Annotated in this window: 214 protein-coding genes, 1 tRNA gene, 2 pseudogenes and 1 riboswitch (1 of these 218 cut by a window edge); of the genes and pseudogenes, 144 read left to right on the forward strand and 73 right to left on the reverse strand. The window is 64.5% G+C overall.

Annotated features, from left to right (window positions below; translation table 11 throughout):
* Window positions 1–118: 118 nt before the first annotated feature.
* Window positions 119–517, reverse strand: coding sequence for an IS630 transposase-related protein (locus tag BMY12_RS02630; protein WP_301331419.1), 399 nt, complete (start codon window positions 515–517; stop codon window positions 119–121).
* A gap of 61 nt (window positions 518–578) precedes the next feature.
* Window positions 579–725 carry a hypothetical protein gene (locus BMY12_RS20200; RefSeq protein WP_177188810.1) on the reverse strand — a complete coding sequence of 49 codons (147 nt, stop codon included), beginning with the start codon at window positions 723–725 and terminating at the stop codon, window positions 579–581.
* A gap of 67 nt (window positions 726–792) precedes the next feature.
* On the opposite strand from BMY12_RS20200, the gene BMY12_RS02635 reads away from it, so the two are divergent.
* Window positions 793–869 (forward strand) — tRNA-Arg (locus BMY12_RS02635).
* Window positions 870–989: 120 nt separating this feature from the next.
* On the opposite strand, the gene BMY12_RS02640 is transcribed toward BMY12_RS02635, so the two are convergent.
* Window positions 990–1,823, reverse strand: a complete 834-nt coding sequence (locus BMY12_RS02640) for an SDR family NAD(P)-dependent oxidoreductase (protein ID WP_093281691.1) — start codon at window positions 1,821–1,823, stop codon at window positions 990–992.
* 86 nt (window positions 1,824–1,909) lie between these two features.
* On the opposite strand from BMY12_RS02640, the gene BMY12_RS02645 reads away from it, so the two are divergent.
* On the forward strand, window positions 1,910–3,358 hold the full coding sequence (locus tag BMY12_RS02645; RefSeq protein ID WP_218140049.1) for an aldehyde dehydrogenase: 1,449 nt from the start codon (window positions 1,910–1,912) through the stop codon (window positions 3,356–3,358).
* Between the two features lie 59 nt (window positions 3,359–3,417).
* On the opposite strand, the gene BMY12_RS02650 is transcribed toward BMY12_RS02645, so the two are convergent.
* A complete protein-coding gene (locus BMY12_RS02650; protein ID WP_093281694.1) occupies window positions 3,418–5,361 on the reverse strand; it encodes an AMP-binding protein in 1,944 nt (647 codons plus the stop codon).
* A gap of 270 nt (window positions 5,362–5,631) precedes the next feature.
* On the opposite strand from BMY12_RS02650, the gene BMY12_RS02655 reads away from it, so the two are divergent.
* The 9 genes from BMY12_RS02655 to BMY12_RS02695 all read left to right on the forward strand — a co-directional run bounded on the left by BMY12_RS02655 (window position 5,632) and on the right by BMY12_RS02695 (window position 18,195).
* Window positions 5,632–8,181: a TonB-dependent receptor gene (locus tag BMY12_RS02655; protein ID WP_093281696.1), complete on the forward strand. Its 2,550-nt coding sequence runs from the start codon at window positions 5,632–5,634 to the stop codon at window positions 8,179–8,181.
* 56 nt (window positions 8,182–8,237) lie between these two features.
* Complete coding sequence (locus tag BMY12_RS02660; RefSeq protein WP_177188811.1) at window positions 8,238–9,875, forward strand: OmpA family protein; 1,638 nt, start codon at window positions 8,238–8,240, stop codon at window positions 9,873–9,875.
* A 200-nt stretch (window positions 9,876–10,075) separates the two neighbouring features.
* Entirely contained in the window at window positions 10,076–10,663 is a 588-nt protein-coding gene (locus tag BMY12_RS02665; protein ID WP_093281702.1) for a TetR/AcrR family transcriptional regulator, read from the forward strand.
* A gap of 94 nt (window positions 10,664–10,757) precedes the next feature.
* Window positions 10,758–11,882: an efflux RND transporter periplasmic adaptor subunit gene (locus BMY12_RS02670; protein ID WP_093282421.1), complete on the forward strand. Its 1,125-nt coding sequence runs from the start codon at window positions 10,758–10,760 to the stop codon at window positions 11,880–11,882.
* The gene (locus BMY12_RS02675) at window positions 11,879–14,968 is read left to right on the forward strand and encodes an efflux RND transporter permease subunit (RefSeq protein ID WP_093281704.1); all 3,090 of its coding nucleotides are present in this window, start codon (window positions 11,879–11,881) and stop codon (window positions 14,966–14,968) included. Before BMY12_RS02670 ends, BMY12_RS02675 begins: the two co-directional genes overlap by 4 nt.
* 52 nt (window positions 14,969–15,020) lie before the next feature.
* Window positions 15,021–15,827: an oxidoreductase gene (locus BMY12_RS02680; RefSeq protein ID WP_093281711.1), complete on the forward strand. Its 807-nt coding sequence runs from the start codon at window positions 15,021–15,023 to the stop codon at window positions 15,825–15,827.
* Window positions 15,828–15,934: 107 nt separating this feature from the next.
* Window positions 15,935–16,330, forward strand: a complete 396-nt coding sequence (locus tag BMY12_RS19885; RefSeq protein WP_143068815.1) for a hypothetical protein — start codon at window positions 15,935–15,937, stop codon at window positions 16,328–16,330.
* A gap of 99 nt (window positions 16,331–16,429) precedes the next feature.
* The gene (locus tag BMY12_RS02690; protein ID WP_143068816.1) at window positions 16,430–16,609 is read left to right on the forward strand and encodes a hypothetical protein; all 180 of its coding nucleotides are present in this window, start codon (window positions 16,430–16,432) and stop codon (window positions 16,607–16,609) included.
* Window positions 16,610–16,722: 113 nt separating this feature from the next.
* The gene (locus tag BMY12_RS02695; RefSeq protein WP_218140051.1) at window positions 16,723–18,195 is read left to right on the forward strand and encodes an efflux transporter outer membrane subunit; all 1,473 of its coding nucleotides are present in this window, start codon (window positions 16,723–16,725) and stop codon (window positions 18,193–18,195) included.
* On the opposite strand, the gene BMY12_RS02700 is transcribed toward BMY12_RS02695, so the two are convergent.
* The 4 genes from BMY12_RS02700 to BMY12_RS02715 all read right to left on the reverse strand — a co-directional run bounded on the left by BMY12_RS02700 (window position 18,196) and on the right by BMY12_RS02715 (window position 21,806).
* Window positions 18,196–18,984, reverse strand: coding sequence for a hypothetical protein (locus tag BMY12_RS02700; protein ID WP_143068817.1), 789 nt, complete (start codon window positions 18,982–18,984; stop codon window positions 18,196–18,198).
* A gap of 1 nt (window position 18,985) precedes the next feature.
* A complete protein-coding gene (locus BMY12_RS02705; RefSeq protein ID WP_218140052.1) occupies window positions 18,986–19,435 on the reverse strand; it encodes an ester cyclase in 450 nt (149 codons plus the stop codon).
* Window positions 19,436–19,582: 147 nt separating this feature from the next.
* Complete coding sequence (locus BMY12_RS02710; RefSeq protein WP_093281727.1) at window positions 19,583–20,452, reverse strand: helix-turn-helix transcriptional regulator; 870 nt, start codon at window positions 20,450–20,452, stop codon at window positions 19,583–19,585.
* Between the two features lie 178 nt (window positions 20,453–20,630).
* Window positions 20,631–21,806 (reverse strand): alkane 1-monooxygenase, encoded by a 1,176-nt coding sequence (locus BMY12_RS02715; protein ID WP_218140053.1) that lies wholly within the window; start codon window positions 21,804–21,806, stop codon window positions 20,631–20,633.
* Window positions 21,807–21,975: 169 nt separating this feature from the next.
* Here BMY12_RS02715 and BMY12_RS02720 point away from each other — a divergent pair, with 169 nt between their 5' ends.
* Window positions 21,976–23,085 (forward strand): NAD(P)-dependent alcohol dehydrogenase, encoded by a 1,110-nt coding sequence (locus tag BMY12_RS02720; RefSeq protein ID WP_093281732.1) that lies wholly within the window; start codon window positions 21,976–21,978, stop codon window positions 23,083–23,085.
* A gap of 96 nt (window positions 23,086–23,181) precedes the next feature.
* On the opposite strand, the gene BMY12_RS02725 is transcribed toward BMY12_RS02720, so the two are convergent.
* From BMY12_RS02725 to BMY12_RS02735, 3 genes are read right to left on the reverse strand one after another with little or no spacing between them, the layout of a single operon-like run.
* On the reverse strand, window positions 23,182–24,105 hold the full coding sequence (locus tag BMY12_RS02725) for an acyl-CoA dehydratase activase (protein ID WP_093281735.1): 924 nt from the start codon (window positions 24,103–24,105) through the stop codon (window positions 23,182–23,184).
* Between the two features lie 21 nt (window positions 24,106–24,126).
* Window positions 24,127–25,473 carry a 2-hydroxyacyl-CoA dehydratase subunit D gene (locus BMY12_RS02730; protein WP_093281737.1) on the reverse strand — a complete coding sequence of 449 codons (1,347 nt, stop codon included), beginning with the start codon at window positions 25,471–25,473 and terminating at the stop codon, window positions 24,127–24,129.
* Entirely contained in the window at window positions 25,470–26,645 is a 1,176-nt protein-coding gene (locus BMY12_RS02735) for a 2-hydroxyacyl-CoA dehydratase subunit D (RefSeq protein WP_093281740.1), read from the reverse strand. The genes BMY12_RS02730 and BMY12_RS02735 overlap by 4 nt, the downstream gene beginning before the upstream one ends.
* A 137-nt stretch (window positions 26,646–26,782) precedes the next feature.
* Between BMY12_RS02735 and BMY12_RS02740 the strand changes: the two genes are divergently transcribed.
* The 6 genes from BMY12_RS02740 (at window position 26,783) to BMY12_RS02765 (ending at window position 31,876) form a co-directional block, all read left to right on the forward strand.
* Entirely contained in the window at window positions 26,783–27,526 is a 744-nt protein-coding gene (locus tag BMY12_RS02740; protein WP_093281742.1) for a TetR/AcrR family transcriptional regulator, read from the forward strand.
* Between the two features lie 429 nt (window positions 27,527–27,955).
* Window positions 27,956–28,552 (forward strand): energy transducer TonB, encoded by a 597-nt coding sequence (locus tag BMY12_RS02745; RefSeq protein ID WP_093282423.1) that lies wholly within the window; start codon window positions 27,956–27,958, stop codon window positions 28,550–28,552.
* 52 nt (window positions 28,553–28,604) lie between these two features.
* Entirely contained in the window at window positions 28,605–29,456 is an 852-nt protein-coding gene (locus tag BMY12_RS02750) for a MotA/TolQ/ExbB proton channel family protein (RefSeq protein WP_093281745.1), read from the forward strand.
* Between the two features lie 198 nt (window positions 29,457–29,654).
* Window positions 29,655–30,077, forward strand: a complete 423-nt coding sequence (locus BMY12_RS02755) for an ExbD/TolR family protein (protein ID WP_093281748.1) — start codon at window positions 29,655–29,657, stop codon at window positions 30,075–30,077.
* 141 nt (window positions 30,078–30,218) lie between these two features.
* Window positions 30,219–30,650, forward strand: a complete 432-nt coding sequence (locus tag BMY12_RS02760; RefSeq protein ID WP_093281750.1) for an ExbD/TolR family protein — start codon at window positions 30,219–30,221, stop codon at window positions 30,648–30,650.
* 8 nt (window positions 30,651–30,658) lie between these two features.
* Window positions 30,659–31,876, forward strand: coding sequence for a tetratricopeptide repeat protein (locus BMY12_RS02765; protein WP_245732329.1), 1,218 nt, complete (start codon window positions 30,659–30,661; stop codon window positions 31,874–31,876).
* Between the two features lie 75 nt (window positions 31,877–31,951).
* On the opposite strand, the gene BMY12_RS02770 is transcribed toward BMY12_RS02765, so the two are convergent.
* From BMY12_RS02770 to BMY12_RS02790, 5 genes are read right to left on the reverse strand one after another with little or no spacing between them, the layout of a single operon-like run.
* On the reverse strand, window positions 31,952–33,193 hold the full coding sequence (locus tag BMY12_RS02770) for an acetyl-CoA hydrolase/transferase family protein (RefSeq protein WP_093281754.1): 1,242 nt from the start codon (window positions 33,191–33,193) through the stop codon (window positions 31,952–31,954).
* Between the two features lie 8 nt (window positions 33,194–33,201).
* Complete coding sequence (locus tag BMY12_RS02775; protein WP_093281756.1) at window positions 33,202–33,618, reverse strand: MaoC/PaaZ C-terminal domain-containing protein; 417 nt, start codon at window positions 33,616–33,618, stop codon at window positions 33,202–33,204.
* Window position 33,619: 1 nt separating this feature from the next.
* On the reverse strand, window positions 33,620–34,039 hold the full coding sequence (locus BMY12_RS02780; RefSeq protein WP_093281759.1) for an FAS1-like dehydratase domain-containing protein: 420 nt from the start codon (window positions 34,037–34,039) through the stop codon (window positions 33,620–33,622).
* The gene (locus BMY12_RS02785; RefSeq protein ID WP_218140054.1) at window positions 34,039–35,403 is read right to left on the reverse strand and encodes an enoyl-CoA hydratase-related protein; all 1,365 of its coding nucleotides are present in this window, start codon (window positions 35,401–35,403) and stop codon (window positions 34,039–34,041) included. The genes BMY12_RS02780 and BMY12_RS02785 overlap by 1 nt, the downstream gene beginning before the upstream one ends.
* Window positions 35,366–36,157: an enoyl-CoA hydratase-related protein gene (locus BMY12_RS02790; RefSeq protein ID WP_093281764.1), complete on the reverse strand. Its 792-nt coding sequence runs from the start codon at window positions 36,155–36,157 to the stop codon at window positions 35,366–35,368. Before BMY12_RS02790 ends, BMY12_RS02785 begins: the two co-directional genes overlap by 38 nt.
* Before the next feature lie 203 nt (window positions 36,158–36,360).
* Between BMY12_RS02790 and BMY12_RS02795 the strand changes: the two genes are divergently transcribed.
* The 5 genes from BMY12_RS02795 to BMY12_RS02815 are packed head-to-tail and all read left to right on the forward strand — an operon-like array spanning window position 36,361 to window position 40,307.
* Window positions 36,361–37,275 carry an SDR family NAD(P)-dependent oxidoreductase gene (locus BMY12_RS02795; RefSeq protein ID WP_093281767.1) on the forward strand — a complete coding sequence of 305 codons (915 nt, stop codon included), beginning with the start codon at window positions 36,361–36,363 and terminating at the stop codon, window positions 37,273–37,275.
* Complete coding sequence (locus tag BMY12_RS02800; protein WP_093281769.1) at window positions 37,275–38,009, forward strand: CoA transferase subunit A; 735 nt, start codon at window positions 37,275–37,277, stop codon at window positions 38,007–38,009. Before BMY12_RS02795 ends, BMY12_RS02800 begins: the two co-directional genes overlap by 1 nt.
* Window positions 38,009–38,662, forward strand: a complete 654-nt coding sequence (locus tag BMY12_RS02805; protein WP_093281772.1) for a 3-oxoacid CoA-transferase subunit B — start codon at window positions 38,009–38,011, stop codon at window positions 38,660–38,662. Before BMY12_RS02800 ends, BMY12_RS02805 begins: the two co-directional genes overlap by 1 nt.
* 7 nt (window positions 38,663–38,669) lie before the next feature.
* Window positions 38,670–39,836: an acyl-CoA dehydrogenase family protein gene (locus tag BMY12_RS02810; RefSeq protein ID WP_093281775.1), complete on the forward strand. Its 1,167-nt coding sequence runs from the start codon at window positions 38,670–38,672 to the stop codon at window positions 39,834–39,836.
* A gap of 12 nt (window positions 39,837–39,848) precedes the next feature.
* Entirely contained in the window at window positions 39,849–40,307 is a 459-nt protein-coding gene (locus BMY12_RS02815; protein ID WP_093281777.1) for a MaoC family dehydratase, read from the forward strand.
* Window positions 40,308–40,332: 25 nt separating this feature from the next.
* Here BMY12_RS02815 and BMY12_RS02820 read toward each other — a convergent pair whose 3' ends face one another.
* Entirely contained in the window at window positions 40,333–43,020 is a 2,688-nt protein-coding gene (locus tag BMY12_RS02820; RefSeq protein ID WP_093281780.1) for a winged helix-turn-helix domain-containing protein, read from the reverse strand.
* Between the two features lie 160 nt (window positions 43,021–43,180).
* Here BMY12_RS02820 and BMY12_RS02825 point away from each other — a divergent pair, with 160 nt between their 5' ends.
* Window positions 43,181–44,299 carry an alkane 1-monooxygenase gene (locus BMY12_RS02825; protein WP_093282429.1) on the forward strand — a complete coding sequence of 373 codons (1,119 nt, stop codon included), beginning with the start codon at window positions 43,181–43,183 and terminating at the stop codon, window positions 44,297–44,299.
* 50 nt (window positions 44,300–44,349) lie between these two features.
* Here BMY12_RS02825 and BMY12_RS02830 read toward each other — a convergent pair whose 3' ends face one another.
* Together BMY12_RS02830 and BMY12_RS02835 are read right to left on the reverse strand one after the other, a co-directional pair.
* Complete coding sequence (locus BMY12_RS02830) at window positions 44,350–45,357, reverse strand: NADP-dependent oxidoreductase (RefSeq protein ID WP_218140055.1); 1,008 nt, start codon at window positions 45,355–45,357, stop codon at window positions 44,350–44,352.
* Window positions 45,354–46,196 (reverse strand): HpcH/HpaI aldolase/citrate lyase family protein, encoded by an 843-nt coding sequence (locus tag BMY12_RS02835; RefSeq protein WP_218140056.1) that lies wholly within the window; start codon window positions 46,194–46,196, stop codon window positions 45,354–45,356. Before BMY12_RS02835 ends, BMY12_RS02830 begins: the two co-directional genes overlap by 4 nt.
* 74 nt (window positions 46,197–46,270) lie before the next feature.
* On the opposite strand from BMY12_RS02835, the gene BMY12_RS02840 reads away from it, so the two are divergent.
* Both BMY12_RS02840 and BMY12_RS02845 read left to right on the forward strand, forming a co-directional pair.
* Window positions 46,271–47,776 (forward strand): zinc ribbon domain-containing protein, encoded by a 1,506-nt coding sequence (locus tag BMY12_RS02840; RefSeq protein WP_218140057.1) that lies wholly within the window; start codon window positions 46,271–46,273, stop codon window positions 47,774–47,776.
* Between the two features lie 9 nt (window positions 47,777–47,785).
* Window positions 47,786–48,991 carry an acetyl-CoA acetyltransferase gene (locus tag BMY12_RS02845; protein WP_093281788.1) on the forward strand — a complete coding sequence of 402 codons (1,206 nt, stop codon included), beginning with the start codon at window positions 47,786–47,788 and terminating at the stop codon, window positions 48,989–48,991.
* A gap of 106 nt (window positions 48,992–49,097) precedes the next feature.
* Here BMY12_RS02845 and BMY12_RS02850 read toward each other — a convergent pair whose 3' ends face one another.
* Both BMY12_RS02850 and BMY12_RS02855 read right to left on the reverse strand, forming a co-directional pair.
* Window positions 49,098–49,865 carry an SDR family NAD(P)-dependent oxidoreductase gene (locus BMY12_RS02850; protein ID WP_093281790.1) on the reverse strand — a complete coding sequence of 256 codons (768 nt, stop codon included), beginning with the start codon at window positions 49,863–49,865 and terminating at the stop codon, window positions 49,098–49,100.
* A gap of 65 nt (window positions 49,866–49,930) precedes the next feature.
* On the reverse strand, window positions 49,931–50,884 hold the full coding sequence (locus BMY12_RS02855) for a DUF7064 domain-containing protein (RefSeq protein ID WP_093281793.1): 954 nt from the start codon (window positions 50,882–50,884) through the stop codon (window positions 49,931–49,933).
* Between the two features lie 92 nt (window positions 50,885–50,976).
* On the opposite strand from BMY12_RS02855, the gene BMY12_RS02860 reads away from it, so the two are divergent.
* The 5 genes from BMY12_RS02860 (at window position 50,977) to BMY12_RS02880 (ending at window position 55,097) form a co-directional block, all read left to right on the forward strand.
* Window positions 50,977–51,870, forward strand: coding sequence for an SDR family oxidoreductase (locus tag BMY12_RS02860; protein ID WP_093281796.1), 894 nt, complete (start codon window positions 50,977–50,979; stop codon window positions 51,868–51,870).
* Window positions 51,871–51,935: 65 nt separating this feature from the next.
* Complete coding sequence (locus BMY12_RS02865; protein WP_093281798.1) at window positions 51,936–53,381, forward strand: aldehyde dehydrogenase; 1,446 nt, start codon at window positions 51,936–51,938, stop codon at window positions 53,379–53,381.
* Window positions 53,382–53,452: 71 nt separating this feature from the next.
* Complete coding sequence (locus BMY12_RS02870) at window positions 53,453–54,226, forward strand: hypothetical protein (RefSeq protein WP_093281800.1); 774 nt, start codon at window positions 53,453–53,455, stop codon at window positions 54,224–54,226.
* Window positions 54,227–54,243: 17 nt separating this feature from the next.
* Window positions 54,244–54,831 carry a cytochrome c oxidase subunit 3 gene (locus BMY12_RS02875; protein ID WP_281242396.1) on the forward strand — a complete coding sequence of 196 codons (588 nt, stop codon included), beginning with the start codon at window positions 54,244–54,246 and terminating at the stop codon, window positions 54,829–54,831.
* Window positions 54,828–55,097, forward strand: coding sequence for a cytochrome C oxidase subunit IV family protein (locus tag BMY12_RS02880; RefSeq protein WP_093281804.1), 270 nt, complete (start codon window positions 54,828–54,830; stop codon window positions 55,095–55,097). The genes BMY12_RS02875 and BMY12_RS02880 overlap by 4 nt, the downstream gene beginning before the upstream one ends.
* A 28-nt stretch (window positions 55,098–55,125) precedes the next feature.
* Here the strand turns inward: BMY12_RS02880 and BMY12_RS02885 are convergent, their stop codons facing one another.
* A complete protein-coding gene (locus BMY12_RS02885; protein WP_366516777.1) occupies window positions 55,126–56,010 on the reverse strand; it encodes a formylglycine-generating enzyme family protein in 885 nt (294 codons plus the stop codon).
* A complete protein-coding gene (locus BMY12_RS02890; RefSeq protein WP_093281809.1) occupies window positions 56,007–56,897 on the reverse strand; it encodes an SDR family oxidoreductase in 891 nt (296 codons plus the stop codon). The genes BMY12_RS02885 and BMY12_RS02890 overlap by 4 nt, the downstream gene beginning before the upstream one ends.
* A 256-nt stretch (window positions 56,898–57,153) precedes the next feature.
* Here BMY12_RS02890 and BMY12_RS02895 point away from each other — a divergent pair, with 256 nt between their 5' ends.
* From BMY12_RS02895 to BMY12_RS02920, 6 genes are all read left to right on the forward strand, one after another.
* Entirely contained in the window at window positions 57,154–58,299 is a 1,146-nt protein-coding gene (locus BMY12_RS02895; RefSeq protein WP_093281812.1) for an acyl-CoA dehydrogenase family protein, read from the forward strand.
* A gap of 112 nt (window positions 58,300–58,411) precedes the next feature.
* The gene (locus BMY12_RS02900; RefSeq protein ID WP_093281815.1) at window positions 58,412–59,641 is read left to right on the forward strand and encodes an acyl-CoA dehydrogenase family protein; all 1,230 of its coding nucleotides are present in this window, start codon (window positions 58,412–58,414) and stop codon (window positions 59,639–59,641) included.
* Window positions 59,642–59,733: 92 nt separating this feature from the next.
* Window positions 59,734–60,852 (forward strand): alkane 1-monooxygenase, encoded by a 1,119-nt coding sequence (locus tag BMY12_RS02905; protein ID WP_093281818.1) that lies wholly within the window; start codon window positions 59,734–59,736, stop codon window positions 60,850–60,852.
* Between the two features lie 36 nt (window positions 60,853–60,888).
* Window positions 60,889–61,677, forward strand: coding sequence for an enoyl-CoA hydratase/isomerase family protein (locus BMY12_RS02910; protein ID WP_093281820.1), 789 nt, complete (start codon window positions 60,889–60,891; stop codon window positions 61,675–61,677).
* A gap of 26 nt (window positions 61,678–61,703) precedes the next feature.
* The gene (locus BMY12_RS02915; RefSeq protein WP_093281822.1) at window positions 61,704–63,287 is read left to right on the forward strand and encodes a long-chain-fatty-acid--CoA ligase; all 1,584 of its coding nucleotides are present in this window, start codon (window positions 61,704–61,706) and stop codon (window positions 63,285–63,287) included.
* Window positions 63,288–63,334: 47 nt separating this feature from the next.
* Window positions 63,335–63,727, forward strand: a complete 393-nt coding sequence (locus tag BMY12_RS02920; protein WP_177188814.1) for a PaaI family thioesterase — start codon at window positions 63,335–63,337, stop codon at window positions 63,725–63,727.
* On the opposite strand, the gene BMY12_RS02925 is transcribed toward BMY12_RS02920, so the two are convergent.
* Together BMY12_RS02925 and BMY12_RS02930 are read right to left on the reverse strand one after the other, a co-directional pair.
* Window positions 63,721–64,761: a hypothetical protein gene (locus BMY12_RS02925; RefSeq protein ID WP_093281828.1), complete on the reverse strand. Its 1,041-nt coding sequence runs from the start codon at window positions 64,759–64,761 to the stop codon at window positions 63,721–63,723. The genes BMY12_RS02920 and BMY12_RS02925 overlap by 7 nt on opposite strands.
* 31 nt (window positions 64,762–64,792) lie before the next feature.
* Window positions 64,793–65,863 carry a 2Fe-2S iron-sulfur cluster-binding protein gene (locus BMY12_RS02930; protein WP_093281832.1) on the reverse strand — a complete coding sequence of 357 codons (1,071 nt, stop codon included), beginning with the start codon at window positions 65,861–65,863 and terminating at the stop codon, window positions 64,793–64,795.
* A 166-nt stretch (window positions 65,864–66,029) separates the two neighbouring features.
* Between BMY12_RS02930 and BMY12_RS02935 the strand changes: the two genes are divergently transcribed.
* The 4 genes from BMY12_RS02935 to BMY12_RS02950 are packed head-to-tail and all read left to right on the forward strand — an operon-like array spanning window position 66,030 to window position 69,375.
* Window positions 66,030–67,058: an MDR family NADP-dependent oxidoreductase gene (locus tag BMY12_RS02935; RefSeq protein ID WP_093281835.1), complete on the forward strand. Its 1,029-nt coding sequence runs from the start codon at window positions 66,030–66,032 to the stop codon at window positions 67,056–67,058.
* Window positions 67,059–67,088: 30 nt separating this feature from the next.
* Window positions 67,089–68,210 (forward strand): NAD(P)-dependent alcohol dehydrogenase, encoded by a 1,122-nt coding sequence (locus BMY12_RS02940; RefSeq protein WP_093281838.1) that lies wholly within the window; start codon window positions 67,089–67,091, stop codon window positions 68,208–68,210.
* A gap of 14 nt (window positions 68,211–68,224) precedes the next feature.
* The gene (locus BMY12_RS02945; RefSeq protein WP_093281841.1) at window positions 68,225–68,578 is read left to right on the forward strand and encodes a DUF2834 domain-containing protein; all 354 of its coding nucleotides are present in this window, start codon (window positions 68,225–68,227) and stop codon (window positions 68,576–68,578) included.
* Window positions 68,579–68,613: 35 nt separating this feature from the next.
* Window positions 68,614–69,375 (forward strand): hypothetical protein, encoded by a 762-nt coding sequence (locus BMY12_RS02950; RefSeq protein WP_218140058.1) that lies wholly within the window; start codon window positions 68,614–68,616, stop codon window positions 69,373–69,375.
* Here the strand turns inward: BMY12_RS02950 and BMY12_RS02955 are convergent.
* On the reverse strand, window positions 69,318–70,019 hold the full coding sequence (locus tag BMY12_RS02955) for a class II aldolase/adducin family protein (protein ID WP_218140059.1): 702 nt from the start codon (window positions 70,017–70,019) through the stop codon (window positions 69,318–69,320). The two genes, BMY12_RS02950 and BMY12_RS02955, sit on opposite strands and share 58 nt — an antisense overlap.
* A gap of 102 nt (window positions 70,020–70,121) precedes the next feature.
* On the opposite strand from BMY12_RS02955, the gene BMY12_RS02960 reads away from it, so the two are divergent.
* From BMY12_RS02960 to BMY12_RS03015, 12 genes are read left to right on the forward strand one after another with little or no spacing between them, the layout of a single operon-like run.
* Complete coding sequence (locus tag BMY12_RS02960; RefSeq protein WP_093281846.1) at window positions 70,122–71,045, forward strand: acetaldehyde dehydrogenase (acetylating); 924 nt, start codon at window positions 70,122–70,124, stop codon at window positions 71,043–71,045.
* A complete protein-coding gene (dmpG, locus tag BMY12_RS02965) occupies window positions 71,045–72,073 on the forward strand; it encodes a 4-hydroxy-2-oxovalerate aldolase (RefSeq protein WP_093282434.1) in 1,029 nt (342 codons plus the stop codon). The genes BMY12_RS02960 and dmpG (BMY12_RS02965) overlap by 1 nt, the downstream gene beginning before the upstream one ends.
* On the forward strand, window positions 72,070–73,785 hold the full coding sequence (locus BMY12_RS02970) for an AMP-binding protein (protein WP_093281849.1): 1,716 nt from the start codon (window positions 72,070–72,072) through the stop codon (window positions 73,783–73,785). Before dmpG (BMY12_RS02965) ends, BMY12_RS02970 begins: the two co-directional genes overlap by 4 nt.
* Window positions 73,785–74,003, forward strand: coding sequence for a primosomal protein N' (locus BMY12_RS02975; RefSeq protein WP_093281852.1), 219 nt, complete (start codon window positions 73,785–73,787; stop codon window positions 74,001–74,003). The genes BMY12_RS02970 and BMY12_RS02975 overlap by 1 nt, the downstream gene beginning before the upstream one ends.
* A gap of 26 nt (window positions 74,004–74,029) precedes the next feature.
* Window positions 74,030–75,304 (forward strand): aromatic ring-hydroxylating oxygenase subunit alpha, encoded by a 1,275-nt coding sequence (locus BMY12_RS02980; RefSeq protein WP_093281854.1) that lies wholly within the window; start codon window positions 74,030–74,032, stop codon window positions 75,302–75,304.
* Window positions 75,301–75,798 (forward strand): aromatic-ring-hydroxylating dioxygenase subunit beta, encoded by a 498-nt coding sequence (locus BMY12_RS02985; RefSeq protein ID WP_093281857.1) that lies wholly within the window; start codon window positions 75,301–75,303, stop codon window positions 75,796–75,798. The genes BMY12_RS02980 and BMY12_RS02985 overlap by 4 nt, the downstream gene beginning before the upstream one ends.
* 10 nt (window positions 75,799–75,808) lie before the next feature.
* Window positions 75,809–76,723, forward strand: coding sequence for a VOC family protein (locus tag BMY12_RS02990; protein ID WP_093281860.1), 915 nt, complete (start codon window positions 75,809–75,811; stop codon window positions 76,721–76,723).
* On the forward strand, window positions 76,720–77,472 hold the full coding sequence (locus tag BMY12_RS02995) for an SDR family NAD(P)-dependent oxidoreductase (protein ID WP_093281863.1): 753 nt from the start codon (window positions 76,720–76,722) through the stop codon (window positions 77,470–77,472). The genes BMY12_RS02990 and BMY12_RS02995 overlap by 4 nt, the downstream gene beginning before the upstream one ends.
* A gap of 17 nt (window positions 77,473–77,489) precedes the next feature.
* Window positions 77,490–77,810 (forward strand): Rieske (2Fe-2S) protein, encoded by a 321-nt coding sequence (locus BMY12_RS03000; protein ID WP_093281866.1) that lies wholly within the window; start codon window positions 77,490–77,492, stop codon window positions 77,808–77,810.
* The gene (locus BMY12_RS03005) at window positions 77,797–78,480 is read left to right on the forward strand and encodes a TetR/AcrR family transcriptional regulator (protein WP_093281869.1); all 684 of its coding nucleotides are present in this window, start codon (window positions 77,797–77,799) and stop codon (window positions 78,478–78,480) included. Before BMY12_RS03000 ends, BMY12_RS03005 begins: the two co-directional genes overlap by 14 nt.
* A complete protein-coding gene (locus tag BMY12_RS03010) occupies window positions 78,429–79,337 on the forward strand; it encodes an alpha/beta fold hydrolase (protein ID WP_218140060.1) in 909 nt (302 codons plus the stop codon). The genes BMY12_RS03005 and BMY12_RS03010 overlap by 52 nt, the downstream gene beginning before the upstream one ends.
* The gene (locus BMY12_RS03015; protein ID WP_093281876.1) at window positions 79,334–80,116 is read left to right on the forward strand and encodes a 2-keto-4-pentenoate hydratase; all 783 of its coding nucleotides are present in this window, start codon (window positions 79,334–79,336) and stop codon (window positions 80,114–80,116) included. The genes BMY12_RS03010 and BMY12_RS03015 overlap by 4 nt, the downstream gene beginning before the upstream one ends.
* A 7-nt stretch (window positions 80,117–80,123) precedes the next feature.
* Here BMY12_RS03015 and BMY12_RS03020 read toward each other — a convergent pair whose 3' ends face one another.
* The gene (locus tag BMY12_RS03020; RefSeq protein ID WP_218140061.1) at window positions 80,124–80,891 is read right to left on the reverse strand and encodes a MarR family winged helix-turn-helix transcriptional regulator; all 768 of its coding nucleotides are present in this window, start codon (window positions 80,889–80,891) and stop codon (window positions 80,124–80,126) included.
* On the opposite strand from BMY12_RS03020, the gene BMY12_RS03025 reads away from it, so the two are divergent.
* The 7 genes from BMY12_RS03025 (at window position 80,890) to BMY12_RS03055 (ending at window position 91,631) form a co-directional block, all read left to right on the forward strand.
* Window positions 80,890–82,092, forward strand: coding sequence for a phosphotransferase family protein (locus tag BMY12_RS03025; RefSeq protein ID WP_093281881.1), 1,203 nt, complete (start codon window positions 80,890–80,892; stop codon window positions 82,090–82,092). The two genes, BMY12_RS03020 and BMY12_RS03025, sit on opposite strands and share 2 nt — an antisense overlap.
* A gap of 34 nt (window positions 82,093–82,126) precedes the next feature.
* Complete coding sequence (locus BMY12_RS03030) at window positions 82,127–82,639, forward strand: hypothetical protein (RefSeq protein WP_143068818.1); 513 nt, start codon at window positions 82,127–82,129, stop codon at window positions 82,637–82,639.
* Between the two features lie 402 nt (window positions 82,640–83,041).
* A complete protein-coding gene (locus BMY12_RS03035; protein ID WP_093281886.1) occupies window positions 83,042–84,439 on the forward strand; it encodes a DUF1329 domain-containing protein in 1,398 nt (465 codons plus the stop codon).
* Window positions 84,440–84,509: 70 nt separating this feature from the next.
* Window positions 84,510–85,496 (forward strand): WD40/YVTN/BNR-like repeat-containing protein, encoded by a 987-nt coding sequence (locus BMY12_RS03040; RefSeq protein WP_218140062.1) that lies wholly within the window; start codon window positions 84,510–84,512, stop codon window positions 85,494–85,496.
* A gap of 63 nt (window positions 85,497–85,559) precedes the next feature.
* Entirely contained in the window at window positions 85,560–87,659 is a 2,100-nt protein-coding gene (locus BMY12_RS03045) for a DUF1302 family protein (protein WP_143068819.1), read from the forward strand.
* A 103-nt stretch (window positions 87,660–87,762) separates the two neighbouring features.
* Window positions 87,763–89,139: a DUF1329 domain-containing protein gene (locus BMY12_RS03050; protein ID WP_245732331.1), complete on the forward strand. Its 1,377-nt coding sequence runs from the start codon at window positions 87,763–87,765 to the stop codon at window positions 89,137–89,139.
* Window positions 89,140–89,165: 26 nt separating this feature from the next.
* Window positions 89,166–91,631 carry an efflux RND transporter permease subunit gene (locus BMY12_RS03055; RefSeq protein WP_093281896.1) on the forward strand — a complete coding sequence of 822 codons (2,466 nt, stop codon included), beginning with the start codon at window positions 89,166–89,168 and terminating at the stop codon, window positions 91,629–91,631.
* 151 nt (window positions 91,632–91,782) lie between these two features.
* Here the strand turns inward: BMY12_RS03055 and BMY12_RS03060 are convergent, their stop codons facing one another.
* The 4 genes and pseudogenes from BMY12_RS03060 to BMY12_RS03075 form a co-directional block, all read right to left on the reverse strand.
* Entirely contained in the window at window positions 91,783–92,112 is a 330-nt protein-coding gene (locus BMY12_RS03060) for a MalT transcriptional regulator family protein (RefSeq protein WP_093281899.1), read from the reverse strand.
* Window positions 92,113–92,725: 613 nt separating this feature from the next.
* Window positions 92,726–94,099 (reverse strand): annotated as a pseudogene (locus BMY12_RS03065) (type I restriction enzyme subunit R domain-containing protein); the annotation flags it as partial.
* A 26-nt stretch (window positions 94,100–94,125) separates the two neighbouring features.
* Window positions 94,126–94,227 (reverse strand): annotated as a pseudogene (locus BMY12_RS03070) (integrase core domain-containing protein); the annotation flags it as partial.
* Window positions 94,228–94,251: 24 nt separating this feature from the next.
* Window positions 94,252–95,487 carry an esterase/lipase family protein gene (locus tag BMY12_RS03075; protein ID WP_093281902.1) on the reverse strand — a complete coding sequence of 412 codons (1,236 nt, stop codon included), beginning with the start codon at window positions 95,485–95,487 and terminating at the stop codon, window positions 94,252–94,254.
* Window positions 95,488–96,407: 920 nt separating this feature from the next.
* Here BMY12_RS03075 and BMY12_RS03080 point away from each other — a divergent pair.
* Window positions 96,408–97,793, forward strand: coding sequence for a DUF1329 domain-containing protein (locus tag BMY12_RS03080; RefSeq protein ID WP_093281903.1), 1,386 nt, complete (start codon window positions 96,408–96,410; stop codon window positions 97,791–97,793).
* 70 nt (window positions 97,794–97,863) lie between these two features.
* Here the strand turns inward: BMY12_RS03080 and BMY12_RS03085 are convergent, their stop codons facing one another.
* The 3 genes from BMY12_RS03085 to BMY12_RS03095 are packed head-to-tail and all read right to left on the reverse strand — an operon-like array spanning window position 97,864 to window position 99,571.
* Window positions 97,864–98,793 (reverse strand): catechol 2,3-dioxygenase, encoded by a 930-nt coding sequence (locus BMY12_RS03085; RefSeq protein ID WP_093281906.1) that lies wholly within the window; start codon window positions 98,791–98,793, stop codon window positions 97,864–97,866.
* Between the two features lie 18 nt (window positions 98,794–98,811).
* Entirely contained in the window at window positions 98,812–99,198 is a 387-nt protein-coding gene (locus BMY12_RS03090; RefSeq protein ID WP_093281908.1) for a 2Fe-2S iron-sulfur cluster-binding protein, read from the reverse strand.
* Window positions 99,199–99,211: 13 nt separating this feature from the next.
* A complete protein-coding gene (locus BMY12_RS03095; RefSeq protein ID WP_093281911.1) occupies window positions 99,212–99,571 on the reverse strand; it encodes a phenol hydroxylase subunit P4 in 360 nt (119 codons plus the stop codon).
* A 608-nt stretch (window positions 99,572–100,179) separates the two neighbouring features.
* Between BMY12_RS03095 and BMY12_RS03100 the strand changes: the two genes are divergently transcribed.
* The 8 genes from BMY12_RS03100 to BMY12_RS03135 all read left to right on the forward strand — a co-directional run bounded on the left by BMY12_RS03100 (window position 100,180) and on the right by BMY12_RS03135 (window position 106,672).
* Entirely contained in the window at window positions 100,180–100,446 is a 267-nt protein-coding gene (locus tag BMY12_RS03100) for a phenol hydroxylase subunit (RefSeq protein WP_093281914.1), read from the forward strand.
* Between the two features lie 41 nt (window positions 100,447–100,487).
* Entirely contained in the window at window positions 100,488–101,480 is a 993-nt protein-coding gene (locus BMY12_RS03105) for an aromatic/alkene monooxygenase hydroxylase subunit beta (RefSeq protein WP_093281916.1), read from the forward strand.
* Window positions 101,481–101,491: 11 nt separating this feature from the next.
* A complete protein-coding gene (locus BMY12_RS03110) occupies window positions 101,492–101,761 on the forward strand; it encodes an MmoB/DmpM family protein (protein WP_093281919.1) in 270 nt (89 codons plus the stop codon).
* 12 nt (window positions 101,762–101,773) lie between these two features.
* The gene (locus BMY12_RS03115; protein ID WP_093281922.1) at window positions 101,774–103,324 is read left to right on the forward strand and encodes an aromatic/alkene/methane monooxygenase hydroxylase/oxygenase subunit alpha; all 1,551 of its coding nucleotides are present in this window, start codon (window positions 101,774–101,776) and stop codon (window positions 103,322–103,324) included.
* A 70-nt stretch (window positions 103,325–103,394) separates the two neighbouring features.
* Complete coding sequence (locus BMY12_RS03120; RefSeq protein WP_093281924.1) at window positions 103,395–104,897, forward strand: aromatic/alkene/methane monooxygenase hydroxylase/oxygenase subunit alpha; 1,503 nt, start codon at window positions 103,395–103,397, stop codon at window positions 104,895–104,897.
* 92 nt (window positions 104,898–104,989) lie between these two features.
* Window positions 104,990–105,256, forward strand: a complete 267-nt coding sequence (locus BMY12_RS03125; protein WP_093281927.1) for a toluene-4-monooxygenase system B family protein — start codon at window positions 104,990–104,992, stop codon at window positions 105,254–105,256.
* A gap of 78 nt (window positions 105,257–105,334) precedes the next feature.
* Window positions 105,335–105,643, forward strand: a complete 309-nt coding sequence (locus tag BMY12_RS03130) for an MmoB/DmpM family protein (RefSeq protein WP_093281929.1) — start codon at window positions 105,335–105,337, stop codon at window positions 105,641–105,643.
* 36 nt (window positions 105,644–105,679) lie between these two features.
* Window positions 105,680–106,672 (forward strand): aromatic/alkene monooxygenase hydroxylase subunit beta, encoded by a 993-nt coding sequence (locus BMY12_RS03135; RefSeq protein ID WP_093281932.1) that lies wholly within the window; start codon window positions 105,680–105,682, stop codon window positions 106,670–106,672.
* Window positions 106,673–106,736: 64 nt separating this feature from the next.
* Here the strand turns inward: BMY12_RS03135 and BMY12_RS03140 are convergent, their stop codons facing one another.
* The gene (locus BMY12_RS03140) at window positions 106,737–108,533 is read right to left on the reverse strand and encodes a sigma-54-dependent Fis family transcriptional regulator (RefSeq protein WP_093281934.1); all 1,797 of its coding nucleotides are present in this window, start codon (window positions 108,531–108,533) and stop codon (window positions 106,737–106,739) included.
* 263 nt (window positions 108,534–108,796) lie between these two features.
* Between BMY12_RS03140 and BMY12_RS03145 the strand changes: the two genes are divergently transcribed.
* The 32 genes from BMY12_RS03145 to BMY12_RS03300 all read left to right on the forward strand — a co-directional run bounded on the left by BMY12_RS03145 (window position 108,797) and on the right by BMY12_RS03300 (window position 142,496).
* Entirely contained in the window at window positions 108,797–110,557 is a 1,761-nt protein-coding gene (locus BMY12_RS03145) for a sigma-54-dependent Fis family transcriptional regulator (protein WP_093281936.1), read from the forward strand.
* Window positions 110,558–111,043: 486 nt separating this feature from the next.
* Complete coding sequence (locus tag BMY12_RS03150) at window positions 111,044–112,039, forward strand: aromatic/alkene monooxygenase hydroxylase subunit beta (protein WP_093281939.1); 996 nt, start codon at window positions 111,044–111,046, stop codon at window positions 112,037–112,039.
* A 9-nt stretch (window positions 112,040–112,048) separates the two neighbouring features.
* Window positions 112,049–112,318: an MmoB/DmpM family protein gene (locus BMY12_RS03155; RefSeq protein WP_093281942.1), complete on the forward strand. Its 270-nt coding sequence runs from the start codon at window positions 112,049–112,051 to the stop codon at window positions 112,316–112,318.
* A gap of 22 nt (window positions 112,319–112,340) precedes the next feature.
* The gene (locus BMY12_RS03160) at window positions 112,341–113,885 is read left to right on the forward strand and encodes an aromatic/alkene/methane monooxygenase hydroxylase/oxygenase subunit alpha (RefSeq protein ID WP_093281944.1); all 1,545 of its coding nucleotides are present in this window, start codon (window positions 112,341–112,343) and stop codon (window positions 113,883–113,885) included.
* A gap of 48 nt (window positions 113,886–113,933) precedes the next feature.
* Window positions 113,934–114,293: a phenol hydroxylase subunit P4 gene (locus BMY12_RS03165; protein ID WP_093281946.1), complete on the forward strand. Its 360-nt coding sequence runs from the start codon at window positions 113,934–113,936 to the stop codon at window positions 114,291–114,293.
* A 54-nt stretch (window positions 114,294–114,347) separates the two neighbouring features.
* A complete protein-coding gene (locus BMY12_RS03170) occupies window positions 114,348–115,400 on the forward strand; it encodes an NADH:ubiquinone reductase (Na(+)-transporting) subunit F (protein ID WP_093281949.1) in 1,053 nt (350 codons plus the stop codon).
* Window positions 115,397–115,744 (forward strand): 2Fe-2S iron-sulfur cluster-binding protein, encoded by a 348-nt coding sequence (locus tag BMY12_RS03175; RefSeq protein ID WP_093281951.1) that lies wholly within the window; start codon window positions 115,397–115,399, stop codon window positions 115,742–115,744. Before BMY12_RS03170 ends, BMY12_RS03175 begins: the two co-directional genes overlap by 4 nt.
* A gap of 46 nt (window positions 115,745–115,790) precedes the next feature.
* On the forward strand, window positions 115,791–116,735 hold the full coding sequence (locus BMY12_RS03180) for a catechol 2,3-dioxygenase (RefSeq protein WP_093281954.1): 945 nt from the start codon (window positions 115,791–115,793) through the stop codon (window positions 116,733–116,735).
* A gap of 31 nt (window positions 116,736–116,766) precedes the next feature.
* The gene (locus tag BMY12_RS03185) at window positions 116,767–117,201 is read left to right on the forward strand and encodes a GlcG/HbpS family heme-binding protein (RefSeq protein ID WP_093281956.1); all 435 of its coding nucleotides are present in this window, start codon (window positions 116,767–116,769) and stop codon (window positions 117,199–117,201) included.
* Window positions 117,202–117,237: 36 nt separating this feature from the next.
* Window positions 117,238–118,692: a 2-hydroxymuconic semialdehyde dehydrogenase gene (locus tag BMY12_RS03190; protein ID WP_093281959.1), complete on the forward strand. Its 1,455-nt coding sequence runs from the start codon at window positions 117,238–117,240 to the stop codon at window positions 118,690–118,692.
* An 8-nt stretch (window positions 118,693–118,700) separates the two neighbouring features.
* Window positions 118,701–119,483 (forward strand): 2-oxopent-4-enoate hydratase, encoded by a 783-nt coding sequence (dmpE, locus tag BMY12_RS03195; RefSeq protein WP_093282439.1) that lies wholly within the window; start codon window positions 118,701–118,703, stop codon window positions 119,481–119,483.
* A gap of 36 nt (window positions 119,484–119,519) precedes the next feature.
* Window positions 119,520–120,443: an acetaldehyde dehydrogenase (acetylating) gene (locus BMY12_RS03200; protein WP_093281961.1), complete on the forward strand. Its 924-nt coding sequence runs from the start codon at window positions 119,520–119,522 to the stop codon at window positions 120,441–120,443.
* 16 nt (window positions 120,444–120,459) lie between these two features.
* Window positions 120,460–121,503, forward strand: coding sequence for a 4-hydroxy-2-oxovalerate aldolase (gene dmpG / locus BMY12_RS03205; protein WP_093281964.1), 1,044 nt, complete (start codon window positions 120,460–120,462; stop codon window positions 121,501–121,503).
* A gap of 10 nt (window positions 121,504–121,513) precedes the next feature.
* Window positions 121,514–122,302, forward strand: a complete 789-nt coding sequence (gene dmpH, locus BMY12_RS03210; RefSeq protein WP_093281967.1) for a 2-oxo-3-hexenedioate decarboxylase — start codon at window positions 121,514–121,516, stop codon at window positions 122,300–122,302.
* Between the two features lie 19 nt (window positions 122,303–122,321).
* Window positions 122,322–122,513, forward strand: coding sequence for a 2-hydroxymuconate tautomerase (thmT, locus tag BMY12_RS03215; RefSeq protein ID WP_093281969.1), 192 nt, complete (start codon window positions 122,322–122,324; stop codon window positions 122,511–122,513).
* A 59-nt stretch (window positions 122,514–122,572) separates the two neighbouring features.
* Window positions 122,573–124,072 carry an aromatic/alkene/methane monooxygenase hydroxylase/oxygenase subunit alpha gene (locus BMY12_RS03220; protein WP_093281972.1) on the forward strand — a complete coding sequence of 500 codons (1,500 nt, stop codon included), beginning with the start codon at window positions 122,573–122,575 and terminating at the stop codon, window positions 124,070–124,072.
* A gap of 85 nt (window positions 124,073–124,157) precedes the next feature.
* A complete protein-coding gene (locus BMY12_RS03225; protein ID WP_093281975.1) occupies window positions 124,158–124,418 on the forward strand; it encodes a toluene-4-monooxygenase system B family protein in 261 nt (86 codons plus the stop codon).
* Window positions 124,419–124,443: 25 nt separating this feature from the next.
* On the forward strand, window positions 124,444–124,779 hold the full coding sequence (locus tag BMY12_RS03230) for a monooxygenase system ferredoxin subunit (RefSeq protein ID WP_093281977.1): 336 nt from the start codon (window positions 124,444–124,446) through the stop codon (window positions 124,777–124,779).
* 71 nt (window positions 124,780–124,850) lie between these two features.
* Window positions 124,851–125,159, forward strand: coding sequence for an MmoB/DmpM family protein (locus BMY12_RS03235; RefSeq protein WP_093281979.1), 309 nt, complete (start codon window positions 124,851–124,853; stop codon window positions 125,157–125,159).
* Window positions 125,160–125,187: 28 nt separating this feature from the next.
* Entirely contained in the window at window positions 125,188–126,177 is a 990-nt protein-coding gene (locus BMY12_RS03240; RefSeq protein ID WP_093281982.1) for an aromatic/alkene monooxygenase hydroxylase subunit beta, read from the forward strand.
* A 93-nt stretch (window positions 126,178–126,270) separates the two neighbouring features.
* A complete protein-coding gene (locus BMY12_RS03245) occupies window positions 126,271–127,293 on the forward strand; it encodes a 2Fe-2S iron-sulfur cluster-binding protein (RefSeq protein ID WP_093281984.1) in 1,023 nt (340 codons plus the stop codon).
* Window positions 127,294–127,326: 33 nt separating this feature from the next.
* Entirely contained in the window at window positions 127,327–127,932 is a 606-nt protein-coding gene (gene gstA, locus BMY12_RS03250; RefSeq protein ID WP_093281987.1) for a glutathione transferase GstA, read from the forward strand.
* 56 nt (window positions 127,933–127,988) lie between these two features.
* A complete protein-coding gene (locus tag BMY12_RS03255; RefSeq protein ID WP_093281989.1) occupies window positions 127,989–129,050 on the forward strand; it encodes an alcohol dehydrogenase in 1,062 nt (353 codons plus the stop codon).
* Window positions 129,051–129,070: 20 nt separating this feature from the next.
* The gene (locus tag BMY12_RS03260; RefSeq protein ID WP_093281992.1) at window positions 129,071–129,946 is read left to right on the forward strand and encodes an alpha/beta fold hydrolase; all 876 of its coding nucleotides are present in this window, start codon (window positions 129,071–129,073) and stop codon (window positions 129,944–129,946) included.
* A gap of 66 nt (window positions 129,947–130,012) precedes the next feature.
* On the forward strand, window positions 130,013–131,800 hold the full coding sequence (locus tag BMY12_RS03265) for a sigma-54-dependent Fis family transcriptional regulator (protein ID WP_218140065.1): 1,788 nt from the start codon (window positions 130,013–130,015) through the stop codon (window positions 131,798–131,800).
* A 346-nt stretch (window positions 131,801–132,146) separates the two neighbouring features.
* Complete coding sequence (locus BMY12_RS03270) at window positions 132,147–132,377, forward strand: phenol hydroxylase subunit (RefSeq protein ID WP_218140066.1); 231 nt, start codon at window positions 132,147–132,149, stop codon at window positions 132,375–132,377.
* Window positions 132,378–132,686: 309 nt separating this feature from the next.
* Entirely contained in the window at window positions 132,687–135,170 is a 2,484-nt protein-coding gene (locus BMY12_RS03275) for an efflux RND transporter permease subunit (RefSeq protein WP_093281994.1), read from the forward strand.
* Between the two features lie 89 nt (window positions 135,171–135,259).
* Window positions 135,260–136,657, forward strand: coding sequence for a DUF1329 domain-containing protein (locus BMY12_RS03280; RefSeq protein WP_093281997.1), 1,398 nt, complete (start codon window positions 135,260–135,262; stop codon window positions 136,655–136,657).
* A gap of 86 nt (window positions 136,658–136,743) precedes the next feature.
* Window positions 136,744–137,778: a WD40/YVTN/BNR-like repeat-containing protein gene (locus BMY12_RS03285; protein WP_093281999.1), complete on the forward strand. Its 1,035-nt coding sequence runs from the start codon at window positions 136,744–136,746 to the stop codon at window positions 137,776–137,778.
* Window positions 137,779–137,831: 53 nt separating this feature from the next.
* Window positions 137,832–139,988 carry a DUF1302 family protein gene (locus BMY12_RS03290; protein WP_245732337.1) on the forward strand — a complete coding sequence of 719 codons (2,157 nt, stop codon included), beginning with the start codon at window positions 137,832–137,834 and terminating at the stop codon, window positions 139,986–139,988.
* A gap of 257 nt (window positions 139,989–140,245) precedes the next feature.
* Entirely contained in the window at window positions 140,246–141,433 is a 1,188-nt protein-coding gene (locus BMY12_RS03295) for a hypothetical protein (protein ID WP_143068820.1), read from the forward strand.
* A 94-nt stretch (window positions 141,434–141,527) separates the two neighbouring features.
* Complete coding sequence (locus tag BMY12_RS03300) at window positions 141,528–142,496, forward strand: DUF547 domain-containing protein (protein WP_093282007.1); 969 nt, start codon at window positions 141,528–141,530, stop codon at window positions 142,494–142,496.
* A 30-nt stretch (window positions 142,497–142,526) separates the two neighbouring features.
* Here BMY12_RS03300 and BMY12_RS03305 read toward each other — a convergent pair whose 3' ends face one another.
* The 5 genes from BMY12_RS03305 to BMY12_RS03325 form a co-directional block, all read right to left on the reverse strand.
* On the reverse strand, window positions 142,527–144,314 hold the full coding sequence (locus BMY12_RS03305; RefSeq protein WP_093282010.1) for a sigma-54-dependent Fis family transcriptional regulator: 1,788 nt from the start codon (window positions 144,312–144,314) through the stop codon (window positions 142,527–142,529).
* Between the two features lie 456 nt (window positions 144,315–144,770).
* Entirely contained in the window at window positions 144,771–145,217 is a 447-nt protein-coding gene (locus tag BMY12_RS03310; RefSeq protein ID WP_093282012.1) for a helix-turn-helix transcriptional regulator, read from the reverse strand.
* 402 nt (window positions 145,218–145,619) lie between these two features.
* Window positions 145,620–147,134, reverse strand: coding sequence for a class I adenylate-forming enzyme family protein (locus BMY12_RS03315; protein ID WP_218140067.1), 1,515 nt, complete (start codon window positions 147,132–147,134; stop codon window positions 145,620–145,622).
* Window positions 147,135–147,212: 78 nt separating this feature from the next.
* The gene (locus BMY12_RS03320) at window positions 147,213–148,769 is read right to left on the reverse strand and encodes an acyl-CoA synthetase (RefSeq protein WP_093282015.1); all 1,557 of its coding nucleotides are present in this window, start codon (window positions 148,767–148,769) and stop codon (window positions 147,213–147,215) included.
* An 81-nt stretch (window positions 148,770–148,850) separates the two neighbouring features.
* Window positions 148,851–150,332 carry an aldehyde dehydrogenase family protein gene (locus BMY12_RS03325; RefSeq protein WP_093282017.1) on the reverse strand — a complete coding sequence of 494 codons (1,482 nt, stop codon included), beginning with the start codon at window positions 150,330–150,332 and terminating at the stop codon, window positions 148,851–148,853.
* A 191-nt stretch (window positions 150,333–150,523) separates the two neighbouring features.
* Between BMY12_RS03325 and BMY12_RS03330 the strand changes: the two genes are divergently transcribed.
* Both BMY12_RS03330 and BMY12_RS03335 read left to right on the forward strand, forming a co-directional pair.
* Entirely contained in the window at window positions 150,524–151,435 is a 912-nt protein-coding gene (locus tag BMY12_RS03330; RefSeq protein ID WP_143068821.1) for a hypothetical protein, read from the forward strand.
* A gap of 79 nt (window positions 151,436–151,514) precedes the next feature.
* The gene (locus BMY12_RS03335; protein WP_218140068.1) at window positions 151,515–152,738 is read left to right on the forward strand and encodes an acyl-CoA dehydrogenase family protein; all 1,224 of its coding nucleotides are present in this window, start codon (window positions 151,515–151,517) and stop codon (window positions 152,736–152,738) included.
* A 103-nt stretch (window positions 152,739–152,841) separates the two neighbouring features.
* Here the strand turns inward: BMY12_RS03335 and gpmA are convergent, their stop codons facing one another.
* Genes gpmA through BMY12_RS03350 form a run of 3 tightly spaced genes read right to left on the reverse strand, consistent with a single transcriptional unit; the run spans window position 152,842 to window position 155,210 of the window.
* The gene (gene gpmA / locus BMY12_RS03340) at window positions 152,842–153,591 is read right to left on the reverse strand and encodes a 2,3-diphosphoglycerate-dependent phosphoglycerate mutase (RefSeq protein ID WP_093282024.1); all 750 of its coding nucleotides are present in this window, start codon (window positions 153,589–153,591) and stop codon (window positions 152,842–152,844) included.
* 57 nt (window positions 153,592–153,648) lie between these two features.
* Window positions 153,649–154,185, reverse strand: coding sequence for a gamma carbonic anhydrase family protein (locus BMY12_RS03345; protein ID WP_093282026.1), 537 nt, complete (start codon window positions 154,183–154,185; stop codon window positions 153,649–153,651).
* Window positions 154,182–155,210: an alpha/beta hydrolase gene (locus tag BMY12_RS03350; protein ID WP_093282450.1), complete on the reverse strand. Its 1,029-nt coding sequence runs from the start codon at window positions 155,208–155,210 to the stop codon at window positions 154,182–154,184. The genes BMY12_RS03345 and BMY12_RS03350 overlap by 4 nt, the downstream gene beginning before the upstream one ends.
* Before the next feature lie 250 nt (window positions 155,211–155,460).
* On the opposite strand from BMY12_RS03350, the gene BMY12_RS03355 reads away from it, so the two are divergent.
* From BMY12_RS03355 to xth, 6 genes are all read left to right on the forward strand, one after another.
* Window positions 155,461–157,524, forward strand: a complete 2,064-nt coding sequence (locus BMY12_RS03355; RefSeq protein WP_093282030.1) for a M3 family metallopeptidase — start codon at window positions 155,461–155,463, stop codon at window positions 157,522–157,524.
* 81 nt (window positions 157,525–157,605) lie between these two features.
* Complete coding sequence (locus BMY12_RS03360) at window positions 157,606–158,217, forward strand: TetR/AcrR family transcriptional regulator (protein WP_177188816.1); 612 nt, start codon at window positions 157,606–157,608, stop codon at window positions 158,215–158,217.
* 65 nt (window positions 158,218–158,282) lie between these two features.
* Complete coding sequence (locus BMY12_RS03365) at window positions 158,283–159,197, forward strand: SDR family NAD(P)-dependent oxidoreductase (RefSeq protein WP_093282035.1); 915 nt, start codon at window positions 158,283–158,285, stop codon at window positions 159,195–159,197.
* A gap of 63 nt (window positions 159,198–159,260) precedes the next feature.
* Window positions 159,261–161,795 carry a TonB-dependent receptor gene (locus BMY12_RS03370; RefSeq protein WP_093282038.1) on the forward strand — a complete coding sequence of 845 codons (2,535 nt, stop codon included), beginning with the start codon at window positions 159,261–159,263 and terminating at the stop codon, window positions 161,793–161,795.
* Between the two features lie 14 nt (window positions 161,796–161,809).
* Window positions 161,810–162,259, forward strand: a complete 450-nt coding sequence (locus tag BMY12_RS03375; RefSeq protein WP_143068822.1) for a DUF2147 domain-containing protein — start codon at window positions 161,810–161,812, stop codon at window positions 162,257–162,259.
* A gap of 84 nt (window positions 162,260–162,343) precedes the next feature.
* Window positions 162,344–163,114: an exodeoxyribonuclease III gene (gene xth / locus BMY12_RS03380; protein ID WP_093282043.1), complete on the forward strand. Its 771-nt coding sequence runs from the start codon at window positions 162,344–162,346 to the stop codon at window positions 163,112–163,114.
* A gap of 167 nt (window positions 163,115–163,281) precedes the next feature.
* Here the strand turns inward: xth and BMY12_RS03385 are convergent, their stop codons facing one another.
* From BMY12_RS03385 to BMY12_RS03400, 4 genes are all read right to left on the reverse strand, one after another.
* On the reverse strand, window positions 163,282–164,826 hold the full coding sequence (locus BMY12_RS03385; protein ID WP_093282046.1) for an alpha/beta hydrolase domain-containing protein: 1,545 nt from the start codon (window positions 164,824–164,826) through the stop codon (window positions 163,282–163,284).
* A 174-nt stretch (window positions 164,827–165,000) separates the two neighbouring features.
* Entirely contained in the window at window positions 165,001–167,109 is a 2,109-nt protein-coding gene (locus BMY12_RS03390) for a TonB-dependent receptor (RefSeq protein WP_093282049.1), read from the reverse strand.
* Between the two features lie 83 nt (window positions 167,110–167,192).
* Window positions 167,193–167,477, reverse strand: a complete 285-nt coding sequence (locus BMY12_RS03395) for a hypothetical protein (protein WP_143068823.1) — start codon at window positions 167,475–167,477, stop codon at window positions 167,193–167,195.
* Window positions 167,478–167,717: 240 nt separating this feature from the next.
* The gene (locus tag BMY12_RS03400) at window positions 167,718–168,194 is read right to left on the reverse strand and encodes a hypothetical protein (RefSeq protein ID WP_093282054.1); all 477 of its coding nucleotides are present in this window, start codon (window positions 168,192–168,194) and stop codon (window positions 167,718–167,720) included.
* An 87-nt stretch (window positions 168,195–168,281) separates the two neighbouring features.
* On the opposite strand from BMY12_RS03400, the gene BMY12_RS03405 reads away from it, so the two are divergent.
* Complete coding sequence (locus tag BMY12_RS03405; RefSeq protein ID WP_143068824.1) at window positions 168,282–169,577, forward strand: MgtC/SapB family protein; 1,296 nt, start codon at window positions 168,282–168,284, stop codon at window positions 169,575–169,577.
* A 159-nt stretch (window positions 169,578–169,736) separates the two neighbouring features.
* Here the strand turns inward: BMY12_RS03405 and ppk2 are convergent, their stop codons facing one another.
* Both ppk2 and BMY12_RS03415 read right to left on the reverse strand, forming a co-directional pair.
* Window positions 169,737–170,516: a polyphosphate kinase 2 gene (gene ppk2 / locus BMY12_RS03410; RefSeq protein ID WP_093282059.1), complete on the reverse strand. Its 780-nt coding sequence runs from the start codon at window positions 170,514–170,516 to the stop codon at window positions 169,737–169,739.
* A 66-nt stretch (window positions 170,517–170,582) separates the two neighbouring features.
* Window positions 170,583–171,170, reverse strand: coding sequence for a TetR/AcrR family transcriptional regulator (locus BMY12_RS03415; protein ID WP_177188817.1), 588 nt, complete (start codon window positions 171,168–171,170; stop codon window positions 170,583–170,585).
* A gap of 70 nt (window positions 171,171–171,240) precedes the next feature.
* On the opposite strand from BMY12_RS03415, the gene BMY12_RS03420 reads away from it, so the two are divergent.
* On the forward strand, window positions 171,241–172,125 hold the full coding sequence (locus tag BMY12_RS03420; RefSeq protein ID WP_177188818.1) for an alpha/beta fold hydrolase: 885 nt from the start codon (window positions 171,241–171,243) through the stop codon (window positions 172,123–172,125).
* On the opposite strand, the gene BMY12_RS03425 is transcribed toward BMY12_RS03420, so the two are convergent.
* The 3 genes from BMY12_RS03425 to BMY12_RS03435 are packed head-to-tail and all read right to left on the reverse strand — an operon-like array spanning window position 172,077 to window position 173,858.
* The gene (locus BMY12_RS03425) at window positions 172,077–173,174 is read right to left on the reverse strand and encodes an alkene reductase (protein WP_093282063.1); all 1,098 of its coding nucleotides are present in this window, start codon (window positions 173,172–173,174) and stop codon (window positions 172,077–172,079) included. The two genes, BMY12_RS03420 and BMY12_RS03425, sit on opposite strands and share 49 nt — an antisense overlap.
* Before the next feature lie 20 nt (window positions 173,175–173,194).
* The gene (trxA, locus tag BMY12_RS03430; protein WP_093282065.1) at window positions 173,195–173,539 is read right to left on the reverse strand and encodes a thioredoxin; all 345 of its coding nucleotides are present in this window, start codon (window positions 173,537–173,539) and stop codon (window positions 173,195–173,197) included.
* 28 nt (window positions 173,540–173,567) lie between these two features.
* Complete coding sequence (locus tag BMY12_RS03435; RefSeq protein ID WP_093282068.1) at window positions 173,568–173,858, reverse strand: SDR family NAD(P)-dependent oxidoreductase; 291 nt, start codon at window positions 173,856–173,858, stop codon at window positions 173,568–173,570.
* Between the two features lie 133 nt (window positions 173,859–173,991).
* Here BMY12_RS03435 and BMY12_RS03440 point away from each other — a divergent pair, with 133 nt between their 5' ends.
* The 9 genes from BMY12_RS03440 (at window position 173,992) to BMY12_RS03475 (ending at window position 180,201) form a co-directional block, all read left to right on the forward strand.
* Window positions 173,992–174,609 carry a TetR/AcrR family transcriptional regulator gene (locus BMY12_RS03440; protein WP_093282072.1) on the forward strand — a complete coding sequence of 206 codons (618 nt, stop codon included), beginning with the start codon at window positions 173,992–173,994 and terminating at the stop codon, window positions 174,607–174,609.
* Between the two features lie 12 nt (window positions 174,610–174,621).
* Window positions 174,622–176,094 (forward strand): M20/M25/M40 family metallo-hydrolase, encoded by a 1,473-nt coding sequence (locus BMY12_RS03445; RefSeq protein ID WP_093282074.1) that lies wholly within the window; start codon window positions 174,622–174,624, stop codon window positions 176,092–176,094.
* 65 nt (window positions 176,095–176,159) lie between these two features.
* Window positions 176,160–176,546: a hypothetical protein gene (locus BMY12_RS03450; protein ID WP_093282077.1), complete on the forward strand. Its 387-nt coding sequence runs from the start codon at window positions 176,160–176,162 to the stop codon at window positions 176,544–176,546.
* Window positions 176,547–176,642: 96 nt separating this feature from the next.
* Window positions 176,643–177,125, forward strand: a complete 483-nt coding sequence (locus tag BMY12_RS03455) for a copper chaperone PCu(A)C (RefSeq protein ID WP_093282079.1) — start codon at window positions 176,643–176,645, stop codon at window positions 177,123–177,125.
* A 10-nt stretch (window positions 177,126–177,135) separates the two neighbouring features.
* The gene (locus BMY12_RS20205; protein ID WP_177188819.1) at window positions 177,136–177,294 is read left to right on the forward strand and encodes a hypothetical protein; all 159 of its coding nucleotides are present in this window, start codon (window positions 177,136–177,138) and stop codon (window positions 177,292–177,294) included.
* Window positions 177,291–177,455, forward strand: a complete 165-nt coding sequence (locus BMY12_RS20210; protein ID WP_177188820.1) for a hypothetical protein — start codon at window positions 177,291–177,293, stop codon at window positions 177,453–177,455. Before BMY12_RS20205 ends, BMY12_RS20210 begins: the two co-directional genes overlap by 4 nt.
* A 53-nt stretch (window positions 177,456–177,508) precedes the next feature.
* A complete protein-coding gene (gene chrA / locus BMY12_RS03465) occupies window positions 177,509–178,858 on the forward strand; it encodes a chromate efflux transporter (protein ID WP_093282085.1) in 1,350 nt (449 codons plus the stop codon).
* Between the two features lie 226 nt (window positions 178,859–179,084).
* A complete protein-coding gene (locus BMY12_RS20875) occupies window positions 179,085–179,285 on the forward strand; it encodes a hypothetical protein (protein WP_436278854.1) in 201 nt (66 codons plus the stop codon).
* A gap of 13 nt (window positions 179,286–179,298) precedes the next feature.
* Window positions 179,299–180,201, forward strand: a complete 903-nt coding sequence (locus BMY12_RS03475; RefSeq protein ID WP_093282087.1) for an ROK family protein — start codon at window positions 179,299–179,301, stop codon at window positions 180,199–180,201.
* Between the two features lie 7 nt (window positions 180,202–180,208).
* Here BMY12_RS03475 and BMY12_RS03480 read toward each other — a convergent pair whose 3' ends face one another.
* Window positions 180,209–180,568: a DUF4870 family protein gene (locus tag BMY12_RS03480; RefSeq protein ID WP_093282090.1), complete on the reverse strand. Its 360-nt coding sequence runs from the start codon at window positions 180,566–180,568 to the stop codon at window positions 180,209–180,211.
* A 113-nt stretch (window positions 180,569–180,681) separates the two neighbouring features.
* Complete coding sequence (gene ppa / locus BMY12_RS03485) at window positions 180,682–181,212, reverse strand: inorganic diphosphatase (RefSeq protein WP_093282092.1); 531 nt, start codon at window positions 181,210–181,212, stop codon at window positions 180,682–180,684.
* A 250-nt stretch (window positions 181,213–181,462) separates the two neighbouring features.
* Between ppa and BMY12_RS03490 the strand changes: the two genes are divergently transcribed.
* On the forward strand, window positions 181,463–182,026 hold the full coding sequence (locus BMY12_RS03490) for an adenylate kinase (RefSeq protein WP_093282095.1): 564 nt from the start codon (window positions 181,463–181,465) through the stop codon (window positions 182,024–182,026).
* Between the two features lie 111 nt (window positions 182,027–182,137).
* Here BMY12_RS03490 and rnd read toward each other — a convergent pair whose 3' ends face one another.
* Complete coding sequence (gene rnd / locus BMY12_RS03495) at window positions 182,138–183,223, reverse strand: ribonuclease D (protein ID WP_093282098.1); 1,086 nt, start codon at window positions 183,221–183,223, stop codon at window positions 182,138–182,140.
* Window positions 183,224–183,288: 65 nt separating this feature from the next.
* Between rnd and BMY12_RS03500 the strand changes: the two genes are divergently transcribed.
* The 6 genes from BMY12_RS03500 (at window position 183,289) to ubiA (ending at window position 191,826) form a co-directional block, all read left to right on the forward strand.
* On the forward strand, window positions 183,289–183,873 hold the full coding sequence (locus BMY12_RS03500; protein ID WP_093282100.1) for a hypothetical protein: 585 nt from the start codon (window positions 183,289–183,291) through the stop codon (window positions 183,871–183,873).
* A 6-nt stretch (window positions 183,874–183,879) separates the two neighbouring features.
* The gene (gene mpl, locus BMY12_RS03505) at window positions 183,880–185,220 is read left to right on the forward strand and encodes a UDP-N-acetylmuramate:L-alanyl-gamma-D-glutamyl-meso-diaminopimelate ligase (protein ID WP_093282103.1); all 1,341 of its coding nucleotides are present in this window, start codon (window positions 183,880–183,882) and stop codon (window positions 185,218–185,220) included.
* 151 nt (window positions 185,221–185,371) lie between these two features.
* A complete protein-coding gene (locus BMY12_RS03510) occupies window positions 185,372–187,537 on the forward strand; it encodes a RelA/SpoT family protein (protein WP_093282106.1) in 2,166 nt (721 codons plus the stop codon).
* Window positions 187,538–188,366: 829 nt separating this feature from the next.
* Window positions 188,367–188,750: a Rid family detoxifying hydrolase gene (locus BMY12_RS03515; protein ID WP_093282108.1), complete on the forward strand. Its 384-nt coding sequence runs from the start codon at window positions 188,367–188,369 to the stop codon at window positions 188,748–188,750.
* Between the two features lie 13 nt (window positions 188,751–188,763).
* Window positions 188,764–190,857, forward strand: coding sequence for an ATP-dependent DNA helicase RecG (gene recG, locus BMY12_RS03520; RefSeq protein WP_218140070.1), 2,094 nt, complete (start codon window positions 188,764–188,766; stop codon window positions 190,855–190,857).
* Window positions 190,858–190,956: 99 nt separating this feature from the next.
* On the forward strand, window positions 190,957–191,826 hold the full coding sequence (gene ubiA, locus BMY12_RS03525; protein WP_093282111.1) for a 4-hydroxybenzoate octaprenyltransferase: 870 nt from the start codon (window positions 190,957–190,959) through the stop codon (window positions 191,824–191,826).
* Between the two features lie 92 nt (window positions 191,827–191,918).
* Here the strand turns inward: ubiA and BMY12_RS03530 are convergent, their stop codons facing one another.
* A complete protein-coding gene (locus BMY12_RS03530) occupies window positions 191,919–192,608 on the reverse strand; it encodes a ComF family protein (RefSeq protein ID WP_093282114.1) in 690 nt (229 codons plus the stop codon).
* A gap of 156 nt (window positions 192,609–192,764) precedes the next feature.
* Here BMY12_RS03530 and bioB point away from each other — a divergent pair, with 156 nt between their 5' ends.
* The 9 genes from bioB (at window position 192,765) to BMY12_RS03575 (ending at window position 201,676) form a co-directional block, all read left to right on the forward strand.
* Window positions 192,765–193,841 (forward strand): biotin synthase BioB, encoded by a 1,077-nt coding sequence (bioB, locus tag BMY12_RS03535; RefSeq protein ID WP_093282116.1) that lies wholly within the window; start codon window positions 192,765–192,767, stop codon window positions 193,839–193,841.
* Between the two features lie 11 nt (window positions 193,842–193,852).
* Window positions 193,853–195,049: an 8-amino-7-oxononanoate synthase gene (bioF, locus tag BMY12_RS03540; protein WP_245732339.1), complete on the forward strand. Its 1,197-nt coding sequence runs from the start codon at window positions 193,853–193,855 to the stop codon at window positions 195,047–195,049.
* Between the two features lie 4 nt (window positions 195,050–195,053).
* Window positions 195,054–195,830: a malonyl-ACP O-methyltransferase BioC gene (bioC, locus tag BMY12_RS03545; protein WP_093282119.1), complete on the forward strand. Its 777-nt coding sequence runs from the start codon at window positions 195,054–195,056 to the stop codon at window positions 195,828–195,830.
* Between the two features lie 5 nt (window positions 195,831–195,835).
* Entirely contained in the window at window positions 195,836–196,507 is a 672-nt protein-coding gene (gene bioD, locus BMY12_RS03550; protein ID WP_093282121.1) for a dethiobiotin synthase, read from the forward strand.
* 54 nt (window positions 196,508–196,561) lie between these two features.
* Entirely contained in the window at window positions 196,562–197,125 is a 564-nt protein-coding gene (locus BMY12_RS03555) for a DUF2244 domain-containing protein (protein ID WP_093282124.1), read from the forward strand.
* Between the two features lie 33 nt (window positions 197,126–197,158).
* On the forward strand, window positions 197,159–198,409 hold the full coding sequence (gene coxB, locus BMY12_RS03560; RefSeq protein WP_093282127.1) for a cytochrome c oxidase subunit II: 1,251 nt from the start codon (window positions 197,159–197,161) through the stop codon (window positions 198,407–198,409).
* A 33-nt stretch (window positions 198,410–198,442) separates the two neighbouring features.
* On the forward strand, window positions 198,443–200,083 hold the full coding sequence (ctaD, locus tag BMY12_RS03565) for a cytochrome c oxidase subunit I (protein WP_093282130.1): 1,641 nt from the start codon (window positions 198,443–198,445) through the stop codon (window positions 200,081–200,083).
* A 163-nt stretch (window positions 200,084–200,246) separates the two neighbouring features.
* A complete protein-coding gene (locus BMY12_RS03570) occupies window positions 200,247–200,783 on the forward strand; it encodes a cytochrome c oxidase assembly protein (protein WP_093282132.1) in 537 nt (178 codons plus the stop codon).
* A gap of 14 nt (window positions 200,784–200,797) precedes the next feature.
* Complete coding sequence (locus tag BMY12_RS03575; RefSeq protein WP_093282135.1) at window positions 200,798–201,676, forward strand: cytochrome c oxidase subunit 3; 879 nt, start codon at window positions 200,798–200,800, stop codon at window positions 201,674–201,676.
* Window positions 201,677–201,788: 112 nt separating this feature from the next.
* On the opposite strand, the gene BMY12_RS03580 is transcribed toward BMY12_RS03575, so the two are convergent.
* Window positions 201,789–201,998, reverse strand: coding sequence for a twin transmembrane helix small protein (locus BMY12_RS03580; RefSeq protein ID WP_093282138.1), 210 nt, complete (start codon window positions 201,996–201,998; stop codon window positions 201,789–201,791).
* 72 nt (window positions 201,999–202,070) lie between these two features.
* Here BMY12_RS03580 and BMY12_RS03585 point away from each other — a divergent pair, with 72 nt between their 5' ends.
* From BMY12_RS03585 to cyoE, 4 genes are all read left to right on the forward strand, one after another.
* Window positions 202,071–202,793, forward strand: a complete 723-nt coding sequence (locus tag BMY12_RS03585; protein ID WP_093282141.1) for an SURF1 family protein — start codon at window positions 202,071–202,073, stop codon at window positions 202,791–202,793.
* 4 nt (window positions 202,794–202,797) lie between these two features.
* Window positions 202,798–203,403: an SCO family protein gene (locus tag BMY12_RS03590; RefSeq protein WP_093282143.1), complete on the forward strand. Its 606-nt coding sequence runs from the start codon at window positions 202,798–202,800 to the stop codon at window positions 203,401–203,403.
* 82 nt (window positions 203,404–203,485) lie between these two features.
* Complete coding sequence (locus BMY12_RS03595) at window positions 203,486–204,490, forward strand: COX15/CtaA family protein (RefSeq protein WP_093282146.1); 1,005 nt, start codon at window positions 203,486–203,488, stop codon at window positions 204,488–204,490.
* Window positions 204,490–205,398: a heme o synthase gene (gene cyoE, locus BMY12_RS03600; RefSeq protein ID WP_093282149.1), complete on the forward strand. Its 909-nt coding sequence runs from the start codon at window positions 204,490–204,492 to the stop codon at window positions 205,396–205,398. The genes BMY12_RS03595 and cyoE overlap by 1 nt, the downstream gene beginning before the upstream one ends.
* Before the next feature lie 6 nt (window positions 205,399–205,404).
* Here cyoE and BMY12_RS03605 read toward each other — a convergent pair whose 3' ends face one another.
* The 11 genes from BMY12_RS03605 to thiD all read right to left on the reverse strand — a co-directional run bounded on the left by BMY12_RS03605 (window position 205,405) and on the right by thiD (window position 217,040).
* Window positions 205,405–206,505: a response regulator gene (locus tag BMY12_RS03605; RefSeq protein WP_093282152.1), complete on the reverse strand. Its 1,101-nt coding sequence runs from the start codon at window positions 206,503–206,505 to the stop codon at window positions 205,405–205,407.
* Window positions 206,489–207,580 carry an HDOD domain-containing protein gene (locus tag BMY12_RS03610; RefSeq protein WP_093282155.1) on the reverse strand — a complete coding sequence of 364 codons (1,092 nt, stop codon included), beginning with the start codon at window positions 207,578–207,580 and terminating at the stop codon, window positions 206,489–206,491. The genes BMY12_RS03605 and BMY12_RS03610 overlap by 17 nt, the downstream gene beginning before the upstream one ends.
* On the reverse strand, window positions 207,577–208,521 hold the full coding sequence (locus BMY12_RS03615; RefSeq protein WP_093282158.1) for a sensor histidine kinase: 945 nt from the start codon (window positions 208,519–208,521) through the stop codon (window positions 207,577–207,579). Before BMY12_RS03615 ends, BMY12_RS03610 begins: the two co-directional genes overlap by 4 nt.
* Before the next feature lie 153 nt (window positions 208,522–208,674).
* Window positions 208,675–209,553 carry an RNA polymerase sigma factor RpoH gene (gene rpoH / locus BMY12_RS03620; RefSeq protein ID WP_093282160.1) on the reverse strand — a complete coding sequence of 293 codons (879 nt, stop codon included), beginning with the start codon at window positions 209,551–209,553 and terminating at the stop codon, window positions 208,675–208,677.
* 112 nt (window positions 209,554–209,665) lie between these two features.
* Window positions 209,666–210,616 (reverse strand): permease-like cell division protein FtsX, encoded by a 951-nt coding sequence (gene ftsX, locus BMY12_RS03625; protein ID WP_093282163.1) that lies wholly within the window; start codon window positions 210,614–210,616, stop codon window positions 209,666–209,668.
* A complete protein-coding gene (locus BMY12_RS03630; RefSeq protein WP_093282165.1) occupies window positions 210,603–211,325 on the reverse strand; it encodes a cell division ATP-binding protein FtsE in 723 nt (240 codons plus the stop codon). Before BMY12_RS03630 ends, ftsX begins: the two co-directional genes overlap by 14 nt.
* Complete coding sequence (gene ftsY / locus BMY12_RS03635) at window positions 211,322–212,245, reverse strand: signal recognition particle-docking protein FtsY (protein WP_093282168.1); 924 nt, start codon at window positions 212,243–212,245, stop codon at window positions 211,322–211,324. The genes BMY12_RS03630 and ftsY overlap by 4 nt, the downstream gene beginning before the upstream one ends.
* Window positions 212,246–212,257: 12 nt before the next feature.
* A complete protein-coding gene (locus BMY12_RS03640) occupies window positions 212,258–214,258 on the reverse strand; it encodes a VTT domain-containing protein (RefSeq protein ID WP_093282170.1) in 2,001 nt (666 codons plus the stop codon).
* A gap of 12 nt (window positions 214,259–214,270) precedes the next feature.
* Window positions 214,271–215,551, reverse strand: a complete 1,281-nt coding sequence (hemL, locus tag BMY12_RS03645) for a glutamate-1-semialdehyde 2,1-aminomutase (protein WP_093282173.1) — start codon at window positions 215,549–215,551, stop codon at window positions 214,271–214,273.
* 56 nt (window positions 215,552–215,607) lie between these two features.
* The gene (gene thiE / locus BMY12_RS03650; RefSeq protein ID WP_093282175.1) at window positions 215,608–216,255 is read right to left on the reverse strand and encodes a thiamine phosphate synthase; all 648 of its coding nucleotides are present in this window, start codon (window positions 216,253–216,255) and stop codon (window positions 215,608–215,610) included.
* Window positions 216,252–217,040, reverse strand: a complete 789-nt coding sequence (gene thiD, locus BMY12_RS03655) for a bifunctional hydroxymethylpyrimidine kinase/phosphomethylpyrimidine kinase (RefSeq protein ID WP_093282178.1) — start codon at window positions 217,038–217,040, stop codon at window positions 216,252–216,254. Before thiD ends, thiE begins: the two co-directional genes overlap by 4 nt.
* A 322-nt stretch (window positions 217,041–217,362) precedes the next feature.
* Between thiD and BMY12_RS03660 the strand changes: the two genes are divergently transcribed.
* Window positions 217,363–218,349: a hypothetical protein gene (locus tag BMY12_RS03660; protein WP_093282180.1), complete on the forward strand. Its 987-nt coding sequence runs from the start codon at window positions 217,363–217,365 to the stop codon at window positions 218,347–218,349.
* Here the strand turns inward: BMY12_RS03660 and mtgA are convergent.
* The 5 genes from mtgA to ahcY are packed head-to-tail and all read right to left on the reverse strand — an operon-like array spanning window position 218,286 to window position 222,340.
* The gene (gene mtgA / locus BMY12_RS03665; protein WP_093282183.1) at window positions 218,286–219,095 is read right to left on the reverse strand and encodes a monofunctional biosynthetic peptidoglycan transglycosylase; all 810 of its coding nucleotides are present in this window, start codon (window positions 219,093–219,095) and stop codon (window positions 218,286–218,288) included. The genes BMY12_RS03660 and mtgA overlap by 64 nt on opposite strands.
* Window positions 219,096–219,114: 19 nt before the next feature.
* On the reverse strand, window positions 219,115–219,741 hold the full coding sequence (locus tag BMY12_RS03670) for a trimeric intracellular cation channel family protein (RefSeq protein WP_093282186.1): 627 nt from the start codon (window positions 219,739–219,741) through the stop codon (window positions 219,115–219,117).
* Window positions 219,742–219,791: 50 nt separating this feature from the next.
* The gene (gene metF, locus BMY12_RS03675) at window positions 219,792–220,676 is read right to left on the reverse strand and encodes a methylenetetrahydrofolate reductase [NAD(P)H] (protein WP_093282189.1); all 885 of its coding nucleotides are present in this window, start codon (window positions 220,674–220,676) and stop codon (window positions 219,792–219,794) included.
* The gene (locus BMY12_RS03680; RefSeq protein ID WP_093282192.1) at window positions 220,673–220,885 is read right to left on the reverse strand and encodes a four helix bundle protein; all 213 of its coding nucleotides are present in this window, start codon (window positions 220,883–220,885) and stop codon (window positions 220,673–220,675) included. The genes metF and BMY12_RS03680 overlap by 4 nt, the downstream gene beginning before the upstream one ends.
* A 15-nt stretch (window positions 220,886–220,900) precedes the next feature.
* Window positions 220,901–222,340, reverse strand: coding sequence for an adenosylhomocysteinase (gene ahcY / locus BMY12_RS03685; RefSeq protein WP_093282194.1), 1,440 nt, complete (start codon window positions 222,338–222,340; stop codon window positions 220,901–220,903).
* Window positions 222,341–222,369: 29 nt separating this feature from the next.
* A riboswitch (S-adenosyl-L-homocysteine riboswitch) is annotated at window positions 222,370–222,447 on the reverse strand.
* A 157-nt stretch (window positions 222,448–222,604) separates the two neighbouring features.
* Here ahcY and BMY12_RS03690 point away from each other — a divergent pair.
* The 3 genes in view from BMY12_RS03690 to ppc are tightly spaced (at most 45 nt apart) and all read left to right on the forward strand, a layout consistent with a single transcriptional unit that may run on beyond the window.
* A complete protein-coding gene (locus BMY12_RS03690; protein ID WP_093282197.1) occupies window positions 222,605–222,844 on the forward strand; it encodes an HP1242/YdcH family protein in 240 nt (79 codons plus the stop codon).
* An 18-nt stretch (window positions 222,845–222,862) separates the two neighbouring features.
* Entirely contained in the window at window positions 222,863–223,786 is a 924-nt protein-coding gene (locus BMY12_RS03695; protein WP_093282199.1) for a prenyltransferase, read from the forward strand.
* A 45-nt stretch (window positions 223,787–223,831) separates the two neighbouring features.
* On the forward strand, window positions 223,832–225,082 hold the 5' end (the start) of the coding sequence (ppc, locus tag BMY12_RS03700; protein WP_093282202.1) for a phosphoenolpyruvate carboxylase. 1,470 nt of this gene lie beyond the right edge of the window; the window shows 1,251 of its 2,721 coding nt (coding positions 1–1,251); the start codon lies at window positions 223,832–223,834; the stop codon falls past the right edge of the window.

Below are 225,082 nucleotides of genomic sequence, written 5' to 3' on the forward strand. Positions count from 1 at the left end.
GACGCAGCGCTGCCCTCTGGGGGCGCGACCGTAGCGTCGCGCCATATTCGTGCTCGCCCAAGTCTCATCAAGGAAAACCAGCTTTTCTGGATCCAGCGAAGTTTGCTGGGCCTGCCAATCACGTCGTGCCTTCTGCACGTCGGCGCGCTCTTGCTCGCTGGCGTGCAGGGTTTTTTTTAAGACTCAGCCCCCACTTGTTCAACTGGTGCCACAGCGCCGGAATCTTGATCTCGACCCCCTCTTTCGCCAAGCGTTCGCACAGCTCGGCCAGCGTCAGGTCCGGCTCCAGCTTGAGCCAGCCACGCAGTGTCGGCTCCATGTCCGCAACCCGGGATCGCCGATAACCGCCGATCTGAAGGCTGCCGCGCTCGCCGGTTGCTTTGAATCGATCAGCTACCTGGTACACCCAAACCCGGCTGACTTCAAAGCGCCGGGCAATCTCCGTCGGGCTCTCGCCGCGCTCCACCGCCCGCAACACCCGATCACGCAAATCCTGCGAATAGGCTTGCATATAGATGCCTCCTTTTTCGGAGAAGCATCCATGTTAAGCCAACGTATATGATTAAATCAAAAATGCTCTAGTCTTCGCTCGAAGGCGGCCTGGCCCGCTGCGCGCGCCGCTGCGCCTTGTGCGGCTTGCCGTGCGCACCGCCCTTGCCCAGCAGCGCGGTCCGCAGCACCGCCTTGCGTGCCGCACTGGGGCCAGCGGGAGGTTTTTTCTTCATGCCGGCATTTTTGCGCGCCCGGCCTGTCGGCGCCAGCGGCGAGACGCTACACTAGCGCCCCACATATGCGTCCGTAGCTCAGCTGGATAGAGTACCGGCTTCCGAAGCCGAGGGTCGGGGGTTCGAATCCCTCCGGGCGCACCAAAAATTAAGTCCCCGCAGCGGAGTCGCCATGGGTTTCCCCCGTGTTCGATTCCGTTTGCGCTGGGAGTGTTCCAGTAGTGAGTGCTGGCGTGAAGCTTGGATGTGGCTACCGAGCGATGCTCAGCCAGCTGAAATACCACTGTTCACACTGATGACCTGACCCGTCAGTTTTGCGGCGGCGGGGCTGGCAAGAAAGACCATCAGCTGTGCAAGGTCATCTGGCAGGCAGACACCAAGACTGGCCATACTGCGCACCTGCTCAAACAACTTTGCGCTGAAGCCACTCTCTTGAACATGAGCAGCCGTCAGCGTGCCCTCAATCAGCGAGGGGGTCAGCGCATTGACGCGTACTCCATAGCGCTTGGCCTCCATGGCCAGCGTGCGCGAGAACACACAGATCGCTGCCATTGCCGCGCCAAGCACTGTTTCTCCCGGTGTGGGTACTTTGGCTGCGTCCGAGGCGACATTGAGAATGACGCCCCCACGCCGCGCCTGCATCAATGGCAACACAAGGCGGCTCATTTGCATGACTGGAAGTGCTACGGAGAGCAAGGTGGGTGCAATGCTTTCTGGAGCAATACGCAGTAAAGGCTCAGGCCGGTAGCGGGCATTATCCGCTGTACAGTTGATCAGGATGTCAACGGCGCCCATGAGCCTGGCGGCCTCTGCTACCGCATGTTGTGCCTGGACGAGATCATTGGCATCGCAGGCGATGAAATGCACCGCTAGCCCGGGAACGCAGGTCAGCAAATCCTCACGTGCTTGTTTGCCGCGTTCGATATTGCGTCCAATCAAGGACAGGCGCGGCACGCCCGCCAGTGCTAGTTGCCGTGCCGTCGCAAGCCCCACGCCCGAAGTGCCGCCGACCACCATGGCGCTGCTGCTATGGAACTGAGGAACCAAAATCGCTTGGCCTTCAGGCTTGGAAGCTACGTCACTGGAATGTGCGCTCATAAAAGTAGTGTACCATACTAAAAAAAGTCTCCGCCTGATTGTCGATCATGGCGTCGGAGTTTCAACACTTCCAGAGGAGTCCAATCATGCAGTCATCAATCCCGGTTCATCATGAGAAGTTCTATATCGATGGCACATGGCAAAAGCCTGCGACGACGTTACGCATCGAAGTCATTGGTGCTAATAATGGTGAGTTGATCGGCAGTGTGCCCGAAGGCGGGCAAGCCGATATCGATGCGGCGGTGACGGCGGCGCGTCGGGCTGTCGAAGGTGGTTGGAGTGAAAGCAGCCCGGCAGAGCGAGCGGCCGTACTCAATCGCTTTGCTGATGCCATCGAAAAGCGCGGTGACCGGCTCAGCCGGGCGGTGAGCATGCAAAACGGCATGCCGCTGAGTCTGGCTGAACAGCTTGAAGTGGGCTATGTGGTGGGTTTGCTGCGCTATTACGCCGCGCTTGCCCAGGGCCTGCAGACGGAGGAACGCCGCCATTCGCCTTTGGGTTTCGACACGCTGGTGCGGCGTAAGCCTGTCGGAGTTGTCGGTGCCATCGTGCCTTGGAACTACCCGGTGGTGCTGTCGATCATGAAGATCGCGCCGGCGCTGGCCACGGGATGCAGCATCGTGCTCAAGCCTTCGCCGGGTACGGTGCTTGACTGCTACATCCTGGCCGAGGCTGCCGAAGAGGCGGGAGTGCCCGCCGGTGTTCTCAACTGGGTTCCAGGTGGACGAGATCTGGGTGCTTATCTGGTCGCTCATCCGGGCATCGACAAGGTTGCATTCACCGGCTCCACCGCCGCAGGCCGCAAAATCGCGGAAGTCTGCGGTCGTCTGCTGCGCCCCGTGAGTCTGGAGCTCGGTGGCAAGTCTGCAGGGATCATTCTGGATGACGCCAAACTGGATCAGGTGCTCCCGGGGCTGCACTTTGCCGCGTTCGGCAACAATGGCCAGACCTGCGCGCTTTCTTCTCGCATCCTGGTGCCCGCCACCCGCTATGACGAAATCGTTGAAGCACTGGCGGAGTTGGCTAAGTCGCTTAAGGTAGGGGATTCCTTGGACAGGACTACCGAAATCGGGCCTCTGGCCTCGGCGGAGCATCGCGAGCGCGTCGAAAGCTACATCGCCAGAGGCAAGAGTGAGGGGCGTCTGGTTGCGGGCGGGGGGCGGCCCAGGCACCTGGCGCGTGGCTGGTTTGTAGAGCCGACTGTCTTTGCGGATGTCGCTAACAGTGCCACCATTGCGCAGGAGGAAATATTCGGGCCGGTGCTCACGGTCATTAAGTACCGTGACGAGGACGAGGCCGTGAAGATCGCAAACGATTCCGACTATGGCTTGGGCGGCACAGTCTGGTCTGCCGACAGTCAGCGGGCGCAGACAGTGGCTCGTCGCGTGCAGACCGGGACCATTGGCGTCAATGGCTATGTGCTAGATATGGCCTCGCCGTTCGGCGGGATCAAGGCCAGTGGTTTGGGGCGTGAACTGGGTCCCGAGTCGCTGGCGGCCTATCAGCAGCTGCAGTCCGTTTACCTGACCGGATGATGATCACGGCCGACTGAGCCGGAGGCGGCAGGCGCTGTCTGGCCTGCCGCCCATCTTTTTTAGGCCGGCTCGAATTCAAAGCGTGTCAGGAATTCAAAGCTGCGAAACGCCTCGCTCAGGCGCGCCTGAAGCTGCGCCTGTTCCTGCCGCTTCGCTACGACGCGGATCACCACTGTTGGACGCTTGCCGCTTTCATCGACCTGGACCGAAACGCCGTCACCGGCGATCTGACGCGCCAGATGTGCGGCGACACCGCGCATGGCGTCCACGCGTAGCGCAGGCTTGTTGATCTTGCCGACGGCAGTCATCGGCATACTGTCGAGAATATGGATTTCAGCCGGAACTGCCGCGCGTTCGGCCACCTTCTCGCGACAAAGCTGCACGAGATCGCCGGCGTCGGCCCTGGCGCCGGGCTTGAGCTGTACATAGGCGATGGGCATCTCGCCCTTGGTGGCATCCGGTTTGCCGATGGCGGCTGCCAGTTGCACGGCCGGATGTGAAACCAATACCTCCTCCACCATGCGAGGGTCGATGTTGTGACCACCGCGAATGATCACATCCTTGGCGCGGCCGTAAAGCCAGATGTGCCCGCTTTCATCCACCATGCCCAGGTCGCCGGTATTGGCCCAACGCTGGCCATCGGGCATGCCCTGTACAAAAAAGTCCTGGTCGAGACTGGCATCGACATAGCCGGCTGTCACGCCGGGGCCGGCAATGACCAGGACGCCGCGTTCGCCCGGCGCACATTCACGCAAGAAGCGGTTTTGGGCATCGACCTCGATCGCCTTCACCGCATGCCAGGGCAGGCGGCGCCCGACCGAGCCGGCCAAGGGTTCGAGACCGTCGTCGGGATGCCCCGAGACGGCGCCATGAATCTCTGACATGCCCCAGATCTCCCGCAGCCAGATGCCGTATCGGGCATGAAAGCCACGTAGCAGTTCCACCGGGACCGTGCTGCCGCCGGAATTGAAGCTGCGGATGCAATGTCCCTGCCCCGCAATCTCCGGCGGCAGCGACAAAAGCGCTGCGGCGGTTGCGGGCGTCGCAATTAACGAACTCATTCGGTAATGGCGGGCGATATCCCAGAAGTTCTTCACCACGCTCTGACTGCGGAAGCCATCCGTGGTCAGCGTGAGCAGGGTTTGTCCGTAAAGCATGGCGCGCAATGACAGAATCACGCCGCCGCCGACGTGGAAGTTCGGCATGGCGTGACCGACCACGCCTTCTGGCTCCGAGCCAGCAAGGGCGCCCATGATCCAGGCCGCCAGAAGCTGGCCGCGATGGCTCATGCGCACCAGCTTCGGCGCTGCCGTGGTGCCGCCGGTGGGGAGATACACGGCATCGGCGTGAGGGTCGTCCGCAGGTTCGAATTCCAGGGTGGCGGCTTCGCGATCCATGGCGAGATTGAAGTCGTCCGCCGGGTCGTCCGCATCGACAATCAGAATGCGCCTGAGTGTCGGGACCTGCCGCCATATATCGTCCAGGCGTTCCCACGCGCCGGAGCCATTTCGCTGGGTGGTCGTGACCAGCACAGTGGCTCGCGCCGCGTTCATGATCGAGGCAATGTGTCTGGTTTCCAGATAGGGATTGATCGGATTGGCAATGCCAGCGCTCGCGCCTGCCCAGGCGGCGATCAGAGCCTCCGGCAGCATGGGCAGCAAAATCGAGACGCTGCTACGTTCCCTGCCGGCAATGCGCCGGAAGAGATTGGCGCCGCGTTGAATCCGCGTGAGCAGATCTGTGTAGCTCAGAATACGGGGAGCGACGTCCAGATCGGCCGAGCACAGATGCACGATGGCACTCTTGTCAGGATGCCTTGCTGCCGAGGCGCGCAGGCATGCCAGGATGGTAGGTCCGGGCAGTACCGCGTCCGGAGCCTCTTTCTCGACGGCGCGGATGTCCTCAATATTCCTCAAGACGCATCGGGCCAGCTTGTCGGGGCCGGGCGCCTGTCCGGGCAGCCAGGGTGAAGAACGTGCGGTAGATGGGATGTTGTCGGGCATGAGATGAACGATCAGAAAAGCGCCTCACCAGACGCTACGGCACGCAGCCCGCTTAGTATTCAAAGCTGTGCAGCCGGCGGCGACGGTCAATATTGAGAGCAGATACTGACTCGCCGGCATCGAGTCGATCTATCGAAATCCTTCTCTATTGCAGCCTGCAGGTACGTTTTTGACACCGGACAGGAGACTAATCCGAAAGATTCCGGGTGCTGCTAGCACATACCTTAAGGCTAGCAAGAACCAATTATTGGGCATCCTCGGAGGGGGCTGATGAGCAATTTGATGCGCTTGAAGACAGTGGCGTGGCTGGCGGCTGTGGAGTTGGCGTTGGGGCAGCCCGCGTTTGCGCAGGACGCGGCCGGCGCAACGGAGTCCCCCACAGGCGTCGAGTTGGCGCCTGAGGCGGGTACCGGAGCGGCGGCGCCGCAGGAGGTCCAGGAATTCGGCGCGTCTGCCCAGGCGCCTGCCGCGCAGGAGAACGCGACCCAGGAGCGGATTCAGGACAACAGCCTCAAGAGTCGCCTTCTGGAGGAGGTCGTCGTGACCGCGCAGCGTCGGGAGCAGAATCTCCAAGAGGTGCCGTCCAGCGTCCAGGCGTTCAGTGCCGCTCAGCTGGATGCCAAAGGTGTCAGCGACATCAAGGACATGCAGCTGGTAACGCCGGGTCTGACTTTTGACTCGATGGCCAGCTACTCCATCATCTTCATCCGTGGCGTTGGTGGTGATGCCTTCCAAGCGGGCATCGACTCCAGCGTCGCAACGTACATGGACGGCCTGTATCTGCCCTTCACCTTTTCCTCCGCCCAGGCGCTGGGTGACGTCAAGCAGGTGGAGGTCCTCAAGGGGCCGCAGGGCACCCTTTATGGACGTAACGCCATCGCGGGCGCCATCAAGGTGGAACTCAAGGAGCCTTGCAAGGACCACTACTGCGGTGATGTTCTTCAGCAAGTCGGTAACTACAAGGATTCCAAAACCAAGATCGGCTTTTCAGGGCCGGTGCCGTATACCGATGACACCCTGAGCTTCGGTGCTTCGGCCCTGTATGAGATTCACCAGGCGCACGATATCTATTATCAGGATCCGAATAATCAGGGCTACTACCGTCCTTATCGTAATCGCAGCTGGCGTAGCGTGCTGCGCTGGGAGCCCAACAGTGACTTCAACATACAGGCTGCTTACTACGATCTTCAGCAGCAGGATGCCGATTCGGTCGTTACCGTTCTGTTGAAGACCGCGCCGCTGTTCAATGGGCTGCTCACGCCGATCGACAAGCCTCATACCAGCGGCAATCAGAGTAATGTCGGCGTCAGTGCCTCGACGCGCATAACCACCGCCACTGCCAATGCGCACTGGTTCGACAGCTTTGACATCCGCGCCGTGTACGGACATATCAAGGCCGAAAGCACCATCCTGTTCGACTACGACTCGGCTCTCGAGCCCGTGCTGGACATCAGCGCCATCCCCAACACTGCGCGGTCCGATATCGCGGAGATGACCTTCTCGTCGAAGCCGACCGGCACCCCGTCCTGGCTGGAGTGGATCAGCGGCGTCTACTACGAGAACACGCTGAAGACCGGACGCTATCCGATCAAGGTGAATCCGCTGGATATCGCGCTGGGTGTGCCGCTGTCCGCCACTGGCATTCCGACCTGCCAGTTGTTTACGGCTATTGGCCTGGACTGCACGGCGAACTCGCTCAGCAACCAGAACCCGTACATTGAAGTGCCGCTCACCAGCGGCATCACCACTGACGCAATCTCGGCTTACGCCCAGTTCACCTTCCACCCCACAGACCGCACCTCGGTGGTGCTGGGCGGGCGTGCCTCCAAAGAGGAACGCAAGCTGATCTACTCGACGATTGATGCGCGACTCATCGTGCCCGCGCAGCCGATTATCGGCGGTGTTCTGCAGAATCTGGGTCTTGGCGATCTGCTCACGCCGATCCCGATTCTGGGTACGGGTCTGGTCAGCAACACCTTCACGCCGGTCAGCTTCAATCCCCAGGACCATACCTGGAACAGCTTCACGCCGAATATGGGGTTGAACTTCCAATATAGCGATGACCTGCTCCTCTACTATCGTTACGCCGAGGCGTTCAAGAGTGGCAACTACAATGGTCTGAACATCACCAATCCGCCGACCCGCATCGAGCCGGAACTGGCCAAAAGCAATGAAGTGGGGGTGAAGTCGGAATGGTTTTCGGACCGCTCCCTGAAACTCAATCTCGCGCTGTTCTCCACGGTGGTCTATAACGCGCAGGTACAGACGCTGTCCCTGCTCAGCGGCGGCGTGACGAGTCTGCAGAACGCCGCAAACTACACCGTCAAGGGAGCAGAGGTCGAAGCCAGCTGGTTTGCCACCGATGCATTGGTTTTCAATCTGAGTGCCGATTATCTGAAAGGCACATACGGAAATTTCATCGGTCGCGGTTTCCGTCCTGATACCGGACTGGACGATGCGCAGATCAATTTCACCGGCAACGAAACCGTAAGAACGCCGCATTGGACGGCGACGCTTGCCGGCAACTACACCTTCGCTCTGCCCTGGGATCTGGAAGGTGAGATCGGAGCCGACATTTACTACAACAGCGGCTTTTTCTATGACCCACTCAACACCCTGACGCAGCCTGCCTACAAGATCATCGGTGCCCGTTTCGGCGTTTTCGATCCGAGCAGCAATATCCGCCTAACGCTGTACGGAAAAAATCTGACTGACGACGTCTTTTTCGCCCAGAAGTACCGGCAGGACTTTGGCGACACCGGCATCTACGGTGCAGCCCGCACTTTTGGCGGCGTGCTCACATGGTCCTTCGGGGCCTGAGTGGCTCTACCCGGACCATCTTTTGTAGAGCGAGAACATCAATGAGGAAAAAGAGAATGAAAATGGCAATGGGCTCGCGGTCCCGTCTGGCCGCACTCGCCGCTGCAGCGGCGGGTTTTGCCGGCACTGCATTCGCGCAGGAAGCGGGCGCACCAGTCATCTCCGAGGCGTCACCGGTGGAGACGGCTGCGCCCGCCGACGCCGCCCCCGCGCCGACAGCAACGGTCCCGGTATCTGCGGAGGCCGTGACGGCGCCGGAGCGGCGGCGCAACCTTGGGCCGTATGTGGGAGGCGGGCTTGGTTACAACCGCGTCTCTGATCAGACGTTCGAATTCAGGGGTGAGCGCACTGCGGTCACGCAGCCTGCGGTTCCGATCGAGCTTCCGTTCATCGCGAATTCCGGAATTGCCGCCAAGGATTCATACCAGGGAGGTCTGTTTTACGAGGGCATGGTTGGCTACAAGTTCGACAACGGCTTCAGGACCGAATTTGAGCTGGCGCTGCGCAAGAACAAAGTCGATCAGATCAGCTACCCGGATTCGGGCGCCGGTCCTGAAACCGGTCCGGATGGGGTGAAGATGACCACCACCACGGGCCTGTTCAATCTCTGGTACGACCTCTTCAACAAGTCGCGCCTCCATCCTTATCTGGGTGGCGGTGTGGGCTTTGCCCGCTTTCTTCTGAACAAGCAGCCGACCAATCAGCTCACCCATGGTCCTTACGAGGTCAATCTGCCGACCGGTCCTCTGGTCTGTCTGACACAGGAGTGCGCCGGCCCACGCAAAGCTGATGACGCCAATTACGCCTACCAGCTGGGTGCCGGGCTGCGCTGGGATGTGACGGACTCGCTGACGGCGGGACTCGACTACCGCTACCTCAAAACCGGAAAGGCGAAGTTCTACAGCTTCAGGGAGCAGCCTGAAACGCATCTGGATGCGAGCTACAAGGCGCAGTCCCTGATGCTCTCGCTGAGTTACTTCTTCCTGAAGCCGCCGGCACCGCCACCGCCGCCGCCAGCCGCTCCTGTTGCGGTGGTGGCGCCGCCGCCACCGCCGCCGCCTGCCTGTTCCGACGAAAAGGACAACGATGGCGATGGTCAGGTCGATTATCCAGCCGACAAGGGTTGCACCTCCGCGCAGGACAATGACGAGACCGATCCCTGCCTGCCATCGATGGCTGGACAGAAGATCTCGCTGGCGGGGTGCGGCGCGGGTGACGTCATCGTGTTGCGTGGCGTCAACTTTGAATTCGACAAGGATCGTTTGGCGCTCAACGCCAAGACCATCCTGGACGGCGTTGCCGACGAACTCAAAGCGCATCCGGATATCACGGTCGAAGTGGATGGACATACCGACGCCAAGGGTTCGGACGCATACAACGAGGATCTCTCGCAGCGGCGGGCCGAGGCGGTGGTGCGCTACTTGACGCAGGCGGGAGTCGACGCTTCACGCATGAGTGCAAAGGGCTTTGGTGAAAGTCATCCAATCGCTGACAACGACACGGATGAGGGCCGGGAGCAGAATCGACGTGTGGAGCTGAAGATCATGAGCGGCGGCAGCTCGGCAGGCACCAGCGAGGAAGGGGGCGCCGCGGCTGTTGCGCCGGCGGCTGATGCGGCGAGCTCGCTGCCCGCCACCGAGGGGTTGCCGGCGAGCGACGCGGCAGAGGTGACTGAATTCAAGCCGGCGCAATAGCGCCAATACCGCCGGCATCTTCTTCGCGGGGGCTGCCGGCGGTTGTTCCTAAGGAAAAGCTGGAAGCGGTAAGGACCACTGCTTGCTGCTTCTGGCTGGATCTTCCATGGCGAGACGGCCGTAAACCATCTGACTCAGCAGTGGTCACTCAAAAAATATGACAATTGACATAGTTCTCGCGTCCGCGTATCTTGCCTGCCATGAGCAAAACCACCCTGAGCAAAAGTGACCGGACGCGGCAGCGCATTCTCGATGCCGCTGCAGCCGCGTTTCGGGAGCACGGCGTGGATCAGGTCGGCGTTCGGGACATCATGAAACTCGCCGGCCTGACCCGGGGCGGGTTTTATTTCCATTTTGATGACAAGGACGCTTTGCTGGCCGAGGCCACCCGCGAGGCGGCACGCAGCAACGCGGCTTCGCACGCCAGTTGGGCCGAAAAGGCGCCCAAAGGGAAAAGGCTTCAAACCTTCATTGAGCAGTATCTCAGCGAAGAGCACCGTGACAATCCGCAGCGTGGCTGTTTCCTTGCAGCTTTTGGCGGTGAAATAGGCCGGTCCAGCGCGCCCCAGCGCAAGGCTTTCACGGAGGCAGTCGGCATGGTCGTTGATGGGATCGCGGCGCTTCTGCCGGGAACCAGCCACGCCAAGCGCAAGACGCAGGCGGAGTTGCTGATTTCTTCGATGGCAGGGGTGGTGTCCGCGTCCAGAGCCATCTCCGACCGGGCCCAGAGTGCCGCCTTGCTGGCGGCCGCCAGAAAGTTCTATTCCGAAACCTTCAAGGAGGCGTGAGCGCGGGCTCCGTCTCGGATCGTGTCCGTGTCGCAAATATTATGACACTTGTCTTATTTATTGGGGTGGTCCCGTGAATCTTCTCGGCGCATGGTTGCTGGCGGCTCGTGACAAGTTATTGGCGCTGTCCTTCGCAATTCCCTTTGTCTGTGCCGCATGCACGAGTGCTGAATCCGCAGATCCGCGTACTGCGGCTCCGGTGGTGCGGGTTGCGGTGGTGGAGCGGTCCGCGTCCGGAATGCGATCTTTCACGGGAACGGTTGTGGCCCGCGTACAGAGTGACCTCGGGTTCCGCGTCGCCGGCAAGGTGCAGGCCAGACTGGTCGAGATCGGACAGGATGTCAGACGGGGCGAGCCGCTGATGCGGATCGATCCCGTTGATCTGAAGCTGGCGGTGCTTGCGCAGCAAGAGCTGGCTGCTGCGGCGCATGCGCGTGCACAACAGGCGGCGAAGGACGAGGCACGGCTGCGTGATTTGCTCGGCACGGGTGCGGTTTCGATGTCGGCCTACGATCAGGCCAAGGCGGCGGCAGATGCGGCACAGGCGCAAGTCATCGCCGCCGAGGCGCAGGCTGATGCTGCGCGCAACGCCAGCGCGTACACCGAGCTTCTGGCCGATGACGATGGCGTGGTGGTGGAGACGCTGGCAGAGCCGGGGCAGGTGGTTAGCGCCGGACAAGTGGTCGTGCGCCTGGCACATGCCGGACCTCGCGAAGCCGAGGTGCATCTGCCCGAGACGCTGCGACCCAAGCTGGGATCTGCGGGGCAGGCGGTCTTGTACGGCGATGGCGGGCCTGGTGTCGCGACCAGACTGCGGCAACTGTCGGCCGCCGCCGATCCCGTCACGCGAACCTTCGAGGCTCGCTACGTCCTGGAGGGCGCGCAGGCCGCGGCGCCGCTGGGTGCGACCGTCACAGTGCAAATCAGCGGTAGCCGTCCAAGCAGCGGGGAAATGTTTCAAGTTCCGATCAGTGCGCTGTTCGACGCCGGTGGCGGCCCCGGGCTCTGGCTCGTTACCGGCGATCCGGCGCAGGTGTCATGGAAAGCGGTGGTGGTGGAAGGGCTCGATGGTCAAAGCGCGCGCATATCAGGCGAGCTCCAGCCCGGAAATCGTGTCGTAGCGCTGGGTGCGCATCTGCTGCGCGAGGGTGACCGCGTCCGCCCTGCGGGACCGGCGCTGCCGGCCTCGGCTGCCCGCGCCACGGACGGCCGGTCATGAGTGAAGGGCCACTCAACTTGTCGGCGCTCGCCGTGCGCGAGCGAGCGATCACGGTCTTCCTGATTGTGCTGATTTCCGTGGCCGGAATTGTCGCCTTCTTTCGCCTTGGGCGGGCGGAGGATCCGGCATTCACGATCAAGGTGATGACCATCATCACCGCATGGCCGGGTGCGACGCCGCAGGAGATGCAGGATCAAGTGGCCGAAAAGCTCGAAAAGCGCCTGCAGGAACTGCGTTGGTACGACCGCTCCGAAACTTACACGAGGCCGGGGCTTGCCTTTACGACACTGACACTGCTGGACAGCACGCCGCCGTCGGAGGTGGAGGGCCAGTTCTACCAGGCACGGAAAAAACTCAGTGACGAGGCGGTCAATCTGCCGGCGGGTGTGATCGGCCCACTGGTCAACGACGAATACGCGGACGTGACTTTCGCGCTCTACGCGCTCAAGGCCAGGGGCGAGCCGCAGAACTTGCTGGTTCGGGATGCCGAAAAGCTGCGTCAACGCCTGCTGCAGGTCCCCGGCGTCAAGAAGGTCTCCATCATCGGCGAACGCCCCGAGCGCATTTACGTGAACTTCTCGCACGAGCGGCTGGCGACGCTCGGCATCAGTCCGCAGGTGATTTTTTCGGCACTCAACAGCCAGAACGCCTTGACACCCGCGGGTTCCGTGGACACGCAAGGGCCGCAGGTTTCGGTTCGCCTCGATGGCGCATTCGATGATTTGCAGAAAATCCGCGATACGCCAGTCGTGGCCCGGGGCCGTGCCCTGACGCTTGCAGACATCGCCACGGTGGAGCGAGGCGAGGAGGACCCGGCGACGTTTCTGATCCGCAACGGTGGAGATCCGGCGCTGTTGCTGGGGGTAGTGATGCGCGATGGATGGAACGGCCTGGATCTTGGCAAGGCCCTAGATGGTGAACTCGCGGCGATCAATGCCGGCATGCCGCTGGGTGTGTCACTCACGAAGGTCACTGATCAGGCGGTCAATATCAATTCGTCGGTCGACGAATTCATGGTGAAGTTCTTCGCCGCGCTGCTGGTAGTGATGCTGGTGAGCTTCCTGAGCATGGGCTGGCGCGCCGGGCTCGTGGTTGCCGCCGCGGTGCCGCTGACACTGGCGGCTGTATTGGTAGTGATGTTGGCGACAGGCAAGAACTTTGATCGCATCACACTGGGCTCGCTGATTCTGGCGCTCGGGCTGTTGGTCGATGACGCCATCATCGCCATCGAAATGATGGTGGTGAAAATCGAAGAAGGCTTGAGCCGCTCGGCGGCCGCGGCTTATGCCTGGAGCAGCACGGCGGCCCCCATGCTTTCGGGCACGCTGGTGACTGCCGTGGGTTTCATGCCGAATGGCTTCGCGCGATCCACCGCCGGTGAATACACCAGCAATATGTTCTGGATCGTCGGCACGGCGCTGATCGCTTCCTGGGTGGTTGCTGTGGTCTTCACTCCGTATCTCGGTGTGAGACTGCTGCCGGATATCAAGAAGATCGAAGGCGGGCACGGCGCAATCTACGATACGCCGCGCTACAGGCGTCTGCGCCGGCTGCTGACCTGGGTGATTTCGCGGAAGGCGATGGTGGCGGCTTCCGTCGTCGGGCTCTTCCTCCTGGCCATCGCTGGCATGAGCGTGGTGAAGAAGCAATTCTTTCCGACCTCAGACAGGCCAGAGGTTCTGATCGAGGTGCAGATGCCGTACGGCACCTCGATCGGCAAGACCAGTGAGGCTGCCGCCAAGGTCGAAGCCTGGCTCAGCAGGCAGCCTGAAGCCCGAATGGTCACCGCCTATATTGGTCAGGGCGTGCCGCGGTTCTATCTGTCGATGGGGCAGGAACTTCCCGACCCCTCGTTCGCAAAGATCGTGGCGCGGGCGGGAAGCGAGAGTGAGCGTGAGGTGCTAAAGCAGAGGCTGCGCAAGGCCATCGCCGACGGGCTGGCGCCGGAGGCGCGCTTGCGTGTCACGCAAATCGTCTTCGGTCCGTACTCGCCATACCCGGTTGCCTACCGAGTCAGCGGTCCGGACCCGGAGAAGCTACGCGGGATCGCGTCGCAGGTTGAAAAGATAATGACGGCCAGCCCCCTGATGCGCACGGTCAACACCGATTGGGGCGTACGCGTACCGACGCTGCACTACACCCTGCAACAAGACAGGCTGCAGGCAATGGGGCTGAGTTCGAGCGCCGTTTCCCAGCAGCTCCAGTTCCTGCTCAGCGGCGTACCGGTGGCGGCGGTGCGTGAGGATATCCGCACCGTGCAGGTCATCGCCCGCTCTTTGGGCGATGCCCGTCTCGATCCCGCCCGTATCGCCGACTTCACGCTCATCGGCGCTGGCGGGCAGCGTATTCCCATGGACCAGGTCGGCAAAGTGGAGATACGCATGGAGGAGCCGATCATTCGCCGTCGCGACCGCGTGCCGACCATCACCGTTCGCGGCGACATTGCCGAAGACTTGCAGCCCCCGGACGTCTCCTCCGTCATCACCCGCCAGCTGCAAACGCTGATGGGTACGCTGCCAGAGGGATACCGAATCGTGGAAGGCGGTGCCATTGAAGAATCGGCGAAGGCATCCGAGGCGATGCTGCCGCTGTTCCCGATCATGCTGGCAATCACCTTGCTGGTCATCGTCGTCCAGGTCCGTTCGCTTTCTGCAATGGTGATGGTCTTCCTGACGGCGCCGCTGGGGCTGATCGGGGTGGTCCCGACGCTGCTGCTGTTTCAGCAGCCTTTCGGCATCAACGCGCTGGTCGGATTGATCGCCTTGTCGGGAATACTGATGCGCAACACCTTGATCCTGATTGGCCAGATTCGACAGAACGAACAAGCTGGCCTGGCGCCGTTTGATGCCGTGGTCGAGGCCACCGTGCAACGCGCCCGTCCGGTATTTCTGACTGCGATGGCAGCGATTCTGGCGTTCATTCCCCTGACACATTCCGTGTTCTGGGGAACGCTTGCCTACACCCTGATCGGCGGAACCTTTGCGGGAACGATTCTGACGCTGGTGTTTCTGCCGGCGCTGTATTCCATCTGGTTCAGGATCGGCTCCGGCAGGGACGCTCCGGTCCGGTTTTCGCCAATCCACTGAGACAAGGCTGCTGCGCGGAGATGCGCTGCATCTGTAACGCAACGGAGTTGATATGAGCGATTCAAAAGTTGTCATCGTCACCGGGGTGTCATCCGGCATCGGCCGCGAGGCTGCGCAATCATTCGCCGCGCGAGGCTGCCGTGTCTTTGGCACGGTTCGCAGCATCGCGCGGACCTCAGCCCTGCCCGGCGTGGAACTGATCGAGATGGATGTTCGCGACGAGGCTTCAGTACGGGACGGCATCCAGTCGGTCATTGCCCGCAGTGGCCGCATTGATGTCCTGGTCAACAATGCCGGAACGAGTCTGCTCGGTGCCGTGGAGGAAACCGCCACGGCTGAAGCGGCGGCGCTGCTGGACACCAATGTGCTCGGCATCCTGCGCCTGATAAGGGCCGTGCTTCCACAGATGCGGCGGCAGAAGCATGGGCGGATCGTCAATGTCAGTTCAGTGCTCGGCTTTTTGCCGTCTCCGTACATGGGGCTTTATGCAGCCTCTAAGCACGCTGTGGAAGGCTTGTCCGAGTCGCTGGATCACGAGGTGCGCCAGTTCGGCGTTCGGGTCAGCTTGGTGGAGCCGGCCTACACGCGAACCCGGCTGGAAGCCAATTCGCCGCGGGTGAGCGCAATGATCGATGCCTATGACCACGAGCGCGAGATTGCGTCGCGCGCCATTGCTTGCAGTGTCAACGGCGCGCCCGCGCCGGATGGCGTGGCAAGAACGATCGTGACTGCGGCATTGGGCAAATGGCAGATGCGCCACACCCCGCCAGGACAGGCCTCTGTGCTGAGCAAGCTGCGCCGCTTCATGCCTGCCGGGCCCGTGGATTCGAGCCTGAGAAAGACGTTTGGACTCGCTTGAACATATCACCGACGCGACGCGAAACCCTGAGCGCCCTGCGCCCGCCTGCGGCGGATTGTGCAGCTGACCGGCGGCCATCCAGGTCTATCGCAAAACTGGAGCAACACATGCATCACAGCAGAAGCATCGTAAAGAGCAGAGCCTGGCCCGCCGCGGACACGGACCTGTGCGTGGCAAGACGGCGAGGGCGCGGGATCGCGGCCGCCATTCTGATTGCCGCGAATCTCGCTGCGATGGGCTCGGCCCTTGCGGCATCCGACTCGGCGTCCGGCATTTTTGTTGAGAAGGTGATGATGGGTTCCCCGCCCGCCCGCGCCGTGACGCTGGCGCCCACTGCTGCGGGCAGAAGCGGGAATGCCGCCGAGCAGTTTGTGGAAACGGTGATGAAGGGACATATCGAAACGACCCGTTCACCGAGCCATGGCGATGCGTCTGCAGATGAAGAGCAGCCGCGCGGAGGTCCTGACTTTCGCTTTCTTCGCGGTCCGGGCTCCGGCGCCTGAGGCGCATGGACATGACACGCTCATCATCAGGGAAGAGGCCTGCGTGCGGTGTCGCGCTGCGTGGGCTGTTTACGCCTCTACATTCACAAGGTGATCACGATGCTTGATAAACAGATGCCAGCGCAGGAAAAGCCGATGAGTGTCTGGCAGCGGCTCGCTTGTGCCTTCGAGTCATTCGGCGAGTCTTTCGAGGAGCGCCTGGAGCGGCGCCTACAGCGCCTGGAGGAGCAGGTTTCACGCCTGAGCGAGGCGCAAGTCAGAAAGGACGGACAAGCATGACGCTCGATCCATGCGGATCGGCGGCGAAATCGAGCCGCGCTCGTGCAATGCCATTGCCCGGCGGTGGCGTCGGTTTTCCCTCGGACGCGGGGAACAGGGCGCGACATTCGGGCATGGCCATCATCCTGGCTACGGGCATGCTGGGCGGCTGCGTCGTGGGACCCGACTACCAGCGTCCGGAGACGGTGGCACCGGAGCATTTCCGGCTGCAGGCGGCGGTGGAGCAGCGGCAAGCTGCCAGCCATGCGGATCTCGGGCAATGGTGGGACGGCTTCGGAGATCTGCTGTTGTCCCGTTTCGTGGGCTTGGCGCAGCAACAGAACCTGGAACTCGCGCAGGCTTCTGCGCGCGTCGAGCAGGCGCGCGCGATGCTGAGTATGACCACGGTCGAACTGTTGCCGTCCGCAGGCGCTTCCGCGCAGGCGGCCAAAGCCTATCAATCCGTGGAAACCCCCTTGGGGCGGGTGCTGAACTCGACACCGGGCTTTGATCGCCACGGCAGCGCCTATGAAGTGGAGATCGGCGCCAGCTGGGAGCTGGACATCTTCGGCGGACTGCGTCGGCGACGGGAAGCAGCTGCCGCCGGTTACGGAGCGTCGGAGGCTGGCGCTGCCGCAACGAGGCTGCTGGTGATGGCGCAGACCGCAGACACTTATATCACCATCCGAGGGCTGCAAGCGCGCCTGAAGATCGCCCGAAGCCAGGTGGAGATCCAGCAAGATCTGCTCTCGAGCGTCAGGCTTCTGCGCGACCATGAATTGAGCGCCGACCGCGAGGTATGGCAAGCCGAGGCGACGCTGGCCCAGGCCCGGGCCTCGATTCCGGCGCTCGAGAGTGCCTTGGCGGTGTCAGGTAATGCGCTGGATGTGCTGCTGGGAATGCCGCCGGGAACGTACGAAGCTGCGCTGGTGGAACCGGCAGAGATTCCTGTGGCGCCAAGGATCGCGGACATCGGCTCACCGGCCGATGTGCTGCGCCGCAGGCCGGACCTGGCTGCGGCGGAGCGCCAGCTCGCTGCGTCGAACGCGCAGATCGGCGCCGCAGTCGCCGAGTATTTTCCGAAGTTTTCCTTGAATGCCATGATCGGCAGCGCCGCAACCTCCGAGAGTGCGCTGCTCAGCGCCGGTTCCAGTCAGGGACTGGGCATGCTGGGCTTTCGCTGGCGCCTGTTCGATTTCGGCCGGATCAACGCGCAGATCGCGGCGGCCAAAGGACGGAATGCCGAAATGCTGGCGGCCTATCGCCTGGCGGTGCTGCGAGCGACGGAGGATGTGGAAAACGCATTTTCGACGCTGCTCGGTCGGGAGCAGCAGCTGGCTGAGTTCAATCGCATGGTCCTGGCCCTGGATCGCGAACGCGGCGCGTCTGCCACCGCATACGAGAAAGGACAGGTCAGCAGGATCGAGTTGTTACATGCGCAGGACAGACTCCTGCGCGCCTCCGATGCGCGAGCCCAGACGCAAGCGGCGGCGGCGCTCGCCGCGATCACGACATTCAAGGCTCTCGGCGGCGGATGGGAGTCCGCGACGGCGAAACTGGCGGCCAACGGCGGAGCAGATGTATCGAGGTTCCGGGCTCTGGATTGATCACCGGACGCGGCCCAGGCCATCAAGCGGCAGCGCTGCCTGCGCCGGCACGGGCAGAAGCTCGGCCGCGAAGCGGATCAGCAGCAGAGCGAAGCCGATGCTGAGCAAGGTGGCGGCAGGGATCAGCCAAGGCGCGGGCTGCGCCGTGTGCAGGACCACGATCACAGGCGCGCCGGCGCCGAAGTTGGCCATATAGAAGGTTGCGGGAAACAAGGCGAACACGCCCCACAGCTGCAGCGGCGAAGTGGCGCGCTGGCGCAGCTGGGCGGCGGCAACGCTGAAGCAGATCACCTGTGCGGATTCCAGGATGCCGATCACGATCGGATAGTCGAGCACGCGAAACGCATGCGGTCCCCAGTATTCGTAAGCGCCGCCGTTGATTCCGATCATCTCGAAGGCGCAGGAGCAAGCCAGTTCGATGCCGGCCCAGCGATACAGCATGCCGCGCGTCATGCCCTTGGTGATCTGATGGCAGATCATTGCGGCGGTGGTGCCATAGAGCGTGACGTAGCCGCTGTAGACCCACCACGGTTGGGGAATGCCGAAGGCGGTATAGGCGGTCCATTGCCCCGGCGTGTAGAACCATAACATTAGGCCCTCATCATAGAGAGGCTCGAACAGTCCGCCAAAGGCTGCGGCCATGATTACCAGTACAAAAAACGGCGTCCTTTGTCGTAGTCCGGCAATAATCGCAACCAGCAGCGCGATGGCCCAAATCGCATAGCTGCCGAACACCAGAACTGCCTGAGTGGTCAGATTTAAGGGGTGATCGACGGGCGGCATCGGCATGTCATGCTCCTTCCGGTGGTTTGGGACTGCGACGGAAACGTCGTGTCAGTGGCTTCTTGCGTGCTGCCAGATACCCGAGCTGGCGCGCGACGTGGATCTGGTCGGAATAGATGATTTCGCGGACGATCTTGCCGCTGTTGTAAACGTGGAACGATGCGCCCGTGGTTTCCACGAATCGGCCACCTGCCGGCATGCCAAATATCACGTCGGCATGCCGGGCGCTCCATTTCCAGACCACCAGGCCGCTGTTCTGGTCGCCGACGTATTCGACGACTTCGAGGTGGTGCAGCCCCAGGCCGTTGTCCGGATCACGATTGGAGAATGCGCGGATGGCCGCCGCCAGCGCTGCCCGATCATCGCGGATGAAGCGTTCGCGTGGCGGGTCCGAGAAATCGAAGGAGTCCGCGTAGAAGGTCAGCGCCGCCTCTGGACTGCTCAGAAAGGCTTTCATCCACGCGCTGACAAAGTAAAAATTCAAGCCGGCCTCCCCGTGAGTACGCCGGCGACGATAATGGTGTGTCTCCGGCATGGTCTTTCGCAAAACGACCGGAGTCCATATCAAATTTGTGCCATCGAGAAGGGCGAAGCCTGTGGCGACTCATCCTTCTCGGTAGCGTCGCGGGGTCATGCCGGTGTGGCTGCGAAACACCTGGGTAAAATGCGATTGACTGCAAAAGCCCAACTCGATCGCAATATCCACCAGTGGCATGCCGGTCTCCCGCAGCATGCGCTTGGCCATTTCGACCCGGCGCTGCGATTGATAGCGGTGCGGTGAGACCCCGATTTCCGCGCGAAAACGCCTGGCAAAATGCGAGCGGCTGATGCCGGCCTCCTCGGCGAGCTCTTCAAGGGACAGACACTCGGAAAGACTTTCCTCGATGAGTGCGCGGCTGCGTTCGATCGCGCCCATAAGACTCAGCGCCGCGTCGCGTACACTGCTGCTGCTGTTGCGCAGGACATGCAGCAGCAGCGAATCGGTGACCGAGCGGACGAAGTCCTCGCTCTTGGCGCCGGGATTGCGTGCCTCGGCGTGGATGGCATCTAGGCAGCCGCCGACGAAGGCGTCACAGAAGGCAAAGCGGAAATCCGGAAGATGCCCCTCCAGGGAATGCCGCTTCGCGATGCTGTTGATCCGCTCGCGCGGAATATGAAGTGTCTCGAAGCGGACCGCGCCCTCCACGCGAAATGCCCAGTCCAGACCCGGCGGCATGCAGGTGAGCTGCCCGGGCGTGGATTGTTCGCAGCTGCAGACATCGTCGCGCAGGGCCCGAACATTGCAGCGTCCGTCGCGATGCACCGCAATCACCAGTTCGTCGTTGGCCGGAAGCTCCAGCTGCTGGATCCATGGCGTGTTCCAGCTATGCACCGAGAGCCCGGCCTGCTGAAGCGAGCGATCACCGCTTTCCGGATGCAGGGTGATGCGTGACCGGAATGCGTCGACGGCGCGATAGTGGCTGACGCCGCTCATGGCTGCAGTCCCCGCGCCGAGGCCCGGCGGCCGCCATGCTCGTTACCGCTTGCTGACGTGGTCATTGCACGTCTCCTCCGATAAATTTTTTATTGAACCTCTGTCCCCCGACCGCTGTAGCTGGCCACAGTTCCAGGATCCGCCCATCTGGAACACGGCCCCTCTGACGCCTGTCAGGCTAGCTGCCGATGGTCGCCAGCTCCTTGGGCCAGCTTGCTTCGTCAGCAAACCAGTCTTCCCAACCTGCCTTTAGGTTTTGTTCGCGGGCCAGCTTTCGTTCGGCCGCAGTGGCAAATTCCATGTCCCAGCGCTTCAGGGCCGGCTTGATGATGGCCTGTTCCCAAAGCGGCGGAATCAGCGAAGCAATGAAGCAGACAAAGATTCCGGGCATTTCAATGTTATCCCGGTGCGGCACGAGCTTGTAGTAGGGCGCATAGGGGAACAGATGGTGGTCGGCATGATTGGTTAGCTCAAAGCCGAGTACGCGCGTGGCGATGCCCAGGTGATTCCAGACATGACGGCGTCCGATTGGGGTTCCGGGCACGCGGGTCTGGCCATAGTGCTGGAAATAGCTGAAGGATTCGGTCCAGCAGCGGGCCGCGAACATCGCGATCAGGATGCAGGCCACCGCCTTCCAGCCGGCCAGCGCGTAGACCAGACTTTGGAAAAGGATCTGGATGAGCAGGATCGTCCACATGCGGTGACGGATATTGAAGCGGCCGTAACCCTTCTTGACCAACAACTCGCTTTCGGCTTCGACGGAGGTCTTGATGGTGCGGTACACCGCCTGAGGCGTGTACGCGTAAATGCTCATGCCACGCGGCGCAGTGCTGATGTCCTTGTCGGTGGACACGTCCAGGTGGTGCCCGATGACGTGCTCCAGATCGCGCATGCCATCAAACAGCGTGAACTGTGCGTAGCGCCCGACTGTGCGGGTGAACATGTCGCGCGAGTGAAACAATTCGTGCTGTGCGGCGATGCCGGGCATCAAGGCGTGCCAGGTGCAGCTCAGGGTGCCGCCGAGGATTTGCCAGGCATCGAGCGGCTCGACGGACATCCGCCAGGCAAATGCGAGATAGATGGCGATCGGGCCCAGGCCGCCGATCCAGACCGGGATCGCCGCCCAGAATGCGGAGTTCATTTGCCGCTGGCTGTAGTCGCGGGGCAGGAGAAGGTCCAGCGCCGTAATCAGCAGGAAGGTCGAGGCGCCCAGCCATACCCAATCTCCGCCCAGCATGAAGCCGGCAAATCCAATTGCCAGCACCACACTGGCAGCGTAGTACTTCAGGTAATCCATCACGACAATCTCCTGTTTAAGTTGATTTATGAATTTGACCGAAATGTTGACGTTCAAGCGTTTATCAATGGCCGCTGCCTATGGGTAGGGCGCGAATTTGACAGATACGGCCGATGGACTTTGCTAGGTTTTGTTGCAGCGGCGCCGCGCTTTGTTCAGTGCGACGGCTGCGGGCTATTGGTTCACGCAGCCGCGACATGAGTCGCGGCAACAAAGGAGACATCCAGTGAGTTCGAGTCAGACAGCGCAAGCGGCCGTGGTGCGCGAAATCGGCAAGCCGTGGGTCATCGAGGAGGTCGAGATCGCCGCGCCGCGTGCCGATGAGATTCTGGTGCGCATGGCCGGCACCGGCATCTGCCACACCGACACCAGTTGCAAGGACGGCCACTTTCCTGTGGCCTTGCCCATCGTGCTGGGCCACGAAGGTGCAGGCGTGGTCGAGGCCGTCGGGTCCGAAGTTAGCCGCGTGCGCGTCGGCGATCACGTGGTGCTCAGCTTTGACTCTTGTGGTCACTGCCGCAACTGCAAGGCGCATCATCCGTCGTATTGCTTTGACTTCTATCCGCGCAATGTTTCGGGCACCCGACTCGATGGCAGCCACACGCTGAGCGGCGCTGGCGGCGAGTTGAAAGCGGCGTTCTTCAGCCAGTCTTCCTTCGCCACGCTGGCGCTGGCGCGCGAGGCCAACACCGTGGTGATCGACAAGGATCTGCCACTGGAAATCATGGGGCCGCTGGGCTGCGGCATTCAGACCGGTGCCGGTGCCGCGATTAATGCCCTGCGACTGAAACAGGGCGACTCCCTGGCCGTTTTCGGCGGCGGCGCGGTGGGCCTCTCGGCGCTGCTCGGCGCGCGGGCCGTCGACGCCGGGACCGTAATCGTGGTCGAGCCCAATGCCGGGCGCCGGGCCCTGGCTCTGGAACTGGGTGCCAGCCATGTGATCGATCCGAAGGCAAGCGAAGATGTGCTGGGGCAGATCCGGGCACTTTGCGGCGGCGTGAACTACGCGCTCGATACCACGGGCATTCCGGGAGTGATCGCGGTTGCGGTCGAAGCCTTGCTGCCCGATGGCATGTGTGGACTGCTCGGCGTGCCGCCGCCTGAAGCCACGGTGCCGGCCAATATGATGAGCATGCTGGTGCGGGGCGTCGGCGTGAAATACATCGTCGAGGGCGATGCCGATCCGCAGGAATTCATTCCGCGCATGGCCGCCTGGTATCGTGCCGGAAAATTTCCCTTCGATCGCCTGATCAGGAAATTCCCCTTCGCGCAGATCAACGAGGCTGCGCAGGCTTCGTTGCGGGGCGAGGTGGTGAAGCCGGTGCTGGTATTCTGAGCGGGACTGAAGCGCGGACTTCGGTCCGCGCTTCAGTGTGGTGGCGCTTGCGGGCAGATCGGACAGGAGCTTGCGCATGGTCGTGGCCTGCGGCGCTCAGCGGCGCAAAGGTCCATGCAGGACCTGCGTCCCGGCGCCCGCCTCTTTGGCGGCGCAGGCCGGCGTGCCGCAGTGACTGACTTCGGCTGCGGAATCCAGGCGGTCTTCTTCGTCGGCGGTCTTGGGCGCGCTGACTTCGTCGAGCGCGAACAGTGCCGCGCCCAGTGCGCCGGCGGCTTGCGGATTGTCCGGAATCAGCAAAGCTGTGCCCAGCGCCTGTTCGATATGGCGTACCGCCGCGATGTTCTGTGCTACGCCGCCGGTCATCACGATCGGCTGGCGTTGCCCCACGCGGGCCACCAGGCCCAGGGTGCGGCTGGCGATAGCGGCATGCACCGCGCCGAGCACCTCATGCTTGGCCTTGCCTTCCGCGAGCAACGAGATGACTTCGGTCTCCGCAAACGTGGCGCACATGTTGGATATGCTCAGCTTGTCGCGCGCAGTGATGGCAAGCGGCCCCATCTCTTCGAGCGGCACCTGCACGGCGCGCGCCAGCGCCTCCAGGAATTTTCCGGTGCCGGCGGCACAGCGGTCGTTCATCGCGAACTGTGAGACCAGACCGTTGCCGTCGATGGCAATCACCTTGCTGTCCTGCCCGCCGATGTCGATGACCATGCGTGCCTGCGGCATCAGGTGTGCGGCACCGCGTGCGTGGCAGGTGATTTCGGTGTAGGACTTGTCGGCGATGTCCAGCATGCGCCGGCCGTAGCCCGTGCTCACCGCGCGTGCGATATCGGCCTCACCGATGCCGGCTTGGGCCAGGGCCTCGCGCATCGAGACTTGCGCCCCTTCGTTGCTCACCGAGCCCTTGTGGGCGATGGCGGTGGCGACGACACGGCCCTGCAGATCGAGGATCACGGTCTTGGATGTGGTCGACCCGAAGTCGATCCCCATCACGAAGCGGCCGTTGCGGGATGCCATGGCGTGACGGTTCCTTGCGTCTCAGGCCGCGATGCCGGCGCGGCGCCGGCTTTCGATGGCTTCGAGCATCGCCTCGACACGGCTGCTGACGATCTCGTCCTTGTAGAACGATTCGTCCACCATGTCGCCCTCGATGAAGGCAACCGGGATGCCGAGGCGCTTCTGCACCGCTTCGGCGATCAGGTATTGGGGGTTGGAGAAGGCGCGACAGGTACGCGCGGCATGCAGCACCATGCCGTCGATCTCATACTTGCGGCAAAGCTTGATGATCTCTTCGATCATCAGCGGCGCGGACAGATTGATCGGGCACACCAGGTAGTTGATGGCCATGCCAGCAAGCGGATCCTGCACGTCGATGGATTCCCACTCATGCCAGAAGCCCATGTGTGTGTAGCGCCCCGCCACCATATTGGCTTCGTAACCGGCGAATTTGTTGGCCAGCCAGCCGATCTTGTTCCAGTTCATGATGCCGTCCCAGAACAAGCGGTATTGCTCGTTTCGGACCGCGCCTTCACCTGCGGCCAGACGTTCCTGCACTTCGGCCTTGACCTTGGTGAAGTAGTCGACGATCGCGGGGCCGCCCTTGATGAAGTTCACCGGCGCCAGGCTCGTGGTCCAGTCGAAGAAGCTGGCCGGCGCCGGCTTGGCCATGCACAGGTCCATGGCCTCCATGCGCAGACGGCCGGCCTGCTTGACGTAGGACATGATCTCGCAGAGACGGTCAAAGTCGTACTTCCTGCCGGTGTGCTCGGCGATGAAGTTCATGCATTCGCGCAGCTGGCGCACCATGAACTGCACGGCCTCGTTGAATTCGGAGCCGCCGAGATATTGCGAGTCCTTCTTGTTGCCCCAGACCCAGGGCACCGAGATGTTGAAGATCGGAATGCGCTTGCCGAACAGGCGGTACAGCATCTCGTCCCACTGCTGGCCGGTGCTGCAGTACGGATAAGCGCTGATGAACATGTCCGGCGCCGGCACGCGTTCGCCCAGCAGTCCGGCACCTAGCGCATCGGCGAAGCTGGAGCCGGAGGCTTCCGCGCCGCGCTTCTGCGCCAGCACGCCGCAACCGATGTGCGTGCGCGCATACGAGCACAGCTCCTTGAGATAGCCGCGATGTTCGGCGGCAGTCTGTGCCGGCTCCTCGTTGTTGCGCGCCGCCAGCAGCGCCGACCAGGCTTCGCCGTGTACCCAGGCCACATCGGCGGCCTGCATCAGCGGATTGATCGCCACGCCTTCGTACCAGCACACCAGCTTGCCATTCTGCTTGGCCTCGAACACCTCGGCCCAGTAGTCGTTGACCAGCTGATTGTTCAGCGACGAGGTCTTGAGCCGGTTGGCCTTGACGGGCGCACTTGCAACGGTGCTCATGCAACTCTCCGGGTTGGTGCGCCGGCGCGGCGCTTCACGACTTCGAGAAAGGATTCGACGCGGGTACGTAAGCCCTCGAGCATGTTCAGCTCGTGCTCGGTCTCGATCAACAGATGCGGCACGCCGCGACGCTCGAAGGCTTCCTTGATTTCAGGGTAGTAATACATATGCGGCTCGCAGAACTTCGCCATCAGCACGATCATGCCTTCGGCCTTGGCGCGCTCCATGGCGCCGAGCAGATAGGTTTCCCAGTCTGCCTTCTGGTCCACGCGCGTGGGGCAGGGCACCTTGAGATTGCGGGCGAGATACCACTGCGCGAGCGCGGTCAGCGGATCGCCCACTTCATCCACGTCCGTCGAAATGAAGCGCGTGCCGTGATAGAGATCATCGTCGACGACGATGCCGCCGCAGTCTTCGATCAAATCGAGAATGCCGGTCTTGGGCGCCTGGCAGAAGTGTCCGGACAGATACACGCGCACGCCGGAACCGGTCGACGGCCGGGCGCTGAGCAGTTGCGCCAGCAGCTGCTTCAGCAGCTCGTTATGCAAAGCCTTGTCCATCACCATGCTGGACTTCACCGCCAGCTGCATCTGACGCGCACTGAACTGGATCCGGCCCTCTCGGCGAAGCTCGTAGAGCTGGCGCAGCAGGTCGCGATTGCGATTGAACAGGCGGATGCTGCTGCGGATCGCATCGTCCGCCAGCGGCTGCCCGGTCATTTCCTCGATGCCGGCCTTCAGCTGCGCGAAGGTCTCGCGCGCCCGGCTCAGGCTCCAGGGATCGCTCATCGAGGAGATCAGCTGATAGAAATGCACCCAGGTGTTGGGCAGTTTGGCGCGCACCACATCGGCGGCGCCGAGCACCTGCACGCAGTGATCGCCGAACATGATGGCGTCCAGCGCTTCGAACTCACCCTTGCAGGCCTGATCGACGATGCTGCGGGTGTAGCCGCAGTAGAAGGGATAGATCATGCCGTGCCCCACGGTGATGGGGTCTTGCTGCTCTTGCAGAATCAGCGGCAGGCAGCCGGCGGCATGCGCCATCTCGCCGGGAAAATGCATGGGAAAGGTGCCCAGCAGGCGGGTGCCGTGCGTGCGTTTCCATTCTGTGGCCCAAGACAGCGGCCCCTCGGCGGCGGCTTCGAATTGGGCCAGGATTGCTTGGGCTGGCATGATGCCGGACTCTCCTTTAATCGTATGGGTCCATACTAGAAATGAGACTCATCAAAGTCAATAAAATGTGCTGAAGCGTGTGGCATATTTACTGATAACATAATGTTTAAAATGAATAAATAGTCAGGATATAGATAATGAATGATATTCATAAAAGGCCCTCCAGGAGGCAGGGGAAGGTGTCGAAGACAGAGTCCGGCGGCGGGCAACGCCTGCCAACGGATGTCCGTGCGGCCGGAATTCTGGCCGCAGCGCGAGAGGTCATTGACGAGAAGGGCTATGAGAGCGTGCTGATTTCGGACATCGCCAAGCGCGCGGGCGTGGTGGACGGCACCATCTATCGCTACTTCAAGAATAAACGTGACTTGTTGGAGCAGGTGGCGCAGCGATGGTTTGGTGAACAGCTGGCCATGGATTCGCAGCTCAATGCCGTGAAGGGGACGCGCAACAAGCTGCGCCATCTGGCTTGGCGCACGCTGGCCATCATCCGGCGCGAACCGGTCCTAGCGCGGTTCATGTTGATGGAGTTGCGGCATGATCCGCGCTATCGCAGCACACCATTCTTCGAGATGAACAAGCGTTTCACTCAGGACGTGATAGCCGTGTGTACGGAAGCGGTTGTCTCAGGCGAGTTCTTGAGCGACGTCTCGCCCAATATGCTGAGAGACATGCTGCACGGTTGTATCGAGCATCGCACCTGGGCCTTTTTGCAAGGGGAAGGAGACTTCGATATCGAAGAGGTGGCAGATGGCATCGCAACCGTGATCTATCGCGGCATGCTGGCCAAGCGCGAGCTTGCGCAAGGCGGCCTTTATGAAGCCGTGAAGCGCATCGAGAGTGTAGCGGGGAAGCTGGAAGATCTCATGGTGGGCAAAAGCTAGTGGTCTATTGCCCGCTAAGCGACACAGAAAGCCGTGTCTTTTGTCCCGTGGCGGCGTTGAAAACCCTCGCAACAGCGGCGCTAATGCTGTGGTTGTCGCCTTGCCACAGGTCAAAAGCCATCGGTTTTATTCGTGCCAACAAGCATGCAACAGACCACTAGCAGGATGCTGCGGAACGCATCTGTACTGTGCAGCGATGGCGTTGCACAGACGGGGCCGTGATCATGATCGCCTGATTGTGAAGCGCTGCCGGTGTCCGGCGTGCTGCCCGTTCACGTCGCACGATTTTGACAACTCGCGCGAGCTTTTTCCGCAAGACGAGATTCGGCACTGACGCTACTGTGCCCTCCATGATAGGTGACGGCGATATTGTGAGCGGCTTCGGCTATGGCTCAGCAATCGTCGGGCTCAATGGAGGAGGAGCAGTCGATGCAATTCGGCCAAGCCGAAGACCCGAGACGCCGTGTGGCGGGCGTTGCCGGCGTGGTGGTGTTTCATGCCCTGCTGGTATACGGGCTGGTAAATGGCCTGGCGCGCAAGGCCATTGAGCTGTTGCCGGCGCCGATCGAGACCAAGATTCTCAAGGAGGTGAAGGAAGACATTCCGCCGCCGCCACCACCGCCACCGACCTTCGAGACGCCGCCGCCGCCGGTGATTCCGCCGCCGGAAATCAGCATCGCCTCGGCGCCTGCGCCGGCCACGGCGATTCATGCCACCACTACGCCTGCCAAGCCGGCACCGGTGACGGCGAAGACCGCGCCGGTGGTGAAGGCCAAGAACTGCCGCGAGCCGGAGTACCCGTCGATCTCGCAGCGTCTGAATGAAACCGGCTCGGTGGTGCTGCAGCTGCTGGTGGGCGTGGATGGCCGCGTCAGCGACGCCAAGATCGAAAACTCCAGCGGCTATCCACGGCTGGATGAAGCGGCCAAGCGCGCGCTGAGCCTGTGCAAGTTCACGCCGGGCACCGAGAACGGACAGGCTGTGCCGATGTGGGCGCAGCTCAAGTACACCTTCCGTCAGCAGTAGCCGGCGGATTTCGAAACATTGCAGTGATCAAGACCCAAGGTTGGAGACCGTCATGAAGTCGTATCGTGATCTGAAGCATCGAGTCGTGGTGGCACTGGTGGCGCTGATGGCGGTGCTGGTGATCGGCATCCCGAGCCTGAGCGCTGCGCAGGAATCAGCGGCACCGGCGGCGGAGCAGGCAGCCGGCCCTGCCACTGATATGTCGGAGAAGGCGCAGGTGCAGGTGGCCAATCCGTATGGTCTGGAAGCGCTGTGGAAGGCCGGTGACTTCGTGGCGCGTGGCGTGCTGGTGCTGATGCTGATCATGTCGGCGGCGACCTGGTACATCATGGTGATGAAGCTGATCGAGCAGCAGAAGGTGTTCAAGCAGGCCAAGGAAGCCAATGCTTCGTTCTGGTCGGCGTCTTCGGTGTCGGCGGGCCTGGGCACGCTGAAGACCGGCAGCCCGTTCTGGTACATCGCCGACAAGGGGCACAGCGCCAGCCAGCATCATGAAGGCACGCTGGTGGAACAGATTGATCTGTCGAGCTGGGTGACGATGTCGGTGGGCCGCGCGGTGGAAGAGATCCAGAGCCGCCTGCAGGGTGGGCTCGCGGTGCTGGCGACGGTGGGTTCGACGGCGCCGTTCGTGGGTCTGTTCGGCACGGTGTGGGGCATCTACCACGCGCTGACGGCGATCGGCATTTCCGGTCAGGCGAGCATCGACAAGGTGGCCGGTCCGGTGGGTGAAGCGCTGATCATGACCGCCATCGGTCTGGCGGTCGCGGTGCCGGCGGTGATGGGCTACAACTGGCTGGTTCGCCGCAACAAGACCGCTATGGAACAGGTGCGCGCCTTTGCCGCCGACCTGCACAGCGTGGTGCTCTCCGGCACCCGCGTCGGCGAAGCCAAGAAAGCCGCCTGAGCGCGATCACCCCTCAACAGTTCATGGGTGCAGTCAGCCTCCCGGATCCTCCTTGTGGAGGCTGAATTGGGTGAGCGGGGCGGAGCATCACGTATTTCCGGGCTTGAAACCCCGCCCGGATATCTCCGCCGCCGCTCATGGCCGCGCTGCTGAGGCGGCTCGCCACGGACGGCGCCCCTTTTTATTCGGAGTAAACGCATGGCCATGCAAGTCGGCGGCGATGACGACGACGAGCTGAACAGCAGCATCAACACCACGCCTTTGGTGGACGTGATGCTGGTACTGCTGATCATCTTCCTGATCACCATTCCGGTGGTGACGCAGACGGTGCCCCTGAAGCTGCCCAACGAGCGCAACCAGCCGACGCAGACCAAGCCGGAAAACATCGTGATCGCGGTGGACAAGGACGGACTGATCTACTGGAACACCAAGCTGGTGGCGGACCTGCCGACGCTGCTCGACAAGATGAAGATCGAGGCGGTGAAGGTGCCGCAGCCGGAAGTGCATATTCGCGGTGACATGGACGCGCGCTACCAATCGGTGGGCCAGGTGGTGGTGACCTGCCAGCGCGCCGGCATCGTCAAAGTGGCGTTCATCACCGAACCGCCACCCAGGGGGTGAGCCTGCGCGCTTGCGAAGCGCAGCTTCGCGCGCAGGCGAACGCCCGGCCATGGATGGCCGGGCCGGAGCTTGATCAAGAGATGCAGTCGCGCCAGGGATGGCGGCGCAGAACCAGCGCAAAACCACAGAAGGAACGCAGCAATGGGAATGAATGTAGGCAGTGGCGGCAGCTCTGGCGATCCGCAGGAGATGGTGGACATCAACACCACGCCGCTGATCGACGTGATGCTGGTGCTGCTGATCATGCTGATCATCACGATTCCGGTGCAGACGCACGCGGTGAAGCTGGACATGCCGACGGCCAATCCGCCGCCCTCGGACGCCGCGCCGCCGCCGGTGGTGGAACTGGAAATCGACTTCGACGGCACGATCCTCTGGAACGGCAACGTGGTGCCGGATCGCGCAACCCTGGAAGGCCAGCTGCTGCAGGCCGCACACCAGGACCCGCAGCCGGAATTCCACATCCGTCCCAACAAGCTGGTCGAATACAAATACGTGGCCGCCGTACTGGCTTCCGCCCAACGCCTGGGCGTGACCAACATCGGTCTGGTCGGCAACGAACAATTCATGTGAGAACGGCCGTGAACCCGAAATCCCTTTCCCTCACGCTGAAAGCCGCCCTGATTGCCGCTGCACTGGGCTTTGCGACGAGCGCACAGGCTGCGCCGCAGATCCGTCCGGAAGTGGGCAAGCCGCTGCAGGAAGCCCAGAAGCTGATCGGCGACAAGAACTACAAGGAAGCCCTGGCCCGGATCAGCGCTGCCGAGCAGACCGCCGGCAGCAAGATCTCGCCGTATGAGACCTATGTGATCGGTCGCATGCGCGGCGTCGCCGACCTGGGCATCGGCGATACCAATGGCGCCATGGCGGCGTTTGAAGCAGCGCTGAAATCCGGGCAGACCCCGGACGGCGAAAAGCTCAGCAGCCTGCAGACCCTGGCGCAGCTGGCCTACAGCGCCAAGAATTTCCCGAAAGCCATCGAGTACATCGGGCAATACAAGGCCGCCGGCGGCAACAATCCGCAGATCACCGGCCTGCTGGCACAGGCTTATTACCTGGGTGGCAAATACCCGGAGGCTGCGCAGGAAATCAAGGCGCAGCTGCAGAAATCCGGGCAGGCACCGAGCGAAACCCAGCTGCAGCTGCTGGCCTCCTGTGCGCTCAAGCAGAACGACGCCAACGGCTATGTCGAAGCCCTGCAGCTGCTGGTGAGCTATCACCCCAAGCCCAGCTACTGGCTGGACCTGATCGCGCGCACCGCCGGCAGCAAGGGCTTCTCGGATCGCCTGAGCCTGGACCTGGCGCGTCTGCGCTACGCCAGCGGCACGCTGAGCACGGCGGGCGACTACCTGGACGCCGCGCAGCTGGCGCTGCAGGCGGGCTTTCCGGGTGAGGCGGATCAGTACGTCAAGGCCGGCTATGCCAAGAACGCGCTCGGCCAGGGCTCGGACGCGCCGCGCCATGCCCGACTCAAGGCGCTGGTAGAGAAGAAGATCGCCGAAGACCAGAAGACCCTGGCCGAAGGCGAGAAGGCCGCGCAGAAGCAGGCGAGCGGCGATGCTCTGGTCAACACCGGCCTGAACTACGTGGGCTATCAGCAATACGACAAGGGCATTGCACTGATCGAGCAGGGCATCGCCAAGGGCAATCTCAAGTACGCCAACGAAGCCAAGCTGCATCTGGGCTACGCCCAGGTCCTGGCTGGCCAGAAGGCCAAGGCCCAGGCCACGCTCAGAGGCGTGCAGGGCAGCGACGGCACCGCCAGCGTCGCCAAGCTTTGGATGATCAGGGCGCGCTGAATGCGGCGCGCCCTGTTGCTCGCAGCGTCGCTGTGATGCCGACGCTACCGGGCAAGCAGCGCAGCTGTGGGCCGCTCAGAACTGCTGTTCCATCTCCGTCCACTGCCGTAACAGGGCTTCACGAAACTGCGGCGCGGCGATGGCGATGAGTGCGGCTGCGCGGGCGCGGGCGCTCAGGCCGCGCAGACGGGCGATGCCGTGCTCGGTCACCACATAATCGGCTTCATGGCGTGTCGCTGCCACCGGCGACGAGAGCTGCGCGACGATTCGGCTGTGTTGCTGATTGTCGGTGACCGAGGGCAGGGCGATGATCGACTTGCCGCCGGCACTGAGCCGGGCGCCGGCGATGAAGGCCGGCAGACCGCCCACGCCTGCCACGCAGCGGCCTTTCACGGTGTCGGTATTGACCTGTCCGAGCAGATCCACTTCCACGGCCGAGTTGATGGCACAGAAGCTGGCGATGGCGGCGATGCGCCGCACATCATGAGTCTCGCTGACCGGCCGAAACAGGAAACGGTCGTCTGCCGCGATGCGCTGATAAAAAGTATCGTCGCCCAGGGCTACGCCACACTCGACGCTACCGATGATGGCACCGTTGTCGAGCAGACGGCTCAGCGCCGGATTGACCATGCCGGAGTACACGCGGAGTCTGCGATGATCGCGCAACGCGGACAGCACTGCGGACGGCAGCTTGCCGATACCAAATTCCAGCGTGTCGCCATCTTCAACCAGGCTGGCGACATGCTCCGCCTGGGCCGCCACGTTGGTATCCGCTTGCGGAAGCTCATAGTGCAATACGTCCTGCGGCACCTCAAAAAATGCGTCGAGCTCCTTCAAGTTGACCTGGAACGATGCCCGAACGCGCGGCAACCGGGGATTGATATGAGCGACACGCCGGCGCGCGTGGCGCCACACTGCCGGCTGGAAATCCAGGCTGGGTCCGAGTGAGCAATAGCCTTGCTCATCGGGTGGCGTGAGGTGTACCAGAGCCAGATCCACCGTGAGCTGTTCGGAGAGATCCTGGTAAATGCCAGGGTAGTCCAACGGCAGCCATTCAGCGCGGGCCTCGCGCAATCCCTGGCGCAGACCGGGCTGCATGAAATAGGCGCGCTGCTGAGCCTGGGGGTGCAGTCCCAGATAATCGCTATGATTGATACCTGGAAAATGCACGCCGACGAAGCGCACGCCGGCAGCGGCGGCAGGATCGGCCTGCAAAGCGGCATAGAAGGCCAGGCTTTCACCGGACATGCCGGGAACATAAACCGTCATGCCCGGGCGCAGGCTGGACACCACGGCCGCCACATTGGTCTTGTTCATGCGCAGGCTCAGCTTGATGGCTTGAGGGCCACACGTGCCGAGCCGGTGAGCGCCACCAAGCCGCTGGCCTCGATCACCGCTTCGAGTCGCAGCAGGGCTTCGTCGGCGCTGCGTTCTTGGAGATAGGCGCGGCAAAGCAGGCGGCTGCACAGCGGCACCACGGCGGCAAAGCGCGCTTCGAAGCTGCGCAAGGCGGCGGCGGGAAAGTCCCGGCTCAGCACGCGGCCGAGCACCGCCATCGCCAGCATGCCATGCACGATCACATCATCAAAGCCGGCCAGGCGCGCAAAGTCCGGGTCCAGGTGCAGAGGGTTGAGATCACCAGAGGCTTCGGCGTAGCGGGCCAGCGCCTCGCGGGTCAAAGGCTCTGACAGCAGTTCTGCAATGGGCGTCTGCAGCGGTACTTGTTCGAGATCGATCGCCATCTCAGGCTGCCTCGGCCGGATTGCGGACGAGAATCAGCTGGCGAGAGATGCCGGCCAGCTGGCCATCGCGATGACGGATACTGGACTCGATGGTGATGAACTCCAGCGCGCCGCCCTTCTTCATCTGAATGTCGGTGACGACACGCTCCACCTGCAGCACATCGCCGCTGTGGATCGAACGGTGATAATCGAACTGCTGCTGGGCATGCAGCACCCGCTTGAGTTCCACGCCGAGTGCGCCAAGGATGGCGCGCGAGCTGTCATGCTCGCCTTCGATGGCTTTCATGAATGTCGGCGGTGCCGCTTGCCCATCCTGCAGCGGGAAGCCCACTGCAGCCGCGAAGCGCGCCAGACGCTGCGAGTCCACCGTCACCGTGAAAGGCGGATGGCGATAACCGAGGTGTCGTCGATCGATGGCCATCAGGCGGGCACCGCCATCGCCTGCTTGAGAAAGCGCGTCAGCGCCGCCGGAAGGGCGAAGAGCGCGGCATCGTGGACGGCGGCCTGCCGCGCGTGCGACTGTAATTCATCCATCCCGCGGGCCACGGCGTAACTGAAGGGGCCGCCGGTATAGGCCGGATGCAAGCCTTCACTCACCACCACGGCATCGGCCAGTTCGGGCTCGGGCACCTGATTCTCGTGCCAAGCCTGCACTGCCGCCAGGCTGATCGCCAGCAGGCATTGCTCCTCCGTGCAGTGCTGCGCCTGTGCGCGGGCGTACACCCGCCGCAGCCGCGGCAGCAGGGCATCATCTCCCTGATTAAGTACGCTATCGGGCTTGAACAGGCCGGCCTTGGCGGCGCGCTGTCGGTTGAGAAACAGCGAGCGCACCATATTGCCAGCCACCGGATCGCGCATCAGTTCCACGAAGATGCGCATCTCATGTTCGCCGCCTTCGCTCATCGGCAGCTGCCAGCCGCCAACCACGCAGGAGATGATGGCGCGATACGCCGGATAATGCTGCAGCAGCTGCTCGCTCAGGCCCAGTGCGGCGCGAATCTGCTCCTGCGCCTGCGCCGGATCACGAAAGTCGAAGGGCTGCTCGGAGAACCGGGCGCCGTTGCGGTCCCAGGGAGCCAGCGCAACGGCGTTCAGCGCACGCTGCCTGGCTACGGCGATCAGCTGCGAAGGGGGTACGAGCGCATCCACCAGTCCGGACTGCAGCGCCTGAGCCGGCGAGATCGGCTCACCGCTGAGCAGCATGCGCAGGCCCTGTTCGATTCCCACCAGGCGTGGCAGACGCTGAGTGCCGCCGGCGCCCGGCAGCAGGCCCAGCTTGACCTCCGGCAGACCGAGCTGAATCGTGGCATCGTCCGCCACCACGCGCGCATGGCAGGCCATGCACAACTCCAGGCCGCCGCCCAGTGCTAAGCCGTTGATAGCTGCCACAACGGGCTTGGGCAGCAGTTCGAGGCTGCGGAATAAACGTCCGAGATGACCGAACAGCTCATGCAGGGCTGCGGTTTCGCCGCTGCGGGCCAGTTCGGTGAAGCTGCGGATCATCTCCAAATCTGCCCCCGCCAGAAATGCGCTCTTACCGGAGCTGATCACCAGCGCGCGGACCGCTGGGTCCTGAGCGACACGCTCGATCAAATGTTCCAGCGAATCCATCAGGGCGCGCGAGAATACGTTCATCGCGCGTCCGGGCATATCGATGCGTGCCAGTAGCACGCCGTCGGAGTCCAGCTCGGTGACAATATTCGGGTCGGTCATGGTGCAGGCTAAAAGGCGTTCCGGGTGACGGGGCTCAAACGAACTTCTTGAAATCAGGCGCGCGCTTCTCATTGAAGGCACGCACACCTTCCTTGGATTCCTCGGACTGGTAATAGCCCTTTACCGCAGCCACGCCCATGAAGCTGATGCCACGGATGTTCTCGCTGTCGGCATTGAACGACCGCTTGGCGATGGCGATGGCGGTGGGTGAGAGCTGGTTGATTTCTGCCGCCCAGGATTCGCACTCGGCATCGAGCTGCTCGTGCGGCACTACCTTGTTGACCAGGCCCATCTCCAGCGCTTCCTGCGCCTTGTAGCGACGGCACAGGAACCAGATTTCGCGGGCCTTCTTCTCGCCCACGATGCGAGCCAGATAGGCGGTGCCGAACCCAGGGTCCACGGAGCCGACCTTGGGACCCACCTGGCCAAACTGGGCCTTCTCCGAGGCGATGGTCAGATCGCAGATGGTGGCGAAGACATTGCCGCCGCCGATGGCAAAGCCCTGTACGCGGGCGATCACCACTTTGCGGCAGTCGCGGATCGCCGACTGCAGCTCTTCGATGGGCAGACCCACCATGCCGCGAGGTCCATAAAGGCCGTCTTCGGTGAGATGGGATTTCTGATCACCGCCGGTGCAGAAAGCCTTGTCGCCGGCGCCGCCGAAGATCACGGTGTTCACCGTTTTTTCCTCGTCGGCACGGCGGAAAGCGTCGATCAGTTCTTCCACCGTCTGCGTGCGAAAGGCGTTGAACACTTCTGGACGATTGATGGTGATGCGCACCGCATTGCTGCCGACTTCGTAAGTGATGTCCTTGTAGCTGCTCATGGTCTGTTTCCCGGTGGATTGGTGATCAGGGCTGTGGCGCGAGGCTGTGCGAGTCCCGCACTGGATTCAAGTCTCTTCACAATCGTAGTGTACCATACTATTATTGGAGCTCTAGGTGCGCGGGTGCCTCGGCCTGTCTAGTCAGGCCCCGGTGGGCCGCGTGCCGCACCCGGCGTACTCGCCCAGTTCTAGGGATTCGTGTCATGACTCAGCTGCTCAAGGATAAGGTGCTCGTGGTCACCGGTGCGGGACGTGGCGTCGGTGCCGAAATCGCGAAACTGGCGGCGCTCGAAGGTGCGCGCGTGGTGGTCAACGATCTTGGCGTGAGCCAGGCTGGTGAAGGCGGTGGCCTCGGCCCGGCCGAGGAAGTAGTTCAGGCGATACGCGCTGCCGGAGGCCAGGCGATTGCCGATGGCTCGGACGTGTCGAGCTTTGCTGGCGCGCAGGCCTTGATCGGCGCAGCGCTGGAGGCGTTCGGCGATCTGGATGCCGTGGTCAACAATGCCGGGATCCTGCGTGACACGATCTTTCACAAGATGTCGGAAGATGAGTGGAACGCGGTGATCAAGGTCAATCTCACCGGTTGTTTCAACGTGGCCCGTGCTGCTGCCCCGCAGTTCAAGGAGCGGCAGAAGGGAGTCTACGTACATATGACGTCCACCTCCGGGCTGATTGGTAACTTTGGACAGGCCAACTACGCGGCGGCCAAGCTCGGAGTGGCGGCCTTGTCCAAGAGCATCGCGTTGGACATGCAGAAGTTCGGCGTACGTTCCAATGCCATCGCGCCGTTTGCCTACACGCGCATGGTCAGCTCCATCCCGGACACGCCGGAGAATGCCGAACGCCATCGTATCAACCGTCTGATGTCAGCCGACAAGATCGCGCCCTTCGTCTGCGCCCTTTGTAGCGACGGCGCAAAGGATGTGAGCGGTCAGATTTTCGGCGTGCGTCGCAATGAGATCTATCTGTTCGACCAGCCCCGTCCGATCCGCGCCGTACACGCCGGTGATGATGGCTGGACTGCGCAGTCTTGTGTGACACGTGCACTGCCGGCGCTGCGGCCCTCGTTCTTCCCACTGGATCGCTCCTCGGAAGTGTTCACCTGGGAGCCGGTCTGATGAGCACGAAACTCTACGCCAGTGCCGCGCAGGCGCTGGCCGGACTGTGCCGCGACGGCATGACGGTGGCAGCTGGCGGCTTCGGTCTGTGCGGTGTTCCTCTGGATCTGATCGTCGCCTTGCGCGACAGCCAGGCGCGCAATCTGACCGTGATTGGCAACAACGTCGGCTGCGATGAGCACGGCATGTGGCTGGTGCTGGCCAACGGCCAGATCCGCAAGGTGATTCTCTCTTATGCCGGCGACAACAAGATTCTGGAACGTGCCTTCATGAATCAGGAGATCGAGATCGAGTTCAATCCGCAGGGTACGCTGGCCGAGCGCCTGCGCGCCGGCGGGGCCGGCATTCCGGCCTTCTTCACGCGCACCGGCTACGGCACGCTGATCGCCGAAGGCAAGGAGGCGCGGCAGTTTGCCAATCCGGACGGTAGCAGCGACTGGTACATCATGGAGACCGGACTCACCGCCGATGTCTCCCTGGTCAAGGCCTGGAAGGCGGATGCCGCCGGCAATCTGGTCTATCGCAAGACTGCGCGCAACTTCAATCCGATGATTGCCGCTGCCGGCCGCATCACCATCGCCGAAGTGGAAGAGTTGGTGCCGGTGGGCGAAATTGATCCCGATCAGGTCCACACGCCCGGCATCTTCGTGGATCGCATCGTGGTCTCCACCCGCCAGCCAAAACACATCGAGCGGCCGACCACGCGTCCGCGTACCGCCGGGGAGCCAGTCTGATGGCCTGGAACCGTGAACAGATGGCCGAGCGCGCCGCCAAGGAACTGCGCGACGGCTACTACGTCAATCTGGGTATCGGCATTCCCACCCTGGTGGCCAATCTGGTGCCGCCGGGTATGACCGTGACGCTGCAGAGCGAAAACGGCCTGCTGGGCATCGGTCCCTTCCCCTACGAAGGAGAAATGGACCCCGACCTGATCAATGCCGGCAAGCAGACCATCACCGATCTGCCGGGCTCCAGCTATTTCTCCAGCGCCGACTCCTTCGCGATGATTCGTGGCGGTCACATCCAGCTGTCGATTCTCGGCGGCATGGAGGTGGCGCAGAACGGCGACCTGGCCAACTGGATGGTGCCCGGCAAGATGATCAAGGGCATGGGCGGCGCCATGGATCTGGTGGCCGGCGTGCCGCGCGTGGTGGTGGTGATGGAACACAACGACAAGAGCGGCGCTGCCAAATTCCGCAAGGCCTGCACGCTGCCGCTGACCGGCAAGGGCGTGGTGGATCTGCTGATTACGGAGATCGCCGTGTTTGACCTCGACCGCAAGGGACTGCGCGCGCCGCTGCTGGTGGAGCTGGCGCCCGGAGTGGGCCTGGACGAGGTCCGTACCCGCACCGAAGCCGAATTCACCCTTGCCCCGCATCTGAGCTGAGCCTGACATGGAAATCGAACTATCCGAACTGCAGCGTGAGATCGAGACTTCGGTGCGCAAGGTGTGCGCCGAGTTCAATGATGAGTACTGGCACGAGTGCGACGAGGCCGCACGCTTTCCCGAGGAGTTCTACAAGGCCATGGCCGATGCCGGCTGGCTGGGCGTGACCATGCCCGAGGAGCTGGGCGGCGCCGGACTGGGCGTGACCGAAGCTGCGATCATGATGCATACCGTGGCGTCCTGCGGTGGCGGGCAGTCAGCGGCCTCCTCGATCCACATCAATCTGTTCGGTCCGCATGCAATCGTGGTACACGGCTCGCCGGAACAAAAACAGCGCTGGCTGACACCGCTGATCAAGGGGCAGGAGAAAGCCTGCTTCGGCGTCACCGAGCCTGATGCCGGCCTGGATACCACCAGCATCAAAACCTTCGCCAAGAAGGTGCCCGGCGGCTATCGAGTCAGCGGCCGCAAGATGTGGACCTCGACGGGACAGGAGGCGCACAAGATTGTGCTGCTGGCGCGTACCACCCCGAAGAGTGAGTGCAAACGGCCCACCGACGGCATGACCTTGTTTTATGCTGACCTTGATCGAACCAAGATCGAGGTCCGCCGTATTAAGAAGCTGGGCCGCAACGCGGTGGACTCCAACGCCACCTTCATCGACGACTACTTCATTCCGGAGTCCGACCGCATCGGCGAAGAGGGCAAGGGCTTTCACTACTTGCTCGACTCGCTCAATCCAGAGCGCATTCTGGTCGGCATCGAAGCCATCGGCATCGGCCGCGATGCACTGCAGCGCGCCGCCAAGTACGCGCGTGATCGTGTGGTGTTTGGGCGGCCCATCGGCAAGAACCAGGGCATCCAGCATCCGCTGGCAGAAGCCTGGACCTATCTGGAGTCGGCGTACTGGATGTGCATGCGGGCAGCGTATCTCTACGATCACGGTCTGCCCTGCGGTGCCGAAGCCAATGCCGCGAAATTCCTGTCGGCGCGCGCAGCTTTTGATGCCGCCACCAAGGCGGTGCTGACGCATGGCGGGATGGGCTATGCCCGCGAATTCCAGGTCGAGCGCCTGTTCCGTGAATCCATGTTGCCGCGCATTGCACCCGTGACCGAGCAGATGATTCTGTCCTTCATCGCCGAGCGCGTGCTTGAGCTTCCCAAATCCTACTGAGTCCAATCCGCCATGCCAGGTGTATTTTTCGACGAAATGTTCGTCGGCCAGAAATTCGATCATCCCATCCGCCGCACCATCACCGAGTCCGACAACGTCTGGTTTACGGCGATTACGCACAACCCGGCATATCTACATCTCGACGAAGAGTACTGCCGGACCCAGACGGAATTCGGTCAGCGCATCGTCAACAGCGCCTTCACCTTGGGCCTGATGGTGGGAATCTCAGTGAACGACACTACGCACGGCACCGCCGTGGCCAATCTCGGCTGGGATGAGGTGCGCTTTCCCCGTCCGCTGTTTCATGGCGATACCCTGAGCGTGGAGAGTGAAGTGCTGGAGCTGCGCGAGAGCAAATCGCGGCCCAACGCCGGCATCGTGGTGTTTGCCCACCGGGGCTACAACCAGAAGCGCGAGCTGGTGGCACAGTGCAAGCGCAGCGCCCTGCAGCTCAAGCGTGCCGCCGGCTGAGAACGGCGGTGGTGCGCCTGAGCGCCTAGAGCAGCAACGCGGCCTTGGCGCGGGCAAGCGCTGCCGAGCGGTTGGAAATTCCGAGCTTGGCGTACAGATTCTGCAAATGCCATTTGATGGTGGCCAGCGACACGCTGAGCCGGTCAGAGATCTGCTGGTTGCTCAGTCCCGCCTCAACCAGGCGCAGGATTTCCAGCTCGCGTGGCGTGGGGGGCGCCATGATCTGCGCTGTATCGATGGCCGAGGGTGCCTTCGGTGCGCAGCGCTGGCACAGTTCCTTGAAAAAACTGTGCTCATCCTGCGTCACCAGCGCCCAACGCTTGGCCTCGCTGTGGCCAAGCAACGTCGAGACTGTGGCTTTCTGATCGAGGAAGGGGCGCATGATACGGCCCGGTGCGGCGAGGCGGATGGCTTGCAGCAGACTGCGTAGCGCGGATCGTGATGTCTGGCTGGTGCCGGCTAGCCGTGCCTGCAGCAGCAGTAGCTCCACGCAGCGGCCGAGACGACCATCTGCTCTCGCGCTCTTCAGCGCCGAAACCATCAGGCGCTGTGCTGCCTGCAGATGGCCATCATCATTGCGAAGGGCTATATCGGTCATCAGCAGCAGATCGCGCATGACCGGCAGCTTGCGCCACGATGCAGCGGTGCCGGATCTGGGCGAGTTCAGGCCGATATGCTCGGCCTCGCGGTGGGCCTCTTCCCGGCGGTCCATCGCCACCAGGCGCTGGATGAGAAAACAGGACAGCATCACCGACAGACGCGGGGGATAAGCGTCGGCGATAAGGCGCAGCGTCAGCGGAGCATAAGCGTCGTCCTCAGCACCACCCCAAAGTGCCACGGCCGCTTCCAGGCCACAGGCCGTGGCTTCCAGAAAGCCGTGCGAGCGCGCCGCTGCAAGGCCATTGTGAAGCAGCGCGCGGGCGTCTTCATCGCGTCCCATCGCCACCGCACAGCGCGCGGCCAGCAGGGCCAGCGTACCGGTGATGCCGTCCTCGCCCAATTCACTACGCGCCGCGTCTAGCGCGGTGCGCAGTTCGGCATAAGCCTGCGCGTAGCGGCCCTCGTAGATCGGAATCAGCGCCCCGTAAGCGAAAGCCCAGCCATTGGCATATGCGCTCTGTGCCTGGAAGGCCGAAGCCTTGGCTGCTTGGTTGGCCTGGTGGGCGGATGAGAACGCGAAGCTGCTGGCATGGCAGTTGGTTTCGATGCAATGCGCACCGGTGCGGCTGAACGGATCGTCATCAGCAGTGCTCTGCGCCAGCCAGCGCTGTACGCCGGTTTGCGCCTGCGTGAGGTTGTCGGTGAAGACCTCGATAGACGCCAGCATGATCGCCAGACGCCGCTGCAGCGGCGCATTGATGTCGAGCCGCGTCTCCATCCGGCGGATGTGCTGGCGCGCATCGTCGTACCGACGGTGAAATGCCAGCGCCCAGGCGTACCAGTAATCCACTTCCGGATCGGCCTGCTGCCCGGCGCGCTGCAGCGTCTCCACCCATTGAATGAAGCGTGGTGCCTCGCCCAGCTTGCGCACAAACCAGGGCGCGATGCGGGCCAGAATCGCCGCAGCCTTTGCGTGCGAGCCGGCCGCCAGCGCATAGTCCATGGCATCGTGCCACTGCGCCTGCTGCTCACACCATTGCGCCGCGCGCAGGCGCACGGACTGCAGGGTTTCGGTCGCCAGGCTGCGTTCTGCCTCACGCAACAGAAACTCCCGCAGCAGGGTGTGCAGGCGGAACCAGCGGTGCTGGCGGTCGAGCGGAATCACGAAGATATTGCGCGCCAGCAGGGCATCCAGATAGGACTGCGCGTCTGGATCACCACTGACTTCGCGGCACAGGGCAGAGCTGAATACGCGCAGCTGGCCGACGCGCAGCAGAAACTCTCGCGCTGCGATGCTCAGCTTGGAAAATACATGGCGGTCCAGCAGGCCTGCCAACTCCTCGTCGGAGCCGGCCATAGCCTGCAGGGTCTGGCGCGGTTGCTTGCTGGTGGTCAGTGCGATCTGCATCAGCCGTACTGCGGCTGGCCAACCCTCGGTTCTGGCAACAATGCGCGCCACCGCGTCAGGATCCAGGCGCTTGCATAGCGTCTCGCCGAGCATGGCGCGCACCTGCGCCGGGCCGAAGGCAAGCTCGCTGGCACCGAGTTGTCGCAGCAGTCCTTCGAGCCGGGCGCGCGTGCGATTGAAGCGCAGTTCCTGCGTGCTGCTGAAAACCAGCCGCACCGCCGCACCGCTGCGGAAGCACAGACCGTCAAGCAGTGTTTCCAGCATGGGATCGCGGCAGAAATGCAGGTTGTCGATGAACAGCGTCAGCGGTTTGTTCTGCTTGCGTAGCAGCGCGAGCAGGGACTCGATGCCGCGCGCGGCCGAATCACCGCCACCAAGCAGGGTCTGCGGGGATTGCCAGCGTGAATCCGGTGTCTGCAATTGCCGACCCAGGCCCTGCACGATGGTCCCGATGCCAGCGGCTCTTTCGTCCAGCGCCAGCCAGGCGCAATCCTGGCCGGCGGCGAGCAGTTCGACGCGCAGCATCGCCAACAGCACAGATTTTCCGTAACCGGCTGGAGCCACCACTGTCAGCAGTTTCTGGCGCAGCCCGGTGGCGTCAAGTACCTGTGCGCTGACCGGCAGGCGCAGCATCTCGAAGGCGAAGCTGGGCGGATCGCCTTCGCCCAGTTCCTCGGGGGGCGGCGGATGAGCCTGTTTATACACGATGCGACTCCGCGCTGTGGTCTATCCCCTCCCAGGGGGGAGGGTTTTTCCGGGCCGGGCTGCGGCTAGCATGAAGTTGTTGTGGTTCCATACGGCGCTTCGAGTTGCTTTGCGCAGATTGTGAGCACACCAAAAGCTCAAGAAAGAGGAGATGGAGTTTATGGACTATCTGAAGTACTGGACGCCTGTGGTAGTGGTTGGGGTGGCGTTTTTGGGTTTTTATGTGGGTGGTGACTGGGTGTGGCTGGGGATCGGGACCTTCCCGGTGCTGGCGTTTCTGGACAGCGTGTTTCCGCGTGATTTTGGCGTGCGAAAGATTCAAAACGCGCGGCTGGCAAACATTCCGATTTGGCTGTGCACGCTGGGGCCGGTGTGTTTGTACTTTGCGTTCGCCTGGCGGCTGTCGGTTGAAGATTTGAACGGCTGGCAGATTGCCGGCGGCATTCTGAGCGTGGCGTGGATGGGCGTGATTCCGCTGGTGCCGGCGGCGCACGAGCTGTACCACATGCGCGGACTGCTGCCGCGCATCGTGGGGCACTACGGGCACCTGTGCATTTTCGACTGCACGCGGGACATCGCCCATGTGGTGGGGCACCACATCGACGTAGCGACGGTACATGACGGCGACACCGCGCCGCGCGGGAAGAGCCTGTACGCCTTCACCGGCCGGGCAGTGATCGAGAGCACCCGCTACTCGATGCGCATGGAATGCGAGGCGCTGCGCAAGCGGGGGCTGCATCCCTGGCATCTGCGGCACCGGGTCTATCGCGCGGCGCTGGCGCTGCTGATCTTCCACGCGCTGCTGCACGCCATCGGCGGCTGGCGCGCGAACCTGTTCGGACTGGCGGCGCAGCTGATCTCCCGGGTCTGGGTGGAGAGCTTCAACTACTTCCAGCATTACGGCGTGATCCGGGTGCCGGGTGCCCCGATCGGGCGGCGGCATCTGTGGAACCATCTGCACTGGTTCTCGCGGACCTGCGGCTTCGAGATCACCAATCATGCCGATCATCATCTGAACTCCTATCAGGCCTTCTACAAGCTGGTTCCGCATCGCGAAGCGATTCCGATGCCGAGCGTGTTCGTGTGCTTCCTGGCGGCGCTGATTCCGCCGATCTGGCACGAGCTGATCATCAAACCCGCCCTCAAGCGCTGGGATGCCGAGTTCGCCACGCCCGAGGAACGCGCGCTGGCCCGCGAACAGAACCGCGCCGCCGGCTGGCCCGACTGGCAGAGCGAGCCCGAACTCAAAATCGGACAGGCACAGACCGTCGGCGTGTAGGCGCACAGCAGGCCTTGCCGCGTGTGCGTGGCAAGGCCTGCTTCCGATATTCATCGCAGCCGGATCAGCCGCTTGCCGCGGTTACGGCCGGCGTAGACATCGACCAGTGCCTGAGGCGCCTGCGCGAGGTCCTCGCTGATGTCTTCCGCGTAGCGCAGCTGTCCCGCCGCCAGCAGCGCAGCGAGCCGGGCCGCCGTGGCGTCGAAGCGGCGCTGATGATCGAAGATCACGAAGCCTTCGATGCGCAGGCGGCGTGTCAGAATCTCGCGCTCCGCGCGCGGCCCTTGCGGCGCCGGCAGCCATGAAGCAGTCGCCAGGGTGCCGCACTGGATGATGCGACCGAACAAGGCCATCTGCCGCAGCACCGCATCCGAAATGTCGCCGCCCGTGTTGTCGAAGAACACATCGATGCCCCGCGGGCAGGTATCACGCAGGGCAGCCTCGATGGGCTGGTGATAGTCGAGCCAGGCTTCGTAGCCGTAATCCTCGACGCAGCGGCGCCCCTTTTCTGCCGATCCAACGATCGCCACCGGCCGCGCGCCGGCCTGCCGCGCCAGTTGCCCGACGATGCTGCCGACGGCACCGGCGGCAGCGCTGACCAGCACGGTCTCGCCAGGTTGTGGCCTGCCGATATCGTGCAGCGCCAGATAGGCGGTCAAGCCATTGATGCCCAGCAAACCCGCGCCGGTGGACAGCGGGGCCTGCTGCGGGTCGACTCGGCGCAACAGCGCAGCGGGCGTGGCGATGCAGTAGTCCTGCCAGCCGAACCAGCCATACCAGTAATCACCCACCGCGTAGTCGGCATGCCTGGAGGCCAGCACGCGGCCCACGGCCATCGCCCGCATCACCGCGCCCAGCGGCAGCGGCGGTGCGTAGTTGTTCTCGTCGTTGACATAGCCGCGTTGTGCCGGATCCACCGACAGATAGTGGTTCTCGATCAGCATTTCGCCTTCGCCCAGCGCCGGTAAGGGATGGCACTGCAGTTCAAAGTGCTCGGGCTGCGGCACGCCGACCGGGCGCCGCGTGAGCACGATCTGGCGATTGAGCATGACGCTCATGCCGCAGCCAGCAGGCGGCGTGCCGCCTTCAAATGCGGGATGTCGTACATCTTGCCATCCAGGGATACCGCACCAGCGCCATCGACGAAAGCGGCGACGATACGCTGCGCCAGCTCGCGCTCGGCTTCGCTGGGCGTGAACGCGGCATTGATCACCGGAACCTGATCGGGGTGAATCGCAATGCGACCGGTGAATCCGTCGTATCGCGACTGCAGGCAGGCGTTGCGCAGGCCCTCGGCATCCTTGAAGTTCACGTAAACCGTGTCGAGCACCTCGGCGCCGAGGGCATGGCCGAGCAAAAGACATTGATTGCGCGCGTGCTCATACATCGAACGCCAGCGTCCATCGGGCAGGCGTGGATCACCGGCTCCCAGGGCCGAAGACAGATCCTCGCCGCCCCAGGCGACGTGGCTGATGCGCGGATGCGCCTGTTGCGCCAGTTCGCCCATGCGCAACATTGCCATTGGCGTTTCCGTGACGATGGCGGTGATACGCATTGAATTCAGCGGCAGGCCGTGCGCCGCTTCCAGCGCATCCAGATAATGACCGACGACGCTTAGATCCTCCGGCCCCCTGATCTTTGGCAGCAGGATGCCGGCAGGCCCTGCCGGCACTACCTGTGCAAGATCTTTCAGGGTTTCACCTGAGGCAAGGTCATTGACGCGCACCCATAGCCGCGTGTGATCGTCGATGCCGGACAGGTATTCGCGCATCATCCCGCGTGCCTGCATCTTGCGTTCAGGCAGAACAGCATCTTCCAGGTCAAGCACCAGCGCGTCAGCGCCAGCGGCCGCTGCCTTGGCGAGTTTCTTCTCGCTGTCGGCCGGCACGAACAGCATGGATCGCATCATTTCAGGGTCTCGAAGTAACAAGAGGCTAGGTTATAGGTATGGAACCATACTATAATCAGACGGTGGCCGCGGCAACGCCGGCCCATCCTCAAAAATTTCAACCGAGACGGACTTTCGTGCGTAGCGAGAACATTAGAGGCATCACGTCCATCGGCGCCTATATCCCCCGGCGGCGCTTACAACGCGCGGCCATAGCCGCTGCCCACGCCTGGGCCTTTCCCGCGCTTAAGAGTCAGGCCAAGGGAGAACGGGCGATCTGCGCCTGGGATGAGGACGTTGTGACCATGGCGGTGGAGGCCGGACGCGATTGCCTGCGCGGGCTGTCACGCACGTCTTGGCAGGCTTTGAACCTGGCCAGCACCAGTGCGCCTTTTGCTGATCTCAACCATGCGGCGCTGGTGGCGGCGGCGCTGCGTCTGAATTTAAATGTGGCGGCGATGGACTTCGCGTCCTCGACGCGCGTCGGCTTGTCGGCCTTAATCGAGGCCTGTCGAGCCCGCGAGGGCGAACAGCTGGTGATCGCCGCCGACAAGCGCGGCGCCAAACCCGGTAGCGTGCAGGAGATGCAATACGGCTGCGGCGCGGCGGCCCTTGCCTGTGGAAGCGGCGAGGCGGTGTTCGCGCGCCTGTTGGGCGCTGAATCGCTGACGGTGCCGTTCTTCGATCATTTCCGTGCCAGCGGCCAGAGCGCCGACTATCACTGGGAAGAGCGCTGGGTGCGAGACGAAGGTCTGGCCAAGCTGGTGCCGCAGGCGGTGTCGGCGCTGCTGGAGCGGCTGGCCCTGACCCCGGACCGTATCACCTGGTTCGGGCTCTCGGGCGGCCCAGCGCGCAGCGATGCCGCCATCGCCAAGGCGCTGAAGATCGCGCCGCAATCTCTGTTGCCGGATCTGCAGGCCGGCGTCGGCGACACCGGCACCGCACATTCGCTACTGCAGCTGCTGGCAGCACTGGAGCGTGCGCAGCCGGGCGACATCATCGTGATCGCGGCTTTCGCGCAAGGCTGTGAGGTAGCTGCTTTTGAAATGATCAAGCCGCTGCCGGCCAGCGCACGGCGCGGGCTGGCCGGCAGTCTGGCCGACCGCGTCGAAGAGAGCGCTTATCTGCGTCTGTTGGCGAATGAAGGCCAGCTGGAATTGGACTGGGGCATGCGTGCCGAGGTCGATCAGAAGACTGCGCTGACGCAGCTCTATCGAGCTTCGGATCAGATTCTGGGTTTAGTCGGCGGCCGCTGTTCCTCCTGCGGCGCCGTGCAGTTCCCGCGTCTGCCTAACTGCGTGAACTGCGCAGCGAGTGATACGCAGCAGCCCTATGCGCTGGACGAGGTCCCCGCGCGTATCGCCACGCATACCGCCGACTGGCTGCAGTACTCGCCGGCGCCGCCGCTGCTGATGGGACTGGTGCAATTCGATGGTGGCGCGCGGCTGTTGATGGAAATTGTCGACGTGGGGGCGGACGGGCTGGAGGTTGGTACGCCGCTGAGCATGCGATTTCGCATCAAGGAACGGGATCGTCAACGCGGCTGGAATCGCTACTTCTGGAAGGCCAGCCCCATGAGTGCGGTTTAAGGACTAGATATGGCAACTGGCATCAAGGACAAGGTGGCGATCCTGGGCATGGGCTGCTCGCGCTTCGGCGAGCGTTGGGATTGCGGCAGCGAGCAACTCATCAATGAGGCTTTCGGCGAGGCGCTGCTTGATGCTGGCATTGAACGTCGGCAGATCGGCGCGGCCTGGTATGGTTCAGCGCTGGATCGCGTCAATGTTGGCAACTCAGCCATTCCGCTAGCTACGGCGCTGCGGCTCGAAGGCATGCCGGTGAGCCGCGTGGAGAACATGTGCGCCACCGGCACGGAGGCGCTGCGCGGTGCAGCCTACGCGGTGGCCTGCGGTGCCGTCGATATCGCACTGGCCATCGGTGCGGAGAAATTAAAGGATACCGGTTACGGCGGTCTGCCCGTGCCCACCAAAGGCACGCTGGCTGACCTGTGGATGCCTTATGGTTCGGCCCCGGCGGGCTTTGCCCAGCTGGCAGCCGGTTATCGCGCGCGTTACCGCTTGAGCCCGCAGGAGCTCAAGCAGGCCATGGCCCGCGTCTCCTGGAAGAGCCACGTCAACGGCGCCAAGAATCCCAAGGCGCATTTGCGCAAAGCGGTGGAGATGGAAACCATCTTGAAGGCACCGATGATTGCCGAGCCGCTCGGCGTGTTCGATTGCTGCGGTGTTTCGGATGGCGCCGCCTGTGCCATCGTGACTACGCCACAGATTGCGCATGAACTTGGCAAACGTGAGTCTCTGGTGACCATTAAGGCGCTGCAGCTCTCCGCCAGTTCAGGCCGCGAGCAGAGCACCGGCGAATGGGACGGCAGCTATGTGCAGAACACCCGCAATGCTGCGCGTGCGGCCTATCGAGAGGCGGGCATTGACGATCCGCGTAAGCAGCTGTCGATGTTGGAAGTACACGACTGTTTCTCGATCACAGAGCTGGTGACCATGGAAGATCTCGGTGTGTCGGCCGATGGCCAAGCCTGGCGCGATGTCATGGAGGGCGTATTCGACGCCGATGGCGCGCTGCCATGCCAAATCGATGGCGGGCTCAAGTGTTTCGGGCACCCCGTGGGCGCCTCTGGCCTGCGCATGGTCTATGAGCATTATCTTCAGCTGCAGGGACGGGCTGGCTCCCGCCAGCTGAAGAATCCGACCTTGGGCCTGTCGCACAATCTCGGTGGCGTGCCCTATAACGGCGTATGTGCGATCAGCATCGTGGGATTAGCCGGCGTTTGAGTCTGTGCACCCCGGGTTTCACAAGAAACCCGGTACATCGCCTGCAAAAAAGGCGCGCCATGAACGGCGCGCCTTTTGATTCGCGGCGACTATCGTCGCTCGGCGTTTAGCCGTGCATGGTCAGGCCGCCTGAGACACTGATGGTTTGGCCGGTCATGAATGCCGCGTCCTCGCTGGCGAGAAAGGCCACGAGACCGGGATAGTCATCGGCTTCGCCGATGCGGCCCAGCGGCACGCTGCGCACCATAGCGTCGCGGATTTTCTGGCCCTCTTCGCCAGTGCCGACGAAAGCATCCATCGCCGGCGTGTTGGTAGGGCCGGGGCAGACACAGTTCAGCGTCACCTGCTTGCGTGCCAGCTCGCGCGCAAGGGCCTTGGCGAAAGCGATGGTGGCCCCCTTGGTGCCGGAGTACACAACCTCCCCCGTGGAACCGACACGACCGGCGTCAGAGGCGATGAAGATAATGCGCCCGCCACCGCGTGCGACCATGCCCTGCGCGACTGCATGGGTCATCTGCAGCGGCCCCATATAGTTGATCGTCACCACCTTCTGCCAGAAGTCTGGTGTGGTCTTGAGAAATGGAATCGGCTTGTCCCAGCCGGCATTGTTGACCAGCGCCCAGGTAGGACCCAGGCGGCTTTCGATGGCGCTCACCGCCTGCTGTACCGATTCATAGCTGGTGATGTCGCAGACCTGCGCATCGGCGCGGCCGCCAGCGGCGCGGATCTGCGCTACCGCCTGATTGGCGGCCTCGGCGTTGATGTCCAGCACGCCGACCTGCATGCCTTCGGCGCCCAGACGTTTGGCAATCGCCAAGCCGATGCCGCTGCCCGCGCCGGTTACCAGCGCCACCTTGTCTTTCAATCCACGCACAGCATTTCTCCTGAAAATTGCGGTTGATTCTTCACTTGCATGACTCTAAGAAATAGGTATCAGAACTAAGGCTGGAAGCTATAGAAGGCGCGCGAACGCAAATGCGCCAGGTAAGCACTTGGCCACATGAATTCACTCCAGCCTTGCCCAGGACGGCCGTCTATCCGGCAGCGCATTGCAGCCTCGTTCAGCGTCGTGGCGGGGTCCGGCTGCAGCGGATAGTGGGCAAAGCACTGCGCATCGACTACCGTGAGACGGCCGGCGTGGTCACGCACCAGCGCTTTGAGTTCGGTTTGCCGGTACTGCAGATCACCTTTGTAGCTGACTTCCACCTGCTCGACTTCGGCCATCAGACCGTCACGAAACACATAGCCGCGCAGATCGGTATTGCCGCGCGCCTGGATCTGCCAGAAGTGTACGCAGCAGTCGTCGCCGGCCTGCGCGTGCAGCCATTTCCAGTGCTGCGGCGTCTGCCAGTCGCGTGTGCCCCAGGAATGATCGCGCGCGCCGGTGGTATCAAACTGCAGCTCACGGCCGTCGATGCACAGCGTGCCCTGCAAGCGCCCGGCCTGCTCGAAACGGTTGGTGGCAGCGTAGTCCGGGCAGCCTTGCTCGTGCGAGCCGTAGGCGTAGGCCGGATGCAGGGCCTGGAAGCGCGCATCCATCTGTACGCGTGCGCCGCGCACGCGCAACTGCGCGCTGGCCAGCTTCAGGTCCTGACGCAGTTCCAGGGCGCCGACTTGCCAGTCATCGAAGTTGAATTCAGGCGCCATCGGCACATCATCCGTGGCTTCGACAATGGCCGGCGTGTCGAGTCCCGGTCCATAGATCACACAGATCGAACCGGCGCGGTGCTCGCGATTGACCCAGGTGTAAACGAAAGCGCCAAGCTGCTGCTCCGGCAGTGAGATGACGTACGGGATGGATTCTCGCGCCAGCGCGTTGGCACCCAGGGCATGGCGTCCGTCGTGAATCGGGGCCAGCACAGCGATGCTGCGATAGCTGGACGGCTCCTTCATGTGGCTCTCCTCTCGATGCGGGCCATGGCTGTACTCCGAACTGCTTTCATTATAGTATGGAACCATATCATGAATAGTAACAGGAGCGCCCCATGTCTTATCAGTCGGTGTATCGCCCGGACCTGTTTGCCGGGCAGGTGGTGTTGATCACCGGGGGAGGCAGCGGCATCGGCCGATGTACCGCGCACGAGTTGGCCTCGCTCGGTGCGACGGTGGCCATCGCCGGTCGCGATGCTGAGAAGCTGGCGAAGGTCAAGGCGGAGATTGAAGCCGAAGGTGGACGGATCAGCACCCACATCTGCGATATCCGCGAAGAGGCGCAGGTTATCGCCATGGTCGATGAAGTGCTGGCCCAGCATGGGCGCATCGACGGGCTGGTGAACAATGCCGGCGGGCAGTATCGCCAGCCACTCAAGCAGATCAGCAGCAAGGGCTTTGAGGCGGTGGTGCGGCTCAATCTGTTTGGCGGCTTCATGGTGATGCGCGAGGTCTACAACCGCTGGATGGAGACGCATGGCGGCGCCATCGTCAACATCATCGCCGACATCTGGCATGGCTGGGCCAATTACGCGCATTCCGGCGCGGCGCGGGGCGGCATGCTCACGCTCAGTGAGAGCGCCGCTTCCGAATGGGCGCCATCTGGGGTGCGCGTGAACTGCGTGGCGCCTGGCGGTATCGCCAGCAGTGGCTTCGATACCTACGAGCCGGAAGCGCAGCGCGAGATTTTGAAATTTCCGCCCACCATTCCGCTGCAGCGTTACGGCAATGTCGCGGAGATGTCGGGCGCCATCGTGTTTCTGCTGTCGCCAGTGGCCTCGTACATCACCGGCAGCTGCATCCGCGTCGACGGTGGTGCGCCCAATGCCCGCTATTGCTGGAATCCGCCACAAGCGCATCAGCGTTCCCAGCCTTATGGCGGATTCGCGCTTGATGTCATGCCCAGGCTTCTGACGCAAGGGCCCAAGACGCAGTCTAGTCGCGGCTAAGAAAAGCAGAACCATGGCCTGCGTGGTGGGCTTGCTGATTTCTGATAACACAAGAGGAGCGTTCCATGACCGGCATCCCGGCCTCACGTCATCACTTCTATATCGGCGGCGAATGGGTTCAGCCCTCCAGCAGCCGCCGCTTTGAGCTGCGCAATGCCAGTACTGAGGAAGTGCTGGCTTCGGTGCCGGAAGCGCTGGAGGCCGACGTCGATCGTGCGGTCGCGGCGGCGCGTCGTGCCTTCGACGATCCCAGTGGCTGGGCTAGCTGGACGCCGGGGGCGCGCGCCGCAGCCATGAAGCGCTTCTCCGCAGCGCTGCAGCAGCGCGTCGCCGATGTGGCCAGCACCGTGAGCCAGCAGAACGGCATGCCGATCAGCCTGAGCAGCACCTTCGAAGGTGCGTTTCCGGTCGGCCTGCTCGACTACTACACGCAGCTGGCCGAGGCCATGCCGGGCGACGAGCTGCGGCCCTCGCAGATGGGCCGCGAGACCGTCGTCAGCCGCCATCCGGTGGGCGTGGTGGCGGCCATCGTGCCCTGGAATTTTCCGGTGGTGCTGGCAATGAGCAAGATCGCGCCGGCCCTGGCGGCCGGCTGCACGCTGGTGATCAAGCCCTCGCCCGGCACGGTGCTCGACAGCTATCTGCTGGCCGAGGCTGCCGAGCAGGCGCAGCTGCCGCCGGGTGTGGTGAACTGGGTGGCGGCAGATCGAGAAGTGGGCGCCTATCTGGTGGCGCACCCGGGCGTGGACAAGGTGGCGTTCACCGGCTCCACGGCGGCCGGTCGTGCGATTGCGCGGCGCTGCGGCGAGTTGCTGCGCCCGGTGACGCTGGAGCTGGGCGGAAAATCGGCAGCCGTGATTCTGGACGATGCCGATCTCGATGTGCTGGCGCAGGCTCTGCCGATGGCGGCGATGCTCAACAATGGTCAGGCCTGCTTCAGTTGCACGCGGATTCTCGCGCCACGCAGCCGCTATGCACAGGTAGTGGACGCGGTGGCCTCGCTTGCTGCATCGCTGACCGTGGGCAATGCCTTGGATACCGCAACCCAGGTCGGGCCGATGGCTTCCGCGCAGCATCGCGAGCGGGTCGAGGCCTACATCGCCAAGGGCAAGACCGAGGCGCGCCTGGTGGCCGGCGGCAATCGCGTCAAGGGTCCGGGCTGGTTCGTGCAGCCGACGGTGTTTGCCGATGTCAGCAATCAGGCCTGCATCGCCCGCGAGGAAATCTTCGGGCCGGTGCTCTCGATCATTCCCTACGAGCACGAGGATCAGGCACTGCGGATCGCCAACGACACCGAGTACGGCCTCGGCGGTTCGGTGTGGAGCCGTGATGCCGCGCGCGCCCGCGCGGTGGCGCAGCGCATCCAGACCGGCACGGTCGGCATCAATGGTTACATCCCGGCTATCGGCTCTCCGTTCGGCGGCATCAAGGCCAGCGGCATGGGTCGCGAGCTGGGACCCGAGGCGCTGTCGGCCTATCAGCAGCTCAAGTCCACCTATGTGATGAGCTAAAAAGCCTCGCCAGCGCCGTTGCTGGCGGCGCCAAGTTTCACCGCTTTGCCGCACAAGAGGAGTGATGCAAGATGAAAGATCAGCCTGCAACAGTCGATTACACACTGTGGAAGCTCATGGCCTGGACCGGTCCGGTGTTCTTTATCGGCTTCTTCTTTTTCTGGGGCGTGGTGGCAGACAACCTGCCGCCGATGGCGGCCTCGGCTTCGCCACAGGACATGTGGCAGCACTACAAGGATCTGCGCCTGCCGATCACCCTCGGCATGTCGGTTTGCATGGTGCTGGCGTCCTGCTACATGAGCTTTGGCGCCGCCGTGTCGCGGGTCATGAAGCGCATCGAAGGCGCCGATGGCTGGTTGTCCAATCTGGAACTGATGGGCGCCACCATCACCTATTGCCCGATCGTCGTGGCCTGCGGCATCTGGCTCTGCTGCGCGATCCAGATCGATCAGCTGACGCCGGAGATGGTGCAGTTCTGCTATCGCCTGGGCTGGATGATCATCGACCTGGCCTACATGGTGACCAGCTGGCAGATCCTGGCGGTGTCCATCGTGTTCCTGCGTGACCGTCGTGAGAAGAAGCTGGTGCCGGCCTGGGTGTGCTGGTGGGGCTTCGTCACCGTCGCCTCCTTCTTCCCGGTGAGCCTGATTCCGTTCTTCACCTCCGGACCATTTGCTTTCCACGGCTTGTTCAATTTCTGGATCGCGTTCTTCACCTGGTACATCTGGATCGTGGCGATGTCGCTGTTCATCATCCGCGCGGTGGGTCGCCTGCAGATCGAGGAGCAGGGCGCGGCTCAGCCCTCGGTCGCACAGGATGCGAGCCGCTTGGCGGGCGTGCACTGAGCGCAGAACGCAAGATGATGAAACGGGCCGCTGGATCGCCGGCGCGGTCCACGGCGTTCCACGGTGTCGAAGGCCTATGGGTATTTATCGTCGCCGACATGAGCTTCTTCGCTGTGCTGTTCGTTTCGTACCTGCTCGGCCTGGGCGACCAGGCCGAGCTGTTCGCGCGATCACGGCAAAGTCTGGATAGCGATCTGGGTGGCTTCAACACCCTGGTGCTACTCAGCAGCTCCTGGTGCCTGCTCAAAGCCGTGCAGGCCGCACGCCTGAGGCCTGCACAGGCGGCGGTGGCGCGCTGGATTGCGGCGGCACTGGCGCTGGGGCTGCTGTTCTGCGTGGCCAAGGGCCTGGAGTACGCAGCCAAGATACGGCAGGGCATTACGCCGCTGAGCAATGATTTTTTCATGTACTACTTTGCGCTCACCGGTCTGCATCTTCTGCACGTGTTCGCCGGGCTGGTGGTGCTGACGCTGCTCTGGCGGATGGCGCGGCAGGGCAGCTTCAAGGACGGGCACTTGCTGGTCCTGGAAGGTGGCGCTGTTTACTGGCACATGGTGGACTTGCTGTGGATTCTGCTGTTTCCACTCCTGTATCTGATCCGATGACGCCGCAGCGCCAACCGCAAAGCTGGGGAACGCAGGTCTGGCTGCTGCTGATGCTGGCGACTGGCATCAGCACGTGGGGTTTGCCGAAGCAGGCGATGGCGCCGGCCATCGCCACTGCCGCGCTGCTGCTGATCGCCGCGTTCAAGGTCCGGCTGGTGCTGCTGCATTTCATGGAGCTGCGCGAGGCGCCCCGCCGGCTGCGATTGCTCTTCGAGGTCTGGCTGCTGCTGCTCACAGCCACGCTGCTGGTTCTGTACCTGCATTGAGGCTTTACCGGACACGTCATGCGCAGGCTCAAGGCAAGTCGCGCACTACGCGAAAGCCCAGGCCGTCGCTGGTGGCATTGCCATCGTCGGCATCGCGCGCGGCGGCGCGCATGCTGCGCGGATGATTGCCCCAGCCACCGCCACGGTTGACGTGCTTGCTGCAGTCACCGCCGCCGCCGGCATTCCAGGCGAGCGCTTGCGTTGGTGCCTCGGCATAGCTGTTGTGCCAGCAGTCTTCGACCCATTCCCAGACATTGCCCGCCATGTCGTACAGTCCCCAGGGATTCGCCTTGAAGCTGCCGACCGGCGCGGTATAGGGAAAGCCGTCGTCACAGAACACATGCCAGCGCCACTGCGGATTGGCGCTGGCGCCGCGTAGATCCAGCACATTGGCGGAATCGCAGACCCATTCCGAGCCATCGCCCCAACTGTAGCGCGTCTGGCTGCCGGCACGCGCGGCGTATTCCCACTCCGCCTCGCTGGGCAGCCGATAGCGTCGGCCGCTGCGCCGGCTCAGCCATTGCACGTACTGCTGTGCGTCCGTCCAGCTGACGTTGATGACTGGACGTCTGCCGCGCCCCCAGCCGCGGTCGTCGGCGCGGCGCGCACAAGCGCCGGCGACCTGGCAGGCATCCCATTCATCGAAGGTCACCTCATACTTGCCGATGGCGAAGGCGGCGACGTTGACTTCATGTACCGGAATCTCGTAGGGCGAGCCGGAATCCTCGCCCATCAACAAGCGTCCTGGCTTTAGAACGAGCAGTTCGGGTGAGTCAGGACAGTCCCGAAACGCTGTGCCGGCCCTTACCGTGATCGGGGCTCCCTCGCAAGCCGGCGTCGACTGCGTCTCGGCGCCTGGCGCGGCGCCGCACCAGGTCGCGGTCAGCAGCAATATCCGGGTCAGCGGTCTCAAGCGGAGCGCTGCGACTTGGCGGCAGCGCTGGCCGCTTCGCTGCTCGCGCGGATCTTGCTCCAGGCTTCATTGCTCAGCTTGGTCAGACCGGAAAAGGTGGAGGGCGCCGCGAGGTGGTGGCCGCCATCGATGCAGATGGTCTCGCCGGTCAGATAGTCGCAGGCGTCACTGAGCAGCAGCAGCATCAGGTTGGCCAGTTCCGACACCTCACCATAGCGTCCCAGCGGTACTTCATCGGCCTGGGTGGCACCGATCTTGGCGTCCTCGGTGGGCGCCAGCATCTTCCAGGCGTAGTCGGTGGGGAACGGTCCGGGGGCCACGGCGTTGAGGCGGATACCGTAGCGCGCCCATTCAACAGCCAGCGACATGGTCATGGCATTGACTGCGGCCTTGGCCATGGCCGAAGGGACCACGAACGCAGATCCGGTCCAGATCCAAGTGACGAGCGTCGAGACCACAGAGCCTTTCAGGCCTTGCTCGATCCAGCGCTTGCCACAGGCTTGGGTGGTGAAAAAAGCCCCGTTCATCACGGTCGAGGTGATGGCTTCAAATCCCCTCGGACTGAGATCCTTGGTCGGCGCGATGAAGTTCGCGGCGGCATTGTTGATCAGGCCGGTGAGCGGGCCGTGCTCCTTCCATATCTGAGCGACGGCAGCGTCCACGAGCTCGGCTTTGCGGATGTCCACTGCCTGGTAGTGCGCCCGCTGCCCGTGCCTGGCGTTGATCTCCGCGCAGGCCTTCTCCAGTACCTCGCTGCGCCGGCCCCACAGATGCACCTCGGCGCCGTATGCGACCAGTACCTCGGCTACGCCCTTGCCCAGGCCTGTGCCGCCGCCAGTGATCAGAATTCGCTTGCCGGCCAAGGCGGACGCATCAAACAAGGCCATCACAATCTCCCGTCTATAGTAGTATGGAACCTTACTTGATGGCGCGGTGGCCTTTCAAGTCAGATATCGCACCGCAGTCAGGCGCCGTCATCGCCAGCTTACGCCGGAGTTGCCGGCACAGAGTCTGGACGCGGCACTTCGATGTCTTTCAAATTTTGCCGGGGGAGCGGAAAAATGAATCTTGATGTGCGTGTGAAACCTGAGCTGGCTGTGCAGGGCGGCCTTGCTGCGTTCCGATCCAGGACGGGGTTGACTCATGCTTAAGCCCCGCGCGGTCTATGGCCCTGAACACGAAATGTTCCGGGATGCGGTACGCGGGTTCATCCGCGCCGAGATCACGCCGCACTTCGAGCGCTGGGAGCGAGAAGGCATCGTGGATCGCAGTTACTGGCAGGCCGGTGGCCGCGCCGGTCTGCTCTGTCCGCAGGTGCCGGAGGCTTATGGCGGCCCGGGCGGCAGCTTCAAGTACAACTGCATCGTCGTCGAGGAAATCGGTTATGCCGGCTATGCCGGACCGATGACCGATTTCTCGGTGCACAGCGATGTCTGCGCCGGCTATCTGCTCAATGCCGGTACCGAGGAGCAGAAGCGCAAATGGCTGCCGCGGCTGGTCAGCGGCGAAACCGTCTGTGCCATTGCCATGACCGAGCCGGGCGCCGGGAGCGATCTGCAGGGCTTGCGCACGCGGGCGACGCGTGACGGCGATCGTCTGCGGGTCAATGGTGCCAAGACCTTCATCTCCAATGGCCAGCACTGCGATCTGGTGATTGTGGTGGCGCGTACTTCTGACGCGCCGGGCGCCAAGGGTATGAGCCTGGTGCTGGTGGAGGCGGACCGGCCTGGTTTTCGCCGTGGCCGCAATCTCCACAAGCTCGGCCACCTTTCTTCCGACACCTCGGAGCTGTTCTTCGACGATGTGGAGGTGCCGCTGAGTCATATCATGGGCGCTGAAGGCAGCGGCTTCGCCACCCTGATGAGCGAGTTGCCGCAGGAGCGCTTGATCATCGCCTTCCAGTCCATGGCAGCGGCTCAGCGCGCGTTCGATGTTACCTGCGAGTACGTGCGCGGGCGCAAGGCCTTTGGCCAGCCGCTCGCCGACTTCCAGAACACCCGCTACAAGCTCGCCGACCTCAAGGCGGATCTGCAGGTCGGCTGGGCGTTTGCCGATCAATGCCTGGAACGGCATCTGCGTCACGAATTGAGCGCTCTGGATGCTTCGACCGCCAAGCTGTGGTGCACCGAAATGCACGGCCGCATGGTCGATCAGTGCCTGCAGTTCTTCGGCGGCTACGGATTCATGCGCGAATACGAAATCTGCCGGCTGTATGCCGATGCCCGGGTCCAGCGCATCTATGGCGGCACCTCGGAAATCATGCGTGAGCTGATCGCCCGAAATCTGTGATTGGCGGCTACATTTTCGGCGATGTCGACAATGCGCGCGGTCGTGGACGGCCGTCTTTACATTTGTAGTAGGGAACCATACTATAAACCACGTCAACAAGAGGGAGAGCAACATGTTTGAACGGCGGCTGTTCCGGGAGGAGCACGAGATGTTCCGTGCTTCGGTCCGCAAGTTCATCGAAAAAGAGATCGCCCCGTATCATCAGCAGTGGGAAAAGGACGGCATCGTTCCCCGCGAGCTATGGCTGAAGGCCGGCGCCGCCGGCATGCTTTGCTGCACAATTCCAGAGGAGTACGGCGGTCTGGGGCTGGATTATCTGTTTGATGTGATCGTCTTCGAAGAGATGGCGCGCAGCGGCTTCACGGCGCCGGGCTTCATGATCCATTGCGACCTGGTGGCCACTTACATCAAGTCCTTTGGCAGCGAAGAGCAGAAAAAGTACTGGCTACCGAAAATGGTGTCCGGCGAGGCCATCGGCTCGCTGGGCATGACCGAGCCGCATGCCGGCTCTGATCTGAAGAACATCAAGACCCGCGCCACGCGCAACGGCGATAGCTACATCATCGACGGCCAGAAGGTTTTCATTTCCAACGGCCAGCTCTGCGATGTGATCGTACTGGCCACCAAGACCGACAGCTCGCAAGGCGCGGCCGGCATCACCCTGTTCCTGGTCGACACCAGCCTGCCGGGCTTTGTGCGCGGCAAGAAACTGGACAAGCTGGGGCTCAAAGGGCAAGACACGTCTGAGTTGTTCTTCGAGAATCTGCGCGTACCGGCAAGTGCCATGCTAGGCACTGAGGGGCAGGGTTTTGCGCTGATGATGACCAAGCTGGCGCAAGAGCGCCTGGCGCAGGCGATCCGCTCCGCCGTGGTGGCGGAAACCGCAATCGACTGGACGGTGGAGTACACGCATAATCGCAAGGCTTTTGGTGGCACCATCGCCGACTTCCAGAATACTCAATTCAAGCTGGCCGAGCTCAAGACCGAAGCGGTCATCGGCCGAGTCTTCACCGACGCCTGCATCGAAAAATTCATGCGCGGTGAGCTTAGCGAAATCGATGCGGCAATGGCCAAGATGTGGCTTTCCAACCTGCACTGCAAGGTGGTCGACGAGTGTCTGCAGCTGTTCGGCGGCTGGGGCTATATGTGGGAATACCCGATTGCGCGGGCTTACGCCGACGCGCGCATCGTCAAGATCGCAGGCGGCTCCATCGAAGTGATGAAGCACATCATCGGTCGCTCGCTCTATCGTGAACTGGCCGGGCGCGAATCGGTCCGTCCGATTTCGTCCAGCAGGGACAAGGGTGAGGGTGACAAGCCCAAGGGTCGGGCAGCAGCCTGAGCGGTACCGGCGGCACATCCGATAGCAAGTCATCTCGCGCGAGCGCAGGCATCCGATGCGCGGGAACATAAAAACTGCCAGGAGGAGAGGTCATGGACTATCTGAAGTACTGGACGCCTGTGGTGGTGGTTGGGGTGGCGTTTTTGGGTTTTTATTTGGGTGGTGACTGGGTGTGGCTGGGGATCGGGACCTTCCCGGTTCTGGCGTTTCTGGACAGCGTGTTTCCGCGTGATTTTGGCGTGCGAAAGATTCAAAACGCGCGGCTGGCAAACATTCCGATTTGGCTGTGCACGCTGGGGCCGGTGTGTTTGTACTTTGCGTTCGCCTGGCGGCTGTCGGTTGAAGATTTGAACGGCTGGCAGATTGCCGGCGGCATTCTGAGCGTGGCGTGGATGGGCGTGATTCCGCTGGTGCCGGCGGCGCACGAGCTGTACCACATGCGCGGACTGCTGCCGCGCATCGTGGGGCACTACGGGCATCTGTGCATTTTCGACTGCACGCGGGACATCGCGCATGTGGTGGGTCACCACATTGATGTGGCAACGGTGCATGACGGCGACACGGCGGCGCGCGGCAAGAGCCTGTACGCCTTCACTGGCCGGGCGGTGATCGAGAGCACCCGCTACTCGATGCGCATGGAATGCGAGGCGCTGCGCAAGCGGGGGCTGCATCCCTGGCATCTGCGGCACCGGGTCTACCGTGCGGCGCTGGCGTTGCTGATTTTCCACGCACTGCTGCATGCGATCGGCGGCTGGCGCGCGAACCTGTTCGGGCTGGCAGCGCAGCTGATCTCCCGCGTCTGGGTGGAGAGCTTCAACTACTTCCAGCATTACGGCGTGATCCGGGTGCCGGGCGCGCCGATCGGGCGGCGGCATCTGTGGAACCATCTGCACTGGTTCTCGCGGACCTGTGGTTTCGAGATCACCAACCATGCCGATCATCATCTGAACTCCTATCAGGCCTTCTACAAGCTGGTGCCGCATCGCGAGGCGATTCCGATGCCGAGCGTATTCGTGTGCTTTCTGGCGGCGCTGATTCCGCCGATCTGGCACGAGCTGATCATCAAGCCGGCCCTCAAGCGCTGGGACGCCGAGTTCGCCACGCCCGCAGAGCGAGCCCTCGCCCGCGAGCAGAACCGCGCCGCAGGCTGGCCCGATTGGCAGAGCGAGCCCGAACTCAAAGTCGGTCAGGCACATACCGTCGGCGTGTAGGCGCTGTCGGAATCCTCGACGCAACAAGGAATTTTCATGCAGTACGAATCGCTCGAATTGCAGATCACGGAAGGTCTGGCGCGGCTGACGCTTAACCAGCCACAGATCGGCAATCCTTTCAATGCGGCGTTCTGCGCGGACTGGGGGCGGGTCGCCAATGAGCTGGCCGGGCGTCGCGATCTGCGCGCGGTGCTGATCAGCGCCAAGGGCCGCTTCTTCAGTGTCGGCGGCGACATCGGCATGTTCTCGCGCAACCTCGAGGATCTACCCGATCGCATTCGCGAATGGACAGGCGGCCTGCACCTTGGGACCGCGCGTATGGCGCGGCTCAATGCGCCCATCATCGCCGCCGTGCATGGCAGCTGCATGGGCGGAGCGTGTGCCTTGATTGCAGGTTGCGATCTGGTGTTCAGCGCGCGCAGCGCCCGCTTCGGCGCTGCCTATGCCCAGATCGGCTACAGCTGCGACGCCGGTGCCTCGTTTGCGCTGGCCTCGCGTATGGGCATTGCGCGTGCGCGCCGCTTCCTGCTGCTGGCGGAGATGATGGATGCCTGCTCCGCGCAGGCCACCGGTCTGGTGGACGAGCTGGTGGACGACGAACAGCTGCTAGCGGAGGCAGAAAAGGCCGCCATCCGCTTGAGTCAGGGACCTACGCGTGCCTACGGTGAGATCCGCCGTCTGCTCAGCCGGGCTTTCAGTCAGCCGCTGGAAGCGCAGCTGGAAGATGAGGCGCAGTCCTTGAGCCGTGTTGCGGCCAGCGCTGATGCGCGCGAAGGCATCATGGCTTTTGTGGAGAAGCGCAGCGCCCGCTTCCAGGGCAGCTGAGCCAGCGGTAGCAGGAGGAGCGGGCCATGTGGCTGCATCAAGAAATCAAGAACGTTGCCGATATCGCGCGGCACCATGCGCGGACCAGTCCGCAGCACACGGCGCTGATCGACCCTGCCGGCCGGCGAAGCTTTGCCGACTTGGAGCGCAGCAGCAATGGCATCGCCAGCAGCCTGCGGGCGCATGGCATCGCCGCTGGTGCGCATATCGGCTTTCTGGGCAAGAACAGCTGCCGCTATTTCGAGCTGCTGTTCGGCGCTGCGAAAGCAGGCTGCTCCATTGTGCCGCTGAACTGGCGACTGGCGGAAGCAGAATTGCGCGCGGTGATTATCGACGCGCAATGCCCGGTGGTCTTCGTGGACCGCGAATTTGCCGAGCTGCTCGATCGGGTACGTGCGTCCTGTGTCCAGGCGTTCCAGATCGTCAGTTTCGATTCTTCCAGTGCTGCCGCAGGTGAACTCGAAGCTTGGGTTCTGGCCGGGGATGGTCGCGATCCGCATGTGCCCATCCATCCTGATGATACGGCGATTCTGATCTACACCTCTGGCACTACAGGGCAGCCCAAGGGCGTACAGCTCACCCATGGCGGGCTCGGTTACATGCGGCTCTGCGAACACTTGGAGCCTGCGCTCAAGCAGGACGCCAGCGATGTGCTGCTGACCGCGATGCCGCTGTTTCATCTGGTCGGCACGGGCTTGTCGCTGCAGGCTCTGTACAACGGCGCGACGGTGTCGCTGCTGCCGGTGATGGAGCCGGGCGCGCTGTTGAAGCTGCTGGCGCGCGACCGTCCGACTATCTGCGCGCTGGTGCCAACCGCGATCCAGATGTTGCTCGATCATCCAGACGCCAGCCGTGCCGACTTCTCCTCGCTTCGGCTGGTGATGTATGCCGGATCGCCCATCAGCTCTGCTCTGCTCAAGCGCGCACTGCTGGAGATGAGGTGTAGTTTCATGCAGTTCTACGGCGCGACGGAAAGTTCCGGGGCGCTGACCCTGCTGCGTCCCGAGCAGCACGACGTTCACAACGAGGCCCGACTGCGCGCCTGCGGCACGCCGCTGCCGTTGATCGATATTGAGGTGCGGGATAGCGAAGGCAGGCCGCTGCCGGACGGCCAGACCGGAGAATTCTGGGTGCGCGCACCGAGTCTGTTCGGCGGCTACTGGCAGCAGCCGGAAGCCACGGCAGCGGTCTTGCAGGACGGCTGGTATCGCAGCGGTGACGCGGGCTATCGCGATCATGATGGGCTCTACTACATCGTCGATCGCGTCAAGGACATGATCGTGACCGGCGGCGAGAATGTGTACTCGGCCGAAGTGGAGCAGGCACTGTGCCGGCATCCAGCTGTTCGGCAATGCGCGGTGATCGGGCTTCCCGATGAAAAATGGGGTGAGCGCGTCACCGCTGTGATAATCGCACGGGACGGCCAGCAGCCCAGAGTCGAGGACATCATCGCGCACTGCCGCGAATACATCGCAGGCTACAAGGTGCCAAAGGAAGTCCGTTTCGTCGGCAGTATGCCGATGACCGCCACGGGTAAGGTCCTGAAGCGCGCGCTGCGCGAGGAATTGCTCAGGCAGTCGGCGCCGCAAGCCCGGGCCATCGTCGCTTGAGCGCAATGCCGCTGCCTGGCGCAGCCCCTGACGAAGCCAGGCCCGCGATGCCGCCAGGCTTCCAGGAGATCGGCCATGCCGGCGGATTTTCATTCAGCTTCGGTCGCGTGGGGCTGAATCTGGCCGCGAAGAAAATGGGCTTTTTCGTGGCGCCGCGTCATCTCAACCCGGTGTCGGTCTGCCATGGCGGCGCCATCAGCACTTTTGCCGATATGCAGATTTTGGCGATCACCGGCGATGCCGATCTGCTGACCCGGCACACGCCGACCATCTCGCTGTCGGTGGACTACCTGGCGCCCGCTGCCTTGGGCAGCTGGGTGGAAGCGCAGGTGACGCTGCTGAAATCCACCCGACATATGATTTTCACGCAGGCGCTCATTTTCGCCGACGCGCAGCTGGTGGCGCGTTCACAAGCCATTTATCGCAACGTACGTCAGTGAGGCGGCGCAGCTGCGCGTGCTGCGTTCGACGGCACCGCCTCGAACGACCATTGCAGGTGCACTTTCGCCGTGCCGGTCCACAGCCCCAGCCAGGTGGAATTGCCATTCAATGACAACGGCAGGGGCAGGTCTGGACTGAGCACGTTGCCGCGGGTGGGTGCGTGCCGCAGGATCGTGTTCATCCAGTCCAGAGCCGGAGGCGGCATGGGCTGCGATTCCTGTGTGCGGCTGGTGTGGCCGCCTTCGGTGTACTCAGTGATGCCTTCCGGGCGCGGCACAAAAATGGTCTCCTGCCACATCGGCTGCTGTGGATCCTGGGTGTCGATGACAGCCAGGAAATGCGTGCAGAGCGCCTGTCCATCTGAGGCATTGAGGGTGTCGGCCGAGCGGCGTTCGGAGAACGGCAGGAATTTGTCCTCGCTCTTGTTGTAGCGAACGCCATCAATGCTCATGGTAAGCGTCACCCGCGACTGTTCCGGACAGCCTTTGTTCGCCTCGAAGTAAAGATAGCGCCCCGGCACCGTGTCTTCTTCCAGTGCTTCTGGATAATCGATGGCGGCAAAGATGGCCGCGTAGCGCATCTGAGTATCCTGAAAGCAGGTCGGCTCGGCCTTGCAGCCGTGCAAATCCTCCTGCATGCGACGGTTGAGTGCCATGCGTTCGGCTTCGGTACGGGGCAGCACCAGCGTCTTGCCCGAAGCCTCGATCTGCTTCTTGGCCTGCCGGGCCAGATAGATCGTCTTGGCCTCCAGGCGCCGATTGAGATCGGGGTCCAGAAGATTGCGGACCTGCAGCTGGCCGTCAGAGCGAAGGCGTGTTCGTAGTTCGTAGCGCTGCGAGGTTGTCGCCTTGGACCACTGCGGACCCGGAAAGCGTGGATCGTTCTTGGTCCAGTTCTGTGTGGCCTCCACCGTAGCCAGGAAATAGAGCTCCCGCTCCAGGGCAGCCTCGGCGGCGATTGCCGACAACGGCAAAAGGCTGGCACAGATCACCAGCCGCAGCGCATGCCGAATAACAGTGATGCTCTTGACCATCGAGGTCCCGGCTGCTGCGGCAGTGCGAAGCTTAGCGAGGCTTCGCGGCATGACTCTCGTCAGTGAATTTGTCGTAATGAATGGCCGTGACCGGCATGCCCAGCTTGCCCATGCGGTCAATGGCCGCATCGATCATGCCTGGTGGGCCGCATAGATAGCCTTCGGCCTGAGACCAGACCAGATTGCTCAATGCGCTCGGGATGAAGTCGGTCACCAGCCCCCTTGCGCCAGTCCAGTCACTGTCTGCCGCTTCATGGGAGAGGACCGGGAGGAACACAAACTCCTCGTTCCAGCCCTGCGCCAGTTGCCGGATCTGCTCCAGGCAGTAAAGGTCGGCTTGCGTGCGCGCCCCGAACAGCAGCACGCAGCGCCGTTTGACTCGGTCCTTGCGCGCACGTTCCAGCAGACTCATCAGCGGTGCCAGTCCGGAGCCGCCGGCGATGCAGATCATCGGCGACAAGCCCGGGCGCAGATAGAAATGCCCGTGCGGACCATTCACCGTGATGGTCTGCTCGTCCAGCGCGCCGTTGAACAAATCTTCTGTGAAGGCACCCTGCGGCACCTTGCGGATGAAGAAGCTGACCCGGAGCCGGCCTTCGCGCTCCGGCGCATCGGCAAACGAGTAGCTACGGCCGCGTTGCAGTCCTGCGTGCTGGAGACTGGCGTACTGCCCGGCGAGATAAGGCATGGGGCGGTCGAGCTCCAGCGTGATTTTGACGATGTCATGCGTCAGGGCCTGGCGTTCCAGCAACTTGCCGACATAGTTCTCGGCGGCCGGAGTATCGCTGGCACCAGCTTCGACTTCCACCTGGGTGTTGGCATCCTGGGGAAGGGCCTGACAGGCCAGGATGAAGCCAGCGGCGATCTCCTGCTGCGACAGGGTGTAGCCAAAATCGGTCAGTGCCTTGACCCGGCCGCTCTTGAGCCGGCACTTGCAGGAGCCGCAGGTGCCCACGGTGCAGTTATGCGGAAACGCGACGCCATTGCGCAAGGCCGCTTCCAGCAGGGTCTCGCCGCTGGGCACTTCAAAGCGCGCTCCGAACGGCGCCACTTCTACCATCTTCGCCGTCTTAGGTCCGAACAGCGATTTAAACAATCCCATGCCTGCTCCTCAATAGCTCTGTGTAAGGCCCGTCTGTGCCTGGCGGGCACGGACTCTTGTCGGCAATAGTATGGTGTCATACTATGTCTGAAAAGCACAGGTCCGCTCGCGCCGCAGCGGAGCCGTATGGGGTACAGGATAAGGCGGCGGCGGGAGGAGAGCCCGGATGAACGAGAACAGGCGCGTGATCGTAGCGGAGCGGCCGCGATATATCGTGCCGACCGTCAATTGCTTTCGCCTTGAAACCGCGCCGATGCCGGACTGCGGGCCGGGACAGCTGCGAATTCGTACCCTGTGCCTGTCGATGGATGCACAGCTTTACGCAAAGCTGCAGCGGATCTCGCCGGATGCTGAGCCCATCAGGCTGTATGAGGCGATGACCGGTCCGGCGCTAGGGCGCGTGGAAGCTTCGCTGCATCCCGATTTCTCGCCCGGCGAACTGGTGAGCGGCTTCTGGGCCTGGCAGGACTATGTGGTCAGCAATGGTCGCCGTCTACGCAAGCTCGACTTCAGCCTGCAACGCAGCACGCATGCCCTAAGTGCCTATGGCGCTTCAGCATTTGGTGCCTATATCGCGCTGCAGAAGTTAGCGCCAGCCGAGTGGGGCGAGACCGTAGTGGTCGGTACCGCCCTGGGCGGACTAGGAAACATTGCCAGCCAGATTGCCAAGGCCAAAGGCTGCCGCGTGGTCGGCATCACCGGCAGCGAGGAAAAATGCCAGCGGGGCATGACTGCCTTGGGTCTCGACGATTGCGTCTCATACAACGCCCCCGATTTTGCCGACCGCGTCAGGACGGCCTGTCGCAAAGGCGTCGATGTCTTTGTCGACACCTCAGGTGGCAAGGTGCTGGAAGCCGTGGTGCCGCTGCTGCAGCGCAAGGCGCGTATCGCTGCCTGCGGGCTCATGGCGACGCCGCACTTCGGCGAGCCGGCGTTTCGCGGCCGCTTCCAGAACACCATGAGTTTCATGTTCGAAGTCATCAATCGCCGTATCACGGTGCAGGGCCTGGTGATCTTTGATCACCTGCGTCAGTCGCTTCGCGATTTTCATCGCGACATGAATGCCTGGATTGACAGCGGAAAGATCCGGCCTATGGAAGACATCGTCAGCGGGCTGGAGCAGGCACCGCGCGCTTTCCAGGACATTTTCGAGGGGCGCAACGTTGGCAAGCGCCTGGTGTGGATTAGTGATTGAAGTGCCTTAGATCATTTCAGCGGAGACAGCATGAATTCTTCAGAAGCGAGCATTCGCGCCAGCGCTGCCGTGTTGCGGCAGGTCGGTGGGCCTTTTTTGATCGAATCGGTGGAGGTGGCGGCGCCGCGTGCCGATGAAGTCAGGGTACGAATTGTGGCGGTAGGTATGTGCCATACCGATCTGGTGGCGCGTGACGGCTTCCCGGTGCCGATGCCCATCGTGCTTGGCCACGAGGGTGCGGGCATCGTGGAGTCGGTGGGCAGCGCGGTACAGGATCTGGTTCCCGGTGATCACGTGGTGCTCAGCTTCAACTCTTGTTCCGCATGTCCGAGTTGTGCGGCACAGACCCCCGCTTACTGCTATGACTTTCTGGCGCACAACTTCAGTGGGGTAAGGCCTGGAGACGGCAGCAGTCCGCTGAGCCAGGCCGGCGCTACTGTGCACGGCAATTTCTTCGGGCAGTCTTCGTTTGGCAGCTATGCGATCGCCAATCGCCGGAATACCGTCAAAGTGGATGCCGGCCTTCCTTTGGATTTGCTGGGTCCGTTGGGCTGTGGCATCCAGACTGGCGCGGGTGCGGTGGTCAATTCGCTGGGCCTGAAGAAAGGCGAGTCGCTGGCTATTTTCGGCGGCGGCGCCGTGGGGCTGTCTGCACTGCTGGGCGCACGCGCGGTGGAGGCCGGCACCGTCATCGTGGTGGAACCCAATGAGAGTCGGCGACTGTTGGCACTCGAATTGGGGGCGACGCATGTGGTCGATCCGAAGAGCGAGTCCGATGTCCTTGCGAAGATCAAGGCACTGGCTGGCGGCGGTGTGCGCCACGCGCTGGATACCACCGGTATCCCGGCCGTAGTGGCAACTGCGGTAGAGACCATGCTGCCCAATGGCATGCTGGGTCTGATCGCGGTGCCGCCGCCCGATGCGATGCTGCCCGCCAACATGATGAGCATGCTGGTGCGCGGCGTCGGCGTGAAATACATCACCGAAGGCGATGCCGATCCGCAGACCTTCATCCCGCGCATGCTGAGCTGGTATCAGCAGAACCGGTTTCCCTTTGATCGACTCATCACGCGCTTTCCCTTCGCGCAGATCAATGAAGCTGCCAAAGCGTCGGAGAGCGGCGCGGCGATAAAGCCAGTACTTATCCTCTGAACAAAGGCCTGAACATGTCTGTTTCGATCAAGCATCTCCTCTGGATCGCGCTGGGCGTCGTGGCACTGCTCACCACCTGGCCCTATGGCTTCGACTGGATGCGCGCCGGGGGCAATATCTTCAATCCAGTCGCCTTCTTCGGTGACGCAATCAAGGCGGGTGGTACCGCTGCGTTTCTCAGCATCGACATGCTCGTGGCCTGGGTGGTGTTCATGATCTGGGTGGTCTTCGATGCGCAGCGCATCGGTATGGGCGCGAAATGGGGCTGGTTCTTCGTGGCGCTCTCCTACATCGGCGTGTCCTTCACCTTTCCGATTTATCTGGTGACGCGCGAACGCTTTCTGGACCGGCGCCAGCGTCAGGCTTGAAGGCCGCGTACTCGAATCGACGGGGAGTGCATGAGATGAACCTGAGGTCGCAGAAGGCTGGACTTTGGTGCACCTGGATTTTCTCCGCCTTGACGGCGGTGGGTTGGCTGGGCATCGCGCATTTCTACCAGCCCGCGCCGGCGGATCTGGGCCTGGACGCCACCAAGCTGTGGTTCAGTGACACGCATCGCTGGGACACGCTGATTGGCTGCAGCCTGTTCTACATCGCGGCTGGTTTTCTGACGCCGGGTTCGATTCAGTTCGGACTGATGCTGGCCAAGATCGAGGGACGCTGGCCACTGTGGTCGCTGACCACCGCGGTCTGCGGTGTGTTCATTTCACTGATCGTGTTTTTCAACGCCTGTGCCTGGCTGGTGGCCGCCTATCGTCCGGAGACGGGTGCGGATGTGATTCAGTCCTGGAGCGACTGGGCCTGGTTTGCCTTTCTGCTCGGCTGGATTTACTTGTCGATCGAGATGCTCGCCACCGCCGTGGTGGAACTGCAGGATCATCGCGAGCAGCCGATGGTGCCGCGCTGGTTCAGCTGGTTCACCGTCGCCGGCGGTGTGGCCATCGTGACCGCCGCAGGACCCGCGTTCTTCAAGAGCGGGCCATTTGCCTATCACGGCCTGCTAGCTTTCTACATGCCGGTTTTGGTCTGGGGCATCTATCTCAATGGCACTGCCTGGTTCATGTATCGCGAGCTGGAGCGTGAGGCACTGGGCGGTGCGCTCGGCGTTCAGGCCGGCAGCAGCTCGGGATCGCCGGCGGTCAGATACTCCCACATGCGCTCGTAGACACGACCGGTGGTGACCTGGCGCGCAAGGGTTTCCGCTGGACTCAACAGAGTGTGATCGCCGTCCTGGCCCATCTGCATGAGTGCAACTTCGACGCGCGCCGCCTCTTCGAGAAACCAGGACAGGGCCAGGGCTTCGACAAGATCGGTGCCCAGCACCACGGCGCCGTTGGCACGCATCACGATGGCCTTGCCGCCGTCGAGCTGCGCGGCCAGACGCTCGGCCTGCGGCGTGTCGCGCAGCAAGCGCGGGTCGTCCCAGAACGCTGGCTGCGGCGCAAAGTATGCGCCGAAGCCGTGGCGCGGCCGGGGCGTGCGCCGCAGCAGGCCTAGCAGACCGGTCTGCGGCGGCATGATCCGGCAGATCGCGCCGATTTCGCCGCGACGCGCATAGACCGCCTGATGAATCCGCACCTCGCCCAGCACGCCGTCGGGTAGCTCGCCGCGCACCGGCACTACGCTGCCGTCCTGTCCTGGCGCGATCGTGCCCATGGGCTGCGGCGCGCAGACCAGGAATTCGTCGACGCTCAGCCGCACGCTGCAGTGTCCGTAAGCATGCACCAGTACGCCGCGCGCCAGGCCGCGCGCGGCCAGCCGGAGTTGTCGCTGCTGTTCGCGCAACGGTGCCAGATCTTTCATTGTCATTTACAAGCCATCCAGCCGGAATGTTGACTGATATTCTACCATCCGATATGGTGCCATACCACATCAGTATGTCGGCCTGACGCCGGCCTCACGGGGGAGAGCATGAGCAAGATCCGCTGCGCGCTGATCGGCTCCGGAAATATCGGAACCGATCTGTTGTACAAGCTCAAACGCAGCGCGCTGCTGGATCCGGTGTGGATGGTCGGCATCGATGCCGGCTCCGAGGGACTGGAGCGCGCACGTGACCTGGGGCTGAAAACCACGGATCGCGGCGTGGAAGGACTGCTGCCTCACGTGCGATCCGACCAGATCCGCATTGCCTTCGATGCCACCTCGGCCTATGTGCATGCCGACAATGCCCGCAAGCTGCAGGCTCTGGGCGTGCGCATGATCGATCTGACGCCGGCCGCGATTGGCCCCTACTGCGTGCCGCCAGTGAATCTCAGCGCGTCACTGCTGCGCGATGCCGCCAACGTCAACATGGTCACCTGTGGTGGGCAGGCCACCATTCCCATGGTCGCAGCGGTGTCACGCGTGCAGGCGGTGGCTTACGGTGAGATCGTGGCCACCGTGTCCTCGCGCTCGGTGGGCCCCGGTACCCGAAAAAACATCGATGAGTTCACGCGCACCACGGCGCGCGCGGTGGAGAGCGTCGGCGGCGCGGCGCGCGGCAAGGCGATCATCATCATCAATCCGGCAGAACCGCCCTTGATCATGCGCGATACCGTGCATTGTCTGACCGAGGCAGAGCCCGATCAGGCCGCGATCCGCGAGTCGATCCAGCAGATGATCGAGCAGGTCCAGGTCTATGTCCCCGGCTATCGCTTGAAAAACGGACCGGTGTTCGACGGCCGCCGCGTGTCGGTGTTTCTCGAGGTGGAGGGGCTGGGCGACTATCTGCCACGCTACGCCGGCAATCTCGACATCATGACCGCCGCCGCCGCGCGCACCGCGGAGCTGTTTGCGCAGCAGATGCGCGAACCGGCGATGCCGCGTGGCGAACGTCCGGGAGTCTGCCAGTCATGATGTCTCTCGACGGCAGCAAGGTGCGGGTGCATGACATGTCCTTGCGCGACGGCATGCATCCCAAGCGACACCAGATCAGCATCGAGCAGATGAAGACCATCGCTTGCGGGCTGGACGAAGCCGGTGTGCCCTTGATCGAGGTGACGCACGGTGATGGCCTGGGCGGCGCCTCCGTCAATTACGGCTTCGCCGCAGCCTCCGATGAAGACTATCTGCGCGCGGTCGTGCCGCTGATGAAGCGGGCCAAGGTCTCGGCGCTGCTGCTGCCCGGCATCGGAACAGTCGACGATCTGCGCATGGCGGCCGACTGCGGCATCGCCACCATCCGCGTCGCCACGCATTGCACCGAGGCCGATGTCGCCGAGCAGCACATCGTCATGGCGCGACGCATGGGGCTGGATACTGTGGGTTTTCTGATGATGGCGCACATGGCCGAACCGCAAGCCATCGCCGCGCAGGCCCGGCTGATGCAAAGCTATGGTGTCAACTGCGTCTATGTCACGGACTCCGCCGGCTACATGCTGCCGGCGGACGTGAAGGCGCGGATACACGAGTTGCGCGAAGTGCTGGCGCCGGAAACCGAGATCGGTTTTCACGGCCACCACAATCTGGCGATGGGCGTGGCCAATTCCATTGCGGCAATCGAAGCCGGCGCCACCCGCATCGATTGCGCCTGCGGCGGCATGGGCGCGGGTGCCGGCAACACACCGATGGAAGTGTTCGTGGCGGTCTGCGAGCGGATGGGCATCGAGACCGGCGTGGATCTGTTCAAGATCATGGACGTGGCCGAGGACAGGGTCACGCCGATTCTGGATTTTCCGGTGCGCATCGACCGTAACGCGCTGACCCTGGGTTACGCCGGCACCTACTCTTCGTTTCTGCTGTTCGCGCGTCGCGCCGAAGCCCAGTACGGGGTGTCGGCGCGTGACATCCTGATCGAGATGGGGCGCCGCAAGACGGTGGGCGGACAGGAAGACATGATTGAAGATGTCGCCCTGGATCTGGCGCGCGAACGGAGCGGTGCATGAACGCCGCGCAAGACTTCCTGGCCGCACGTGAGTTCCTGCTCGCCCAGGATCAGCAGCCCGAGCGCGCCTACCGTGACTTTCGCTGGCCTGAGTTGCCGGAGTTCAACTGGGCGCTGGATCATTTCGATCACCTCGCCGCCGGCAACGACGCCATCGCGCTGTGGATCGTCAACGAGAACGGCGAAGAGCGGCAGTGGAGTTTCGAGCAGCTGCGCCAGGCCAGCAATCGCGCCGCCAATTTCCTGCGTGGCCTGGGCGTGCGGCGCGGCGACCGCGTTCTGCTGATGCTGCCGAATACGGTGGAGCTCTGGGAAATCACGCTGGGGGCAATGAAGCTGGGCGCGGTGCTGAGTCCGGCCACCACCCTGCTGTCGCAGGCGGATCTGGCGGACCGCATCAGCCGGGGTGCGATGAGCGTGGTGGTGGCCCAAGCCGACTGCACGCAGCGCTTTGCCGGCATCGCCGGGCACTGCACCCGCATCGTGGTCGGCGCCGCGACTGAGGGCTGGCTCGACTATGCGTGCAGCGCGCAGGCGTCGGCGGTGTTCAGCGCCGATGCGCCGACCCGCGCCGGTGATGCCCTGTTCCTGTATTTCACTTCGGGCACCACCAGCAAGCCGAAGATCGTGATGCACACCCATCGCAGCTATCCGATCGGGCATCTGAGTACGCTCTATTGGCTGGGCCTGCGGCGCTTCGACATCCATCTGAATATCAGTTCCCCGGGCTGGGCCAAGCACGCCTGGAGCTGTCTGTTCGCACCCTGGACCGTCGGTGCGACGATCTTCATCTACAACCAGGGACGCTTCGATGCGGCCCGGACGCTGGCCACGCTGGTGCGCTGCGGTGTGACGAGCCTTTGCGCGCCGCCCACTGCCTGGCGCTCGTTCATTCTCGAAGATTTATCGACCTATCCGGTGAAGCTGCGGGAACTGGCCAGTGCCGGCGAGCCGCTCAATCCTGAAGTGATCGAGCAGGTGCAAGCGGCCTGGGGTTTGCAGATTCGCGAGGGCTATGGTCAGACCGAGTCCACCGCGATGCTGGGCAATCCGCCGGGGCAGGCACTGCGCCATGGCTCCATGGGCCGGCCGCTGCCGGGCTATCACATCGAGCTGATCGATGGCGAGGGCCGGCCCGCAGCGGAAGGTGAGCTGAGCGTGGCGCTCGACGCTGCGCGATCGGGTCGGCCTGCCGGCATCATGGCGGGCTACTTCGATGAACCTGAGCGGACCGCGCGCGCCCTGGGAGGGCCTTATTACGGCACCGGCGATTATGCGCGGCGTGATGCCGATGGCTACTACTGGTTCGTTGGCCGCATCGATGATGTGTTCAAGAGTTCCGACTACCGGATCTCGCCCTTCGAGCTGGAGAGCGCGCTGCTGGAGCATGAAGCAATTGCCGAAGCGGCGGTGATCGAAAGCCCGGATCCGAAGCGCCTCTGTGTGCCCAAGGCCTGTGTGGTGCTCAAGCCCGGCCTGACGGCCAGCCGGCAGCTGGCGCTGGAGATTCTGCGCTTTGCACGTCAGCGCCTGGCGCCCTACCAGCGCATCCGCATTCTGGAATTCCGCGAGTTGCCCAAGACCGTGTCCGGCAAGATCCGCCGCGCCGAGCTGCGTGCCGAGGAGGCACGTCACCGGGCTTCATTGGCTCGTGCCGCTCAGGAATTCTTCGATTCCGATTTCACCGAGCTCAATGCGGGAGGCCAGCGCTGATGAAGCCGTCGCCAAACATTGTCATCGCGGCCAGCGGGCAACGCCGCCGCGTGATGCAGATTCAGGTCGAGGCCGTGATGGTCTGGTTCCGCTGTCCGCATTGTGATGCGGAGCTGGGTGGTCATCCCTGCGATCCGCGCGGCCAGCAGGATCTGAGCTGCAGCCAGTGCGGTGGTAGCTTCGACATTCCGCCGCAGGCCGAACTCTGCTTCGTCTAAGGAGATTCCCGAGTATGGATTTGTCGATGGCGCGTGCATCCCCTCTGGTGTGGAACGATCCGCAGGCCGGTCGCTTCCGCGTGGCACGCCGCAGTTTCACCGAGTCTGCAATCCTGCGCGAAGAGTATGAGCGCATCTTTGATCGCTGCTGGCTGTATCTGGGGCATGAGTCCGAACTGCCCAAGCCCGGCGATTTCGTCACCCGCACCATTGCCCGCCGCAGCGTGCTCTTCACCCGCGATGCCAAAGGCCAAATCCGCGGCTTCTTCAACACCTGCCCGCATCGCGGCGCGCAGATCTGTCGCGAGCGCAAGGGCAATGCCAAATCGCACCAGTGTTTCTATCACGGCTGGGTATTCGGCGCCGATGGTGCCTTGAAGAGCCTGCCGGGCAGAGAGAGCTATGGCCCGCAGTTCAGCGAGCAGGGACAGGCGGATCTGGTGCCCGTGCCGAAGCTGGAAGCCTATCGTGGCTTCTGGTTCCTGTGTTTTGACCGCAATGCCGAAACGCTGGCCGACTATCTGGCCGGCGCCAAAGCCTGGATAGATCTGATTGCCGACCAGTCGGAGGCTGGCATGGCAGTGGTCGGGGGCACGCAGGAGTATCAGATCCGTGCCAACTGGAAGCTGCTGACGGAAAACTCCATCGATGGTTATCACGCCATCAACACCCATGCCACTTATGTGGACTATCTGAAGAACATGAAGGGCGGTCTGTCGCCGGTGCCCTTCGAAGGCACCGGCTACGACCTTGGCAATGGCCATGCGGTGATCGAATACAAGGCCCCATGGGGGCGCCCGGTGGCGCAGTGGATTCCATTGTGGGGCGAGGACGGCAAGCGCGAGCTGGAGGCGGTCTACCAGCGCCTCTGCCAGCGGCACGGTCAGCAGCGCGCGGATCGCATTGCCTTCCTCAATCGCAATATGTTCATTTTTCCGAACCTGGTGATCAACGACATCATGGCGATCACCGTGCGCAGCTATTTTCCGACCGCACCCGATGCCATGCAGGTCTTCGGCTGGGCACTCGCCCCGCAAGAGGAGAACCCCTGGGCACGCAAGTTCCGCCTGTCGAACTTCCTGGAGTTCCTGGGGCCGGGTGGTTTTGCGACACCCGATGACGTGGAGGCGCTGGAGCAATGCCAGCGCGGCTACGAGGCGATGAAGGAAGCGCCCTGGAATGACATCTCCAAGGGTATGAACAAGGCCAGGGCCGATTACGACGACGAACTGCAGATGCGGGTGTTCTGGAGCGAATGGCAGCGCCGCATCAGCGAGGGGCAGAGCCCAAGGGCAGCATGATGAAAGACGTGCAGAGCGTGACGCGTGAGCAGGTGGAGGACCTCATGTTCCTGGAGGCCGAGCTGCTCGACGAGTGGCGGTTGCGGGAATGGCTCGCGCTGTTCACGGACGACGGCGCCTATTACGTGCCGACCACGGACTGTGCGCCGGATGCTTCTCCGGATTCGGCCTTGTTCTATGTCGCGGATGATCGCTTCCGCCTGGAACAGCGCGTGGAAAGACTACTGAAGCGCACGGCGCACGCGGAATTTCCACGCTCTAAGACCCGGCATCTGGTGAGCAATGTCCGCATCCGCAGCCGCGGCGAGCAGGAACTGCAAGTCGGGGCCGCCGTCATCACAAACCGGACCAAGATGGGGCTCACCGAGACTTATATCGGCAGTTATCGCTACCGCATCGTGGCCGGCGAAAACGGCCTGCGCATCAAGGAAAAGCGCTGCCTGCTGGACATGGACGGACTCAAACCCAATGGCCGCATCAGCATCATCCTCTGAGACTGCAAACATGAGCGTCGAGTCCGCTGCATCCCCGCTGCGCTACAAAAGGCTGGCCTATGTCGCGCTGAACGTCAGCGATCTGGCGCGCAGCACGGCGTTTTATCGCGATCTGGTCGGACTCAGCGTGAGCGAAAGCTGCGAGGCGTTCGTGGCTTTGCGCTGCTCGCGCGACCATCACAATCTGCTGCTCTATCGGGGCCGCCAGCCGGGTATCAAGCGGGTCGGATTTGAACTGGACAGCGTGGCGGAGCTGGCTACGGCTCGGCGCGAGCTGGAGGCGCTGGGCCTGAGTGTCGAGGCGCTGTCCAAGGAAGAGCTGAAGGCGCTGCGCACCGTCGATGCGTTGCGCTTCCGTCTGCCAGGCTGCGGCCTGTGCATCGAGCTTCTGGTGCAGATGATGCACATGGCCGAGCCTTACCGGCCGACCGTGAGCAAGATTGAGCGACTGGGGCACGTTGTGCTCAATGTCCGCGACTTCCAGGCGGCGATGGACTGGCTCTGCGGCAAGCTGGGCTTTCGTGTCTCGGACCTGGTGCCCGAGTTCGCGGCGTTTCTGCGCTGCCATCCCAATCCCCTGCATCACTCCTTCGCGATTCTGGCCGGCGCGGAAGACCATCTGAATCACATCAATTTCATGGTCACCGATATCGATGACATCGGCTGCGCGATGAACCGTATCAAGAAGGCTGGCGTGGAAGTGGTGTTTGGTCCCGGGCGGCATCAGCCTTCGGAGAGCATCTTCCTGTACTTCCAGGATCCCGATGGCATGACCGTGGAGTACAGCTTCGGCATGGAGAAGTTTCCCGAATTCGGTGCCCGTGAAGCGCGTTTGCTGGAGCCGGTACCGGCGACGCTGGACAGCTGGGGCAGCGTGCCCGCGCCAGGATTTGGCAAGACCGGCCGTATCGAGACGCCGGCATGAAGCTGCGCGACCGGGTTGCGGTGGTCACCGGCGCTGCGCGCGGCATCGGCTATGCCATTGCCGAACGCTTTGCGGCAGAAGGCGCGCGGCTGGTGATCGCCGATCTGGACGCCGAGTCGCTGGAGGCTGCCGCGCGGCGTCTGCGCGACAAGGGTGCGAGTCTGTATGCGGAAGCGGGTGATCTGGCGAACCAGAAGGTAGCGGAGCGCACGATCGGCGCGGCACTGCAGCACTTCGGGCGACTCGACATTCTGGCCAACAATGCGGGCGGTGGTGTGCTGCGTCCGTTTCTGCAGCACACGCCCGAGACCCTGCGGGCGACGCTGGATCGCAATCTGTGGAGCTGCATCTGGTGTTGCTGGTACGCATTGCCGCTGATGAAGGCGCAGGGTTATGGACGCATCGTCAACCTGGGTGCTGATTCGGTACGCAACGGGCTCTGGGATCACGCCGCATACAACGCCGCCAAGGGTGGCGTGCACGGCATGACCACCGGGCTGGCGCGTGAGTTCGCCACGGACGGCATCACCGTCAATACCGTGGCGCCCTGCGTGATCAACACCCCGCAGTTGGCCGAGGTGCAGCTGCGCGACCCGGCGCTGGCACAAAAGGTCACCGGCATCGTACCCATGGGCCGTGCCGGCGAGATGCACGAGGTGGCCTCGATGGTTGCCTATCTTGCGAGTGAGGAAGCGGCGTTCGTGACCGGACAGGTCATCAGCGTCAACGGCGGCACCACCATGCTGTAACAGCCCATACCTTGATCATGTCCAGCCTCATCATAAAAGCCCTGTTCCCAGCCTCCGAACTACTCGAAGGCGAAATCCGCAAGGTGGCGCTGCCGGATGGCCGTCACCTCGCCCTGTACAACCTCAACGGCGCGTACTACGCCACCGATGATCAGTGCACGCATGAAAAAGCCTCCCTGGCGGAGGAGGGCATGATCGACGGCGATCAGGTGATCTGCGGTTGGCATCTGTGTGGCTTCGACATTGCCACGGGAGAAGCGGCCGTGTCGCCCTGCAGCGAGCCTTTGCAGACGTATCCGGTGCGGATGATCGACGGGATTTTGCATGTCGAACTCTGAAGTGGAGATTGGGGGTGTACTGGTGCCGATGCCGCGTCCGACGCGCGGTCGCCGCACGAAAGCGGGGCCTCGACGGACCCAGGCCGAGCGTTCGGACGAGACGCGCGCACGCCTGCTGGAGGCGGCTGCCGAGGTCTTGCGCCGCAAGGGTTACGCCGGTCTGCGCACGGATGAGGTGGCTCATGTCGCCGGTGTTTCGCGCGGTGCCCAGCAGCACCATTTCCCCAGCAAGGACAGCCTGGTGCTGGCCACTGCAGCGCACCTGATGCGTACCGGGATGCAGCGCGGCCAGCGACGCGCCGAGCAGCTCGAAGGTGAAGCGATTGAGGGCATCATCCAGGACGCGCTCGACTTCTTTCTCGGCCGCGACTTCAGCGTGATGCTCGATCTGGTGCTCGCCGGCAGCAAGGATCGGGTGCTGCGCGAAAAGATTTACAGCTACACACGCGAGAGCCGCCTCGCGGTGGAATCCGCTTGGCTGGAGGTTCTGTGTGAATCGGGGCTGCCGCGTGCCAAGGCCGAGAAGGTGCTGTGGCTGACCATCAGCATCGTGCGCGGCCTGGCCGTGCGCGCGCTCTGGCAGCGCGACGATGCCCTGTTCCGCAGCCTTCTGGATGAGTGGAAGCTGATTCTGGCCGGCCATCTGCGCGGCGAAGGGAGAAAAAAGTGAGTCTCTGGCTAGACCTGTTAGGTGTCGAAATCCGTTATGTCGACACGCCCAGCTATGGACGTATCCGCGTGGCGGAAGCGGGTCGCAAGGATGCCCCCGCGATCATTTTCCAGCATGGCATCGGCGGTCATCTGGAAGCCTATTGCAAGAATCTGCTGCCGCTGTCAGATCAGTTTCGCTGTATTGCTTTCGACTATGTCGGGCATGCCCTGTCGGCGCGCAAGTCGATGGAATACACACCGGTAACGCTGGCTGAGCAGTTGCGGGAACTGCTGGATGCGCTGGGCCTGGAGCGGGTTCATCTATCCGGCGAATCCCTCGGCGGCTGGGTGTCGGGCTTCTTTGCCGCGCGCTATCCGCATCGGACGATGCGGCTGATGCTCAACACTGCGGCCGGCATTCCCATCGTCAGCGACAAAGGCCTCGCCGATATGCAGGATCTGATGGAGCGTTCGCGTAAGGCGGCGGGTTCGGCGCCGACCTACGAGAGCGTGCGGCATCGCATCGAGTGGCTGATTCATCCGTGCCACCATGATCTGATTAGCGACGAGCTGGTGCGCCTGCGCCTGCATTACTACCGCATGCCGGAGGGTCTGGAAGTCAGCCCGATGGTGAATCGCATGCTGGCGCGCCATGACGAGTTCCTGCTGCCCTTGGAACAGATCCAGGCCGACACTCTGCTGCTGTGGACGCGCGACAATCCGATTCATGATCTGGACTGCGCAAAAGCAGCCTTGCCACGCCTGCCTCGCGGCCGCCTTTACGTGATGGAAGCCGATTCGGCGCATTGGCCGCAATATGAAGCTCCCGAGGAGTTCAATACGGTGGCGCGCAGCTTCTTTGGAGCGGCGTCATGAGTGATGTGGACCGGGCTGCCGAGTGCCTTTATCAGGCCTATGCCAGTGCGCAGCCCTGCGCACCGGTGCGGGAACTGATCGGTTCCGTGGACGTTGATGCTGCCTATGCGGTGCAGGAACGCAACACCAGGCGCTGGCTTGCGCAAGGGCGGCGTCTGGTCGGACGCAAGATCGGACTGACCTCGGCCGCGGTGCAGCGCCAGCTCGGTGTTGATCAGCCCGACTACGGCATGCTGTTCGCCGACATGGCGGCGAATGACGGCGAGCCGATATCACCGCGGGCAGTCTTGCAGGCCAAGGTCGAGGCCGAGGTGGCCTTCGTGCTTGGTTCGGATTTGAAAGTCGAGCAGCCTACCGTCGCCGACGTGATCCGTGCGCTGGATTGTGCGCTGGTCGCCATCGAGATCGTCGGCAGTCGTATCGCCGACTGGAACATCCGTCTGGTGGATACGGTCGCCGACAACGCCTCCAGCGGCATGTTCGTGCTGGGCAATACGCCGCAACGACTCCACGGCCTGGATCTGCGTGATTGCGTCATGCGGATGCGGAAGGGAGAGACCACGGTATCCACCGGCGTGGGGCATGCCTGCCTCGGGCATCCACTCAATGCCACGCGCTGGTTGGCGAAGAAAATGGTGGAGGTTGGGCGCCCCCTGCAGGCGGGGGACATCGTGCTGTCGGGTGCCTTAGGGCCGATGGTGACGGTGGCGCCGGGCGATGTTTTCGAGGCCCATGTCGAGGGCCTCGGATCGGTACGCGCGGCGTTTGCGGAAGCTTGAGCGAGCCTCAGTCCTCCTCGCTGCCAGGGCTGCTGCTGGGGTTGAACTGCGAGATCGCGAGCTTGATCTTCTGCAGATTGCGCAGCAGCTCGGCACGTTCGGCGGTGCTGATGTCAGCCAAGATCTGGCTGTTGAAATCGTGCTCCATCACTGTCATGCGCTTGATCAGCGTTTGCGCGGGACGGGTTAGATAGACGCGTTTGGCGCGCTTGTCGGCGGGGTCGGACCTGCGCTCCACCCAGCCGCGGCTCTCCAGATTTTCGATGACATCGCCAAGACTGGCCTTGCCCACGTCCAGCACGTCGGCGAGCTGGGTCTGCATCATGCCGTCATGGCGCGAGAGGTGCGCCAGCACCCACCACTGCGCTCGCGTGATGCCCAGCGGCTTCATGAACTGGTCATAGGCGGCTCGGCGCATGCGCGAGACGTCATGGATGAGAAAGCTCAGGCGAATGGCCTGACGTGAAGCGTCACTGTCGGCAACCTGTGCGCCGGAGTTTTCGTCGGCGGAGGCCTTGACCGGCGTGCTGCTGCGGGCCCGTGGGGCTTGCTTGGCTTTGACGACCTTGCCCGAAGCTGCAGTTTTACGAATGCGTGTAGCCATACTTTTCTTCTCAGGTTTGCAACGGGGGAATCGGAAAATTCTAGCAAAGGCTAAAGAAATGGTGATATGGTTCCATACGACATAAAGCTCCTCGCTGGGAGCACTGCGAACGGCTTTCAGGCGTCGCCGGAAAACAAGGCCCTCTGAGGCCATTCGGAGGATTAAGGCCATGCTTGCCATCGATGGAAATAAGGATCGACCCTCTCCGGCGTTCATCGCTGAATTGCGTAGACGCTTTCCGACCGAGGTCGAGGTTGATCGCGTCCTGACTCGCAAGCTGCAGTGGCGTGCAGGACCTGGTTACCGACCGCTGCCGCTTGCCACGCTGATCGAAGGGGTGGCCCGACTGCTGCGTACGCAGCTGCAGACGCCATTTGCGATCAGCGATGCACGCTGGCTGGCTGGTGGTGCCTCAAAGTTGCAGATGGCATTCATGCTGGAGTGGCATCGTCCCGGTGCTGGTGAGCAGCGAACACCGATGGTTTTACGGATGGAGCCTGCAGAATCCATTGTCGAAACCAGCCGCATGCGTGAATTTCAGCTGATAAAAGCACTTCTTGGCACCGTGCCGGTTCCGCCAGTGTTCTGGTGCGACGCCGAGGCTGAGTATCTGCCGTATCCGGCCCTGATCTACGGGTTTGCACGCGGTGTGACCAAGCCAGCAACATCGAGCAGTGGTGTCAGCGGCTTGGGTACGCATCTGCCGCCGGAATTGCGCGCGCGGCTGGCGCCGCAATTCGTGGAGCACCTGGCGCGCATCCATACCTTCGATTTTCGTAAGGCCGAGCTCAGCGCCTTCGATGTCCCGTCACCCGGAACGCAGTGCGCGCAATGGGGTGTGAACTGGTGGGAGCGGGTCTGGGAGGAAGATAGCGACGAGGATGTGCCCCTGCTGCGCCTTGCGGCGAGCTGGCTGCGTCGCCACGCGCCGGCTCTGGACCGTGCGTCCATCGTGCATGCCGATTTTCGCGTAGGCAATTTTCTCTTCGAAGAGGACAGTGGCGTCATCACAGCCTGGTTGGATTGGGAGCTTGGACGCATCGGCGACCGGCATCAGGATCTGGCCTGGACCACCAGCCGCGCCTTTGGTCATTACGCCGAGGCGGGAGGTCCGTTCCTGGTTTGCGGTCTGCTCGACGAGGCGCAGTTCTTTGCTGCCTATGAGCGTGCATCGGGTCTGAGCGTGGTGCCTCGCACCGTGCATTGGTACAAGGTTTACAACGCCTACATGATGGCCGTGCTGCTACTGGGCACCGGCTATCGCATTGCCAGAAATGGTAAGACGCATCAGGACGTGCTGGTGACCTGGCTCATGGGTATCGGCTACATGTTGCTGGATGAAATGCGTGAACTTATCGAGCGGGGAGCCTGAGATGCAGATGCGAGCCGAGGTGCAGATCCGCAGCATGATCAAGGCGCTGAGCGAGGTGGTGCTGCCGGCCGTCGACGCCGGCAATCAGCTGGCGCAGGAGCAAACGAGGCTGACCATTGGCATGTTGAATCTCATGGCGCAGCAACTACCGCTGCAGTTTCGTTTCGACTGCGATGAACTCGCACGATTGCTGGAGTTTTCCCGCCAACTGTGCGAGCAGACGCAGGGTGGTCCCGGCTGCGAAGCTGCTCGTGCGGAACTGGCGCAAGGCAGCGAACACGCTGCGGAGGTCTTGCAGCGTGCGGCGGCCGGGCCTTCGCAAGTCGAGCAGGCGGTGCGCGAACTGCGGCGTTTAAGTGGCGTGCTGATCGGCGTCTGCAGCAGCGCAATGAACCTGGAGGGGCAGGATCGAGTTGCGCGGCTGGTGCTGGCCATGTCCAAGGCTCAGCTGCTGCGTGATCGTGCTTGGCTGCTGCCCCAGGGCTGGGAGCCCGATCCGCAGGCGTTGCCGCCAATCACTGAACTGCTGCGCGATACGAAGCCCTGAGCAAAACGAGGTTTCACCGTAGGCGTATGCCGCCGATCTGGCAGAGCGCATTCTCCAGAAATGCCTGCGGGTTTATCAAAAACAGCTTGACGACAAAATATTGATATGGTTCCATATCAATAGACACTGCCGATCCGGCCATATAGACCGGACGCGCAGGCGGAGGAGAAAAGTCAAAATGCCAAAAGCGATTACGCAGTCATGGGGATTTCTGCGTGTTGGGCTAGTCGCTTTGTGCGGCAGAGTTCTGGCCAGTTCTGCAAATAACGATATGGCACACAACGTTATTACTGGCAGCATGCCCCAGCTCGTATCCGACTCTTCAGGCTGTTCCTCTTTTCGTCATTGATTCGCCGTTTGACCGGCGGATTTCCTGGTATCGCGTGCACGGAGGTGGTTCACATGCGCATCAAGAGGTATGACTTGGATTTCGGGCGTCGTCAGCTGATGAAAAATGCCGCGCTCGGTCTGGGCGCCGGCGTGCTGGCGCCACTATGGCCAACCCTGGCCCGCAGCGGTGAAGTTACGAAGGCCTATCCTGACGAACTGCTGAGCATCGAGTTGCAGAGCAAGGGCAAGATCAAGCCCGGCGATACGCTCAACGCCAGCAACGTCGATTCAGTGAAGCACCTTCTGGATCCGATCAAGTACAAGCAGATCAAGGAAATGGGACGCATAGCCAAGATTCGCGCGCCCACCGCCAAGATTGAAGAGATGTTTCCGTATGCCTACCTGCAGGCCACGCTGAAGAACTCGGGCCGTGGTGCTTTCGATGCTACGGGCAATGTCATCGACAAGCAGACCGGTGGCCCCTGGCTGGGCGGCAATCCCTTCCCGGATCCGAAGACTGGCGATGAGGCGGTGGCCAACATCACCTTGAGCTGGGGCCGTCATGATGTGTCGCAGTATGCGGTGCGCTCGTTCTCGCTCAATCCCGACGGCTCCGACGCCTATACCTACGATCTGTACTGGACGGAGCTGAACACCACGGCGCGCACGGAAGGCGATCCGGTGTTCGAAGGCAAGAAGGACATGCTGCGCTTCCAGTCGGTGTTCTTCACGGCACCGCAAGAGCAGGCCGGCGCCTCCTTTCTCGTGCCCTGGTACTACGACCAGCGCAAGTTCCCGGACATCTACGGCTATCTGCCGCAGTTCCGCCGTATCCGGCAGTTCCCGGCCAACCAGCGTTTCGAGCCGCTGGTTCCAGGCATGTCGTTCTTTCTCTCCGATGCCTGGGGAGCGGGCGATCCGATGCTCACCTGGGGCAACACCAAGATCGTCGGTCGCGGACCGATGCTGGTGGCGCTCGGCGGCAACTGGCGCGGCGAGGAAAACGCGAACTGGGAAAACCAGCATCGTCACGGCGGGCCAAAGGGGCGCAGCTTCATGGAATGGACCATGGAACTAGCGCCGGAATGTCTGGTGATCGAGTCCGAACCCACGGGCTATCCGCGTTCGCCGGTGGGCAAGAAGCGCATGTGGGTCGACGTCCGCAATTCGGCGCTGGTGGCCTATGTCACCTACGACCGTCGCGGCGAACTGTGGAAGCAGGTCGATCCCTGCTTCGGTCCGCAGGTGCAGGGCAAGGTGGCCAACAAGGATCGTCACGGCTATCCCAACTGGTCCTGGACGCAGGTGGTATTTCACGACATCCAGTCGGGCCGCATCGATCTGTTCAATCACGTCAAGCAGATCTCCGGCGGCTATCAGAGCCGCTATGAGGCGCCCAACGGCGACGAGAAGGGCGTTTACGACAAGTTCTGCACCCAGGCAGCCATCGCCCGACTGGGCGCGGTCTGAGGCGGCGCCAGACGCCCGCACAAGTCCCGGCGGGATCGCCCGCCGGGACCGAGACGGAGATTGAAGAATGATGAGGCGAAAGATCTGCCTGACGCTGGCGAGCGCGCTGTGTCTGATGGCAGCGATGCAGGTGCGTTCGGAGTCGAAATCCCCGCTGATCGCCTTGCGCGCGGAAGGCATTGCGCATTCGGCGCTGTTCGGGCTGGCCTTCGATCGTGATCGCGGCGTGGCGGTGGGTGCCGGCGGCGCGGTGCTGAGTTCCACCGACGGTGGCCTGAGCTGGCGACGGGAAGCGCAGAGCGCCACCGAGCTGGCGCTGCTTGCAGTGGCGCGCAGCGGCACGCACACCATTGCAGTCGGCCAGATGGGCACCATCCTGCTGCAAGGCCCGCAAGGCTGGCAGCGCGTCGACAGCGGTGTACCGGCGCGGCTGCTGAGCATTGGCGTGAATGCCAATGGCATCGCAGTGGCCGGTGGACAGTTTGGAACCGTGCTGCGCTCATCTGACGGCGGCAACAGCTGGACTTCCGCTGCGCCCGATTGGTCAGCGATGGCCAGCGCCGATCACTTCGGGACGGGTGAGCCGACAATCTACGCCGCAGTGGTCGAGAACTCCGGGCGGGTGACGATAGCCGGTGAGTTCGGCGTGATCATGCGCTCTGAGGATGGCGGCAAGAGCTGGCGCACGATCCGTCCCGTGGACCCGGCGGCGCCCACGCTCTCGGCGCTTTACATCACGGCTGCAGGATCTGGGAACAGCTACGCCGTGGGTCAAAGCGGAGAGCTACTGGTATCCGGCGACGGTGGCGAGACTTGGCAGCGTCGGCCTACGCCCACTGATCATAACCTGCTGGGTGTCGCTGCTTTACCAGACGGGCAGGTGGTGGTGACTGGCATGCGCGCGATGTTGCGCAGTACGGATGCCGGGGCCAGTTGGCAGCTGGTACGCGAGGGCGATAGCACCACGGATTGGTACCAGGCGGTTCGGGCCCTGGATGGTGGGGGGCGCGTGATCGCAGTGGGACATTCGGGACGAATCATTCAAATCGGCGGCTGAGCGTGCCGCAAGAATGCGGCGCCCCGCAGTGGCGCGTCGCCATCCAAGTGAGGGGAACAATAAATGCAGAAAATGTCGGAGGTGGTTTTAACCGTAACTCTGGCGCTGGCTTCGTGCGCGGCGCAGGCGGGCGGTGGCAGTGGCTTCGAGTTGTTTGGTGGCGACTTTTCTTACAACGGCCTGCTGCGCGTCGAAACCGCCATCAGCACCAGCGGTGAAGCTGCGCCAGCGAATCAGTATGGTGATCCGGCCAACGGCGTGGCGATCCGCCGCAACGCTGGCAATCCGGTGACGGGCTGGCAGTCGACGCTGACGCCGCAGGGCCTGAACGATCTGCTGGGCGCCTTGAATCTCAATCTGCCAACGGTTGCGCCCAACCCTTTAGGCGTGTCCGATTCCGTGGCTGGCGTTGCCGATACCGTCACGCGCTACGTTCCTGCCCGCACGCCCCAGCTGAACTACCACATCCTGCGCTTCGAGGCGACGCCAAGCTTGAGCTGGGGCAACATCTCGCTGGTGACGCGACTTCGCGCCATCTATGACCCCGGCAGTCTCGGCTACGACGACTTCGACTATCGCGACTATCGCGGCATCAATGGCGGTATCACTGGCGGCTATCCGGACACCTACCACGGCAAGCCGAGCTACTACCAGTATCCAGTTGATGGCAAGAAGAACCCGATCTTCTTCGAGCTGACTGGCCGCAACTACATGGTGGATCTGCCGGCCCTGATTCTGCAGTGGACCAACGGCCAGACCACGGTGCGTCTGGGCAATCAGAGCGTGGCCTGGGGACAGCTGCTGTTCTTCCGCGTGATGGACGTGGCCAACGGCCTGGACCTGCGCCGCCACCTGATTCTGGATCGTGGCCTCGAAGAGTACGCCGACGAACGCATGTCTGCGCCGGGCCTGCGCATCACCCACCAGGTCAATGACGAGATTCTGGCAGACGCTTATCTGCAGCAATTCATTCCATCGGTGCTGCCGAATCCCAACACGCCGTACAACGTGGTGGCATCGCAGTTCACCATTCATGACCGCTACTTTGCCAACGACAATAACAAGGACGTCAATTACGGCATCCGCCTCAAGGCCGATTACGGCACGTATTCGATGCAGGCGATGTACTCGCGCCGCTACAACCAGCTGGGCGCGATCCGCTGGACCAAGAGCGGCGTAAACAAGCCGCTGCCTAGCAGCAACACCCTGGGTGCGGTGTTCAACCAATACTGCAATCTGACGGCGCCCCTGCACGGTTATCAGTCCGGCAACGGTTGTGGACCCTTCCTGGCAGATACCGCGTTCGAGGCTTCACCGGCGGGCGTGATGTCGGCGGAGGAGTGGTACAACTACGCCGGCTACACCAAGCTCGACGGCATCGGCGGCCTGAACGCGGCGGTCGATGATTTTCCGGCTGCGCAACAGTTGCTGGCGCAGAGCGTGGGTCGCGATCCGGATGCAGCCAACAACGAGCTGGATGCGTTCTTCATGGCGGCGGAAGGGCTGCGCGGGCACATCGAGAGGACCTATCACCCCGAGAACGTGTTCGGCATCGGCGGCAGCTACATGACCGAAGCCGAGCCGGGTTCCTTCTTCGATCAGATGATCTTCAATGTCGAAGCGACGCTGACAAAAAACAGAACCTTTACCGCGCCTGATCTTCGTCATTCCTTCATCAAGCGTGACGATGCGCAGATTGGACTGGTGGTGGAAAAGTACCAGCGCTTCAGCACCGAGTTCCCGGCGACTTACCTGGTGTTCCAGTATCTCTGGCAGAAAGAGAGTGACCTGTTCGGCCTGATGCTCGACGGCTACGGCAGCGAGAACTTCAGTGATCAGGGCGTGGTGCTCAACAAGAACGTGCCGACCAAGCAGAACCCCCGGATCGTTCCTGGCATCAACGGCGCCAACTATGCGGTGTTTGCCTTCCTGCAGCCTTGGCCGGCCTACATCTGGGCGGTGAGCGGCGCGGCGCTGATCGACATGCAGGGCGGCGTGCTACTGCAGCCCAGCGTTCAGTGGAAGCCGCGCGGCGATATCACCGTCGACCTGTTCTACAACTATGTGGATGACAGTGCCTGGGGTAACAACGCCAACCGCAACATCATGTCCTTCATTAACTTCGCCGACGAAGTCGGTATCCGCTTCGGCTATCAGTTCTGATGCGCCAGCCGCGCGCGATTGCCGTGGCGCCGTCCTCCTCGGCGTCATTTACGGACGACCGGTTCGCCGGTCGTCTGTCTTCCTTGCCCACAGGTCAGACGACGTGAGATTCCGCCGATACACGCACGATTACAGCCGGCGGCATTTTCTGCAGCAGGCGGCACAAGGCCTGTTCTCGACAGGTGTACTGATGCCGACGTGGGAGGCCATTGCGGCCAGCGGCGATGTCAGCCGCGCCTATCCGGAAGAACTGCTGTCGATCGAGAACTATACAAAGGGGCGGATCAAGACTGGCGACGAGATCACCGCCGCCAATGTTGAGCATGTGAAGAGTCTGCTGGAGCCCATCCGCTACGAGCAGATCGTCAAATACGGCCGCCGCCTGAAGGTGGCGCCGACCACCACCGACGTGATGCGCCTGTCGCCTTGGGAGTACACGGAGGCTACGCTCAGCAATGCCGGCAAGGCGCGCTTCGATGCGGCCGGCAATGTGGTGACCGCCGAGGGCAAGCCCTGGATCGGCGGTAATCCGTTTCCCGACCCCAAGAGCGGCATCGAACTGTTTGCGGCGCAGACCCTCAGCTGGGGGCGGCACGACGCAGCCTTCTACGCACTGAAGATCAGTGATGTGAACCCGGGTGGCGATGTCGCTTTCCGCTACGCCGGGGGCTGGACCGAGCTGTCGCCGGTGGCGCGCGTGAGTCTCGATCCGAAACCGTACTGGCCGATGCACCAGGACAAGCTGCGCTTCCAGTCGGTGTTCTTCACGCTGCCACAGCAGTTCCGCGGCACCTCGTTTCTCAACATCTGGGATTACGACCAGAACACTTTTCCGCTGCTCTACGGATATGTCGCGGAGTTCCGGCGTATTCGCCAGTTTCCGGCGGATCAGCGCTTCGAGCCGCTGTTGCCCGGCACCACCTTGTTCCTATCCGATGCCTGGGCGGCGGGTGATCCGCTCAATACCTGGGGCAATTACCGGATCGTGGGCCGCGGCCCGTTCCTGGCCGGCCTGTCCGGCTCCTGGAACGCGGATCATCCCAACTGGGAACACAACACGCATGGTGGCCCCAGGAATCAGACCTTCTGGGACAGCACCGTGGAACTGATTCCGGAAGCGATCGTGGTGGAGGCCGAGCCGGTGCGATTTCCCCGGGCGCCGGTGTCGAAGAAGCGGGTCTGGTTCGATGCCCGCAACCAGGTCGTCGTCGGCATGGTGACCTATGACCGCCGCGGCGAGCCTTACCGCTCCTTCGACGGCGCCTACAGTCTCTACGAGCGCGGTGCCAGCAAGGTGATGGATGGCAAGCATCCGTACTGGAGCTGGTGTCATCTCACCTGCTCGGACATCCAGACCGGCCGCGTCACGCGCATCGAGCAGGTCCGCAGCATCGAGGGCCACAACACCGTGGCGAACGATCAGTCCCTATATGACAAATATCTCACCCAGGCGGCGCTGATCCGTCTCGGCGCAACTTAAAGGCTCATCGGGTTCAAAGACTGAACATGGACAATATCGCTTTCCGCTTCCGGCTCGCGCGCTGGGTCATGGATCACCGCCTCGCGGTGCTGATCGGCTTTCTGGCGATCACCGTCGGCTTTCTTGCGGGCTTCCCGCGCGTTGAAGTTCGCACGATCTTCAAGGACCTGCTGCCGAAGGACGATCCCTTCGTGCAGGTCTATTACGACCATCCCAACTTCGGCAATCCGTTGACGGTCTACGTGATGGTCAAGCGCAAGGATGGCGACATCTATCACGCCGACACCTTGCAGAAGGTCTGGGACCTGACGCGTGCCATCGATCTGGCGCCTGCGGTCGATCACACGCAGATCATTTCCATCGCCACGGAAAAACTGCGCTATGTCGAAGCCACGCCGGCGGGTGTGGAAGTGCTACCGCTGATGGGCGATCAGGTGCCACGTACGGAAAAGGACGTACACGAGTTCCAGCGTCGCGTCGAGCAGTCACCCAATGCCAGAACCTTCTACGTCTCGCGCGACAACACCGCGACCCTGATCCAGGCCACGTTCCAAGATCATATCGATTACGGCGAAGCCTTCGACTACGTGACCAAGTTGGTCGCCAAGGCCAAGGACGATCAGCATGAAGTGTATCTGGCGGGCCAGCCGACGCTGACCGGCTGGGTCTACAAGCTGCAGAAGCAGACTTACCGAATCTTTGGCGTGACCCTGGCGTTGCTGGTGATTCTGCTGGTCTGGTACATGCGCAACATCGCGGGCGTGCTGACGCCTATCGTCTGCGCCGCTATGGCGGGAGTCTGGGGCGTGGGCTTCATCGGCTGGCTGAATCGCCCGATCGAGCCCTTATTGACCATCGTGCCGCTGCTGCTGGTGGCGCGTACCTTTTCGCACTGCATCCAATACACCGAGCGCTACTATGAAATCCTCAGTCATCTGAAGGACAAACGTAAGGCGGCGGAGGTCACCATGGGTGTGATGATGGTGCCGTCGGTGCTGGGAATCATGACCGACGTGTTCGGCATCGTGTTCATTGCCATCGCGCCGATCGTGACCATGTACAACCATGCTCTGTTCTGTGGCGCATGGGCCTTGTTCATCATTCCCACGGGCGTTTTTCTGGCTTCGATTCTGCTGTCGTATCTGCCCTTGCCGAAAAATTTCGAGCAGATTGCCGGTGGTGAGGGCAAGGAAGTCGGCATTCATCTCTTCCAGAAGCGCCTGCTGCACCGCATTGCTCAGCTGACCTACGGCGGACCGGCGAAGGTGACGGCGCTGGTCGTGGCGCTGATCACGGTTTGGTCGATCTACGAGTCCACGCAGATCAAGGTGGGCAATCCGGTGGAAGGCAGCAATCTGCTCTGGGAGGATTCCGAATTCAATACCGCGGTACGCGCCATCAATGCCCACTTCCCGGGCATGAACACCCTGGAATTGGTGATCGAATCCAAGAAGCCGCAGGACGGCGCCAACCGCGTATCGCTGAGCCCCGAAGCGATGCAGGTGCGTGCCAAGCTGCAGGCGATGATGGAGTCAGACAAGACCTTGCCGCCGCGTGCCACGCTGTCGTTCACCGATTACATGATGGAAGGTAACCGCCTTTTCGCGGGCGGCAATCCACAATGGCTGCCGGTGGATCCCACCAAACGCGCGGCCTACAGCGCCGGCCAGGCCGTGCTGTTCGGTTCCACGCCGCTGAACTTCGGCCATGTGATGGACTTCGAGATGCAGCATTCCACGGTCTCGGTGTGGTTCAAGGACAACAAGCAGGAGACCGTGGACGCGGCGCTGGCCAGCGCGCGGCGCGCAGTCAATGCCGTGGGCGAGGATCACGAGGAGTTCCGTGTGCGGATGGCCACCGGCTTCATCGCGCTGCAGCAGGCGATGAACATCGTGGTGGAGCGTTATCACTGGTTTATCTTCGGCCTGGTCAATCTGGCCATCGCCGTGATAGCCGCCATGGCCTATCGCTCGGCGGTTGCCGCGATCCTGCTGCTGATTCCGGTGAATCTGTCCAATTTCCTGCAGCTGGCCTTCATGCATGTGCTGGGCATCGGCCTGGACATCAATGCGACCATCGTCGCGGTGATGGGCGTCGGTGTCGGCATCGACTACGGCATCTATCTGCTATCGAGAATCTGTGAGGAGTACAACGCTCACGAGGGCGACTGGGGCATGGCGATCAGCGCCTCGCTTGCCACCACTGGTAAGGCCATCATGTTCACGGCCACCATCATGCTGATCGGCATCGTGCCCTGGTACTTTCTGTCGGATCTGAAGTTCATGGCCGACATGGGTTTGCTGCTGCTGGCCATCATGCTCATCAATATGGTGCTGTCTTTGGTGGTGCTGCCGCTGCTGGTGTGGCTGACCAAGCCGAAGTTCGCCTCGCGTACCGATCTGGCGGTGGGCGAAAGCATCGACCTGTCGCAGTTCATGGCGCAGACCAGTGATGCAGTGGTGTCTAAACCCATGGAACGCCAGCCCGTGTGAACAGATGGCCGCGCTGTTCGGCATGGCGGCGCGGCCGTTGGTGCTGCCGGCAATCACGGCCGCAGCGATGTTCCGGCTTCATCAGCTTGAGCACCCTGTCGCGGGCCAGGACCGCCGAGCGGCTGGAGGCGCCGAGCTTGTCGTATAGCCGCTACAGATGACCCTTTACCGTGCTCAGGCTGAGATCGAGGCGGTCGGCGGCGATGTGCTGATTGCTGAGCCCCGCTTCGAGGATGTGGCCAGCCATGGCAAACGACCGGGCGGAAGTGTTTTGTGGCAGGCGGTTGTAGCTGTGAGCCTTGCAAAGATATCCGAGCCGCTCTGCATCTGATTCGACGCCCCGAAATAGCCAGGGGTACCGCGTCATCGAGTCGCGAACCAGGTTCGCCACCTCTATTCCGGAGGGAATTTGGATGCCATTTTGCTCGCGGAAAAACAGTATCCGGCGAGCACTGAGCCAGTCGAGAGCTTCCCAGTCCAAGGCCTATTGGCCCGACACGGAAGGGGTCAGGACGTGATGTGAGTACATGCGAACTACCTCATCTTGAAGCGATGCAGCCCAAATATGAGATGATACGTAATGTAGAACAACTATAAATAAAAATAATGACTTACGAAAAAAATGACAAGAAGATGATTGACGTCTCTTGAAAAATATCAAAGAAATGCCTGATGTTTGGCTTCCGAAGCCGAGGGTCGGGGGTTCGAATCCCTCCGGGCGCACCAAAATCAAAGAGTTAGAACGATTCCGGCCGTGGGTTCGCCGGTAGTCAGCGTGCCGATTAGGGTTGGAGCCATAGGGCTTATGGACCTTTTCTCTACTTTGGGCCATCTGCTCATTCCTGTGCCAAATGCCCAATGAATGCCCAGGCAATGCCCATCGCTCGCGCCGTCGATTTAAATCGACCCCATCTCTAGCCAGGGCATTTCTGCTGATCTGAGTTTGCTGCGATCGGCGTCAAACACTGTTGCCCCGATGAAGCTGCAGAGCGTCATGGCGCTCTGAGCGATGGCTAATCAGGAACCAGTCGCCTGATCATGCAATGTTTCCGGGACTGGCGGTACGCACCACTTTGGGAACTGATATGGCGCTCCTACGGATTAATCATCGCGTAAACCATGTCGCCGACAAACCGCTTGAATGATTCGTTCTCGACGAACTGCTTGTAGACCTGGGTGTCATCCTTCAGCAGGATCTGCATGACCTTGCCGAGCGCGAGGTCGTGCGCCATCCGGGCGGTGTGGGGCGTGTTCTCGCGGGCGTTCTTGTAGGCCGGATCTGCCGCAACCTTGGGAGCGATGTCCTCCCGTATCCGCTTGGCAACCCGGTCAGTATCGGTGAACAGCGTCCCAAACTGCTCGTTAAAGGTTTTCAGAATGTTGCTCAGGCGATCCAGTTCAGGCTCTGGCTTGCGGCCACCAGCCTCCGTCGGGACTGGCTCGATCTCCGTCTCAACATCGGCAAGCCCGATTTTCTGCACAGCCTTCCTTTCAACTCGATAGCTGTCCATGTCGATAGCTTCGAGGATGCCATTGGCCAGGTCTTCCTCCTTCGGCGCTGGCAGCTTCGGGATAAGCAGATTCAGCAGGATCGACAGCCGTTCCCAACTCGCGTTGTTGTACGGGATGACCGATGACAGGAAGCTATAGGTGCGACAGAACACTTTCGCCTTGCTCTTGAAATCCACCTGCTGATCTTCGTCCAGCTTGGTGACGTACACGTCCCGGCAGGCATCGAGGATGGGATCAAGTTGGTCGCGATCTGCGCCGCTCAGAAACAGCGCCACGAAGTTCTGCACTTGGTCAGGCGAGTAGACCTGGGCGTCGTCCAGCGCTGTCTTCAGATCGTGGAGCTTGTTCGGGTCGGTCTCATCGGCGAGTAGCGTGGCGCGGTAGTAGTCCTGGAATGCCTGGGTGATACCTTCACTGTTGTTCTGGAAGTCCAGCACAAAGCAGTCGTGCTTCTGCGGATGCGCGCGATTCAGGCGAGATAGCGTCTGCACCGCTTTCACTCCTGAAAGTGCCTTGTCCACGTACATCGTGTGCAATAGCGGCTCGTCGTACCCGGTTTGGAATTTGTCGGCGCAGATCAGGAAGCGGTACGGATCATTCTGGATCTTGTCCGCAATTTCGTTGCTCGGGAAACCGTTGAGCGAGGCCTCCGTGACTTTCGATCCGCCGAACTCGTGCTCGCCGGAGAACGCAACGATGGCCTGATACGGGCTTTTTCGTTCGGCCAAGTAAGTCTTGAAAGCCTGGAAATACTGGATGGCGCGCTCGATACCGCTGGTGACTACCATCGCGCGCGCCTGTCCACCGATTTTGCCCGGCGCCAAGACCTGATCATGAAAGTGATCGATCATGATCTCGGCCTTCATCCGGATCGCGTGATCATGGCTTTCGACGTAGCGCCGCAGTTTCTTCTTCGCCTTCTTGGTGTCGAACTCCGGATCATCCTCGGGGGACTTCCTACGAAAAAGTGGACACCCTATGGTTAACTGCACAGCGCTTCGAACTCCGCTGGTGTTTGGTACCCGAGCGATGAGTGTAGCCGTCGGGTGTTGTAGAAATCGAGGTATTCGCGAAGCGCCAGCCGCAGCTCCCTGTCCGTGCTGCGGACTCAAGCGGCTGGAATTGCCTCGTCCTCTTGAAACCATTGGCGCAGCTGCGCGTACACATCCGGATCGCTGAGCAGGTCCCAGTGGTCCAGGCCAAAGCCCAGCCAGCGCCGTGCTTCCGGTATGCCCAGGTCGCGTGCGGGCTGGGCACTGACGCCGAGCGCGCTGTCCACGGGCACTAGGCCGTCGGCCAGCAGCCGATCCTTGGCGTCGCCCAGTTCTTGGCCCAGCGTGGCGGCGAAGACATAGCAAGGCACGGGCGGCAGGCCGGGCGCGTCGGCATGCGGGCTGCCGTGCTCGAAGCGCGAAGTCTGCTGCCAGTGTTCATCGAGCAGGCTGCCGTAACGCAGGTCGGTGATGCCGGCACTTCTGATCTTGCCCAGGCGCGCGAAGGGGGCCACGTAAGGACTGAGCTGCGCGATGAAGTTCTGCAGGCGGTTGCCCAGCCGCTCCAGCGGTGCGCCGTGATGCGGCGTGCCCAGGAAAAATATCTGTTTCAGCTTGTCCGGCCAGGCCTGGCCTTCCTGCTGTGCATAGTGACAGGCGCTGCGCGTGACCAGGCCGCCCATGCTGTGGCCGATCACGCTCAGTTCCGTGACCGGCACGGGCCAGGCTTGCAGCAGTTGTTCGAGCAGCTGCGCAAACTCGCGACCATTTTCGGAGATGTGCCGGCCGCTGTTGTAGTGCAGCTGCAGCACCGAGCAATCGCAGGCTTCGGCCAGCGCCGCGCCGTGATCATGGCTGTTGCGCCGCCACTGCAGATCGTTCATGCACAGGCCATGCACCATCACCAGCAGCCTGGCTTTCGGCGCGACGATCCGCTGGCGCAGGGCCTCGCGTTCCAGGAGCAGCGGCAGGCCCATCTGCCGCAGGCGCATCGGAATGGCCAGGGGATTGCCGCTGGCTTCCAGATGATCGCCCAGCACGCCGTTGAGGGCGGCGACGATGGCCTCGCGTTGCGGCGATGAGTCAGCCGCCGGGATGAACTGGGCCAGCGGCGCGAGCAGGCCGTCCAGGCCGGTGCCGACCAGCCCCGTGATGTCACGGATGCTGCGATAGACCAGGCCGGTGATGCCGCGGGTGTGGCCCTCCCGCCCGGGTCCCAGGGGCCAGACACAGCTGGAGATGTTGAGATGCATCGCTTCCACCAGGCTGGTGGTCTGTCGCACGCCTTCCACGATCAGTCGGGCTGCGCCGTGCACATCCGTGGCATGCAAATGCGCTGCGGGTTTGCTCATGGTTCGATCTGATAGTGAACAAGTGTTCACACAATGAACTTTCGATGGTTGTTTTTCAAGTGCCAGTTCCACGAATATCGCGGATATCTTGGTAAACACTTGTACCGGATATTGATTCCGCTGGCCGCCGGCAGCGGCCGGACCCCAGGCCGGCCCGGCGCCGAGGCGGAGCGGCCCGGGCCGGCTTTCAGCCGTGATGTTTGATCATGAAAAGCCGGAGGGGCGGATCAAATATTGAGAAGCCTCGAGCGCCGCCGCGGCTTCTTCCAGCGTCTTTGCTTCATTGATAAATCAATGAAAATCATGGACATGAGCGCGTTTCTGGGGCGGACTTGGCGGCCCTAAAGACCTGCGCCGCCCCTGGCACAGCTTTTGAACATTGAGCGCGGAAACCAATTCGCGGGCGTTGGGGGCGGGTTCGGCGGCGGCGGGAATAACGGCGGCAGATCGCAAGCTCGCTGCTCCCGACGACGACGGGCCTACTGGCGGCATCGCCTTGCGCTGAGCTTCCGGCAGCGAGCAGCCAAGGCCGCGCCGGCCGCAGAAAGTTGAAGACCTGGAGAGGAGAAGATTGTTAGGCCCAGCCATGCGCGGGCCGCCGGCGATCCTGTGCGGAACTCGGTGCGCAAGGGGCGGGCAGTCCTGCGTGCCGCCGATACGGCGGCGAACTTGAGCGGCAAATCCTCCATTCGAAGAAGAAATTCCAAGGAGGCGAGAAAGACCTCAATCAAGGCCGTGCTTCGCTGGCAGAGGGCCGATATCCCCCCAACAACACTGTACGGCAGGGGCGGCGGAGCGGTTCGAGATCTTTCGTTTGGAAAACCTAGCACCCTCCTCTCAGCTAGGTTTGTTGAATCAGCGGCAAGTCCTGCTGCTTGCCGCTGATCTTTTTTGTCGTGTGCCGCGAGATTTGGAGGAATATGAAAGCGATTCAATTTGACCGTGGCTATTCCCGTCGCAAGTTTCTGGGCGATGCGGCGCGTGGCGTGCTCAGCTGCGGTGTGCTGATGCCGCTCGCGGAGGCCATCGCCGCCAGCGGCGACATCACCAAGGCCTATCCGGACGAGCTGCTCTCCATCGAGGGCTATACCAAGGGCAAGATCAAGACCGGCGACTACATCGACGCCTCGAACGTCGAGCTGGTGAAAGACCTGCTGGAGCCGGTGCGCTACGAGCAGATCCGGACCATGGGCCGCAAGCTGAGGATGGTGAAGACCACCACCGACGTCATGCGCCTCTCGCCCTGGGAATACGTGGAAGCCACGCTGCGCAATGCCGGCAAGGCGCAGCTCGATGCGCGCGGCAATGTGGTGAACAAGGCCGACGGCAGGCCCTGGATCGGCGGCAATCCGTTCCCCGATCCGAAGAACGGCATCGAGCTGTTCGCGGCGCAGACCATGAACTGGGGCCGTCACGACGCTTCCTTCTACGCCGTGAAGATGTACACCACGGAAGTGGCCAGCGGCGATGTGAAGTTCAATTACAGCGGCGGCTGGGCGGAGATGTCGCCGGTGGCGCGCGTGGCGATGGAGCCGAAGCCCTACTGGCCGGGCCATGAGGACAAGCTGCGCTACCAGTCGGTGTTCTTTCTCACCCCGCAGACGTATCGCGGCACCTCGTTTCTCAACATCTGGGATTACGACTCCAGCACCTTCCCGCTGCTCTACGGTTATGTGCCGGAGTTTCGGCGCGTGCGGCAGTTTCCTTCGGAGCAGCGCTTCGAGCCCCTGCTGCCCGGCCTCACGCTGTTTCTCTCCGACGCCTGGGCGGCGGGCGATCCGCTCAACACCTGGGGCAATTACAAGATCGTCGGACGCGGCCCTTTCCTCGCCGGTCTGTCCGAAAGCTGGAACGCCGCGCATCCGAACTGGGAACACAACACGCATGGCGGCCCCAAGGGCAAGACCTTCTGGGATGCCAACGTGGAACTGGTGCCGGAGACCATCATCGTCGAAGCCGAGCCGGTGAAGTTTCCGCGTGCGCCGGTGTCGAAGAAGCGCGTGTGGTTCGATGCGCGCAACCAGGCGGTGGTGGGCATGGTCACCTACGACCGCGCCGGCAAGCCCTATCGCTCCTTCGACGGAGCCTATTGCCTGTACGAAAGCGGCAGCCAGAAATTCATGGACGGCAAGCATCCGTACTGGAGCTGGGCGCACGTCACCGCCTCGGATATCCAGACCGGCAGCGTCAGCCGTCTGGAGCAGGTGCGCCAGGTGGAGAACGCGCACTACACCGCCGCCAATGATCCCGCCATGTACGACAAGTATCTGACGCAGGTGGCGCTGATGCGCCTGGGCGGAAAATAAGTCCGCGCCTGCGGCCGGCACAGCCCGAAGCGCTTCGCCATCGGCGAAACGCTTCGGGCTTTTTTCTGGCTCAGGTCACCACCGCCAGGAAGCGCTCGTTGAGCTTGCGCTCGTGATAGAACACGCCGGCGCCCACCTCGTCCATGGTCCACTTGATCGGCTGGCAGTCCGGATAGGTCTGATAGCCGCCGCAGAAGGTCTCGAAGCGATTGCCTGAGGGATCGAAGGCGTAGATCGTGGTGCCGCGCGTCACGCCGTGGCGCGTGGGCCCGATGTCGATCGACACGCGGTTCATCGACATCAGATCGGCGGCGCGCAGCACCTTCTCCCAGCTGTCGAGCAGGAAGGAGACATGGTGCAGCTTGCCGGGCTCCGGATGACGGACGAAGGCGATGTCGTGTGCCTTGATGGAGCTCGACAGCCAGATCGCCAGATCGGTGCGGCCGTCTTCCAGCACGATGTGCTCCACCAGATAGAAGCCCAGCACCTCTTCGAACAGCTTCTGCACCTTCTCGATGTCAGGACCGTAGAGCAGGCAATGGTCCATGCGCGTCGGCGCGATGCCTTTCTCGGCGGCCGGCGTCCAGGCCTCCGGATTCACGTAGGGCATGCCATTGCCCACGTCGGTCTTCTGCGCGTAGAGCTCGATGAGATGGCCGCTGGGAATCTGGAAGCGCACGCGCGGTCCGGTCTCCAGCATCTCGCCTTCGGGAATGCGCTCGGTGGGCACGCCATAAGCGCGCAGATCCGAGTCCAGCTTCTCCAGGGTCTTGGGGCTGTCCACCTTGAACGCGAAGAAATCGATGCCGGCGCGATCGGCCTGGCGGATCACCAGGCTGTTGTGATCGCGCTCATCCCAGGCCTTGTAGTAGACGCGGCCCTGCTTGTCGCGGCCGGTTTCCTGCAGGCCCAGCACATTGCCATAAAAATGCATGCTCTCTTTGAGGTCGAGCACGCGCAGCGCCGCATGTCCGGGGCGCAGCACACCATTCATTGCCATGACTTCAAACTCCTCCTGTCATCCATTCACGATCTCGCCCGGTGCGGCTTGCATCCTGTCAGTGGCGTCACCGGGCAGTCCCGCCACCTGTGTGGTCCCGCATGGGGAAAAGCGTTTGCGCAGCAGGCCGATCACGCGCAGCACCATGTCGCTGCGTGGCTGCACCCGGCAGGCCAGCACCACGCCGCTGGCCTGCTCTTCGCTGCTGATGTGATCCCGGCTCATGCGCCGGCTCGTGTACTGGCCGGAGACGATCTCCACCTTGCACACGCCGCAGCCGCCACCGCGGCAACCTACGGTGATGGGTCTGCGCGGCCTGAGTTCCAGACAGCCGAGCAGGGTCTGTCCCTCCGCGCAGCGATAAGGCTCGTCAAGGCCCTCGACGCTGATCCGGTAGTGACGCATGAGCGCAAGCCGCTCAGCTGCGGCTGTTCTGAATGCCGGTGAGGCCGGGCGTGCGCAGGCGGATCACATCCTTGTGCTTCAGGCCGTTGCCGGCCACGGTGCGATCCGGCTCGGGCGTCCAGGGCTGGCCGGACTTGAGCCACTGCACCTTGTTCCAGTCGATGTTCTTGAAATCCGGATGCGCGCCATACAGCTCCGGCAGGATCTGCGTCTGAATGTCGCGGAACAGCGTGGTGGGCGACAGACACAGCGCAAACGGCGCGCAGAACATCAGATGGTCGTCCCAGCCGACATAGAGCAGCTGGCTGCCGTGGAAACGATCGACGCTGTCCAGCGGCGCGACTTCATAAGTCTTCAGGGCGCGCACGCTCATGACTGCACCGCCGCTTGGCTGGGAATCTGCTGCCGCGGCGCAACGCGCCCGGTGGGTTCGGTTTTCATTTTTGGCGATCTCCTCGCATCGTTAAACCTGTGGCAAGGCCGCTGCCTTGCGGGGTGAGTGCATTGCATCGCCCGTGCCGGTTTTGCGCGCCACACCTGCGCCGCGGCGTAACTGTTTAATCCTGCGCGGCTTATGCGTTCATCGCGCCGCCCGCCAGAACACCTGCACGGTTTGCCGGCTGCATAAAAAAAGACAATGCGCCGGCCTGCGCCGCTGTCGCGTGCAGAAAATTATTGAAAGCACACAAGCCGGGCCCCGGCATGGCTGCGAGAGCTGTCGGACACAGCCCGCTGCCAGGGACCGCAATGGCGCCTGCATAAATTTGTTGAATCGGCTGCGCTGCTGCGCGCGCCGTTGCGCAATTTTCGCGAACGCGCCGCGTCTGTGCGCTGCACAAAAGCCCGCCGCTGCGCAGCGCACTCGCGCAATAAGCTCAACGCGCTGAGTCACTTAAGGCGCTCACGCGGCGCGCCGGGGGCAATCCGGCACGGTGGCTGCAATAAGCCGCGGCGAATCGTAAACGCGCTGGGAAATCCCGCATGGAAAGTTCGCTCCGCAAGTCCTCGTTCGATCCCGCCGTCACCTATGTGCGGGTGATGCAGGTCCGTGAAGACGGCTTCGTGGAACTGGAATTCGCCGTCGGGGAGCCCGAGCTGTTCGTCGAGATGATTCTGCCGCAAGAGGCCTTTGCCGATTTTTGCGTCGCCAACAAGGCGAAGCTGCTGTCGGCCCCTGCGGTGGATGCGCCGCGCAACGATTGGGAGTGGCGCCTGCGCGATGCCTTGCAGAAGCGCTTGGGCGATTGAGTTCGGTAACTGCGAAAACACTTTGGAGGAAGAGTCAAAACATGCAAATTGATCTGCGCACGGTAACCATCAAGCCACTGCGACAAACCTTTGATCATGTCGCGGCGAAAATCGGTGGTGACAAACCGGCAACGCGTTATCAGGAAGGCACCATCGGTCTGCAGGCGGAAAACAATTTCCACTACCGTCCGCTGTGGGCGCCGGAATACGAGATCTTCGACAAGCGCCGCACCGACCTGAAGATGAAGGACTGGTACGCGTTCAAGGATCCGCGCCAGTTCTATTACGGCAGCTACACCATCAACCGCGCCAGGATGCAGGAAGCGGCCGCCGCCGAATTCGAGTTTGCCGAAGAACGCGATCTGGGCCGCAGCTACCCGGCCGCCGCCAAGCGCCGCGCCATCGATGTGCTGCTGCCGCTGCGCCATGTGGCCTGGGGCAGCAACATGAACAACAGCTTCTGCGCCGCCTACGGCTACGGCACCGCCATCACCCAGCCCTGCCTTTATCAGGCCATGGACCAGCTGGGCATCGCGCAGTATCTGACGCGCATCGGCCTGCTGCTCGATCAGCCGGAGGTGCTGGACACCGCCAAGCAGGCCTGGATGGAATCGGCCGACTGGCAGCCGCTGCGCCACGCCGTGGAAGACATGCTGGTGACGCAGGACTGGTTCGAGCTGTTCATGGCGCAGAACTTTGTGCTCGATGGTCTGCTGTTCCCGCTCATCTATCAGCGCGTCGCCGATTCGCTGGCGGCCGAAGCCGGTCTGGTGTTGTCGATGCTGACGCGCTTCCAGGTCGACTGGTACGCGGAAACCAGCAAGTGGGTGGACGCCTCGGTCAAGACCGCAGTCGCGGAATCGTCGGACAACCAGGCGCTGGTCAGCGACTGGACGCGGCAGTGGCTGGAACGCTCGCGCGCGGCGCTGGCGCCGGTGGCGAAGCTGGGTCTGGGCGCCGGTTCCGAAGCCGCCTTGAGCGAGGTGCTGACGCAGTTCAAGGCACGCGCCGCGCGTCTCGGCGTCACCATCTGAAGGAGCCCGCCATGTCCACCGTATTCATCGCGTTTCAGAAAACCGAGGACGCGCGCGGCGTCATCGACGCCATCTTGCAGGACAACCCGGCCGCCATCGTCAACGAGCAGCCGGCCATGGTGCGCATCGAATCGCCGGAGGCGATCACCATCAAGCGAGCCACGGTCGAGGACCTGATCGGTCGCCGCTACGACCTGCAGGAGATGCAGATTCACCTGATCACCCTATCCGGTCACGTCGACGAAAGCGACGATGAATTCAAAGTGAGCTGGACACGCTGAGGAGCATTGAAGATGGATGATTTGAAAGCTGCCAAGAAACTGGGGCTGAAGGAGCGCTACGCGCTGATGACGCGTGGCCTGGGCTGGGACACCAGCTACCAGCCGATGGACAAGGTCTTCCCCTACGACAAGTTCGAGGGCATCAAGATCCACGACTGGAGCAAATGGGAAGACCCGTTCCGCATGACCATGGACGCCTACTGGAAGTATCAGGCGGAGAAGGAACGCAAGCTGTACGCCATCATCGATGCCTTTGCGCAGAACAATGGCCATCTGACGCTCACCGATGCGCGCTACATCAACACCCTGAAGCTGTTCATCACCGGCATCTCGCCGCTGGAGTACATGGCGCATCGCGGCTTCGCGCACGTCGGGCGCCAGCTGCGCGGCGTGGGACCGCGCGTGGCCTGCCTGATGCAGTCGCTGGACGAAATCCGTCACGTCCAGACGCAGGTCCATTCGATGTCCAACTACAACAAGTACTACAACGGCTTCCACGCCTTCACCCACATGATCGAACGGGTCTGGTATCTGTCGGTGCCGCGCTCGTTCTTCGACGATGCCATCACCGCCGGCCCGTTCGAATTCATGATCGCGATCGGCTTCAGCTTCGAGTACGTGCTGACCAATCTGCTGTTCGTGCCCTTCATCTCCGGTGCCGCCTACAACGGCGACATGGGCGCGATGACCTTCGGCTTCTCCGCGCAGTCGGATGAGGCGCGGCACATGACCCTGGGCCTGGAGTGCATCAAGTTCATGCTGGAGCAGGATCCGGACAACCTGCCCATCGTGCAGCGCTGGATCGACAAATGGACCTGGCGCGGCACCCGCGTGCTGACCCTGGTGGGCATGATGATGGACTACATGCTGCCCAAGCGCGTGATGAGCTGGAAGGAAGCCTGGGAGATCTACTTCGAGCAGAACGGCGGCGCGCTGTTCAACGACCTGGCGCGCTACGGCATCAAGGTGCCGGACTGCATCGGCCAGGCCACGGTGGACAAGGAGCACATCTCGCACCAGGCCTGGGCCACGTTCTATCAGTACGGTGCGGCCGCGGACTTCCACACCTGGATGCCCAAGCCGGACGAGATGGACTGGCTGTCGCAGAAGTATCCCAACACCTTCGACAAGTACTACCGGCCGCGCTTCGAGTACTGGGCCGAGCAGCACAAGCAGGGCAAGCGTTTCTACAACAACACCCTGCCCATGCTCTGCCAGGTCTGCCAGATCCCGATGCTGTTCACCGAGCCCTCCGATCCCACGCAGATCTGCTATCGCGAATCGGACTACAAGGGCGAGAAGTACCACACCTGCTCGGATGGCTGTAAGTCGATCTTCGACCACGAGCCGGAGAAGTACGTGCAGGCCTGGCTGCCGGTGCATCAGATCTATCAGGGCAACTGCTTCCCGGCGGATGCCGATCCCAGCAAGCCCGGCTTCGAGCCGCTGCCGGAGGTGCTCAAGTACTACCACCTCAACAACGGCCGCGACAACCTCGATTACGAAGGTTCGGAAGACCAGAAGAACTTTACCGCCTGGCGCGATCTGGCAACGAAGAACTAGCACCACGCGACACCCGCCTGCGGCGGCACGTCCGCCGCAGGCGCTATATCAATGAAGGAGACAGAACACCGTGGCAACTCTTGAACGCATGGACTGGTACGACATCGCCCGTACCACGAACTGGACGCCGCAGTATGTGCCGGAGGACGAGCTGTTTCCGGCCGAGCTGTCCGGACACATGGACATTCCCATGGACAAATGGGAGATCTACGACGAGCCTTTCAAGCAGACCTTCCCGGAATACGTGAAGGTGCAGCGCGAGAAGGATGCCGGCGCCTACTCGGTGAAGGCCGCGCTGGAACGCAGCAAGCTGTACGAGAACGCCGATCCGGGCTGGCTCAGCGTGCTCAAGGCGCATTACGGCGCCATCGCGCGGGGCGAGTACGCCGCTTCCGGCGCCGAGGCGCGCATGGTGCGCTTCGCCAAGGCCCCGGGCCAGCGCAACATGGCGACGCTGGGCATGCTCGACGAAATCCGTCACAGCCAGATGCAGCTGTTCTTCCCGCACGAGTACGTGTCCAAGGATCGCCAGTTCGACTGGGCGCACAAGGCGCTCGACACCAATGAGTGGGCGGCGATTGCCGCGCGCTCGATGTTCGACGACATGATGATGGGCCGCAGCGCGGTGGAAGTCGGCCTGATGCTGACCTTCGCCTTCGAGACCGGCTTCACCAACATGCAGTTCCTGGGCCTGGCCGCCGACGCCGCCGAAGCCGGTGACTGGACCTTCTCCAGCCTGATCTCCAGCATCCAGACCGACGAGTCGCGTCATGCCCAGATCGGCGGTCCGCTGATCGGCGTGCTGGTGGCCAACGGCAAGAAGGCCGAGGCGCAGCGCATGGTGGACAGTGCGGTGTGGCGCGCCTGGAAGCTGTTCTCGGTGCTCACCGGCCCGACCATGGACTACTACACGCCGCTGGAGCATCGCAAGCAGTCGTTCAAGGAGTTCATGCAGGAGTGGATCGTCGCGCAGTTCGAGCGCTCGCTGCTCGACCTGGGCCTGGACAAGCCCTGGTACTGGGACATCTTCATGCGCGAGATCGAGGACCAGCATCACGGCATGCATCTGGGCGTGTGGTACTGGCGGCAGACCGCGTGGTGGAATCCGGCTGCCGGCGTGTCCACCGCCGAGCGCCAGTGGCTGGAGGAAAAGTATCCGGGCTGGAACAAGACCTGGGGTGCCTGCTGGGATGTGATCACCGATAACCTGGTCGAGGGTCGCAAGGAGCTGGCCTATCCGGAGACGCTGCCGGTGGTCTGCAATATGTGCCAGCTGCCGATCAACACCACGCCCGGCGCGGGCTGGCAGGTGCGCGACTATCCGCATGAGCACGACGGCCGTCTGTATCACTTCTGCAGCGAGCCCTGCCGGAAGATCTTCCAGGACGAGCCGCAGCGCTATGCCGGACATCAGTCCATTGTCGACCGCTTCCTCTCCGGCGAGATCCAGCCGATGAATCTGGCTGGCGCGCTGCAGTACATGGGCCTGGCGCCCGGCGAAAGCGGCGACGACGCCCACAACTTCAAGTGGGCCGACACCATCCGCGACGAGCGCCTGAAGAAAGCGAGCTGAGCTTTATTGCAGAGACCGGTGCTGGAGCGCGGCGCGGGCCGCCGCGCTCCCTGCCCGGTCTTCATCAAACCGAATCTGGAGGAGTAGGCAGCATGGCCATGTTTCCCTTGACCGCGAATTTTGAAGGCGACTTCGTCCTGCAACTGGTCGCGGTGGATACCGAGAACACGATGGACGAGGTGGCGCAGGCGGCGGCGCATCACAGCGTGGGACGCCGCGTCGCGCGTCGTCCGGGCTGCGCGATGCGTGTGCGCCGGCAGGGCGCCGAGCAGGCGTTTCCCAGGAAGCAGAAGCTCGCGGACTCCGGCTTGAAGCCGATGGAGTGCGTGGAGATCGTCTGGGAATCCGAAGCCCGCTAGCACGGCAGGCCTCATCCCGACGGCAATCATTACCGGTCGTGCGCCGCACGCGGCGCCGGCCCATCAAAGGTGGCAATCATGAGTGGAATGGATAAAGCGCATCTCAACAATATGGTCGGGCCGGTGATGCGCCAGGGCGCCCTGGCGCGCGCGGTGTATGAGGCGGCCGAGCTGGACAATCCCGGCCGCAAGATCCAGATGGAAGACAAGGTGGCCTACGTTCGCATCCAGACCGAGAACGAGATGATCCTGCGGCAGGACACCATCGAAGAAATGCTGGGCAAGCCGTTCAAGCTCAACCAGCTGGAAGTGGACATGGCCTCGTTCGCCGGTCGCATCGAAACCCTGGACGATCACGTCCGCTTCTATTTCGCCAAGCGCTTCTGAAGCAGCGCCTGAGCACAAGCCCGAGGAGAGAACATCATGAGCAATACCGAAGTGCTGAAGCCGCTGAAGACCTGGAGCCATCTCGCCGCGCGCCGGCGCAAGCCCAGCGAGTACGAAATCGTCTCGGCCAATCTTCACTACACCACGCGCCCCGGCGCGCCGGCCTTCGAGCTGGACCCCAATCTGTTCGCCAACCGCTGGTACAAGAAGTACCGCGATGAAAGCCCGCTCAAGCACGGCAACTGGAATGCCTTCCGCGATCCGGACGAGCTGATCTACCGCACCTACAACATGATGCAGGACGGTGCGGAAACCTATGTCATGGGGCTGTTCGACCAGTTCAACCAGCGCGAGCACGATCAGTCGCTGAGCTCGGCCTGGGCCGGCACGCTGGCGCGTCTGTACACGCCCGCCCGCTACCTGTTCCACACCCTGCAGATGGCTGGCGGCTATCTGGCGCAGGTGGCGCCGGCCAGCACCATCTCGCTGTGCGCGGCGTTTCAGAGCGCCGATGCGCTGCGCTGGCTGAGCCATTGCGCCTATCGCACCAAGGAGCTGTCCATCACCTTCCAGGACAAGGGCTTTGTCCGCGACGAGCGCCGCTACTGGGAATCCGCGCCGGCCTGGCAGGGTTTCCGCGAGCTGATGGAAAAGGTGCTGGCCGCCTACGACTGGGGCGAGTGCTTCGTGGCGATGAACCTGGTGGCCAAGCCGGCCATCGAAGAGGCCGTGCTGCGCAAGCTGGGCGAGGCCGCACGCCACAACGGCGACATCCTGCTGGGCCTGCTCACCGATTCGCAGCTGCTCGATGCCGCGCGGCATCGGCGCTGGGCTTCGGCGCTGGTGAAGATGGCGGCGGCGGAGCCGGGCAATGCCGAGGTGATTCGCGGCTGGCTGGACAAGTGGGCGCCGCTGGCCGATCGCGCCATCGACAGCTATTGCGCGGCCTTGCCGGATCTCATCGACGGTGGTGAAGCCGCCAAGCAGGCCTGCGCGGAATTCCGCCGCTCGCTGCCGCTGACGGCATAGCGCAGGCGCGCACAGCAGCGGTCCGGTGGCGGCGCCAGGACGCGCCGCCACCGGAGCCTGCTGCTCAGGCCGGCGCTTCGCCGGGCTCGGCCTTGCGATTGTTGAGGCGGTAGACCAGACGCGAGCGGGTGATGCCCAGCAGCCGCGCCGCCGCCGAGATATTGCCCTTGGTGCGGGCCAGGGCGCGGTCCAGCGCCAGCGTCTCCAGTGAGGCTTCGATCTCGTCGAGCGAGGTTTGCGCCGCGCCATGGAACAAATTGTCGATCGCGCCCTTGATGGACGAAAGATGATCCTTGTCCTCACCGTCCAGGCAGCCGGACTTGGCCACGCTGCCGTCGCCACACAGCGCAAAGGTGCGGCGCTCCGCATGTTCGTGCTCGCCGCCGGTGAACAGATGCGCAACCTCGATGGCGCCACGATCCGGCGCCAGAATCACGCCGCGCTCGATCATGTTTTCCAGCTCACGGATATTGCCCGGCAGCTCGTAGCTGAGCAGCGCGTCGATGGCGCGCGCGGTGAAGCCGGCGATGTTGCGGTTGTGCAGGTGACAGAACTTGCGCAGGAAGTGGTTCATCAGCACCGGAATGTCTTCGCGGCGCTCGCGCAGCGGCGGCACCTTGATCGGAAACACATTGAGGCGGAAGAACAGGTCTTCGCGGAAACGCCCGGCGCGCACCTCGGCCCGCAGATCCAGATTGGTGGCGGCAATCACGCGCACGTCCACCTTGCGGGTCTGCGTGTCGCCGACGCGTTCGATCTCGCCTTCCTGCAGGGCGCGCAGCAGCTTGCCCTGCGAGCTGAGGCTGAGAATGCCGATCTCGTCGAGAAACAGGGTGCCGCCGTGGGCGCGCTCGAAGCGTCCGGCGCGCGCCGAGGTTGCGCCGGTGTAGCCGCCGCGCTCCACGCCGAACAGCTCGGACTCGACCAGCGGTTCGGGAATCGCCGCGCAGTTGACCGCGACGAAGGCCTTGTCCGCGCGCGGGCTGACGCGATGCACGCTGCGGGCGAACACTTCCTTGCCCACGCCGCTTTCGCCGAGGAACAGCACGGTGGCGCGGGTGTCGGCCACCCGGTCGATCATATGGCACACGGCGTTGAACCCGGCGGAGATGCCGACGATGCCGCCGTGTTCCTGCAGGCGCGCGCTGCCGCCGCTGCCTTCCTTCAGTGGCAGCGGCGCGGCGGAGAGCTTGCCGAACTGCTCGGCGCGCAGGGCGCTGAGATTGTCGCCGTCGTCCCATTCCTCCAGCGGGCGGCCGATGATGCGGCAATGCGCCTGCCCGGCGCCGCGACATTCCACCTCGCGGAACAGGATCGGCCGGCCCATGAAGGCGCTGGCGTAGCCGGAGGCATAGCCGATCTGCATCCAGCACACCGCTTCGGAGCCGATGCCGTAGAAGCGGATGTGTTCCTCGACTTCGGCGGAACCTTTCCAGATGTACTCGCCGTAGTAGTGGCCGCGCTCGACATCCAGCTCGGTCCGGATCTCTTCCACCTGCACCACGCCTTCCAGCGCGTGCAGCTGCGGGCCGACGGCGAACATATCGTGCAGCGAGGCCTGCGGCCGCAGCTTGCGCGCCAGCTCGGCATCGTGCGCGCCGGAGTTGTAGCCCATGCGCGTGAGCAGGATGCGGGCCTTCTCGATGCCCAGGCCTTCGATCAGCTCCCGGCGCAGCACGCCCATCGCCGAGGCGTGTACCAGCTGCATGCGCTGATCATCGAGCCAGATGCAGCCGTCGCCCGGCGCGAAATGCAGGCGCGCCATCAGATCGGCGATATCGGGGTAGCGCTGCGCGTCGACCGCCAGCGGGTCGAGCTTCACATCGCGTTCACAGTTCTGGCGCAGGACGGCTGCATCCATGGAACGTTCTCCTCACTCTGCGCCTGCGCACAGGCGGCATTTATTTATTTGGCACCGTGTCCCGCCGGCAAGGCCGCGGACAAGCTGACGGATGTGCGGGCTGGCTTCGCCGCCATCGTGGCGGCAGGACGCCGCTGCGCATCCGCCTGTCGCCGCTCCAACCGGAAAAACGGCGCAGTGTGGCGTAACGGTGTGAGAAATATGGGGCATGCGACATTGACTGCGGTCAATGCGCCGTCAGTGGCATATGGAAAACGGCGCGCATGAGTGATAGCAAATCCGGTCACGCCCCTGCGGCGCTGCCGCCCGGCGCCGAGGAGGATCTGTTCTCGCGTCTGCGCGTGCAGCCCGAGGCCGGGCACATCTGGCTCGATTCCCGGCGCATGTTCCTGCTGCACAGCGGCGCCTTCGGCAATCTGCGCCGCGAACTGATCGAGGCCCTGGGCGTGGCCAAGGTGCGCGGCATGCTCACGCGCATGGGCTATCAGGCGGGCAGCCGCGATGCCGAACTGGCCAAGAAGATCCGCGGCGGTCTCAGCTATTTCGAGCGCTACTCCGTGGGGCCGCGCCTGCATGCGCTGGAAGGCGTGGCGCGGGTGGAGGCGGTGCGCGTGGAAGTGGACATGGAGCGCGGTCGCCACGAAGCCGAATTCCTCTGGCATCACTCGATCGAGGCCGAGGCGCATGTCGCGGTGTACGGCGTGGGTGCGGATGCGGTGTGCTGGATGCAGATCGGCTATGCCTGCGGTTACGCCAGCGCTTTCATGGGCCGGCCGATTCTCTATCGCGAGCTGGAGTGTCGTGCGCAGGGCCGCGTCGCCTGCCGCATCCTGGGCAAGCCGGTGGAGGAATGGCAGGACGCCGACGAGGACCTCTGGTATCTGCGCGCGCAGTCCTTCGTCGACAAGACCATCGTCGATTTCGGCGCTGCGCCCGCGGCGCCCGGCACGGACGCCACGCAGGGGCCGGCGCCGCGCGTGCTGGTCGGCGCCTCGGCGGGCTTCAATCTGGTCTGTCACAGCATCCGCCGCGTCGCGCCCACCGACGCGCCGGTGCTGATTGGCGGCGAGAGTGGTGTCGGCAAGGAAATGTTCGCCAGGGCCCTGCATGCCGAGAGCCGGCGCGCACGCAAGCCGTTCGTTGCGCTCAACTGCGCCGCCATTCCCGACCAGCTGATCGAGGCCGAGCTGTTCGGCGTGGAGAAGGGCGCTTATACCGGCGCCATCGCCAGCCGCCCCGGGCGCTTCGAGCGTGCCCATGGCGGCACCTTGTTTCTCGACGAGCTGGGCTGCATGAGCCTGGCTGCGCAGAGCAAGCTGCTGCGAGCGGTGCAGGAAGGCGAGATCGAGCGGGTGGGCGGGGTGCGGCCACGCATCGTGGATGTGCGCATCGTCGCCGCCAGCAACGAGGACCTGCGCGAGGCCGTGGCGCAGAAGCGTTTCCGCGAGGATCTGTTCTACCGGCTCAATGTCTTTCCGGTTCACATCCCGCCGCTGCGCGAGCGTCAGGAAGACATCGCACCGCTGACGGCCTATTTTTTGGAGCGCCTGGCCAAGCGTCATCGTCGCCGCATCACCGGCCTGACCGATCAGGCCCTGGACCTGCTGATTGCGCATGCCTGGCCGGGCAATGTGCGCGAACTGGAGAACGCCCTGGAGCGCGCGGTGATTCTGGCGCAGGACGGGCAGGCGATCGATCTGTGTCATCTCTCGGAGATCGCAGCCACCGCGCATCGGCCGGCGATGCTCTCCGCGCAGGTGCAGGGCTATGCGCCGCTGGCCGCAAGGCCTTTGCCGGCCGAATGCGCGGCGTCCGAAACGCCAATGCCCGAGGCCGCGGCCGAGACGGCGCCGCATCCGGTCCTGAATCAGGCGCGCGCCGAGGTGGAGACGATCCGCCTCGCGCTGGAACGCCATCGCGGCAATCTCTCGGCCGCGGCGCGTGAGCTGCAACTGACGCGTGCGCAGATCGCGTATCGCGCGGCCAAGCTCGGTCTGCAGGCGCTGGTCCGTCGCCGCTCCTGATCCGGCGGCGCCGCTTCAGCAAGCGCTTTGCTGCGCTGCAAAAAATAAAAGTTCCCTGCCGTGAATCGTGATTCACCCTGTGGATGACTGAGCGGAGCGCAAAAACGCCGGCAGGCTGTCGTCCCCGCCCCGACCGGCGGCTGAAAACGCCCGACATTCGTAAATAATTAATGAGGAATTTATCCGGGCGCCTAAAAGATTGATCTGGATCAATGTGCCAGCACATCCGATGCACATTTTTAGTCGATTGTTTCGGAAGGAAAAATTTTTGCGATTTCGCCAAAACGTTTGGCATGAATATCGCAATAGCCATAGCACCAAGCCGTGATGAAAAAGTTCGGGACCTTGATCCCGCAGTCACGGCAATAAAAAGGTGGAGCGCAGAAGAGGAGGAGGGTGGTCAAGGAAATTTTCTTTTACGGCTGCTTGCGTGTCGATGCGGCCCGGACTGCCCATCAAGTCAAATAATCACTTTCGAGAATCAAGATGCATATCGATCTGAAGACGGTCAAGATCAATCCGCTGCGGCAGACATTTGCCAACGTCGCCACGCGGATTGGCGGTGATAAGGCGGCCTCGCGCTATCAGGAGGCCACGCTGGGGCTGCAGCCCGACGCCAACTTCCACTACCGGCCCACCTGGGATCCCGGTTACGAGTTGTTCGATCCGGCACGTACCGCGATCAAGATGAAGGACTGGTATGCCTTCAAGGATCCGCGCCAGTTCTACTACGGCAACTGGACCATGACGCGCGCCCGTCAGCAGGATGCGATGGAGTCGAATTTCGACTTCGTCGAGTCGCGCGGTCTGGACGCCGCGCTGCCCGCCGAGCTCAAGCGCACCGCCCTGAACCTGCTGCTGCCGCTGCGGCACGTGGCCTGGGGCGCGAACATGAACAACTTCTCGATCTGTGCCTACGGTTACGGCACGGCGATCACGGCGCCCTGCAGCTTCCATGCGATGGATCAGCTGGGCATCGCGCAGTACATCACGCGCCTGGGCCTGCTGCTGGTGGGGCCGGATGCGCTGGACGCCGCCAAGCAGGCCTGGCTCAAGCTGCCCGAGTGGCAGGGGCTGCGTCACTACGTGGAAGACAGCTTCGTCGAGAAGGACTGGTTCTCGCTGTTCGTGGCGCAGAACTTCGTGCTCGATGGCCTGCTGTATCCGCTGATCTATGACCGCATCGTCGATGATCATCTGGCCATGAATGGCGGCAGCGCCATCGCCATGCTCACCGCTTTCATGAGCGAGTGGAACGCGGAAGTCACCAAGTGGATCGACGCGCAGATCAAGACCGCCGCTGCCGAATCCGCAGAGAACCGCGAGCTGATTTCCAGCTGGGTGCGCGCCTATCGCGACCGCGTCGCCGCCGCGCTGCTGCCGATTGCCGGCATCGCGCTGGGCGATGTCGCGCAGGAAGCCGTCGATGAGGTGCTGGGCCAATTCAACACCCGCGCCGCCAAGCTCGGCCTATCCGTCTAAGAGGAAGACATGTCCAACGTATTCATTGCATTTCAAGCCAACGAGGACAGCCGTCCGGTGATCGAGGCGATTCTCGAAGACAACCCCGGCGCCGTCAGCAATGCCTCGCCCGCCATGGTGCGCATCGACTGCGAAGGTCAGCTGGTGATCCGTCGTGAGTCCATCGAGGCGCGCGTGGGCCGCGACTTCGATCTGCAGGAAATCCAGCTGAACCTGATCACGCTGACCGGTCACCTGGACGAAGACGACGATCAATTGACGCTGAGCTGGAAACAGTAAGCACGCGGAGGAGAGTTCGATCATGGATATGGAAGCAAGCAAGAAGAAGCTGGGGCTCAAGGAGCGCTACAACCACCTGACCCGCGGCCTGGACTGGGAGACCAGCTATCAGCCGATGGAGAAGGTGTATCCCTACACGCGCTACGAAGGCATCAAGATTCACGACTGGGACAAGTGGGAAGATCCGTTCCGTCTGACCATGGACGCCTACTGGAAGTACCAGGGCGAGAAGGAAAAGAAGCTCTACGCGATCATCGATGCGTTCGCACAGAACAACGGCCATCTGGGCGTGTCCGATGCGCGCTACATCAACACCCTGAAGCTGTTCATCCAGGGCGTGAGCCCGCTGGAATACATGGCGCATCGCGGCTTTGCGCACGTGGGTCGTCAGTTCGACGGCGCCAGCGCCCGCGTCGCCTGCCAGATGCAGTCGGTGGACGAGCTGCGTCATGCGCAGACACAGATGCACACCGTGTCGAACTACAACAAGTACTACAACGGCATGCACAACTGGCGTCACTGGCATGACCGCGTGTGGTATCTGTCGGTGCCGAAGTCCTTCTTCGACGACGCGATGTCGGCCGGCCCCTTCGAGTACGTGGTGGCGATCAGCTTCGCCTTCGAATACGTGCTGACCAACCTGCTGTTCGTGCCCTTCATGTCCGGTGCCGCCTACAACGGCGACATGGGCACGGTGACCTTCGGCTTCTCGGCGCAGTCCGACGAATCCCGGCACATGACCCTGGGCCTGGAAATCATCAAGTTCATCCTCGAGCAGGACCCGGCCAATGTGCCCATCGTGCAGCGCTGGATGGATAAGTGGTTCTGGCGCGGCTACAAGGTGCTGACCCTGGTGTCCATGATGATGGACTACATGCTGCCCAAGAAGGTGATGAGCTGGAAGGAAGCCTGGGAGATTTACGGGGAGCAGAACGGCGGCGCGCTGTTCAATGACCTGGCGCGCTACGGCATCCGCAAGCCCAAGGGCTGGGAGCAGGCCACCATCGAGAAGGATCACCTGAGCCACCAGGCCTGGGCCACCTTCTACAACTACGGTGCGGCGGCGCTGTTCCACACCTGGACGCCGACCGAGCAGGACAAGGACTGGCTGTCGGAGAAGTATCCGGCCAGCTTCGACAAGCTCTACCGCCCGCGTTTCGAGCATTGGGAAGAGCAGGCCAAGCAGGGCAAGCGTTTCTATAACACCACGCTGCCGATGCTGTGCACCACCTGCCAGATCCCGATGCTGTTCACCGAGCCCACGGACCCGACCAAGATCTGCTACCGCGAGTCCGACTACAAGGAAGAGAAGTACCACTTCTGCTCGGATCACTGCAAAGAGATCTTCGACCACGAGCCGGAGAAGTACGTGCAGTCCTGGCTGCCGGTGCATCAGATCTACCAGGGCAACTGCTTCAACCCGGGTGTGGATCCCACGGCGCCTGACTTCGATCCGCTGCGTGCGGTGCTGGACTTCTACAAGATGAACTTCGGCCGCGACAACTTCGACTTCGAAGGTTCGGAAGACCAGAAGAACTTTGCACAGTGGCATGGCGAGGGCGCCTGAGCGCGCCCTTTAGCCTCCACACCGAACTTCAGACAAGGACGATTCGAAATGGCTACCGCAGCAATCGGCGATTACGCCTTCGAGCCCAAGGACACGCTCGACAAGTTTCATGGCAACCAGCTGCTGTACATCGGGTGGGAAGACCACCTGATGTTCTGCGCCCCGCTGGCCTTCCCCTTTCCCCCGGCGATGCCGTTCAAGGCGATTCTGGAGCAGGTGCTGCCCGGCGCTTACGGCGCGCACCCGGAATTCGCGAAGGTGGACTGGAGCAAGGCCGAGTGGTTCAAGTCCGGCAAGCCCTGGCGCCCCGACTATGAAAAGTCGATCGGCGAGAACGGCCTCAAGCACAAGGACGTGATCCGCTTCCGCAGCCCGGGCCTCACCGGCATCAAGGGCACCTGCAGCTGAATGCAGGCGGCCGTCGCAGGACAAGGACGTACCACCAGGATCTGAAAAAGCCGTATGTCTTACCAACTCACCATTGAACCGCTGGGCGAGACGCTGGAAGTCGAGGAAGGCCAGACCATCCTCGATGCGGCGCTGCGCAAGGGTATCTATCTGCCGCACGCCTGCTGCCATGGTCTCTGCGCCACCTGCAAGATCGATGTGATCGACGGCGAAGTCGATCACGGCGAGGCGTCCTCCTTCGCGCTGATGGACTTCGAGCGCGACGAGGGCAAGACCCTGGCCTGCTGTGCCACGCTGCAGAGCGACGTGGTGATCTCGGCGGAGATCGAGGCCGATCCGGATGCGCAGTCGATCCCGGTGCGGGATTTCGCCGGCAAGGTCAGCCGCATCGAAACCCTGACGCCGACCATCAAGGGCGTGTTCATCGAACTGGATGCGCCCATGCACTTCCAGGCCGGTCAGTACGTCAACCTGGAAATTCCCGGCGAGAATTTCGCCCGCCCGTTCTCGCTGGCCAACGCACCGGATGGCAAGAGCATCGAGCTGAATGTGCGCATCGTGCCGGGCGGCATCGGCACCGGCTACATTCACAACCAGCTCAAGGCCGGTGACACGGTGAAGCTGTCCGGTCCTTACGGCCGCTACTTCGTCCGCAAGTCCGCGCAGGTGCCGATGGTGTTCATGGCCGGCGGTTCCGGTCTGTCGAGCCCGCGTTCGATGATTCTGGAGCTGCTCGCCGAAGGCTGCACCCTGCCCATCACCCTGGTCTACGGCCAGCGCTCGCGCGAAGAGCTCTATTACCACGAAGAGTTCCTGGCGCTGGCGCAGCAGCATGCCAACTTCACCTACGTGCCGGCGCTCTCGCATGAGCCGGAAGGTGGTGGCTGGCAGGGCTTCCGCGGCTTCGTGCACGAGGCCGCCAAGGCGCATTTCAACGGCGACTTCCGTGGCCACAAGGCTTATCTGTGCGGACCGCCGCTGATGATCGACGCCTGCATCACCACGCTGATGCAGGGCCGTCTGTTCGAGCGCGACATCTACATGGAGAAGTTCATCTCCTCCGCCGACGCACAGCAGGCGCGCAGCCCGCTGTTCAAGAACGTATGACGGCGGCCACTCCCTGCAGCGTGCAGCTGCCGCAGACCGGCGAGAGCTACGTCTGCGCGCAGGGCGAAACGCTGCTGCAGGGGATGATCAAGCTCGGCCGGCGCGGCATTCCGGTGGGCTGCGTCAACGGCGGTTGTGGCGTGTGCAAGGTGAAGGTCCGGCAAGGCAGCGTGGCCGCAGTGGGGGCCATCAGTCGCCAGCATGTGACGGCGGAGGAGGAGGCCTGTGGCGTGACCCTGGCCTGCCGCGCGGCACCGCTGAGCGATGTCGAGCTGGAAGTCATCGGCAAGATGCAACGCGGTTTTTTTTATTCGATCACCTGTTCCGGCTCGGCGCCACGCTGAGCGGAGCAGTCAACACAAGCAAAGTAATCGGGAAGGAGAGCTTGCAATGGGTGTCATGAGAATTGGTCATGCCAGCATCAAGGTGATGGACATGGCGGCGGCGATCAAACACTACGAGAACGTCATCGGCATGAAGGTCGTGCATACCGATGCGCAGGGCAATGTCTATCTGAAGTGCTGGGACGAGTGGGACAAGTTCTCGCTGATTCTCACGCCCGCCGACAGCGCCGGCCTGAATCACGTGGCCTACAAGGTGCAGCACGATTCCGATCTGGAGCAGCTCAAGGCCAGCATCGAAGCCCACGGCATCAAGACCGAAATGCTCGCCGCCGGCGCGCTGCCCTTCGTGGGCCGGATGCTGAAGTTCCATCTGCCCAGCGGCCATGAGATGCGCCTGTTCCAGCAGAAGGAACTGGTGGGCACCGATGTCGGCTCCACCAATCCCGATCCCTGGCCGGATGGCCTCAAGGGTGCCGGCGCGCACTGGCTGGACCATTGCCTGCTGATGTGCCCGCTGGATCCGGAGAAGGGCATCAACACCGTGGCCGACAACTGCAAGTTCATGACCCAGGCCATGGGCTTCCATCTCTCCGAGCAGGCGGTGGTCGGCCCCAATGGCGCCATCCAGCTCGCGGCCTTCCTGTTCTGCGGCGGCAAGCCGCATGACATCGCCTTCGTCGGCGCGCCGACCGCGGGCCTGCACCACGTGTCCTTCTTCCTCGACAGCTGGGCGGACATCCTCAAGGCCGGCGACGTGATGGCCAAGAACCGCGTGAAGATCGACGTGGCGCCGACGCGCCATGGCATCACCCGCGGCGAGACCATCTACTTCTTCGATCCGAGCGGCAACCGCAACGAGACCTTCGCGGGCCTGGGCTATCTGGCGCAGCCGGACCGTCCGGTCACCACCTGGACCGAAGACAGCCTGGGTCGCGGCATCTTCTATCACCAGGGTGCGGTGACCGAGTCCTTCACCACGGTCTACACCTGACCGACGCCGGCCGCGCGATCCGAAGCCCGACATGAACCGCATCAGCGTCCAGCAGGCCAACATCGACTGGAGCGGCGCCCACGCCGCGGTCGGTGCGGCGGCGCGCGCCGCGGACGAGGCAGGGCTGAAGGTCAACATCGCGGTGGTGGATCGCAGCGGCGTGCTCGCCGGGTTTGTGCGCATGGCAGGCGCGCCGCTGCATTCAGTGGAAATCGCCGTCGACAAGGCCTACACGGCCGCGAGTTTCGGACTGGAAACGGCGCGCTGGCACCAGGCGCTGCGCGAGCATTCCGAAGCAGTGCGCGACGGCTTGTTGCGGCGTCCGCGCTTCGTGGCTTTCGGCGGCGGCGTGCCGATCGTGCTCGGCGGGGAATTGATGGGCGGCATCGGCGTGTCCGGTGCCAGTGAAGAGCAGGACGCAATGATCGCGCGGGCCGGGCTTGCCGCGATTGGCGCGCAGCCTTAGGCGGCAAGCACTTTGGGATTTCAACCAGTACAGGCTATGAAGAACATCCTCAACTTTATCAACGGCGAATTCGTTGCCACCGGCAAGACTTTCGAGAAGCGCTCGCCGCTGAACAACGACGTGATCGCCAGCGTGCACGAGGCCGGCAAGGCCGAAGTGGACGCGGCGGTGGCCGCCGCACGCGCGGCGCTCACCGGACCCTGGGGCAAGATGACGGTCGCCGAGCGCGTGGACATGCTCTACGCCGTCGCCGCCGAGATCAACAACCGCTTCGACGAGTTCCTCGCCGCCGAATGCGCCGACACCGGCAAGCCCTACAACCTGGCGCGGCACATCGACATTCCGCGCGGCGCGGCCAACTTCAAGATCTTCGCCGACGTGGTGAAGAACGTGCCGACCGAGTTCTTCGAAATGGCCACGCCCGATGGCCGTGGCGCGCTGAACTATTCGATGCGTCGTCCGGTGGGCGTGGTGGGCGTGATCTGCCCCTGGAACCTGCCGCTGCTGCTGATGACCTGGAAGGTCGGCCCGGCCCTGGCCTGCGGCAACACCGTGGTGGTCAAGCCTTCGGAAGAAACCCCGCAGACCGCCGCGCTGCTCGGCGAGGTGATGAACAAGGTCGGTCTGCCCAAGGGCGTGTACAACGTGGTGCATGGCTTCGGTCCGGGCTCGGCCGGCGAATTCGTGACCACGCATCGCGACGTCAACGCCATCACCTTCACCGGTGAAACCCGCACCGGCGCGGCAATCATGAAGGCCGCAGCCGAAGGCGCGCGTCCGGTGTCGCTGGAAATGGGCGGCAAGAATCCGGCGATCGTGTTCGAGGACTGCGACTTCGAAGCCGCCATCGAAGGCACGCTGCGCTCCTGCTTCGCCAACTGCGGCCAGGTCTGCCTGGGCACCGAGCGTGTGTACGTGCAGCGCGGCCTCTTTGATCGCTTCGTGGCCGCGCTCAAGCAGGGCGCCGAGTCGCTGAAGCTGGGCGTGCCGGAAGACGCGGCCACCAATATGGGCCCGCTGATCTCCAAGGAGCATCGCGAGAAGGTGCTGTCCTACTACCGCAAGGCGGTGGAGGAAGGCGCGACCGTGGTCACCGGCGGCGGCACGCCGCAGATGCCGCGTGAACTCGCCGGTGGCGCCTGGGTGCAGCCGACCATCTGGACCGGTCTGGGCGACGAGTCCACCGTGGCGCGCGAGGAGATCTTCGGACCCTGCACCCTGGTGATGCCGTTCGACAGCGAAGAGGAAGTGGTGCGTCGCGCCAATGCCACGCAGTACGGCCTGGCCGCCTCGGTGTGGACCAGCGATCTGACCCGCGCGCATCGCGTCTCCGGCCAGCTGGAAGTGGGCCTGGTCTGGGTCAACAGCTGGTTCCTGCGTGATCTGCGCACGCCGTTTGGTGGTGCCAAGCAGTCCGGCATCGGTCGCGAAGGCGGCGTGCACTCGCTCGAGTTCTACACCGAACTCAAGAACGTCTGCGTGAAACTCTGAACATGGCCATGGACTCGCAGCTCATCACCCAGCTCGGCGACGAGCTCTACGAAGCGCTGATGGCGCGCAAGACGCTGGCGCCGCTGACCAGCCGTCATGCCGAGATCAGCATCGAGGATGCCTACCGTATCCAGCAGCAGATGATTGCGCGGCGCCTGGCCAAGGGCGCGCGCGTGGTCGGCAAGAAGATCGGCGTGACCAGCCGCGCGGTGATGAACATGCTCGGTGTCGGTCAGCCGGACTTCGGCTACGTGCTCGATGACATGATCTACAGCGAAGGCCAGTCGGTGCCGATGGACACGCTGATCCAGCCGCGCGCCGAAGGCGAGATCGCCTTCGTGCTGAAGAAGGATCTGATCGGTCCCGGTGTGACCAATGCCGCGGTGCTGGCGGCCACCGAAGGCGTGATCACCTGCTTCGAGATCGTCGACTCCCGCATCCACGACTGGAAGATCAAGATCCAGGACACCGTCGCCGACAACGCCTCCTGCGGCGTGATGGTGCTGGGTGATCGTCTGGTGGACCCGCGCAAGATCGATCTCAACACCTGCGGCATGGTGATCGAGAAGAACGGCGAGGTGATCGCCACCGGCGCCGGCGCCGCGACCATGGGCTCGCCGGTTACCGCCATCGCCTGGCTGGCCAACACCCTGGGCCGTCTCGGCATTCCGCTCAAGGCCGGGGAAGTGGTGCTGTCCGGCTCGCTGGCGGCGCTGATTCCGGTCACCACCGGCGACAACCTGCGCGCCACCGTCGGCGGCATCGGCAGCTGTTCGGTGCGCTTCGTCTGAGCGCGCCACCAACCCTTTTGATGTGAGAGAACCGTCATGAAGAAAATTCGTTGCGCCCTGATCGGCCCCGGCAACATCGGCACCGATCTGCTCTACAAGCTCAAGCGCAGCCCGGTGCTGGAACCGGTGTGGATGGTGGGTATCGACCCGTCCTCCGAAGGTCTGGCACGCGCCCGCGACATGGGCCTGAAGACCACCGCCGAAGGCGTGGACGGCCTGCTGCCGCATGTGCTGGCCGACAACATCCAGATCGCCTTCGACGCCACCAGCGCCTACGTGCACGCGGAGAACACCCGCAAGCTCAACGCCCTGGGCGTGCTGATGATCGACCTCACACCGGCCGCCATCGGTCCTTACTGCGTGCCGCCGGTGAACCTGCGCCAGCACGTCGGCAGCCGCCGCATGAACGTGAACATGGTGACCTGCGGTGGCCAGGCCACCATTCCGATGGTCTACGCGGTGTCGCGCGTGCAGCCGGTGCGCTACGCGGAGATCGTGGCCACGGTGGCCTCCAAGAGCGCCGGCCCCGGCACCCGCAAGAACATCGATGAGTTCACCCGCACTACGGCCGGTGCGGTGTCCAAGGTCGGCGGCGCCAAGGAAGGCAAGGCCATCATCATCCTGAATCCCGCCGATCCGCCGCTGATCATGCGCGACACCGTGCACTGCCTCACCGAGAGCGCGCCCAAGGCCGCCGAGATCGAAGCCTCCGTGCACGCGATGATCAAGGAAGTGCAGCAGTACGTGCCGGGCTACAACCTGGTCAACGGTCCGATCATCGACGGCAACCGCGTGTCCATCTATCTGGAAGTGGCGGGCCTGGGCGACTACCTGCCCAAGTACGCCGGCAACCTCGACATCATGACCGCTTCGGCGGCGCGCACCGCCGAGATGTTCGCGGAAGAAATTTTGAGCGGCGCCATGAAGCTGGAACCGGTGTCCGAGCAGGCCGCAGCGTAATCAGGAGCTAAAGAACATGAATCTCAAGGGCAAGAAGATCCGCGTCCATGACATGACGCTGCGCGACGGCATGCATCCCAAGCGCCACCAGATGACGCTGGAGCAGATGAAGACCATCGCCAGCGGCCTGGATCAGGCCGGCGTGCCGCTGATCGAAGTCACCCACGGCGACGGCCTGGGCGGTTCCTCGGTGAACTACGGCTTCCCCGCGCACACCGACGAGGAATATCTCTCGGCGGTGATTCCGCTGATGAAGCAGGCCAAGGTTTCCGCGCTGCTGCTGCCGGGCATCGGCACCGTCGACCATCTGAAGATGGCGCTGGAGCTGGGCGTGCACACCATCCGCGTCGCCACGCATTGCACCGAGGCCGACGTCTCCGAGCAGCACATCAAGTGCGCGCGGCAGCTGAACATGGACACCGTCGGCTTCCTGATGATGGCGCACATGAACACGCCGGAAGGTCTGGTCGAACAGGCCAAGATGATGGAGAGCTACGGCGCCAACTGCGTGTACGTCACCGACTCCGCCGGCTACATGCTGCCGGAAGACGTGGAGTGCCGCATCAAGGCCGTGCGTGACGCGCTCAAGCCGGAAACCGAAGTGGGCTTCCACGGCCATCACAACATGGCCATGGGCATTGCCAACTCGCTGGCGGCAGTGGCCTGCGGCGCCACGCGCATCGACGCCGCCGCCGCCGGTCTGGGCGCCGGCGCCGGCAACACGCCGCTGGAAGTGTTCATCGCGGTCTGCGCGCGCATGGGCATCGAAACCGGCGTGGACGTCTTCAAGATCCAGGACGTGGCCGAAGACCTGGTGGTGCCGATGATGGATCACATCATCCGCATCGACCGCGACTCGCTGACCCTGGGCTACGCCGGCGTGTACTCCTCCTTCCTGCTGTTCGCCAAGCGCGCCGAGCAGAAGTACGGCATCCCGGCCCGCGAGCTGCTGCTGGAACTGGGCCGCCGCAAGATGATCGGTGGCCAGGAAGACATGATCGAAGACACCGCCATCACGCTCGCCCGCGAGCGTCAGGCGAAGTCGGCCAAGGCAGCTTGAAAGGCCACACATGAAACTGGATCAAAACAGCGTGCTGCGCCTCGCCGAGCATCTGGAGAACTGCGAGCTGCAGGCGCGCGACACCGTGAAGATCACGGACGAATATCCGGACATGGACTGGGATGACGCCTACGCCATCCAGGACGAAATCCGGCGCCGCAAGCTGCAGCGTGGCGCGCGTCTGGTCGGCTTCAAGGCCGGCCTGACCTCGCACGCCAAGATGAAGCAGATGGGCGTGAGCTCGCCGGTGTTCGGCTTTCTGGTCGACAGCTTCGCGGTCTCGGAAGGCAGCGAGCTGGCGGTCAAGGAGCTGATTCACCCCAAGGTCGAGCCGGAAATCGTGTTCGTCACCAAGGCGCCGCTGCGCGGCCCCGGCTGCCACGTCGGCACGGTGCTGGCGGCAACCGACTTCGTGATGCCGGGCATCGAGGTGATCGACTCGCGTTATCGCGATTTCAAGTTCGACCTCAAGAGCGTGATCGCCGACAACACCTCGGCCTCGCGCTTCGTGGTCGGCGGCCGTGCCAAGCCGGCGGCGGATCTGGACCTGCGCACCCTGGGCGTGGTGCTGGAGCGCAACGGCGAGCCGGTGGCTTTCGCGGCCGGCGCCGCGGTGCTGGGCCATCCGGCGGCGGCGGTGGCGATGCTGGCCAATCATCTGGGTGCACGAGGCGAGGAGATTCCCGCCGGCAGCATCATCCTCTCCGGTGGCATCACCGAGGCGGTGGCGGTGAAGGCCGGCGACAACGTCAAGCTGCAGATCCAGGACCTGGGCAGCGTCTCGCTGCGTTTCAACTAAAAGGTGGGGGAATCGTCAGATGCCATTGGCACATGTTTATCTGCTGGAAGGCCGTAGCGAGGAAATCAAGCGTGCGGTCATCGACAAGGTGACGCAGGCCCTGCACGAGGCGGTGGGTGCGCCCAAGGAAAACGTGCGCGTGGTGATTCAGGACGTGCCGAAGACCAACTGGGGTATTGCCGGCAAATCCGCCAAGGATTTGGGGCGCTGAAAAAAGTCGGGTCGGCCTTGGCAAAGGCCGTGGAAGCTCAATAGTCAGGAGGAAGAATCATGGCAACACTGGAAAGAATGGATTGGTACGACCTCGCGCGTACCACCAACTGGACGCCGAAGTACGTGACGGAAGACGAACTGTTTCCGCCGCAGATGTCGGGCACTTTTGGCATCCCGCTGGAGAAGTGGGAAAGCTACGACGAGCCCTTCAAGCAGAGCTATCCGGAATACGTGAAGGTGCAGCGTGAGAAGGACGCCGGCGCCTACTCGGTGAAGGCGGCGCTGGAGCGCTCGAAGATGTTCGAGAACTCCGATCCGGGCTGGAAGAGCGTGCTCAAGGCGCATTACGGCGCCATCGCCCGTCAGGAATACCAGGCCTCGCAGGCGGAAGCGCGCATGGCGCGTTTCGGCAAGGCCCCGGGCCAGCGCAACATGGCGACGCTGGGCATGATGGATGAAATCCGTCACGGCCAGATCCAGCTGTTCTTCCCGCACGAGCACGTGTCCAAGGACCGCCAGTTCGACTGGGCGCACAAGGCCATGGACACCAACGAGTGGGCTGCCATCGCCGCTCGTCACATGTTCGATGACATCTTCGCCGCGCGCAACGCGACCGAGATCGGCCTGATGCTGACCTTCGCGTTCGAAACCGGCTTCACCAACATGCAGTTCCTGGGCCTGGCTGCCGACGCCGCCGAAGCCGGCGACTGGACCTTCTCCAGCCTGATCTCCAGCATCCAGACCGACGAGTCGCGCCATGCGCAGATCGGCGGCCCGCTGATTCCGATTCTGGTCGCCAACGGCAAGAAGGAAGAAGCGCAGAAGATGATCGATGTGGCGCTGTGGCGCAGCTGGAAGCTGTTCTCGGTGCTCACCGGCCCGATGATGGACTACTACACGCCGCTGGAGCATCGCAAGCAGTCGTTCAAGGAATTCATGCAGGAGTGGATCGTGACCCAGTTCGAGCGCGCGCTGCTCGACCTCGGCCTCGAAAAGCCCTGGTACTGGGAACAGCTGCTCGACGAAATCGACTGGCAGCACCACGGTATGCATCTGGGCGTGTGGTTCTGGCGTCCGACCGTGTGGTGGGATCCGGCCGCCGGCGCCTCGCCGGAAGAGCGCGCCTGGCTGGAAGAGAAGTACCCGGGCTGGAACGACACCTGGGGCCAGTGCTGGGACGTGATCACGAAGAACGTGCTCGACGGCAACATGGCGCAGACCTATCCGGAGACGCTGCCGGTGGTGTGCAACATGTGCCAGCTGCCGGTCAACGCCACGCCGGGCAATGGCTGGCGCGTGCGCGACTATCCGCATGAGCACAACGGCCGCGTGTATCACTTCTGCTCGGAAGGCTGCAAATGGGTGTTCCAGCAGGATCCGGCGCGTTACGAGGGGCACCTCTCGCTCGTCGACCGTTTCCTGGCGGGTCAGATCCAGCCCATGGATCTGGGCGGTGCGCTCAAGTACATGAACCTGGCGCCGGGTGAGATTGGCGATGACGCGCACAAGTACGCCTGGGCCGAAGGCTTCCGCGAGCGTATGAAGAAGGCAAGCTGAACTTTTTTGCGTCAGAGAGCAGCCCCGGGCCTCGCGCAGGCGCGGCCCGGGGTCACAGCAGGAAATTTCTAGAGGAGATGCAAACGTGGCACTTTTTCCCTTGACGTCGAATTTCCAGGGCGACTTCGTCCTGCAGCTGGTGGCGGTGGACAGTGAGAACACGATGGACGAAGTCGCCGCGGTGGCCGCCCATCACTCCGTGAATCGTCGTGTCGCGGCCAAGCCCGGCCACATCCTGCGCGTGCGCCGTCAGGGCGCCAAGGAGTTTCTGCCCCGCACGCTGAAGGTCAGCGAGTCGGGCTTGAAGCCCATGGAAAGTGTGGATGTGATCTGGGAAGCGGCGTAGTCAAAGACAACGGGAAGTAATCGACATGGCGTTCGAAAAGCTCTGCAAGATGGATGATCTCTGGGAAGGCGAGATGGAGGCCTTCGAGGTCGGTGATCAGGAAATTCTGGTGGTGTGGCCCACCGACGGCGAGATCGTCGCCTTCCAGGCCGTGTGCCCGCATCAGGACATTCCGCTGGTGGAAGGCAAGTTTGACGGCAAGAGCATCATCTGCCGCGCCCATCAGTGGGCCTTCGACTGCCGCACCGGCGCGGGCATCAACCCGTCCGACTGCCGCCTCGCCAAGTATCCGGTGAAGGTCGAGGGTGAACACCTGATGGTGGACACCGCCGGCGTGCAGCCGCTGTTCGCACACACCTGATCCGCAGTCGAACGTCACAAGACCCAAGGCGGGCCCGCAGGGCGCGCCTTCACAAATGCAAGGTGAGCAATATGAGTGACATGGACAAGGCGCATCTCAACAACATGGTGGGCCCGATCATGCGCCAGGGCGCCCTGGCCAGGGCGGTGTTCGAAGCGGCCGAGGTCGACAATCCCGATCGCAAGATTCTGATGGAGGACAAGGTGGCCTATGTCCGCATCCAGACCGAAGACGAAATGATTCTGCGCCAGGAAACCATCGAAGAGATGCTGGGCAAGCCCTTCAAGCTCAATCAGCTGGAAGTGGACATGGCCTCGTTTGCCGGCCGCATCGAGACCAAGGCCGATCACGTCCGTTTTTATTTCGCCAAGCACCTCTGAACAACACGGGGCGCACGAGGAGAAGATCATGAGCAATACCGAAGTGCTGAAGCCGCTGAAGACCTGGAGCCATCTGGCCTCGCGTCGCCGCAAGCCCAGCGAGTACGAAATCGTTTCAACCAACCTGCACATCAGCACGCGTCCGGGCGCCGAGCCTTTCGAGCTCGACCCGAACGTGTTCATCAACCGCTGGTACAAGGAAAAGCGCGACGCCAGCCCGCTGAAGCATCCGGACTGGAATGCCTTCCGCGATCCGGACGAGCTGATCTACCGCACCTACAACATGATGCAGGACGGTGCGGAAACCTATGTCATGGGGCTGTTCGACCAGTTCAACGAGCGCGAGCACGACAAGGGCCTGAGCCCGAACTGGGCCGGCACCCTGGCGCGTCTGTACACGCCGGGCCGTTATCTGTTCCACACCCTGCAGATGTGCTCGGCTTATCTCGCGCAGATGAGCCCGGCCAGCACCATCTCGATCTGCGCCGCGTTCCAGGGCGCCGACTCGCTGCGCTGGCTGAGCCACACCGCGTATCGCGCCAAGGAGCTGTCGCAGACCTTCCCGGACAAGGGCTTCGGCGCCAACGAGCGCAAGTACTGGGAAGAAGACGCCGCCTGGCAGGGCATGCGCGAGCTGATGGAGAAGGTGCTCACCGCCTATGACTGGGGCGAGTGCTTCGTGGCCCTGGAGCTGGTGGCCAAGCCGGCCATCGAAGAGGCCGTGCTGCGCAAGCTGGGTGAGGCCGCGCGCCACAACGGCGACACGCTGCTGGGTCTGGTGATCGATGCCGAACTCGCCGACGGCGTGCGTCATCGCCGCTGGGCTTCGGCGTTGGTGAAGCTGGCCTGCGATGCGCCGGGCAATGCCGAGGCGATCAAGGGCTGGATCGCGAAGTGGGAGCCGCTGGCCGACCGCGCCATCGACAGCTTCTGCGCCGCGCTGCCGGACGTCGCCGATGCCGCGGAGTCGGCCAAGCAGGCCACGCGCGCCTTCCGTCGGTCGCTGATCGGCCTGTAAGGCGCTTTTTGCAGACGCTCGAGTGGCCCGGAACGGTCTAGGTTCCGGGCCCGCGCCGCTTCGAGGCGGCGTTCACGCAAACACATGGGCTCTATGAAGCAGTACAACATCGCCATCGAAGGCCTCGACAACGGCAGCTTCCAGCAGCAGGGCTGCGACACCGTGCTGCGCGCGGCGCTGCGCGCCGGCATCGGCTTTCCCTACGAGTGCAACTCCGGCGGCTGCGGCAGCTGCAAGTACGAAGTGGTGTCCGGCGAGGTGGAAAACCTCTGGCCGGAAGCGCCGGCCGTCACCGAGCGCGACCGCCGCAAGGGCCGGTTGCTGGCCTGCCAGTGCCGCGCGACGTCGGATCTGGTGATCCGCATGCGTCCGCAGCCGGAGGCAGTGCCGGTGATTGCGCCGCGGCGCATGCCGGCGCGGCTGCTGGAAGTGCGCGAGGTCACGCACGATCTCCGCGAGTTCCGCTTCGGCACCGAGACGCCGGCGAGCTTCCTGCCGGGCCAGTACGCGATGTTCGCGCTTCCCGGCGTGAGCTCGCCGCGCGCGTATTCGATGTCCAACACCGCCAGCGGTGGCCGCGAGTGGCATGTGCAGGTGCGCCGCGTGCCCAATGGCAAGGCCACCGAGGTGCTGTTCGAGAAGCTGCGCCCGGGCGATGAGCTGGAGATCGACGGGCCTTACGGCCTGGCCTATCTGCGCGAAGACGCGCCGCGCGACATCGTCTGCGTGGCCGGCGGCTCGGGTCTGGCGCCGATGGTCTCGATTGCGCGGGGCGCCTCGCAGGCGGGCCTGCTCAAGGACCGTCATCTGCATTTCTTCTACGGCGCGCGTACCCCGCGCGACGTCTGCGGCGAAAGCTTCCTGCGCGAGCTGCCGGAGTTCGGCGAGCGTATCCACTACCATCCGGTGGTGTCGATGCCGGGTGAAGGCGAGAACGCCTGGCGCGGGGAAACCGGCTTCGTGCACGAGCTGTTGCGGCGGCGCATGGCCGAGCGCATGAGCGAGTGCGAGTTCTATTTCGCCGGTCCGCCGCCGATGACCAACGCGCTGCAGGAAATGCTGATGCTCGAACATCGCGTGCCCTTCGCGCAGATTCATTTCGACCGCTTCTTTTAAAAACAGAATCCTAAAAAGGGAGGAGATCAGCCGATGAAGCTCTACTACACGCCGGGGGCCTGCTCGCTGTCGCCGCACATCGTGCTGCGCGAGGCCGGCCTGCGCTTCGAGATCGAGAAGGTCGATCTGCAGAGCAAGCGCACCGAGACCGGCGCGGACTTTCGCGCGGTCAATCCCTTCGGCTACATCCCGACGCTGGTGCTCGACAACGGCGAGCAGCTCACCGAGGGCGTGGCCATCGTGCTGTATCTGGCCGACCAGGTGCCGGAGAAGAAGCTGGCGCCGGCGCCGGAATCGCGCGAGCGCTATCGCATGATCCAGCAGCTCACTTTCATCGCCACCGAGCTGCACAAGGGCTATGCGCCGATGTTCAATCCCAAGTGCCCTGAAGAATGGCGCGTGGTGATCAAGGACATTCTCGGCGGCCGTCTGACGCAGCTGGCCGCGAATCTGGGCGACAAGCCGTATCTGATGGGCGAGAGCTTCACGGTGGCGGATGCCTATCTGTTCACCGTGCTGTCCTGGAGCGGTTTCGTGGGCATCGATCTGAGCCGCTGGCCGGTGCTGCAAGCCTACTCGGCGCGCATCGCGCAACGTCCGGCGGTGCAGGCGGCGCTCAAGGCTGAAGGCCTGGGCTGATTGCCGTACCGGCGCCGCGCAGGCGGCAGCCGGCAGTACACGAGGAGAGAGCCGCCATGAAGGCTGCCGTCTATTACGGTCCGCAGGACATCCGCTGCACTTCGGTGGCGGATCCGGTGCTGCGCGCCGATCACGAGATGCTGGTGAAGGTGAGCGCCACCTCGATCTGCGGTTCGGATCTGCATCTGTATCGCGGCGCCCTGGACCCCATCATGGCCAGGGGGCGTTCGCAGACCGGCCATGAGCTGATCGGCGAGGTGCTGGATACCGGCCGCGCGGTGAGCCGCTTCAAGCGCGGCGACCGCGTCAGCATGGGCTACTCGGTGTCCTGCGGCGATTGCTACATGTGCCGTGCCGGACAGACCGCGCACTGCGAAACCACCGGCAAGGCCGTCTACGGTTTTGGTGTGCCCTTCGGAGACATGAACGGCACGCATGCCGAGGCACTGGTGATTCCGTACGCCGATCAGCATGCGGTGAAGGTGCCCCAGGGCATCTGTGACGAGGCGGCGGTGACGCTCAGCTGCAATCTGCCCACCGCGCTCATCGCCAATCGTCTGGCCGACATCCAGCCGGGCGAGAGCGTGGCACTGATCGGCTGCGGGCCCACCGGCATGATGTGTCTGGACCTGGCCATGGCCAAGGGCGCGGCGCCGCTGGTGGCCTTCGAACCGCTGGCGGCGCGTCGCGCGCTGGTGCAGGCCAAGGGCGTCACCGTCATCGACAACAGCCAGGAAGGCTTCAAGGAGATGGCGCTGGCGCAGACCGGCGGGCGCGGCTTCGACAAGGTGATCGAAGTGGTCGGCCTGCCGGAGTCGCTGCAGCTGAGCCTGGATCTGGTGCGCCCGGGCGGCGTGGTCGCGGCTGTCGGCGTGTTCTGCGACAGCACCTTCAATCTCAATCTGGCCGATGTCTTTCTGCGCAACATCAGCCTGCACATGAATGGCTTTGCCAACGTCTATTCGTACATGCATGAGGCCATGCGTCTGCTCGAACGCGGCGTGCTGCGCCCCGAGCAGTACTTCACGCATCGCTATGCGCTGGACGATATCGACCAGGCTTTCGCCACCTTCCACCACAAGGCCGAGCAGGCCATGAAGGTGCTGATCCGTCCCTGACGCCGCACCGAAGGAGAACCATGTTGGACGTCGCACCTGGCCCGCAAGCTTCGCCTGCCGAATCCAGTCCCGAACTCGGGAAGTCCGTCCTCGCGGCCGGCCTCAAGACCAATCTGCACGATCTGGGCAGCGGTCACCCGGTGGTGCTCATCCACGGCTCCGGCCCGGGCGTGAGCGCCTACGCCAACTGGCGGCTGTGCATGCCGGAACTGGCCAGGTCGTTCCGCGTGGTGGCGCCGGATCTGGTGGGCTTCGGTTTCACCGAAAGGCCGCAAGGCATCAGCTACACCATGGACGCCTGGGTGCAGCACCTGCTGGGCGTGCTGGATGCGCTGGGTATCGAGCGCGCGCATCTGGTCGGCAATTCCTTCGGCGGCGCCCTGGCGCTGGCGCTGGCCACCCGCCATCCGCAGCGCGTCGCGCGCCTGGTGCTGATGGGCAGCGTCGGGGTGCGCTTCAAGATCACGGCGGAGCTGGATGCGGTCTGGGGCTATGAGCCCTCGCTGCCGGCGATGCGCAAGCTGATCGGCATGTTCTCCGCCGACCGTCACCACGCCGACGAAGAACTGGCGCGGCTGCGCTACGAGGCCAGCATCCGCCCCGGTTTTCAGGAATCGTATGCGGCGATGTTCCCGGCGCCGCGCCAGCGCTGGGTCGATGCCATGGCCAGTCCGGAAGAAGCGGTGCGGGCCCTGCCGCACGAGACGCTGATCATCCATGGTCGCGAGGACCGGGTGATTCCGCTGTCCAATGCCTATCGTCTGCTGGAGCTGATTCCGCAGGCACAGATGCATGTGTTCGGTCGCTGCGGACACTGGACGCAGATCGAACAGGCGGCGCGCTTCAGCCGTCTGCTGCTGGATTTCTTCGGCGAGGCGCAGCCGGCAAAGACCTGAGGCGCCACGGCGCTTTTTGCGCGCGACACCAGAACGATCACGAATTCGGGCATGGGATGAGAGGACATGAAACAGGAGATGCCGCTCAAGGGTTTGCAACGCGGCACCGGTGAGGCCTACGACCGGCTGCAGCGGGAGGATCTGCTCTCGCGCCTGCGCTTTGCGCCGGAAGCGGGCCACATCTGGCTCGACGGCAAGCGCATGTTCCTGCTGCACACCGGGGCTTTCGGCACGCTGCGTCAGGAGCTGATCGAAACGGTTGGCCCGGCCGAGGCGCGCGGCATTCTCACCCGCATGGGCTATCAGTCCGGCGCCCGCGATGCCGAGCTCGCCAAGAAGGTCCGCTCCGATCTCAGCTACTTCGAACGCTTCTGCGTCGGTCCGCAGCTGCACGCGCTGGAAGGCATCGTGCTGGTGGAGGCGGTGAAGGTGGAGGTCGATGTGGAGCGCGGCCATCACTACGGCGAATTCGTCTGGCACGAATCGGTGGAAGACGAGGCGCACATCATGGCCTACGGAATCGGCACCGAGCCGGTGTGCTGGATGCAGATCGGCTACGCCAGCGGTTATGCCAGCGCCTTCATGGGCCGTTCCATTCTCTATCGCGAGGTGTCCTGCCGCGCCACCGGCGACTCCGCCTGCCGCATCATCGGCAAGCCGCTGGAGCAGTGGCAGGACGCCGAGGAAGACGTCTCCTATTTCCGCGCGCAGGGTTTCGTCAACCGCACCGTGGTCGACTTCGGCGCAACGCAGTCGCGCGAAGCGGCCACGCGCAACGAACGCGGTGCCGGCTCGCAGGGCCGGCACCGCGATGCGCGCATGCTGATCGGCGCTTCCGCCGGTTTCAACATCGTCTGTCACGCCATCAAGCGCGTGGCGCCCACCGACGCACCGGTGCTGATTCTCGGCGAGAGCGGTGTGGGCAAGGAGATGTTTGCCCGCGCCCTGCATGGCGAAAGCTCGCGCAGCGACAAGCCCTTCATCGCCGTCAACTGCGCGGCCATTCCCGAGCAGCTGATCGAATCGGAACTGTTCGGCGTGGAGAAGGGCGCGTTCACCGGCGCCGTCAGCAGTCGCCCGGGCCGCTTCGAGCGGGCCAATGGCGGCACGCTGTTTCTCGACGAGCTCGGCTGCCTGAGTCTGCCCGCGCAGAGCAAGCTGCTGCGCGCGGTGCAGGAAGGCGAGATCGAGCGGGTGGGCGACACCAAGCAGCGTCAGGTGGATGTGCGCATCATCGCCGCCACCAACGAAGACCTGCGCGATGCGGTGGAGCGCAAGACCTTCCGCGAAGATCTGTTCTACCGGCTCAACGTCTATCCGGTGCAGATACCGCCGCTGCGCGAACGCACCGAAGACATCTATCTGCTGATGGAATACTTCCTGGATCGTCTGACCAAGCGGCATCGCCGCGATGTCTCGGGCTTCACCGATCGCGCGATCGACGCCCTGCTCGCGCACGACTGGCCCGGCAACGTGCGCGAGCTGGAAAACGTGATCGAGCGTGCGGTGATTCTGGCCAGTGACGGCGGCTCCATCGACGTCTATCACCTGCCCGAGATCGTGGCGCGCAGCAAGCGTCGCGGCCTGATGAATCCTTCGATATCCGGACAGCTGGTCGATTGTGAGGAACTGCCGCTGCGCGAGTCGGCTGCCAACACGGCGGCCATCACCGATCTCTCCGTCCGGGACAATCTGTCTGAGGAGGTGCCGGCGCCGGATCTGATCTTCGCTGCGCTGGAGCGCCATCGCGGCAATCTGTCGGCGGCCGCCCGCGAGCTGGGGCTGACGCGCGCGCAGATCGCATACCGCGCGGAGAAGCTCGGCTACGCCGGACTGTTCCGCCGTCGCTCCTGATCCACTAAACACCAAGGCCTTGTCCGCCAGCGGTGGCATGCCATGCGCGTGCGACCGCTGCGTGGCTTGCAGCGCTGAAATTTGCGGTGGTGAATGCGTGCTGTGAAAGGCAGCAGCAGGTTTGACATGAAATTTCGCAACGCAGCAGCGTGAAATTTCTCAAATATTCATCAATGCCAAATTTCAGACACATAAAACTTTGAGATTTTTCTTGCGAAAAAATGCTGTGCTCAATGTCACAAAAAGATAATAAAGCGATAAAAAACATGAGCCTGTAGAAGTCTCATGGTGCGCTGCACAGTTGGCATGCTTATCGCTTTTTACACCCGGAGTCGCCGGAAAAACGGTGAACAGATCAAAAAAGGGGAGAGCCATCGAACAGCAAAGGCCAGATGCCGAAACGGCAGTGGACGTAGCACGCAAGTTCGTGCGCGTCACAGGTCGGCGTCCGGACGGCTATGTCGAGTTTCAGTTCTCGATTCATCACCAGGAACTTTTTGTCGAGTTGATTCTGCCTGCCGCTGCGTTTGAAGACTTCTGCAGACGCAACGATGTGACGCTGTTGCAAGCGCACTGAAAAGCAGAACCGGCTTTACAGGTTCAAAAAAATCAAGTCGCGGGCTTCTTGTGAGGCCAGGAGCGACGGAATGTGGAGGAGAAGATGTATTCAGCGATCCGCAAAGGGTTGGGGCTGTCGTTCACACGGAAGCCCGCGTTGTTATCGTCATCGCCAAGTCCTGCTCTCCAGCAGCAGGCGCCGTCTTCAGTTGGATGTAATGACGGCAGGCAAAGCCTCGCGCACGGCAAGCAGTTCCTGCGTGATCTCCAGTCCGCGGCAGTCGGCCGCCGCATTTAAATCAGCACTAGCCAAAGGCGTTCAGCACTAATGGATACGTTCCGCTTTCGGATTGCTGCCTGGGTAGTCGGGCACCGCCGCTCTGTCGGCATCTTCTTCATCCTGCTCACGATGTTCTTCGCGGCGGGTCTGCCGCGTCTGGACATCCGCACGATCTTCCAGGATCTGCTGCCGACGGATGATCCCTTCGTACAGGCGTATCACGATCACCCGAATTTCGGCGATCCGCTGACCGTCACCATCATGCTCAAGCGCACGGACGGCCAGAAGATCTACAACGCCGACACCTTGCAGAAGATCTGGAAGCTGACGCGTGACGTGGACCTGATTCCGGGCATCGACCACGACCGCATCCTCTCGATCACCACGGAAAAGGCCACGTACGCCGAGGCCACCGCCGACGGTATCCAGATGCAGCCGCTGATGGGTAATGAAGTGCCCACGGATGCCAAGGATCTGGCCGAGCTGGAACGCAAGGTCGAACGCTCGCCCACGGCGCGCACCTATCTGGTGTCGGCGGACCAGACCGCCACGCTGCTGCGCCTGTCCTTCCGCGAGGATCTGCTGGACTACGGCAAGGTGTTCGCCGCGCTGGGCGATCTGACCCGCGCCGCCAGCGATGACAAGCATATGTTCCGTCTCGTCGGCCAGCCGATTCTCACCGGCTGGGTGTACAAGCTGCAGAAGCAGACGTACATGATCTTCGGCGTGACCCTGGTGCTGCTGGTCGCGGCCCTGGCCTTCTACATGCGCAACGTCACCGGCATCGTGGTGCCGGTGGTGTGCAGCGCGGTGGCCGCGGTCTGGGGCTTCGGCATGGTCGGCTGGATCCGCTCGCCCATCGAGCCGCTGCTGATGGTGGTGCCGCTGCTGCTGGTGGCGCGCTCCTTCTCGCACTGCATCCAGTACACCGAGCGCTATTACGAGATTTACGCGCATGTGCGCAATCGCGTGAAAGCCAGCGAGATCACCCTGGGCGTGATGATGGCGCCCAGCATCCTGGGCATCATGACCGACGTGATCGCGATCTTCGTGATCGGCGTGACGCCGATTCCGGCGATGCGCCGCTTCGCGGTGTTCTGCGGCATGTGGGCGGTGTACCTGATTCCCACCGGTGTGATGCTGATTGCGATTCTGCTGTCGTATCTGCCGGCGCCGCGCAACATCGACGCCATCGTCGGCGGCGAGCGCGAACGCGGCATCCACAAGCTGCAGAAGAATGCGCTGCGCGGCATGGCGGCCATCACCTACGGCAAGCGGGCCCGCGTCACCACCCTGGTGATGGGCATCGTCACCGCGCTGGCCATCGCCTTTGGCATGCGCATCGAAATCGGCAATCCGGTGGAGGGCTCCAACCTGCTGTGGCAGAAGTCGGAGTTCAACACTGCCGTGCGCGACATCAATGACCACTTCCCGGGCGTCAACTCCCTGGAAATCATTCTGGAGTCCAAGGACCCGGGCAGCATGCAGGTGCGCGCGGCGCGGAGCCTGGAGGCCTATCAGCTGTCCAAGTCGATCCAGAAGGAAGCCGAGCGCGGCCCCTTGCCGGCGCGCGTGACGCGTTCCTTCGCCGACGTGGTGGACGAGGGCAACCGTCTGTATTCCGGTGGTCACCCGGCCTGGCTGTCGCTGGACCCGACCGACCGCTCGATCAACGCGGCGGCCACCGCTGTGGCCTTCGGTCAGAACCCGCTGAACTTCGCGGACATGACCGACACGCATTACCAGCATTCCACGGTCTCGCTGTTCTATCGCGACAACAAGCAGGCGACGGTGGACGGTGCGCTGGAAACTGCGCGCAAGGCGGTGGCGGCGGTGGGCGTGGATCACAAGAACATCCGCATCCGCCTGGCCTCGGGCACCATCGCGCTGCAGCAGGCGATGAACAGCGTCGTGGAGCGTTATCACTGGATTCTGGTCGGCTTGTGCTGCGCGGCGATCTTCCTGATCGCCACCTACGCCTACCGCTCGCCGGTGGCCGCGATCATCCTGCTGATTCCGACCCTGCTGTCGAACTTCTACCTGCTGTCCACCATGCACATGATGGGCATCGGTCTGGACATCAACTCGGTGCTGGTGACGGTGCTGGGTGTGGGCGTGGGCATCGACTACGGCATCTATCTGCTGTCACGCATCTGCGAGGAATACCACGCGCAGGGCAAGGACTGGGGCGCGGCCATCACCATGGCCATGACCACCACCGGCAAGGCGATCATGTTCACCGCCTCGATCATGCTGGTCGGCATCCTGCCCTGGTACTTCCTGTCGGATCTGAAGTTCATGGCCGACATGGGTCTGCTGCTGGCCGCGATCATGCTGATCAACATGGTGCTGGCACTGGTGGTGCTGCCGCTGCTGGTCTGGCTGGTGAAGCCGAAGTTCGCCACCCGCACCGACCTGATCGTCGGCGAGGGCGTGGACCTGTCGCAGTTCACCGCACATGACAACGAATCCCCCCAGCAGGCGCAGGCCGGCGGGAGCGTGGCGGACTCCGCCATGCTGCCGAGCAAGTAAGCAGGTGTTGTGCAACAGAATCCCGAACGATTCGGAAAAGACGCGTTAACAGTGCGAGGCGCGAAAAGCGCCATCAGGAGGATTGTGAGATGAGAATCAGAAAGTACGATTTCAACTACGGACGCCGCAAGATGATGGAGTCCGTGGCCTATGGTCTCGGCGCCGGCGTGCTGATGCCGTATGACAAGCTGCTGGCCAAGGAAATCGACGATATCGGCAAGGCCTATCCCGATGAGCTGCTGTCGGTGGAAGCGCAGTCCAAGGGCAAGGTGAAAGTCGGCGACTACATCACCAAGGACAACGTCGAGCACGTCAAGCACCTGCTCGATCCGGGCGTCTATGAGCAGATCACCGGCCCGGAAAACCGCAAGATCTACATCAAGGCACCGACCACCAATCCGCGCGACCTGGTCAGCGCCGCCTATTACGAAGCCACGGTGCAGGACGTCAAGAGCGGCCACGCCGGCAAGTTCGACGCCAACGGCAACGTGGTGGACGAGAACGGCAAGAAGTGGCAGGGCGGCCTGCCCTTCGTCAATCCGAAGTCGGGCCAGGAAGTCTGGGCCAATATGTGCCTGAACATCGGCCGCGCCGACAACGCCTGCTACGTGATCGAGCAGAAGGACTACGGCGCCAACGGCAAGCAGGAATACCACTACAACTTCCAGTGGGTGGAGCTCAACAGCACCGCGCGTACCGATCGCAAGGTGTTCAAGGGCATGGAGAACGAGCTGCGTCGTCAGAGCGTGTTCTTCGCTGCTTCGCCCGACGTGCGTGGCACCTCGTTCCTGAGCATCTGGGACTACGACATGCGCAAGATTCCGGAGCTCTACGGCTATCTGCCGGAGTTCCGTCGCGTGCGTCAGTTCCCCTCCAACCAGCGCTTCGAGCCCCTGGTTCCGGGCGCGGTGTGGTTCCTCTCCGATCCCTGGGCCGCCGGCGATCCCTTCCTCACCTGGGGCAACCACAAGATCGTCGAGCGCAAGCCGATGCTCGGCCCCTGGGCTTCGGACTTCTCGCGTCACGATGACAACTGGGAACCGCCGCGGCAGAAGGACAACCCGAAGTTCTTCGACATTCCCTACGAGATGTCGCCGGAAGTGATCGTCACCAGCTGCGAACCGATCGGTTATCCGCGTTCGCCGGTGTCCAAGCGCGTGGCCTACGTCGATGCCCGCAACAGCATGGCGGCCAGCAACATCCGTTACGACCGTCAGGGCAAGCTGTGGTCGAACTTCGAAATGGCCCACGGCCAGTTCAAGGGCGGCGGCAAGGACGGCAAGCGCCTGATTCTCAGCGCCGACGGCAAGAATCCGGCCTGGTCCTGGACCTACGTGCACATCTACGACTTCCAGAACCGCCGCATGTCGCTGTGCAACCACAGCAAGGGCGCCGCGGGTGTCGAGGCACGCTTCCAGGCCGATCCCGAGTGGCTGTTCAACACCTACTGCACGGCGCAGGCCCTGCAGGCACTCGGCCGCGCTTGATCGGCAAACGACTCGTGTAGTCGAGCGGCGGCGGCCATGGGAAATGGCCGCCGCTCTTCCAAGGTTTCTTACCGGTGCTGTCAGCCATGAAGACTTTTGCGCGCCTGAAAATCATGAAGCCGCTGGTTCTGTCGGCTCTGCTGGGCTTTATTTCCTCCGCTTTCGCCGATGTCGGCGGCAGCGAGGCCATCGTGCAGTTCACGCCGCATGACCGGCTCTACGCGGTCGCCTTCAACGGTGATTTCGGCGAGGCGGTGGGTGAGGGCGGTCTGGTTCTGCAGACCACCGACGGTGGCAAGACCTGGCGCCATGAGGTCAAGGCGCCGACGCAGCTGGCGATGTTCAGCGTCGCGATCAGCGGCGCGCGATCCATCGCCGTGGGTCAGCAGGGAATGATCCTGGTGCGCGACGGGCGCAAGCCCTGGCGCAGCATCACGCCGATCACCGACCGTCGTCTGCTGCGGGTGAGCCTGAACAAGAGCGGGCTTGCCCTGGCGGTCGGCGCCTTCGGCACGGTGCTGAAATCCAGCGATTACGGCGAGACCTGGACCGAGCTCAAGCCGGACTGGGTGACGCTTTACAAGACCGAAGAGACCAGCGACTTCGTCGCCGTGCGTGACGAGCCGACCATGTACACCGCCAAGGTGTTCGAGGACGGCTCCATGCTGCTCGGTGGCGAATACGGTCAGATCAATCGCTCCACCGACGGTGGCGCCACCTGGACGCCGGTGTACAAGGCGCCTGCCGCCGAGAACGCCACGACGCCGCCGACGCTGTTCGGCATGAACGTGCGGGATGACGGCACCGGCTACGCCTCCGGTCAGGACGGGCTGGTGGTGATGACCAGCGACGCCGGCCAGACCTGGACGCGACTGGAGACGGGCACGCAGGCCAGCCTGTTCGATGTCGCCTCCACGCCGGACGGTCATGTGTTCGCGGTGGGCATGCGCAGCGGTCTGGTGAGCACCGACGCCGGCAAGACCTGGCAGTCGCTGGCTGCACTCGATCTGAGTCTCAACTGGTACAGCGGTCTGGCGCGCGCCAGCAGCATGCAGGGCGATTCCATCATCGCCGTCGGCCACAGCGGCCGCGTGCTGAGACTTGCCGCGCGCGGTAACTGAAAGCAAGGCATTCCATTTAAACAGTAACAAAGGGCACAGGGGAGAAGAGCAATATGCGTTCAGCTCATGCCATACGCCGCGCGATGGTCGCGGGCATGATCACGATGGCGGGTTCCAGCGCCGCCTGGGGTGATGAGGGAGAGGTCGGAGGTTTCTTCTCTGACCTGTTTGCGCGGACCACGTTCGTGGGCACCGTGCGCAGCGATACCGCGGTGCGCACCACGGGTCTGCAGAACTTCTATGACCAGGGCAACATGCCCTATCAGCACACGGCGGTGCCGCGTCAGGCTTATCTGCCGCCTTCGCTGGGCAGCGCGCTGCTGGGCACACAGGTTCTGCCGGCCGCCACCAACTGGAACATTCCGATTCCCAACATCGGTCTGCACACCAATGACACGGTGCGTCGCGACACCTACATCAAGAGTGACGACGTCAAGGTCAACTACCAGGAACTGCGCTTCAGCGGTGAAATGAACATGGCGTTCACGGACAACCTGCGCTTCAACGTGCAGGCGCGCGCCGTGTTCGATCCGGACATCTCCAACCAGTTCGATGCCCGCAGCCTGATCAACACCCAGGGCGGCATTCCCGGCGGCGGCGCGGATCGCTATGCCGATACCGGCAGGCCGAACTACTTCGAGGCCAGGGGCCGCAACGGTCGCAACCTCAATCCGACCGAGTTCGCCGGCCGCAAGTACATGGTCGACTTCCCGACCGCGCTGCTGGAGTACAAGCACGACGCCTTCAACCTGCGTCTGGGCATCCAGCAGATTGCCTGGGGTCAGGCGATCTTCTTCCAGACCTTCGACGTGCCCAACGGTCTGGACTTCCGTCGCCACCTGGTGCTCGATCGCGCCATCGAAGAGTTCTCCGACAAGCGCGTGCCGGCACTGGCCCTGCGCGGCGCCTGGCAGGCGACCGACGAGATGCTGATCGACAGCTACATCTCCAAGTTCCAGCCTTCGATCATTCCCAACCCCAACACGCCGTTCAACGTCGCGCCGGCGCAGTTCTACAAGCCGCTCGACAACTATTTCACCGGCGGCTACAACAACAAGCTCAACTTCGGCATCCGCATGAAGTCGGACTACGGCAACTGGGGCTACTCGGCGATGGCGGCCAGCCGCTACAACCCGCTGGGCGTGTTCAGCTGGTCCGAGAGCGGCATCAACCGTGGCCTGCATGGCACCAACGCCGACGGCAGCACCTGGGGCAACAGCCTCGGCACGCTGGTGCAGACGGCCTATGCCGCCAAGGCGCCGGTGGGCGGCACGCTGTGCCCGGTGTACAACCCGACCACCTGCCGCATGTATGACAGCCTGGGCGAGGCGCTCTCGCACACGCCGCTGACCATCGCGCCGGCCGGCGTGTACAGCAACAAGGAGTGGTTCACCTCCGCCGGCCTGATCCGCCTGGACGCCGTGAAGATGCTCAACACGGTGATTCAGGAGTATCCGGCGCTGCGTGACGTGTACGCCTCCGAAGTGTCGGGCATCGAAGAGGCGAGCAATCTGCTCAACACCTTCTTCGCGGCCTCCGACGGCAGTATCCGCGGCACCATCCAGCGCGACTACTATCGCGAGTCGGTGTTCGGCCTGGGCGGCAGCTACGTGATGGAGACCGAGGATCCGGGTTCGTTCTGGAACCAGTTCATCATCAACGCCGAAGCGCAGTACACGCCCAACCGTCGCCTCACCGGCACCGATCTGGGCCATGGTGGCGAGAAGACCAATGAGTACATCCTCACACTGGTCGGCGAGAAGTGGTTCCGCTACACCGAGTCCTTCCCGGCGGCGTACCTGGCCTTCGAGTTCCAGCATCGCAGCGCCACCGACCTGGTGGGTCTGAACCTGAATGGCTACGGCGGTCTGATGCGCAGCCAGCCGGTGGAAGATCCCATCGGTCTGCAGGGCAATGACTACTCGCATCTGAAGGTGGCCAAGGGCATCTCCTCGGCGGACTACCTGGCTTTCGCCGGCTTCCAGCCCTGGCCGAACCGCAAGTACGTGTTCGAGTGGGCGGTGCTGTGGGATGTGCGCGGTGGTGTGCTGGCGCAGCCGCTGGTCAAGTGGAACCCCGGCCACAACGTCAGCGTCGACTTCTTCTACAACTACCTGAACGGCCATCTGTACGGCAACGAAGGCAACAACCTGATCCGCGTCATCGATTGGGCTGATGAGTTCAACATCCGTATCGGCTATCAGTTCTGAAGAACCGGAGCCGCTGCGCCTGCGGGCGCAGCGGCCCCCCAGGAACTGCCAGCCCAGCGCTATTACTCCCTCAGCTGGCTGGCATGTCGCCCGGCGGCACACGGATGTTGCCGTCGGGCATTTTTTTGATTGCATCCAATGCAACCGTGAGCCTGCGAAGAAACGCTCCGGTCTGGTGGTCGGCCGCTGTCGCGCCGACTCGTATGGCACGTCTTGAGTGAAGTGGCGATAGCTTCAAAATGAAGATGAAAAGATCATTGTTGCGTTCTCTGGTGACCGGCGCTCTGGTGCTGGGTGGCTTCTCGGCGCAGGCCGACGAAGGGCAGGCGTTCGACGATCGCTACTACCTCGCGCCCATGGGGGCAGTGGCGGTGCCGCGTGCCAGCCGCAGCGATGACCAGGCCTATGGCGGCGCATTGGCCATCGGCAAATCACTGGCCCCGCATCTGGCGGTGGAACTGCTGGGCAACTATCTGCGCTATCAGGGCAAGACCGTCAGCGTGCCCGCCAGCAGCCCTTGCGGTCTGCTCACACCCTGTCCCGATCAGGTGAGCCGCCTGCCCGGCAAGAGTGTCTGGCTGGGTGGCATCGGCGCCAACTACTATCTGTTCCGCGACAACGCGGGACTGTTCCTGCACGCCAACCTCCAGGGCGGCGAGAATCTCACTTACAACCTCGGCCTGGGTCTGGATCAGCCGCTGTTCAAGGGCTCGGGCTATCTGCGCGTGGAAGCGCTCTATCACCGCCAGGCGCGCAACGAAACCGAGCCGCTGCTGCAGGTGGGCCTGCGCATTCCGTTCGGCGCCGCGCCGGCCCTGGCGCCCGCTGCCGAAGCCGAAGTTGCGGTGGTGCCGGTGGCACAGGACAACGCGGTGGAAACCACCGCTGATGCGGAAACCGCGGCGCCGCCCGCGCCTGGCGACATCAGCGCCGCCGAGCCCGCCGCCGCCGAACCGAGCCCGGCGGCCGACAGCGCCGCTGTGCCGCCGCCGGCTGCGCCCGCGCCTGCGGTTACCAAGAAGCCCGCGAAGAAGCGGCGCAAGAAGCCGGCCGCGCCGCCCGCTGCGCCTGCGCCCGCGCCGGTCGTGGTGCCGCCGCCGGCGGCAGCCGCGCCCGCTCCGCTGCCGCCGCCACCGCCGGTTGCGCCACCGGTCGCCGATGACAAGGAGGACAGTGCCGCGCCGACCGAACCGGCGCCTGCGCCGCTGGGTGCTACGCGTGCCGCGAACCAGGACGCAACGCCCAGCCGCCCAGCCGCGCGGGAGCGCTCCGGCAACCTGCCCAGCGATGGCTCGGTGCCGACCGAACCGGCGCCCGCTCCTCCGGGTGGTGCAGGCAGCGCCGCGCCGCAGGCATCCTCTGCAACGGCCGCCAACGTCCGCGCGGAAACGATGGATGACGGCTCGGTGGCCACCGAGCCCGCGCCGGCGCCGCCCAAGCCTTGAGGCGCTGAACGCGGGCGGGCGGCTGCAGACCGGCCTTGCAGGTGTCGCGATGTTTGATTGATTGGAGAGGCGCTGATCATCAAGGAGCATCACCATGAGCAAAGGCAGCACCCGCCCGCCGCGCCGTTTCGCGGTGCGCCAGCAGGCGCGAGGTTTTCTGCTCTGCTGCGCGCTGCTCCGGGCCTGGCCTGCGCTGGCGGATGACACCTTTCTGGATCAGGCCGCCGAGCGCGGCATCGTCGTCGAGAGTGCGGTCGAAGTCTGGAATCAGGAAGGCGCCGCATGGCCGCGCTGGAATGCGCATGATCCCCACAGCCGGCTCAGGCCCGACTATCGCGACTGGCGCGATTTCATGCGTGACTATGGCGAACCCGGTCATGCCCAGGGTGCGCTCGATTTCGTGCACGTCGTCAATCGTGGCATGGGCGCGCTGGCGAAGTTCGTGTACCTGCTGGAGCAGGTGCCGGTCTCGAGCCTGAGACGCGACGAGCAGCTGGCCTACTGGCTGAATCTGCACAATGCCCGCGCCGTGGAGCTGACCGCAGCCTCGCTGCGCACGATCTCCGAAGACGACGAGACCACGCGCGAGCTGGTGCTGGGCGAAAAATGGCGGGAGAAGTCGCTGACGGTGGAGGGCGAGGCGCTGTCGCTGGTCGATATCGAACGGCGCATCGTGATGCGGCAGTGGCCGGACCCGCGCGTGCAATACGGCCTGTACATGCCGGCGATGGGCGCGCCCGGCGTGCCGCAAACGGCTTTCACCGGCGCCACGGTCTGGAAACGCCTGGGCGAGCGCGCGCATGACTTCATCAACTCGCGGCGTGCCACCGAATTCTACGAGGGGCAGCTCTACGTTTCGGCGCTGTACTTCTGGGACCAGGGCCTGTTTCCCAACGATGCCGCGGTGATCGCGCATCTGCGCGCCTACGCCGATGCGCCGCTGAAAAGCCGTCTGGCCAAGGTGCGCAAAGTGAGCGCCACCTATTTCAACTGGCGCATCAATTCCTTCAACAGCGGCTACGACCGCCACCAGGATCGCCTGGGCGGCGGCAGTCCGCTGTAAGCGCGGACTGCCGCTGCGCTCAGCGCTGCTTCACGAGCGCCGCCGGAACAGGTCCGCCAGACCGAGCTTGTTGGCGCGATATGCCAGCTGCGCACGGGTGATGCCCAGCTCGTGCGCGGCGGCCGAGAGATTGCCGCGATGCCGCTCGATGGCCATCCGGATCGCGTCCGACTGCTGCTGCGTGTCCAGCCAGGCCGAGTCATCGGCACTCTTGTGCAGCGGCTCGTCTTCCGGCTCCGCAGGCACGTGCGCCGCCGGCTCCGGGGTCTCGGGCGTGTGCGTCGTGGCGCAGGCCTTGGCCGCGCGCGCCGGCATTTTCTGCGTGTGCAGCTCAGGCAGGTGACAGGCGTCCACCGGGCTGCCGTCCTGCGCCAGAATCACCGCACGCTCGATGACGTTTTCCAGCTCGCGGACATTGCCCGGCCAGCTGTGCGAGAGCAGCAGATCGATGGCGCGGTCGGTGAAGCCGGGAACGTTGCGTCGATGACGCAGGCACATGCGCTCCAGGAAATAACTCATCAGCAGCGAGACGTCTTCCTGGCGCTCGCGCAGCGGCGGAATCTGCACCGGGTAGACATTGAGGCGGTAGTAGAGATCCTCGCGGAAGCGCTTCTGCGCCACGGCTGCGCGCAGATCTTCATTGGTGGCGGCGATGATGCGCACATCCACCATGCGCAGGCGGCTGTCGCCCACGCGTTCGATCTCGCCTTCCTGCACGGCGCGCAGCAGCTTGCTCTGCGCCGGCAGGCTCAGGCAGCCCAGCTCGTCCAGGAACAGCGTGCCGCCATTGGCACGTTCGAAGCGCCCGGGCCGGCTGCTGATGGCGCCGGTGAAGGCGCCCTTCTCCACGCCGAACAGCTCGGCTTCGATCAGCTGCTCGGGAATCGCCGCGCAGTTGACCGCCACGAAAGGCTTGTCGGCGCGCGAGCTTTCGCCGTGCAGGGCGCGGGCGAACATCTCCTTGCCCACGCCGCTTTCGCCCAGAATCAGCACCGGCGCATCGGTCGGTGCCACGCGCTTGATGGTGTGGCAGACAATGTTGAAACCCGGCGAGGCGCCCACCAGCGCGCGTGACTGCGTGCGGCGGCTGCCGGTGGAGGTATCAATTTTCAAGGCGGTCTGCGCCACCACGTTCTTCTTGCTGCCGTAGTCCACCACCGGCTTGGCGACGAAGGACTGTGCGCGCAGGAACTGCAGATCCTCCTCGGCGTCCGCCCATTCCTCGGCCGGCTTGCCGACGATGCGGCAGGCGGCAAAGCCCTGTGCCTTGCATTCGACTTCGCGATACAGGATGGCGCGACCCATGAAGGCACTGGCATAGCCGCAGGCGTAGCCGATCTGCATCCAGCACACCGCTTCCGGCCCCACGCCGTAAGCGGCGACATGGGCTTCGGCTTCGATGGATTCGCGCCACAGGAATTCGCCGTAGTGATGGCCGCGCTCCACGTCGATCTCGACGCGCACCGGCTCCACCGTGACGATGCCTTCCAGCGCATGCAGCTGCGGGCCCACCGCATAGCGCTCGAAATAAGTCATGTCGGCGCGGATTTTCTTGGCCAGCTCGGCGTCGCGGCTGCCGGACAGATAACCCATGCGGGTGAAGATGCCGCGCGCCGAGGCCAGGCCGATGGTCTCGATGATCTCCTGCCGCAGTGTCCCGAAGGCGTCGGTATGCAGCAGGAACATGCGCTTGGTATCGAGCCAGATATGGCCCGACTCCGGCGCAAACCGCAGTCTCGACAGCAGGTCTTCCCGCTCCAGCTTGTGAAACGCTTCCCCTTGCGGAGCTCCGCTGACTGCGGAGAATGAACTTTTCATCTTCTCCCTCCTGCGTGCCTGCCATTCCGTGGCAGACATCGTTTTTGTGTCAGCAAACTTCGGCGTCGGGTCTGCCGTTGCCGGCCGCCGGTGCTGCTCGTTTTTATTGACGAAGTAACCCGAGCCGAATATCAAACTTTTACGTTAAATTTTCAACCCTATTTTGGGGCGGGGAATACGGTAGGGGGCGTGGTGTCGGGTAAGGCCTGACAGGATTGGTCTCGTCGTCTGTGCCGGAAATTCCGCTTGACGGCCGAACGCCGTCGCAGCCGGGTGCGCAGCTTTCGGATTTCAGAGGCTTGCGGCGAGGCGTGCGCAGGGCCCGCAGCCGGCTGGCGCGGCGAAAATGAGGCAGCCGGTGTTGTGGCGGTCCGGCAGCTGCCCCGCAGGGAGGCGGACCGCGAGGGGCTGTGTCGCGGGCGGACCTCTTGCAGGCCCGCCCGGATCATCAGCGGATCAGGCCGTTTCGCCGTCCAGCGCCGCCAGCCGTGCCACGGCCTCGCGCTTGCCCAGGGAACGGATCGCCGCAAGCTTCTGCACCTGAGCCTGACGCGGCGTGGCCTTCTGCGCTTCCCACTTGTAGACGGACTGGCCGCTGGCGCCGATCAGGCGGCCAAAATCCTCGGCGCTCAGATCCAGGCGCGCGCGCAGCGAGCGCAGCCCCTTGGCGGAAAAGCGGGTCTTCTCGGAGGTGGCCGGGGCTTCATCACTGCCTTTGCCAGGTTTGACGCCGCGCCGCAGCTGTTTGAGCTCGCGCTCCAGTGCGCCGAGTTTCTGCTTCAGAGCCGAGATTTCCTTCTTCTGCGATTTGTGATTGGCCAGCAGCGGAGACAGATGCTGGCGAATCGCCTTGCGCGACAGGCGGGCGATCTCGGTTTTGAAGACGGCGGCGATATTGGTCATGCGGGGTTCCTGAACCAATGCTTTGACTGATGGGCGGGGCGCAACGCCTGGGCATTGTATGTCCATTTTTGTCTTTCACGCTGCCGCCGGCCCGGGGGTGCCATCGTCCCCAAGGCTGCCGTAAACACCATCACCTTGAGGCTGCACGATGCCGCCGTGCGCTTCAGGCGGCCTCGTGCCCGCCGCCTTGCCAGGGGCCTGCAGCGGTGGGCGCGAGGCCAGAGCGCTTGCGCGTGCGACAGATTGCATGGGTTTGATCCGAGGCAGAGCTTGTTGACGCGCAAGCGTCACAGTCGTTTGTGCCCGTCAGGAGATTGTTTCCACCGCGATCGAACGCGCGGAACTGCCATGCCCTTGCCAAGCGAAAGGCAAAGGACGGCGATAAGCTTTTGCATCGCCCTGCTAGAGGTTTTCGAACAACTCGCGCAGCGCCCGGCGATCGATTTTCAGGGAGGGGTTGCGCGGCAGCTGCGTCACGAAGCGCCAGTGCACGGGCAGGTGCGTGGCCAGCAGCAGACGGCGCAGATGGCTTTCCAGTTCGGCAATTCCGGGCTCGGGCGCGTCCGCCTTGAGACGCAGCGCCGCCGCCGGCACCTGCCCCAGGCGCGCATCGCTGACGCCCACCACCGCCGCTTCGGCGATGGCCTCGTGCTGCAGCAGCGCGCGCTCGATGGTTTCCGGCAGCAGCTTGAAGCCGCCGCGCATGATTGCGCCGTCGGCGCGGCCGCGCAGGAACAGAAAACCGTCTTCATCGATGACGCCCAGATCCGAGGTGCGGATCCATTCCGGCGGCAGGCGCGGCGAAATCACTTCCAGCAGGCCTTCCTGTCCCGGCGGCAGGGGTGCGTCGGTCTGGGCATCGACGATGCGCAGGCTGGCGCCGGGCAGCGGCCGGCCCACGCTGCCGAACTTCGCCTCGCCCCATTGCGCGTGCAGCTCGGCGCTCATCGCGCAGACGGGGCCTGCGAATTCGGTGGCGCCGTAGGACAGCAGCACGGCGATGCCGTATTGCTGCTCGAAGCGGCGCTGCAGCGCTGGGTCCAGCGGCGCGGCGCCGGTGCCGAAGTAACGCATCGGTCCCAGTTCCTCGCGCGGCGGTTGCGCGTCGAGAATCATCTGGATCACGGCCGGCGGACCGCCGCCCATCGTCGGCTGATACTCGCGCACGTACGCACGCCAGGCGTCCAGGGAAAAACGTTCCAGCAGCAGCGCGCGCTGGCCACGCAGCAGCGCCGGCAGCATGGCGTAAATGCCGGTGATATTGCCGATGGGGAAGAACAGCAGCGCGGGAGCTTCCTGCGCGATCTGCGCTTCACGCTCCGGCGCCAGGCGCGGCGCGACGTGGTGCCGTGCCAGCAATTCCTGCGAAACCGCAAAGGGCTTGGGCGCGCCGGTGGTGCCGCTGGTATGAATCTGGATCTGCGGCGGCAGCGGGTCCTGCGCAGGGCAGGGCGGACAGCGTTCGAAGCCGGGGAGCGCCAGCGCGTCCATGTTCTCCATGGCGATGGCCGCGGCGCCCTGTTCTTGCAGCACCGCACGCACTGCCGCGCTGAAATCGCGTGCGGCGGCCATCACCACCGGCGAGCCGAAGCGCTGCAGATCACGCGCCATGCCCTCGCCGGACTGGAAGCTGTAGATCATGCGCACGCTGCGGCCGCTGGCGATCAGGCCCAGCAGCGCCGCCACCGCCTCCGGCTGATTGCGCGCGATCAGGCTCACCGGCGCTTGAGGCGGCGCGCCGCTGGCGCGCAGCAGGGCGTCGATGCGCAGCGTCAGGCGCCGCAGCTCGCTCCAGTCGTGCCAGTGGTTTTCGAAGCATAGGGCCGCGCGCTGCGCAGGACGCGCCAGCGCGGTGCGCGCCATCTGCGCCAGCGTCATGCCGGGCTGCACGGCGCCGTCGAGGGTCGGAGTGCTCATGCCGGCGATTGTAGCCGGCGGCAGGGACGTTCCTGACGAGGCGAAAGGGCGGGTATGCCCTTTTGCCTGCCGTTCCCGCTAGGCCACGGCGCGTGCGCGGTCCTGCCAGAACGGCGCACGCAGCTCGGTCTTGAGAATCTTGCCGGCGCCGGACAGCGGCAGGGCCTCGCGCAGTTCCAGGCTGCGCGGGCACTTGTAGCCGGCGATGTGCTCGCGGCAGAAGGCGTAGAGCGCTTCCTGCGTCAGCGTCGCGCCGCTCTTGAGCACCACGGCGGCGTGCACCTTCTCGCCCATTTCCTCGCAGGGAATGCCGATCACCGCGCAGGCCGCCACCGCCGGATGGCGGGCGATGGCGTTCTCCACTTCCACGGAGTAGATGTTCTCGCCGCCGGAGATGATCATGTCCTTGAGCCGGTCGACGATGAACACATAACCGTGCGGGTCCATGTAGCCCATGTCGCCGGTGTGCATCCAGCCGCCGCGCAAGGCCTGCGCGCTGGCCTCTGCCTTGTTGAGATAGCCGCTCATGAGATTGGGGCCGCGCGCGATGATCTCGCCGACCTGGCCGCGCGGCAGCTCGCGGTCCTGATCGTCGACGATGCGGATCTGCACATGCAGGGCGGCGCGTCCGCCGGAAGCCAGGCGACCCGGCTGGCGATGCTCCGGACGATGCTGCGCAAACGGCAGCACGGTCATCACCGCCGCCGTTTCGGTCATGCCGTAGACCTGCATCAGGCTGGCCGAGGGCAGGGCCTGCATGGCGCGGTCCAGCACCGCCTCGGAAGCCGGCGAGGCGCCGTACATCACGCGCTGCACGCTGCGGGTGTCACGGCGCACGGTGTCGGGATGATCGACCAGCATCTGGATCATGGTCGGCACCAGCAGCAGATCGCTGATGCGCTCCTGCTCGATCAGGTCCAGCACCGTTTCCGGCTTGAAGGCCGGCAGCATCACATGCCGGCCGCCGCGCAGCAGCAGGCAGGTGGTCAGCATCATGTCGGCGAGATGGAACATCGGCGCCGCGTGCAGGCCCACCGCGCCGTCCGGCAGCGCGCCTTCGCCCAGCAGCGCCAGCGCCGAGCTGCACACGGCGCGATGCGTGAGCATCACGCCCTTGGGCGCGCCGGTGGTGCCGCCGGTGTAGAAAATGCCCAGCAGGGCGTCGCCGCCGGCTTCGGCATCGGCAATCGGCGCGTGTTGCGCAATCAGATCCTCGTGGCGATGCCCGCCGAATGGCGGCGATGCCTCCCCCATCATCACCACGGTGCGCAGATACATGGCGCCGTCGAGCAGGGCTTCGACCTGCGGCGCGAAGTGATCATCGATGAACAGCGCGACGCACTCGCTGTCCTGCAGCGAGTAGATGATCTCGGCATTGCTCCAGCGGAAATTGGCGGGGTTGACCACCGCGCCCAGCCAGGCGATCGCCAGATACGCTTCCAGATAGCGGTCGGAGTTCAGCGCCAGGATCGCCACGCGGTCGCCTTCACGCACGCCGCGCGCCGCAAGCCCGGCGGCCAGGCGCGCGACACGATCCGCCAGCTGCGCGAAGCTCTGCCGGCGTCCCTGGCAGACCGTGGCGATGGCATCGGGCTGTTGCTGCACCGCGCGGTGCAAACCCTGGGTGAACTGCATACCGCTTCTCCGTCTTGTTATACAAAGCCCTGGCCGCGCGCCCGGCTGAGGCCGGGCGCGCGGGATGCGCATGCTACGCGATCAGGCGATGTTCATGATCACCGACTTGGTTTCGAGATAGTGCGCGAACACGTCCTCGCCGTTCTCACGGCCCCAGCCGGATTGCTTGAAGCCGCCGAAAGGCATGGCCGGATCGGGCGCCAGCTGCGTGTTCACCCACACCGTGCCCGCCTGGATCCTGCGTGCCAGCTGATGCGCCTTGGCCAGATCGCGCGTGTAGACATGCGCGCCCAGACCGTATTCGCTGTCATTGGCGTACGCCGCGAGTTCGTCGATCTCATCGTAGGGCGTGGCGGTGAGCACCGGGCCGAACACCTCTTCGCGATAGGCCGGATTCTCCCGATCACTGGTGACCAGGATCGTCGGCTCCACGAAGTAACCCTGACTGCCGGCGCGCTTGCCGCCGGAGTGCACGGCGGCGCCGGCCTTGATGCCGGCTTCCACCTTGCCCAGCACGCTGTCGAGCTGGCGCTGACTGACCACCGGGCCCAGCAGCGTGTCGGGTGACAGGCCGGGGCCGATCTTGAAGCTCGCGCCCACGGCGGCGATGCCGTCCAGCACCTGATCGAAAATCTTGCGCGGTGCGAACAGGCGCGTGCCGGCAAAGCAGATCTGTCCGGAGTTCACGAACACCGCCTGCGCGGCGCCGGGAATGGCGGTTTCCAGATTGGCGTCGGGCAGAATCACGGTGGGCGACTTGCCGCCCAGCTCCAGGGTCACGCGCTTGAGATCGCCGGCGACGCTGGCGGCGATGCGCTTGCCCACGGCGGTGGAACCGGTGAAGGAGATCTTGGCGATGCCGGGATGATCGACAATCGCCTGGCCGGTGCTGCCATCACCCAGCACCACATTGACCACACCCTTGGGAAAGCCGGCCTGTTCGATCAGCTCGGCCAGACGCAGCAAGGAATACGGCGTCTGCTCGGCGGGCTTGATCACCACCGTGCAGCCGGCGGCCAGCGCCGGTGCCAGCTTCCACACCGCCAGCACCAGCGGGAAATTCCAGGGCACGATGGCGCCGACCACACCCACCGGCTCGCGGATCGTGTAGGCATGCGTGCTGCCATTGGCCTGCAGCGCCGGGTTGAGCGCGCGTCCGGCGAGCTTGGACGGCCAGCCCGCGAAATAGCGCACCCATTGCGCGGACAGCGGCACGTCCAGGGTGCTGGAGAAGGCGATGGGCTTGCCGTTGTCCAGCGATTCGATGGCGGCCAGCTCGCTGGCATGCTCATCCATCAAGGCCGCGAGACGATGCAGCAGGGCCTCGCGGCCCATCGGCGGCAGATTGGCCCAGGCCGGGTCCTGCAGCGCGGCGCGCGCGGCGCGCACCGCGGCGTCCACCGCTGCCGGCGTGCTGCGGGGAATGCTGCCCAGCAGCGCTTCGCTGGCCGGGTCGCGCACTTCGATGCGCGCGGCGGCAGCATCGTCCTGCCACTGTCCGCCGATGTAATTGAGTCCGCGCGGCAGCTTGATGCTGGCCGAATGGCTTTGCGGTGCGTTCATCTTCTCTCTCCTCTGTACGAATGGGCCGCCAGGATGTCCGCGCGCAGCCTGCGGCATGTCCCCCGTGGCAAAGCCCAACCAAAGGTTTGGCCGTCGCGCTCGCGCAGCGGGCGCAATGCCGGTTCGAGCCAGAAACGGGAATCACCATGCGCGGCAGGGGATGGGTTTTGCTGGGAGCGGCCTTGCTGGCGATGCCGGCGTGCGCTGCGCCGTACCAGTTTCGCGAGCTGAGCATCGAAGTCTGGGCCGAGGGGCAGCAGCAATGGCGCAATGAGCCGCAATGGGCCAGCGCCAGCCTGCGGCATCACTATCGCTACAGCATCAGCCTGCGCTCGCCCGGCAAGCTGGAAGGCGCGAGCCTGCTCGACCCCGATCCGCGGCGGCGCATCGCGCTGCGTGCCGAATATCTGCGCCGCAACGGTCTGGCCCAGCTCAAGGCCGCCGGCTTCGACACCGAGGCGCCCGATCTGGCGGCGCGCGTGGCGCAGCGCCAGGAGCAGCAGAGCGCGGCCTGTCAGGACGAGCCCGACTGCCTGATGCGCATCAGCCTGCAGTACAGCACGCTGCTGGCCATCGCCCAGCAGCCCGACAACAGCCAGCTGTTCGCCGGTCCGCCGCGCTATCTGTTCTTCTTCGGCTATCCGGGCTGTCGCAACCAGGTGCAGGCGCAGGCCGAGCTGCATCTGCGCGGCGAGGCCACGCGCACGCAGGCGCGTGGCCAGCTCAAGCCCTATGTGGTCGAGGTCCAGGGACAGTCCTCGGGTTCGGCGCAGGAGCAGGCCAGACTCTGCGAGCAGTTCACGGTGGTGCTGGACACCCAGACACAGCGCCTGAGCGTGGACAACGTCTATCTGCCCGCCGCCTGGGGGCAGACCCATCGCGAGCTGTACGGACATGCCGATGACAGCCTGCACGAAGTGCCGATCGTCCCCGGCCTGCAGGGCTGGGCGCAGCAGCAGCTGCGTGAGGCGCCGCTGTCCGGCGAGCGCAGCGAGACCTTGCCGCTGACGCTGCCGCCGGATGGCGACGGCAGCCTGCTCGGGCGCTGGCAGGGGCAAGGGCGGTTTCGCCTGCGCTGGTCTTTTGTTGCGTCCGGCAACTGAGCCCGGAAGAAAGTTCGGTACGCGGCAGCTGGTGCAGCCCTAGCGTCGGGCACACACATTCATACGGGGGAGCATGACGATGTCCGAAACACCACGCCGCCGCGCCGACACGCTCAGCAGTGATCTGCTGCTGCCGCAGGAAACGCTGCGCATCCGCAAGCTGGTGCGCGAGTTTGCGCAGGACGTGCTGCGTCCGGTCGCGCATCGGCTCAACACCACGCCGGAAGCCAAGGAAAACTTTCCGCGCGAGCAGTTCGCGGCCATGGCGCGCGCCGGCATCTATCGCATTCCTTATCCGGCCGATGTCGGCGGCATGGGCCTGGAGTTTCCGACGCTGGCGACGATGACCGCCGCCGAGGAACTGGGCTATTACTCGCCGAGCTTTGCTTCGGCGCTGTTCGACGGTCAGGCGATTCTGGTCGGCCGCACCCTGCAGAATGCGCCGGCAGCGATCCGCGCGCGCTATCTGCCGATGCTGGTGCGCGGTGAGTTCGTCGGCTGCTTCGCCACCAGCGAGCCGGAAGCCAGCACGGATCTGTCGGTGGCTTCGATGATGACGGTGGCCGAAAAAGTGGATGGCGGCTGGCGCGTCAGCGGCGTGAAGCGTTGGATCACCAATTCACCGGTGGGCGATTACATGGCGGTGCTCTGCCGCACCGGTGATCGCCTCAACATGCTGTGGCTGGACATGCACGCGCCGGGCGTGAGCGTGTCGGCGCCGGATCTGAAGATGGGCAATCACGTGCAGCTCACCGCCGATGTCACGCTGCGCGAGGTGTTCGTGCCGCAGGAGAATCTGCTGGGCGCCGAAGGTGCGGGACTGCGCGCCGCCATCGGCTCGCTGGTGCAGGGCCGCATGGGCATCGCCGCCATCGGTGTGGCGATGGCGCAGGCGGCTTTTGATTTCTCCGCCGACTACATGGAGAAGCGCAAGGTCTTCGGCCAGGAACTGGCGCGCTTCCAGCACTGGCAGTTCCGTTATGCCGAGCACGCGCTGCAGATCGAGATGGCGCGCAATCTCTACCAGAAGGCGGCGCTGCGCCTGGACCGCGAAGGCAATGCCGATATCGAAGCGGCGATGGCCAAGATCGCCGGCAGCCGGCTGGCCTGCGAGGTGGCGCGCGATGCGATTCAGGTGTGCGGCGCCTACGGCTTCGTGCGCACGCTGTCGGGGCCGGGGCAGAACTTCCCGCTGGAGTCGATCTATCGCGATGCCAAGATCGGCGAGATCTACGAAGGCGCCAACGAGATTCAGAACTGGGTGATTGCGCGGCACATCTTCGGCCGCGAGATGACTGGCTAAAGACCCGGCAGGCGCCAGCAACAAACTGCAGGCCGTGGGGCGGGCAGGGCGCGATGGCGCCGTGACCCGCCCCACAGGCGGGAGGCCTGCTCGATGCGAACGATCAGCGCGACTTGCCCTGATTCGCCACGGCCTCGGCCGCCTTCTTCGCGGCTTCGGCATCGCCCAGATAGCGATACGACTTCACGCGCAGGTCTTCGTGCAGCTCGAACAGCAGCGGAATGCCGGTGGGAATGTTCAGTTCCAGAATTTCGCTGTCGGAGATGTTGTTGAGGTACTTGTACAGCGCGCGCAGGGAATTGCCGTGCGCGGTCACCAGCACCGTCTGACCGGCCTTGAGCTGCGGCGCGATGGCGTCGTGCCAGTAGGGCAGCACGCGCACCAGGGTGGTGGCCAGTGATTCCGTGGCCGGCAGCGCGTTCTCGTCGAGCTTGGCGTAGCGGCGGTCGAACTTCGGATGACCGCCATCATGATCGCCCATCGGCGGCGGCGGGATGTCGTAGCTGCGGCGCCAGATCTTCACCTGCGCCTCGCCGTGCTTGGCGGCGGTCTCGGCCTTGTCCAGGCCCTGCAGGGCGCCGTAGTGACGCTCGTTCAGGCGCCAGCTCTTGGCCACCGGAATCCACATCTGGTCCATCTCGTCCAGCGCGGTGTACAGGGTACGGATCGCGCGCTTGAGCACGGAGGTGTGGGCGCAGTCGAACAGCAGGCCTTCGTCGCGCATCAGCTGGCCGGCGGCCTGCGCTTCCTTGCGTCCGGCTTCGGTGATGTCCACGTCCACCCAGCCGGTGAAGCGGTTGTCGAGATTCCACTGGCTCTGGCCGTGGCGCAGCAGCACGAGTTTGCGGGTCACTTCTTGGATACTCCCAAACAAAAAAATACGCCGCGACAGGCTGCGGCGCGCAGCATTTTAGCCGGCTTCGCCCTGCAGATAGTGGTTTTTGATCTTCACGTAATGCGCGGCCGAGTATCGGAAATGCGCGATTTCGGATTCGCTCAGACGCCGCGCCTGCGTGGCCGGTGCGCCACGATAGAGCCAGCCGCTTTCCAGGCGCTTGCCGGGCGGCACGGTGCTGCCGGCGGCCAGCAGCACCTCGTCCTCGATCACCGCGCGGTCGAGCACGATGCTGCCCATGCCGATCAGGCAGCGGTCGCCAACGGTGCAGGCGTGCAGGATCACGCCGTGGCCGATGGTGACGTCCTCGCCGATCAGCAGCGGCACGCCGCCGGGCGAGTAGGGGCCGTCATGCGTCACGTGCAGCACCGCATTGTCCTGCACATTCGTGCGTGCGCCGATTTCGATGCGATGCACATCGCCGCGCACGCTGGCGAAGGGCCAGACCGAAGCGTCCTCGCCCAGACGCACCGCGCCGATCACCGCCGCCTGCGGGTCCACGTACACACCCGCCGCCAGCTGCGGCTGTGTGCCGAGATAGGCGCGGATCACGGATTGACCGGGGCGATGGGCCGCGGCGGCTGCGTGCCATCGACGATGGGCTGCGGGGTGCCGATGCCTTCCTCCGGAATGGTGGTCGGCGCCAGCTGGATCTCTTCCACCTGCAGGGGTACGGCATTGATGCTGTTGTCGCGGGCATTGGCGCTGGCGGCGGCAGCGGCGCGGCGCTTGATGAAGTCTTCCACCTGATCCAGTACGTCGGAGCGGCCGCGCAGCACGGAGGCGAAGGAGCCGATGATCAGCTCGTGCGAGAGCTTGGGATAGAGCAGGGTTTCCACCGGGCCGCCGGCGCGCGATACCGCCTGCGCCAGTTTCTTGGTGTTGGCCACATCCACGATCTCGTCGTTTTCACCGTGCACCAGGAACAGCGGCGGATTCTGGCCGTCCACGAAGAAAATCGGCTGGGTATAGGGAAAGCGTTCCACCGGCCCGAACAGATCGCGCAGATCCGGCGCGGTGATGGGCAGGAAGTCGTAAGGACCGGCCAGGCCGATCATGCCGGTGAGCCAGCTGCGCGAGCCGCCCACCGCTTTCAGATATTCCTCGTTCAGGGCCAGCATCGCAGCGATGTGCGCGCCCGAGGAATGGCCCATCACGAACAGCTTCTGCGGATTGCCGCCGTACTGCGCGGCGTTGTCGTGCGCCCACTTCACGGCATTGGCGCCGTCCTTGATGAAGTCCGGGAAGTGCACGCGCGGATACAGGCGGTAATTGGCCAGAATCGTGACGAAGCCGCGCGAAGCCAGGGCCTGGCCCACGAACTTGTATTCGGACTTGTCGCCCTTCTCCCAGCGGCCGCCGAAGAAGAACACCACCACGGGTGCGTTCTTGGCGTCACTGGGGCTGTAGATGTCCACATTGAGCTTGTTGGCGCGGTCATAGGGCACGTCCTGGCTCAGGGTGTAGCCCTGGTCGGTGGTCAGCGCGCTCAGGCCGCCGGCGGTGCAGCCGCCGAGCAGAAGCAGGGCTGCGGCCAGAAGGCCGCCCAGAAGGGCTTGCAGGGGCAGTCTCAGCATCATTTTTTCCAGAAAAAACGTTGTCTTGGGTGATGAATCGGCGCCAGCGCCGCCTATTCTACGGTGCCCGCGCCCTCAGGGATGCCCTTACAGACCCCGATCCGATCCTCGGGGTTCGCTGAAAAAACCGGCGCCAGGCTGTGGAAAAGCGGGGAAATTTCGCGGCATTTCAAATTTCTGGATGGCCGGTCCTCGTAACACCGCTAGGGCGCCCCCACAATAACCGTCCCCCCGGTCCATCCTGAGAGCCATGTCCAACCCTTTGCTGCGTGACGCGCTGCGCCAGCCGCTGCCCGCTTTCGACGCCATTGCCCCCGAACACGCCGAGGCGGCGCTGGACGCCGTGCTGGCGCAGAACCGCGCCGAGCTGGCCGCGCTGCTGGCCAGCGGCGGACCCTACACCTGGGAAAACCTGATCGAACCGCTGGAAGAGATGTCCGACCGCGTGCAGCGCGCCTGGGGGCCGGTCTCGCATCTGTTCAGCGTCCGCTCCACGCCGGACTGGCGCAAGGCCTATAACGCCTGCCTGCCCAAGCTCACCGAGTACGGGGTGGAGGTCTCGCAGTCCGAGCCGCTGTTCAAGGCCTACGAGGCGCTGGCGGCTTCGCCGGCGTATCAGCAGTACGACGCCGCCAAGCGCAAGGTGATCAGCGATGCGCTGCGTGACTTCCGCCTCGCCGGCATCGCCCTGCCACCGGAACAGAAGGCGCGCTACAAGGACATCTCCCTGCGCCTGTCCGAACTGCAGACCAAGTTCGAAGAGCATCTGATGGATGCCATCCAGGCCTGGGGCAAGCAGGTGAAGGATGAGGCCGAACTCGCGGGCATGACCGATTCCGCGCGCCAGGCCGCGAAGCAGAAGGCGCAGGCCAAGAACCTGGACGGCTTCTGGCTCACCCTGGATTTCCCCAGCTACGACGCGGTGATCAGCTACGCCGACAACCGCGCGCTGCGCCGCGAGCTGTACGAGGCCTATGCCACGCGCGCCTCGGATCGCGGCCCGCAGGCCGGACAGTTCGACAACGGCGCGCTGATGGAGGAAATCCTGGCGCTGCGTCACGAGCTGGCGCTGCTGCTGGGCTTTGCCAACTACGCCGAGCTGTCGCTGGCCACCAAGATGGCGGAGTCGCCCGACGAGGTGGAGCAGTTCCTGGTGGATCTGGCGCGGCGCGCCAAGCCGCGCGCGCAGCAGGATCTCGACGAGCTCGCCGCCTACGCCAAGACCCGCGACGGCCTCGCGGACTTCGCGCCCTGGGACGCGGCCTATTACGCCGAGAAACTGCGCGAGGAAAAGCTGGGCCTGTCCGACGAGGAGCTCAAGCCTTATTTCGCCTTCGATGCCGTGGTGCGCGGCATGTTCGATCTGGTGCAGCGGCTCTATGGCGTGCGCATCGAGAAGGTCGGGCACATCGCGGTCTGGCATCCCGATGTCAGCACCTATGTGCTCAAGGACGGCGAGAACCTGCCCTTCGGCATGTTCTATCTGGACCCCTACGCGCGTGACGAGAAGCGCTCCGGCGCCTGGATGGACGAGTGCGTGAACCGCCGTCGTACCGCGCAAGGCTTGCAGCAGCCGGTGGCTTATCTCACCTGCAACTTCACGCCGCCGCTGCCGGGCGCGCCGGCGCTGATGACGCATGATGAAGTGCTGACCCTGTTCCATGAATTCGGCCACGGCCTGCACCATCTGCTCACGCGCGTGGAAGAGGCCTCGGTGGCCGGCATCCATGGCGTGGCCTGGGATGCGGTGGAACTGCCCAGCCAGTTCATGGAGAACTGGTGTTATGACCCGGCCACGCTGCGCGGCTTCGCCAGACACTGGCAGAGCGGCGAGGCGATGCCGGAAGAACTGCTGGCCAAGCTGCGCGCCTCGCGCAGCTTCCATGCCGGTCTGGGCACGGTGCGCCAGCTGGAGTTCGCGCTGTTCGATCTGCGCCTGCATCGCGACTACGATCCGGCGAAGAAGAGCGAGCACGGCGAGCGCGTGCTGACGCTGCTGGAGCAAGTGCGCGATGAAGTGGCGGTGATGAAGCCGCCGGCCTTCAATCGCATGCCCTGGAGCTTCTCGCACATCTTCGCCGGCGGTTATGCGGCAGGCTATTACAGCTACAAATGGGCCGAGGTGCTCTCGGCCGATGCGTTTGCCGCGTTCGAGGAAAGCCAGTTCGATCCGGAAGTGGGCCTGCGTTTCCGCGACACCATTCTGGCGCAGGGCGGCTCGCGTGAAGCCATGGAGCTGTTCGTGGAATTCCGCGGCCGCAAGCCCAGCGTCGAGCCGCTGCTGCGGCAGAGCGGACTGCAGGAAAGCGCCTGAGCAGGCCTGCTTTGAACCGGTAGGCCGCATCGCCATCGCGCCTTGCGGCCTACAATGGCGCTTCCGCTTTCGTTCCAGACCATGTCCCAGAAGACGACTCGCGCGCGCGGCGCTGCCACCGAACAGGCCATTCTCCAGGCCACGCTCGAGCTTCTGCATGAAGGCGGTTATTCCGCGCTGACCATTGACCGGGTGGCGGCGCGTGCGCGCGCCAGCAAGACCACCATCTACCGGCGCTGGAAGACCAAGGAACATCTGGTGCTGGCGGTGCTGCAGCTGCTGCCGATGCCGATGCCGGAGCGCAGCAGTGGCAGCCTGCAAACCGATCTGATCGAGCTGTTCCGGCAGTTCGCCCGCATCATGGCGGACTCGCCCTTGCGCGGCGTGCTGCCGATGCTGGTGGCGGAATGCGCGAACAATCCCGCGCTTTCACATCTGCTGGTGCCCGTCAACGAACGGCGCCGGGCGCCGCTGCGCAAGCTCGTCGAACTGGCCATCGAACGCGGCGAACTGGCGACGCATACCGATGTGGAACTGCTGCTGGATGTCATCCAGGGCGCGATTGCCATCCGCATGTATTTTTTGCTCGACAAACTCGACGAGCGCTGGATCCGGGGCCTGGTGCAGCTCTTGATGGAGGGCCTGCGCGGTCCGCCGCAGACCAGGGTCAAGGCCCGCAAGCGGACGGGTTGAAACGACGCAGTCCTCGTCCGTTTGCACGAAGCTGATGTGTACGAAACGTACCGTATCATCCGGCCATGGGCGGAAAACACATTCTGATCACGGGTGGCGCCAGTGGCCTGGGCCTGGGCTGCGCCGAGCGGTTTCGCGAGCTGGGCTATCACCTCACGATTGCCGATCTGAATCAGCAGGCGGCGCAAGCTGCGCTGGCAGCGCTGGACAAACGCGGCGATGCGCAGGCCTGGCTGCGTGCCGAAACAGTGGACCTGTCCGATCCGCAAAGCATCGCGGCTCTGGTGCGGCGCCTGCTGGCGCGCGGCGAGCCCATCGACGTGCTGGTCAACAATGCCGGCATCTATCCGCCTTCGAACCGCCGCGAAACGGCCGAGGGTCGTGAGCTGAGCTTCGCCATCGCGCATCTGGGGCATTTCCGCCTCAGTCACGGGCTCTGGCCGCTGCTGCGGCGGGCGCCGGCGGCCAAGCTCATCACCATCTCCAGTCTGGTGCAGCGCTCGGCGCGCCTGCAGCTGGACGATCTGGATTTTCGCCAGCGCTACGAACCGATACTGGCCTACCAGCAGGCCAAGCTGGCCTGCCTGCTGTTCGCGGTCGAGTTGCAGCGTCGCCTGGCCGAGGTGAACAGCCCGATCCAGAGCTATGCCGCGCATCCGGGCGTGTGCCGCACACAGCTGGGCAGCAATCGCCCGCTGGGTCCGCAAGACAGCGCCTGGCAGCGTTTCGCCAGCGCCATGCTGCGCCTGGGGCAGCGTCACATCGGACAGTCACCGCAGACCGGTGCCGAGCCGGTGGTGCAGATCGCCAGTACCGCGCGCTTTGCGCCGGGCAGCTTCGTCGGGCCGCGCTGGCTGTTCGAAAGCTGCGGGCCCATCGGGGTTTCACCGCTGGGCGCGGCGGCCCGTGATGAAGGTCTGGCGCGTGCGCTGTGGACACGCAGCGAGGAACTCACCGGCTTGCGCTGGCGCTTCGACTAGCGGCGGCACTTGGGATCGGGCCGCAGTGCGGGGCGCGGCGCATAAGACAAAAAAGGGGGAGATATGGGCAAGCAGCATGGCTGGCTGGCGCTCGTGCTATGCCTGCCGGCGAGCTGGACGCTGGCGCAGGAGGGCGCGCTGGACACCATCGTCGTGCCGCAGGCGCCGCCGCCGCTGCCCGCGCAGGCGGCAAGCACCGCGCAGGCGCGCAGCACACTGGAAGAGGTTCTGGTGACCGCACAGCGACGCGTGGCTTCGGTGCAGGAAACGCCGATCTCGCTGGAAGCCTTCGATGCCGACAAGCTGGCGCAGCGTGGCATCCAGGGCGTGCAGGATCTGGGCGCCAATGTGCCGGGCATGGTCATCGAGCCGCATCCTCTGTCCAGCAGCACCTTGCGCATCACCATCCGTGGCGTCGGCGTCACCGACTCGCAGGTCACGCAGGATCCCGCCGTGGGCATTTATCTGGATGGCGTGTATCTGGCGCGCTCGGCGGGACTGGCGCTGGAGCTGGCGGATCTGGAACGCGTGGAAGTGCTGCGCGGGCCGCAGGGCGCGCTGTACGGGCGCAACACCACGGGCGGCGCCGTGAACCTGTTGACGCGCCGGCCTTCGCTGGCGGCCTTCGACATGCAGCAGCAGCTGACGGCGGCCTCGCGCGAGCACTGGAACGGCAAGACCAGCTTCAATGTGCCCTTGACGGACGATCTCGCGGTCAAGCTCTCGGGCCTGCTCAGCCATCAGAACGGCTTTGTCGAGAACACGGGGCCTGGCGGTGATTTTGGCGATCGCCGCGAATGGGCCGCGCGCCTGGATGCGCGCTGGCTGCCGATGGAGACGATGAGCGTGGATTACGCCTTCGATCTCACCGATCTGCGCTACTACAACTATCTGTTCCAGGGCGTGACGCCTTCCAACACGCCGCACGGTCTGGCGGACTACTTCAAGCCTTATGCGCAATCACAGTCGGTTTACGCCTCGCGGCGGCTGGCCCAGCTGGCCACCGGCGCGCCCTATGAGCCCTCGCAGTCGCGTTCGCTGGGTCATACGCTGGTGCTCGGCGATGAGCTCGCCGAGGATCTGAGCCTCAAGTACATCGGCGCCTATCGCCGCCTGCGCGATGACCAGTACGCGGACCTGGGCGGCGGGGCCGGCTCCACGGGCTTTCGCGTCGATACCAATGCCTACGATGGGCCTGCCGGCGTGCTCGCGGGTGGCGGTGCCCCCACGCCGCTGGTGAAGCCGCGCACCTTCCAGCATCAGTGGTCACAGGAGTTGCAGCTCAGCGGCAAGCTGTTCGACTCGCTGGAGTTCATCCTCGGCGCCTACCAGTTCTCGGAGCGGGGCGGCGAGCAGGGTGGTCCCACCCATCACATCTTCAACACCAGGCTCGATCCTTCTCAGCTCAATGTCCTGCTGGACGCTGCGCCGGATCTGCGCGAGCTGCTGCGTGATGCGGTGCTGCCAGGTCTGGCGGCGTTCTGGGATTACGACATCGGCATCGACAACACAGCCACCGCGCTGTTCGGCCAGTTCAGCTGGACGCCGCCGGCCTTCGCGGAGCGCCTGCATCTGACCCTGGGTCTGCGTCAGTCCTGGGATCAGCGCCAGGCCGAGAAGAGCTTCGTGCAGACCGAGTACATCGAGGCGCAGCTGGCCGGCGCGGGTCTGGGCGCGGTGCCGATCCCGGCCTTCGTGCTGCGCGGTACGGATCGTTTCGATCAGGTGCGTGCCTCGCGCAGTGATCGCAATTTCTCGCCCTCGCTCAATCTGCAGTACGAGCTGGCGCGCAGCGCCACGGCCTACATCTCCTATGCCACCGCCTACAAGAGCGGCGGCTTCAACACGCGCGATCCGCAGATTTCCGGCGCCTCCGGGCCGGCATCCGATGGCACGGATTACGGCTTTGGCTTCGTGGAAGGCTTCAAGCCGGAACGTGTGCGCTCGATCGAACTGGGGTTGAAAAGTGAATGGCTGCAGCGGCGGCTGCGCGGCAATCTGGCGACGTTCTACACCCAGTACCGCGACATGCAGACCAACTTCATGATCCCGGGCACCATCTCCGACACCAAGTCGCGCAATGCCGGCCGCGCGCGCCTGTATGGCGCCGAGCTGGATGGTGCCTTCGTGCTCAGGCCCGGCCTGATCGTGTCCTTGCAGTACGCTTATCTCAATGCCCGTGTGCAGCAGGTCATCGACCTGGAGGGCAACAACGTCGCCTCGCTGTATCCCTTCATCGCCGCGCCGCGCAGCTCGCTGGTGGCCTCGCTGGACTGGACCTTCCTGCAGAATCGCTGGGCCAGCTGGCGCGCCTATCTCAATTACCAGTACAGCGGCTGGCGCCAGGGTTTCGTGATCACCGAGGACAAGCGCGGACTCACCGCCATCGACGGCTATGGACTGATCAATGCGCGCCTGGCCGCCAGCGAGATTCCGGTGACTGCGCGCAGCCAGCTGGAAGTATCGCTCTGGGGACGCAATCTGGCCGACAAGCAGTACCCGCTGACGGCGGTCGACAATCTGCCGCAGGCCGATCGCGCGGTGGTCTGGGGCGAGCCGCGCGCCCTGGGTCTTGAACTCACATACCGCTACCGTTGAAAGGCGCGCCGGGCATGCGTACGCGGGCGCTGCTGCTGGCCATGCTGCTGAGCCTGCCGGGGCTGGGTGCTGCACAGGATCGCGATGCCGCGCTGGGCCGCTGGCTGGCGTACGAACCGAGCGATGGCAGCACCACACTGGTGGAGCTGTATCGCGTCGGCGATACCCTGGAAGGCCGTGTGCTGAGCATGACGGACGCGCAGCGCCAGCCCTTGCTGCGGCATTGCACGCGCTGCCCCGGCACGCTGCGCGGCGAGCCCCTGGTCGGCATGCGCTTTCTCTGGGGCTTGCGTCAGCAGGATGGCCAATGGCTGGGCGGCGAGGTGATGGATCTGCGCGAAGGCCTGACCCAGGGCCTGCGCGCGGAAGCCGAAATCCGCGTCGAGGGCGATCACCTGCGGCTGCGCGCCTTCCGCGGCCTGCGTGCGCTGGGGCAGACGCGGGTCTGGAGGCGCGCGCCCTGAGCGGCGCGGCGCTCGGCGGTTTGCCTTGCCGGCTCGGGCTGCCAGAAGATAAGCGCCCTTCTTCGAACCTGAATGTCCGCGACGATGCGTATCGCCACCTGGAACGTCAATTCCCTTAACGTGCGTCTGCCGCATCTGCTGGATTGGCTCGCGGCCAGCCCCGTGGACCTGCTGGGCATACAGGAAACCAAGCTCACCGACGACAAGTTTCCGTTCGCGGCGCTGGCAGCGGCGGGTTATCAGGCCGTGCACAGCGGGCAGAAGACCTATAACGGCGTGGCGCTGCTGGCGCGCGGCGTGATCGAAGATGTCTCGCGCGACATGCCCGGCTTTGCCGACGAGCAGAAGCGCGTGATTGCCGGCACCGTCAACGGCGTGCGCTATGTGAACGTGTACGTGGTCAACGGTCAGGCCGTGGGCAGCGAGAAGTACGCCTACAAGCTGCGCTTCCTGGAGGCGCTGCAGCGCTATCTCGCCGAAGAGCTGCAGCGCTATCCGAATCTGGTGGTGGGCGGCGACTACAACATCGCGCCCACCGCCGAGGACACGCATGATCCGGAGGTCTGGGAAGGCGGCATTCTCTGCTCGGAGCCGGAGCGCGAAGGCTTTCGCAAGCTGCTGGCGCTGGGCCTGCAGGATGGTTTCCGCCTGTTCCCGCAGGAAGCGAAAACCTTCACCTGGTGGGATTACCGGCAGGCGGCGTTTCGCCGCAACATGGGTCTGCGCATCGACCATCTGCTGCTGTCCGCGCCGCTGGCTGCACGCGCCAGGAGCGCGCTGGTGGACAAGGCGCCGCGCAAGCTGGAGCGGCCTTCCGATCACGCGCCGCTGGTGATCGAGCTGGCGCCGGTCTGAGCTGCGCTAGTGGTCTGTTGCATGCTAGGCGGCACCTATAAAACCGATGGATTTTGGTTCGTGGCAAGGCGCAAACCACAGCAATAGCACCGCTATTGCGAGGGTTTGCAACGCCGCCACGGGCCAAAAGACGCGGTTTTATGGGTCGCTTAGCGTGCAACAGACCACTAAGGCACGCCGCTCTGCTGCGCGGCCAGAATGATCAGCTGCAGATCCTCGCTGAGCAGGAAGCCCTGGTTCACGGCGTCCTGCCCGGCGGCGGTGACGGCCGCGACATAGGCATCGTGGTCGGCGTACAGGCTCTGCAGCGTCGCCGTGTCCAGCAGCTGCGTCAGGCCGTAGAGAAAGCAGATGCTGCTGTCGCTCATCACGCTGCTGTTCTCGCCGGACAGCACGGCGGTGGGCGCGTCCAGATAGGGACTGCGGATGCCGCCCAGGGCATTGCCATGCGCATCGCGCAGAATCGCATCGCCTGCGGCGTTGACTGACAGGCGCGGTGCGGAGGGCGGCGCCTTGCCTTCGGCAAGCCAGGTGTTGAGCGCGTGGATCGCGGCATTGGCGATGAAATGATGCTGCGGCGCGCTGTTGATCGGCTCCGGGCAGCTGCTGAAAGGGGTGTTCTTGCGGGTCTCGTAGACCGTGGCGGCGGAGCCGTCACCGGTGTCGCTGAAACCGTCCTTGGAAATGTAAGTGTCGGCGTGCGCGGCGCCCGCGATTTCCCACAGGCGGAACTGGCTGTGATCGCTCTGGCGGCTGTGGTAGGCGTCCAGCATCAGCAGATCGGTTTCGGTCTGCTGGTTGAGCAGCGGCCGGCCGAGGTCGGTGCGAAAGCGCACCACCTGCGGCGTGTTGATCACGCTCTGCGGCGCCTGCGACAAGGGCGCCGAGGCGCCGCCGAAATCCGCGACATAACCCAGGCGGCTGTCCACGAAGTAGCCGTCGAACAGCGTGGTGCGAGGACCGAAGGCATTCACGAAGGTGGTCAGGCGCGCCGCCGACTGCGATTGTCCGGCCGCGATCACCCGCGCGATCTGCAGCTCGCCCAGTGGCGCGAGATCCTGCGGATGGCGGATGGCCTGCGCCGCCTGCGCGTAGATGTCGTAGGAAAAACTGTCGCCAGGATGCGAGAGGCTGGCGTAGCGCAGGGGATTGATCAGCTTCAGCGAGATGGCGATGGGTAGCGGCGTGCCCAGCGGCGGGGTGCCGCCCTCGACGCCGATCTGCTGCGCGGAGATGCCCACCCAGGCGTAGCCACGACGCAGCAGTTCGGTGTGCATCGTCACCCACTCGGCGGCGGTATCGACGCCGCCGGTGACGTTGAGCCATTCCACGATCACCGTGCCGTTGAACATCGCCGGATCAACCGGGCGATACACCAGCATGCGGGTCTTGTAGTCGGCGCTGTCGGCAACGGAGACCTGCCAGCGGCCGTCCTGATCCAGGGCCGCGTCGTTGACGTAGGAATGCGCGACGCCGGAATAGAAGTATTCCTGCTCCTGGTAGTTGAAGGGCGTGAAGGAAAACGTGGTGCCGGCGACGAAAGGCTTGCCGATGTTCGGCGCCGCCGCCACGCTGGGATTGGCATACAGCAGCAGCGATTGTGCCGGCACGCTGCCTTCGGGCGCCGTGCTGCTGCCGCAGGCCGCCAGATACAAGGGCAGCGCAAGGCCGAGCGCCGGCCGCAGCGCCGCGCAAATGCATGGCCTGAACATGATCCTCCCTTCACTTCCAGATGCGGTCTGATCGTCAGTCGCGATCAGTGTTTTTTCGTCTGGCAAGGATCATAGAAGCGCGGCGAGGCGCTGTCCTGCTTATTGCACTGGTTGAATGTGATGCCGAACCCGCCATGCTCCTTCCCCTTGCCGGGGAAGGAGCATGGAACTGGCTCAGATCGTCAGCCGGATGCCGACATAGACCGAGCGGCCCGGCGCCGGCACCGCGTCCTTGATGAAGGACGTGGCGCGGCGGATGTCATCGTTCAGCAGATTGGTGCCGCGCAGATAGGCGCTGGCCTTGGCCCCGTCGGCGGCGTTGAAGAAGTTCCAGCTCAGATCGGCGGTGAGCAGCTTGTAGCCGGCGGTGGGCGTTTCCAGCGCTGCGGTGTCGTTCTGCCGGTTCACGCGCTGGTATTCGCTGCTGGCCGTGATGCTGCGCCAGCTGCCGTCCAGGCCGACGCCATAACGCAGCGGCGGAATGCGCGGCAGGTTCTGGCCGCCGCTGAGCTCGGCGCGCACTGCGTCGGCCAGCAGATGCGTGTTCAAGCGCAGCGGGCCCTGCGCGATGAGCGCGTAGTTGAGCTGTGCCTCGAAGCCGTAGAGCTTGGCGTCGGCCTGGCGATAGTCCACCAGCAGATCCTCGCCGGCAGGATTGAACGTGCCGTCACCATCCACGCGATCGGCAATGCCGTCGCTGCCGCCCGTGCCGCTGCCATCGGCGTTCAGACCCTGATCCACCTCGGCCAGATACAGGTAGTTCTTGAAGCGCGTGTAGTAAACGCTGCCGTTGAAGGTCCAGCGGCCCTGGTGATGGTCGAAACCCAGTTCCGCGCCATTGGAGATTTCCTTGTCGGCATCGACATTGCCGCGTTCGAAGGTGGCGGTGGCGCCGTGCGGGCCGAAGGCATAGAGCTCCTCGGGCACCGGCGAGCGTTCGGCGTGCGTGGCGTAGAGCTTCAGGTGCGAGTCTTCGCCGAGATTGAAGATGGAGCCCGCCGAGGCCGAGACCGGCGTGAAGCTGCGGGACAGATAATTGCCCTGCGGCGAATTGGTGTCGCGCTCCACGCGCGCGCCGAACTCCAGCTTGCCGAGGCTGTAGGGCTTCTCTTCGATGACAAAGACGCCGAGCTGACGGCTGATCACCGGCGGCACATAGGCTTCCTCGCCCTGCGCCTCGAAGTTGCGCCAGTTGCCATGCAGGCCGAACACGCCGCGCATGCCGGCCAGTGGTTCATGCACCGCCTCCAGACGCGCCTGGTACTGCAGGTTGTGGAACACGGTGCCGGGTTCGTGCGCGGCTTCGAACTCGGTGTGGTTGTAGTTGGAGCTGCCGGCGCGCAGTCGCAGCGAGTCGATGCCGGGCAGCGGCTTGTTGAGGATGCCCTGCAGATCGAAGCGCGTCTGGTGCATCAGGATGAAGGCGCTTTCCTCCACGGGCAGGCCGTACTGCGTGACGAAGCGGCTGCCGGCGATGTTCAGCACATTGCCCTGGTCGATGTACGAGTAGGACCCGGCACCGGAGTAGGCGCGCAGCTGGCTGTTGTTGAGCTTCTCATGACTGCCGCTGCCGTCAACGCCCGCATAGCCCGGGATGTGATAGTCCTCGGCCTCGCGCCAGCCGAAGTCGGTATGCAGCATGTGCGGCCCCTGGCCGTAATTGAGTTCGGCGCTGCTGGAGCCTTCGTTGCCGTTGCTGCCGTAGACGCTGTCGATGGCGCCATGCAGGCCTTCCTCCACCGCCAGCGGCAGGCGGCCGTTGTCCACGTTCACCACACCGCCGGAGGCGCTGTTGCCGTAGAGCAGGGTGGCCGGGCCTTTGAGGATTTCGATCTGTCGCGCCTGCGCCGGGGCGATGGTGACGTTGTGGTCGGGCGACAGGTCCGAGACATCCATCGCGCTCATGCCGTTCTCCAGCATCTCCACGCGTGGGCCGGCCAGGCCACGGATCACCGGGCGACCGGCGCCCGCGCCGAAGTCGGTGCTGGCGACGCCGGGTTCGGATTCCAGCGTGGCGCCGATGTTGCCGCGAATCTTGCGCTCCAGTTCCTCGCCGCTGATGACCGATACCGGCTGCACCAGCTCATCGGCGGTGCGGCCCAGGGGGCTGGCGGTGACAATCACTTCGGGGATCGCGGCATCGCCCTGCGCCTCGCCGGTGTCCGCAAGCGCAGCGAAAGGGAAACTGGCGGCAAGCAGGCTCAGCAAGCTGGGCGAGCGGGTGGCGAGAGCTTTGGCCAAGGGCCGGGAGCGCGCCCAGGCGGCGCGCGCAAACGTGTTCATGAAAACTTCCTCATCTGGCAATCAGGATGCGACGCGGCCTGCAGGGGGCAGGCGCGTCCGGGTCACAGCGGAGCTGGGTGCTGTCAGCTGTGCGCGGGCGGACCGCGGGCCTGATAGACCTGATGGACTGCGGAGGATGAAGGAAGTGCGGCGGGAACGTCCGGCGCTTCCTGGCGCAGGGCCAGCAGCGGCAGCTGCGGCGCGGCGCTCAGCGTACCGCTACCCAGCTGCTGCGCATGGACGCAGAGCGAGCAGGCCGGATCGTCGGCGAGTGCCGGATGCTGCAGGCCATGCGCGAACACCAGCCACTGACCCAGCATCAGGGCCAGGGCGAGCAGCCAGGGGCGGTGGCGCAAGCGACGCAGCATCAGCACATTCTAGGGCCTGTTAACGCGATGGCAATCGCTGCGATGGAGATCGTTTTGCCGCAGGGCAAGGCGGCAGACGCGCCGCTTGGTGACTCCAGGCCAGCGGCTGCCAACGCCGCTCTGCGGCCCCAGTAGTCCACGTGGGGCCCCGCCCCATCCGGCAGCAACGCGGCGATTGTCCATAGCGTTAACAGGCCGCAGCCTGAGCCCTGCCGCCGCGGGCGCAGGGGAAAACCCGGATCAGTCGAGAAACTGTGGCGCGATCTGCCGCAGCCGCGCGATGGCGTCCTCGGCGTCCTGTCCGAACCAGGCCTGCGCCGAGCCGAGCATGAAGTGATAGCCCCAGGCGTCCATGTCGGCGAAGCAGCGCGCACGCGAGTAGCCCGCGATGCGCTCGGCCAGCAGGCATTGCAGATAACACACGGCGTTTTCCTCGATGTCATCGCCCCCCGCATCGGTATGTAGCTGCGCACGTCGGCCCTGATCCGCGCACAGCCAGTGGCAACCCTCGTGCAGAGCCGAATGCACCGGCGTATCGCCGCGCAGGTACAGCCGGTTGCCGATCAGCCCGGCCTCGCATTCGCCCCAGTAGCTGCCGGGAATATTTTCACCGGCCGCCACTTCGACCACCTGCAGGCCCAAGGGTTCGTAAAGCGCGCGCAAGGCGCTCAGGCCCAGTTCCTCGCAGCGGGTGACGGAAGGTTCGACGGTGTTCATGCGCGCATGATTGTAGAGCGCCGCCGGTCGGCGGACTGACCGGCGTCAATCCGCTGCCTCTTGCGCGCACGCAGGCGCGGTGCCAGCGTGTCGCATCGTTCCGCCGCCACGCGCATGCCCACCGACAGCCTCGCCGAATTCCGCAGCTTCGCGCCGTTTCTCACCAGCCTGGGCCTGGGGCTGGTGATGGGCCTGGAGCGCGAGCGCCGTCCGGCGGCGCGCGCCGGCCTGCGCACGTTTGCGCTCACCGCGCTGATGGGCACGGCCTGCGCCCTGCTGGCACAGCGCAGCGGCGCGAGCTGGCTGCTGCCGGTGGCCTGGCTGTCGGTGGCGCTGATGATGATCGCGTCCGACCGTCAGAATCCGATGCCGCATGCCGAGCCGGACACCACCAGTACCGTGGCGCTGCTCCTGTGCTTCGCCTACGGCGCCCTGCTCTGGTACGGCTACACCCTGCCGGTGGTGGCGCTGTCGCTGCTGACCACGGCACTGCTCTACTTCAAGACCGAGTTGCACGCGATGGCGCATATCACGCGCCAGGAAATGGTCTCGCTGCTGCAGTTCGCCACCATCAGCTTCGTGATTCTGCCGGTGCTGCCGGATCGCGGTTACGGGCCTTACGAGGCGCTCAATCCCTATCGCATCTGGTTGATGGTGGTGCTGATCGCCGGCATCAGCCTGGCCGGCTATGTGGCGCTGCGCCTGCTCGGGCAGCGGCGTCTGCCGGTGCTGCTGGGCCTGCTGGGCGGACTGGTGTCGAGCACCGCCACCACGCTGGTGTATTCCCGCAAGGCGCACGGACAGCCGCAGCTGGCCTCGGCGGCCACGCAGGTGATTGTCACCGCCAATCTGGTGCTGCTGCTGCGTGTCTGCGCGATCACGGGCGTGGTGGCGCCGGCCCTGCTGCCGGCCCTGCTGCTGATGCTGGGGCCGGCCTGGCTGATCGCCTCCGCATTGCTGCTGCTGCGCCTTCGGGGCAGCGCCTCGGCGATCGGCGATGGCGAGAGCCTGAGCATGCGCAATCCGCTGGAGATGGGCGCGGCCCTGAGCTTCGGGCTCATGTACGGTGCGGCGCTGCTGATCACCGCCTGGCTGCACGATCTGGCCGGCGCGCGCGGCGTCTACGCGATTGCGCCGGTGCTGGGCCTCACCGATGTCGATGCCGCCACGCTGTCGACCCTGCGCCTGTTCAACGGCGCCGAGATGAGCGCCGCACAGGCCACCACCACGCTGTTGCTGGCGGTGGGCGCCAACATGCTGTTCAAGGGCGGCATCGCGCTGGTGGTGGGCGGCGGCCAGCTGGGCTGGCGCGTGGTGCGCGCCTTCGCCGTGGTGTCTGCCGGCATGGTGCTCGGTCTGCTGCTGGTGCGCGGTTATCTTTGACAGCTTGCTGAAAAACGCCATCCCTGGCGTTTTTCAGGTCGCTACGCAAAAGCGTGGTTTTACTGCGCTCCCGGCAGTCCAGCGCTGGTGCGCTGGATTGCCGTTGGCACCTCCCTGTGCCAAGCACGGCGTGCCGAAAACTTCGTTTTCAGCACGCCGCTAAGGCGCCAGCCAGCGGCCTTCGATCAGCGCATTCTGGAACGGCCGCAGCACACGCGGATCGGCCTTGAGCTTGCTGCCGTGCGCGCGGCGCAGCAGTTCACGGATCAGGTTCAGCCGCGCCTGACGCTTGTCGTCGGCGCGCAGCAGCAGCCAGGGACTGTGCGCCTGATGCGTGGCCAGCAGCATGCGATCACGCGCGCGGCTGTAATCGCGCCAGTGCTTCTGCGCCGCCGCGTCCACCGGGCTGATCTTCCACTGCTTGAGCGGGTCCTTGCGCCGCGACTCCAGGCGCCGCGCCTGTTCCTGCCGGCTGATGTCCAGGTAGAACTTGTACAGCTCGATGCCGGATTCCACCAGCATGCGCTCGAACACCGGCGCACTGGCCAGAAAGTTGCGGCACTCGGCCTTGCTGCAATAGCCCATCACCGGCTCGACGCCGGCGCGGTTGTACCAGCTGCGGTTGAACAGCACGATCTCGCCCGCCGCCGGCAGATGCGGCGCGAAGCGCTGGAAATACCACTGCGTCTGTTCGCGATCACTGGGTTTGCCCAGCGCCACCACGCGCACTTCGCGCGGGCTTAAGTGCTCGACGATGCGCTTGATGCTGCCGTCCTTGCCGGCCGCGTCACGGCCTTCGAAGATCAGCAGCAGCTTGCGGCCCTGCCGGATCACCTCGCGCTGCAGGCCCACCAGTTCGATCTGCAGATGATGCAGCGCGCTTTCGTAGTCATGATGATCCAGTGTGGGCGGGACGTCCCTGGAATCCGGGTGGCTCATGCAGGCATCCGACGGCAAGCGGGGCGGACACAATAGCCGCTTTGGCCTGGGGTGGCTCTCGGCTTGTTACCGCCCGGGCGCCTGAACCGGCGCAATCAGCTGCGCAATGGCCGCACGCAGACGCGCGCGGCTCAGGCCCAGCGCCCGCAGTTCACCGTCAGCGGCGGCGTCGGCCAGGCGCTCGATCTGCAGCAGTCGGATCAGCAGCGGCGCAGTCTGCGCGGCGGGCAGGCCGTAGAGTGCGCGGATGCGCGCCACCTGACGGCGGCGGCTGTCCTCGCGCGCCTGCGCCACGCTGGCATCGCTGACCGTGAGCTGGCGCAGGCTGTGGCGGAAGCGGCGGTGCGTCTGATGATGGCGGATGATCGCCTCGGCCAGACGCGCCGGTGCGGCCTGTGCCGCCACCAGTTTCGTCAGCAGCTGCATTTCCTGCTCTTCCCAGTCGCGATACACGGCGATGAAGATCGCGGTCTTGTCGGCATACCAGCGATAAAAAGTCTGCGGCGCGTAGCCGGCGCGCCGGGCGATGCGGTTGCTGTCGGTGCCGGAAAAACCGGCCTCGGCAAACTCCGCCATCGCTGCCTGCAGCAGTCGCGCGGCGGTGTCGGCGCTTGCCTGGCCGCGTGAGCCGGCAGCGTGTTTTTTTTCAGTCATGCGGGGCTTCGTCGCCAGGCTTGATGAGGATGTGATAGAAATATCACAAACCGGGATCGGGAGGCGGAACATGAGCAAGCGCGGCAGTGTGGGGGTGCAGGGCGAGCTGGTGTCGCTGCCCCGGGCGGGTCTGCGTCTGGCGGTGTCGCGCGAAGGGCAGGGTCCGGCGCTGGTCTGCCTGCACGCCATCGGACACGGTGGCGGTGATTTTTCGCTGTTGTCTGCGGCGCTGCGCGGACAGTGCGAACTGATCCGGATCGACTGGCCCGGCCAGGGCAGCTCGCCGCCGGATCAGGAGCCGGCCAGCGCCGGGCGCTACGCCGCGCTGCTGGATGAGCTGCTGGAGGTGCTGCACATCGAAAACCCGGTGTTGCTGGGCAATTCCATCGGCGGTGCGGTGGCCCTGCTGACCGCCGCGCGCCGCCCGCTGCGCGCGCTGGTGCTCTGTGACGCCGGCGGCCTGGTGCCGGTATCGGCCTTCGTGCGCGTGGTGGTGGCCTTGTTCGTGCGCTTCTTCGCGGCAGGCGCGCGTGGCGCGCCCTGGTTTGCGCGCGCCTTCGCCTGGTACTACCGCTATCTGGTGCTGCCGCAGCCGGCTGCCGCCGCCCAGCGCGAGCGCATCATCGCCAGCGCTTATGAAATCGCGCCGATCCTGCATCAGGCCTGGCAGAGCTTCGCCCGGCCCGAGGCCGATCTGCGCGCGCTGGCCGCGAGCCTGGAGCTGCCGATCTGGTGTGCCTGGTCAGGCAGCGACCGTGTGATTCCGCTCTGGATGTGCCGGCCGGCGATCGCCCGGATGCGCCGTGCCCGCCTGAGTGTGTTCAAGGGCGGGCACAGCGCATTTCTGGAACAGCCGGACGAATTTCTGCGCGAGCTGCGGATCTTTCTCGCGCAGCTGACGCCGGCTCAGGCCGGCAGTGCGGTCTCGCCGCGTCCGGCCGCCAGCGCCGGATAGTCGTTGTAGCCGCGCGCACCCGGCGTGTAGAGCAGGTCGAAGTCGGGCGCGGCCAGCGGCGCCTGCTGTGCATAGCGCGTCACCAGATCCGGGTTGGCGATGAAGGGCTTGGCGTAGGCGATGGCATCGGCCCCGCCCTGGGCGAGCGCGGCATTGCCGCTGGCCAGATCGAAACCGCCGTTGAGAATCAGCGTGCCCCGGTAGTAGCGGCGCGCGATCTGGGCCAGCTCGATCTCCGCCGGCAGATCATGACGCTCGTGGCGCAGCTCGAAGAAGGCCAGATGACGCTGCTGGATCTGCTCGGCGATATAGCGCGTGAGCGTCTTCGGATCGGAGTCCTGGATGTCGTTGAAGGCCACCAGCGGCGAGATGCGCAGGCCGACGCGAGCGGCGCCGAACACCGCAATGGCCTCGTCGATCACTTCCAGCAGCAGGCGTGCGCGATTGACCAGCGGCCCGCCGTAGTCATCCTGACGGTCGTTGACGCTGTCGCGCAGGAACTGATCGAGCAGATAGCCGTGCGCGCCATGCACTTCGACGGCATCGAAGCCGGCGGCCTTGGCGTTTTCAAAGCCACGGCGAAAATCCGCAATCACGCCCGGGATCTCGTCCAGGCGCAGGCGACGCGGCGCCTCGTAGGGCAGCATGCCTTGCGGCGTGGCGATCTCGCCGGCGATGGCGCGATCCGTGGACGACACCGGCTGCACGCCGCCGTTGAGCACGCTGTGCGCGGCGCGGCCCGGATGCCAGAGCTGCAGCGCGATCAGGCCGCCGGCCGCGTGCACGGCGTCCACCACGCGGCGATAGCCCTCGACTTGCGCGGGGCCGAAGATGCCGGGCTCGTTGACGAAGGCGCTGGCATCGGCGCTGACCATGGTTGCTTCGGCAATCAGCAAGCCCGCGCTGGCGCGCTGCGCGTAGTGCTCGGCCATCAGGGCGCCGGCGACATGGCCGGGCTCGGCACGGGCGCGCGTCATCGGCGCCATGATGATGCGGTTCTTCAGTTGCAATGCGCCGATCTGCAGCGGCGAAAACAGCGTGGGTTTCATGAAGGACTCCTGGGGGTGGATCAGGCGGAAACGGCGAGATGCGGCGTCACGAAGGCGGCGAGCCGGGCTTTGGGCGCGGCGCCCACGTGGCTTGCCGCCGGCGCGCCATCCTTGAACAGAATCAGGGTCGGGATGCTGCGCACGCCGTAGGCAGCAGCGGTCTGCGGATTGTCGTCGACATTGAGCTTGACGATCTTCAGGCGGCCGCCCTGCTCGGCGGCGAGCTGTTCCAGCACCGGCGCCACCATGCGGCAGGGGCCGCACCATTCGGCCCAGAAGTCCACCAGCACCGGCTGGCTGTTGCTGGCGGTACGCACTTGCTGTGCAAAGTCCTGATCACTGACAGCGGTGATGAGCTGGCTCATGGTTGAATCTCCAGGCTGGGGGGACGGTTCAGGCGGCGACGGCGCCAGCCTCGTCGATCACGAGGTCGAGCCGGCCATGACGCTTCAGAATCTGGGCCCGCGCCAGGCGCAGGCTGTCGGCATCGCGCGCGGGCAGGTGCAGGGCCTCGGCGCTCAGGCCCTCCAGCTGCAGCCGCAGGGCGGCATCGACGGCGCGGGCCCAGTCGCTGGCCGCCAGCACCACATGCGCGCCCTGGCTTGCCAGCCGGCGTGCCTGCGCCTGGGGCGCGGTCTGTTGGGCGTCCAGCACCAGCACGACCCGGCTTGCGTTATCGTTCATCGTCGGCTCCCGAGGCCGGCACGGCGCGAACACTGCGCCGGCGGATGGTTTATGATGTTACCGACTGGTAACAGTGCGAAACGTTACCGGTCGGTAACTTAAACGTCAAGCGAGTGTTTTTCCTCAAGCGAGCATGAGCAAGAAGCTGCCAGACGAAGCCCCGGGTGCCGCACCGCGCGTGCGCGACCGCATCTTCCAGACCGCGCGCGAGCTGTTTTACCGGCAGGGCATCCGCGCCGTGGGCGTGGACGCCATCGCCTGCGAGGCCGGCACCAACAAGATGAGCTTCTATCGCAGCTTCGCCTCCAAGGACGAGCTGGTGGCCGAGTGCCTGCGCGCGCAGGTGGGCGAGTTCTGGCTGCGCTGGGATGCGATGCTGGCACCGCATGCCGGCGATGCCCGTGCCCAGATCGAGGCGGTGTTCGCCAGCGCCGCCGCCAAGAGCTGCAGCGAAAACGACTGCGGCTGCCCGCTGAGCAATGCCGCCGTGGAGCTGCGTGAGGCCGAGCATCCGGGTCACGAGGTGATCCGTGAGTACAAGCGCGAGCTGCGCCGGCGCCTGCGCGAGCTGGCGCGTGAAACCGGCGCGGCGGACTGGCAGGTGTTGGGCGACGGACTGCTGCTCCTGCTGGAAGGCAGCAACAGCACGCGCCTGACCTTCGGCGGGCGCGGCAGCCCGCTGTCCAGCGCGCCGGAACTGGTGCGTGCGCTGCTGGCCGTCTACGCGCCGGCCGGTCGCCGCAAGCGCTAGCGGACGGCTCTGATGCGCCTGCGCCGCCTGTTGCAAGCCGTGCTGCTTGCGCTGTTGCTGCTGGGCGCGGTGCTGGCCTGGAACCTGTGGCGCCTGCCGCTGCCCGTGGCCAGATCAAGCGCGGCGCCGCCGCTGGTTCTCGACGAGCAGGCGCTGGCCCAGAGACTGGCGCAGGCGATCCGCATCGCCACCGTTTCGGAAGGCGATGCCCCCGGGCATCTGCAGTCCGCACGCTTCGCCGAGCTGCAGGCGCTGCTCCGGCGGCTGTACCCGCGGGTGCATGCACAGCTCAAGCTCGAAACCATCGGCGGCAGCCTGCTCTATACCTGGCCGGGCCGCGATGCCCAGGCCCGGCCGGCGCTGCTGGCCGCGCATCTGGATGTGGTGCCGGCGGACGAGGACAGCCTGTCGCGCTGGACGCATGCGCCGTTCTCGGGCGAGATCGCCGACGGCTACATCTGGGGACGCGGCACGCTCGACGACAAATCCAGCGCCCTGGCCTGGCTGGAGGCCGCCGAGCTTCTGCTGGCGCAGGACTTCGTGCCGGCGCAGACCCTGTACTTCGCCTTCGGTCACGATGAGGAGATCGACGGCAGCCAGGGTGCGCAGCGCATCGCCGCGCTGCTGCGCGCGCGCGGCCTGCGGCTGGAATACGTGCTCGATGAAGGCGGCGTGATCGGCGAGGGTCTGATTCCCGGTGTGCAGCGGCCGGTGGCGACCATCATGACCGCCGAAAAGGGCTATGCCACGTTTCGCCTGAGCACGCGCGGCGAGGGCGGGCATTCCTCGATGCCGCCGGCGCAGACTGCCGTCACGCAGCTGATTGCGGCGCTGGCGCGTCTGCAGCAGGCTCCGCTGCCGGCGCGCCTGACGCCGCCGGTGGAAGGTCTGCTGCTGGGCATCGCCGCCGAGCAGCCGCTGCCGGCGCGGCTGGCGATTGCCAACCGCTGGCTGCTGGGCCCCTTGCTGCTGCGGCAGCTGCAGCAATCGCCGGTCAGCAATGCGCTGGTGCGCAGCACGCTGAGCACGACCGTGCTGCAGGCCGGCACCCAGGACAACGTCATTCCGGCGCAGGCGCAGGCCCTGGTCAATGCGCGACTGCTGCCGGGCGAGCGCATCGCCGATGTGCAGGCGCATATCCGCCGCGCGATTGCCGATGAGGGGGTGCGCATCGAGCTGCTGCCCGGCGCCAGCGAGGCCTCGGCGCACGCCTCGGCCGGCGATTCGCCGGCCTACGCGCGCATCGCCGCCGCGGTGCGGCAGGTGTTTCCCGATGCGCTGGTCGCCACCGGCCTGCTGGTGGGCGCCACCGATGCGCGGCACTACGAAGCCCTGGCGGACAACCGCTACAACTTCATGCCGGCGCGCTTCGGCCCCGAGGATCTGGAGCGCATGCACGGCATCGACGAGCGCATCGCCATCAAGGCCTATGCCGACATGGTGCGCTACGACCTGGCCCTGTTGCGCGCGCCGCTGTGGCCCTGAGCGGCGCAGGACAGCTTGTCCCAGGTCATGGCTACGGCGGCGTGCGCCGCCATAATCGCAGCCTCATGAACCGCCGCCGCCACCGTCCACTCGCTTGCAGCCTGGCCCTTCTGGCCTGGCTCGCGCAGCTCCTGCTGCCGATGGCGCATGCGGCGGCGATGACGGCCGCCGGCAATCCCTGGTGCGGCACGCCCTCGGCGCAGTTGCAGGCGCAGCTGCGCGAGTTGCCCGACGCCTTGCGCGCCGCGCAGCAGGATGGCGCGACGCAGGGCCAGCTGGCGCAATGCCTGGATTGCTGCGCGGCGCTCAGTGCCCAGGCCATGCCGCCGCCGGCCACCACCGTGCTGCTGCGCGCCGCCGGTCTGGAGGCGCCCGCACCCTTGCCGCTGCTGGCGCCACGCCAGAGTCGCGTCACCTCACCGCCCGCACGCGGGCCACCCTCGTACGCCTGAAAGCCGCGTTCTGATTGATCGGCGCTGTGGCCTGCTGGCCGCGCGCCGGTCCGGCCTTGTGTCCGGTTCACGCCGGATCCATTCGGAGTACTCCTCATGAAGCTTCTGCAGTTATTGCGGCGCAGGCCCTGGGCGCTGCCGCCGCTGCTGACCCTGATTTTCTTCATCGGCGTGGTGGCGCATGTGCGCGCCGAGGTGCGCCAGGTGGCCAGCGTGCGCGCCAGCGAGGCCTGGGTGCGCAGCACGCCGCCGGGCGCCAGCGCCGGCGCCGCCTATGTGACCCTGCATAACGAATCCAGCCAGCCGCTGCTGGTCACGCAGGTGCGCAGCGATGTCTCCGGCATCGCGCAGCTGCATGAGATGAGCCTGGACGGCGGCGTGATGCGCATGCGTCATCTGAGTTCCGGCCTGCGCCTGAAGCCCGGCGCGACCGTGAAGCTGGAGCCCGGCGGCCTGCACGTGATGCTGATGGATCTGAAACAGCCGCTGCGCGCCGGGCAGAGCGTGCTGCTGCATTTCAGCCTCTCCGACGGCCGCGAGCTGAGCATCGTCGCGCCGGTGCGCGATGCCCAGCCTTGAGGTGCGCGCCATGAATCACGGCAAAGCGCTGTCGGCGCCCTTGTTCATGCGCGGTCTGTACTGGCTGTCCTGGCTCAATCTGCTGGGCGCCGCCGTGCTGCTCGCGGCTGTGTTCAGCTTCGGTGCCGACTGGCCGCAGGCCCTGGAACAGCTCTGGGAGGCGCTGTGATCGGCGCCTTGCTGCATGCCTTTGCGCGCTGGCCGCGGCGTGCCCGTCACGCCGCGATCTGGCTGGCGCTGCTGCTGCTGTTCTCGCAGCTGCTGCGCGCCGCCGAGCCGCCGGCGCCATCACCGCCAATACACTGGCTGACTCTTTCGCCAGGCGGCTAGGCGCGGCCGGCAAAATGCAGTGTCCGTGCGCGTAGCGGCTAAGCTATGCGGGTATGAACCTGGCGCCCCATAACAACACCGTCACCTTCCGCGAAGCCTTTCTGCTCTGGCTGAAAATAGGCTTCATCAATTTCGGCGGCCCGGCCGGACAGATCGCGCTGATGCATCGCCTGATCGTCGAGGAGCGGCGCTGGATTTCCGAAACGCGTTTTTTGCACGCGCTGAACTACTGCATGCTGCTGCCGGGGCCGGAGGCGCAGCAGCTGGCGATCTACATCGGCTGGCTGCTGCACAAGACCTGGGGCGGCATCGTCGCGGGCCTGCTGTTCATCCTGCCGGGCTTCGTGCTGATGACCCTGATCGCGGCGGCCTATGTGCTGCTGGGCGATTTGAGCTGGATGCAGGGCCTGCTGTTCGGTCTGCAGGCGGCGACGCTGGCGATCGTGCTGGAGGCGGTGCAGCGCCTGGCGAAGAAGGCGCTCAAGCATCGTGCGCTGTACCTGCTGGCGGGCATGGCCTTCGTGGCGATCTTTGTCTTCGCCGTGCCGTTTCCGCTGATCGTGCTGAGCGCCGGTTTGATTGGCCTGCTCGGTCATCGCTACGCGCCGCAGGTCTTCCAGACCGGTGGCAAGGCGGCAGCCGGCAACGAACCTGAAGAGGCGGTGCCCACGCATGCGCAGCCCGACCGCAGCTGGACGCTGCGCGTGCTGCTCTCCGGTGTGCTGCTCTGGGGACTGCCGGTATTGCTGCTGTTTCTGACACTGGGTGCACAGCAGGTGTTCACGCAGGAGGCGCTGTTCTTCAGCAAGATGGCGGTGGTGACTTTCGGTGGCGCCTACGCGGTGCTGGCCTATGTGGCGCAGCAGGCGGTGGAGCGTTACGGCTGGCTGCTGCCGGGTGAGATGGTGCAGGGCCTGGCGCTGGCCGAGACCACGCCGGGCCCGCTGATCATGGTGCTCACTTACGTGGGCTTTCTCGGCGCCTATCGCGACCCCGGCGCACTGCCGCCGCTGAGCGCCGGCATGCTGGGCGCGCTGCTTTCCACCTGGGTCACCTTCGTGCCCTGCTTTCTGTGGATCTTCCTGGGAGCGCCTTACATCGAAAGACTGCGCGGCAATCGCCAGCTCGCCGCCGCGCTGAGCGGCATCACCGCCGCCGTGGTCGGCGTGGTGCTGAATCTCTCCTTGTGGTTCGCCATCCACGTGCTGTTCAAGCAGGTGGACAGCTGGTCGGGCTATGGCATGAAGCTGCCGCTGCCGGCGCTGGACTCCCTGCAGCTGCCGGCATTGCTGCTCGCCGCACTGGCGATGCTGGCGCTGCTGCGCTTGCATCTGAATCTGATGCTGGTGCTGGGTGGCTGTGCCGGGCTGGGTTTGCTGCTGAAACTGCTCGGTCTGGCCTGAGCGTATCGATGCGAAGGGGCTCCGGAGGCCAGGCCGCAAGCGGGCCGTGCGCCCTTGGCTTGGCCCGAATCTCCACACGTTCTGTGTGATGTGCATAGAAAACCGGCAAAATCTATACACGTCGCCGGCCTGAAGGTCAGGGCAGGACATCAAGGCCCTGCTGCTGGACTACAAGCACCGCATTCGCGACCGGCATCGTTTCTACAGCCAGGACCGCATCAACAATCTGTTCTCGTTCCCTCATACCAAGATCGAGTTCATCCAGAATGATCTCAAGGTCTCGCGGTTGACCGCGACGCGCTATCTCGATGCGCTGGCGGCAGACGGACTGCTGCCCAAGCGCAAGCTCGGGCGCAGCAACCACTACATCAACGAACCCCTGTTCCGCATTCTCACCGGAGAGGCGCCGCCTGCGGGCGAATCATGAAAGGACCAGCGTGATGAGAGTCGGCATTGATTTGGGCGGCACGAAGATCGAAGGCGTGGTCATGGACGCGCAGTCGCAGCTGCTGGCGCGCGAGCGTATCGCCACGCCGGCTGGCGATTACCCGGGCACGCTGCAGGCGATCTGCGCGCTGGTGCAGAAGCTGGAGCAGTGTGTGCAGGCGACGGACTTGCCCGTGGGCATCGGCACGCCCGGCGCGCCGGCACCATCCGGCCTGATGCACAACTGCAATTCCACTTGCCTCAATGGGCAGCCGCTGCTGGCCGATCTCGAATCACGACTCGGCGCACGCGTGCGCATGGCCAATGACGCTGACTGCATGGCGCTGTCGGAAGCGCGTGATGGCGCGGCGGCCGGTGCCGACAATGTGTTCGGTGTGATTCTGGGCACCGGGGTCGGCGGTGGCATCGTGCTGCGCGGTGAACTGCTGCGCGGCGCCAATGGCATCGCCGGTGAGTGGGGACACAATCCGCTGCCCTGGCCGCAGGCTGACGAGCTTCCCGGGCGCGACTGCTATTGCGGCAAACGAGGCTGCATCGAAACCTGGCTGTCCGGACCGGGGCTCGCCGCCGATCATGCGCGGCACAGCGGCAGGTCGCTGCGCGGCGAGCAGATCGTCGCAGCCGCCCAGGCTGCTGATGTGCAGGCCGAGGCCACGCTGCAGCGCTACGAGCAGCGCCTGGCGCGCGCGCTGGGCAGCGTGATCAATCTGATTGATCCTCAGGTGATCGTGCTGGGCGGCGGCCTGTCGCGGCTGGCGCGGCTTTATGAAAACGTGCCGAAGCTGCTGCCGCAATGGGTGTTCAGCACCGCGGCGCTGCGCACGCGCCTGGTTGCTGCACAGCATGGTGATGCCAGCGGTGTGCGCGGCGCGGCCTGGTTGTGGCCGGCACGCTGAGTGCGGCTCAAAGCGGCATGTCGCGCCGCTCGCCGTAGGCCAGAAAGCCTTTCACCAGGCGATAGATCCACCACACCCAAAGCCCGAACAGCAGCGGGAAGCCGATGCCGATCACGCACAGCAGGCCGAACACGAAACCGAGGATCAGGGTCCACCAGAAGGTGCTGATCAGATAACGATGATGGCTGCGGATGTAATGGTTCTGCGTTTCGCCGGCCTTGATGTAGCTGATCACCACGCTGATGATCGAAGCGGAAAACGCGGTGAAGGGCGAGATCGCCTGCAGGATGTAGGCGATCAGCAGGGTGTTGCGCTCGGCATCGCTGGCCAGGGGGCCGTCGCCGCTGCGGGTGTCGACGATGTCCATGTGCGCTGTACTCCGGATTCCATGACGATGCAGGCAGTATGCCCGCGCCGCCGGACAACAAAAAAGCCGGATGCTTGCGCATCCGGCCTTGGTTCAGCCGAGGCTGCGGCGGATCAGCCCTTGTAGGCCTTGATGCCGTTGGCAATCTCTTCGCGGGCGGCGGCGGCGTCGCGCCAGCCGGCCACCTTCACCCACTTGCCCTTCTCGAGATCCTTGTAGTGCTCGTAGAAGTGCTGGATTTCGTTCTTCAGGCGCGCCGGCACGTCGGCCAGGTCCTTGAGATCGTCGTAGTAGTTGTTGCTGACCTTGTCGGTCGGCACGGCCAGCAGCTTGGCGTCGCTGCCCTTCTCGTCGGTGGTGTCGAGCACCGCCACGGCGCGGCACTTGATGATGGAGCCCGGCACGATCGGGTGCGGGGTGAGCACCAGCACGTCCACCGGATCGCCGTCGCCGCCCAGGGTCTTGGGCACGAAGCCGTAGTTGGCGGGGTAGCTCATGGCCACGTTCATGAAGCGGTCGACCATCAGCAGGCCGGTTTCCTTGTCCACTTCATATTTGACCGGCGGGCCGTAGGCCGCGATTTCAATGACGACGTAAAACTCGTCCGGCGCCTTCTCGCCCGGACCGACGGCTTCAAGACCCATATCAGTGCACTCTTTAAGTTGGCTGAGGAAATGTTCGAACCGCGTCTGGCAAGCTGAAAAGCCGCGCTGCGGGCCGCTTAGTGTACAGGGCAAGCCGGCGCCGGCCCAAGCCGACAGCGTCTTAGCGGCGTGACAGACTTTTGTCATTGACGGCCCCGACGGCCAGCGGTTACCGTTTCGCCCCCCGCGTCCGTCCTTTGGTTCCGCACGGCGGTGCGGCTGGCATCCGAACGCATTGGGTCACGAGAACATGAGAATCGTATTGCTGGGCGCGCCCGGCTCTGGCAAGGGTACGCAGGCCAAAAACCTGATCGCGCACTACGGCATTCCGCAGATTTCCACGGGCGATGCGCTGCGCGCGGCGGTCAAGGCCGGCACCGAGCTGGGCAAGAAGGCCAAGGCGGTGATGGAAGCCGGCCAGCTGGTGGCCAATGAGATCGTGATCGGCATCGTCGAGGAGCGCCTGGCGCAGCCCGACGCGCAGAAGGGCTTCATTCTCGACGGCTTCCCGCGCAACACCGCGCAGGCCCAGGTACTGGACGAGATGCTCAAGCGCATCGGCCGCGGTGGCATCGACAAGGCCGTGCATCTGCATGTGACCGACGAGGAAATCGTGCGCCGCCTGCTGGAGCGCGCGCGCATCGAAGGTCGCGCCGACGACACCGAGCCGGTGATCCGCAAGCGCATCGAGGTCTACAACGCCGAAACCCATCCGCTGCTGGACTACTACCAGAAGCAGAACAAGCTCACGACCGTGGAAGGCGTGGGCAGCCTGGTCGAGATTTTCCAGCGCATTCTCGGCGCGCTGAAGTAAGCGGGCGCCTTGCCGCAGGGCGGGTTGGCGCGCAGCGCATAACCCGCCTCTGGCCTGCAGGCCCGGGTGGCTTGCGCGGCGCCGCCGCCTGGCCACCCTGCGGGGCCGCCGTCAAAGCAGCTTCAGCAGCTCCGCGCCGCAGTTCTCGCGGCGCCATCCCATCAGTACCGGCACCTGCGCCTGCGCGCCTTCGCGCAGCACGGCCAGCAGCTGCGCGCGTGAGGCCAGATAACCCGCCGGCAGCTGCAGCTCGGTGGCGCGCGCCTGCACGAAGTTCTGCAGCTGCTTGAGCTGCTGCTTCTGATCGCTGCTGAGTTCTTCATCCACCGCGTAGCGGCGCACTTCCAGCTCGCGCGCCAGCGCCACCTGCTCCAGCAGCGCAGCGCCGTGGCGTTCCAGGGTTTTCGGCGGCAGCACATTGAGCGCGGCCAGCTGCGCCTGGGAATCCGGGCGGCGTTCGGCGATGCGGTACACGGCATCGTCTTCCAGTATCCATTTGCGCGGACGGTCGCGTTGCTGGGCCAGGGTCTCGCGCCAGGCGGCGAGCGCCACGGCCACGGTCTGCGCCTCGGGCCTGATCCGGGACAGGCCACGCAGGCGCTGCCAGGCGTCTTCGGGGCGCGTGACATAGCCCTCGGCCTCGCTCAGGCGCGCGCAGTCCTCGGCCAGCCAGCCCAGGCGGCCGGCGCTGTGCAGTTCGTCCTGCAGGGCCGGATAGATCTGCGCCAGATGCTCGACGTCGGCGGCCGCGTAGGCGAGTTCCGCCTCGCGCAGAGGGCGGCGCGCCCAGTCGGTGCGCGACAGGCTCTTGTCCAGCACGATGCCCAGGCGTTTTTCGATCAGGCCGGCGTAGCCGATCTGATCGCCGATGCCCAGCAGCGTGGCGGCGATCTGGCTGTCGAACAGCGGCTTGGGACAGCTGCCGCGCAGCTTCACCAGGATTTCCAGATCCTGCGAGGCGGCGTGCAGCACTTTCACGCAATCGGCGGCGTAGAGGCGGTCGAGCAGGGCGGAGAAGTCGAAGGCCAGGGTGTCGATGCACAGCGAATGCGCACCGTCGCCGATCTGGATCAGGCAGAGCTTGGGGTAGTAGGTATCGACCCGTACGAACTCGGTGTCGACGCTCAGCCAGCGGCATTGCGCCCAGCGCTCCAGGTGCGGCGCGAGCGCCTCGGGGGATTGAATCAGGGCCGTCATGAGTGTTGTTCTTGGACAGGCTCTAGAATACCGGCCCGACTCCTCTGCCGGCCAGCCACCGCCTCATGCTCTCTTCGTTTCTCGTCACCAGCCTGCGCATCCTGACGTTCCGCGCGGGCCCGCAGGATCTGCCTTACGAACCACGCCTGAGTGCGCCGCTGGCGTTGCTCGCCGCGCTGGCCAATGTGCTGATGCTGGTGCAGGTGCTGCCGCTGGGCGCGGCGATTCTGCTGGCCCTGGGCATGGTGGCCGGCATGGCCTTGATCACCCAGGCCATCCTGCGCACGCGCAAGCTGGAGGCGCGCTTTCACCAGACCTTTGCCGCGCTGGTCACCACCACGGCGCTGATCACCTTCGCCCTGGTGCCCTTGTTTGCGCAGCTGGCGCCGGCGATGCGCGAGATCAGCGCCAATCCCGCGCTGCTGGAGCAGCCGGACAAGCTGCACCTGCCGCAGACCGTGGTGTTCCTGATGAACCTGCTGAATCTGTGGAATTTCGCGGTCAGCGCCTCGATCTTCCGCTATGCCGCCAACGTGGGCATGGGGCTGGGACTGGTGCTGGCACTGGTGGCGGCGCTGACCCTGCTGATGTTCGTGGCCATGCTCAGCATGTTTGCCGGCGCCCTGCTCGGCGGCGCGGCTGCCGCCTGAAGCGCCATGCACATCCACATCCTGGGCATCTGCGGCACCTTCATGGCCGGCATCGCCGCGATTGCGCGCGAGGCCGGGCATACCGTCACCGGTTCCGATGCCAATGCCTGGCCGCCGATGTCCACGCAGCTGGAAGCGCTCGGCATCCAGCTGATGCAGGGCTACGAGCCGGAGCACCTGCAGCCGGCGCCGGACATGGTGGTGGTGGGCAACGTGGTGACGCGCGGCAATGCCGCGATGGAATACGTGCTCAACGCCGGCCTGCCGTATACCTCCGGCCCGCAGTGGCTCGCGGAAAACGTGCTGCACCAGCGCCATGTGCTGGCCGTGGCCGGCACCCATGGCAAGACCACCACCACCTCGCTGCTGGCCTGGCTGCTGGAGCACGCGGGTCTGGCGCCGGGCTTTCTGGTCGGCGGCGTGCCGCAGAACTTCGGCATTTCCGCGCGCCTCGGGTCTTCGAAATATTTCGTGATCGAGGCCGACGAATACGACACCGCGTTCTTCGACAAGCGCAGCAAGTTCGTGCACTACCGCCCGCGCACGCTCATCCTCAACAATCTCGAATACGACCACGCCGACATCTTCCCGGACCTCGCCGCCATCGAGCGCCAGTTCCATCATCTGCTGCGCACCGTGCCGGGGCAGGGGCGCATCGTGGTCAATGGCGGCGACGCGGCGCTGGCGCGGGTGCTGGCGCAGGGCTGCTGGAGCGAGGTGCTGCGCTTCGATGATGCCACCGGCTGGCAGGCGCAGGGCGAAATGCAGGATTTCGAAGTGCTGCGTGCCGGTGAAACGCTGGGGCGGGTGCAGTCACCCTTGTCGGGGCTGCACAACCGCGCCAACACCCTCGCGGCGTTTGCCGCGGCCGATCATCTCGGCGTGCCGCTGGCGACGCTGCGTGAGGGCCTGATGCAGTTTCGCAGCGTCAAGCGCCGCCTGGAGAAGATCGGCGAGGTGCGCGGCGTGACGGTCTACGACGACTTCGCGCATCACCCGACCGCGATTGCGGTGACCGTGGACGCGCTCAAGCGTCAGGGCGCGGGGCGCATCCTCGCGGTGCTGGAGCCGCGTTCCAACACCATGCGCCTGGGCACGCATGCGCAGGAACTGGCCGACAGCCTGCGCCAGGCCGATCTGTGCTTCGTCTACGCGCGACCGGATCTGAAATGGGACGCGGGCGCAGCGCTGGGCGCGGTCGGCGATCGTTTGCATCTGCACGGCGAGCTCGAAGCATTGATCGCCGACATTGCCGGCAGCGCGCGCGCGGGTGATCGCGTGCTGCTGATGTCCAACGGTGATTTCGGCGGCATTCATCGCAAGCTTATTGAACGTTTAAAGAGTTAAACTAGCGCCGACGGGGCGAGCCCTGCGGCCACAGGCAGCCACGCGGCACCCCCAAGCGCCCGACTGCTCAACAAGACAGCGGCTCGCTCCGTCTTCATTTTCCTCCGCAGCGCCCTTGGCGGCGCTCGCATCCCGCCCCTATATTGGTGGCATGGAACAGCTCACGGTCATCCAGCGTCTCGGACACGCGCTGCGCACGCAGCGCGCCGAGCGCGAATTCGGCATGGACGCGCTGGCGCGCATGCTGGAAGGCTATCTGCCGGAGGACCAGATCGCGCAGGTGCGCCGCGCCGCCGAGTTCGCCAAGAACATGCACGAGGGCCAGCGCCGCTCCTCGGGCGAGCCCTACGTCTATCACCCGCTGGCGGTGGCGCGCATCCTGGCCGAGATGCGCCTGGATCACACCACGCTGATCGCGGCGATACTCCACGACGTCATCGAGGACACAGGCATTTCGCGCGAGCAGCTGGCGCGCGAATTCGGCGAGGACGTGGCGGCGCTGGTGGATGGCGTCAGCAAGATCGGCAAGATGGAAGGCCGCACCCGCGCCGAGATGCAGGCGGAGAGCTTCCGCAAGCTGCTGCTGGCCATGACCCAGGATCTGCGCGTGATTCTGGTCAAGCTGGCGGACCGGCTGCACAACATGCGCACCCTGGGCGCGATGGCCGCCGACAAGCGTCGCCGCATCGCCCGCGAGACCCTGGAAATCTACGCGCCCATCGCCCAGCGCCTGGGCATCTACTTCATCCGCACCGAGCTGGAAGACCTGGCTTTCGCCAATCTCTACCCGCGCCGCTACTCGGTGCTGATGCAGTCGATCAAGGCGCAGCTGGGCGACACCCGCAAGCTGATCCGCGAAGTGGAGCAGCAGCTGTCCAGCGCGCTGCGCGACGAGGGCATCGGCGCCAGCGTGGTGGGCCGGCAGAAGAATCTCTACGGCATCTACCAGAAGATGCGCCGCAAGAAGATGAAGCTGCTCAAGGTCACCGATCTGCTCGGCTTTCGCGTGATCGTCGGCAAGGTGGACGACTGTTACCGCTGTCTGGGCATCGTGCACCATGTCTACAAGCCGGTGCCGGGCGAGTTCAGCGACTACATCGCCAACTCCAAGTCCAACGGCTATCAGTCCCTGCACACCTCCTGCATCGGCCCCAGCGGCCACAAGATCGAGGTGCAGATCCGCACCCGCGACATGCACCACGTCGCCGAGAGCGGCATCGCCGCGCACTGGCAGTACAAGCTGGGCGAGCGTGACAGCCAGGGCGCACCGCAGGCGCGCGCCCGCGAATGGGTGCGCGGCCTGCTCGACGAGTTCGGGGACACCAGCGCCGTGGACTTCGTCGAGAACGTCAAGGTGGACCTGTTCCCCGACGAGGTCTACGTGTTCACGCCGCGCGGCGAAATCCGCCGCCTGCCGCGTGGCGCCACGCCGGTGGACTTCGCCTATGCCGTGCACTCGGAACTGGGCGATCACTGCGTGGCGGCGCGCGTGGATGGTCAGCTGGAGCCGCTCAACAGCCTGCTCAAGCACGGCCAGACCGTGGAAATCATCACCGCGCGCCATGCCCGCCCCAATGCCGCCTGGCTGAATTTCGTGAAGACCGCCAAGGCCCGCGCCTCGGTGCGCAGCTATCTGCGCACGCAGCGCGAGGACGAAGCGGTGCGCCTGGGCCGGCGCCTGCTGGAAATCGCGCTGCGCGAGCTGCATGTGCCGGCCACGGTGCTCAAGGACGAGGAGCGGCTGGCGCCGGTGCTCAAGGCGCATCAGCTGGCCGATGTCGAAGAACTGTTTGCCGCCATCGGCGCGGGCGAGCGTCTGGCGGCGCTGGTGGCGCGGCATTTCCTGCCCGAGGGCACGGCGGCGCAGGCCGAGACTGGCGCCGCCGCGCCGCTGGCCATCGAGGGCACCGAAGGTCTGGTGCTGGACTATGCGCACTGCTGTTATCCGCTGCCGGGTGATGAGATCCGGGGGCATGTCAGCGTCGGGCGCGGCATCGTCGTGCATCGTCTGGATTGCAAGCACGCCAAGGCGCGGCCGCAGGACTGGGTGCCGCTGTCCTGGTCGGAGCGTGTGGAAGGCGATTTCCTCACCGAGATCCGTCTCAAGGTGATGCGCAAGCGCGGCATGCTGGCCAAGATCACCGCCGAAATCGCCGCCGCCGAGAGCTCCATCGAAAACCTGCAGATGCCGGATCGTGCCGGCAGCGAGGCCGTGGAAGTGCGCGTGCTGCTCACCGCGCGCAGCCGCATGCATCTGGCGCGGGTGTTGCGGCGTCTGCGGCGTGTCGATGGCGTGGAGCGTGTGCTGCGCGTCTAAAAGCGCTGCGCACCCAGCTGCAATAAATCGTGGGGCGGCTTGGGCGCGTGAGCGCTGTAAGCCGCCATTCTGTTTGCCTGGTTGATCGCTCGCGATTGGGCCTTGGTTTCGTGCGCCCTTCGGCGCCCGAGGTACTTCTCTTTGCTCGTGCAAAGAGAAGTACCCAAGAGAAAGCACACCCTACGCCTCGCATCCGTCGCCGCTGACGCGGCGCCGGCAGCCTGCGCTGCTCCGCGTGCTCGGGGCCGTTGCAGACACGCCATCCATGGCGCGGCTGCAACTGAGCCGAACTTCCTGTTCGGCTCTCCCACTGCGCTCGCTACGCTGCTCGGTGCGAGGCAAAGGGGTTGAAAAGCAAAGCCACGGCGACAGCAAAGCGACTCTCATCGCTCAAAGCTGCTGTGGCTTTTGACCTTGGGGTCCCCGTCTCTGGCGCTGAGCTGTGCGGCGAGCGCAGGGGAGAGCCGCCCAGGAAGGGCGGCTCAGTTGCGGCCACGCCAGGGATGGCGTGTCCGCAACGGCCCCGAGCACGTTGCACAGATCAGGCACCGGCGTAGCCGGCGCCAGAGCCGGGGTGTGCTTTCTCTTGGTCACTTCTCTTTGCACAAGCAAAGAGAAGTGACTCCGCCGCCGAAGGGCGGCGGAAGAAGCCAATAGATCAAGAGCAGAACCTAGCAGAGAACAGCAAAGCCCAGCGGCTTACAGCGCGCGCCTGACTAACCCGCCCGTGTGCGTTCATGGCGGATGCAGGTTCGCAATTGCGGGCCACGTGCCGCTTCATCGACAATCCACGCCCAAGTCCACCTTCGCATCCACAAGGTCGCAAATCATGGCGCGGCAGATCATTCACAGCGACGCGGCCCCGGCCGCCATCGGCACCTATTCGCAGGCGGTGCGCTGCGGCAATACCGTGTATCTCTCCGGCCAGATCGCGCTCGATGCCAGGACCATGGCGCTGAACAACGCCAGCATCGAGGACGAAATCCATCAGGTGTTCCGCAATCTCGCCGCGGTGGCGCAGGCCGCCGGTGGCGCGCTCAAGGACGTGGCCAAGCTCAACGTCTATCTCACCGACCTGACGCACTTCGCCAAGGTCAACGAAATCATGGCGCAGTACTTCAGCGCGCCGTATCCGGCGCGCGCCGCCGTGGGTGTGGCGGCGCTGCCCAAGGGTGCGCGCGTCGAAGCCGATGGCGTGATGGTGCTGGACTGATCGCGCGGGCCTCGTGAGCGAGCCCCGTCGCTATACCGGCGCCAAGCCGCCGCTGACGCTCGATACCGAGGCCACGTTTCTCAAGGGCGCGGGGCCTGCGGTGGCGCTGCGTCTGCGCGCGCTCGGCATCGAGCGCGTGCGCGATCTGATTTTTCATCTGCCGCTGCGCTACGAGGATCGCCGCAGCCATCAGGCCATTGCACGGCTCAAGCCCGGCGACGAGGTGCTGGTGCGCGGCCAGGTGGTGACCTGCGAGCAGCGCTACGCGCCCAAGCGCACCCTGCGCGTGGTGCTGGACGATGGCACCGGCAGCCTGTTGCTGCGCTTTTTCCATTTCAACGAGGCGCAGAAGAGCAATCTGCAGAACGGCCGCTGGTTGCAGGCCTTCGGCGAGGTGCGCGGCAATGCCGCCGGGCTGGAGATGGTGCACCCGCAGTACCGCCTCGCCGAGCAGGCCGAAGAACTGCAGCCCGAGCAAGGCCTCACGCCGATCTATCCCGCCACCACCGGCCTCACCCAGCAGCGCCTGCGCCAGCTGATCGCGCTGAGCCTGCAGGTGGCGGCGCAGGACGCCGCCCTGGGCACCAAGCTGCCGGGACTGGAGGCGCCGGACACCCTGGCGGCGCTGCAGGCCCTGCATCATCCGCACAGCGAGCGCGATGCCGCGCAGGTCTTGGCCGGCGAGCATCCCGCGCAGCGGCGCCTGAAGCGCGAGGAGCTGCTGGCGCATCAGCTCACCTTGCGCCTGCTGCGCCAGCGCCAGAAGAGCCGGCCGGCACGGGCGCTGAGTGATCCGGTGGCCGCGACGCGCGAGCTGCGCGCAGCCCTGCCGTTTGCGCTGACCGCCGCGCAGCAGCGTGTGCTCGACGAGCTTTGTCATGATCTGCAGCAGGCGCATCCGATGCTGCGTCTGGTGCAGGGTGATGTCGGCAGCGGCAAGACCGTGATTGCCGCCGCCGCGCTGCTGGCCGCCGCGCGCGCCGGCTTTCAGGCGGCGCTGCTGGCGCCCACCGAGCTGCTCGCCGAACAGCATCAGCGCACCCTGGCGCGCTGGTTCGCCCCGCTGGGCTTCGCGCCGGCGCTGCTCAGCAACCGCCTGAAGAAGGCGCAGCGCAATCAGCTGCAGGCTGCGCTGGCGGACGGCTCGCAGGCCATCGTGGTCGGCACGCATGCGGTATTCCAGGACAGCGTGCAGTTCGCGGCGCTGGCGCTGGTGGCGGTGGACGAGCAGCACCGCTTCGGCGTGCAGCAGCGTCTGGCCCTGCGCGAGAAGGGCGGCGCGCACGTGCCGCATCAGCTGATTCTCTCGGCCACACCGATTCCGCGCACCCTGGCGCAGACGCTCTACGCCGATCTGGATATCTCGATCATCGATCAGCTGCCGCCGGGCCGCACGCCGATCCAGACCGTGGTGCTGTCCAATGAAAAACGCGACGAGGTGCTGCGCCGCATCGCCGAGGCCTGTGCGCAGGGCCGGCAGGTGTACTGGGTGTGCACGCTGATCGAAGAATCCGAGGAGCTGGACGCGCAGGCCGCCGAGGCCACTGCCGCGCGTCTGCGCGCCGAGCTGCCGCAGCTGCGTGTGGGCCTGGTGCACGGGCGCATGAAGAGCGAGCTGAAAGACGAGCAGATGCGCGCCTTCCAGGACGGCGCCACGCAGCTGCTGGTGGCCACCACGGTGATCGAGGTCGGCGTGGACGTGCCCAATGCCAGCATCATGGTGATCGAGAACGCCGAGCGCCTGGGCCTCTCGCAGTTGCACCAGCTGCGCGGACGCGTGGGGCGCGGCGCGCAGGCCAGCCAGTGCGTGCTGCTGTACCAGCCGCCGCTGGGCGAGACCGCGCGCGCGCGTCTGGAGACCATGCGCGCCACCACCGACGGCTTCGCCATCGCCCAGCGCGATCTGGAATTGCGCGGCCCTGGCGAGCTGCTGGGCCGGCGCCAGACCGGCGAGATCGGCATGAAGCTCGCCGATCCGATGCGCGATGCGGCGCTGATTCCGCCGCTGCAGAGACTGGCGACGCGTTATCTGGAGCAGGAGCCGGCGCTGGCCAAGCTGCTGATCGCGCGCTGGGTGGGCGACCCGGAGCGTTATGCGCGGGTCTGAAGCGCGCGTGGGGCGTGAGGCAAAGCGGGTGGACCATGTTTCACGCCACACCTCTCAGCTCTCACCTCTCACGATGCGGGAACGCTAAGCTTGCGCGCCATGAATTCACCCACTTTGAGCAGGCTCGCCGATTACGCGCAGCTGATGCGTCTGCATCGGCCCATCGGCATCTATCTGTTGCTGTGGCCGACCTTGTGGGCGCTGTGGCTGGCGGCGGATGGCTGGCCGGGCTGGCATCTGCTGCTGGTGTTCGTGCTGGGCACGGTGCTGATGCGCTCGGCCGGTTGCGCCATCAATGATTTCGCGGATCGTGATTTCGATCCGCATGTCGCACGCACGCGCGAGCGGCCGCTGGCGGCCGGGCGGGTGAAGCCGGGCGAGGCGCTGCGCTTGTTCGTGCTGGTCTCGCTGATTGCCTTCGGTCTGCTGAGCTCGCTGCACAATCTGCAGGCGATCTGGCTGTCGCTGCCGGCGGTGCTGCTGGCCGGCGCCTATCCCTTTGCCAAGCGTCATCTCGACATCCCGCAGGCGATTCTGGGTCTGGCCTTTTCCGCCGGCATTCCCATGGCCTTCGCCGCCGCGCGCCACGACGTGGACTGGCCGCTGGCGACGAGCCTGATTGCCGCCAATCTGCTCTGGGTGATCAGCTACGACACTTATTACGCGATGACGGATCGCGAGGATGATCTGAAAATCGGCGTGCGTTCCTCGGCGATTCTGTTCGGGCGGCATGATCGCCTGATCACCGCGCTGACGCAGGCCCTGTCCCTGGCGATTCTGCTCGGCGTGGGTCTGGCCACGCAGCGTGGCGCCTGGTTCTACGCAGGGCTGGCGGTGGCCACGCTCTGTGCGCTCTACGAGCAATGGCTGATCCGCGAGCGCGAGCCGCAGGCCTGCTTCCGCGCCTTCCTGCATGCGCACTACAGCGGCCTGGCGATCTGGCTGGGCCTGGTGCTTGATTTTCTGTGAGACCGATGGCGGCTTGCGCCGCCAGGGCGCCATCGTTTTCTTGAAGCCCCCTGTCTGCCCGCCTGCGCGGCAATGACAAAGGCTTTTTTGCCTCACGCCACCCGCGCCAGCGCCCAGGCCCAGACTTCGCTGGCGCCGGCGCGGCGGCAGGCACGGGCCAGTTCGTGGAGGGTGGCGCCGGTGGTCATCACATCGTCGAGCAGAATCACGCAGCGGCCGGCCACCCGCGCATCCACCGCGAAAGCATTCCGCAGATTGCGCCGCCGGGCCGCAGCGTCCATGCCGATTTGGTCGGCGGTGGTGCGCAGGCGCCGCGCCCAGCCGGGCTGCAGCGGCAGCTTGAGCTCGCGATGCAGCTCGCGCGCCAGTTCCAGGCTCTGGTTGTAACCGCGTTGCCAGAGGCGCCGGCGGTGCAGCGGCACGGGAATCAGCACCGCCTGCGCGGGCAGGGGACGCGGCGCGGCGCGCGCCATGAGCCGGGCCAGCAGACGCGCCGAGCCGAAGTCGGCGCGGTACTTGATGGCGTGGATGCGCTGCTGCACCGGCGCCTGCAGCTGAAACGGCGCCCAGGCGGCGCCGAAGGCGGGCGGATGCGCGAGACAGTCCGCGCAGACGCCGCGATGGTTTTGCGGACGGGCGCAGCGGGGGCAGGCGCTGTAGTTCCAGGGCAGCTCGGCGGCGCAGGCGGTGCAGATCGCCTGGTCGGCGGAGTGGCTGCCGCAAAACTGGCAGCGGCGCGGCAGCAGGCTGGCCAGGACTTCGTGCCGCCACTTGTCAACCAAACCGTAGCCGCGTGAGTTGACAAGTCGGGTCGCGGCCGAAAACACTAGCCGCGTCACAGCCATGGGCGCCGGGTTTTTGTGCGTCATTGTTGGCTTAAACAACTTCATTCAACTATTCATCACGCCGGAAGCTTCCGGCTTGCCAGGAATTCGCGCATGTCGGCCGTACTCGAATCCCCGCCCCCTGTCGCTCACCCCGACGGTCTGCGCCACGACTGGACGCGTGCCGAAGTGCAGGCGCTTTTTGAGCTGCCCTTCAATGAGCTTTTGTACCGCGCGCAGACCCTGCACCGCCAGTCCTTCGATCCCAACACCGTGCAGCTGTCCACACTGCTGTCGATCAAGACCGGCGCCTGCCCGGAAGACTGCGCCTACTGTCCGCAGTCGGTGCGCTACGAGACCGGCCTGAACAAGGAGCCGCTGATGGCTCTGGACTCGGTGGTGGAAGCGGCCCGCGAAGCCAAGGCCAATGGCGCCTCGCGCTTCTGCATGGGCGCCGCCTGGCGCGCGCCCAAGGATCGCGATCTGGAAAAGGTCGAGGCCATGATCCGCGAGGTGAAGGCTCTGGGGCTGGAGACCTGCGTGACCCTGGGCATGCTCAAGGAGCATCAGGCGCAGCGTCTGGCCGAAGCCGGCCTGGACTACTACAACCACAATCTCGATACCTCGCCGGAGTTCTACGGCAAGATCATCAGCACCCGCACCTACCAGGACCGTCTCGACACCCTGGACAAGGTCCGCGAGGCCGGCATCAAGGTCTGCTGTGGCGGCATCGTCGGCATGGGCGAGGAAAAGCAGGACCGCGCCGAGCTGCTGCGCCAGCTGGCGAACATGGATCACCATCCGGAGTCGGTGCCCATCAACAATCTGGTGCAGGTGGAAGGCACGCCGCTGGCCGGCAGCGAGGCGCTGCATCCCATCGAATTCGTGCGCACCATCGCGGTGGCGCGCATCCTGATGCCCAAGTCCTATGTGCGCCTGTCGGCCGGCCGCACTGCGATGAGCGATGAGCTGCAGGCCATGTGCTTCTTCGCCGGCGCCAATTCCATTTTCTACGGCGAGCGTCTGCTCACCACCTGCAATCCGCAGAATGAAAAGGACCGCGCGCTGATCGCGCGCCTGGGCATGCAGACCGAGAGCAAGGTCGAAGAGCGGGCGCACCCGCACGCGCACCCTGAACAGGGCGGCTGCGGCTCGTCGGCGCCGGCGGCCTCGTCCTGCTGCGAACACTGAAGCCGGCTCCCGTGCCCGAAGGCGCCACGATGCCGGCCGGCAGTCCGCTGCAGAAGCGCCTGAGCGAGGCGCTGGCGCAGATTCGCGCGGCTGATCTGTACCGCCTGCGGCGCGTCATCGACGGCGGCCACGGCGTGCAGCTGCGCGTCAACGGCCGCGACTGCCTGAACTTCTGCAGCAATGACTACCTGGGCCTGGCCAGCGATCCGCGCGTGGCCGAAGCCGCGCGCGCCGCGCTGGCGCAAGGCACCGGCAGCGGTGCCTCGGCGCTGGTCTGCGGCTACAACCGCGAGCACCAGCGCCTGGAGGAAGAACTCGCTGACTTCCTCGGCGCGCCGCGCGTGCTGCTGTTCTCCAGCGGCTGGGCCGCCAATCTCGGCGTGCTGCGCGGCCTGCTCGGGCGCGATGACCATCTTCTGGCGGATGAACTCAACCACGCCTCCCTGATCGATGGCGGCCGGCTTAGCGCGGCGCAATACATGCGCGTGGCACACGCGGACGCCGCTGCCTTCGAGGCCGAGCTGTCGCGCCTCGGTGCGCAGGCAACCGGACTGAAGCTGCTGGTCAGTGATTCGGTGTTCAGCATGGACGGCGATCTCGCGCCGCTGGCCGCACTGCAGAGGCTGGCGCAGCGCCACGGTGCGGCGCTGATGGTGGACGATGCCCACGGCTTCGGTGTGCTCGGCGAGCAGGGGCGCGGCAGCTTCGAGGCTCTGGGCCTGCCCCTGCCGGACATCTATGTCGCCACTGCCGGCAAGGCCCTGGGCTCGTCCGGCGCCTTCGTCGCCGGCAGCCAGGATCTCATCGAATACCTGGTGCAGCGCGCGCGCAGCTGGGTGTTCTCCACCGCACCGCCGCCGGCAATTGCCGCCGCCACGCGCTGTGCCCTGGGCATCATCCGCAGCGAGCCGGAGCGTCGCGCGCAGCTGGGCGCCAACATCCGTCGCCTGCGTGAAGGTGCGCAGCAGCTGGGCATCGTGCTGGGCGATTCGCAGACCGCGATCCAGCCGCTGATTCTCGGCGAAGCGGCGCGCACCCTGGCCGTGTCGGCGGCGCTGTTCGAGCGCGGCTACTGGGTGGCCGGCATCCGCCCGCCGACGGTGCCGAAGAACAGCTCGCGCCTGCGCATCACCTTGAGCGCCACGCACACGGCGGCGCAGATCGACGGCCTGCTCGAAGCGCTGGCGGCCGCGCTGAAGAGCGGTTGAGCGCATGGCCGCGCTGGACCTGAAGCGCGCCGCGCGCAATTTCTCGGCGGCAGCGCCACGCTACGAACGCGCCGCGCTGCTGCAGGCACAGACCCGCGCGCAGCTCCTGCAGCTGCTGCCCGAAACCGCGCCGGCCCGCGTTCTGGACCTGGGCTGCGGCACCGGCCTGGGCGCCCGCGCGCTGCAGCTGCGCTGGCCGCAGGCGCAGCTGCTGGGTCTGGATCTCGCCGAAGGCATGCTGCAGGCCGCGCGCAGCGCCGGGGTTTCACACTGCGTCCGTGCCGATGCGCAGCGCCTGCCGCTGGCCACGGCCAGCGTGGACCTGATCTTCGCCAATCTCTCGCTGCAATGGTGTCCGCAGCTGTCGCAGGCTTTGGCCGAGGCCGCGCGCGTGCTGCGGTCCGGCGGCCTGCTGGCCTGCGCCCTGCCGGCGCCCGGCACCCTGCGTGAGCTGCGTCTGGCCTGGCGGCAGATCGACACGGCCGAGCATGTGCATCGCTTCGCCTCGCCGGCGCAGCTGCGCGCCCTGGCGCAGGCGGCGGGTCTGCTGCCGGAACACGAGCTGCTGCGCTCGCATCCTTTCTGGCATGCCGATGTGCGCGAGCTGATGCAGGGCCTGCGCGAGATCGGCGCCGGCAATGCCAGTGCCGCGCGGCGTCGCGGCCTGCTCGGGCGCGGTACGCTGGCGCAGCTGGAGGCGGCCTATGCGCCCTGGCGCCAGGAGCAGGGCCTGCGTGCCAGCTGGGAAATCGTCTACCTGCTGCTGCGCAAGCCGGGCTGAAAGCCATGTCCCGGACCGTGTTCATCACCGGCACCGATACCGGCGTGGGCAAGAGCCATGTCGCCTGCGCCCTGCTGCGCGCGGCGCGTGCCGCCGGCATCGACGCCGTGGGCTACAAGCCGGTGGCCTCCGGCTGCGAGCAGACCCCTGACGGCTGGCGCAATGCGGATGCTCTGGCGCTGCAGTCCGCCGGCGCCTTCGAGCCTTATGAATGCATCAATCCCGTCGCGCTGCCCGAGGCCATCGCCCCGCATCTGGCGGCGCGGGCGCAGGGCCTGCGCATTGATACGCAGCAGCTCGGTGCCGGCCATGCGGCGCTGGCCGCACGCCATGAGCTGGTGATCGTCGAGGGCGCCGGCGGCTGGCGCGTGCCGCTCAATGATGAGCAGGAACTCGCCGATTGGGTGAGCGCGCAGCGCTGGCCGGTGCTGCTGGTGGTGGGCCTGCGCCTGGGCTGCATCAATCACGCCTTGCTGAGCGCGGAGTCCATCGCGGCGCGGGCCCCGCTGCTGGGCTGGATTGGCAATGCACTGCCGCCCCTGCAGCAAAACTGGCAGGACAATCTCGACAGCCTGCGCCAGCGCATGCCGGCGGCCTGCCTGGGCACCTTTGCGCCGGGCAGTATGGCGACGATGCCGATCCTGCAAGCGGTGCTGGACGCCCTGCGCCGGCCTTAAGAACTTTCAAACCGGCAAACAAGAATTATTTTCTTGACGCTTTGATCTGGATCAATGCGTTTTTCTTTGCGCCTGTTTCACGCGATGCTCTACAATCGGAAACAAGGTCCCAAGTGTGTCACCCCGATGGTGCGCGATACCCAAATCGTCATCGGCCCCAATGCCTCGCTGTCGGTCACACAGGCTTGGTTGTTCATGGGACTGACCGCGCTGGTGTCGATGGTGATCGGCATTGCGATGGTGTCGCAGGGTTTGTGGCCGGTGCTGCCGTTTGCCGGTCTGGAACTGCTGGCGCTGGGTGCGGGCTTGTATGTATCGGTACGTCGTAACGCCTATAGAGAAGTGATCCGTTTCGGGGAAGAAACGGTCTACATCGAATTCGGTGCCCTGGGGCGTGGCGTGCTGGCTTCTGCCAGCCTGCCGCGCTACTGGGTGCGAGCGGTTCTGGAAGCGGGGGGGTCGGCGCATGCGCCGACGCAGTTGGCTCTGGTGTATGCCGGCCAGCGTGTACGCATCGGTCGTTGCCTGACGGATGAAGAACGCGAACTGTTGCACCAGCGTCTGCAGGACTTGTTGTCATCGACCCGGCGAATGCCGGGCACGCCGGAGCAAAACTAGCCGGCGCACGACATGATCTTTGGAGAGCGATCGATGTTGATGAAGGGATGGCTGAGCCGTTTGGCGGCAGGTACCGGTCTGGTGATGGCGAGCTTCGGCGCCTGGGCCTATACGCAGACCAGCGGGGGCTACAACATGCCCACCGGTGTGACCGAAATCAGCCACGCCGTGCACAAGGTGCACATGGCCGCTTTCTGGACCTGTGTGGCAATCGCGGTGGTGGTGTTCGGCGCGATGACCTGGTCGATCATCAATCACCGTCGCAGCAAGCACCCCAAGGCCGCCGATTTCCACGAAAGCGTGAAGGTGGAAATCCTCTGGACCATCGCGCCCTTCGTGATTCTGATCTCGCTGGCCGTGCCGGCTGCCGGCACTCTGATCCGCATGGAAGACACCCGCGGCTCGGACATGACCGTGAAGGTCACCGGCTACCAGTGGAAGTGGCAGTACGAATACCTGGGCGAGAACGTCTCCTACTTCTCGACCCTCACCGCCGAGTCCAATGCCGCGCGTCAGCTGCATTCCGGCGTCGACGTCACCAAGGTGGAGAACTACCTGGTGGACGTGGACAACCCCCTGGTGCTGCCGGTGGGCAAGAAGATCCGCTTCCTGATCACCGCCAATGATGTGATTCACGCCTGGTGGGTGCCGGAGCTGGCGGTGAAGAAGGACGCCATTCCGGGCTACGTCAACGAGATCTGGACCAAGATCGAACAGCCGGGCACCTATCGCGGCGTCTGCGCCGAGCTCTGCGGCCGCGACCACGGCTTCATGCCGATCGTGGTCAAGGCCGTCAGCGAAGACGAGTACAAGGCCTTTATCGCAGCGAAGAAGGGTGGCACTGCGGTAGCCGCCGCTGCGCCGGTGGCCAGCGACGCGGCGCCGGCCGCCGAGCCTGCACCTGCTGCGGCGCCCGCGCCGGCAGCGGTGGAAGTTGCCGCCGCCGACACCAAGGCCGCCGCGCCTGCGCCGGCCGCCAAGGAAGAGGGCAAGGATGAGCTGATGAAGAAGGGCGAGGCCGTGTACAAGGCCAACTGTGCCGCCTGCCATCAGGCCAACGGCACCGGCCTGCCGCCGAATTTCCCCTCGCTGGTCAACAGCAAGGTCGCCAACGGCCCGGCCGATGCGCACGTCACGCAGATTCTCAAGGGCAAGAACCTGATGCCGCCCTTCCCGCAGCTGTCGGATGAAGATGTCGCCGCGGTTGCCACCTATGAACGTCTGTCCTGGGGCAACAAGGGCAGCGTGGTGCAGCCGGCGCAGGTCGCCGCGCTGCGCAAGTAAGAAGTCCGCCCCACACGGAATCTGGAGTAGAACATGGCTCACGCTCACGACGATCACGCTCACGGCGGACACGGTCACGACGATCATGCGCACGGTCCCGACAAGGGCATCATGCGCTGGATCAAGACCACCAATCACAAGGATCTGGGTACGCTGTACCTGTTCTTTGCCTTCATCATGTTCTTCATCGGCGGCCTGATGTCGCTGGTGATCCGCGCCGAACTCTTCCATCCGGGACTGCAGTTCGTCGATCCGGAGTTCTTCAACCAGATGACCACGCTGCACGCGCTGGTCATGATCTTCGGCGGCCTGATGCCGGCCTTCACGGGTCTGGCGAACTGGATGGTGCCGATGATGATCGGCTGCTCCGACCTCGCCCTGCCGCGCGTCAACAACTGGGGCTTCTGGCTGCTGCCGTTCGCCTTCACCATGCTGCTGAGCACGATGTTCATGCCCGGCGGCGGCCCCGCTGGCGGCTGGACCCTGTATCCGCCGCTGTCGCTGCAGACCGCCAACGCCTTCCCGTTCCTGATCTTCTCGATCCACCTCATGGGTATCTCGTCGATCACCGGCGCGATCAACGTGGTGGTGACGATCCTGAACATGCGCACGCCGGGCATGACCCTGCTGAAGATGCCGCTGTTCGCCTGGACCTGGCTGATCACCGGCTATCTGCTGATCGCGGTGATGCCGGTGCTCGCCGGCGCCGTGACCATGCTGCTCACCGACAAGTACTTCGGCACCAGCTTCTTCTCGGCGGCTGGCGGCGGCGACCCCGTCCTGTTCCAGCATGTCTTCTGGTTCTTCGGTCACCCCGAGGTCTACATCCTGATCCTGCCGGCCTTCGGCATCGTCTCGACCATCATCCCGACTTTCGCGCGCAAGCAGCTGTTCGGTTATGACTCGATGGTGTATGCCACCGCCGGCATCGCCTTCCTGTCCTTCATCGTCTGGGCGCACCACATGTTCACGGTCGGCATGCCGCTGGCCGGTGAGCTGTTCTTCATGTTCGCCACCATGCTGATCGCCGTGCCCACGGGCGTGAAGGTGTTCAACTGGGTGGCCACCATGTGGCGCGGTTCGATGACCTTCGAAACGCCGATGCTGTTCGCGGTGGGCTTCGTGTTCCTGTTCACCATCGGCGGCTTCTCCGGCGTGATGCTGGCCATGACCCCGGTGGACTTCCAGTACCACGACACCTACTTCGTGGTCGCGCACTTCCACTACGTGCTGGTGCCGGGTGCGGTGTTCTCGGTGATTGCCGCCATCTACTACTGGATCCCGAAGTGGACCGGCCGCATGTACAACGAGTTCTGGGGCAAGACGCACTTCTGGCTCTCGACCATCTTCATCAATCTCACCTTCTTCCCGCAGCACTTCGCCGGTCTGGCCGGCATGCAGCGCCGCGTGCCGGACTATGCCCTGCAGTTCACGGACTTCAACGTGATCAGCTCGATCGGCGCCTTCGGCTTCTTCGTCTCGCAGTTCATCTTCATCTTCAATGTGCTGGCCAGCTGCTACGGCTGGTTCGGCCGCCAGCGCAATGCCCCGGACCGCGTCTGGGAAGGCGCGCGTGGCCTGGAGTGGACGGTGCCCTCGCCGGCGCCTTACCACACCTTCGAAGATCCGCCCGAGCTGCCGGCGCATGAAGTGACCGGCGTGCACGATCACTGATGTCATGCCGCCGGGACCGGTCCACCCCGGTCCCCGGCGCAGGTATCGAAGCGATGAGCGAAAAAGACAGCAGCAGGGCCCGGCGCAGTGTGCTGCTGTTCTGGGTGCACCTGGCGCTGGCGGTGCTGGTCGTGGCGGGATTCGTCTATTCGGTGGCGCACAAATGAGCACGGCCACGCAGCGGCACTGGGTGCGTCTGCTGCTGGTGACCGCCGGCATGTTCGGCTTCGGCTTCGCCTCGGCGCCGCTGTACAACAAGCTCTGCTATGCGATGGGGCTCAACGGCCGCATCGAGAACAAGGCGGCGGAGTCGGCGGCGATAGCCGTGGACACCAGCCGGCAGGTGACGGTGGAGTTCGTGACCACGGTCAACGGCGGGCGGCCCTGGGAGTTCAAGCCGGATCAGGCGCAGACGCAGCTGCATCCGGGCGAGTACCGCACCGTGAGCTTCTTCCTGCGCAACACGCAGGATCAGGCCATCACGGCGCAGGCGGTTCCCAATATCGCGCCGCCGGAAGCCGCGCAGTATCTGCACAAGACGGAATGTTTCTGTTTCAAGCAGCAGGCCTTTGCCTCGGGAGAGGGCCGGCACATGCCGGTGGTGTTCACGGTCGATCCGAATCTGCCCAAGGACATCGACCACATCACGCTGGCCTATACCTTTTTTGATGTCACCAAGGTCGCGCAGGCGGCCAATTAATCAGGAGCTTCACGATGGGAACGCAAGCTGCTCAAAAATCCGAGCGTTACTTCGTCCCGCAGCCCAGCGCCTGGCCGTTCGTGCTGACGGCTTCGCTGATCGCGCTGCTGGGCGGCGTGTCGGCTTATCTGGAAGAAGACCACATCGGCCCGATTCCCATCTATGCCGGCTTGGCCGTGGCGATCTACATCATCTTCCGCTGGTTCCGCGGCGTGGCCCTGGAAAGCGAAGGCGGGATGTACAGCGCACAGGTCGGCCGCACGTACCGCTGGGGCATGTCCTGGTTCATCTTCTCCGAGGTGATGTTCTTCGGTGCCTTCTTCGGCGCGCTGTTCTACGCGCGTGAACTCTCGCTGCCCTGGCTGGGTGGCGAAGGTTCCAAGATCGCCACCAATCTCACGCTGTGGCCGGGCTTCGAAGCGCACTGGCCGTCCAACGGTCCGGCGCAGCTGGGCGGCGCGTTCAAGACCATCCCGGCGTTTTCGGTGCCGGCGATCAACACCGCGATCCTGCTGACCTCGGGTGTCACCATCACCATGGCGCACCACGCGCTGAAGGCCAGCAAGCGCGGCGCCTGCATCCTCTGGATGTGGGCGACGGTGGCCCTGGGCTGCGCCTTCCTGTATCTGCAGGCGCATGAGTACATCGAGGCCTACACCGAGCTGAACCTGACCCTGCGCTCGGGCATCTACGGTTCCACCTTCTTCATGCTCACCGGCTTCCACGGCATGCATGTGACGCTGGGCACCATCATGCTGATCTCGATCACGCTGCGCCTGATGTCGGGGCACTTCAAGCCGGATTCGCACTTCGGCTTCGAGGGCGTGGCCTGGTACTGGCACTTCGTGGACGTGGTCTGGCTCGGCCTGTTCGTGGTGGTTTACTGGCTCTGAAGTCTCGGGCCCTGGATCAAAAAAGGCGGCCCCGGTGGGGCCGCCTTTTTCGTGTGCGCAGGCGTGCGATAGTGACGCTGCCGCCGGACGCCGCAAAAGTTTCGAAAGGGTTTTATGGGATCAGGCCGTGCGGCTGAATCCAGCCCATGTAGTAGGACACGATCAGCAGGGCGAACAGCGCCACCGAGAGTGCGACGCGGATCTTCAGGCCGGTGAGGGTGCGGCGCCGCTCGCTGCCGTCGCGGACCAGAAACACCATGCTGCTCATGAGGCTGGCGAGCACGGCAATCAGCAGGACGACGATGATGATTTTGACGAGCATGAAGGCGGGAAGTGAGCAGGCACGAGCGGCCATCATACGCTCTCGAAGCGGTCTGTCGTCCGTCGCGCGCGGATGATCAGCGCCCGCTTTCGGCCGCCGTGGTGGGCGACGCTGCTGGTGCTGCTGCTTTCGGCGCTGATGATCCGTCTCGGCGTCTGGCAGCTGCAGCGCGGCCAGGCCAAGCAGGCCTTGCGGGCCACGTATGCGCAGGCCCTGGCGGCGGCGCCTCAATCCCTGCCGCCGAATGCACAGGCCAGCCGCCAGCGCATCGAGCGCGTGCGTGTGCGCGGGCGTTTTGATGCCGGCGCGCAGTTGCTGCTCGACAATCAGGGACATGAGGGGCGTCCCGGTTATCACGTCTGGACGCCGCTGCACCGGGCGCAGGACATCGTGATGGTGGATCGCGGCTGGATCGCGCGCGAGCAGCGTGATGCAGCCCTGGCGGCCGCCGTGCCGGAAGGCGAGCTGGAGCTGAGCGCTTACTGGCGCAGCCTGCCGGTGCCGGGCATGCGCCTGGCCACGGACAATTGCGCGCAAAGCAAAGCCGCGTCGCGTCTGGTGCAGTACCCGACGATTACCGATTTGCGCTGCTTGTATGGACCGACGCTCGCCGACGGTCTGCTGCTGATGGATGCCGCGGCGCCGGCGGGTTTCGTGCGAGACTGGCAGACCACGCCGGAGCTGGATCCGGCCAAGCACTGGGGCTATGCCTTCCAGTGGTTCGCCTTCACGCTGACGCTGTGGTTTCTGTATCTGCGCCTGAACTGGCGGCGCGCTGACTCGCACTCTTCCTAGGCTTATGAACCAAGTTCCCCGTGGTCGCGCCCAGCTGCTGTTGTTGGCCCTGCTGTTCTTCGGGCCGATGCTGGCGGCGTCCCTGCTGTATTTCGTGTTCCCGCAATGGCAGCCGCAGGGCCGCGTCAATTACGGTGAGCTGATTCATCCGGCACGGCCGCTGCCGGCGCTGCAGCTGCTCGATGCACAGGGCCGCGTGCTGGACACGCAACAGGCTTTCGGCGGGCGCTGGACCTGGCTCTATCTGGGCGCTGCGCAGTGCGAGCGCGCCTGCCTGGACAAGCTGTATCAGATCCGTCAGGTGCGCGCGCTGCTCAACGAGAAGCGCCAGCGCGCCCAGCGCGTGTATCTGGCGCCGGACGCGGGCAGTCTGGCCGCGCTGCGCGAGCGCCTCGCCGCCGAGCATCCGGATCTGAAGCTCTACGCGGAGCAGGGCGCTGCGCAGCTGCCGGCCTTTCTGGCGCAGGACGCCGGCAAGGCCGCCGGAGCGCAGACCCTGTACCTGATCGATCCGCACGGCAACTGGCTGATGGTGTACCCGGATGCCGCGGATTCCACAGGCCTGCTCAAGGACATCAAAAAACTCTTGAGCCTGTCGCAGATCGGCTGAGCGAGCGGGGTAGAATGCCTGCCCGCCGCGTGCCGCACGCCGTCACTCATTCATCTTCTCCAATCGTCGGAAACGCGCTGTCATGCTCTGGTTTCGCCGCCTCAATCTCATCGCCATGATCTGGTGTTTCTGCCTGGTCGTGGTGGGCGCTTACGTGCGTCTCTCCGACGCGGGCCTGGGTTGTCCGGACTGGCCGGGCTGCTACGGCCATCTCACCGTGCCCGACGCGCCGCACGAAGTGCAGGCCGCCGAGCAGCAATTCCCGCAGCGGCCGGTGGAGGCCCCCAAGGCCTGGAAGGAGATGATTCATCGTTATCTCGCCGAAACCCTGGGGCTGTTCATCACCGTGCTGGCCCTGATGAGCCTGTTCGGCAGGCAGCCGGGCCTGCCCAAGAAACTGCCGATTGCCTTGCTGGGCGTGGTGATCTTTCAGGGTGTGCTGGGCATGTGGACGGTGACCTGGCAGCTCAAGCCGCTGGCGGTGACCGGGCATCTGCTGGGCGGCATGACCACGTTCTCGCTGCTGCTCTGGATGTGGCTGTCGACGCGCCCGCAGGCGGCGGCGGATCGCACGCCGCCGGTTTCCTCCGGCCTGCGTCGCTTTGCGACCCTGGGCCTGATCGTGGTGGCGCTGCAGATTTTTCTCGGCGGCTGGACCAGCACCAATTACGCGGCCCTGGCCTGTCCGGACTTTCCCAGCTGCCAGCACAGCTATCTGCCGGATCTGGATGTGCAGCAGGCTTTCACGCTCTGGCACGGCCTGGGCATCAATTACGAGCACGGCATTCTCGATGCGCGGGCGCGCGTCACCATCCATTACTTCCATCGTCTCGGCGCGCTGCTGGTCTGCGTGGTGCTGATCGCGCTGGGTTCGGCGCTGCTGCGTCAGGCACAGGCGCGCTGGCGCTGGCTGGGCCGCGCCGTGCTCGCGGCACTGCTGCTGCAGATCAGCATCGGCGTGGGACTGATTCATCTGCAATGGCCGCTGTGGCTGGCGGCCCTGCATAACCTCGGCGCCGAGCTGCTGCTGGGCACGCTGGTGGCGCTCAATTACTTCGTGCGCGACCCTGCGCGGAGCGTGGGCTGATGGCGCGCGCCACTGCCAGCGCCGCGACGGCGCCCTCGCGTCTGAACGAGTACTACGAGCTGTGCAAGCCGCGCGTGGTGATGCTGATCGTGTTCACCGCCGTGGTCGGCATGTTTCTGGCCGTGCCCGGACTGCCGCCGCTGAGTGCCTTGCTCTGGGGCACGCTGGGCATCGCGCTGCAGGCCAGCAGTGCGGCGGCGGTGAACCAGATCATCGACCGCAACATCGATGCGCGCATGGCGCGCACCTGCGGCCGGCCGCTGGTCACCGGCACGCTGAGCATGACCGAGTCCATCGCCTTTGCCACGCTGCTGGGCCTGGGCGGCTTTGCCCTGCTGTGGGTGCTCGTCAATCCGCTGACCGCCGTGCTCACGCAGCTGACGCTGATCGGCTATGCCGGCGTGTACACGCTGTATCTGAAGCGCGCCACGCCGCAGAACATCGTGATCGGCGGTGCCGCCGGTGCCGCGCCGCCGGTGCTGGGCTGGGTGGCGGTGACCGGCGAGGTGCACGCGCATGCGCTGATCCTGTTCGCGATCATCTTCATCTGGACGCCGCCGCATTTCTGGGCGCTGGCCATCGAGCGTCGCGACGAGTACGCCAAGGTCGATATCCCGATGCTGCCGGTGACGCACGGCATCGACTACACCCGCACCCAGGTGCTGCTGTACACGATTCTGCTCACGGCGGTGACGGTGCTGCCGTTCGCCACCGCGATGTCGGGGCTGATCTATCTGCTGGGGGCGCTGGCGCTGGACGCGGTGTTTCTGTACTACGCGATCTGCCTGAAATGGTGGCCGCGGCCGGGTCTGCCGATGCGCACCTTCGGTTTTTCGATCGTGTACCTGATGGGCATCTTCAGCCTGCTGCTGCTCGACCACTATCTCTGGCCGCTGCTGGCGGCTTGAGAACGCTCAACCGAGCCGCAGGCGCACTCTGACGGTGTGCTCGATGGCATCGGTGCTGAGCAGGCGCTGCAGCGCCAGAATCGCGGCCTGGGTGAGTTCATGGCCGCTCGACAGCACCAGCATGCCGGTTTTGGTGCGCACGTCCTGATCCAGCACGCTGCCGAGCTGCAGCTTGTCCACGCGCTCCAGGCGTTGCTCACTCCAGGCGCCGCGGAAATCGGCCAGCGCTTCGACGATGGAGCCCGGCAGCGCCGGCTTGGCCATGCGCAGGCGGCGCAACACCTCGGCGGCGTCGATCTTGTGCGGTGCCAGGGTCTGCAGATGCAGCGCCGCGCGCAGCAAGGTGGCGCCCTGCATGACCTCGCTGCCGACGTCCTCCGGCGCCACGCTGGTCTGGTAGCGCAGCATCAGCGCGATGCTCTCCAGGCGCGGAATCGGCGACAGCAGCCGCCAGGCGGTCTCGGCGTGCTCGGCGTTTTCAGACAGCGGATCGGCTTCGCCCTCGGGGATGCCGATACAGCCGATCTGTGACAGTGCCGCGGCCATCTCATAACGCCAGGGCTCGCTCCAGCCCAGCTTGGGCAGGGCATGGCGCACGCAGGCCTGCAGGAAACTCGCGCGCTGGAAGGCCTGCGGCGCGGCCATCGCCAGCAGTTCGCTGAGCAGCTTCACCACGCCGGCCAGCGTGGTGGACAGCAGCTGACGTTCGATCTCGTGGCGGCGATGCAGGGCCACGCCGGCATCGATGGCCTCGATCAGCTGTTCGCGCGGGCAGGGCTTGCTCAGGTAGCGGAAGATCGCACCGCGGTTCACGGCGGCGATCGCCGATTCGGTGTCGGCATAACCGGTGAGAAGGATGCGGCTGACGGCCGGATACTGGCGACGCACCTCGGCGAGAAAATCGGCACCGTTGACGCCCGGCATGCGCATGTCGGAAACCACGACGGCAAACGGCGGCTCATGCTTGAGTACGGTCAGCGCGTCGCCGGCGCTGGTGGCGGTCACCAGCTCATACTGGTCGAACAGCGTGCGCTCCAGGGCCGCGAGCAAGTGTGGCTCGTCGTCCACACACAGCACGCGCGGCAAGGCTTCAGGCTTGCTGGTCATGACGCAGGACTTCCACTATCTGCAGCCAGCTCGGCCACTGCGCGGCCATGCCGACTTGCTCCAGATAGGCGAAATCCGGTTCGCTGCTGTCCGCCAGCGCAATGGCGGCGTGCACCACGCCGATGGCACCGAAGCGCTGCGGCTCGTGTTCCAGCGGCCTCTGATGACGGGCCACGGTATACACGATGGGCAGCGGCAGACCCCAGATGCCGAGCAGATAGGCGGCGATCTGCGCGGGGCTGACCGCGCCGCCCTCATCCTGCGCTGCCTGTACCACCTTGGGCAGCAGAGCGCTGACGTGCGCCAGCAGCGCGGCGCTGACACAGCATTCGACGTCGATGCCGCTGGGCGCCAGCTTGCGCACCAGCAGCGAGGCCAGCAGCGAGCGCTCGCGCAGCTGCTCGACGTCCACGCCGGGCTGCGGCGGATAGCATTCGGCGGTGAGCACCAGATTGTGCAGCAGACTCACGCCCAGACGCATCACCGCCGCGTGCACACTGACGATGGGATGGCTGCGGCGGAAGAAGGTGGAGTTGGCGAGCTTGAGCACGGTGCTGCTCAGCGCCGGGTCCTGCTCCATGACGCTGGCGATGATGCCGGTGCCGGAGCTGTCCTGTTCCAGCAGGTGACGCAGGCGCAGATAGATGCGCGGCGACGGCGGCAGCTCGGCGATAGCGCCGAGCATCTCGCGCAGCTGCCGCGAGGGCACCAGGTCGCGCATGATGATGAGACGGTTGAGCGCCTCCACCAGATCGCCGCCCTGACAGGGTTTGGCCAGGAACTGATGCGAGACGTGCATGGCGCGAAACGCCGCTTCCTGCTCGGTGTAGCCGGACAGAATCACGCGCAGGGTGTCCGGCCAGCGCTGCTTGACGCGCGTCAGCAGCTCGGCGCCGTCCATGCCGGGCATGCGCATGTCAGAGACCACGATGTCGGCCGACCAGTCTTCCAGACGCTTGAGGGCCGCCGCACCGCTGCTGGCGAACTGCACGTCCCAGTCGCAATCCAGGGTGAACAGCGAGCGCTCGATGCCCTCCAGCACATGCGGCTCGTCGTCGACGAACAACACCTTCATGACGCACTCTCCGTCGCCGATTGCAGCGGCAGGCGCACCACGAAGCAGGTGCCCTTGCCGGTCGTCGTTTCAAAGAAAATCTGCCCGCGATGTTTTTCCACCACGGTGGAATAAGCGATGGCCAGCCCTTGTCCGGTGCCCTTGCCGACCGCCTTGGTGGTGAAGAAGGGATCGAACACGCGGCTGCGGATCGCCTCGGGAATGCCGCTGCCGGTATCGCAGATGCGGATTTCGGCAAACTCGCCGAAGCGCGCGGTGCGGATGCTGATGTGGCCCTTCTGCTCGGCATTCTCGCCGACCAGTTCGGTGATGGCGTGCGCGGCATTGACGATCAGATTCAGCAGCACCTGACTGATCTCGTTGCGCTGGCAAGGCACGCTGGGCAGGTCCGGGTCCAGCTGCACATCCATCTCGGCCACGTACTTCCACTCGTGGCGGGCGATGGTCACGGTGGTGTGAATCAGCTCGGCCAGATCCACGCTGGTGTGTTCGGCGGTGGAGGGATGCGAGAACTGCTTCATCGCCGCCACGATCACGATCACCCGCTGCAGGCCTTCGATGGCCTGTTCCAGCGCCGCCGGCATCTGCTTGCGCAGATAGTCCAGGCGCGCGCGGCGGATCGCGGCATCGGCGGCGGCCAGCAAGGGCGAATCGGGCTTGAGCTGCCGGTAGTCCTCGATCAGCGGCTGCGCGACATCGACATAGGCCGTCAGCAGATCAAAGCAGCGCTTGATGAAGCCGACGTTGTCCGAGACATACTGGATCGGCGTGTTGATTTCATGGGCGATGCCGGCGGCGAGCTGACCGATGGACTCCAGCTTCTGCGCCTGCAGCAGCTGTGCCTGCGTGCTGCGCAGCTCGTGCAGGGCCTTGGCCAGTTCCGCGACCGCCTGCTTGGGGTCTTCGGCTTCGCCTTGCATGTATTGTTGATGGGGCGCCATTGCGGGCTCTCTTCCTCGAAAAATCACCACGCTTCCAGCAGCGGCTGTCTACGCGACATTCTTGAGTGCGGCCTGCCGCAAGTCGCAGGTGCGCCGCCCGGCGGCATAAAAAAACCCGGCCGATGGCCGGGTTTTTTGTGTCACGTCCTGCGCTTAAGCGGCGACGGGCGCTTCGATGGCCTTGCGCAGCTTCTTCATCGCGGCGGCCTCGATCTGGCGGATGCGCTCGGCCGACACGCCGTACTCATCGGCCAGTTCCTGCAGTCCGGCTTTCTCGCCCTCGTGCAGCCAGCGGCGCGCCAGAATGTCGCGCGAGCGCGCGTCGAGCTGGCCCAGAGCCTCCTGCATGCGGGTCTCGCGCTCGTCCTGCCACTGCGCTTCCTCGATCGCGCCGATCTCGTCGGCCTCGGTGGCGAGGTAGTCCTCGGGCATGTAGCTGGACTCTTCGCTCTCGCCCGGCGTGGCCGAGAAGGAGACGTCGTGGCCGCCCAGGCGGGCTTCCATCTGGAACACTTCCTCGGGCTTGACCTTCAGGTCCGCGGCGATGGCCTCGGCTTCCTTCTGGCTCAGCCAGCCCAGGGACTGCTTGGCCGAACGCAGATTGAAGAACAGCTTGCGCTGCGCCTTGGTGGTGGCGATCTTGACGATGCGCCAGTTCTTCAGGATGTACTCGTGGATCTCGGCCTTGATCCAGTGCACGGCGAAGCTGATCAGGCGCACGCCGACGTTATGGTCGAAGCGCTTCACTGCCTTCATCAGGCCGATATTGCCTTCCTGGATCAGGTCGGCCAGCGGCAGGCCATAGCCCAGATAGCCGCGGGCGATGTGCACCACATGGCGCAGATTGGAGAGCACCAGCTGCTGCGCAGCGGCGAGATCCTGCTTGTCCTGCAGGCGCTCGGCGAGTTCCTTTTCGGCGGCCGCGTCCAGCACCGGCACCCGATTCACGTGCGCGATGTAGGCGTCCAGGCTGCCGGTCAGCGGCATCAGCGCGCTGCTGCTACGCAGGCTCAGGGCAGTGGTCTGGCTCATCTTCGGGTTACCTCCCATGTCTGGGTTTGAGTCTAGCACTCGGATTCTTGGAGTGCTAACAGCTTAAGCAAGTTCCCCGCCAGACGTTAAATGATTGTTTTTAATGAACCGCTTAGCGAGGCTCTATGGCGATCAGGCGCCGCGTCACGGCGATCCAGGCGCTGGCCCAGCCGAGCAGCACGCCGGTGGCCAGCAGCGCCAGGCCATCGCGCCAGGGCAGGCCGCTGGCGATGAAGCCGCTGCCGTAGGCCTGCGCCAGCTCGCCGGCCGGACCGGAAAGGATCAGCACGGTGCCCGCCACCAGCGCCCAGGCCAGCAGGCCGCCGGCCAGGCCATACCAGAAGCCGGCGTAGAGGAAGGGGCGGCGGATGAAGCTGTCCGGCGCGCCGATCAGCTTCATCACCTCGATCTCTTCGCGGCGCGCTTCCACGTCCAGGCGCACGGTGTTGCCGATGATCACCATCACCGCCAGGCCCAGCAGCACGGTCAGGATGCTGACCACGCGCTGGCCGATGTCGAGCAGGGCGTGCAGGCGCAGCAGCCATTTCTGGTCGAGCTTGGCGGCGTCGGCCTCCGGCAGGGCATTGAGCCGTGCGCCCAGCTGCTCCACCTCTTTCTGGCTGGCCTGCGCCTGCGGGGTCACCACGATCACCGCCGGCAGCGGATTGTCCTTGAGGATGTCCAGGGCCTCGCCGAAGCCGGACTGCGCGCGAAACTCGGCCAGCGACTGCTCGCGCGAGATATAGCGGGTGCCGGCCACCAGGCGGTCGCTGCCGATCTGCTGGGCGAGCGCGGTGCCGGCCTCGGGCCCGACGCTGTCCTTGAGAAACACCGAGATCTGCAGCGAGGACTGCCAGCTGTAGCCCACCTGCGCCAGGTTCTGGGTGAGCACGTAGAGCCCGGCCGGCAGCGCCAGGGCGATGCCGATCACCAGGGCGCTGAGCGCGGCGGCCAGCGGCGCGCGCGCGATCTTGCCCAGCGAGAAGAAGAACACGCGCGTGTGTTCCTGGCCCATGCGCCGCAGCCAGTTGGGCCGGGTCAGGCCGGACTCAAGCATGGCCATGCGCGGCTCCCAGGCTGGCGGCGCTCAGGGGGTCTTCGCTGCTCAGCCGGCCCTGATCCAGGTGCAGGATGCGCTGCGGCAGGGCCTGGATCAGATCGATGGCGTGGGTGGCGATCAGCACCGTGACCCCGGTCTGGTTGAAGCGCGCAAAGCCGCGCATCACGTCCAGGGCCATTTCCGGATCGAGATTGCCGGTAGGCTCGTCGGCCAGAATCAGCGCCGGCTTGGTGACGATGGCGCGGGCGATGCCGACGCGCTGCTGTTCGCCGCCGGACAGGGTCGGCGGCAGCGCCTTTTCCTTGTTCAGCAGGCCCACCGCGTCCAGCGCGGCGCGCGTGCGCCGGCCGATGTCCTGATAGGCGTAGCCGCGGATCACCAGCGGCAGGGCGACGTTGTCGAACACCGTGCGGTCATTGAGCAGATGGCCGTTCTGGAAGACCAGGCCGATGTGCTGGCGGAACTGCGCGACCTGCGCGGGATTGAGGGCCGCGACATTCTGGCCCATCACCGAAACCTGGCCGCGATAGGCGCGGGTCAGTGCCGCAATCAGGCGCAGCACCGTGCTCTTGCCGGCGCCGCTGTGGCCGGTGATGTAGACCATCTCGCCCTGCGCCACGCTGAAACTCAGCTCGCTGAGCACGTCCTGCCCGCCGTCGTAGCGGCAGGAGGCTTGCTGGAACACGATGAAATCGTCCACCGGGTCGGTCACTCGGCTATCAGGGCGTCCACGTAAGCGGCGGCGTCGAAGGGCTGCAGATCATCGATGCCCTCGCCGATGCCGATGAAGCGCACCGGCAGGGCCATGCGTCGCGCGATGGCCAGCAGAATACCGCCCTTGGCGGTGCCGTCCAACTTGGTGATGGCGATGCCGGTAAGGCCGATGGCCTCGTGAAACTGGATCGCCTGGGTCAGGGCATTGCCGCCGGTGGTGGCGTCCACCACCAGCAGCACCTCGTGCGGCGCGTAAGGATCATGCTTCTGCACCACGCGCTTGATCTTGCGCAGCTCATCCATCAGATGGCTCTGCGTGTGCAGGCGTCCGGCGGTGTCGGCGATCACCAGATCGAAGTCGCGGCTCTTGGCCGACTGCACGGCGTCGAAAATCACCGAGGCCGAATCCGCACCCTCGCCCTGCGACAGGCAAGGCACGTCCACGCGCTGCGCCCAGGTCTGCAGCTGCTCCACGGCGGCGGCGCGGAAGGTGTCGCCGGCGGCCAGCAGCACCTTCTTGCCGGCTTTCTTGTAGTAATGCGCGAGCTTGCCGATGGTGGTGGTCTTGCCCACGCCGTTGACGCCGGCCACGAACAGGATGAAGGGCTTGATGAAGCCCGGCATCTGCAAGGGCTTGGCGATGGGCTCCAGCAGTTCCAGCAGGGCTTTCTTCAGCGCCGCGCGCAGCTGCTTGTCGTTCTTGATGCGGCCGGCATTGAGCTCGCTCTGCAGGCGTTCGATCAGCCACTGTGTGGCTTCGACGCCGGCATCGGCCATCAGCAGACGGGTTTCCAGTTCTTCCAGCGCGTCCGGTGAGAGCTTGTCGGCGGTGAACAGGCTGGAGAGATCGCGGGTCAGCCAGGAATCGCCCTTGTTCAGGCGGGCGCGCAGCTTGGCAAACATTCCGGATTCAGACATGCGGATTTCTTCTCAAGGTGAAGCGGAAGGCGCGGCCGCCGCCGGCTCACGCGGCGAAAGCGACCAGAGCAGCCACAGCGGGCCGGGAATACGCTGGGTCTCGGCAGGCAGGGTATTGAACAGGGGCGCCAGCGGCGGATGCAGCTCCACGGCCACCGGATAGCGCAGCAGGCGATGGAAGCTGCGCGCCTGCTGGCGCGCGACGCTGCCGATCCAGATGCGGCGACCATCGTCGAGCTGGTAGCGCGTGGGCCAGAGGCGCAGGAAGTATTGCTCTTCCGCATCCACCGGCAGACGCATGGCCAGCGCCGGATTGTGTCCGGCGTGCACCTGCGGCAGCACCGGCAGATCGGCGATGGCAGCCGAGCTGGTCAGCCAGTGCAGGGCCTGGCGCGGGCTCAGCGCGGCGGGCTCCTGCCAGCCGGCGGCGCGCAGCTGCGCGGCGATCACCTCCAGCTCACCGGCCCATTGCAGGGTGAAGGTCTGGCGCAGACGGCCGCTGGTGTCCAGGCGCTGCGGCGGCAGGCGTTTGAAGGCTGCGCCCTGCCACTGACTCAGGCTCAGTGCGTGCAGCACCGGGCGCTGATTCTCCAGGTTGCGTTCCGGATGCTGCCATTGCCAGCCCAGGGCGAGACTGAAACCCAGGGCCACCACCGGCAGCACCCGGCCGGCCGGCAGCGCCAGCGCGCCGTGGCGGCGGTAGCCGATGCCCAGCAAGGCGGTCCAGCCCAGGCCGAAGCCCAGCAGCAGCAGCGCCACGCTGGGCCATTGCAGGCCCAGATACAGCTGCGCCAGCAGCACCAGCAGAATCACCGTGGCCGAGGCCGAGTAGTGAATCAGGCGCAGCGCCGCGTTCTGGCCGGTGGACAGCAGCACCGGCAGAAAGCTGTAGGTGATGATGGCCAGCACCAGATCGCGGCCATGCGCGGCCACTGCATCGGTGGTGTCGAAATAATCGAAGGGCTGCGGCAGCAGGGGAATGGCGTACAGACCCAGGGCAATCATGCCGCCGAAGGCCAGGGCCGCCAGCCAGTGCGCGGCGGCGCGCAGCATGCGCAGCGCCAGCAGGGTGAGCAGCACCAGCACCGCCAGCGGTCCGTACACGGTCCAGCTGCCGATCTGCACCAGATGCTGGGCCAGCACCACGCCGGAGGGCGTGTTGAGGTCGCGCATCACCTGGAAGATCGCCGCGTCCAGGGCCGAAGGGTAGCTGTGCAGACCGCTGCCGGCGCTCAAGTACAGCAGCGGACCGGCCGCCAGCAGCAGCACCATGGCCAGCACCGTGAGCGCCGGGGTTTCCGGCAGGTCCTCATCCAGCAGCGCCATGCTGTAGCGCTCGATGCCGCGATGGCGCTGGCTCCAGTCCAGCAGCGCATGCACCCAGGCGCTGGCGTGACGCTGCAGCAGGCGCGCGATGATCATCACCAGCCACAGCACCAGCCACAGCAGCACCACCAGACCCAGCAGCAGGCTGGCCAGACGTCCCGCGGCTTCCGCCGCCAGGCCCAGCGAGGCGCCGAACACCACGCCGGGCAGAATCAGCGCACCGGCCCAGGCGAAGGCACCGATGATGTCGGCGAGCAGGAACAGCCAGTAGCGCATGCCGGCGGCGGCGGCCAGCGCCGGCGTCAGCGCGCGCAGAGGACCCAGAAAGCGCGCCAGCACCACGCTGAAGGCGCCGAAGCGTTCGAAGAAGCGTTGCCCGCGCGCCAGGGCTTCGGGATGTCGCGCCAGCATCCGCGAGTTGAACAGGCGCTCGCCGTAGTGACGGCCCAGCCAGAAACTGATGCTGTCGCCCGACAGCGCGCCGAGCGCGGCGATGACGATGGCCGAGGACAGTTCCATGCCGCCCATGGCCACCAGCGCACCGATCGCAAACAGGGGCGGTGCCGCCGGCACGAAGGCGCCGATCACGAACAGCGAATCAAAAAACGCAATCCCGAACAGCAGCCACAGCGCGCCCTGCGGGTGCGCCTGTATCCATTCCAGCAGGACCTGCAGGAAGTCGTGCATCGACGCCGGCGGCTACAGGGCCGCGAAAGCCTGTTCGGCGGCGTCCAGGGTCAGCTTGATCTCCGCCTCGCCGTGCCGCGAGGACACGAAGCCCGCTTCGTAAGCCGACGGCGCCAGATAGACGCCGCGTGCGAGCATGGCGTGGAAGAAGCGCTTGAAGGCATCCAGATCGCAGCGCGAGACATCGGCAAAGCTGCGGATGGCTTTCTGCTCGGTGAAGTAGAGACCGAACATGCTGCCCACCTGCGTGGTGGTGAAGGGCACGCCGGCGGCGCTGGCGCGCTGCTCCAGGCCTTCCAGCAGGCTTGCGGTGCTCTGTTCCAGGGTCTGGTAGAGCTGCGCATCGGCCAGCTTGCGCAGGATCGCCAGGCCCGCGGCCATGGCCAGCGGATTGCCCGAGAGCGTGCCGGCCTGATACACGGGGCCGAGCGGCGCAAGTTTCTGCATGATCTCGGCGCGGCCGCCAAAGGCGCCCACCGGCAGACCGCCGCCGATGATCTTGCCCAGGGTGATCAGATCGGGCTCCAGCCCATACAGGCCACAGGCGCCGCGCGGGTGCACGCGAAAGCCGGTCATCACCTCGTCCACGATCAGCACCGCGCCGTGCTGCGTGCAGCGCTCGCGCAGGCCCTGCAGAAAGCCGTCGGCGGGCGGCACGCAGTTCATGTTGCCGGCCACCGGCTCGACGATGATCGCGGCGATCTGGCCCGGGTGTGCGGCCAGCAGCGCGTCCACGGTGTCGAGCTGGTTGTACTGCGCGGTGAGCGTGTACTTGGCCAGGTCCGCCGGCACGCCGGGCGAGGTGGGCACGCCGAAGGTCAGGGCGCCGGAGCCGGCCTTCACCAGCAGGGCGTCGCCATGGCCGTGATAGCAGCCCTCGAACTTGATGATGTAGTCGCGGCCGGTATAGCCGCGCGCCAGGCGCAGCGCCGACATGGTGGCCTCGGTGCCGCTGTTGCACATGCGCACCATGGCCACGCCGGGCACGCGCGCGCAGAGCAGTTCGGCCATCTCGATTTCCAGCTCCGTGGGCGCGCCATAGGAGACGCCGACGCTGACCTGGCGGCGGATGGCGGCGATCACGTCCGGGTCCTGATGGCCGGTGATCATCGGGCCCCAGGAACCGACGTAATCCACATAGCGCTGGCCGTCGGCATCGGTGATGTAGGCGCCTTCGGCGGCGGCGATGAAGCGCGGCGTGCCGCCAACCGCGCGGAAGGCACGCACCGGCGAGTTGACGCCGCCGGGAATGGATTGTTGAGCGCGGGCGAACAGGGTTTCGGAACGGGTCATGGTCGGGGCGTCCTGCCGGGTGAGTGCAGCGGTCCGAAGCGAGCGGGGAGGGGATTCTACGGGATATGCGGTGGCGGTTTGGCAAAGGCCGCGCAGTAGGCGCGCGCAGCGGCTTCGACATCGGGCGCGGCGAACAGGCCGGCGATGGCGGCGATCAGGTGCGCCCCGGCGGCAATCAGCGGCGCGGCATTGTCCGGTGTGATGCCGCCGATGGCGCAGACCGGTACGTCGAGCGCGGCGCGCGCGGCCTGCAGCGTGACGGGCCGCGCCGGCGGCGCATCGGGCTTGGTCTGCGAAGGGTAGAAGCGGCCGAAGGCCACGTAGCTGGCGCCGGCCGCGACCGCCGCCTGCGCACGCGGCAGGCTGTCGCCGCAGGTCACGCCGATGATCGCGGCCTCGCCCAGGCGTTCGCGCGCCGCTTGCGGCGCGGCGTCCTGGGCGCCGACATGCACGCCATGCGCGCCGCAGGCAGCGGCCAGTTCCACATCGTCATTGATCAGCAGCAGCGCCTGCTGCGCACGGCAGAGCGCGGCCAGCTGCGTGGCCTGGCGCAGGCGCTGCGCAGCGGGCAGGGTTTTGTCGCGGTACTGAATCAGGCGCGCGCCGCCCCGCAGGGCTGCGGCGACGCTGGCCAGCAGCCGCGTCTCGTCCTGCAGCAGCCAGGCCGGGGTGATGCCGTAGAGACCGGCGAGCGGCGCGCTCATGCGCCGCCGCCCCGTGGCGGGCGCAGGCGCTCGGCCATCAGGCGGCCCTGGCCGGCGGCAAAGGCCAGCGCCAAGGATTCGTGGGTATAGCGCTGTGCCCGGGTGATGGCCTCCTGCCAGCTCTCGCCCAGGGCGATGCGTCCGGCAATCGCGGCGGCCAGGGTGCAGCCGGCGCCATGAAAGCGCGCCGGCAGGCGGGGCCAGCGGAATTCCTGCGCCTGTCCCTGCGCATCCAGCCAGAGATTGCGCACCTCGGCATCCGGCTCATCGCCGCCGGTGACCAGCAGCTGCGCGCAGCCCAGCGCCTGCAGGCGCCGCGCGGCGGCCAGGGTCTCGGTCTCGCCGCTGAGCAGGCGCGCCTCGGCGGCATTGGGGGTCAGCAGCGTGATCAGCGGCAGCAGCTCGCGGCGGAATTGATCGCGAAAGGCTTCATCGCTGAGCGCCGTGCCGCCGCCGGCGGCCAGCACCGGATCGGCAATCACCGGCACCCCGCAGCGGCGGATGGTGGCGGCAATCAGCGGCAGCTGTGCGGCGCTGCCCAGCAGGCCCAGCTTGATCGCCCGCACCGGGCTGTCGGCCAGCAGGCAGTCGAGCTGTTCGGCCAGCAGGGCCGGTTCGATCGCGACCCGGCGCCGCACGTTATGACTATCCTGAACGGTCAAGGCGGTGATCAGGCTGAGCGCATGGGCGCCCTGTGCCGCAATCGCCTCGATATCGGCCTGGATACCGGCGCCGCCACCCGGGTCATGGCCGGACAGGCAGAGAATCTGCGGTAGTCGGCGCATCAATACCGTCCATCGCCATACCGGCTTGACAACCGTCTGTCTGCTCCGTTGCACCGCAGCAGCTTATGCACAAGCCGGGAGCAGTACGGCTGTGAGGGCCGAGATTGCGACATTTTTCTGTCAAAACGCTGTAAAAAATGAATAAGCAAATGATCGGAAAGGGAAATTTGTCGTGGATACAAACTGGTCCAAAAGCAGAAATCAGCGCTGGGACGGGAACTTATCGCATCGACGCGCACTTTGTGCACAAAGATATCCACATGAGCTGTGGGCAAGTGTCAGTTTTCTTATTCTATCCAGCTAATTGACGGGCCATCTTAAAGTGAATGATCAGCTTCTGCGGGGCTTTGCGAGGCTTCCAGGCGCCTGCTTTTGGCGACCGGCGCTGCTCGCGGCGCTGCTGCTGGGCGGCGGTCCGGCCGGCGCCGGGAACGGTCCGCCGCCGCAGCTGCAGGTGCCGGAACTGCTTGAAGTTTCGGGGCTGGCGGCGTCCTTGCGCAGTCCGGGCTGGTTCTGGGTGCATAACGACAGCGGCAATCCGCCGCGGCTGTACGCCATCGACGAGAAGGGCCGTCTGCGGCAGACCGTGGACCTGCGCGCCGAAAACCGCGACTGGGAGGACATCGCCGCCTTTGCCTGGCATGGCGAACCCTGGCTGGCCGTCGCCGACACCGGCGACAACCTGCACTGGTACCGGCAGTCCCGCATCCTGCTGCTGACGGAGCCCTTGCCGGTGCTGGAGCCCAGTTCGATCGGCGTGGCGCGGCGCATCGTCTTCGACTATCCCGACGGCCGCCCCGATATCGAGGCGATGGCGGTGGACGCCCAGGCCGGGCAGATCCTGCTGCTGGAGAAAATCCGCCCACCGGCGCGGCTGTATGCGCTGGATCTGGAGGGCCCCGAGCAGCAGCAGGCGCAGCTGCTGGGCGAGATGCCCGACTGGTGGCCCGAGCCGCCGGCGCCGGTGGAAACCATCGGCGACAGTCGCTATCGCGGTGCGGCGACGGCGATGGACCTGTCGCGCGACGGTCTGCACCTGGCGGTGCTCACCGGCACCCACTGGATGGTGTTCAGCCGCACCCCGGGCGAATCCTGGCGCCAGGCCTTGCAGCGCCGGCCCTGCAGCGGCCGTATCCGCCAGCCCGGGCAGCCGCGCTGGCGCACGATTTTTGAAGCGCTGGCCTGGGACGCGCAGGACCGCCTGTGGATCAGCGGCGAGGCACCCGAGCCGCCGCTGCTGAGCGTCTACCCGGCTCCGCTCTGTGCCACCGGTGGTGCCGCTTCTGCCTCGCCGCCGTCCGGCGACTGAGTGTCGGGCGGCGCGGGCGTGTGCGAGGGTTCCGGCGGCGGCTCGCTGCGCCCGGCTTCCTCGGCTTCCAGGGCGCGACGCAGGAATTCGGGCATTTCCGGTTCGTCGGTATCGCTGCGTCCGCCGCGCAGCTGCGCGGCAATCCAGTTGGCGCGCGATTGCACATACGGGCCCGGCCGCACCGGATTCCAGCGTCGCGGGCTGGGCAGGATCGCGGCCAGACGCGCGGCCTCGCTGGCGCTCAGCTGCGCCGCGCTCTCGTGGAAATAAGCCTGCGCCGCCGCCTCCACGCCGTAGATGCCGGGGCCGAACTCGGCGATGTTGAGATACATCTCCAGGATGCGGTCCTTGCTCCACAGCTGCTCCAGCAGCACGGTGTAGCCGGCCTCGATGCCCTTGCGCAGATAGCCGCCACCCGGCCACAGGAACAGATTCTTGGCCGTCTGCTGGCTGATGGTGGAGGCGCCGCGTTTGCGCTTGGAGCGCTGATTGTGTTCGTAAGCCTTCTGCATGGCCTCGACGTCGAAGCCATGGTGGTCCCAGAACTTCTGGTCTTCGGAAATGACCACGGCGCGGCGCATCGGCGCGCTGATGCGGCTGGCCGGCACCCATTCATAACGCACCGGCTTGACCGGGCTTTGCAGCATGTAGGCGGTGGTGGGCGGCGGCAGGAAACGCAGCAGCGCCACCGGCAGCAGGGTGAGGGACAGGACGACGATCAACAGCCAGAAGAGCAGACGCAGCATCGGTCCTCGCTTGGATGGTTCAGGGCGCACGCCGGTGGCGTTCGAGATCGAACACCGGCAGTTTCAGGTTCCAGACGATGGCCGCCAGACGCAGCGCGGCGATCAGCGCCATGCCGGCCAGGCCGGCGACATCGCTCTGCACGCCCAGGCGCGGCGCCAGCACGTAGAAGGAGGCGCCGATGATCACCGTGCTCGCGTACATCTTGCCGCGCCGCAGGATCATGGGAATCTCGTTGCACAGCACGTCGCGCACCACGCCGCCGAAGGTGCCGGTGATCACCGCAATCACCACCACGATCAGATCGGCCAGGCCCGCGTTCTGTGCGATGCGCGCGCCGGAGATCGAGAACATCGCCAGCCCCAGGGCGTCGGCGATTTCCAGCTGGCGCAGCGGCGGATGGCGGAAGCGCACATACACCATGGTCAGCGCCGCCGCGACGAAGATCGCGATCAGATAGGCCGGATCGGCGAACCAGAACACCGTGCGGTTCATGAGCAGATCGCGCAGCGTGCCGCCGCCCACGGCGGTGACTGTGGCGATCACGATCACGCCGATCAGGTCCAGGCGGCGCGCGCCGGCCGCCAGCGCGCCGGACACGGCGAACACGCCGACGCCGGTGAAGTCGAGGAGGCGGACCAGATTCATGCGCGCGATTGTAAGAGGCGCGCCGCGCGCCCACAGGCTCGCGGCGGCTGTCAGGCGATGGGCAGCGGCAGGTTCAGGCGCTGCCAGAGCCTGAGCGTGGCCTCGGCCTGATTGAGCGTGTAGAAGTGCAGGCCGGGCGCGCCCTGCTTGAGCAGGGTTTCACCCAGGCGCGCCACCACGTCCAGGCCGAAGTCCAGCAGCGCCGGCTTGTCGTTCTGCAGCTGTTCCAGGCGCAGCCGCACCCAGCGCGGAATCTCCGCACCGCAGCCGGCGGAGAAGCGCATCAGCTGCGCGTAATTGGTGATCGGCATGATGCCGGGCACGATGGGCAGCGCAAGATTGGCGCGCGCGCAGCGCTCGCAAAAATCAAAGTAGGCGTCGGCGTTGTAGAAGTACTGCGTGACCGCGCCGCTGGCGCCGCATTCCACCTTGTGGCGGAAGGCCTCGAAGTCGGCCTCGGGGCTGGCTGCCTGCGGATGCATCTCCGGGTAGGCCGCCACTTCCAGGCTGAAGAAGTCGCCATGGCTTTCGCGGATGAAGCTGACCAGCTCGCTGGCATAGCGGAACTCGCCCGGCGCCTCGCTGGACAGCGCAGTGGCCGGCAGATCACCGCGCAGCGCCACGATGCGACGGATGCCGGCGGCGCGGTAACGCGCCAGCAGCGCAGCGATCTTCTCGCGCGTGGAGCCCACGCAAGTCAGATGCGGCGCCGCCGCGATGCCGGTCTGCTTGATCACCGACACCACGGTTTCGTAAGTGCCGTCCTGATCCGAACCGCCCGCGCCGTAGGTCACCGAGAAAAAAGACGGCGACAGCGTGGCCAGCTTCTCGACCACGGCCGGCAGCTTGGCAGCGCCTTCCGGCGTGCGCGGCGGGAACAGCTCGAAGGAGAAGCTCAGATCGTGAGCGGTGAGGCGTGAGGCGTGAGACGTCATGGCGGTGTGGCCTTGAGAGAGTTCAGCAGGGCGCCAAGTTTCGCGAACACGCGGTCCAGCAACGCATCGAGCGAGTCGTCGGCTGCAGGCAGCTTCAGTCGCCTGGCAATCTGCAGTTGGTGTCGATATTCAGCCCAGCAGCCGCGGGCGATGTGGAGAGCCTGGGCAGGCTCGGCGCGCGATTTGCGCGCCGAGCTTTTGGTCCTCACGCCTCACGGCCAGCATCAGTAGCGATAATGCTCCGGCTTGTACGGTCCATCGACGGACACGCCCAGGTACTCGGCCTGCGCCGCCGTCAGGCGGGTGAGCTTCACGCCGATCTGTTCCAGATGCAGGCGCGCGACTTCCTCGTCGAGCTTCTTGGACAGACGATAGACGGTCTTCTCGTAGCTATCCTTGTGCTGCCAGAGATCGATCTGCGCCAGGGTCTGGTTGGAGAAGGAGTTGCTCATCACGAAGCTCGGATGGCCGTGCGCGCAGCCCAGGTTCACCAGACGGCCTTCGGCGAGGATGTAGATCGCGCGACCGCTGTCCGGGAAGGTGTAGCGGTCCACCTGCGGCTTGATGTTGTCGCGCACCGCGCCGGAGGCGTTGAGGCGATCCATCTGGATCTCGTTGTCGAAGTGGCCGATGTTGCAGACCAGGGCATTGGACTTCATCGCCTTCATGTGTTCGAGGGTGATGATGTCCTTGTTGCCGGTGGTGGTGACGTAGATGTCGGCGATGCCCAGCGTGTCTTCCACGGTCTTGACTTCGAAGCCTTCCATGGCCGCCTGCAGGGCGTTGATCGGGTCGATCTCGGTGACGATCACGCGCGCACCCAGGCCGCGCAGCGAGTGCGCGCTGCCCTTGCCGACATCGCCATAGCCGCAGACGCAGGCGACCTTGCCGGCGATCATGAGGTCGGTGGCGCGCTTGATGCCGTCGGCCAGCGATTCGCGGCAGCCGTAGAGATTGTCGAACTTGCTCTTGGTGACCGAGTCGTTGACGTTGATGGCCGGCACCAGCAGCTTGCCGGCTTCCTTCATCTGGTAGAGACGGTGCACGCCGGTGGTGGTTTCTTCCGAAACACCCTTCCAGTCCTTCACCACGCGCGTCCAGAAGCCCGGGCGCTCCTTGGCGACGCGCTTGAGCAGGTCCTTGATGACCTTCACTTCATGGTTGTCGGAAGGCGTGTCCACCCAGCGGTCGCCCTGCTCCAGCTCGTAGCCCTTGTGAATCAGCAGGGTCACGTCGCCGCCGTCGTCCACCACCAGCTCCGGGCCGGTGAGTGTGCCGTCGGGCAGGGTGTGGGTCACGGCGTCCAGGGTGCAGTCCCAGTACTCCTCCAGGGTTTCGCCCTTCCAGGCGAACACCGGGGTGCCGGCGGCGGCCACGGCGGCGGCGGCGTCGTCCTGCGTGGAGAAGATGTTGCAGGAAGCCCAGCGCACGGACGCGCCGAGGGCGCCGAGCGTTTCCAGCAGCACGGCGGTTTCCTTGGTCATGTGCAGCGAGCCGGTCAGGCGCACGCCCTTGAGCGGCGCCAGCGGCGCATACTTGGCGCGGATGCTCATCAGGCCCGGCATTTCCTGCTCGGCCATCACGATGCGCTTGCGGCCCAGCTCGGCCAGGGACAGGTCCTTGACCTTGAAATCGGAGAACTTGGTTTTGAGTACGGCGCTCATCGGCTCGCTCCTGTGTTTGAAAATTCATCGGGAAGCGGGCGCCGTTGCATCGAAAGCCATCCGCCCGAGCCTGGCCCGCATCACGGGTCGCAGCGCCCCTCGGCCGGGGAAACACGAGTATATCCGCTTATGCGGATGAATGAATGGACCGGTTGTCGGCGCCGGAACACCGCTTGATCGCGGTCAAAAGCAGGCCGTCCGCCAGGGACCACAATGCCTCTGCGGACGATTGCGTGGTCCGCACCCTTGTTTCCGGAGCCTTTGATGACCCTCGAAAAACATGATCTGGTACATGAGTTTCCCGAGTACCGCGAGCGTATCCACACCCTCAAGACCCAGGATGCGCACTTCGCCCGGCTGTTTGCCGAATACCACGAGCTGGATCATGAAATCCGGCGCGTCGAGCAGGAACTGGAGACGCCCTCGGACGCCGTGGTGGAGCAGCTCAAGCAGCGCCGCGTGCGCCTCAAGGACGAGCTTTACCGGCTGCTGCAGGCCGCCTGAGTTCCCGCTTCGCGACCCATGGCGCTGGAGCTGAGTGCCACCGCGGAACCGCCCGGCTGGCGCGCCTGGCTGGGGCCGATCCGGCCGGCTTTCCTGCTGCTGTCGATCTGCTGCGTGCTGCTCGGCGCCGCCGTGGTGCACTGGACGCGCGGCGGCGTCGACTGGCAGCGGCTGGGGCTGGTGATGGCCGGCGCGCTGCTGGCGCATGCTGCCGTCAATGCCTTCAACGAATGGGCCGATTTCCAGAACGGTCTGGACGCGCGGACCACCCGCACCCCGTTCTCCGGCGGCAGCGGCACGCTGCCCCGACATCCGCAGCTCGCACCTTATGCCCTGAGTCTGGCCATCGCCGCCCTGTTGCTGTGCGCGGCCATTGGCGTGTACCTGCTATGGCAGGAGGGGCCGGCGCTGCTGCCGCTGGGACTGAGCGGTCTGGCGCTGGTGCTGAGCTATTCCTTCTGGCTGGTGCAGCGGCCCTGGCTGTGCCTGATCGCGCCCGGGCTGGGCGTCGGTCCGCTGATGGTGGTGGGCACCACGCTGGCGCTGGGCGCACCGCATAGCGCCGCCGCCTGGGCCGCGTCCCTGCCGCCGTTCTTTCTGGGCAACGGCCTGCTGCTGCTCAACCAGTTTCCCGATCTGGAAGCGGACCGCTGGGCGGGGCGGCGCAATCTGCCGATCGTCTACGGTCGCCGCGTTGCGGCCGGGGTTTATCTGCTCTTGCTGCTGGCTGCTTTTGCCGCGCTGCCGCTGGCGGTGCTGGCCGGCTGGCTGCCGGTGCCGGCACTGCTGGGACTGCTGAGTCTGCCGCTGGCGGTTTTTGCAGGCCGCCGGGTCTGGCATGCGCCGGACCGGATCGAGACCTTGCTGCCGGCGATGGCCTGCAATGTCGCGCTCAATCTCGCCATGCCCTTGTTGCTCGCGCTCGGCCTCTGGCTGTCCTGAAACGCGGCGGCGCATCCGGCACGAAGCGTGCTGGTGCGTAAACTCATGATTGACGCAAGCGATGATGCCCTGCCCCGCAGCGGCGGCGACCGCCGTGACGCTGCGCTGCGCGAGGACGTGCGACACCTGGGCGCCACGGTCGGCGAGATGCTCGCTGAACAGATGGGCGAGGATTTCTTCGAGCATGTGGAGACGGTGCGCAAGGCCGCGATCGGGTATCGCGAGCGGCGCGATGACGCCGAGCCCCTGCAGGCGCAGCTGTCCGGGCTGCCGCCGGCGGAGGCCGAGGCGCTGACGCGCGCCTTCGCCACGTATTTCCAGGTGGTGAACATTGCCGAGCGTGTGCACCGCATCCGCCGCCGCCGCGAATACCAGCGCGCCAGCGAACTGCCGCAGCCTGACAGTCTGCTCGACGTGCTGCAGCGCCTGAAGCACAGCGGCGTGAGCGCCGAGGAGCTGTTGTCCTGGCTGGCGCGCCTGGATGTGGAGCCGGTGTTCACCGCGCATCCCACCGAGGCGGTGCGCCGCGCGCTGCTGGAGAAGGAACAGGAAATCGTCGCCTGCCTGGTCAATGGTTTCGATGACGCGCGCACGCCGCTGGAGCGCGAGGCCGACTGGCAGCGCGTGCAGATGGCGCTCACCGCCGGCTGGCAGACCAGCGAGACCGCGCCGGTGAAGCCCACGGTGCTCGACGAGTTCGAGCATGTGGGTTTTTATCTCTCCGGCCCGGTGTATCGCGTCATCCCGGTGTTCTACGAACTGCTGGAAGACGCGCTGGCCAAGGTCTACGGCATCCGCCCCGAGCTGCCGCGTCTGCTGCGTTTCGCTTCCTGGGTCGGCGGCGACATGGACGGCAATCCCAATGTCGGCGCCGACACCATCCGCGCGGTGCTGGCCAGCAGCCGCGAGCAGGTGCTGGACCGCTACGCGGCGGAAGTGGCCGAACTCTCCGGTCTGCTCTCGCAGACGCGCAATCGCATCACGGTCAGCGAGGCCCTGCTGGAGCGCAGCGAGCAATACCGCCTGCAGATGCCCAAGGTCGCCGCCAGCATCCGTCCGCGCCATCAGGACATGCCGTATCGCGTGTTTCTCACCCTGGTGCGCGGCCGCCTGCGCGCCACGCGCGATGATCGCGAGCACGCCTACAGCAACGCCGGGGCCTTCATCGACGATCTGCTGCTGCTCGCCGATTCGCTCAAGTCGCATCGCGGTCTGCACGCCGGCTGGTTTGCGGTGCGCCGCCTGATCTGGCGTGCGCGCACTTTTGGTTTTCATCTGGCGCGGCTGGACTGCCGT

Source organism: Solimonas aquatica (assembly GCF_900111015.1).
Classification (GTDB): domain Bacteria; phylum Pseudomonadota; class Gammaproteobacteria; order Nevskiales; family Nevskiaceae; genus Solimonas; species Solimonas aquatica.

Bases quoted from the DNA above. Each gene is read 5' to 3' on its own strand.
- BMY12_RS03335 (WP_218140068.1), top strand. From the start codon at position 151,515: ATGTCCGAAACACCACGCCGCCGCGCCGACACGCTCAGCAGTGATCTG.
- BMY12_RS03595 (WP_093282146.1), top strand. From the start codon at position 203,486: ATGCTCTGGTTTCGCCGCCTCAATCTCATCGCCATGATCTGGTGTTTC.
- BMY12_RS02995 (WP_093281863.1), top strand. From the start codon at position 76,720: ATGAAGCTGCGCGACCGGGTTGCGGTGGTCACCGGCGCTGCGCGCGGC.
- BMY12_RS02775 (WP_093281756.1), bottom strand. From the start codon at position 33,618: ATGGCGATCGATCTCGAACAAGTACCGCTGCAGACGCCCATTGCAGAA.
- bioD (WP_093282121.1), top strand. From the start codon at position 195,836: ATGTCCCGGACCGTGTTCATCACCGGCACCGATACCGGCGTGGGCAAG.
- BMY12_RS03160 (WP_093281944.1), top strand. From the start codon at position 112,341: ATGGATATGGAAGCAAGCAAGAAGAAGCTGGGGCTCAAGGAGCGCTAC.
- mpl (WP_093282103.1), top strand. From the start codon at position 183,880: ATGCACATCCACATCCTGGGCATCTGCGGCACCTTCATGGCCGGCATC.
- BMY12_RS03415 (WP_177188817.1), bottom strand. From the start codon at position 171,170: ATGACTGAAAAAAAACACGCTGCCGGCTCACGCGGCCAGGCAAGCGCC.
- BMY12_RS02750 (WP_093281745.1), top strand. From the start codon at position 28,605: ATGAAGTCGTATCGTGATCTGAAGCATCGAGTCGTGGTGGCACTGGTG.
- BMY12_RS03100 (WP_093281914.1), top strand. From the start codon at position 100,180: ATGGAAAGTTCGCTCCGCAAGTCCTCGTTCGATCCCGCCGTCACCTAT.
- BMY12_RS02920 (WP_177188814.1), top strand. From the start codon at position 63,335: ATGCCGCCAGGCTTCCAGGAGATCGGCCATGCCGGCGGATTTTCATTC.
- BMY12_RS02740 (WP_093281742.1), top strand. From the start codon at position 26,783: ATGAATGATATTCATAAAAGGCCCTCCAGGAGGCAGGGGAAGGTGTCG.
- ftsY (WP_093282168.1), bottom strand. From the start codon at position 212,245: ATGTCTGAATCCGGAATGTTTGCCAAGCTGCGCGCCCGCCTGAACAAG.
- BMY12_RS02890 (WP_093281809.1), bottom strand. From the start codon at position 56,897: ATGGCCTTGTTTGATGCGTCCGCCTTGGCCGGCAAGCGAATTCTGATC.
- dmpE (WP_093282439.1), top strand. From the start codon at position 118,701: ATGGACTCGCAGCTCATCACCCAGCTCGGCGACGAGCTCTACGAAGCG.
- BMY12_RS03690 (WP_093282197.1), top strand. From the start codon at position 222,605: ATGACCCTCGAAAAACATGATCTGGTACATGAGTTTCCCGAGTACCGC.
- BMY12_RS03450 (WP_093282077.1), top strand. From the start codon at position 176,160: ATGAACCGCCGCCGCCACCGTCCACTCGCTTGCAGCCTGGCCCTTCTG.
- ppa (WP_093282092.1), bottom strand. From the start codon at position 181,212: ATGGGTCTTGAAGCCGTCGGTCCGGGCGAGAAGGCGCCGGACGAGTTT.
- BMY12_RS03005 (WP_093281869.1), top strand. From the start codon at position 77,797: ATGTCGAACTCTGAAGTGGAGATTGGGGGTGTACTGGTGCCGATGCCG.
- BMY12_RS03095 (WP_093281911.1), bottom strand. From the start codon at position 99,571: ATGAGCGTGCGCGCCCTGAAGACTTATGAAGTCGCGCCGCTGGACAGC.
- BMY12_RS02660 (WP_177188811.1), top strand. From the start codon at position 8,238: ATGAAAATGGCAATGGGCTCGCGGTCCCGTCTGGCCGCACTCGCCGCT.
- BMY12_RS02975 (WP_093281852.1), top strand. From the start codon at position 73,785: ATGAAGCCGTCGCCAAACATTGTCATCGCGGCCAGCGGGCAACGCCGC.
- BMY12_RS02680 (WP_093281711.1), top strand. From the start codon at position 15,021: ATGAGCGATTCAAAAGTTGTCATCGTCACCGGGGTGTCATCCGGCATC.
- rpoH (WP_093282160.1), bottom strand. From the start codon at position 209,553: ATGAGCCAGACCACTGCCCTGAGCCTGCGTAGCAGCAGCGCGCTGATG.
- BMY12_RS03110 (WP_093281919.1), top strand. From the start codon at position 101,492: ATGTCCACCGTATTCATCGCGTTTCAGAAAACCGAGGACGCGCGCGGC.
- BMY12_RS20200 (WP_177188810.1), bottom strand. From the start codon at position 725: ATGAAGAAAAAACCTCCCGCTGGCCCCAGTGCGGCACGCAAGGCGGTG.
- ctaD (WP_093282130.1), top strand. From the start codon at position 198,443: ATGGCTCACGCTCACGACGATCACGCTCACGGCGGACACGGTCACGAC.
- BMY12_RS03315 (WP_218140067.1), bottom strand. From the start codon at position 147,134: ATGAGCACTCCGACCCTCGACGGCGCCGTGCAGCCCGGCATGACGCTG.
- BMY12_RS02900 (WP_093281815.1), top strand. From the start codon at position 58,412: ATGTTTGAACGGCGGCTGTTCCGGGAGGAGCACGAGATGTTCCGTGCT.
- BMY12_RS02870 (WP_093281800.1), top strand. From the start codon at position 53,453: ATGAAAGATCAGCCTGCAACAGTCGATTACACACTGTGGAAGCTCATG.
- BMY12_RS02725 (WP_093281735.1), bottom strand. From the start codon at position 24,105: ATGGCATCCCGCAACGGCCGCTTCGTGATGGGGATCGACTTCGGGTCG.
- BMY12_RS02655 (WP_093281696.1), top strand. From the start codon at position 5,632: ATGAGCAATTTGATGCGCTTGAAGACAGTGGCGTGGCTGGCGGCTGTG.
- BMY12_RS02935 (WP_093281835.1), top strand. From the start codon at position 66,030: ATGAACGAGAACAGGCGCGTGATCGTAGCGGAGCGGCCGCGATATATC.
- BMY12_RS02875 (WP_281242396.1), top strand. From the start codon at position 54,244: ATGAAACGGGCCGCTGGATCGCCGGCGCGGTCCACGGCGTTCCACGGT.
- rnd (WP_093282098.1), bottom strand. From the start codon at position 183,223: ATGACGGCCCTGATTCAATCCCCCGAGGCGCTCGCGCCGCACCTGGAG.
- thmT (WP_093281969.1), top strand. From the start codon at position 122,322: ATGCCATTGGCACATGTTTATCTGCTGGAAGGCCGTAGCGAGGAAATC.
- BMY12_RS03125 (WP_093281927.1), top strand. From the start codon at position 104,990: ATGGCCATGTTTCCCTTGACCGCGAATTTTGAAGGCGACTTCGTCCTG.
- BMY12_RS02915 (WP_093281822.1), top strand. From the start codon at position 61,704: ATGTGGCTGCATCAAGAAATCAAGAACGTTGCCGATATCGCGCGGCAC.
- BMY12_RS02795 (WP_093281767.1), top strand. From the start codon at position 36,361: ATGACTCAGCTGCTCAAGGATAAGGTGCTCGTGGTCACCGGTGCGGGA.
- BMY12_RS03320 (WP_093282015.1), bottom strand. From the start codon at position 148,769: ATGCAGTTCACCCAGGGTTTGCACCGCGCGGTGCAGCAACAGCCCGAT.
- BMY12_RS02780 (WP_093281759.1), bottom strand. From the start codon at position 34,039: ATGGCCATCGATCGACGACACCTCGGTTATCGCCATCCGCCTTTCACG.
- BMY12_RS02755 (WP_093281748.1), top strand. From the start codon at position 29,655: ATGGCCATGCAAGTCGGCGGCGATGACGACGACGAGCTGAACAGCAGC.
- BMY12_RS03580 (WP_093282138.1), bottom strand. From the start codon at position 201,998: ATGCTCGTCAAAATCATCATCGTCGTCCTGCTGATTGCCGTGCTCGCC.
- BMY12_RS02960 (WP_093281846.1), top strand. From the start codon at position 70,122: ATGAGCAAGATCCGCTGCGCGCTGATCGGCTCCGGAAATATCGGAACC.
- BMY12_RS03330 (WP_143068821.1), top strand. From the start codon at position 150,524: ATGCCGGCGTGCGCTGCGCCGTACCAGTTTCGCGAGCTGAGCATCGAA.
- BMY12_RS02825 (WP_093282429.1), top strand. From the start codon at position 43,181: ATGGACTATCTGAAGTACTGGACGCCTGTGGTAGTGGTTGGGGTGGCG.
- dmpH (WP_093281967.1), top strand. From the start codon at position 121,514: ATGAAACTGGATCAAAACAGCGTGCTGCGCCTCGCCGAGCATCTGGAG.
- BMY12_RS02650 (WP_093281694.1), bottom strand. From the start codon at position 5,361: ATGCCCGACAACATCCCATCTACCGCACGTTCTTCACCCTGGCTGCCC.
- xth (WP_093282043.1), top strand. From the start codon at position 162,344: ATGCGTATCGCCACCTGGAACGTCAATTCCCTTAACGTGCGTCTGCCG.
- BMY12_RS03395 (WP_143068823.1), bottom strand. From the start codon at position 167,477: ATGCTGCGTCGCTTGCGCCACCGCCCCTGGCTGCTCGCCCTGGCCCTG.
- BMY12_RS03515 (WP_093282108.1), top strand. From the start codon at position 188,367: ATGGCGCGGCAGATCATTCACAGCGACGCGGCCCCGGCCGCCATCGGC.
- BMY12_RS02830 (WP_218140055.1), bottom strand. From the start codon at position 45,357: ATGAGCGTCATGCTCAATCGCCAGATCGTGCTCACGCGGCGCCCGGTC.
- hemL (WP_093282173.1), bottom strand. From the start codon at position 215,551: ATGACCCGTTCCGAAACCCTGTTCGCCCGCGCTCAACAATCCATTCCC.
- BMY12_RS03085 (WP_093281906.1), bottom strand. From the start codon at position 98,793: ATGGCAATGAATGGTGTGCTGCGCCCCGGACATGCGGCGCTGCGCGTG.
- BMY12_RS03000 (WP_093281866.1), top strand. From the start codon at position 77,490: ATGTCCAGCCTCATCATAAAAGCCCTGTTCCCAGCCTCCGAACTACTC.
- BMY12_RS02675 (WP_093281704.1), top strand. From the start codon at position 11,879: ATGAGTGAAGGGCCACTCAACTTGTCGGCGCTCGCCGTGCGCGAGCGA.
- BMY12_RS03435 (WP_093282068.1), bottom strand. From the start codon at position 173,858: ATGAACGATAACGCAAGCCGGGTCGTGCTGGTGCTGGACGCCCAACAG.
- BMY12_RS03220 (WP_093281972.1), top strand. From the start codon at position 122,573: ATGGCAACACTGGAAAGAATGGATTGGTACGACCTCGCGCGTACCACC.
- BMY12_RS03130 (WP_093281929.1), top strand. From the start codon at position 105,335: ATGAGTGGAATGGATAAAGCGCATCTCAACAATATGGTCGGGCCGGTG.
- BMY12_RS03490 (WP_093282095.1), top strand. From the start codon at position 181,463: ATGAGAATCGTATTGCTGGGCGCGCCCGGCTCTGGCAAGGGTACGCAG.
- BMY12_RS03200 (WP_093281961.1), top strand. From the start codon at position 119,520: ATGAAGAAAATTCGTTGCGCCCTGATCGGCCCCGGCAACATCGGCACC.
- trxA (WP_093282065.1), bottom strand. From the start codon at position 173,539: ATGAGCCAGCTCATCACCGCTGTCAGTGATCAGGACTTTGCACAGCAA.
- BMY12_RS02950 (WP_218140058.1), top strand. From the start codon at position 68,614: ATGAACCTGAGGTCGCAGAAGGCTGGACTTTGGTGCACCTGGATTTTC.
- BMY12_RS03350 (WP_093282450.1), bottom strand. From the start codon at position 155,210: ATGCTGAGACTGCCCCTGCAAGCCCTTCTGGGCGGCCTTCTGGCCGCA.
- BMY12_RS03190 (WP_093281959.1), top strand. From the start codon at position 117,238: ATGAAGAACATCCTCAACTTTATCAACGGCGAATTCGTTGCCACCGGC.
- BMY12_RS03150 (WP_093281939.1), top strand. From the start codon at position 111,044: ATGCATATCGATCTGAAGACGGTCAAGATCAATCCGCTGCGGCAGACA.
- BMY12_RS02955 (WP_218140059.1), bottom strand. From the start codon at position 70,019: ATGACAATGAAAGATCTGGCACCGTTGCGCGAACAGCAGCGACAACTC.
- BMY12_RS02845 (WP_093281788.1), top strand. From the start codon at position 47,786: ATGGCAACTGGCATCAAGGACAAGGTGGCGATCCTGGGCATGGGCTGC.
- gstA (WP_093281987.1), top strand. From the start codon at position 127,327: ATGAAGCTCTACTACACGCCGGGGGCCTGCTCGCTGTCGCCGCACATC.
- BMY12_RS03230 (WP_093281977.1), top strand. From the start codon at position 124,444: ATGGCGTTCGAAAAGCTCTGCAAGATGGATGATCTCTGGGAAGGCGAG.
- BMY12_RS02645 (WP_218140049.1), top strand. From the start codon at position 1,910: ATGCAGTCATCAATCCCGGTTCATCATGAGAAGTTCTATATCGATGGC.
- BMY12_RS03440 (WP_093282072.1), top strand. From the start codon at position 173,992: ATGAGCAAGAAGCTGCCAGACGAAGCCCCGGGTGCCGCACCGCGCGTG.
- BMY12_RS03605 (WP_093282152.1), bottom strand. From the start codon at position 206,505: ATGACCAGCAAGCCTGAAGCCTTGCCGCGCGTGCTGTGTGTGGACGAC.
- BMY12_RS03310 (WP_093282012.1), bottom strand. From the start codon at position 145,217: ATGACCAATATCGCCGCCGTCTTCAAAACCGAGATCGCCCGCCTGTCG.
- BMY12_RS02865 (WP_093281798.1), top strand. From the start codon at position 51,936: ATGACCGGCATCCCGGCCTCACGTCATCACTTCTATATCGGCGGCGAA.
- BMY12_RS03445 (WP_093282074.1), top strand. From the start codon at position 174,622: ATGCGCCTGCGCCGCCTGTTGCAAGCCGTGCTGCTTGCGCTGTTGCTG.
- BMY12_RS02700 (WP_143068817.1), bottom strand. From the start codon at position 18,984: ATGCCGATGCCGCCCGTCGATCACCCCTTAAATCTGACCACTCAGGCA.
- BMY12_RS02800 (WP_093281769.1), top strand. From the start codon at position 37,275: ATGAGCACGAAACTCTACGCCAGTGCCGCGCAGGCGCTGGCCGGACTG.
- BMY12_RS02805 (WP_093281772.1), top strand. From the start codon at position 38,009: ATGGCCTGGAACCGTGAACAGATGGCCGAGCGCGCCGCCAAGGAACTG.
- BMY12_RS02980 (WP_093281854.1), top strand. From the start codon at position 74,030: ATGGCGCGTGCATCCCCTCTGGTGTGGAACGATCCGCAGGCCGGTCGC.
- BMY12_RS03155 (WP_093281942.1), top strand. From the start codon at position 112,049: ATGTCCAACGTATTCATTGCATTTCAAGCCAACGAGGACAGCCGTCCG.
- BMY12_RS02940 (WP_093281838.1), top strand. From the start codon at position 67,089: ATGAATTCTTCAGAAGCGAGCATTCGCGCCAGCGCTGCCGTGTTGCGG.
- BMY12_RS03240 (WP_093281982.1), top strand. From the start codon at position 125,188: ATGAGCAATACCGAAGTGCTGAAGCCGCTGAAGACCTGGAGCCATCTG.
- BMY12_RS03590 (WP_093282143.1), top strand. From the start codon at position 202,798: ATGAACCAAGTTCCCCGTGGTCGCGCCCAGCTGCTGTTGTTGGCCCTG.
- BMY12_RS03075 (WP_093281902.1), bottom strand. From the start codon at position 95,487: ATGAGCAAACCCGCAGCGCATTTGCATGCCACGGATGTGCACGGCGCA.
- BMY12_RS03420 (WP_177188818.1), top strand. From the start codon at position 171,241: ATGAGCAAGCGCGGCAGTGTGGGGGTGCAGGGCGAGCTGGTGTCGCTG.
- BMY12_RS03140 (WP_093281934.1), bottom strand. From the start codon at position 108,533: ATGGATGCAGCCGTCCTGCGCCAGAACTGTGAACGCGATGTGAAGCTC.
- BMY12_RS03475 (WP_093282087.1), top strand. From the start codon at position 179,299: ATGAGAGTCGGCATTGATTTGGGCGGCACGAAGATCGAAGGCGTGGTC.
- ubiA (WP_093282111.1), top strand. From the start codon at position 190,957: ATGAATTCACCCACTTTGAGCAGGCTCGCCGATTACGCGCAGCTGATG.
- BMY12_RS02860 (WP_093281796.1), top strand. From the start codon at position 50,977: ATGTCTTATCAGTCGGTGTATCGCCCGGACCTGTTTGCCGGGCAGGTG.
- BMY12_RS02735 (WP_093281740.1), bottom strand. From the start codon at position 26,645: ATGCCAGCCCAAGCAATCCTGGCCCAATTCGAAGCCGCCGCCGAGGGG.
- dmpG (WP_093281964.1), top strand. From the start codon at position 120,460: ATGAATCTCAAGGGCAAGAAGATCCGCGTCCATGACATGACGCTGCGC.
- BMY12_RS03115 (WP_093281922.1), top strand. From the start codon at position 101,774: ATGGATGATTTGAAAGCTGCCAAGAAACTGGGGCTGAAGGAGCGCTAC.
- BMY12_RS02835 (WP_218140056.1), bottom strand. From the start codon at position 46,196: ATGCTGTTCGTGCCGGCCGACAGCGAGAAGAAACTCGCCAAGGCAGCG.
- BMY12_RS02690 (WP_143068816.1), top strand. From the start codon at position 16,430: ATGCTTGATAAACAGATGCCAGCGCAGGAAAAGCCGATGAGTGTCTGG.
- BMY12_RS03375 (WP_143068822.1), top strand. From the start codon at position 161,810: ATGCGTACGCGGGCGCTGCTGCTGGCCATGCTGCTGAGCCTGCCGGGG.
- BMY12_RS03180 (WP_093281954.1), top strand. From the start codon at position 115,791: ATGGGTGTCATGAGAATTGGTCATGCCAGCATCAAGGTGATGGACATG.
- BMY12_RS03090 (WP_093281908.1), bottom strand. From the start codon at position 99,198: ATGCGTCACTACCGGATCAGCGTCGAGGGCCTTGACGAGCCTTATCGC.
- BMY12_RS03035 (WP_093281886.1), top strand. From the start codon at position 83,042: ATGCGCATCAAGAGGTATGACTTGGATTTCGGGCGTCGTCAGCTGATG.
- bioB (WP_093282116.1), top strand. From the start codon at position 192,765: ATGTCGGCCGTACTCGAATCCCCGCCCCCTGTCGCTCACCCCGACGGT.
- BMY12_RS03425 (WP_093282063.1), bottom strand. From the start codon at position 173,174: ATGAAACCCACGCTGTTTTCGCCGCTGCAGATCGGCGCATTGCAACTG.
- cyoE (WP_093282149.1), top strand. From the start codon at position 204,490: ATGGCGCGCGCCACTGCCAGCGCCGCGACGGCGCCCTCGCGTCTGAAC.
- thiE (WP_093282175.1), bottom strand. From the start codon at position 216,255: ATGAGCGCGCCGCTCGCCGGTCTCTACGGCATCACCCCGGCCTGGCTG.
- BMY12_RS03640 (WP_093282170.1), bottom strand. From the start codon at position 214,258: ATGCACGACTTCCTGCAGGTCCTGCTGGAATGGATACAGGCGCACCCG.
- bioC (WP_093282119.1), top strand. From the start codon at position 195,054: ATGGCCGCGCTGGACCTGAAGCGCGCCGCGCGCAATTTCTCGGCGGCA.
- BMY12_RS02770 (WP_093281754.1), bottom strand. From the start codon at position 33,193: ATGAACAAGACCAATGTGGCGGCCGTGGTGTCCAGCCTGCGCCCGGGC.
- BMY12_RS02930 (WP_093281832.1), bottom strand. From the start codon at position 65,863: ATGGGATTGTTTAAATCGCTGTTCGGACCTAAGACGGCGAAGATGGTA.
- thiD (WP_093282178.1), bottom strand. From the start codon at position 217,040: ATGCGCCGACTACCGCAGATTCTCTGCCTGTCCGGCCATGACCCGGGT.
- BMY12_RS02970 (WP_093281849.1), top strand. From the start codon at position 72,070: ATGAACGCCGCGCAAGACTTCCTGGCCGCACGTGAGTTCCTGCTCGCC.
- BMY12_RS02880 (WP_093281804.1), top strand. From the start codon at position 54,828: ATGACGCCGCAGCGCCAACCGCAAAGCTGGGGAACGCAGGTCTGGCTG.
- BMY12_RS03175 (WP_093281951.1), top strand. From the start codon at position 115,397: ATGACGGCGGCCACTCCCTGCAGCGTGCAGCTGCCGCAGACCGGCGAG.
- BMY12_RS03400 (WP_093282054.1), bottom strand. From the start codon at position 168,194: ATGAACACCGTCGAACCTTCCGTCACCCGCTGCGAGGAACTGGGCCTG.
- BMY12_RS03455 (WP_093282079.1), top strand. From the start codon at position 176,643: ATGAAGCTTCTGCAGTTATTGCGGCGCAGGCCCTGGGCGCTGCCGCCG.
- BMY12_RS02925 (WP_093281828.1), bottom strand. From the start codon at position 64,761: ATGGTCAAGAGCATCACTGTTATTCGGCATGCGCTGCGGCTGGTGATC.
- BMY12_RS03265 (WP_218140065.1), top strand. From the start codon at position 130,013: ATGAAACAGGAGATGCCGCTCAAGGGTTTGCAACGCGGCACCGGTGAG.
- BMY12_RS03275 (WP_093281994.1), top strand. From the start codon at position 132,687: ATGGATACGTTCCGCTTTCGGATTGCTGCCTGGGTAGTCGGGCACCGC.
- BMY12_RS03235 (WP_093281979.1), top strand. From the start codon at position 124,851: ATGAGTGACATGGACAAGGCGCATCTCAACAACATGGTGGGCCCGATC.
- BMY12_RS02665 (WP_093281702.1), top strand. From the start codon at position 10,076: ATGAGCAAAACCACCCTGAGCAAAAGTGACCGGACGCGGCAGCGCATT.
- ppk2 (WP_093282059.1), bottom strand. From the start codon at position 170,516: ATGAGCCACCCGGATTCCAGGGACGTCCCGCCCACACTGGATCATCAT.
- BMY12_RS03105 (WP_093281916.1), top strand. From the start codon at position 100,488: ATGCAAATTGATCTGCGCACGGTAACCATCAAGCCACTGCGACAAACC.
- BMY12_RS02810 (WP_093281775.1), top strand. From the start codon at position 38,670: ATGGAAATCGAACTATCCGAACTGCAGCGTGAGATCGAGACTTCGGTG.
- BMY12_RS03500 (WP_093282100.1), top strand. From the start codon at position 183,289: ATGCTCTCTTCGTTTCTCGTCACCAGCCTGCGCATCCTGACGTTCCGC.
- BMY12_RS03385 (WP_093282046.1), bottom strand. From the start codon at position 164,826: ATGTTCAGGCCATGCATTTGCGCGGCGCTGCGGCCGGCGCTCGGCCTT.
- BMY12_RS02760 (WP_093281750.1), top strand. From the start codon at position 30,219: ATGGGAATGAATGTAGGCAGTGGCGGCAGCTCTGGCGATCCGCAGGAG.
- BMY12_RS03055 (WP_093281896.1), top strand. From the start codon at position 89,166: ATGGACAATATCGCTTTCCGCTTCCGGCTCGCGCGCTGGGTCATGGAT.
- BMY12_RS03585 (WP_093282141.1), top strand. From the start codon at position 202,071: ATGATCAGCGCCCGCTTTCGGCCGCCGTGGTGGGCGACGCTGCTGGTG.
- BMY12_RS02945 (WP_093281841.1), top strand. From the start codon at position 68,225: ATGTCTGTTTCGATCAAGCATCTCCTCTGGATCGCGCTGGGCGTCGTG.
- BMY12_RS03280 (WP_093281997.1), top strand. From the start codon at position 135,260: ATGAGAATCAGAAAGTACGATTTCAACTACGGACGCCGCAAGATGATG.
- BMY12_RS02985 (WP_093281857.1), top strand. From the start codon at position 75,301: ATGATGAAAGACGTGCAGAGCGTGACGCGTGAGCAGGTGGAGGACCTC.
- BMY12_RS03040 (WP_218140062.1), top strand. From the start codon at position 84,510: ATGAGGCGAAAGATCTGCCTGACGCTGGCGAGCGCGCTGTGTCTGATG.
- BMY12_RS03260 (WP_093281992.1), top strand. From the start codon at position 129,071: ATGTTGGACGTCGCACCTGGCCCGCAAGCTTCGCCTGCCGAATCCAGT.
- BMY12_RS03575 (WP_093282135.1), top strand. From the start codon at position 200,798: ATGGGAACGCAAGCTGCTCAAAAATCCGAGCGTTACTTCGTCCCGCAG.
- BMY12_RS02710 (WP_093281727.1), bottom strand. From the start codon at position 20,452: ATGAGCGGCGTCAGCCACTATCGCGCCGTCGACGCATTCCGGTCACGC.
- BMY12_RS02905 (WP_093281818.1), top strand. From the start codon at position 59,734: ATGGACTATCTGAAGTACTGGACGCCTGTGGTGGTGGTTGGGGTGGCG.
- ftsX (WP_093282163.1), bottom strand. From the start codon at position 210,616: ATGGCCATGCTTGAGTCCGGCCTGACCCGGCCCAACTGGCTGCGGCGC.
- BMY12_RS03615 (WP_093282158.1), bottom strand. From the start codon at position 208,521: ATGGCGCCCCATCAACAATACATGCAAGGCGAAGCCGAAGACCCCAAG.
- BMY12_RS03370 (WP_093282038.1), top strand. From the start codon at position 159,261: ATGGGCAAGCAGCATGGCTGGCTGGCGCTCGTGCTATGCCTGCCGGCG.
- BMY12_RS03185 (WP_093281956.1), top strand. From the start codon at position 116,767: ATGAACCGCATCAGCGTCCAGCAGGCCAACATCGACTGGAGCGGCGCC.
- BMY12_RS03480 (WP_093282090.1), bottom strand. From the start codon at position 180,568: ATGGACATCGTCGACACCCGCAGCGGCGACGGCCCCCTGGCCAGCGAT.
- BMY12_RS03020 (WP_218140061.1), bottom strand. From the start codon at position 80,891: ATGGCCTTAATCCTCCGAATGGCCTCAGAGGGCCTTGTTTTCCGGCGA.
- BMY12_RS03610 (WP_093282155.1), bottom strand. From the start codon at position 207,580: ATGAAGGTGTTGTTCGTCGACGACGAGCCGCATGTGCTGGAGGGCATC.
- BMY12_RS03365 (WP_093282035.1), top strand. From the start codon at position 158,283: ATGGGCGGAAAACACATTCTGATCACGGGTGGCGCCAGTGGCCTGGGC.
- BMY12_RS03170 (WP_093281949.1), top strand. From the start codon at position 114,348: ATGTCTTACCAACTCACCATTGAACCGCTGGGCGAGACGCTGGAAGTC.
- BMY12_RS03300 (WP_093282007.1), top strand. From the start codon at position 141,528: ATGAGCAAAGGCAGCACCCGCCCGCCGCGCCGTTTCGCGGTGCGCCAG.
- mtgA (WP_093282183.1), bottom strand. From the start codon at position 219,095: ATGCTGCGTCTGCTCTTCTGGCTGTTGATCGTCGTCCTGTCCCTCACC.
- BMY12_RS03325 (WP_093282017.1), bottom strand. From the start codon at position 150,332: ATGAACGCACCGCAAAGCCATTCGGCCAGCATCAAGCTGCCGCGCGGA.
- BMY12_RS03555 (WP_093282124.1), top strand. From the start codon at position 196,562: ATGCGTTTTTCTTTGCGCCTGTTTCACGCGATGCTCTACAATCGGAAA.
- BMY12_RS03015 (WP_093281876.1), top strand. From the start codon at position 79,334: ATGAGTGATGTGGACCGGGCTGCCGAGTGCCTTTATCAGGCCTATGCC.
- metF (WP_093282189.1), bottom strand. From the start codon at position 220,676: ATGACGTCTCACGCCTCACGCCTCACCGCTCACGATCTGAGCTTCTCC.
- BMY12_RS03390 (WP_093282049.1), bottom strand. From the start codon at position 167,109: ATGAACACGTTTGCGCGCGCCGCCTGGGCGCGCTCCCGGCCCTTGGCC.
- BMY12_RS02990 (WP_093281860.1), top strand. From the start codon at position 75,809: ATGAGCGTCGAGTCCGCTGCATCCCCGCTGCGCTACAAAAGGCTGGCC.
- BMY12_RS03255 (WP_093281989.1), top strand. From the start codon at position 127,989: ATGAAGGCTGCCGTCTATTACGGTCCGCAGGACATCCGCTGCACTTCG.
- BMY12_RS03245 (WP_093281984.1), top strand. From the start codon at position 126,271: ATGAAGCAGTACAACATCGCCATCGAAGGCCTCGACAACGGCAGCTTC.
- BMY12_RS02705 (WP_218140052.1), bottom strand. From the start codon at position 19,435: ATGAAAGCCTTTCTGAGCAGTCCAGAGGCGGCGCTGACCTTCTACGCG.
- BMY12_RS02815 (WP_093281777.1), top strand. From the start codon at position 39,849: ATGCCAGGTGTATTTTTCGACGAAATGTTCGTCGGCCAGAAATTCGAT.
- BMY12_RS03135 (WP_093281932.1), top strand. From the start codon at position 105,680: ATGAGCAATACCGAAGTGCTGAAGCCGCTGAAGACCTGGAGCCATCTC.
- BMY12_RS03045 (WP_143068819.1), top strand. From the start codon at position 85,560: ATGCAGAAAATGTCGGAGGTGGTTTTAACCGTAACTCTGGCGCTGGCT.
- BMY12_RS03360 (WP_177188816.1), top strand. From the start codon at position 157,606: ATGTCCCAGAAGACGACTCGCGCGCGCGGCGCTGCCACCGAACAGGCC.
- dmpG (WP_093282434.1), top strand. From the start codon at position 71,045: ATGTCTCTCGACGGCAGCAAGGTGCGGGTGCATGACATGTCCTTGCGC.
- BMY12_RS03355 (WP_093282030.1), top strand. From the start codon at position 155,461: ATGTCCAACCCTTTGCTGCGTGACGCGCTGCGCCAGCCGCTGCCCGCT.
- ahcY (WP_093282194.1), bottom strand. From the start codon at position 222,340: ATGAGCGCCGTACTCAAAACCAAGTTCTCCGATTTCAAGGTCAAGGAC.
- BMY12_RS02790 (WP_093281764.1), bottom strand. From the start codon at position 36,157: ATGAGCAGCTACAAGGACATCACTTACGAAGTCGGCAGCAATGCGGTG.
- BMY12_RS02640 (WP_093281691.1), bottom strand. From the start codon at position 1,823: ATGAGCGCACATTCCAGTGACGTAGCTTCCAAGCCTGAAGGCCAAGCG.
- BMY12_RS02895 (WP_093281812.1), top strand. From the start codon at position 57,154: ATGCTTAAGCCCCGCGCGGTCTATGGCCCTGAACACGAAATGTTCCGG.
- BMY12_RS02910 (WP_093281820.1), top strand. From the start codon at position 60,889: ATGCAGTACGAATCGCTCGAATTGCAGATCACGGAAGGTCTGGCGCGG.
- BMY12_RS03510 (WP_093282106.1), top strand. From the start codon at position 185,372: ATGGAACAGCTCACGGTCATCCAGCGTCTCGGACACGCGCTGCGCACG.
- BMY12_RS03165 (WP_093281946.1), top strand. From the start codon at position 113,934: ATGGCTACCGCAGCAATCGGCGATTACGCCTTCGAGCCCAAGGACACG.
- BMY12_RS19885 (WP_143068815.1), top strand. From the start codon at position 15,935: ATGCATCACAGCAGAAGCATCGTAAAGAGCAGAGCCTGGCCCGCCGCG.
- BMY12_RS02730 (WP_093281737.1), bottom strand. From the start codon at position 25,473: ATGAGCACCGTTGCAAGTGCGCCCGTCAAGGCCAACCGGCTCAAGACC.
- BMY12_RS03025 (WP_093281881.1), top strand. From the start codon at position 80,890: ATGCTTGCCATCGATGGAAATAAGGATCGACCCTCTCCGGCGTTCATC.
- BMY12_RS03305 (WP_093282010.1), bottom strand. From the start codon at position 144,314: ATGAAAAGTTCATTCTCCGCAGTCAGCGGAGCTCCGCAAGGGGAAGCG.
- BMY12_RS03145 (WP_093281936.1), top strand. From the start codon at position 108,797: ATGAGTGATAGCAAATCCGGTCACGCCCCTGCGGCGCTGCCGCCCGGC.
- BMY12_RS02695 (WP_218140051.1), top strand. From the start codon at position 16,723: ATGGCCATCATCCTGGCTACGGGCATGCTGGGCGGCTGCGTCGTGGGA.
- BMY12_RS03030 (WP_143068818.1), top strand. From the start codon at position 82,127: ATGATCAAGGCGCTGAGCGAGGTGGTGCTGCCGGCCGTCGACGCCGGC.
- BMY12_RS02855 (WP_093281793.1), bottom strand. From the start codon at position 50,884: ATGAAGGAGCCGTCCAGCTATCGCAGCATCGCTGTGCTGGCCCCGATT.
- coxB (WP_093282127.1), top strand. From the start codon at position 197,159: ATGTTGATGAAGGGATGGCTGAGCCGTTTGGCGGCAGGTACCGGTCTG.
- BMY12_RS03290 (WP_245732337.1), top strand. From the start codon at position 137,832: ATGCGTTCAGCTCATGCCATACGCCGCGCGATGGTCGCGGGCATGATC.
- BMY12_RS03570 (WP_093282132.1), top strand. From the start codon at position 200,247: ATGAGCACGGCCACGCAGCGGCACTGGGTGCGTCTGCTGCTGGTGACC.
- BMY12_RS03670 (WP_093282186.1), bottom strand. From the start codon at position 219,741: ATGAATCTGGTCCGCCTCCTCGACTTCACCGGCGTCGGCGTGTTCGCC.
- BMY12_RS02745 (WP_093282423.1), top strand. From the start codon at position 27,956: ATGCAATTCGGCCAAGCCGAAGACCCGAGACGCCGTGTGGCGGGCGTT.
- BMY12_RS20205 (WP_177188819.1), top strand. From the start codon at position 177,136: ATGAATCACGGCAAAGCGCTGTCGGCGCCCTTGTTCATGCGCGGTCTG.
- BMY12_RS03695 (WP_093282199.1), top strand. From the start codon at position 222,863: ATGGCGCTGGAGCTGAGTGCCACCGCGGAACCGCCCGGCTGGCGCGCC.
- chrA (WP_093282085.1), top strand. From the start codon at position 177,509: ATGAACCTGGCGCCCCATAACAACACCGTCACCTTCCGCGAAGCCTTT.
- BMY12_RS03080 (WP_093281903.1), top strand. From the start codon at position 96,408: ATGAAAGCGATTCAATTTGACCGTGGCTATTCCCGTCGCAAGTTTCTG.
- BMY12_RS02785 (WP_218140054.1), bottom strand. From the start codon at position 35,403: ATGAGAAGCGCGCGCCTGATTTCAAGAAGTTCGTTTGAGCCCCGTCAC.
- BMY12_RS03285 (WP_093281999.1), top strand. From the start codon at position 136,744: ATGAAGACTTTTGCGCGCCTGAAAATCATGAAGCCGCTGGTTCTGTCG.